Here is a 181,467-nt window from a genome sequence, read left to right on the forward strand (position 1 = left end):
GGTTCAAGCGATGGGAGAGCCCTACCCTACCCAACATTTTGGTCGCCTTTTCGGTGGCAACCGCCACCGACTCACCGGCGATCAGCAGCGGCATGGCCGCATTTTCCAGCGCACTGAACTCGGAGAGCAGGTGGTGGAACTGGTAGACAAAGCCCAGCTCGCGGTTGCGAAAACGGGCTTGGGTACGGCTGTCCCAATGGTGGATATCCTCCCCTTTGAACAGCACGGCGCCGCTGGAGGGGTTGTCCAGCGCCCCCATCAGATGCAGCAGAGTGGTCTTGCCGGAGCCGGAGCTCCCCACCACCGCCAGCATTTCACCGGGCGCGACGCAGAGATCGATCCCCTTGAGCACCTGAGTCTCCAGCTCCCCCTCTTTATAGACATGGTTGAGCGCCTGGCAGCGCAGCAGAGGTTCACGGGATACGGCTTCATTCATAACAGGGGCTCCACTTGCCTCGGTAACAACGCTGGCACCCGCAACAACGGGGGCACCAGTCACAACAGAAGATGCATTATTCACGGCATTACTCATAACGCAGCGCCTCGGCCGGTTTCACCCGCGCAGCGCGGGCCGCCGGGTAGAGGGTGGCACTGAAGCTGAGCAGCACGGCGCCCAGCAAAATGGTGATGACCTGAGCCGGCTCGACGATGACCGGCAGGCCACTGCCGCCCGCCGCCATATAGAGGTTGAGCCCCACCGCATTGAGCAGAGGGTTGAGGCCCAGGGAGAGCGCAAGGCCCGCCAGTCCGCCAAACAGAGCGCCAATCACCCCGCTGGAGGCGCCAAGTACCATGAAGATTTTGACGATCCCTGATTCACTCATCCCCATGGTGCGCAGGATGGCCACTTCGCCCTCCTTGTCCGTCACCACCATCACCAGCGCGGAGAGGATGTTAAAGGTGGCGACGGCGATGATCAGCACCAGCATCAGCCCCATCATCCGTTTTTCCATGGCGACCGCCTGGAACAGCTCGCCCCGCTCGCGGCGCCAATCCTGCCATAGCAAGCCATCCGGCAGCGGCGCCTTGATCACCTCGTCGGCCGCAAAGGGATCATCTAGCCAGAGGCGAATGCCACCGACGGTTTCTGTCGGTAGACGCAGCAAGCGCTGGGCATCTCCCAGCGCGATCAGCGCAATCTGGTTATCCACATCTGCGCCGACCCCGAAGATACCGGAGACGGTAAAGAGGCGCTGGGCCGGTACCCGGCCAAACGGAGTAAAGCGGGTCCCTTCGGTCAGGATCAGGCGAACCTGATCGCCGATGGAGACATTGAGGCGGCGTGCCACCCCCTGCCCCAGCACGATGCGGTAGTGGCCGGCCTGCAGGGTATCGAGGCGCCCCCCCAGCATCTGGCTGTGGAGGATGTCATCCTTGGGCCACTTCGCAGGGTCGATCCCCTGCACACTCACCCCGGTCAGCTGGCCGGGGCTTTGCAGCATCCCTTCGCTGTCGAGCATGGGGGCCGAGGCAACCACGTGGGGTAATTTGGCCAGATCCGGCAAGCCTTGCGGGTCTGCATCAATACGGCCAGCCTGATTGGTCACCACCACATGGGGGATCACCCCGAGGATGCGCCCTTTGAGCTGCCCTTCGAAACCGTTCATCACCGAAATGACCACCATCAGGGCGGCGACCCCGATGGCGATGCCAAAGGTAGAGAACAGGGAGATAAATGAGACGAAGCGATTGCTGCGCTTCGAGCCTGCATAACGCAGGCCGATGGCCAGCGAAAGGGGCTGAAAAAGTCCGGTCTTCAAGGATATGTACGTTGCCAACAAAATAAGATACCGGATAATAAAGGGAAACCGTCCATGACAACAAGGGATAGCCTCCATGCAGGAACAGTTCTTCAGCGTCACTCATGCCACGCCGGTCAATGTGATCCCCATGCCGGCCGACTTCCACCTCCCCTCGCTGGAGGAGCTGGACGCTGAGCTGCCGGAGCCCTTTCGGATCTCTTCGGCCATTACCTCCATCGATCTGGTGACCACTCGCCTGCTGCGCAACCAGAACGAGTCGATGCACGATCTGATCGAGATCGTCAATCAGCAGTCCCGCAAGATCGACATGATCATGGGCTATGTGCTCTCCCTGCAGGACCATCCGGAGCAGCGCTTTCACACCTTGCGCTTCGGGGCTGGCCAGCTCACTTACCTGCACCCCTATCACGGTCACGGGGATGCGCCGCACCTGCACCAGATCGTGCGCCTCAAGATCTTCCTGCGGGAAGAGGCGGCCGCCATCTACTGCTATGGCCAGGTCAAACAGCTTGACGGCGGTGAACATGGCACCCATGTGCAGCTCGACTATGTGCGGATCCGCGAAGATGACCGTGAACTGCTGGTTCGTGCCAGCCTCCACGTGCAATCGAAACAGCTCAAACTGCGCGCCCAAGAGCGTCAGCGCTAACCAGAGCGAACGTCAGCGATAGATAACGTCAACGTTAAAAGAATCGAACCATGCCAATGACACTCCCCGCCTTGCCCGCCAAAGCGGGCCAAAAGATCACGCTCGGCCAGCTGGTCGGCAGCAGCCTCTCGCTGATTGCAGCCCGTCTCACCAGTGAAGCCAAGGGGCCGGTACTGCTTATCACCGCCGATACCCCGAGCGCCCTGCGCCTGGAGCAGGAGCTGCAGTATTTGCTGACAGACAAGCTGCTGGCAGACAAGCAACTAGCCGATCAACCCGCACCGGTATTGCTGTTCCCCGATTGGGAGACCCTGCCCTACGACACCTTCTCTCCCCATCAGGACATCATCTCCCAGCGGCTCGAGACCCTCTACAAGCTGCCGCAGATGAGCAAGGGGGTGTTGATCGTCCCCATCTCCACCCTGATGTTGCGCTGCGCCCCCAGGGTCTATCTCGACAAATACAGCCTGATGGTGAAGGCCGGCCAGCGCCTCAATCTGCAACAGTTGCGCGGGCGCCTCGCCGAAGCGGGTTACGTGGCGGTGGATCAGGTGCTGGAACATGGCGAATTTGCCGCCCGCGGCTCCCTGCTCGATCTCTTCCCCATGGGCAGTAGCAGCCCCTATCGCATCGACTTCTTCGACGATGAAGTGGACTCCATCCGCCCATTCGATCCCGAAACCCAGCGCTCCAGCGAACCGGTCAAGACGGTCAGCCTGCTGCCCGCCCGGGAATACCCTACCGACGAGGCAGCCATCGAACTGTTTCGCGGCCAGTTCCGCGAGCAGTTCGAGCTGTCGCGGGCCGAGGGCTCCGTCTATCAGGAGGTGAGCAAGGGACGCTGGCCCGCCGGCATCGAGTATTATCTGCCGCTCTTCTTCAACCAGACAGCCAGCCTGTTTGACTATCTGCCGGAAGAGACCCTGCTGCTCACCGTGGGGGATATCTACCCCGCCGCCCAGCGCTTCTGGAACGACATCGGCCAGCGCTATGAAGACAGACGCTGGGACAACACCCGCCCACTGCTGCCACCGGCCCAGCTCTATCTGCCGGTGGAGCAGCTCTTTGCCTCCCTCGGCCAATATGGCGCGGTGCGGCTGCAAGAGGCCGCCACCGCCGGTGATGCCGGTCAGCACGATCTGCCCATCTCCGCGCTGCCCGATCTGCAACTCGATCACAGCAAGGAGCAACCTCTGCTGGCGCTTAACCAGTTCCTGCAAGGCTTTGCCGGGCGCACCCTGTTTGCGGTGGAATCCGAAGGGCGACGGGAGGTGCTCGGCGATCTGCTCGCGCGTATCTCCCTGCAACCCAAGGAGTTCCCCTCCCTCGACGCCTTTATGGCGAGCCCGGATCGCCACGGCCTGCTGGTGGCACCGCTTGAGCGTGGCTTCCTGTGGCAGGAGGCCGGTCAGGATCCACTGGCGCTGATCACCGAGACCGAACTGCTGGGCGGCAAGGTGCGCAGCAAGCGGGCGCGGGAGAAGAGCAAGAACCTGAGCTCCGATGCGGTGATCAGAAACTTGGGCGAGCTGACCCAGGGTCAGCCAGTGGTCCATCTGGATCACGGGGTCGGCCGCTATCTGGGGCTCGAAACCATCGATGCCGGTGGTCTGCCCACCGAGTTTTTGACTCTCGAATATGCCGGCGGCGACAAGCTGTTCGTGCCGGTCACCAGTTTGCACCTTATCAGCCGCTACACCGGCTCTGATAACCCGCCCAGCCACAAGCTCGGCGGCGAAGCCTGGTGCAAGGCGCGGCGCAAGGCGGCGGAGAAGGTGCGCGACGTGGCAGCAGAACTGCTGGATGTCTACGCTCATCGCGCCGCTCGCGCCGGTTTTGCCTTCAAGCACGACAAAGAGGCCTATCGCCAGTTTGCCGCCAGCTTCCCGTTCGAGGAGACCGACGATCAGCTCAACGCTATCAATGCGGTACTGGGGGACATGTGTCAGGCCAAGAGCATGGATAGACTGGTGTGCGGCGACGTGGGTTTCGGCAAGACCGAAGTGGCGATGCGGGCAGCGTTTGTGGCTGTACACGGCGGCAAGCAGGTTGCCGTGCTGGTGCCCACCACCCTGCTGGCTCAACAGCACTACGACAACTTCCGCGACCGCTTCGCCAACTGGCCGGTGCGGGTCGAGGTACTGAGCCGCTTCCGCTCCGCCAAGGAGCAGAGCGCTGTGATGAAGGAATTGGCTGAAGGCAAGGTGGACATCATCATCGGCACCCACAAGCTGCTCGGCTCCGAACTCACCTTCAAGGATCTGGGACTGCTCATCGTCGATGAGGAGCACAGATTCGGGGTACGCCAGAAGGAGAAGATCAAGGCGCTGCGGGCCGATGTGGATATCCTCACCCTCACCGCCACTCCTATTCCACGCACTCTCAATATGGCGATGTCCGGCATGCGGGATCTCTCCATCATCGCCACCCCTCCCGCCAAGCGACTCGCCATCAAGACCTTCGTGCGCCAGCACGAACCGGCGGTGGTGCGCGAGGCGGTGCTGCGGGAACTCAAGCGCGGCGGTCAGGTCTACTACCTGCACAACGACGTCGAGAGCATCGAGAAGTGCGCCGCCGATCTGGCGGAACTGGTGCCGGAGGCCCGCATCGGCATCGCCCACGGCCAGATGCGCGAACGTGACCTTGAGCGGATCATGTCCGACTTCTACCACCAGCGCTTCAACCTCTTGGTCTGCACCACCATCATCGAGACCGGCATCGATGTGCCAAGCGCCAACACCATCATCATGGATCGGGCGGATCACCTCGGTCTGGCCCAGCTGCACCAGTTGCGGGGCCGGGTTGGCCGCTCCCACCATCAGGCCTATGCCTACCTGCTCACCCCCCATCCCAAGCTGATGACCAAGGATGCGGCCAAGCGGCTGGAGGCGATCGCCTCGCTTGAAGATCTCGGCGCCGGGTTTGCGCTGGCGACCCACGATCTGGAGATCCGTGGCGCAGGCGAACTGCTCGGCGACGACCAGAGCGGCCAGATCGAATCGGTCGGCTTCACCCTCTACATGGAGATGCTGGAGCAGGCGGTCGAGGCGCTGAAAAATGGCAAGGAGCCGTCGCTCGAGCAGCTGATGAGCCAGCACACCGAGGTGGAGCTGCGCCTGCCTGCGCTGTTGCCGGATGACTATATTCCGGACGTCAATATGCGCCTCTCCATGTACAAGCGGATCGCCAGTGCGGCGGACGAGCAGGAGCTGCGCGAGCTGAAAGTGGAGCTGATCGACCGCTTTGGTCTCTTGCCGGAGGCGACCAAAACCCTGCTGGAGCTGGCCGCCTTCCGCCAGCGTGCCACCGCCCTTGGCATTCGCCGGGTGGAGATGAGCGAGCGTGGCGGCTATCTGGACTTCACCCAGGAGACCAAGGTCAATCCGGCCTATCTGGTCAAACTGCTCTCCAGCCAGCCACGGGTCTACAAGATGGACGGGCCGACCCGATTGCGTTTCCAGGTGCCAACTCAGGACAGAGCCATGCGCCTGAAACTGGTGGATGGTTTGCTGGCTGATCTGGCCAACAACAGCCTGTGAGTCTCTGCAACGCAGGCGTCGAGCCAGAGAGAGAATGCCAACTAAAACGGGAGCCAAATCGGCTCCCGTTTTGTTTACGTTGGCTGGTGACTAGCGTCTCCCTTCTCCCCTTGTGGGAGAAGGGTCGGGGATGAGGGGGGCAGTGAAAACCATTCCTCTCACCCTGCCCTATCCTAGGGGGGAGAGGGAATCGCACCGGTAAATGTTGGGCTTCGCTGCGCTCAGCACCAACCTACACCTCTGACGATCAGCACTGGTTGGCTGGATCCTCATGGGCGGAGAACTCTCGCATAAAGGCCTCTGCCCGCTCCACCATCTTGGTCGAGCCAACAAAGTAAGGGGTACGCTGGTGCAGCGCGGTGGGCTGGATATCCATGATGCGGCCAAAGCCATCGGAGGCCTTGCCACCAGCCTGCTCTACCAGAAACGCCATCGGGTTGCACTCATAGAGCAGACGCAGCTTGCCGTTCGGCGAGTTGGTGCCGGACGGATAGATGTAGATGCCACCCTTGAGCAGGTTGCGATGGAAATCGGAAACCAGGGAACCGATATAACGGGAGGTGTAAGGTCTGTGGGTCGCCTCGTCGCGCTCCTGACAATATTTGAGGTACTTCTTCACCCCGTCCGGGAACTTGATGTAGTTGCCCTCGTTGATGGAGTAGATCTTGCCCTCTTCCGGAATGCGGATGTTCTCGTGGGAGAGGCAGAAGCAACCGATGGAGGGGTCGTAGGTAAAGCCGTTGACGCCAAAGCCGGTAGTGTAGACCAGCATGGTGGAGGAGCCGTAGACCACATAACCGGCGGCGACCTGACGGTTGCCCGGTTGCAGGAAGTCCTCCAGCGTCACCGGCGAACCTTGCGGGCTCAAACGGCGGTAGATGGAGAAGATGGTTCCGACCGAGACGTTGACGTCGATATTGGAGGAGCCATCGAGCGGGTCGATCAGCACCACATACTTGGAGTTTTTGGAGAGCGGTGAGTCAAAGGCGACAAAGTCCTCTTCCTCTTCAGAGGCCATGCCACACACCTCGCCGCGCGCTTCCAACGCCGCCTTGAAGCGTTCGTTGGCGTAGACATCCAGCTTCTGCTGCACCTCGCCCTGTACGTTTTCAGCGCCCATGGAACCGATGATATCCGCCAGTCCCGCCTTGTTGATCTCCCGGTTCACCACCTTGGCAGCAAGGCGGATCGAGCTGAGCAACGAGGTCAGCTCGCCGGTCGCGGTAGGATAATCCGCCTGCTTTTTGACTATGAACTCACCCATGGTGATCATGTTTCGCATTTTTGTTCCTTTAGATCGCATCCGTTGGCATTGAAAACGTTTGCAGGCATCGGCAAAAAAAATGCCGATCACCGGCGGCCTTGATTTGTAACCTAATGTAACGTCTGTTTTTTGTTTTTGCAGCGAATTAAGCGGCCTATTAAATAGGCTATTTCGCCTCACGTTATGGTAAAAGAGGCTTTTCATTCGGTTTCAATCGATAACTTCCGGACCCTTAATTCGTGGCAATAACCTGCGACAAGCCATGAGCTGACTGGCCTTGAGCCATTAAAAATGGAGTCTGGTGGGCCTGCCGTTCCCTCAGCCATTGCCTCTTGAGATCCGATCGCCAATCCAGCACACTGATTTCGCTTTGGAAGCAAATAAAACTCAAGGATTATCAATGAACAAGACTCTCATTGCCGGCATGGTAGCCGGACTGTTTGCACTTCCCGCCTGGGCTGCCCAGGTGCCTGCCGGTACCAAGCTGCTGCCGGATGCCCAACAAATCTACGTGACCAATATCGGCACCGAACCCACCACCATCGACCCCCAGCTGGTGGAAGAGACCGCCGGTAGTGCCATCGTCAACGATCTGTTTGAAGGGCTCTATGAGCTGGATAATACCGGCAAGATCAAACCAGCAGGCGCCGTCAGCTACGAGGTCGACAAGACAGGTACCGTCTACACCTTCAAGCTGAGACCCGAGGCCAAGTGGTCAAACGGTGAACCTGTCACCGCCGCCGATTATGTGTACGGCTGGCAACGGGCGGCCGATCCCAAGACGGCCTCCAACTACGCCTGGTTTATCGAGTTGACCGGAGTGGTCAATGCAAGCGAGGTGACCCAGGGCAAGAAGAGCCCGTCAGAGCTCGGGATCAAGGCGCTCGATGACCACACCCTGCAGGTCACCCTGAAAAATCCGGTTCCCTTCTTCCTGAAGACGCTGGCCCACTACACCACGTTCCCGGCCCCCAAGGCCACCATTGAAAAATTCGGCAAGGATTGGGTCAAACCGGGCAATATCGTCTCCAACGGTGCCTTTGTACTCAAGGAGTGGACCCCAAACGAGCGGCTGAGTGCCGAGCGCAATACCCACTACTGGAACAACCAGCACACCGTCCTGAACAAGGTGATCTATCTGGAGATCGTCTCCGAAACCGCCGCCTACAACCGCTATCGCACCGGTGAACTGCACTACACCACTTATCCGCTGGAGCAGTACAAGCAGCTCAAGAGCAAGAGCCCGGAAGAACTGGTCAGCGTCCCCACGCTGGCCAGCTATTACTATGTCTTCAATACCCAGCGCAAACCGTTCGATGACCCGAAAGTACGCAAGGCGCTCTCGCTCGCCATCGACCGGGAGACCATCACCGACAAGATCCTGGGACAGGGACAAATTGCCGCATATAGCTTCACGCCCCCCATTGTGGACGGTTTTGAATTGAAAAAACCGGCCAGCCAGCTGCAGAGCAAAGAGGAGCGGATCAAGCAAGCCAAAGCCCTGTTGGCCGAAGCGGGATATGGCCCGGACAAGCCACTCACAGTGGACATTCTCTACAACACCAACGAGAGCCACAAAAAGATTGCGCTGGCCGTCTCCTCCATGTGGAAACACAACCTAGGGGTCACTGCCACCCTCAACAACATGGAGTGGAAGACCATGGTCTCGGCACTCAACGAGGGGGATTTCGGGGTTAGCCGCTATGGCTGGAACGGGGATTATAACGATGCCTCCACCTTCCTCGACATCATGACCTCCAGCAGCAGCGCCAACAGCGGCAAGTGGTTCAACAAGGAGTACGACGCCCTGCTGGCCAAGTCCCACGACTCGCTGGATCCCGCTGAACGCAATGCCCTGTATCAGCAGGCAGAGGCTCTCATTGATGCGGATGCCCCCATCGCCCCCATCTATTTCTCGGTCAAATCAAGGTTGCTCAAACCTTTCGTGAAAGGCTATCCCCACCTTAACCCGCAGGATGTGGTCTACAGCAAGGAGCTCTATCTGGTTGCTCAGTAACCGGCTCGGCAAGATGTGACCATAAAAAAGCGCCTGCATTGCTGCAGGCGCTTTTCATTGGCGGCCAAGCGGGCCATTGGGCCCATCTACGCTTTCACGCAAGATTACTCTTCGGGACAAGGAGCCAACACCTCCCGGCGACGACCCATCACCACCGGACGCACCAGCAACTGAGCCAGCAAAACCCCCAGCAGAGTCAGACCGCCCCCGATCAGGTGATAGCTGGTCAGCCGCTCTCCCAGCAGGGTGATGGCAAGGCCAGCCGTCATCACTGGCAGCAGATTCATAAAGATGGCGGTACGATTGGCACCAAGCAGGGTGATCCCCTGCATCCAGAGCCAGGGACAGAGGGCCGACGCGGGGATCCCCGCATAGAAGATCAGCCAGATCGCACGCCCCTCTGGCAGCTGACCATCCACCAGCAGAAAGAAGGGGGTCAGGATCAGCACACTGCAGAGCACCTGACCGTAGAGCAGCGACCAGTTGTCGAGCCCCAAATCCCACTTCTTGAGCAGCACGCTATAAAGGGCATAAGTGCCCGCCGAGAGCAGCATGTAGACAGAGCCGATATGAATACCCTGGGTAAACAGTCGGGTCGGATCCCCCTGCCCCAGCAAGATAGACAAGCCAAAGATGGAGAGCAGCGCCCCCAGCACGGCGCCCCAGGTGGGCCGCTCACGCAGCAGCCAGATGCTGAGTAACACGGTCAACAGTGGCGTCAGCCCCATCATCAATCCCATCTCGGTGGCCCCCATGGTCTGTGCGGCGTAGTACCCAAAGGTCTGATTAAGCACCATGCCCAGCGAGGCCAGCATGGCGATCTGCCAAAGGCCGGCACGAATGCGGGCACGCGCACGCCATACTCGACGGGCCAGAAACGGGCTTAATACCAGCGCAGCCACCACCCAGCGCGACCAGGCCAAGGCTGCCGGGGACAACACACCAACCGCCAGTTTGCTGACGATGCCATTGCCAGCCCAGATGGCAATGCAGGAGAAAGGAAACAGAAAGGCAAAGGGCATGAGAGGATCCAGACCGAAGAGACAACAGCGGGCCAGTATAGGGGGCGATGGAAGATAAACAAAGGTGTGGGCCTGAACAGCCACATAGTGAACGCCAGTCGCCAGAAACAAATATGCCCGCAAAAGTGCGGGCATATCAGTGCAGAAACAGGTTCAGAAGCGCATCACGCGGCATCCATGTGCAGTCTGGAGATCAGCTCGTTGACTTCGGTGACTGTCTGGCGGTGGGGAATATCCGCCGGATTCGGCATCAGCAACAAACCGGATTGGAAATCAAACCGCCCCCGACCATGGATGTAAATCCGACCTTTAAAGAAGGTTTTGACATGCTTTGCCACCATCAGTGGCAGGTACTTCTTGAACACTCTCATCGTTTGCAACCTCTTGCAGTTGTATCCGTATGACAGCAGCTTCTGCGAATTAATTCCGTAAAATATTTATAAAAATCCGGAAAACTCGCCCATCTCTTCCCAAAAAATTCAATCTATAACTTTTTATTAACTTTTAGCCTATTGTATGCGGCCCTTCGAGCCAGAGCAAGGCTCCTTTGCCATCGTGCCACTCGATACAAGCGATCCCCGAGGTGGCGAACATGGGTGCTCCTGCTGCCGGGCAGAGGCTTTGCACCAGATAACCCACCAGCGGCAGATGGCTGACCATCAGGATCTGGTCATGTTGCTGCGCCAAAGTGGTGAGGTAGCTGGCCACGAAAGCGGGATCACCGTACGGGGTAATGTCGCCACTCTCTTCAACGGCTGCTGCGTCAGGTAATTCACTGCATATGGCTTGCCAGGTCTGGCGTGCCCGCAGATAGTTGCTGTGGATCACCCGATCCAGCGGGCCAATCAGCTGAGGCGCCAGCCAGCGGGCCATCTGGATAGACTCTTCAATACCCTGCTCGGTCAATGGACGCTGTTCATCTGTTTTCGCATTCATGCCAGCCTGGCCATGACGCATGATATAGATCTTCATTACAACCTCGCCCAACGGGCCTGTTTTGATAGCCGGGGGATCTTACCCCGCCACGGGTGTGGAAACAATTGCGCTACCTCTCAGAAAAGGGTTTGCCTGACGGGATAGCGGGGTCGATAATCATGTTTAAATTCAAATAAATCCAACGTGAGTCACACGCCAATGAGCCCATATGCCAGTCCCAATGACCATCGGCAATACCATTTTCTGGAGCTGGCCAACCGGCTCAGGGTCTTGTTGATTTGTGATCCCGACACCGACAAATCCGCCGCCTCGCTGGCGGTCAATACCGGCCATTTTGACGATCCCGCCGACCGGCAGGGAATGGCCCATTTCCTGGAGCACATGCTGTTTCTCGGCACCTGCACCTACCCCAAACCTGGTGAGTACCAGCAATTTATGAGCCGTCATGGCGGCAGCAACAACGCCTGGACCGGCACCGAGTTCACCAACTTCTTCTTCGAGATCGACAACGGCTTCTTCGAAGCGGGGCTGGATCGCTTCTCCCAGTTCTTTATCTGCCCCACCTTTGATCCGGAGTGGGTGGACAAGGAGCGCAACGCGGTCGACTCCGAGTATCGCCTCAAACTGCAGGACGACATGCGCCGCAGCTATCAGGTGCATAAAGAGACGGTCAACCCGGCGCACCCCTTCTCCAAGTTCTCGGTGGGCAACCTCGATACCCTGGCCGATCTGCCGGGACGGGATCTGCGCTCCGACCTTATCCGTTTTTACGAAAGCCACTACAGCGCGGATCGCATGGCACTGGTGATGATCTCGCCGGAATCCATCGATACCCAGTTGCAGTGGTGCTGTCGCTACTTTGCTCCCATTTTGAATCGCAATTTGGGAACCCCGACCCTCACCATGCCGCTCTACCGGCTCGACGATCTCGGCGTGCGCATCCACATCAATCCGGTCAAGGAGACCCGCAAGCTGTCGCTCTGCTTCCCCCTGCCCAATGTGGACGAGTTTTACGACAAAAAGCCCCTCACCTTCCTGAGCCATCTGATCGGTTATGAGGGGGATGGCAGCCTGCTCTCCCTGCTCAAGGCGAAAGGCTGGGTCAACCAGCTCTCGGCGGGCGGTGGCATAAGCGGCGCCAACTTCAAGGATTTTGGCGTCAACTTCGGCCTCACCCCTCTGGGCCTTGAACATGTGGATGACATCCTCGCCGCCCTGTTTGGCTATCTGAAACTGATTGGCCGCGAAGGGCTGCAGAGCTGGCGCTATGACGAAAAACGGACCGTACTCGAATCGGCGTTCCGTTTTCAGGAGCGCGGCCGCCCCCTCGATACGGTGTCGGGGCTGGTGCTCAACCTCTTTAGCTACAAACCTGAGGATCTGCTCTACGGCGACTACATGATGCGCGAATATGACGAGGGGCTGATCCGCCGCCTCCTCGTCAAGCTCACCCCGCATAACCTGCGCATCACCATCACTGCGCCGGAAGTGGCAACCGATCGGCTGGCCCGCTGGTATCAGACCCCCTACAGCGTGGCGACCATTACCGAGGCCGAGAAAATTCGCTGGCAGCAGAGCGAACCGGATCCGGCGCTGGCGCTGCCCAAGCCCAACCCCTTTATCAGCAGCCGACTCGATCCGCGCACACCCGAGCTTGCCGCCGATATGCCCGCCTGTCTTATCGATCGTCCCGGTTTTCGCCTCTGGCACCTCCATGAGCACCTGTTCAGCGTGCCCAAGGGCAATCTCTACATCTCCATCGACAGCGAACATGCGGTCAAAAATCCGCGCAATATCGCCATGGCGCGCCTCGCCGTGGAGCTGTTGGCAGACCACCTCAACGCCCTCACCTATCCGGCGGAGCTGGCGGGGCTGGGCTACCAGATCTATGCCCATCAGGGGGGCTTTACCATCAACCTGAGCGGTTTTGCCGACAAGCAGCCGCTGTTGCTCGACATGATCCTCGGCAACCGCACGCTGGGGTATCCGGATCCGGGCCGCTTCGCCGAGATCAAAGAGCAGCTCATCCGCAACTGGGACAACCAGTCCAAGGCGCGCCCCATCTCCCAGCTCTTTAACCAGCTCACCAGTTTGCTGCAACCGAACAACCCGCCGTTCGAGCAGTTGCTGCGCCACCTGCGCACCGTCGAGCTGGAGGAGATGCCCGGCTTCGTGGCCCAGCTGTTTGGCGAGGTGCATGTCGAGGCATTGGTGCATGGCGACTGGACTGCCGCCGAAGCGCTGGAGCTGGCCGCCCTGATGGAGCGCCACCTGAGCGATATCAATGGCACCAGCAGCAAGCCGAGCGGCGAGACCCGTCGTCCGCTCATCTCCATTCAGGACAGGGGCACCCTTATTCGCGAGCAGGGTTGCGATCACGAAGACTCGGCACTGCTGGTCTACTACCAGTCCCGTACCACCCGGGCGCGGGATCTCGCCTGCTTTACCCTGGCGAACCACATCATGTCCTCTACTTTCTTCCACGAGCTGCGCACCCGCCAGCAACTGGGGTATGTGGTGGGTGCCGGCAACCTGCCCCTCAATCGCCATCCGGGGCTGATCTTCTATATCCAGTCGCCGGTGGCGGGGCCGCAGATCCTGCTCGATGCGGTGGAGGAGTTTATCGACCTCTTCCCGCTGGCCATGCTCGAATTTACCGAGCAGCAGTGGCAAGAGAGCAAGGCGGGGCTGCAAGCCCAGCTGAGCGAGCGGGATGCCAACCTGCGCAGTCGCGGCCAGCGGTTGTGGGTCAGTATTGGCAACAAGGACCTGGGGTTCGATCAGCGGGAACGGGTCTGCGATGAGGTGGGCAAGTTGAGCCGCGCCGATCTGGTGCGCTTTATCACCCAGCTGCGCTCGCGCACCTCCGATCGGCTGATCCTCTGCAGCTATGGTCAGGGGCACGAACATGACGAGCGGATCACCGGCCAGTTTATCGATGATCCACGGGCATTTCGGCTCAATGCCGCCACCTTCGAGGCCTGATCAGGCCTCGCACGCCCCCGTTTTTCCATTCCCACGGCAAATCACAGGCAATAAAAAGCCGACCCATCAGGGTCGGCTGGAAAAACCATAACAATTGCGACCAAAGCCGCCAAAAGTGAACATGAGCGTGAAAATCAGACACTGAGTTGCTGATCAGCAAGCGGGAAAGACCCGATACTCGCTTTGCAATGCCAACAGTGATTGAGAAACAGCCTCATATTAGGCACTCCCCCCGCCAGTCACGTTGATCTACGTCAAAGGAGGTAGCGAAGAGCGCATAGCCCGATGATTTGTCGGCGCAGATCACCCTTTGCTCGCCCGTTAGCTGCCCGTTAACCCCGGCGAACCAGCCGGTAGGCTACCTCATCGAAGTAGGAGAGCTGACCCGACAGCACCCGCGGGTGATCCACTTCGGCGGCGCGCCCCAGCACCTCGATGCGAAAGTCCCGTTCGAACAGGGCTCGCACCTCCATCTCCCCCACCGAGAAGGGGGGCTGACTCTGCTGTTCAGGCTGATATTCAAGGGTCACCAGCAGGATCTGGCCACCGGTCTCGACCAGCGAACTGATCAGGGCTGCATACTGGCGGCGCATCGCGGTCGGCAGGGCGATCAGCGCCGCGCGGTCATAGACCAGCCGGTAACGGCGACCCAGACTGGGAGCGGCGAAAAAATCTCCCTGAAAAATGCGCAGGCTGTCCACTTGATGGCACTGATAAGGGCCCACTTCGCTCACGGTCGCGGCGAGCTGGTTTTCACTGAAGAACTGGCTGACGGCAAGGCTCGATAGCTCGAAACCGTCGACCGGATGGCCCTGAGCGCTCAGCCAGAGCATGTCGCGGGACTTGCCACACAGGGGAACCAGCACCGGCTCGTCCGCTTGCTGGGCTGACCACCAGGATTGCAGCCAGTGGTTGAAGTCCGCCTGATGAAAGCCAATCCGGTTCTCTTCCCAACGCTGATGCCAAAACGCAGCTTCCATCGTTATTACCCTTCTGTACTAAAGATGCCTCAATATCACAACTTAACCGGCACCGCGCAACCCTCTGCCCTCCCCTTTTTGCCGCGCAGCCTCTGCGTGTTATCGAGCGAATGATGGGACATCCCCTTGCCGTGCGCCTCGCAGTCGCAATGAGCGCTATTGGGTACGTTTATAACGGGCAGAGGTATACCAACCCATGCAAAAACGCCATTGGTGTATGGCGATGAATGAATAAAAAGAATGACGTTGGCAGGCCAACTCGTGCCCGCCAACGCCAGAAAGATCACGACAGTGTGGCGCGAGCGGCCGCCAGCTGGCGCTCGATATAAGCAAAATCGGGGCGTTCGGCGGGGAGTTCCGAGAGACAGGCCGCTTTGAGCTGATGCAACCCATCAAGCGGTGAGTCTTGCGTATCGCAATGGGCCAGCAGCTCCTCCAGCAGGCAACCAAAGGCGCGTACCTCCAGTCGTTCAAGGCCCAGCGCCCGCTCGCAGTCGCTGCGGCCATATAAGGAAGCGGCACCAAAATCCCCCAGCAAGGCGCGAGCCGGGGCGTCAGACCCACGGGCAAACAGAATATTGTGGCCGTAGAGATCCCCGTGCATGATGCCCGCGCGGTGCAGATGGCCTGCCACCGAGGCGATGCCGTGGGCCATCGCCAGCGCATCCGGCACACTCAGATGCAGCCCCTCGGAATAGACATCCCGGGTGCAGGAGTCCAGGCTCGGCGGCCCGGCCAGATTGGCAAAGGCCGGATCGATCAGCTCCATTACCAGCGCCGGAATGCCGGAGGGGTGATCCGCCACCTTGCCTATCACCTTGATAAGGTTGGGATGGCTGCCCGCCGCCAGCGATGCCGCCATCTCGCAGCGGGGCAGCCCGTCGCTGGTCACCGCCCCCTTGAACAGCTTGACCGCCACCTGATTGCCATCGCCTCTATCGCTCGCCTGAGTCACTGCATCAGCAGGATTACCCACAAGGGTGGCGCGATGGATAACGCCGGATGCTCCCTGCCCCAGCAACTCGCCCAGCGCCAGCGTCTCCCAGGCAAGGGGAGCGACATGGGTATCATCGATGGCCCGCGCCTCCGCCCCTTCGCTAAAGGGGTTGCCGGAGTAGGCAAGCCATGAAAGGCGCGGCAGCGAGAGCAGCCACTCGGGGAAGCGTTCGATGCGGTTGGCGGCGATGCGCAGCAGCTCCAGCTTGCGGCAATTGGCAAGGCTGGCGGGCAACTCGCGCAGGCGGTTGCCCGCCAGCATCAGCTTTTGCAGGGCGTCGCACTGGCCCAGCTCATCGGGCAGCTGCTCAATTGCGTTATCGGTCAGGATCAGCCAGCGCAAACCGGCGGGCAGCGCCTTGGCCGAGACGGTAGCAATCCGGTTGGCCTTAAAACCCACCATGGTGAGCGCCGGACAGCGCCCCAGCACCTCGGGCAGCTCGGTAAAGCGGTTCTCGGAGCAGAAGATGATGCGCAGTTTGCCAAACTCGGCCAGCTCGTCGGGGAGCGTGCTTAGCTGGTTGCCGGTCAAATCCAGCACCTCCAGCGTCTCTTTCAGGCTCAAAATCTCGGTGGGGAACTCCGTCAGGTTTTCACAAAGCTTCAGATGGCGGGCACCGCACAGTTCACCCGCACGCAGCTGTTCCAGAGTATGCATAACCGTTTCTCAATCCTGATAATCTGCCTGATGACGTAGCCAGCCATCAGAGCGCGCCGAACCGGGGTCCGGCGGTTTTAAAGGGGGGCATTATAAAGAATCAGGGGGGCAGATCACCCCTTGTAGCTTGAAAGTATGCGGCTTATACGATCGCCAAGACAGCGGCATCTATTGCACGTTGGCAGCGCTTTGCTCGCGGCCAGCTTGCAATGCCGCTGTAGCATGACCTGAATGCACAGCGTAATGAATCCTTATTTCCGTCCGCTCCCCAGCGATTGAATAAATGCCAGCGTACGACGATTAAACTGCTCCGGCTGCTCCACATTGCAGACATGACCGCACTGCTCGATTACCGCCAGCGAGGAGCTGGCATCGCGGGCCACCTGTTCGCGCGCTGGCGCCAGAAACATATGATCCTCCTCCCCCATCACATAAAGAGTGGGAATGGGCAGGGAGCGTTCGCGGAAATAGCGCATCAGCGGGTTAACCTCGGTGGCGAGGCGGAACCAGCGTTTGAACTCTTTCTGGCAGAGCTTGCGGGCTTCGCGCACAAAGAGGTTGCGCGACTCCTGATGGTGCTGGCGCGGCATGATGATGAAGGCAAACAGCCGGTAGAGCCACATATAGGGCAGAAAGTGCTGGCCGAGTCGGCCCAGTTGCACCAGCACCCGCGAGCGGATATCGAGCCGCAAAATGGCGCCCCCCAGTACCATGCTCTTGACCCGCTCCGGGCAGAGCTCGGCCAGATGGCGAATAAGGATGGTGCCAAGGGAGATGCCGACAAAGTGGGCGCGGCGGATATCGAGATGATCGAGCAGCCGAACGATATCTTCGGTCACTTCCCGAAAGCTGTAGTGGCCCTTGACCACCTGTTGCAGCTGGTGGGACTGGCCGTGGCCGCGCAAGTCCAGCAGCAGTACGTTGAAGTGCTCGCGATAGGCGCGCAGCTGCTTGAACCAGATGGAGGAGCTGCCACCGGCGCCGTGGACAAACACCACCCAATCCCGCTCGGGACCCAGTTCGAAAGTCTTGTGATACAACATCCAATAGGCTCCCTTGGTGATGGGGGGTATACTCGGCTGCGCGCATATTAACAGAACAGGCCCGCCGATAGATATGCGCCTGACATGACCCGGATCACCCCTTGCGCGAGAACTTTCCATGGATTTGACCCGTTTGCGCCACTTTCTGCTCTCCCTGCCGGGCGCCACCGAAGATACCCCGTTTGGTCCGGAGATCCTGGTCTACCGCATCGCGGGCAAGATGTTCGCGCTGGTGGATTGGCAGGCCGAGCCGCTCACCATCAATCTCAAATGCGAGCCCGAGCTGGCGTTGCTGCTACGCGAGATCCACCCCGAGGTCAAACCGGGCTGGCATATGAACAAGCAACACTGGAACACAGTGACCCTGAACAGCACCTTGCCAGATGATCTGTGGCAGGGCTGGGTGCACCACTCCTATGAGCGGGTTGTCGCGGGTCTGCCCAAAGCCAAACGGCCACAGGCGCCGCGCCCCCTCTCCCCTACTGACGGCCCAACCTTATGACCCCAGCACTTAGTCCAGCACTTTGTATTGTCCCCCTTGGCGAGGCACATATCCCCGCCCTCGTGACCCTGTTTGAGCAGGCGGTGCGACGCTGCGGCCCCGAACACTACAGCGCCGAGCAGGTGGAGCAGTGGGCCCTCGGTTCACAACATCCGGGCTTTGTCAGCCAGCTGCGCGAGCACCACGGCTGGGTGGCGGAGCAGGCAAATGTGCCCCTCGGTTTTGTCACCCTGAGCCCCGATGGCCACCTCAGTCTGCTCTATGTCAGCGCCGACCATCAGCGCCAGGGACTGGGCAATCTGCTGCTCACCACGGCGCTCGCGGGGGCCAGAGGGCTCGGTATGACCCTCATCACCACCGAGGCCAGCGCCTTCAGTTATGAGCTATTTTTACGACATGGCTTTACGTTGACCGGGCTGGAGTGCGTGGAGCGGGGCGGAGTCAGTTTTACTCGCCATCGCCTGCACTGCTGCTTGCCAAGCTAGGGCAAGCCACTAAAATACGCTTAATTTTCGTATTGTTACTGTATTGAGGCAGCAACCATGGTGGTAGAAAGTGAAGGCTATATCTCGCTGATCGAGTATCTGGTGGAGAGTTTGGGATTGTTTGAATCCCAGCAACAGAACGATGGTGAAGAGACCATCGAAGATCTGGTCAGTGGCCGTGTTGCCAGCAACCTGATGGCCATTTGCGAGCAAAACCCCCAGCTCGATCCCAAGGTGCGTTTCGCCATCATGCAGGAGGCCGACGCCGTGGTCGCCGATCTGGAAGAGGTGCTCTCTGCCGTCTGGCTGCGCGCCCCGACCCCGGAACAGAAAACCTTCCTCATCGAGTTTATCGATCTCATCAAGAACCTGTTCGACAGCGCCATCGGCTGATCTGCCGTCCGGTTTTCCCGCCCAACGCAAGATTTCAAAGCAGCAGATAAGGAAAAGGGCCGCCTTGGTGGGCAGCCCTGCTTGCTATCATTTTCAACCCGCCAGTGCGTTCATTCATCAGGCGGTTATCAAGGCAAGAAATGTGTCTGGACTTTGCATCCGATCCCTGGACGCTACCTAGTTAGTCCCGACTGGTCGCAATAAGTTCCCTCCTCCGACCATTTATTTTCACTTTTATTAAGAAATCGACTACAAACCTGTTCAGCGGTTCAGGCTGGGAGGTAAACAGACTCCAATGCCACCCAATCCGCAGTAACCATCCGGATTTTTCTCCAGATATTGCTGATGGTAATCCTCGGCGTAGTAGAAGGGCGCCAGCGGCAGAATGCGGGTGGTAATGGCACGACTGTCGCCGCTTGCCGCCATCGCCTGCTGGTAGGCCGCCATGCTCTGCTGGGCAATGATCTGCTGACTCTCGTCGCCATAGAAGATCACCGAGCGATACTGGGTGCCAATGTCCCCGCCCTGACGCATCCCCTGCGCCGGATCGTGCTGCTCCCAGAACAGTCTGAGCAGGTCGCCGTAGCTGATCACCGCCGGATCAAACACCACCTGCACCGTTTCGGCATGACCGGTCAGCCCGCTGCACACCTCTTTGTAGGTGGGATTCTGGGTCACGCCGCCCTGATAACCGGCCGCGGTGGAGTAGACGCCCGGTTGCTGCCAGAACAGGCGCTCCACGCCCCAGAAACAGCCCATGCCAAACCAGGCGATCTCCATGTTCTCGGGCCAAGGCCCCTGGGTCGGGTTGCCATTCACCGCATGCTGCTGACCAATCACCATCGCTTCGCGTCGTCCCGGCAGGGCATCTGCCGGTGAAATAATCTGTTCCATGAATTCTGTCCTTGTATAAAACCCTGTGAAATCACACAGCTGACGAAAAGGAGCATCGAAGATAGCAGTTTATCGCGCCGGATCAACCGGAGGGCCCCTCCCCGCTCGCCCCGGCGGCCGTCTGCGCTTCGAACCATCCTTTCCCGATCCGCACGGCCAAGCCGCCCCGCGTAGACCAGAAACGGCCAAAATCAATATTTAGTCTTGATTTGTGAATTAATTTTCATATATTGAGCCAATCGCTGTTTTTTTATGGAAGAAATATCAAGTGCGTGAACGCGAACCCAGTCTGGTCAATGCCTTCCGGCAATCCACCCCCTATGTCAATGTGCATCGGGGTGCCACCTTTGTGCTGATGATGGGGGGAGAAGCCATCTGCCACCCCAACTTCGCCAATATCGTCAGCGATATCGCCCTGCTGCAAACACTGGGCATACGCCTGGTGCTGGTGTTTGGTTCACGTCCGCAAAACGATGAAGCGCTGGCCCGCGCCGGTATCGAGGCCCAGTATCACAAGCGGATCCGGGTCACCGATGACGAGAGCTTCACCATCATCAAACAGGTGTGTGGTGGCCTGCAATATGACATCACAGCCCAGCTCTCCATGGGACTCGCCAACACACCCATGCAGGGGGCGCGGATCAGCGTGGTGAGCGGCAACTTCGTCACTGCCCAGCCGCTGGGGGTGGATGATGGCATCGACTTTTGCCACAGCGGCCGGGTGCGCCGCATCGACGTGGAGGGGATCACCCGCCAGCTTGACCAGAAGAGTCTGGTGCTCATCTCCCCCATCGGCTGCTCGGTCACCGGCGAGAGCTTTAACCTGAGCTCCGAAGAGGTGGCCCGCCGGGTGGCGGTCGACCTCAAGGCGGACAAGCTCATCTGCTTTAGCAGCACCCAGGGGGTGATGGACAGACGCGGCGAAGCCATCTCCGAGCTCTTCCCCGAGCAGGCCGAAGAGCTGCTGGTGGAGCTGGAGCAGGCGGGCGAAGAGATGTCCGGCACCGCCCGCTACCTGCGTGCAGCGATCGCCTCCTGCCGTGGCGGGGTGCCCCGCTCCCATCTGGTCAGCTATCAGGATGATGGCGCCATGCTGCAGGAGCTGTTCAGCCGCGACGGTCTCGGCACCCAGATAGTGCGGGAAAGCGCCGAGCAGGCCCGCGCCGCCACCATCGAGGATATCGGCGGCATTCTGGATCTGATCCGCCCGCTGGAAGAGGAAGGCATTCTGGTGCGCCGCTCCCGCGAGCAGCTGGAGATGGAGATCGACAAGTTCACCATCATCGAGCGCGATGGCCTCATCATCGGCTGCGCGGCCCTCTACTGCTTTATGGAAGAGGCGATGGCGGAGATGGCCTGCGTCGCCATCCACCCCGATTATCGCAACTCCAACCGGGGGGATCAGCTGGTGGCCAAGGTGGCCGAGCGGGCCAAGCGGCTCGGGATCCGTCGCCTGTTCGTGCTTACCACCCGCTCCATCCACTGGTTCCGGGAGCGGGGCTTCGATCCGCTGGAAGTGGAAGATCTGCCGGTGGCGCGCCAGCGTCTCTACAACTGGCAGCGCCGTTCCAAGGTTTTGTCAAAGACCATTGCCTAAGCCATTGATTCTGTGTTGAGTTAGCCGACAATTTGAACTTTTTCACAAACTCGATTGACAGTGCAATCCAACGCAGGGTATTTCTAAATGCACTCCACCGCCCTGGTGGAGCCAGAAGAGGAGCGCTGCCCAGGCAGCCCAAGGGAGGACGCCAGCGTCCGGTGAACTTGGGTCAGGGGGAGCAGCGCCGAGACGAGTGAGGAGACTGGTGACCTCAACGTCGGCTGCGGGGGCTGAATCCCCCGGGTTGTCATCGGTAGTGATCATCCCCCACCGCGCCCTGTCAGGGGCGGTACGGGATGGGCTCTGCAGGTGGAGTGCTTCTGGCCGGGATAGCTTCGTTCATTCCTGCCATTTTCAGCCTCCTCCTCTCTTTTTTGCCCGATGGAACCGGAATCTTAAAATAAGACAGGAGTAAGCAATGAGCCCGATCAATGTCGCCAAGTTTGGCGGAACCAGTGTCGCCAACTTCCCGGCCATGAATCACTGCGCCGACATCGTGCTGGCCAATCCCGCCACCCGGGTGGTGGTACTGAGCGCCAGTGCCGGTGTCACCAACCTGCTGGTCGCTCTGGCACAAGGGGAGCTGGACGAGGCGGGCCGCGACGAGCAGCTGGCCAAACTGGCCGGGATCCAGCAGGCCATTCTGGCCGATCTCGGCAACCCCGTTGATGTGAGCGCCCTCATTCATGGCCAGCTGGACGAAATTCGCCTCATGGCCCAGCAAGCCCACCAGCATACCGATGCGGAGCTGGCCGACCGCCTCATCGCCTGCGGCGAGCTGATGTCTACCCGCCTCTTTACCGAGCTGCTGCGCCAGCGCGGCGTCAAGGCCCACTGGCAGGATGTGCGCCAGCTAATGCGCACCGACAGCCGCTTTGGCAAGGCCACCGTCGATCTGGCCACCACCCGAACCCTCTGCCAGCAGACGCTGGGCCCGCAGCTTGGCGACAGCCTCATCATCACCCAGGGCTTTATCGGCGCCGATGGCGATGGCCGCACCACCACGCTGGGGCGCGGCGGCTCTGACTACAGCGCAGCCCTGCTCGCCGAAGCACTCGATGCCGCCAGTATCGAGATCTGGACCGATGTGCCCGGCATCTACACCACGGATCCGCGCCTCGTCACCCGCGCCCGCCCCATTCCCGAAATCAGCTTTGTCGAAGCGGCCGAGATGGCCACTTTCGGCGCCAAGGTGCTGCACCCCGCCACATTGCAACCGGCGGTGCGCCAGAATATTCCGGTGTTTGTCGGCTCCGCCAGGGATCCTGCCGCCGGTGGTACCTGGATCCGCGCCAGCACAGATTCAAGCCCGCTGTTTCGCGCCGTCGCCCTGCGCCGCCAGCAGGTGCTGGTGACCCTGCACAGCCTCAACATGTTCCACGCCTACGGTTTTCTGGCCGAAGTGTTCGGCATTCTGGCCCGTCACCGCATCTCGGTCGATCTCATCACCACATCGGAGGTGAGCGTGTCATTGACCCTGGATCACACCGGCAGCCAGAGTAACGGCGAGCCGATCCTGAGCGACAAGGTACTGGCCGAGCTGGGCCAGCTTTGCAAGGTGGAGGTGGAAACCGGTCTGGCACTGGTGGCGCTCATCGGCAACCGGATGAGCGAAGTGAACGGGGTGGGCAGTCAGGTCTTCGACGCCCTGCGCGAGCACAACATCCGGATGATCTGCTACGGCGCCAGCGCCCACAACCTCTGCTTTCTGGTCAAGGAGAGCGAGGCGGGCAATATCGTCAACCGCCTCCATCAGGAGCTGCTGGACTGACCCTCAACCGAGGAAATTCCGGCCATGCAACAGGGCGCCTACAAGGCGCCCTGTTCATTTTTATTCCGCAGATGTGTTGGCTCAGGCAAGGCTGGTGGCAGGCAGCTGGCAGGCCACGGCTTCGCGGCGCAGCTGCTGCAAGCGGGCCAGCAGCCCGGTCTGGCCGAGCTCCGTCTCCTGAGGCGAGAGATTGTCCACCAGCAGCGGATAGTGATCCGTCACCGCCTGCATCAACCAGTCGAGGCGACGCAGGGTGAGCGGGCCGCAGCTCTGGCCGCTCAGATCATCGGCCACATCGAGCCGGTGGCTGCGATACATGTCCCGCCACCAGTTGGCGACCAGCGCCTCGTCGCTCGCCAGCGCGGCGCTCCACTCCCCTTGCAGGGCGTGCAGGCGGGCCAGCACGGGCGCGCTGGCCCCTTCACGGATCAGGTGGTGGATCTCCCGTTTCACCCATTTCAGACAAAGCTCGCGCCAGTAGCGAAATTGCGGTAAAGGATCGGCCTCATCGAGCCAGAGTCCAGATAGGGTACGGGTCTCCAACCGCTCCGGTACATGGAACTGCGGATCGACCAGACCGTTGGAGTTGTATTCAAAGCGGGGATCGAAGGTCCACATATAGCCAAAGTCGAACACGCAGATCTGCTCGCCGTCATCGAGCAGGTTGCCCGGACTCGGGTCCCAGTCAAACCAGCCCCAGCGGGCCAGCTCACCCTGCACCTCCAGCATCTGGGCCAGATTGCGTTCGTTGAGCTGATGGACCGGCACACCCCGCAACCAGGGGGAGACCAGCACCCCGGCGCGCGCCGAGCCAAAGCTGGTGCAGACCACGTGGGAGAGGACAGTAGGATGCAGCTCGCGCAGCGCCTCGATTTCGCGCCGCCGCTCCAGCTCGGTCAGAAAGGCGGTCTTGCCATCGAGGTTGGCCACCAGTGAATCCTGACGGCGCCGCTTGAGGCACCAGTGATGCCCATCCACCTTGAGGTGAAACACCTCGGCGGTGAGACCGTGGCGATAGACCTTGACCACAGCCGGATGGCTATCCTTCAGCTTGACCAGTTGGGCCAGCGGCAGCGGGCAGTCGCGCTCGCGTCCGATCCGGATCTCTTCCTTGCTCTCCAGCATGCGCAGCAATCTGGCCTGACGTGCCATCACTTTGGGATTCATACATGTACCTCCAGTCGCTATCGAGAGACTAAACAGCAGATCCCTCCCAAGCCAGTGGCAAAACCCCATGATGACGCTTTCATCACATATTCCGAACAACCCCTCGATCGGGATCACAATTTGCAAGGTTGAGCTGTAACCAAATATTCATTAAGTGGTCATTAAATTGACAAGCTGAAACAAGGCCCGCACCATCGGGTCAAACTCTATGCGGATGAACGATCTCTCCCTCACTCGCTCAAAGGATGAGCTTATATGAATCGCCCCTCCTCAGGCCGCCCCCGCGTTCTGAGCCTGCCCTCTGGGCTGCTTGCCCTGCTGGGCGGATTGCTGCTGCTGACCCTGTTGTTGCCGCTGATCAATCCCGGTAGCTGGCTGGGCCGTGCCCAACCGCTGGTGCTGGGCCCCGCCGACAATCCGCTGGCCACCCTCACCCGCCACGCCCTGCTCTATAAAAGCGACAGCCGCGGCCTCTATCTGGTGGTGCGCAGCCAGTGGCTGTTGCGGGGGCCGCTGCAAGCGGGGGACAAGGTGCGAGTGGAGCTGCTCAACGACAAGGGGGAGCGGATCGACCAGCTCAGTCAATCGGTGGATAAGCGTCAGGTGTGCCGCAATAACCGCTGCTCGCTGGATCTCAACAGCACCTTGCGCGCACCGGACGATGCACTGGCCAGCCGTTATCAGCTGCGCATCGGTCTGCTGCTCAAGGATCGCCCCGAGAGCGGTGATTTCAGCCAGATCCTGCAAACCCTGCCGGAGCAGGGCTTCAACCTCACCTATCTGGTGGTGAGCCTGACCCTAGTGCTGGCCCTGAGCGCCGCCGTGCTCAAAACGGTGCTGCCAAAGCTGCGCCGCAGCCTGCGCTGGCGGATCATCGGCAGCCTGCTGCTCGGCAACCTCACCTTCGTGCTGCTGCACGGCTTCGTGGTGTTCAAGCTGGGGGAGTTTCTGCTCTGGTCAGGCTTTCGGCCGGAGCACTACTATCTGGCCTGGGGCAGCATGGTGCTGGGCTGGAGCCTCTGCGCGCTGGCGGGCTTCAACCTCTATATGGGGCTGGTCTTTACCGCGCTGTCAGGCATAGGTCTGCTGGCCAACTTTATGAAGATCGCCATCTACGGCGTGCCGCTCGGCGGGGACGATTTTGGCAACCTGCTGGCGCTGCTGCGGATCCTGCTCGACCAGCACCCCATCCTGCCCATCTTCACCGTGTTGCTGGCACTGTTTCTCTGCTGGCGCTTTGCCCTGTCGCGCTGGGTGCTGCGCACCGCAGCCGCCACCGTCGCCTTCTTTGCCCTCTGTGTCTTTGCCACCCAGACCGGCAACAAGTTGCTGGGGGCCAACATTCGTTACGTGGACCGCGCAGTCAACTACCACAGGGACATCATCCGCTCCGGCCCCGGCCTCTATCTGTTCAATCTGGTGGACGAGATGCTGCAAAGCGGCAGCGTGTTTCGCTACCCCTTGCAGATCAACGAGCTGACCCCGCAGTTGAGCCATCCGCCCCAGGGCATAGCGCCGCGCTGGGATCTGGTGATCGTGCTGCAATATGAATCGCTCTGGCTCGACTGGAAGGGGCGGATCTGCGCACCGGCTCCCACCCTCTCCCTGCCCGCCAGCGTGCAGCAGTGGCAAAAGACCATCCACTCCCCCACCACCGGCGGCATGACGGTGCTGGCGGAGTTCGAGATGAACACCGGCTTGCCGGTGGGATTGCTCAAGCAGGGCGTAGTGCCCTACTACTACCTCTCGCAGCAGGTGCCGGGGCTAGCCCAGAGCGCCAGACAGAGCGGCTATAAGACCCTGTTCGCCCACCCTTATGTGGAAAAATTCTGGGGCCGCGCCAAGGCGATCCCGGCGCTCGGCTATGAGGAGCGCTGGTTCGACACCCGCTTCACCACCCTTGAGCACAAGGGGCTCTATATCTCAGATGATGCGCTGATCGACCACCTGCTCAAGCGCAGCGAACAGGATGACAAACCGCTGTTTGCCTATGCGGTCACCATGCAGGGGCACGGCCCCTTCGATGGCCCCCGCTATCAGGGGCAGGAGCGCAGCGGCGCCTGTCCGAACCAGAGCGAGAGCGACACCCAGTTACTCAACACCTATTACACAGGGGTGGTGGATGCCATGGCCTCGCTGGAGCGACTGCTCAAGACCCTAGACCAGTCGGACAAGCGCTATCTGGTGGTGGCCTTTGGCGATCACCAGCCGTTTTTGATGTCTGCCGGCAAGGGGATTCACGGTGACAAGCCGGCGCGCGATGCCACCTACCAGATCCCCATGATGGCCTTCACCCGCGCCGATGACCCCCTCAATCTGGCGACCCAGTTTGCGCCGGTGCGCCAGCTCTACCAGATGGGTCAGGCCACCCGCCAGCTGCTGGCGGGGGATATCACCCCCATCGAAGAGAAGCCCCTGCTCCATCCGGTGCTGGGTGAAGAGAAGGGATTCGACCCCTCGAGCCTGGTGCCGCAGATCCGCGCCAGCTTCCGGCCCGATGCCCTGCCCTGAGCCTTAAGCCCCGCAACACGAATAGATGAGGCCGCAATAGCGGCCTCTGGTTATCACTTTCTCTTTGTCACTGCGACTGCGAAATCCGGTCTTTAGCGGGCGTTACGGGTTGCAACGGCATCCGCCAGGTTGCGTAGCAGCACTTCGGTATCGGCCCAACCTATGCAGGCATCTGTGATGCTCTGGCCGACGGTGAGTTCACACCCTTCCACCAGATCCTGACGGCCTTCCACCAGATGGCTCTCCACCATCACACCAAACACCGCCTTGCTGCCGGCACGCAGTTGGCCGGCCACATCCTCGGCCACCAGCATCTGGTTCTTGAACTGCTTGCTGCTGTTGGCATGACTAAAGTCGATCATCACCTTCTGGGGCAGACCGGCCTTCTCCAGCCCCTTCACCACCTCGTCCACGTGGGCGGCGCTGTAGTTCGGCTCACGACCACCACGCAGAATGATGTGACAGTCCGGGTTGCCGCGGGTCGCCACGATGGCGGAGTGACCGTATTTGGTGACCGAAAGGAAGTGGTGCGGCGCACTGGCGGCACCGATGGCATCGATGGCAACCTTGATGGTGCCGTCAGTGCCGTTCTTGAAGCCCACCGGACAGGAGAGACCGGAGGCCAGCTCGCGGTGTACCTGGGATTCGGTAGTACGGGCACCGATCGCGCCCCAGCTCATCAGATCCGCCACATATTGCGGGGTGATCATGTCGAGGAACTCGGAGGCAGTCGGCAGCCCCATGTCGTTGAGATCCAGCAACAGCTTGCGACCAATGCGCAGACCGTCGTTGATCTTGCAGCTGTTATCGAGGTACGGATCGTTGATCAGCCCCTTCCAGCCCACTGTGGTGCGCGGTTTTTCGAAGTAGACCCGCATCACGATCTCCAGCTGACCTTTCAGCTCGTCGCGCAGCGCCTTGAGGCGCTTGCCATACTCCAGCGCGGCAACCGGATCATGGATGGAGCAAGGACCAATCACCACCAGCAGACGATCATCTTCGCCGGCCAGGATATTGTGAATGGCCTGACGGGATTCAAAAACGGTGGACGAGGCCACCTCGGTAGCCGGAAACTTCTCAAGCACCGCAACCGGGGGTAATAACTCTTTGATTTCACTGATACGAACGTCGTCGGTTTGATGCTGCATGACAAGGCTTCCTGCTAGATGACTGCGATTAGGAAATCTCAACATAGCCCGCGACAGCCCATGTGTAAATAGGAAATTACAGCAATCACAAAACTATTTTGCGGAGCAATCTTGCAAGTTATTGAAATGATGATAGGCGAAATGGAAGTGCGGATGAGGAAGGCAAAAAAGCCCGCTCAGCGCGGGCCCGAAGCGTCGGTGATGACGGGTTTGTCAGTGATCAGCCACGCTGGCTGATACTGGCTAGCTTGTCGAAGTAATCCGGGAAGGTCTTCGAGGTGCACTTGGGATCATTGATGGTGACCGGGGTATCCGACAGCGCCACCAGCGAGAAGCACATGGCGATACGGTGATCGTTGTAGGTATCGATCTCGGCATGCTTGAGCTGGGTCGGCGGGGTCACGGTGATGAAGTCATGCCCCTCCTCCACTTCGACGCCCAGCTTGCGCAGCTCGGTCGCCATGGCGTGCAGACGATCGGTCTCCTTCACCCGCCAGTTGTAGATATTGCGAATGGAGGTCGGCCCCTCGGCAAACAACGCCGCTACGGCGATGGTCATGGCCGCATCGGGAATATGGTTCATATCCATATCCACTCCGTGCAGCGGCGCCTGCTCCGCCTCGATGAAATCACCACCCCAGGTGATGCGCGCGCCCATCTTCTCCAGCACGTCGGCGAAGTGGATATCACCCTGAATGCTGTGCTTGCCGATACCGGTGACCCGCACCTTACCCTTGATGGCACCCGCCGCGAGGAAGTAGGAGGCGCTGGAGGCATCCCCTTCCACCAGAAAGTCACCCGGGCTGATGTAGGTCTGGTTGCCCTTGATGTAGAACAGCTTGTAGTTGTCGTGCTCGATGACCACCCCGAACTGCTTCATGATGTGCAGGGTGATGTCGATGTAGGGCTTGGAAACCAGCTCCCCCTTGATGTGGATCCGGGTATCGCCCGCCGCCATCGGCGCCGCCATCAAAAACGCGGTCAGGAACTGGCTGGAGACGGAGCCGTCGACGTGCACATCGCCGCCCCACAGCCCCTTGGCGTCCACCACCAGCGGCGGATAACCATCGTGTTTCAGGTACTGGATATGGGCACCCGCTTCACGCAGGGCATCCACCAGATGGCCGATGGGACGCTCTTCCATGCGCGGCTCGCCGCCCAGAGTATATTCACCGGAGCCCAAGCACAGCGCGGCGCACAGCGGTCGCATGGCGGTACCGGCGTTGCCGAGGAACAGATTGACCGGCTCTTTCACCGCAAAGCTGCGGCCCAGCCCCTGCACGGTACACTCGGTCTTGTCGGCGGAGAGCTTGTACTTGACCCCGAGCTGGGTCAGCGCAGCCAGCATATGACGAATGTCATCGCTGTCGAGCAGGTTAGTCAGACGGGTGGTGCCACGAGCCAGCGCCGCCAGCAGCAGCGCACGGTTAGAGACACTCTTGGAGCCGGGCAAATTGACCTCACCGACCACACGAGAAATGGGTTCCAAACGCAACGAATTCATAGACTTCCTGTGCTATCTCAAAAATAAACGCCTGTCCGGACGTTAACAGCCTGCGTCCCGCTCGGCAAGGGCACTTTCAGGGGAAATCGCACGGCAAACGCCAGCGCGCTGGTTCTGTTGAAAAAAAGACGCCGGGGTATCCCCGGCGTCGTGAATCACTGCAATAGCTGGAAGCGGCTCACGAGTTGTCACGAGAGGCCGCCAGCAAGCACGTATGTACTTTCTTTTCAGCCGTGGCGCTTGGCAAAGCCATCCATAAAGCTCACCAGGGCCTTCACTCCCTCCAGCGGCATGGCGTTGTAGATGCTGGCGCGCATGCCACCGACGATGCGGTGCCCTTTGAGGGCCAGCAGGCCGGCCGCTTCCGATTCTGTCAGGAACTGCTTGTCCAGCTCGGCATTTTTCAGCTGGAACGGGATGTTCATCCGCGAACGGCAGCTGACATCCACCTGATTGCCGTAGAAGCTCGACTGATCGAGATAGTCGTAGAGGAAGTCGGCCTTCTCCTTGTTGCGCGCTTCCATCGCCTCGAGGCCACCCTGTTCCTTGAGCCACTCGAACACCAGACCGGCCAGATACCAGGCGTAGGTGGGCGGCGTGTTGAACATGGAGTCGTTCTTGGCGGTGAGCTTGTAGTCAAAAATCGAGGGCACATCGGCTCTGGCCTGATCCAGCAAGTCATCGCGCACGATGGCGATGGCAAGCCCGGACGGCCCGATATTTTTCTGGGCACCAGCATAGATGATGCCGAAGCGGCTGACGTCGAGAGGACGGGAGAGAATGGTGGAGGAGAGATCTGCTACCAGCGGCACCTCGCCGGTGGCCGGGATGTCGAACATCTCAATGCCGTCGATGGTTTCGTTCGGGCAGTAGTGAACATAGGCCGCATCGGCGCGAAACGCCGGGGTCGGCAGCAGGTGAGAGATCCCCTGCTCGTTCTTGGCAACCCCCTGGAAGGTCTGGATATCGCCATACTTTTTGGCTTCATCCACAGCACTCTGGGACCAGACACCGGTCAGCAGGAAGTCCGCCTTCTTGTTGGCCCCGCCCAGCAGGTTCATGGGCACGGCGGAGAACTGACCGCGGCCGCCACCGTGCATGAAGAGCACCTCGTAGTTCTCCGGCACCGCCAGCAGCTCGCGCAGATCCGCTTCGGCCTTCTCGGCAACCGCCATGTAGGGCTTGCCGCGATGGGAAAGCTCCATGACCGAGGCTCCGAGCCCCTGAAAATTACAAAATTCGCGCTGGGCGCGCTCCATGACTTCAACCGGCAGCATGGCGGGGCCGGCGCAGAAGTTGTAAATCTGTTTGCTCATGACGCTTTCCGTGAGTGGATGAGAGTAATCGATGACTTGTCAGGTTTTACACAAGAGCAGCCAGCGGATCAAAGGCTTTTTGGGAGCTGGCTCAACCTTTTACCGTCACTCTGCCTCCCCCTTGCAGTAGAAAAAGCCCTGAACGGGTCAGGGCTTGCAGGGAACATGCACAGAAATGGCGGGCAGAGCGCATAAACGACCACAGCCCAGCCATTTCTGACAAATTTACAGTTTGGCGGTGAGCTCCGGCAGCAGAGTGAAGAGATCCCCCACCAGCCCGTAGTCCGCTACCTGAAAGATGGGGGCATCGCTGTCCTTGTTGATGGCCACGATCACCTTCGACTCCTTCATCCCCGCCAGATGCTGGATGGCCCCCGAAATGCCGACCGCGATATAGAGCTCGGGCGCCACCACCTTGCCGGTCTGTCCCACCTGCAGATCGTTGGCGACATATCCCGCATCAACAGCGGCTCGCGATGCCCCCACGGCGCCGCCCAGCTTGTCGGCCAGCGCCTCAATCAGGGCAAACTGCGCCTTGGACCCCAGTGCCCGGCCACCGGAGACCACCACCCGGGCGGCGGTCAGTTCGGGCCTGCTGGAGCGCACCGCGCGGCGCTCCACCAGCCGGGTACGACCAGCGAATTCGGGCACGGCCAAGTGCTCGATGGGAGCCTGCCCGCCCGTCGCCGCCTTGGCAAACGCGGTGGCCCGCACCGTCATCACTTTGACGGGCGCCGAGCTTGCCACTCTGGCAATGGCATTGCCCGCATAGATGGGGCGCAGGAAGGTGTCGCTACTCTCGATAGCCGTCACCTCGGAGAGCATCTCCACCCCGAGCCGGGCCGCCACCTGTGGCAGCAGCGTCTTGCCCATGGTACTCGCCGCCATCAGGCAGTGGCTGTAACCTTCGCACCAGCAGGCCAGCAGCTTGTCGACCCCATCCAGCAGCCCGTCGGCCAGCAGGGGATGTTCGGCAAGCAGAACCTTGTCGACACCGCCAATGGCAGCCGCCTGTTCACCCGCCTCGGTCAGCCACTGCCCCAGCAACAGCAGGTCAACCTGACCGCCGATGGAGACGGCGGCGGTCACCAGTTGTGCCACGTTGTCGGCCAGATGGCCCTGATGATGTTCGGCAATGATCAGCACGCTCATGGCAGCACCTTCGCTTCGTGTTTGAGTTTGTCCACCAGCTCGTCCACCGAGCCCACCTTGATCCCGGCGCTGCGGGCTGGCGGCGCCATCACCCCGAGCAAACGGGTCTGGTTGGCCACCTCAACGGCGAGTGTCGAGAACGGAGCGCTATCAAGCGGCTTGCGCTTGGCCTTCATGATGTTGGGCAGCGAGGCAAAGCGCGGTTCATTCAAACGCAGATCGGCGCTCACCACCGCAGGCAAAGGCATGCGCAGGGTCTCGAGGCCACCGTCGATTTCGCGGGTCACCAGCAGTTCCCCCGCTTCCACCTTGAGGGCTGACGCACAGGTCGCCAGCGGCCACTCATTGAGGGCAGCCAGCATCTGGGCCACCTGATTGTTGTCAGAATCGATGGACTGCTTGCCGAGCAGCACCAGATCCGGCTGCTCCTGCTCACACACCTTGTGCAAGGCACGGGCGACAGTGAGCGGGGTGAGCGTCTCATCGGTGACATAATGCAGCGCCCGATCCGCCCCCAGCGCCAGCCCATGGCGCAGTTGCTCGGCGGCAGCGTCAGGGCCGAAAGTCACCACCACCAGCTCGCTGGCGATACCCGCTTCCCGCAGCCTGACCCCCTCCTCCACCGCAATTTCACAAAAGGGGTTGATCCCCATCTTCACATTGGCCAGCTCCACGTCGGAGCCGTCTCCCTTCACCCGGATCTTGACGTTGTAGTCGACTACCCGTTTGATTGCGACCAGCAGCTTCATGGGGTCATGCCTCGTCTCTTTGGATTGAATTCATTAGTGTGCCTCTGCGTTTGTTGCAGTACGCTCTTCCCTGATTTTTTGCTTTTTCTTGCTCAGCTTTGCTTACAACTGCTTTACGTTTACGTAAACTACCAGCATTACCCTAGGCCAACCAGAGCGCAGAGGCAAGATGGAACGGGAAGCAATGGAATTTGATGTCGTCATCGTCGGCGGCGGACCGGCGGGGCTCAGTGCAGCCATCGCCCTGAAACAGCAGGATGCCACTCTCTCTGTCTGTCTGCTGGAGAAGGGGGCGGAAATTGGCGCCCATCTGCTCTCCGGCGCCCTGTTTGATCCCGTCGCCTTGCAAGAGCTGCTGCCGGATGGCTGGCAGCAAGCGCCGCTCGGCGTGCCGGTCAGCGACGATCAGGTTCATCTGCTGCAAAGCGAGCAACGTTCCCTGCAACTCCCCGCCTGGGCGGTACCGCCCCGGATGCACAATGAGGGCTGTCACATCATCAGCCTCGGCAATCTCTGCCGCTGGCTTGGCCAACAGGCGGAAAAACTGGGAGTCGAAATATACCCGGGATTTACCGCCAGCGAACTTATCATGGAAGCGGGCCGGGTCAAGGGGGTCATCACCGGCGATCTGGGGCTGGATCGCGTGGGCAATCCGAAAGCAGATCATGTGCCCGGCATGGCACTGCTCGGTCGCTACACCCTCTTTGCCGAAGGGGCCCGCGGTCATCTCGGCAAGCAGCTGATCGCCGACTTCAACCTGGCAAGCCCTGCCCAGCCCCAGCACTATGCCATCGGCTTCAAGGAGCTGTGGCAACTGCCTGCTGGCCAAGGCAAAGCGGGACAGGTGCTGCACGGCAGTGGCTGGCCCCTTGGCAAGCAGGGGGGCGGCAATAGCCACGGTGGCTTCTATCTCTATCACATGGAGGCGGATCAGGTGGCGGTCGGGCTGATTGTCGATCTCAACTACCAGAATCCCTGGCTCAGCCCGTTTGACGAATTCCAGCGCCTCAAGCATCACCCGCTTATCGCCGGCGTGTTGCAAGGGGGTGAACGCATCAGTTACGGCGCCCGCGCCATCACCAAGGGGGGCTGGCACTCCCTGCCCCGCATGCACTTCCCGGGCGGCCTGCTGATCGGTTGTGATGCGGGCACCCTCGACTTTTCCCGCATCAAGGGGATCCACACCGCCATGAAATCGGGGATGCTGGCGGCAAAAACCGTCGCGATGGCGCTGCGGGGGGGCGATGAGGGTGGACGGGATCTGGCCCAGTATGGCGACGAACTGCACCAGAGCTGGCTGGCCCGCGAACTCAAGGCAGCACGCAACTTCGGCGCTGCTCTTCACCGCTATGGTCCCTGGTTGGGCGGTGCCTTCAACTGGCTGGAGCAACGGCTGTTTGGCGCAAACTCGCCATTCAAGCTGCTCGATAAGGCTCACGATTATCGTCAGCTGCGCGTGGCCAGCCGCTGCGAGCCCATCCATTACCCCAAACCCGATGGCAAGCTGAGCTTTGACAAGCTCTCATCTGTGTATCTGGCCAACACCAGTCACGACGAGGATCAACCTTGCCACCTCAAGCTGCAGGACGAGCGCATTCCGGTCGAGGTCAATCTGCCCACCTGGGCCGAACCCGCCCAACGCTACTGCCCGGCAGGGGTGTTTGAAGTACTGGAAATGGAAGGCGCGGCCAAACTGCAAATCAACGCAGCCAACTGTATTCACTGCAAGACCTGTGACATTAAAGATCCCAGTCAAAATATCATCTGGACGCCACCACAGGGAGGCTCCGGGCCCAACTATCCGAATATGTGATGAGGCGGGGCAGCGGCAACAAGCAGCCCCAGCTAGCCCTCCTCCAGCCAAAGGCTGGGTTCTACCCCGCATAGCCGCTCAGGTGATCCGACCTCGCTGTTTTTTTGGACAAACAAGCTGAATCCCTGATGAATAGCCCCTGACAAGCGCGGCCCGCCCCTGTATAGTTCGCCGCATTCAGGTTTTCCATCGGCCCGATCTGCTTATCCACGGGATCGCCTTCTGCAGCGATCTAAGGCCGCATGACCTGTGCAACCATCCCTGATTACCCATGACTTTTTAAGGGGGGACAGATGATCACCGCCTACATTCTCAACAACAAGGTGCTGGACATAGTCACGCTCGGGCCTGACGACATAGTACCTGACAACACGGTCTGGCTGGATGCCTACAAGCCGGACACGGCAGAGCGAGAATGGTTGACGGGCCTGTTCCTGGAAGAGGTCCCCGACAAGGAAGAGCTCGACGACATCGAAGCATCCGCCCGTTTTTACTGGGATACCGATGGTCTGCACATTCACTCCCTGTTTCCCCAGCGGATCGGTCGTGACACCAAGGGTGTCCACGTCTCCTTTACCCTGCGCAACAACCTGCTGATCAGCATTCGTGAAGATGACATCGGGCTGGTGCGTCTGCTGCGTCACTATATGCGCCAGGATCGGCTGGAGGTGGAGGATGCCCTCGACATCCTGCTGGAGGTGCAAAACCTCAAGGTGGAGTACCTCTCCGACCTTATCGAAGATGGTTACAAGACCTTGGAAAACACCGCCGATCAGATCTTCGAACCGGATCAGATCAACCCCATGCTGAAAGAGTTGATGGCACAGGAAGAGGCCAACGGCCAGATCCGTCTCTCCCTGCACGATACCCGCCGCGCCCTGCGTTTCCTCAAACGCAGCCTGCGCCAGCGCATGAGCCTTGAGCAGAACAAGTGGATCGACGAGATGCTGCACGACGTGGAGTCTCTCTTGCCCCACACCCAGTTCCTGTTCGACAAGATCAACTTCCAGCTGGAGGCCTCCATGGGGGTGACCAATCTGGAGCAGAACAAGGTGATCAAGATCTTTTCGGTGGCCGCGGTCATCTTCCTGCCGCCGACCCTGATCGCCAGTATCTACGGCATGAACTTCGGCCGCATGCCGGAGCTCGCCTGGGAGTATGGTTATCCCATGTCACTGGTGCTGATGGTGATGTCATCGCTCGGCACCGGCCTCTTCTTCAAGCGCAAAGGCTGGCTGTAACGCCGCCGACGCACGCTGCGATATCTGAAGAAACGGATTGGGGGGCATGGCCCCCCGATTAATTTGCGCCACGCCCAACGCCTTGCAAAGGACGCTTCGTCGCCCCATATCCCTTCCATCACTCAATTCAAGTGGATAACGGGCAACCATGACCCTCTACCCCGAACACCGATATGACGATCACGGCCAGTTGCGCCCGCCTCTCTGGTTCTGGCCCATCGCCCTGTTGCTGACCCGCTCGGTCTGGCTCTTTTTGATGGCAGGGGTCACCCGCGAGAGCGGCAGCGAGATCCTGACCCTCTTCTATCCGGACAAGATCACCCTCTACATCAGCCTGCTGACCGACGTGCCCGCCATCCTGGCGTTGCTCGCCTGCGGCGGCACCTATCAGCAGACCCAAAGCATTCGCGCCAGACTCCGGCGCCACAGCCCGCTGCTGCTACTCTGCTCTGCCGTCAGCGGCCTGCTGATGCAACTGCACAGCCTCAATCTGCAGAAGTGGTCGTTCAGCTGGCCCACCGCACTGGTGCTGGTCGCCAGCCTCTGGTCACTCTGGTATCTGCTGCGCAGTCGCCAGCTACGGGAATATGCTGCTGATGATCCTCATCAGGAGTCGAACATCTAGCCAAGTTTTAGCTGCAATCAATTGAAATAAATATAAAAAGCCTCTTGGTGAGTTGAACGCCCGACGCGCGGCCATAACCCCGAGCCGCAAGCTGCCCCGCTGTCGAGGAGCGGCTGCGCCCGCACTCTCGCCCCATAGGTGGCGGCCAAGCGGATAAGGAATTATCAATCGTCGTGTTAGGTCACCCCGTTCATTCAGGCTTGATTCATTATCAATGGAATTGATAACACTTTTCATTACTCTTACTGCGTTATAAACTTGCTCCCCCCGGGCTGCACCGCCCGGGTGCTGGAGCCTTTATGACAAGCCTTTCTCTCTCACCCCGACAATTCTGGCAGTGGCTGGCCTACCACCATCAGGCCGCCGAGGGCACCCTCTACCTGATGTTCTTCTCCGGCCTGCTGCTATGGGAACCGCTGACTCCGCTCTGGTCGCTGGCACGCTGGAATCTGTTTTTCCATGTGATGCTCTCGCTCACCCTGTTTCCCCTGCTGTTTGGCGCCTTCTGGCTCTCCCATCGCAGCTTGTTGAACCGCAGCAACAAACCCTTTTTACGCACCACGGGGCGGATTATCGAAGCCCTGCTGCTGGTCTGTCTGGCCAGCGGCCTGCTGCTGGTGCTGCACGGCACCCCGGGCGATGCCATGGGCAACCTCGCCAGCTGGGCCCACTGGCTGAGCGCGTTGGCGTTAACTCCTCTGGTGCTGCGCCACGCCTGGCGCTGGACCATCTTGAAATGGCGCTCCTGATCCCATGTTGAAGTCATCTTTTTCTGCATATTTGTCACCCCTGCTGGCCCTCCTCCTGCTGCTGGCCAGCCCCTTCGCGTTTGCCCAACAGATGGGCACAGGGATGCTCGCCTATGAGGAGGGAAGCGCCCCGCGCCTCGTCACCGCCAACCTGAGCGCAGGTTCCGTCACCCTGCTGGAGCGCGATAGCGGCAAGCGGCTGAAAGAGGTGCAGCTGGGGGGCGATCTGCGCCAGCTGGCCCGCGCCGATGATGGCACCCTGCTGGTCACCGACTACAGCGGCGATCGCCTACTGCTGCTGGATGATGATCTCGATCTGGCAAAGGCGATTCCCACCGGTCATCGTCCCTATGGGGTCATCTTCGATGCCAAGCGGCAGTGGTTCTGGGTCACGCTGTTCGAATCCGCTCGCCTGCAGGCCTACGACACCGCCGGCAACCTCCAGCTGGATGCAGAAACCGCCGAGACTCCCCGCGGGCTGGCATTGACCAACGACGATCGCCTGCTGCTCACCCACGCCATGACCGGCCAGCTCGCCATCTATGATCTCGCCAAGCTTGGCCACGGCGCCAATGGCTCTTCGCTTCCCAAGCCCAAGCTCATCACCCTGACCGAGACCCATAGCGATACGCCGAGCGACTCGCAGGGCTTGCCACGCCAGCTCGATGGCATCGCCCTCTCCCCAGATGGTAGCGAGGCCTGGTTGCCCCATGTGCTGTGGAGCTTCGATCACCCCTTCCAGTTTCAGAGCACCGTCTTTCCGGCCGTCTCCATCATCGATCTCGATGAGGAGAAAGAGCGGGTCGATGAAAGAAAGCAGCTCTTTTTGCAGATCAATTTGCCAAGCGTCGGCAACCGCAGCCAGATCGTCTCCAACCCGTTCGCGGCGCGCTTCGCCGCCGACGGAAAACGGGTCTATCTGACCCTGGCGGGCTCGGAAGATCTGCTGGTGTTTGACCTCTCTCGCAGCGGCAAATCCAACAACAACCGCCACCGCCGCAAGAAGTTTCAGGGGGGCGCCAAGGCGACCCAGCTATTGCGTCACCTGCCGGGCCAGAATCCGCGGGATCTGCTGATCGATGGCGACCATATTCTGGTGCACAACGCCATGGGGCAGGATCTTACCCGCCTCAATAGTGGCGGCAGCGGCCCGTTTGCCCGGGTCACGGTCGATGTGCCCCACTTCGCCAAGCTGGTAGAGACGGATCCGCGCCCCGCGCCGCTTCAGCGCGGCGAGCGGCTGTTCCATCTTGGTAACACAGCGTCCAACTCACGCTTCCCCATGGCGGGGGACAACTGGATGAGCTGCAACTCCTGCCATCTGGACGGGTTCAACTTCACCAACCGCTATCTGATGGCGGCCCATCGCCAGAAGAGCGGCGACAACGCCATCAACGGCCACGCCAACCTCACCAACATGGTGGCGGGGGATTTTGTCGGCGAATACCTGCGCATGACCCAGCAGACCCAGGGCGGCATGGGGCACGACACCCGCGATGGGGCCGAGGCAGTTGACCCCGCCAAGCCCCAACCGGAAGTGAAAGCGATGATGGAGGACTTACACGCCTTCGTCACCGCCGATGGCAACCTCCCCTATCTTGCCAACTGGCTGCGACTCGATGCCCCGCGCACGGACCCCGCCAAGGCGCCGACTACCCACCCGAAGGAGTGGCTCAACTCCGCCTCCTGCCAGAACTGCCACAGCCAAGCGTTCAAGGATTGGAGCGAGAGCAACCACCGGCTGATGGGCAACTCCCACCCCTACTACAAGGTGGTACAGGCGCTGGCCCGCGAAACCGAAGGGGAAGCGTTCGGCCAGTGGTGTCAGGGCTGCCACATGCCCCAGCAGGTGATGACAGGCCAGCTGGATCTGCCCAAGGGCTCCCACATGTTCGAGCAGGGTGGCGCCTCGCTGATTGCCGCTCACAAAGCGGGCGAACCTGTGGTGGAGGAAGGGACCGGCTGCGTGCTCTGCCATCGCATCACCAAAGTGGAAGATGCGGGCGGCAACAGCGCCTTTACCGTGAATTTGAAAGACCGCGAGAGCTATGTGTTCGAGGATGCCCCGGGCGGCAGCCTCCAGCACTGGCTGGCCGAGCGGCAGATCAACGCCCGCCCGACGGCCCACAAAGCCTCCTATCAGAAAGATTTTTACCGCGACGCGGCTTTGTGCAAGTCGTGCCACAACGAGTTTGCCCCGGGCACCGGCGCCAATATCGTCAACACCTGGGACGAGTGGGAAAAATCCAGCTTCGCCAAGGCCAAGGATCCTGCCAAACGGCGTACCTGCATCGACTGCCATATGAACCCGGAGCCGGGCAATGGCGGCGCGCCGGTGGCGGGCCAGTCCACCGAAAACGGCACCATGAAAGCGCGGCTCTATCGCCACAACTTTACCGGCGCCCAGCACCAGCTGGTGGGGCTGCGCAATCCAGACCTTGAACAGGAGAGTCTGGCGCTCTTGCGCTCCAGCGCTACCCTCTCCGCCCGTATCGAACAGGCTGCCGATAGTCAGCAGCTGGTGGTGCGGGTCGCCAATACCGGCGCGGGCCATGCCCTGCCCACTGGCGTAGCTGATTTCCGTGAACTCTGGCTGGAGCTGACCGTCACTGACGCCACCGGCAAGGTGGTGCTTGCCAGTGGCCAGTCGGTGGATGGCGCTGTCCCAGAAGATGCGCGACTGTTCAGAAAAGTGTTCGGCGATGCCGAGGGCAAGCCGGTGGGGCTCAAGTTCTGGCGCTACGCCAAGCTCTTGGAAGATACCCGCATTCCGGCAGATGGCTGGCGCGATGAAGCCTGGCCGCTGCCAGCAGATGCCCAAGAGCCCTTCAAGGCCGATATCAAACTCAATTTCCGCACCTACCCCAAGTGGGTCAATGATGCGGTGCGCGCCGCCGAGCCCAGCTTGCCGGAGCCACCCATAGTGCAGCTAAATCGGTTGCAACTTACATTGCAGCCTCTCCCCGTCATGCCCGCTACGGAGCCTCAATCCTGATGTTTGCAAGTTTTCTGATTACCCTGCGCGAGGGGCTGGAAGCCTTCCTGCTGGTCGGCATCTGCCTCTCCTACCTCGCCAAGCTGGGGGCGAGCCGCTACAACAAGTTCATCTATCTGGGGGTGGGGCTTGGCCTTGTCGCCTCCCTTGTGGTCGCCTTCCTGTTCCAGGTGGTGGTGAGCCAGTTCGAGAGCGAGCGCTACAACCACCTGTTGATGGCGGGGATCCTCATCTTCGCCACTCTGGTGCTCACCTATATGGCGATCTGGATGCAAAAACAGGCCAAATCCCAGGTGGGGGCCATGACGGCGCGCATCGATGCAGCCATCGATGGCGGCAACCTGTTTGGTCTGGTGCTGCTCGCCTTCCTGGCGGTGATGCGCGAAGGGTTTGAAACCGTGCTCTTCTTCTCCGCCCTGCTCTACTCGGGCCAAGGGGTGGATCTGCAATCCGGCCTGATGGGCGCGCTGGCGGGGCTGCTGGTATCCATCGCGCTGGTGTGGGGGCTGCTGCGCTCCACCCGCAAGGTGGCGCTGGCTCCCTTCTTCCGCTGGACCGGGCTGCTCATCATCATCATCGCCGCAGGCTTGCTCTCGTCCGCCGTCAACATGTTGCAAGCGGCAGACATCATCACCTTCTGGACCACGCCGGTGTTCGACATCAGCCATATTCTCGACGATCAGGGGGTATTTGGTACCTTCCTGCGCGCTCTGTTTGGCTACAATGCCTCACCCGCTGGCTTGCAGCTGCTGACCTGGGCCCTCTATCTGGCGATCTTCGTTACCCTCTGGCAGCGCAGCTATCGCCCGCAGGTGAGCACTGCATCCAGCAAGGGCTGAGCCAACACGCCCTGTGGCAACAAGGCCACGGGGTAACAACACCATTCGGGAGCCGCGCCTTGGCGCGGTTCCCTTATCTATCAAGCAGTTTCGGAATAGGTCATGAGCGATAACAACAAGAAAAGCATTGCAGTGCTGGGCGCTGGCCCCGCCGGTTTGATGGCGGCCTGGCGCCTGCGCCGCGCCGGTTTTGCAGTCACCCTGTTCGAGCAGGAGCCGGTGGTCGGCGGCATGTGTGCCACCCAGACCTTCAAGGGGCGCGATGGGGAGTATCGATTCGACTACGGCGGTCACCGCTTTATCACCAAAAACCCCGAGCTGCTCGCCTTTATCGATGAACTGATGGGGGACGATCTGCTCCACGCCGAGCGCAAGAGCGTCATCCGCTTTGGCGGACGCACCTATGACTACCCATTGAACCTGCCCAACCTGCTCAAGACGGCGCCGCTCGCCCTGATGGCCGGTGCGGTAAAAGACTTGCTGCTGTTACCCTTTGCCAAGAAGCCGGATGATTTTGCCAAGGCAAGCTTTGCCGAGTGGATCCAGAGCCACTTCGGCCGCACCCTCTATCGCCAGTTTTTCGAGGGCTACACGGGCAAGCTGTGGGGCATCAACCCGGACAAGCTCTCCGCCGACTGGGCCGGCCAGCGCATCAGCCTGATCGATCTCAAAGACGTGGCCCGCCGCCTGCTGCCAAGACGCAACGGTAGTATCTCGGTGCGCACCTATGCCCGCAAATACCGCTACCCGAAATATGGCTTCGGCCAGATCTTCACCACCCTGGGGGAGCGGCTGGTGGCAGAGGGCGTTGAGCTGAAAACCGGCGCCACCATCACCCGCCTTGAGCAGGCCGATGGCCGCATCGAACGGGTGTATTGGAAACAAGATGACGTTGAACAGAGCGAACGCTTTGATCAGGTGATCTCTACCCTGCCGCTGCCGCTCACCTGCCAGCATCTGGGCTTGCCGTGCGATCTGCACTACCGGTCGCTTCGCTTCGTCAATATGCCGCTTAAACAGGAGAACCTGTCGGACAACACCTGGCAGTACCTCTCAGACCCCCACATTCTGGCCACCCGCCTGCAGGAACCGCGCCGGCGCAGCCCCTTTATGGCGCCCCAAGGCCAGACCTCGGTGATGCTGGAGATCCCCTGCAACCCGGGGGATGTCACTTGGCAGGCGCCGCTCTCTGATCTACGCGGTCGGGTCACCGCCGATCTGGCCAGCCTCGGCGTCGATACCCAGAAGCTTGGCGATGAGACCTTCGAAGCCCGCAGCGAATACGCCTATCCGCTGATGGATTTGGGCTATCAGGCACGCCGCAACGAAGCCATCAAGGCGCTGATGCCCATCACCAACCTCATCATGACCGGCCGTCAGGGGACATTCCGCTACATCTTCACCGACACCGCCATGGAGATGGGGATGATGGCCGCCGACATGGTGATCGACGGGGTGGACAGACGCCATGCCATCTTCAACCATCGCAATGAAAACACCGTGATCGAAACCCAGAGCGTGGCGTGAGGCTTGTCGGTGTCCAACAGGTAGACAGACGCCACGCCATCTTTAACCATCGCAACGAAAATACCGTGATTGAAACCCAGAGCGTGGCCTGAGTGCCGCGCCATTGGCATAAGTAAGGAGAACAGGATGACCATCCGCCCGGGTTTACTCGCCCTCACCCTGCTGCTGGCCCTGAGCGGGCAGGCGCAAGCTTACTCCTACGCCGCCGCCGGCAAGGAACCTCTGATCGATGCCCGCGAAGCACTGCTGGGCGCCGCCACTGACGGCAAGGATGCCAGCGCCACCTTGAGCGAGATTGCCGACGAGCTGACCTATCTGGAACAGCACCACAAGGTGGAGCTGCAAGGGCCGCTGGCCGCAGCCATCAAGGCCAAAGACGCCGCGGCTACCTCCGCCATGCTCAACCGCGCCTACAAGGCGGAGATCGAGCGCCGCCTCGAAGGGGCCAGCCAGAATCTTGGCGACTACCAGACCGCCAAGGTGCTGGTGGTCAAGAGCAAGCGCTTCCTCGATTTGATCCTCCCCTCCCTCAATGAAGGGGATCGCAAGGCGGCCGAACAGGCGCTGGCCAAGGTGCTGGATGCCATCGGCAACCCGGGGGTATTCGGGGTAGGCGCCAAGCCCGCCGATGCCGCCGCCTTTAGCGATGCAGAAAAAGCGCTGATGGCCGTGCTGGCGCCGCTTTGATGGCAACCAGCCAATCATTGCGCCACCTCGCTGTGACAAACGGTGGGTTTCGCTGCGCTCTACCCACCCTACGCACGGCCTGCCGATAAATGCCCCGGACGCCGGTTTGCCCCCTTCTCCCCTGGCGGGAGAAGGGCTGGGGATGAGGGGTAAGGTAATGGCCCGGCGTTGGCCTTCCCCCTGCTCCACCACCATTTGGCTGCTCATTCTGCTGCAACTGGCCTGGCTCGGCTGGCTGCTGGCCTTCCCGGTGGCCCTCGATTCCGACGATGCCCTCAATTTCGCCCACGGGGTGACGCGCTTTAGCGTGCTGGAGTTCTCCCCCCACTTTCCGGGTTACCCCGCCTTTATCTGGCTGGCGCGGCTGATCAATCTGGCGGTGGGCGATCCGGCCCGCGCGGTGCAGTGGGCAAGCCTCTTGGGTAGCAGTTTACTAGCGCCGCTCGCCGCCTTGCTGGCGGTCAGATTGTGGCAACGGCCAAGCCTGCTCGCCCCAGTCTGGCTGCTGGTGCTGGCCCTGCCGCTCACCCCGACGCTCGCCCTCTCCGGCCTTTCGGACGTGCCCGCGCTCGCCACCTGGCTCGGGGCGCTGCTGGCCTTGCAGCAGCGCAGAATTGCACTGGCGGGTCTGTTACTGGGCCTTATGCTGGCGCTGCGCCCCTCCTATTTTGTGCTGGCGCTGCTGCCCCTGTGGCTCGGGCTGGCGCAGAAGGAAACGCGCATCAGATTTGTGCTCCCCATCGCACAGGTTGGACTTATCAGCCTGCTCTTTGTCTGGCAAGCCGATGGCTGGGCCTATTTCAGCGAAGGGCGCCGCTTTACCGACGGCCACTTTACCCTGTGGGGCAACACGGCGGCAGCCCACGGCGCTCGACTGCTGAGCTGGGCGAGCACCTTCAACGATCAGCTCACCCCGCTCTGGCCCCTGTTGATGGGGACTTTGCTGGTGCTGCCGCTTTGGCAACGCTCAAAAGGCCAAGCTGTAACCCTCTCCCCGCTCTGGACACTCTATTGGCTTGTCCTGCTGCTCTGGACCCTGTTTGGCCAGAATCCCGACAATCCCCGCCATCTGGCCCCCATCACCCTGCTCGGTATCGTGCTGCTGGCAGGCTGGCTGCCGCGCCGTGGCGAGTGGGTGGTCGCGGTGGCCGGATTGCTGCTGCTCGGCGTGACCTTTACCCTGCCCCGTCCGCCCGCCATGGTGCAGGCAGCAAGGCTGGCAGAAACAGCGTGCCCGGCGCTGGTGACCCAGTGGGGCATAAGATTGCTGCGGGAAACCACGGCACTGCCGGTGACCGATGGCTGGTACAAGGGGGATGCGGCGCTGGCGCTCTCTCAGGGAGCCTGTCGCCTCAGTCGCCGCCCCATCACCGCGAGCGAAATGCCCACTGCGGTGCGCCAGCACTGGTTTGCCCCACGCTTTGCCGCCGAGCCCGGCCTCTGGCTCGCCATTCCCTCGCTGCAGACAACCCATGGGGGAAAGTGACAAGAAACACAGAAAGAGCACAAAAATCCGTCATGGCAACTAAAAAAGAGGGGCACAACTCGGGTACACTCACTGCGCATCCATAACAGACGAGTCCCCTTATGCGTGTAACCAGAGAGTGGCTGTGGGTTTTGTCGGTACTGACCGGGGCCTGTGCCCTCCTGTTGCTGCCATTCTGGCTGCGCGGCGGTAGCCAGGGCCATGATCTGTTTCATCACCTGCTCTCCGGTCACTTCTTTGCCGTGCAACTGTGGCAAGGTGAACTCTATCCGCGCTGGTTGATGGAGATGAACGGCGCCTTCGGCAGCCCGGTCTTTTTCTTCTATCCCCCCCTGCCCTACTATGTGAGCGCACTGTTCGCCGGCCCCACCCCACTGGCCCACGAGGCGATGACGCCGCTGCTCTGGAGCAGCAGCGTGGCACTCTGGCTCTCCGGCCTGTTTGCCTATCTCTGGTTGCGTCCCTTTGCCGGCCACGGACGGGCGCTGGCGGCCAGTCTGCTCTATATGGCGCTGCCCTATCATCTGGCCATCGATATCTACGCCCGCTTTGCCCTGGCGGAGAGCTGGGCCTTCGTCTGGGCGCCGCTGGCTCTGCTGGCGCAGGATCGCCTCTGCCGCGGCGCCCCCTTTGCACTACTGCTGCTCGCACTGGCCGTCTCCATGCTGACGCTTTCCCATCTACCAAGCACCCTGCTCATTCTGGGCTTGCTCACCCTGCGCAGCCTGCTACTGGTCTGGCGCTACAAGGGGAGCACAGCGCTTGTCAGTGTCCCTGTCACCGCCTCCCCGCTCATTGGCACCCTGCTGGGCCAGCTCTGGGGGTTGGCGATGGCCAGCCTGTTGCTGCTGCCCGCTCTGCTGGATCAGGGGGGGATCTCCATGGAGCAGATGCGCACCGGCATGTTCGAATTTCAGCGCAACTTTCTCGATCGTTTGCCCCAAAGCCGTGATGACTGGCGCTTTCGCGGCCATCTCGCCTGGCTGACGCTGCTCACCCAGGCTCTGCTGCTGGTAGCTTGGGCTGCCGCCCGCGAGCCGCGCCATCCCGAGTTGCTGCTCTGGGGGGTCATTGGCACCCTGAGCTTTCTGATGATGCTGCCTCCAAGCGAGCCCCTGTGGCGCCTGCTCACTCCGTTGCAACTGGTGCAATTTCCCTGGCGCCTCAATCTGCTGCTGGTCATCGCTACCGTCGCCGTGGTGGCGCTGGGTACCCCCACCTATCGCCCGTGGCAGTGGGTCTGGTGGTTACTGCTTGCCCTCACCCTGCTCTCGCAGGGACTCTATGTACGCGAGGCGCCGCTCACCCAGGCTCCCGTAAAGAGTCAGCTCGACGGGGAGTTCGACAGCAAGCGCAGCGCCCGCGAATACCGACCAAAGCAGGTGCCACGCGGCATGTTTGCCCCCACCCTGCTGGCCTGGAAAGAGGAATTCCAGCCCGCCATCACCAGCGACCATCAGGGGGTGAACTGGCAGATCCAGCGCTGGCAGCCTCGTCATATCGAATTGACGGTGGATGCCCCGGCACCCGCCAAGCTGGTCCTGCACCAGTTTGATTACCCGGGCTGGCAGGCAAGGCTCGACCAGCGCCTGCCGCTGAGCGTCAGCAGCACCCGCAACGGGCTGGTGCAGGTCTGGGTGCCCGCCGGACAACACAGCCTCACCTTCACCCTCACCGCCCGCTGGCCGGAGCGGCTCGGTTACGCCATCTCGTTGCTGGCCTGGCTGCTCTGGCTGGGGGGAGTGATCCGCGCAGCGCGCCGACATGACCGAAAGCGTGATCCCCAAGGTGCCTGAGCGATCGGACACCTCCCCCTTTTGAGGGGGTAGGAACGTCATGCCGAGCGGGGGCAAACCTGATAGACTCGCCCTTCTCCCTTTTTCAACCAAGGTTCACCAGCGGATACCCTATGCCCCACGCACAGTCCCCCCAGGCCACCATGCTCTCTCCCCGTTTCCTGTTTATCCTGCTCGGCGCTCTGGCGGGTCTGACCCCGCTGGCGGTGGATATGTATCTGCCCGCCATTCCGGCCATTGCCCGGGATCTGGCCACCAGCATCGACGGTGCCCAGCTCACCATCAGCGCCTTTTTGGGCGGCTTTGCCATCGGTCAGCTCTTCTACGGCCCGCTGGCCGACAGCTATGGCCGCAAGCCGGTGATCCTGGCGGGGCTGGTGATGTTTGCCATCGCCTCGGTGGGCTGCGCCATGGCGGACTCCCTGCCTGAGTTGCTTGCCTATCGGATGTTGCAGGCGGCGGGCGGCGCGGCGGGCTCTGTGGTGGTCAATGCCCTGCTGCGCGATCTGTTCGAGAAGGATGCGTTTTCCCGCGCCATGTCGTTCGTCATTCTGGTGATGACCCTGGCGCCGCTGGTGGCGCCTGTGGTGGGCGGCTATATCAGCGCCCACGCCGACTGGCGGGTGATCTTCTGGCTGCTGGTGGGGATCAGCCTGCTGATCTGTCTGGTGATGCAGTGGAAAATTCAGGAAACCCTGAAACCGGAGCACCGTCAGCCGCTCAAGATCGGCCAGATCCTCAAGAACTACTGGGGGGTGCTCTCCCATCGCGGCGCCATGGGTTATGTGCTGTGCGGCTCCCTCTCCAGCTCTGGCATGTTCGCTTTCTTAAGCGGCTCCCCTTACGTCTATATCGAGTACTTCAAGGTGCCGACCGAGCACTACGGCTGGCTGTTTGGCCTCAATATCCTGCTGATGATGGTGGTCACCTTCGTCAATAGCCGACTGGTGAAAGGGGTGGGTGCCGAGCGGATGCTGCAATACGGCCTGCTGGTGCTGCCCTGCGCGGGCGCCCTGCTGGTCTACAACGCCTGGAGCCAGACCGGCGGCCTGTGGGGCATCGTCATTCCGGTGGTACTGTTTGTCGGCCATATCAGTCTGGTGGGCGCCAACGCCATGACCGGCCTGATGGGCCACTTCCCGCAATCTGCGGGCACCGCCTCGGCACTGGCGGGCACCCTGCGCTTTGGCATCGGCGCCCTGGTCGGGATTCTGGTCAACCTCAATCCGCCCCAATCGCCGCTGCCCATGGCCATCGCCATCGCATGCTGTGGCGTGGGTTCCACCCTCAGTTACTGGCTGCTGGCGGGCAAGCGGGGCGATTGACCCCCCCTATCCCCCTCGGCCAGGAAAACGAAAGAGGCTTCCATCAACGGAAGCCTCTTTTCGTACTGGCGGGCAGACGTTCAGAACTGGGCACTGTTGAGCCAGAGGTGCGCCCCTATGCTCACCAGATAGCCGAGCAAGATAGCCGGCGACCATTTCAGGTGGCCAAAGAAGGTATACATGCCATGGGCCTGCCCCATCAGGGCAACACCGGCGGCAGAGCCGATGGAGAGCAGGCTGCCGCCCACCCCGGCGGTCAGGGTCACCAGCAGCCACTGCCCCAGCGCCATGTCTGGGCTCATCGAGATCACGGCAAACATCACGGGAATGTTGTCGATGACGGAGGACAAGACCCCGATGAAGATGTTGGCCATGGTGGGATCCGTACCCTCATACAACCAGTGTGATACCAGCTCCAGATACCCCATAAAGCCCAGCCCCCCTACACACATCACCACTCCGTAGAAGAAGAGCAAGGTATCCCACTCCGCCTTGGCGACCTTGTTGAACACATCGAATGGCACCACAGAGCCCAGTCTGCGCAACCTTTCGGTGTCGCCATTGCGTTCGTAGAGCGCACGCTTGCGTGCCAGCGAGCGCGGTAACGACTTGCGCAGATAAAACCCGAAAAACTGCAGATAACCGAGTCCCAGCATCATGCCGAGCACTGGCGGCAGGTGAAGAAAGCTGTGACACATGACTGCCGTGGTAATGGTGAGCAAGAAGAGCAACACGATACGCCTGGCGCCTCGCTTCAGCTCGATATGCTCGTTGTCGGCTTCGGGGACATGACGCGGCACCATCAGGCTCATCAGGATGGCCGGAACCAGAAAATTGAGCAGAGAGGGAATAAGCAGGGTGAAGAACTGGCCAAATTGCACCTTGCCCGCCTGCCACACCATCAGGGTGGTGATATCGCCAAAGGGACTGAACGCCCCTCCGGCGTTGGCGGCGATCACTATGTTGATGCAGGCAAGATTGACAAAACGCCGATCACCGTTGGCCACCTTCAACACCACGGCGCACATCAAGAGCGCAGTGGTCAGGTTGTCTGCCACCGGCGAAATACAAAAAGCAAGCCCACCGGTCAACCAGAACAGGGTGCGCAAGTGAAAGCCGGATCGCACCAGCCAGGCGCGCAGGGCATCGAATAACCTGCGATCCTCCATGGCGTTGATATAGGTCATCGCCACCAGCAGGAACAGCATCAACTCGGCATATTCCAGCAAGGTATGGCGGAAGGCCTGCTCGGCGACAGGGCTCATCCCTTGCTGTGCATAGGCGATACCAATCAGGATCCAGATCACCCCGGCGGCCACCAGCACGGGTTTGGACTTGCGCAGTTGCAGATACTCTTCAGCCATCACCAGGGCGTAGGCCAACACAAACAATCCGACACAAAAAAGACCGATTGAGGAGGATGTCAACAGAACAGGGCCACTACTGGCATGGGCGGGAGGGATAAACAGGGACAGCAGCAAAATAACTGGGGTAAGCGCAGACATGGTCTCTTCCTTTTAGAACCATCTGGCAATGATGCTAACACCTGGATGAAAAGAAAAATTCATCCAGGTCAATTAACGCTTAATTGGTTTGCTGTCGAAACGCGGGATTATTTCTTGCCGAAACCCGACTGCTTGAGGGTATAGCCTGCGCTGTTCTGCCAGGCATCCAGACCGCTGCGGTTATTGCCCGCCACCAGACTGGCGGCCAAACTCGGGCTGTTGAACAGCTGATCGGCGGTAAAGACAAAGCCGCCCTGACTGCGGGGCACTATGACCCCCTTTTCCAGCAGCTCGTGACGCAGCTCGATCACCGCTTCACGCAAAGAGGCGGCATCCTCGCCATTGGCGGTGGAACCGGCCAGCACCATAAAGCCCGGATTTTGCCGCTTGCCCACCGGATAACCGTGGGCCTCGGCCCCCTTGCCGTTGAAGTGGTAGAGCTCGCGCTCCCCCGGCCGGTTGTCGGAGAGTGCCTTTTGCAGGGTCATCAGCTCGTTGTAGATCTCGATGGGGACGACGGCAGCCTGCTTGTTGCCCTTGCTATCGATGATAAAACTGACTTGCTTGTGTAACATCCTTGCTCATCCTGTGACCCATGGAAGCCCCTATTCTAACCACCTCGGGCAAGCGGGATCCAGCGAGGATCCACTGCTCTTTTGCCGCCTTGATCACTAACTGGCACTCTTGATCAACCGTAAGGGGTGTTGATCAATGCTGGCCGTGCTAGCGTACCAAGCATGATGAAAGCCATTGACCATCAAACGGTTATCCCATGCTGACCCTGCGCAACCTCTGCAAGAGTTTCGATAACGGCAGTGAGCGACTGCCGCTGTTCCACCATCTCGATCTCGCCCTCCCCGCTGGCGAGATCACCCTGCTGCTGGGCCAAAGCGGCTGCGGCAAATCGACCCTGCTCAATCTGATCGCCGGGCTGATTGCACCGGATGAAGGGGAGATCTGGCTGGGGGAGACCCGGATCGACACCCGCTCCCCCGACGAGCGGGCGCGCCTGCGGGGCCGCCATTTCGGTATCGTCTATCAGGATTTCAACCTGCTGCCGACCCTGAACGTGGCCGAGAATCTGGCCCTGCCGCTGGCTATCAACGGGCTGCCACCGGATGAGGCAAAGATTGACCAGTTGCTGCAACGGCTCGATATGAGCCACAAGCGCGATGCCTGGCCGGAGCAGCTCTCCGGCGGCCAGCGACAGCGAGTGGCGCTGGCCCGCGCCCTTATCCATCAACCCGGTTGGCTGCTCGCCGACGAACCCACCGGCAGCCTCGATGAACACAATGCCGAACAGGTGATGGCGTTAATGATCGCGGCGGTGCGCGACACAGGCGCAGGCTTGCTGCTGGTGAGCCACAACCCCGCCTATGCTGCGCAGGCCGACAGGGTGCTGCGCCTCGAAGGGGGGCAACTTATCGAGCTCAAGGGACCCCGTCATGACTAAACAACGACTGCGCCAGCCGGAGTCACGCTGATGCTGCCACTCAAAGCGCTGCTGCGCCTCTATCGCAGCCACCCCTGGTTGCTGCTGATGAGTCTGGCCGGGCTGGTATTGGGGGTATCGCTGGTGGTGGCCATCGAGCTGCTCAACCACAGTGCCCGCACCAATTTTGTCGCAGCCCGCAGCCAGCTGGCAGGGGAAGCCAACTACCGGCTGGCCCCCGCTGGCGGGCTGGATGAGCAGCTTTACGTGCAGCTGGTGACCAGCCAGCCCGCCTTGGATGCCATGCCCCAGCTCCATGGCTGGCTCAAAGATGAAGAGGGACGCAGCTTTCAACTGCTGGGAATGGATCTCTTCAACCCCGGCCCCCTGCGCCAGCTGCTTGGCGCCCAACCCGCGAGCGAACCCGCCTTTTCCCTCAACCGTGCCGACAGCATCTGGCTGGCGGCCCCTGAGGCAGCTCGCCTTGGCTGGCAAGCGGGCCAGAGCCGCCGCTTTGTATTGGGCGGCAGCGATGGCGGCAGCGCCCGCACCCTGACCCTGACGCTGGCGGGCACGTTCGAACCGGGCGCCGTGCCCATGGAGCGGCTGCTGATAACCGATATCGGCCTCGCCCAGCCGTTGCTGGATAAAGCGGGTCGGCTCGATCGCATCGTCTTCAAGCTAAGCGACGCCGAGGCTCGCACCCTGCAGGCTACCCTGCAAACCGATTACCCAAACCAGCCCTTGTGGCTTGAGCCCATAAGCCCGGCGCTCGATGCCAGCCAGCTTGGCGATGCGCTGGCCCTCAATCTGACGGCGCTCTCATTGCTCGCCATGGCGGTGGGACTGTTTCTGGTGTTCAACGCCCAGCGATTTGTCCAGAGCGTGCGTCGCCCCCAGCTGGCCCAGTTGATCATTCTGGGGATGGGGCCGAGTCGGGTACTGCGTTGGCTCATTCTGGAGCTCGTTATTCTCGCCACCCTCGGCACCCTGCTCGGGGTGCTGCTCGGCAGCCTGTTGGCGCTCGCCTTGATGGGGCAACTGACCCAGGCGCTGGCCGATCTCTATGGCCCCAACCCCATCGATCTGTTGCGCCTTTCCCCTGTGAGCCTGCTCAAGGCGCTGTTGATCGGGTTGTTCGGCACGCTGGCCGCAAACCTGCCCGGCTGGTGGCAACTGCTGCGCCAATCCCCCCTCGAACTGCGAGCGGGAAGCAGCCGCCCCCCCGCTCACCCGTGGCGACGGCGCGTGCTGGCCATCGCCATCCTGCTGCTGTGCGCCCTCTGCCTGTGGCTGCCACAAACAGGTCTGAGTGGCGCCCTCTTTATCGCCGGCGGCTGGCTGCTGGCCATGGCACTCTGGCTGCCCGATGCCCTGCGCGGCCTGCTTGGCTGGTTGCGACGGCGCGCGGGCGGCCCCCTCACCGCCCGGCTCGGGGTGGCCGAGACCCTCTATCACCTCGATCGCACCGCCATCGCGGTGATGGCGTTGCAGCTGGCCATCGCGGCGGCCATCGGCATCGGGGTCATGGTGTCGAGCTTTCGCTCCAGCGTGGAGATCTGGCTCGGCCAGCGTCTGGCCGCCGATCTCTATGTCACCGCCCCCAAGGGGGTGGCGGGCAACAAGGGCACCTTGAGCGACGCCACCCTTAAGACTCTGCTCGCCAATCCGCTGGTGAGCGCGGCCTCGCGCCGCTCGGTTCACCCCGCCCGCTGGCAGGGGCAGCCCATCGAGTGGGCGCAGATGGACTTTATCCCCCAGCTTAAAGCGGCCTATCCGCTGCTGGCCGGACGCTGGCCGACCCGCCCTGACGAGGTACTGGCGAGCGAACCGCTGACGGTGCGCCTCGGGGTCAAGGTAGGCCAGACATTGGCGATCAGCGGCGAGCAGGGGCCACGGCAGTTCACCGTCACCGGCGTCTATCAGGACTACGGCAGTGACAAGGGGCAGATCCTGCACGCCTTCGAAGGGGGCGCGGTGCAATCCCTCGCCCTCTTTAGCAACGACCCCGAACAGCTGGCCGACCGCCTGCGCGAGCGCTTTGGCGAGCAGCTCAATCTGCTCTCCGCCCCCGCCATTCACAGCGCGGCGCTCAAGGTGTTTGACCAGACCTTTGTGGTGACCGAGCTATTGAAACTGCTGATCCTCGGCATCGCCTTTGTCGGGATCGGCTCGGCCTTTATGGTGCTGGGGCTGGCGCGCCGTGGTGAGCTGCAGACCTTGCAGAGTCTGGGCTTGAGCCCCCGCCACTGCCGCCAGCTGCTGGTGTGGCAAGGGGCTGGATTGGGGCTGCTCACCGCCCTGCTGGCCCTGCCGGTGGGCTATGGCCTTGCCTGGGTGCTGATCGAGGTGGTCAACCCCCGCGCCTTTGGCTGGCGCCTCGCCTTCGAGGCCGCCCCCCTTCATGCGGTCACCGCCCTGTTGCTGGCACCGGTCTGTGGCGCACTGGCATCCTGGTATGCGGCAAGGAGAGTGGTATGAAACAGATCAAAGGGTGGCCGCTGGCGCTGGGTATGCTCTGGACGCTCTATAGCGGGGCTATCGCTGCCAGCGATCTGGGCGCCCTGCTCGGCGGCGGCAGCGACAGCTTTAAAAAGGTGCTGCCGGGGCAAATTATCCAATTGCCGGAGGATCACGCCGCCCACCCCGATTACCGCTCCGAGTGGTGGTATCTCACCGGCAACCTCAAGGATGATCAGGGGCGCGAATATGGCATGCAGTGGACCCTGTTTAGGCAGGGTATCGAGCAAGAACTCCGCACCAGCAACCCCTGGCTCACCCCCCAGCTCTGGCTGGCCCAGTTTGCCATCACGGATCTCGACCGTGGCACTCACCAGCAAGATGAACGGGCCAGTCGGCAGGGGCCGGGACTGGCGGGGGCCAACGGCGGCCAATATTGGCTCAGGGAGTGGCGGCTTGCCTCGCAAGGGGCGGCGCTCTTTCCCGCCACCCTCAAGGTGCAGAGCAAGATTGGCGAGCTGAACCTCACCGTCACCGCCGCCAAGCCGCTGGTGCTACAAGGCAAGGCCGGTTACAGCGAGAAGAGCCCGGGCAACGCCTCCTTTTACTACTCCTACCCGCGCCTCACTCTTCGCGGCACCTTGGCTCGCAATGGCGAGACCCGCACCGTCACCGGACAAGGGTGGTTTGATCACGAGTGGAGCAGCTCGGTATTGGCCGAGTGGCAATCGGGCTGGGACTGGTTTTCGCTCCAGTTGAACGATGGCCGCGAGCTGATGCTGTTTCGCCTGCGCACCAAGACGGGCCGCGCAGAGCCCGAGAATCGCTACGGCATCTTGATTGAGCGGGATGGCAGCAGCCGGGTGCTCACCCCCGACGCGATTCACCTGACGCCGGGCAACACCTGGCGCGGCCCCAAGGGGCAGGATTACCCCGTCGAGTGGCAGCTAGACGCCGCCGGAATGAGCCTCACCATCAAAGCCCGTCAGCCCAATCAGGCCATGACAGGCCGCTTTGACTACTGGGAGGGTGCGGTCTCTGTCTCGGGAGATGCTCAAGGTGTCGGCTATCTGGAGATGACGGGCTATTGATCCAAGAGCGTGGCTGTTGATTGCAACGGCCATAAGCCGCCGTCAATGCCCTGCCAGACGGATTTGATGATGCACGCAGCCACCATGACGCCGGGGCTCTCGCCCCTCACTGCGGCACACAGGGCGCGCCGCACCTGGAGCCGGCGATTTTAAAGGGGGGCATGATAAAGAATTCGGGGCGCAGTTCGCCCCTTTTGTTGCCGCAAAGGCCTGTATCGACATGTAGCAAAACGGCTTGGGAACAAAGAGAGCAAGATTCGGGTCGTTCCAGAAAGGAGTGGTTGCCATAGTGGGGCCAAACCCAAGTCGGTTGGAACCTATTGGGGTTCCAACCCACAGCCAACCCTGTGCCCCACTGATTTGGCGCACAACACACCTGCGAGGGAACTGCCATGTCATTACTGTCCAAAAAGGTCGCCATCATCACCGGCGCCAGCTCCGGCATCGGTCGCGCCAGCGCCATCCTGTTTGCCCGCGAAGGGGCCAGCGTTGTCGTCGGCGCCCGCCGCCAGCCCGAGCTGGATCTGCTGGTGGATGAGATCCGCCATGAGGGGGGCCAGGCGGTGAGTCTGGCGGGAGATGTGAAAAACGAGACTTACGCCCGCGATCTGGTGGAGCTCGCGCTAACCCGTTTCGGCGGGCTCGATATCGCCTTCAACAACGCAGGTACCACAGGCATGCCGGGCAGCGTAGAGGAGCTTGAACTGGCGCAGTGGCAGGAAATTCTGGATACCAACCTCACCAGCGCCTTTGTGGGAGCCAAGTACCAGATCCCCGCCATGCTGGCGCGTGGTGGCGGCTCGCTTATTTTTACCTCTACCTTCGTCGGCCATACCCTGGGGCTGCCCGGCATGGCGGCCTATGCGGCGAGCAAGGCGGGCCTCATTGGCCTGACCCGGGTGCTGGCTGCCGAGTATGGGGCACAAGGGGTGCGGGTCAACGCCCTGCTGCCGGGGGGCACCGACACTCCCATGGGGCGGGCTTTTGCCAATACGCCAGAGAGCCTCGCCTTTGTGCAGAATATGCATGCCCTCAAACGGCTGGCCCAACCGGAGGAGATCGCCCGCTCGGCCCTTTATCTCGCGTCCGATGCATCCAGCTTTACCACCGGCATTGCCCTGCTGGCCGATGGTGGGGTATCAATTTGTCGTACATGACGTTGTCGCCCCCAAGATCCTGCGACCGCAACCTTATCGTGAGAGCGCCTTATGTCTGATTACGCCCGCATCGCCGATGCCATCCGTTTTATCGCAAGTCAGGTGGAGCGCCAGCCCACTCTGGACGAGATAGCGGCGCACGTTCACTTAAGTCCCTTTCACTTCCAGCGGCTGTTCAGCCGCTGGGCCGGAGTGACGCCCAAACGCTATCTGCAGGTGCTGACCCTGGAGCGGGCCAAGGCGCTGCTGCAGGAGTCGCGCCCGCTGCTGGAGGTGGCCGATACCCTGGGCCTTAGCAGCGGCTCGCGGCTCTACGATCACTTCGTGCAGCTCGAAGCGGTAACGCCGGGCGAGTACAAGCAGCGCGGGGCCGGGCTGGTTATCGATCACGGGGTGCACGACACCCCCTTCGGCCAGGCGTTTGTCGCCCTGACCCAGCGGGGGGTGTGCAACTTCTCGTTTCTCGATGACAAGGCCCCAGAGGCACCGCTGGCCGCCCTCGCCCACAGCTGGCCTGCGGCAAGGCTGCAAGTAGCGCCATCACGCACCCGGGGGGTCATCCACACCATGTTCGATGGCAGCAAGGCGCCGGATCGCCCTATCTCCTTGCACGTGAGCGGCACCAACTTTCAGATCAGCGTCTGGCGGGCGCTGCTGCAGATCCCGCCCGCCAAGGTGGTGAGCTACGCCCAGGTGGCGAACGCAGTCGGCAACCCCAAAGCCGCCCGAGCCGTGGGGCTGGCGGTGGGCGCCAACCCCGTCGCCTTGATGATCCCCTGTCACCGGGTCATCCAGCAAAACGGCAAACTCGGCGGCTATCACTGGGGCGAGACCCGTAAACAGGCGATCCACGCCTGGGAAGCGGCGAGGTATGAGTGAAGGTGGCCTTTATTCTGCTCGGCCTGATGAGGAAAACAGGAATCTTGGTAGTGAGTCAGCAGACAATCAGGCAACGCCGGACAAGCGTGCGGCGATATAAAACGGGGACATAAGAAGAATCGGGGCGCAGATCGCCCCTTTTGTTGCTTTGGTTACAGGGCGTGGCGATCAGTTACACCACCCCAGCGGATTAACGAAACACGTAGGGTGTAATAAGTGCAGAGCATTGCACCATTTGCAGAGTGGCTTTTGTGCAAGGTATGAGGAACAAAAGTAGAGGTGCAATTTCATTGCACCCTACGGCACCGCAACGTGTTGTTATATGCGTGACTCACTTTCAAACTGAAGGCTAAGCGGCGCCAGCATGAACGACCCGAATCGCTCTCTCAACGAACAGGCGTAACTCACCATCTATGATTTGCACTTGATCCGCTGATGGGTTCGTATCGTGATGATATTGCCCAGCGTAACCGTTTATTTCATTTAATTCCGCAGTAATGTTCTGAGCATGAAAAAGTGGGCTATTTTGTGGAGCAGCATTAATAGCTTGAATTACCTGTCCGAACAGCAACCCGCTATCTACCATGCCAGGGAATCGGCGATGCAAATATCCTTCTAGCATAGGTCTAATAGACCTCGCAACCTCCATGCTACTTTGAGCTTCACCCGCTAAATATTCGCCTAACACTCTATGGCATTTGAAGTATGCCCCTTCACATTCTTTATCAACGTCAATCATAGCAAAATCACTATAGCGATTTTCAACAGTTTTTAATCTCAAACATACAACATGCTGAGGTGTACTTCCGCGTAAAATTTCGTCCCGCAGATTTCTCATAAAATGAATGTCGTGAACTAACACAATTAGCTGTCTGCAATTATCATGAACCCGTTTCAATATGGTACGAGTCTGCTGCTTACGATTAAGGTCTAGGCTGCAAATGGGGTCATCAATCACTACGACCTTACTTGCCAGATCAACAGTTGACTCAACTGATGCAATAAAAAATGCAAAGGCCAAAGTCCTTTTATCCCCCTCACTCAACGAGGTCTTGAAGTCAGGGACTCCGCCAGTTAATTCAATACTGGCTCCACGCATGTATAGGTTGTAATTGCTTCGCAGACCGCCTCGGTAGTTGAAATCTATATTCGGTATAGAGAATTGCGCACCAAATGCACGAAGCAACTGATTAATTCGGTCCTTGTAACTCTCAAGTGTGGTTTGCATGATCGTGTTCAAAGCATCTTTTTTAAGTTGCTTTTCAGCCTGTTTCAGTGCTTCTTCAGAAGTCGCTGTATCAAGTTGAGAAAGCATATCAACGACTTCTTGCCGATATCTGGTCTTAGCCTGTTCAAGAGTTGCAATTTGGCGATGCAAATCGTCAGTGCTCACCGTGGCAAGGTTTGTCTTGTAGTCATTAATTTGTCTAATCGCAGCGTCTATCCTGCTATTGCAATTCCTAACAATTACTAGAATTTGATCCCAGATAACTCTCAGTTCGTTTTCTGCTTCAATTGAACCGATTGGTTCAAGTAAATTAGCCTCCTTGGTGATTCTTAATTCATCCAGACGCCTTCTAATTTCCAAGAGTGCAAGCATAGAAGCATCAAAATTAAACTCCGGGGCTTGTATCTCGAGATGCTCCTGCCACCCATCAATGATTGCGCTAGCGGTAGAGAAATTTGCGGCAAGTCTTTCGATAATCGATTGTGAAGTAGCATGTGATATGAGCGTATCCAACGCAGCCACTGAGACCTTTAGACGATTATAATCTTGATTAAAATAGCTTCGATAAGCCTCAATTAGCTCGACACCGTCAAGAGGTTGGTTGCAATACGGGCAATTTTCATCGTTTCCATAGTTACGACCATCACTAATCCATTTTTCAAGGCCCGGCTGACCAAGTAGGTCTAAGTGTTGCCTGACACGTTGCTCAGCAGCCAAGTCGATATCAGATAAAGAGCGTCTAAACGTCTCAAAAATTTGACCAACATTAAGCGTTGGTTCTTCCAAGCACCTAGGCAAAGCTTTGGCTTGGATAAATCCGATGTTCTGAGCCTCTACGATTTGTTCATTTAATCTCGCGATCTGGGCATCTGCATCTACTACTTCGGCCAAATTGCGGAACTGACGAAGTGTTATGCCTCGATGAAACTCAGCCAATTGATTATTAAGTTCTCTAACTGCTTGTGCTGCCGCAACGGCGTCAGCGTCGGCTTGATCATATTCGTGCTGAGCATTTACTGCGTTGGTGCCTAGGGCAAACTGCAGAAGATTCCTTCTCTGATCAGTTGTTACTTGACCTCCTGCGTATACGTTCTTTTCCACAAAATCGGCATCGAATACCAATAACTCTGGACGTGGGTGATCCCACGCTGAGTTTGTGAATCTTGAATTCTGGCCGTTAGAGAATTGAAAATGGACTTCAGGCTGATTGCTGCCGTCTATTGTACGACGGCGACTTATCAGATCGGGTTCGTTAGAGGCGCATGATCGGAGGATTGACGTGAGAGTAGACTTGCCCACTCCGTTATCGGCGTAAATAAGACTCGCTTTCTTAAGACTATAAGCACGACCATTGGCATCATGAAGAAGGCCAACTCCCTTAACTCGGTGAATTCGTTCTAGCATTCTTTCCCCCTCCCCCGACTCTACGGGATAATGTTTGCCCTCTGAACTTTTGGCACCGGTATCTGGCAGTAAGGCACATACCAGTGATTGGATGGACGGCAGTATTAATCCGATAGTCTCCAGTCTGCTGCAGTTTACCTATGTCATTTATCGGGCTTTACACATGGATGACTCAAACGGTTGCCAAACGGCAATCTTAGCTAACGAGGTAAGCAAGAAAAGAGGGAGATGACAGTTTCCTGAGCAAGATCAATAAATTAATCAATAAGTACAAATACCGGCCACATATCAGCAGTGCCGGAGCATAGATAAAGAAAAGACGCCCTAAGGCGTCTTTCTTATTGCTGGAGTCTGGAGCAAACCGGTTAGGAGATCTCCCCCTCCCCGCCTTGCCCACAACCCTATCAGATCGGGGTAATGGAGGTGATATGGGCATCCCCGTCCAGTGATTTGAAGATCTGTACCACGGCTTCGCCATGGATCGGTTTGGCAAGCGGCACAGTGCTCTTGCACTTGAAGCGGTAGTTGGTGCCAGCCACCACTTGAGTGGAGACTTCAAAGGGTACGTACTGCACCCCTACAAATCCTTTCAGCGCCTGATCAAATACCGCCTGATCCTCGGCGGTCAGCTTGTGATATGCGGTCCATCCACCCACCAACACTGCTTGTTCTGACATATCAAACTCTCCGTGCTCTATGATCCCGACTCGTTTGGCCGTTCGGGCTGCGCCCCGTTGATTCAAGTGGTTTCCGGTCTCCACCGGGGGTCGTCACTGCCGGTTGGCGCGATGACGATGAGCCCGTTTGCGCAGCTATCTGCAACTGGATCAGCCCTCCCCCCAGCCACAAGCCGCTGTTGACAGCGGGCTCAATTGGCATGAGAGAGCCTAGTGCGAGATGGCAAAAATGCCCCTGTCACATATGACAGGGGCAAGGTGGCGAAAAAGCTGCTCGAAAAAAGAAGATATGTGGCGCAAACGATTGAGAAAAGAAAAGACGCCTCAAGGGCGTCTTTTTTGCATTTTTATGCTCGAAGGGTAGAAGGGCTAGCGCCGCTTATTCCCATTCGATAGTTGCGGGCGGCTTGCCGGAAACGTCGTACACCACGCGGGAGATACCGTTGATCTCGTTGATGATGCGGTTCGATACGTGACCGAGGAAGTCGTACGGCAGATGTGCCCAGTGGGCGGTCATAAAGTCGATGGTTTCGACGGCGCGAAGCGCAATGACCCAGTCATATTTGCGACCATCGCCCATCACACCAACGGAGCGCACCGGCAGGAACACGGCGAACGCCTGGCTGACCTGGTTGTAGAGGTCGGCTTTGCGCAGCTCTTCGATAAAGACTGCATCGGCACGGCGCAGAATATCGCAGTACTCTTTCTTCACTTCGCCAAGAACACGCACGCCCAGACCCGGACCCGGGAACGGGTGACGGTAGAGCATGTCGTAGGGCAGACCCAGTTCGAGGCCAACGCGGCGCACTTCGTCTTTGAACAGCTCGCGCAGCGGCTCGACCAGACCCATCTTCATCTCTTCCGGCAGGCCGCCGACGTTGTGGTGAGACTTGATGACGTGGGCCTTGCCGGTCTTGCTGGCAGCGGATTCGATAACGTCCGGGTAGATGGTGCCTTGCGCCAGCCACTTGGCGTTTTTCAGCTTTTTCGCTTCATCATCAAACACTTCGACGAAAACGCGGCCGATGATCTTACGCTTGGCTTCCGGCTCGTCAACACCGGCCAGGGCAGAGAGGAAGCGCTCTTCCGCTTCAACCTTGATGATGTTCAGACCAAAGTGGTCACCAAACATCTCCATCACCTGCTCGCCTTCGTTCAGACGCAGCAGACCGTTGTCCACGAAGACGCAGGTCAGGCGATCGCCGATGGCGCGGTGCACCAGCATGGCAACCACGGAGGAGTCGACACCGCCGGAGAGACCGAGGATCACTTCATCGTCACCTACCTGCTCGCGGATGCGGGCAACGGCGTCGTCGATGATGGTGGCCGGGGTCCACAGGCATTCGCAGCCGCAGATGTCTTTGACGAAGTGCTCCAGCATGCGGGCACCCTGACGGGTGTGGGTCACTTCCGGGTGGAACTGCACGCCGTAGAAGCGCTTGGCCTCACACGCCATGGCCGCGTGGGGGCAGGTCGGGGTCTGGGCGATGGTGGTGAAGTCGGCCGGAATGGTGGTGACCTTGTCACCGTGGCTCATCCAGACATCCAGCAGGGCATTGCCGTTGTCGGCGATGGCATCTTCAATATTGCGCAAGAGGGCGCTGCTCTTGCCAGCTTCGCCCAGCACTTCCACCTTGGCGTAACCGAATTCACGCTCGGTAGAGGATTGCACCTTGCCACCCAGCTGCTCGGCCATGGTCTGCATGCCGTAGCAGATGCCGAACACAGGGACACCGGCGTTGAATACATACTCGGGGGCGCGCGGGCTGCCAGCTTCGGTGACGGACTCGGGGCCACCGGAGAGGATGATACCGCTCGGATTGAATTCGCGGATCTGCTCTTCGGTTACGTCCCAGGCCCACAGTTCGCAGTAAACGCCGATTTCGCGCACGCGGCGAGCGATCAGCTGGGTGTACTGGGAACCGAAGTCGAGGATAAGGATACGGTGCTGGTGAATGTCTTTAGTCATTTTATTCCTGCATCAGGCTGATGTTGTCACAAAGGGCACGGGATAAAAAAGGGTGGAAAAACGGGGCGCAGGGCCCCGTTTTATCAGCCCATCCGATAGTTGGGGGCTTCTTTGGTAATGGTCACATCGTGGACGTGGGACTCTTTCATCCCGGCGCCGGAGATGCGCACAAATTCAGCTTTGGTGCGCATATCGTCGATGGTGGCGCTGCCGGTCAGGCCCATGGAGGAGCGCAGGCCGCCCATCTGCTGGTGGATGATCTCTTTGAGGCGACCCTTGTACGGCACGCGACCTTCGATGCCTTCTGGCACCAGCTTGTCGGCGGCGTTGTCGGTCTGGAAGTAGCGGTCGCTGGAGCCTTTGGACATGGCGCCCAGGGAACCCATACCACGGTAGGATTTGAAGGAGCGACCCTGATAGAGCTCGATCTCGCCCGGCGCTTCTTCAGTACCGGCGAACATGGAACCTACCATGACGCAGCTGGCGCCCGCGGCAATGGCCTTGGCGATGTCGCCGGAGAAGCGGATACCGCCATCGGCAATCACCGGAATACCGGTGCCTTCCAGCGCGTCAACGGCGTCGGAGATGGCAGTGATCTGGGGCACGCCCACGCCGGTCACGATACGGGTAGTACAGATGGAGCCCGGGCCGATACCGACCTTGACGGCGTTGACACCGGCAGCAGCCAGCGCCTTGGCACCAGCGGCGGTCGCGACGTTGCCACCGATGATCTGCAGATCAGGATAGGCGTCGCGGGTAGCCTTGATGCGATCCAGCACACCCTGAGAGTGGCCGTGGGAGGAGTCAATCAGCAGCACGTCAACACCGGCTTCCACCAGCGCGGCGACGCGCTCTTCGTTACCGGCACCGGCACCAACCGCAGCACCGACCCGCAGACGACCCTTGTCATCTTTACAGGCGTGGGGCTTGCGCTCGGCTTTCTGGAAATCTTTAACGGTGATCATGCCCTTGAGTTTGAAGTCGGCGTTGACCACCAGCACCTTCTCGATACGGTGCTTCTGCATCAGGGCAACCACCTCTTCGCGGGGGGCGCCTTCACGCACGGTGACCAGACGATCTTTCTGGGTCATGATCTGTTCAACGGTCTGGGAGAGGTCAATCACGAAGCGCACGTCACGGCCGGTGATGATACCGACCAGCTGATTGCCGTCAGTCACCACGGGGTAACCGGCGAAGCCATTCTTGTGGCTCAGCTCCTTGATTTGGGCGATGGTCATGTCAGGGCGCACGGTGACGGGGTCGGTGACTACGCCGCTCTCGTACTTCTTGACCTTGCGCACTTCGGCAGCCTGCTGCTCGATGGACATGTTCTTGTGGATAAAGCCGATACCGCCTTCCTGGGCCAGTGCGATAGCCAGACGGGCTTCGGTCACTGTATCCATGGCAGCGGAGATCATCGGGATGTTCAAGCTGATGGCGGAGGTCAGCTTGGTACGCAGATCGGCAGTATTGGGAAGAACTTCGGAGTGGGCGGGAACCAACAGTACATCGTCGAAGGTTAACGCTTCTTTGGCAATCCTGAGCATGGCAATATCTCACCGTTGAGGAAGTGGGGGTGTAAAATATTGCCGACGAAGTTTACTCACGCATTGGTCACTGGTAAAGAAGTTTTTTGAATTTTTTATGGCATAGCCCTCTTTTAGGCGGCCAACGGCGCAAAAAACTAATAAATTCAGCTGTAATCATGCCTTTTTTCACGACAAGATGATCTTTTTTGTCGTTGAGCCCCTTTCTCCCTCCAACCTCCCGGAACAGCATTTTCAATGATCCAATTATGTGCAGCCGGGTGTTCAGTTTCCCTGATAGCGACCTGGCTTGTGCCAATTCATCAGCATGGCGTTCATCGCCAGCGCACTCAGGGTGGACCAGAGCAGCAAGGGCAGTGGCAAGGTGAGCAGGGAGAGTGCAAACACCAGCACATCAAGCACCATCTGGCTCTTTCCCGCGTTGATGCCAACGCGCCGTTGCAGCCAGAGCGTTACCACCCCGGTGCCACCTACGGAGGCATTGTGGCGCGCCAGAGACAACACCCCCATGCCGAGAAAGGTCCCCCCTACCAAGGCGGCAAACAGTGGGTGGACATAGCTCACCGTCAGCAGCAGCGGTACCGCCTGGGTGGCCGCCGAGAGGGTAACGTTGACGATCAGCGTCTTGATGGTGAAGGCGCGCCCCATAGTGAAGTAACAAAACACCATGAAGGGCATGTTGACCATGAAGAACAGAACCCCGATGGGCAAACTGCTGACATGGGCGAGCAGCAGGGCGATGCCCGCGATGCCACCGGTGATCATGCCGGAACACTTGAGCAGGTTGAGACCGACCGCGATAAACATGACCCCGAGCACCATGCCGTAAACATCGTCCTTGAGGGTGTGGGCCAGGGCTTTGGTCGCCGGCACGGGCGACATGGTCATTTCACTCTCCATATGACTCCTCTCCATGTTTGCTGTGACATCAGGGCACCAGTCACTGGGCCGAAGGGGTCGGCATACTCGGGCGCCCTGGCCATTTCCCCTGCCGGTCCCCCCTGCCGACATCACAAGACTCAGCAAAAAAAGCGCCAATCAACACAAGCATCCAGGATAAGCTGAAAAATCAAATTTAAATTCCGACATTCTGCCTATGACAGGAGCAACACACCCATTCATGGGACAAACATCAGGCTGCATCAGCATGTTTGACCAGCCACACTGAAGGCAGCTCACCATCTTCCCTTTTAAAGCCCGTTATTAAGTGGATCATGTTGATATGGTGCCACATGGCAGCATGAATCATGCTCGTCACAGGAGGGGCATAGGGTGGATACGGCATATTTCTCCAAGGTGGGTTCCTGCTGCCAATGTCGATGATGCGCACCACTTTGGGGCGAAAGCACCATAACAGAGCAAGCCACCCTCGGATGCCGCTTGCTCCCAAGCGATGTCGACGCTACTGCTTATTGCCTTCCCCGTCTGGTCCCTCTCCCTCGATCCCTTGATATGCGGCATAAAAAAGTCGGCCCCAAGGCCGACTCGCTGCACACTGTGACAGGCTTTCCTTATTTGAGATATTTACCGTCAACGCCCACCTTGCCCGGGCCGTTCAGTACCCAGACCCGTGCCGAATAGGCGGGCACCGCAAAGCTCAGACTGCCGTTGCTGACGTTCTGACTCGCGCCGGTCACCGCATCCGTATAGGTGCCGTTCTTCAGGCCACTCAGGTTTATTTGCTGGGCCGAACTGGCCGCGAGGCCCACGGCAGCGTAGCTGCCTTGAGCGCTCAGGTCACGCACGAAGCTGATGCCGCTGCCCCACTCGTTCACCTGGCTCATGGGCGCCTTCTGCAGGGCGGGCACCGCCTTGCGGATCTGGTTCAGGCGCTTGATGTGCTGGTAGAGCGGGTGGCTCGGAGTGGCCGGGTTGTCCAGCACCTCCCCGTAGTAGGCACGACCAGTCTGATCCACCGTCATGGTGGCCCCGTCGATATCCTGAGGCTTGCCCGCCTGGAACATCACCTCCTCCCCGTAGTAGAGGGTCGGGATGCCCCGCGCCGTCCAGAGCAGGTTGTAGGTCATGGCCGCATTGCCCTCTTCCCCGCCGTAGCGGTACTTGAAGTCGTTGTCCGGCCCCACGTCATGGTTCTGGAAGAAGGTGATGAGCTTGGTGGCATCCCCATAGACCCAGTCCATGGCAAAGATCCCGCCCACCCCGCCAAAGCTCCCCCGGGTGACGTTGTCACGGAAGGTGGAGAAGAGGGAGAAGTCCAGCACAGAGAGGCCGGAATCGCCCCCTGCCCGGGGATCCGCCGGGTTCGGCGTGGTGCGGGTATACCACCAGGGACGGATCACCGCCGAGGCATTGTCGTTGGCCAGCTCAGAGCCCCAGCCGGTGCCCTTGACCAGGTTCTCGCCAAAGACGAACAACCCCGGCTTGTGGGCCTGCCAGTCGTGGACATAGGTCAGCAGCTCGTCCCGCTCGATGTGCTTCAAGGTATCGATGCGAATGGCGTCAACCCCCATGTCGAGGTACTGGCGGATGGCGCCGTTGAGGTAGTCCTTGACGTTCTGGTTGCCGGTGGCGAGATCGATGCAATCCCCCGCCATGTGTTTGCGCTGCAGGGCGAGCGGGCTCTCCCAGTCACCGCCTGACATGAAACCGTCCAGGTGATACCAGGCGGGATCCAGGGTCTGGGCGTCGATGCCGAAGAAGCGGTTGGGGTTGTAGCCAGCACTCGGCACGGTGGCGCCTGTCTTGGGGTCCACCAGAGGCTGGGTGCCCGCCGGATCGGACTGGCAGCGGGCCTTGTACCAGTCGGGAGCCGCCGGGTTGTCGTCGTCACAGCGGTTGGCGCTAGCGTAGTCCCCGAGGTTGCCCTGATAGGGGCCGTTGTTGATGAGCCCCTGGCTCGACCCCGCCGGTACGTAGTATTTGACGGGCAGGCGATCGATCCAGGTCTTGCCGCGCAGGCCGTACTGGCTCGAGTGGTTGAGCACCACATCCTGGATCACCTTGAGCCCCTTGGCGTGGGTCGCCTGGATGAACTCCCGGTAACCCGCCCCCGGCGACTCCAGACGGGGATCGACCCGGTAGAAGTCGTAGGCGTGGTAGCCGTGGTAGTCTAGGCCGGAGCGATTCTCCACCGGTGGCGTCACCCAGATGGCGGTGAAGCCGAGATCCTTGATGTAGTCGAGCTTGGCGATCAAGCCCTTGAAGTCGCCGCGCCAATGGGGATCCCCCGCCTTGTAGCGATCCCGGTTATGGTAGTTGTTGCTGGCATCGCCATCATAGAAGCGGGCGGTCAGCAGGAAGTAGATGCTCTCGGCACGAAAATCGCCGCTCGCCACACCCTGCTCGCCGATACGGTACTCGAAGCGCTGCTCGCGCTGATTGCCGCTGGCGTCAATGGCAAGGGTGCGGATCACCAGATCGGTGCCGCTCCCCTTGTCGCTCGCCACCAGGGGCTGGCCTGCATAGCGGGCCGACGCCGTGGTGGGCTGGCTGCCGTCCGTGGTGAAATGCACGGCGGGGGCGCTGTCCTGATCGTCGCTCACCCCCAGGGTGATGGACTGGTTGTCCAGATAACTCCCCGGGGCCGGGGTGACCGTCACCGTGGGGGCCTGCAGATCGGCCCCGGCCAGCGTCTCCACCTCGATGGCCTTGCGCAGGCTGTCAAAGCAGATGCGATAGCGGGTGTTGGCGCTGACCAGGTAATCCTGGGCCGGATACGCCTCGGCCCAATCCCCCTTGTGGTCAATCTTGAAGCGGGGGTTGTTGCTGCCAAAGGCCTGCTCGGTGCAGAAGGTGGTACCATCCTCGCTGGTCATGGGGGTGAGCCCCCAGTTGTTGGTCGTGCCCCGGAAGTACCAGCTGTCGCTGCTCTGTCCTGCCCCGACCATCACGCTCACGCTGCTGCTGCCCTTGGCGCCCTGATCGTCGGTGACCGTGAGGCCATAGGTGAAGTTGCCGGTCTGGGTGGTGCTGACGACGATGCTCTCCGTGGTCTCGCCGCTGCTCCACAGATAGCTCGTGATCTGGCCGTCGGGATCCGTAGAGTCGCTGCCGCTCAAGGTCAGTGACGCCCCCTGGGTCACATTCACCGTGCCCCCCGGGGTGATGACCGCGAGCGGCGGCTGGTTGTCATCCCCAAGGGGGGTGATGCTGTAGACCAGGGTCTGGTCGTTGACCTGGATGCACACCGTACCCACGGCGCTCCAGAAGATGTCGCCGCCACTTTTCTCAAGCACGCCGTCGCCGTTGCTGTCGCCAAAGTTGACGGCCCAGTCGCCAGCCTGATCAAACTTGAGGCGCTGGCTCGCCTTGCCATCCATGTAGGCTTCCACCTGCCACAGGTGATCCCCTACCAGAGTCATGGGGAGGCTGGCCCAGCCGTTGAAGGTGCCGCGTACGTTGAGCTGCGGCAAGGTGCTGGCAAACCCCGAGGCCTCGCAACTGGCCACCGCCGTCGCGCTCACCGCCTGAGTGCTGGCGTTGATACGGATCTGGTACGCCGTGTTGGCATTGACCCCGTAGTCGGCCGCCGGGTAGCTCTGCTGCCAGTTGCCGTACCTGTCTATCTTAAAGCGCGGGCCGCCGCTGGCATCCCCGCTCACGAAGCGCTGGCAGGTATCAAAATTGACGCCGTCCGTCGACGTCATTGCGGTCGCCGCCCATCCATTCGCGGTGCCCCGGAAGAACCACTCCGCCGCCGACGTCGGCGCCGTGATCAGGGTTCCCAACAATCCGGCCGCGAGTATCCATCTAGCCATTGATAGTCCTTTATTTTCATTGTTTTGTGTGTGATGCCGGTGTGCCCCGGCATTCCCCCATCCGCTACAGTCCCGCCTTCGGATGAGCCCGATCAGTCTAGAGTTCCCCATAACCAATTCATGGCGAATGCGCGCAAAATGTGACCACCATCGACTTCGCTATTGGCTGTATGTGATTGATAGCGCTTTCATTTCCATGCAACACCGATTTGCAGGGAGGAGTGACCAACCTGATCCATTGACTCGGCGGACGAGGTGAAGTGGGGTAAGATGGCGACATTGTTTCTCTCCTCCGCCTTCGCTGGCGAGGAACCGTGCGCAGGAACCGCCTTGAACTATCGCAACGAATCCGGCCAAAACAGGCAACAGCAGGTCTTTACCGTCACCCGCCTCAACAGCGCCGTGCGCATGATCCTGGAGCAAGATCTGGGGCTGGTGTGGCTGACCGGCGAGCTCTCCAACCTGGCGATGCCAAGCTCCGGCCACTGGTATTTCTCGCTTAAGGACATATCGGCGCAGGTGCGCTGCGCCATGTTCAAGGGCAACAACCGGCGGGTGGCCTTTCGCCCGCAGGATGGCATGCAGGTACTGGTGCAGGCGCGAGTTTCCCTCTATGAGCCGCGCGGCGACTACCAGCTGATCATCGAGTCGATGCAACCTGCAGGCGATGGCGTGCTGGCGCTGCGTTTTGAAGAGCTCAAGCGCCGCCTCGGCGCCGAGGGGCTGTTTGACGAGAGCCGCAAGCGGCCGCTGCCCCGCGAACCGCGCGCGGTAGGCCTCATTACCTCAGCCACAGGTGCGGCTTTGCACGATATGCTGACGGTGCTTAAACGGCGTGCGCCGGATCTACCGGTCTTTATCTACCCGACTCAGGTACAGGGGAGCGCCGCCATCAGCCAGATCGTCGCGGCGATCGCCAAAGCGAACCAGCGCGCCGAGGTGGATGTGCTGATCGTCGGGCGCGGCGGCGGGTCGCTCGAAGATCTCTGGTGCTTTAACGAAGAGGCGGTGGCGCGTGCCATTGCCCACTCCGCCATACCAGTGGTGAGCGCGGTGGGCCACGAGGTGGATGTCACCATCAGCGACTTTGCCGCCGACTTGCGCGCCCCTACCCCATCGGCCGCCGCCGAGCTGGTGGCGCCGGATCAGAGCGCCCGAGCCCAGCGTCTCGTTCACCTCAAGCAGCGACTGCTGCAGGCGATGAGCCGCCAGCAGACCGCCGCCCGCCACGATTTCATCCTGCTGCAAAAGCGGCTCGACCATCAGGATCCGAAGCGGCGGCTGGAGCAACAATCCCAGCGACTCGACGAGCTCTCCACCCGTTTGCAGCAACTGCTGCGCCAGCGGCTGCATCAGGGTGAGCGGCGCCTCACCAACCTTGAACTGCGCCTGCAGGGCAAGAGTCCGGAGCGCCTCTTGGCAGCTGGCAAACGCCGCCATCAGCTGGCCGAGGAGCGGCTTCATGCCCTGATTGCAAAACGGCAAGACCTTGCTAGTCACCGCCTCGCCATGCTCAGCGCCCGCCTCGACGGGGTGAGCCCGCTCGCCACCCTGGGGCGCGGCTACTCCATCACCCGCACCGCGCGTGGTGAGGTCATTAGCCGCGCCGATCAGGTCAACAATGGCGATCAGCTCATCACCACTCTGGCGCAAGGGAGCCTGCAGGTACGGGTCGAGAAAGTTATCAACGACTCAGCGCAGTAGAGCGGCTACATCAAACCACCAGCCAATCTGCCATTCAGCCCGGCAATCAGCCAAAAACAAAGGCCACCACCGCAAACACAGTGGTGGCCTTTTTCATCTCGGGTGCTGGCGCCCGCTCAGCCCTTGGCGCGGCGGGCGACCAGGGTGAACTTGTAATCATCGCTCTTGAAGAAGTTGCGACTGAACTCGAACACTGTGCCATCTTGCAGGAAGCCGCGGGAGACCTTCTCGATAATGGGCTTGGCGGGATCGATACCGAGCGCCTCCACCACCTGCGCCGAGGGGAGCACCGGAATGATCTCCTGCTCGCTGCGGTCAATCACCAGCTGCTTCACCTCTTCGATGTAGTGGTACTTGGAGCCCTGCATCACCGCATAGCTGAGGTCGGGGAAGAGGGCGAGCGGCATCCAGGTCTCCTCCAGCGTTACCGCGATCTGACGAATAAAGCGCACCCGCTTGACGTAGTAGACAAGCGCCCCTTCCAGCAGATTGAGCCGCTCGGCCAGCTCGCTGCTCGCCTTGATCACCTCGAAGGCGAGAATGTCGCTGTGGGTCTCGGCCGCCGGATCGGTCACCTTCTCATAGAGGCTGGTGAGCTGATAGATGTCGTAGTTCACCTTCTCCTGCCGCACATAGCTGCCGCTGCCCTGAATGCTCTCGATGACGTTGAGTTCGGTCAGCTGCTTGAGGGCCTGGCGCACCGTCACCCGGCTCACACCGAACTGCTCGCGCAACTCGGCTTCCGTGGGCAGGGCATCGCCGGGGGCCAGCTCCCCTTGCGCAATCCACTGCTGGATGGTGTCGGCTATCTGGCGATACATAGGTTTTTTCGACACGAAAGGCCACCTCGTCGGCTCTGCGCCATGATAAATGGAAGAGGCGCCATTCTACCCCAGTTGCCCGGCAGACAAAACGGCTCGGCCTCATTTGACCTAACAAATCACCTCGAACAAACAATACAAAAACAATACAAATAACGAATTGTATGATACCACTCACAAAAATCAGTCGACCGGTTTGTTAGCATCGCTGTCACTTTCACCATGACGGCTTGCTGGCAAGCCAACCTGACAGAGGATCATCATGAATCTGACCAGTCTTACCGGCCCCCATCTCATCACGTTGCAAACCCGGTTTGCCGATCGGGATGCGGCCATTCATGCCCTGGCTGATCGGCTCGATCAGGCCGGCAAGCTGCACGACAAGGCCGCCTTTCTGGCGGCGGTCATGGCCCGCGAGGCGCAGGGCCCCACCGCCCTTGGCGAAGGGCTGGCGGTGCCACACGGCAAGTGTGATGCGGTGCGTGAAGCAGCCTTTGCCGTCGCTACCCTGAGCGAGGAGCTGGGCTGGGAGGGGATCGACGGCCCCGAGCCGGTCAACCTGATCTTCATGCTGGCGATCCCGACCGATCAGGCGGGCTCCACCCATATGCAGCTGCTCACCACCCTCACCACTGCCCTGGTGGATGACGATACCCGCGAGGCAGTGCTGGCGGCCCAGAGTGCCGAGCAGCTGATGGCGCTGCTTGATGGTGAAGGGGATGGCGACAAGCAACCAGAAAAAGAAGACAACTTAAATACAAATAAACCCACTGTGGTCTGTGTCACCGCCTGCCCGGCGGGGATCGCCCACACCTATATGGCTGCCGAGTATCTGGAAAAGGCGGGGCGCAAGCTGGGCATTCGGGTACTGGTCGAAAAGCAGGGTGCCAACGGCATCGAGGATCGCCTGCCGCAAGAGGCACTCGATGCTGCGGTGGCCTGCATCTTCGCCGCCGAGGTGGCCATCAAGGAGCAGGAGCGTTTTGCTGGCATCCCCCGTATCGAAACGCCGGTGGCCGAACCCATTCGCCATGCCGAGCGGATCCTCAATGATGCGCTGGAAGCGGCCAAGGCCGGTCGCACCGCCGCGACGCCCAACACCAGCCAAAGCGACGCGCAGACCGGCAAGAAGGTGAGCCTCAAGACCGAGCTCAAGCAGGCGCTGCTGAGCGGCATCTCCTTTGCAGTGCCGCTCATCGTGGCAGGCGGTACCGTGCTCGCCGTCTCTGTGCTGCTGGCCCAGATCTTCGGCCTGCAACATCTGTTTGATACCGAGAACTCCTGGCTCTGGATGTATCGCAAGCTTGGCGGTGGCATGCTGGGCACCCTGATGGTACCGGTGCTGGCGGCCTATACCGCCTACTCGCTGGCAGACAAACCGGCGCTGGGCCCAGGCTTTGCGGCGGGACTGGCCGCCAACATGATTGGCTCCGGTTTTCTCGGCGGCGTGGTCGGCGGTCTTATCGCCGGTTACCTGATGCGCTGGGTCAAGCAGCATGTACGCCTTAGCCCCAACTTCAACGGCTTTCTCACCTTTTACCTCTATCCGGTGATCGGCACTCTGGTGGCGGGCAGCCTGATGCTGTTTGTCATCGGTCAGCCGGTGGCCTGGCTCAACAACAGCCTCACCGAGTGGCTCAACGGCCTCTCCGGCACCAATGCGCTGGTCCTGGGCGCCCTGCTCGGCTTTATGTGCTCGTTTGACCTGGGTGGCCCGGTCAACAAGGCGGCCTACGCCTTCTGCCTCGGCGCCATGGCCAACGGGGTCTACGGCCCTTACGCCATCTTCGGCGCGGTCAAGATGGTCTCGGCCTTTACCGTCACCTTCTCCACCCTGCTGGCGCCGCGACTGTTCCAGACCTTCGAGATCGAGACCGGCAAATCGACCTGGCTGCTGGGGCTGGCGGGGATCACCGAGGGTGGCATTCCGATGGCCATCGAAGATCCGATCCGGGTGATCGGCTCCTTCCTCGCAGGCTCTGTCGTTACCGGCGCCATGGTGGGTGCCATGGGGATTGGTCTCTCCACCCCGGGGGCCGGCATCTTCTCCCTGTTCCTGCTCCACGATGGCGGCCACGGTGCCCTGATGGCTGCCGCCGTCTGGCTCGGTGCGGCGCTGGTGGGCACCCTTATCTCCACTGTGGTGCTGATCGGCTGGCGCCGTCACGCCATGCAGCGCGGCACCTATCAGGTGGTCGCCGTAGAGTAAGGCTCATCTTCACCACCGATTTTTCAACAGACTATTTTTCCGCACGGCAGGCAAGGGCCGCCGTGCGTCAGCAAAGGATCATTGTCATGACAGTTTCACGAGTTCACATCACGCCGCACATGCACTGGGATCGGGAGTGGTACTTCACCACCGAGGAGTCCCGCATCCTGCTGGTCAACAACATGGCGGAGATCCTGGCGCGTCTTGAATCCGACCCCGACTACAAGTTCTATGTGCTGGACGGCCAGACTGCGGTGCTGGAGGATTACTTCGCCATCCAGCCCGAGAACAAGGCCCGGGTGAAGGCACTGGTGGAAGCGGGCAAGCTCATCATCGGCCCCTGGTACACCCAGACCGACACCATGCAGGTGAGCGGCGAGTCCATCCTGCGCAACCTGCTCTACGGGATGCGCGACTGCCTTAGCCTTGGCGAGCCGATGAAGATCGGTTACCTGCCCGACTCGTTCGGTATGTCCTCCCAGCTACCCCACATCTTCAACGGCTTCGGGATTGACCGTGCCATGTTCTGGCGCGGCTGCTCCGAGCGTCACGGCACCGACAAGACCGAGTTCCTCTGGCAGAGCAACGATGGCAGCGAGGTGACCGCCCAGGTCCTGCCGCTCGGCTACGCCATCGGCAAGTACCTGCCGGAAGATGAGGCAGGTCTGCGCAAGCGGCTCGAATCCTACTTCGAGGTGCTGGAGAAGGCCTCGGTGACCAAGGATATCCTGCTGCCCAACGGCCACGACCAGATGCCGCTGCAACAGAACATCTTCGCCATCATCGACAAGCTGCGGGAGATCTACCCCCAGCGTGAATTCCACATGAGCCGCTTCGAGCAGGTCTTCGAGCGCATCGAGGCGTGCCGCGACCAGCTGGCCACCCTCAAGGGGGAGTTCAACGACGGCAAATACATGCGGGTACACCGCACCATCTCCTCCACCCGGATGGACATCAAGCTGGCCCACGCCGCCATCGAGAACAAGATCGTCAACATTCTCGAACCGCTGGCAAGCATCGCCTGGGCGCTCGGCTTCGAGTACCACCACGGGCTGCTCGAGAAGATGTGGAAGGAGATCATGAAGAACCACGCCCATGACAGCATCGGCTGCTGCTGCAGCGACAAGGTGCATCAGGAGGTGATGACCCGCTTCATTCTGGCCGACGACATGGCCGAGAACCTGATCCGCTTCTACATGCGCAAGATTGTCGACAACATGCCGGTGGCACTGTGCGAAGACGGAGTACAGGTGGCTGACAAGCTCTGCCTGTTCAACCTGATGCCCTTCCCCCGTCAGGAGGTGATCAACACCAGCATCCGCATTCGCGCCCAATCCTTTGCTCTGCGCGATGAAGCGGGCCAGCCGATCCCCTACTTCATCCGCGCCAAGCGCGAGATTGACCCGGGTCTGGTGGACAGACAGATCGTTCACTACGGCAACTACGACCCCTTTATGGAGTACGACATCCAGCTCTGCCATCCGCTGCCTGCCATGGGCTACTGCACTCTCCATATCGAAGGCAATCAGCCGGGAGTGGAGCAACCGGTGACGGCCAGCGGCGAGCTGCTGGAGAACGATTTTTACCGCATCGCCCTCAACGACAACGGCACTTTGCAGATCCTGGACAAGCTGCGCGGCACCACCTTTGATCAGGTGCTCACGCTGGAAGAGGGTTCCGATGATGGCGACGAGTATGACTACTCGCCATCGCGGGACGAGTGGCTGCGCTACTCCACCGAGTTTGCGGTGACCCGTGAGGTCACCCATGAAGCGTGGCAGAGCATCGCGACCCTCAAACTTCGCATGGCCGTGCCGGCCAACCTCACCGAGCGCGCCAACCGCCAGTGCAACGGCCACCTCGATGTCACCTGCCGCATCACGTTGGCGCACCAGAGCCCACGCATCGACATCGAGCTGGAGCTCGACAATCAGGCCGATGATCACAGGGTGCGAGTGCTGATCCCCACCCCCTTCCCGAGCGACACCGTAGTCTCCGATAACCAGTTTGGCTGCATCACCCGCCCCACCCGCGACAGCGCCATGGCGAACTGGAAAGCGGAGGGGTGGAAAGAGGCCCCCATTCCGGTCTGGCAGCTGATGAACTTCGTCGCCCTGCAAGATGGCAAGCAGGGGCTGGCGGTGCTGAGCGACGGTCTGCGCGAGTTTGAAGTGATCGGCGAGCAGTGCGACACCCTGTCACTCACCCTGCTGCGCGGGGTCGGCGTGCTCGGTAAAGAGGAGCTGCTGCTGCGCCCGGGTCGCCCCTCCGGCATCAAGCTGCCGACCCCGGACTCCCAGGTGCGCGGCAAGCTCAGCTGCCGTTTCAGCCTGCTGGCGTTTGCCGGTGATCACATCAGCGCCAACGTGATGCAGGCAGCGCGCAGCTATCTCACCCCGGTGCGCTGCTACAACAAGATCCCGTTCGATGCCATGAAGCTCAACAAGGCGAGCTTCACCACCCCGCTCCACTTCAGCCTGCTCACCATGGATCCCTCCGGTCCGGTGCTGAGCGCCCTGAAAAAGGCCGAGGATGAAGAGGCGCTGGTGATCCGGGTCTACAACCCGAGCGAGCAAGCGGTGCTGGAGGGTGGCAAGGTGGCCAGCCAGCACACCCTGAGCGACTGGCAAGCGGTGCGGATGGACGAGCAGCCCCTGCCCCTTGAGCTGGCTGCAGGCGAGTTTGGCGAACTGGCGCCCTGCCACTCCCGCAGCGTGCGCTTTCGGATTGCTCGCGGCTAACCGCCGGTAACACCCACAGGTAGCAACAGGCGGGGAAGAGTCATCCTCTACCCGCCTGTTTATCCCTTCAAGCTGGCCTGCCCCGCTTGATAAAGACATAAAAAAATCCCCGCCAATTGGCGGGGATTTTTATTGGGTTCTGCTTCATCCCGCGAGCGGGAGAGCACGCTTAGCTGGCCTTGCGAAGGATCTGCTCAAGGTAGTCGGCGAAGCGGTGACCGTGATGCTCCAGCAGTTTCGGGAACATGGAGATGGAGGTCATGCCCGGGAAGGTGTTGATTTCATTCAGCAGGATCTCCCCCTCCTCGGTCAGGAAGAAGTCGATGCGCGAGAGATGGGTCAGTTTCAGCTGACGGAATGCCTTGAGGGCATACTCGTGGATCGCATCGGCCTGCGCCTGGGTCAGCCCCTCGGCACGCAATGCGGTCTCGGTATGGCTGGCGCTGCTGTATTTCTCTTCATAGGTGTAGAACTTGTCCTGCGGCACGCAGATCTCGCCCGGATACGTCGCCACCAGCTCGTCACCATACTGGTAAACCGCCACTTCCAGCTCGCGCGGCTTGACCGCTTTCTCGATCAGAACCTGTTCGGAGTAACCAAATGCATCGGCAATGCCTTTCACCAGATCCGCTTCGTTGCTGGCGGAGTAGCAGCCAACGGAAGAGCCCTGGGAGGCCGCCTTGATAAAGACCTTGCCCCACTTGGCCAGCGCGGCCTTCGCCTCGGCGAGCGCCGCCTCATTTTGCTCGGTCAGGAACAGGTACGGGGTGTTGGGAATACCGATAGCGGAGAGCCACAGCTTGGTGCTGATCTTGTTGAAGCAGATCTTGCTCGCCTCGGCATCGCAACCGAGATAAGGCAATCCGGCCAGCTCGAGGAAGGATTGCAGATCGCCGGTCTCACCCGGGTAGCCGTGGATGCAGGGCACCACGTAATCCACCGGACGGGCCACGCTGTCAAACGAAAGCAGCTTGTCGAGACCCAGCTTGCACTCGCGGCCATCGGCACTGAGCCAGCGATCGGCGAACATCTCGACGCGGGTCACTTCGACACCGGGCAGAAGGCCCAGTTGTTGCTCGAGGAAATTGGCGCTGCGCAGAGAAACCTCGTGCTCGGAGCCACCGCCGCCGCACAGCAGCAAGACATGCATGTTCTTCATTAGATGTGATCCCTTGGGAAAAGCGGCCTCGTCATGACCATTTGATAAGCCAACCACCATAAAAACCGGACGAAGCCAGATACGAACATAAGTGCGCGCCAGTGTAGCAAGGGAGATCAACCCTTGTCAGCTGATGGGAGACCCATGACCCCACTTCTTGCAGTGAAAAGTCTCCCCTGTGTCAAAATCGGGACACATTGCCCCTCAGCGCGGGGGATCGACCCTTCCCATGCCGTTGCCATTGACCCGAAACCAGCCGGCAATGCTGTAGCGCTCGCGATTGGCAGGCAGCACCTCGTGGGGAAACTCCTCGGAGAGAAACATGACCAGCCGGCCCCCCTTGGGGCTGACATCCATCAGAAACTGCTCCTTGTTGTCATACATGCGCAGCACTCCACCCGCTTCGGGCAGCCAGTCGTTGTTGAGGTAAAAAACGGTGGTAAGACGGCGGTTGGAGCGACCGGCAAAGGCATCCCGATGGGTGGCGTAAAAATCCCCGCTGCAATAGCGGGCGAAGTGGGCCTCGTAGTCGAACAATCCCAGCATCAGCATCCGGTTGGCGGCAAGACGCAGGGACTCCATCCGAGCGAGGTAGTCAGCCACCGGCGCACCGAGGGAGGGCTCCAGCCAGTGGATCTGGTCACGGCGAATGTCGGGATTGCCCTGATGCAGGGCGTCACGGCCGATCCCGGCCGGTTGCCATTCGCTTGGCAAACAGGCTTTGAGGGCATCCACCTCGGCGGCAGTCAAAAAATCATCCACTATCACCCATCCCCGGGTGTAAATGGCATCCATGGCAGCTTGATAGTCCAAGATTGGCTCACAATGAGTAGAAAGAGGGCGCTTTGTAGCGACTTACCGGCAAAGTCACAAACCGGTTTGCTTCTCTTGAGAAGTCCCAACATCAATACGCGAGTTGCTGCCCGCCGCCCCGCGTTTTTGTCGACAGTTGTGATCCCGCTCTGCCAAGGAGCGTATTGGCTGTCGAAACTGTGATGGCCCTTGCAATCAAGGGGACGGATCCTTGCTCTCACCTTGCCGTTAAAAGAGCCAACCGATACCGTAGCCACATCACCATCATGTCGTTAGGCCGGCGCTCATCGCCACAACCGACCTGACACTCCACGGATAACCACGAGAAGGATCTGCTTATGCCTCTGCCCGACCTTATTTTGCAACAACTGGATGGAAGCCCCTACCCGCTGACTCAACTGGCGGGCAAGGTGGTACTGGTGGTCAATGTGGCCAGTCGCTGCGGCTTTACTCCCCAATATGAAGGGCTGGAAACGCTCTATCAGGAGCTCGGCCCCAAGGGGCTGGTGATTTTGGGCTTCCCCTGCAACCAGTTCGGCAATCAGGAGCCGGGGGATGCGGACGAGATCGCTCGCTTCTGCTCTCTCGATTATCCGGTCAGCTTCCCCATCATGGCCAAGTGCGATGTCAACGGTGAACAGGCCCACCCCCTCTATCAATGGCTCAAGAAAGAGAAACCGGGGCTGCTGGGGCTCGAAAACGTCAAGTGGAACTTCACCAAGTTCCTGATCGACCGTGATGGCAAGGTGGTTGACCGCTTTGCTCCCACCACCAAGCCGGAGAGTCTGGTCACCCCCATCCGCGACCTGCTCTGATTGCTTTTCGCGATACAAAAGAGCGGCCGGTACAACAGCTACTGCGCAGCGGCCGCTCTTTTGCTATATTACGCCCCCGTTATCATTTCCATATCGTGGCTGGCCCCAATACGCTGGCTGCCCGTTGAGCCAAAGGCTCATCTCAGGAGTTTCTCTCGAACATGTCATTCAACGAACTGGGTCTGTCCCCGCACATCCTGCGGGCCGTCAAGGAGCTGGGTTACGAACAGCCAACCCCCATCCAGCAGCAAGCCATTCCGGCTATTCTGGCTGGTCAGGATGTGCTCGGCGGTGCCCAGACAGGCACAGGCAAAACGGCCGGTTTCACCCTGCCGATGTTGCAGCGTCTGCTGGCCAACCATGGCCGCGGCCGACGTCAGGTGCGCGCCCTGGTGCTCACCCCGACCCGCGAACTGGCGGCACAGGTGGGCGAGAGCATCATCAAGTATGCCCACCACCTGCCGTTCAAGACTCTGATCGCCTATGGCGGTGTCAGCATCAAGCCCAATCTGGACGCCATCAAGCTGGGGGTGGACATTCTGGTCGCCACCCCAGGCCGTCTGCTGGATCTGCTGACCCAGGGCGCCCTGACCCTGAGCCAGCTGGAAGTGCTGGTGCTGGATGAAGCGGATCGCATGCTCGACATGGGCTTTATTCACGACATCCGCCGCATCATGAAGGCGCTGCCTGCAGAGCGGCAAACCCTGCTCTTCTCTGCCACCTTCTCAAACGACATCAAGGCACTGGCCGATGATCTGCTGAACGACCCCACCCTGATCGAAGTGGATCCGAGCAACACTGCCGCCGAGCAGGTAAACCAGCGCATCATTCAGGTGGATCGGGAGCGGCGCCGCGAGCTGCTCTCCCACATGATTGGCCGTGGCAACTGGCAGCGGGTGCTGGTGTTTGTTCGCACCAAGCAGATCGCCGACCGCCTGGCCCAACAGATGCAAAAAGATGGGCTCGACACCGTCGCCATCCACGGTGACAAGAGTCAGGGAGCCCGCAACAGGGCGCTGGCCGATTTTCGCAGTGGCGACGTTCGGGTATTGGTGGCAACCGATATCGCCGCCCGCGGTCTGGATATCGATCAACTGCCCTACGTGATCAACTTCGAACTGCCCCAGATGGCGGAGGATTACATCCACCGTATCGGCCGTACCGGCCGCGCCGGTCGTGGCGGCGAGGCAATCTCGCTGGTCAGCCAGGACGAGCTGGGTCAGCTCAAGGCTATCGAAGCCTTGATCGGCCAATCCCTGACCGTGGAGATCCTGGAAGGGTATGAGCCAAGCGGCAAGCCGAGTCGCCAGACTCTGCCGGGCAGCAAGCCGGTGCAGAACCCGCCCCGGGCTCGCGGCCATGCCAACGCCAAGAGCAATGCCAAAGGCAAACCTGCCGCAGGCAAGGGCAAAGCCAAGGATGATGCCTCCAAGAAGCCCGCCCAGTCTCCTCAAAACAAGTCCCGCAAGCGGGAAGTGGTGGGCGAGGATATCGGCTTTGCGCCAATGCGCCGCTTGCCCAAAGCAATGCGCGACAGCTATCAGGAGAGCAGCGACGAGTAAGCTCGCACGACGCTAACTGCCAAGCCAAAAGAGGGAGCCTGCAAGGCTCCCTCTTTCGTTGTGGATCACACGGAGCCGTGCAAATGCTCCACTCGGGCTCAGACCAGCGAATGGCGCACCGCGGCGGTACCATGGCTGGGCGGCGCTGAACCATCGAGCGGATTGAGCTGCAGGAACTCGAACAAGCCAGCCTGCATATTGACGTTCCAGAAGCGTCCGGCAAGGGTGAGTTGCAGTCGCTCATGGCTTATCTCAGCCAAGCCATGCTGCTGCCAGGCCGAGAAGAGCGACATCAGATGAGCACGCAAGGAGACCGGCAGACGATCCAGCGCCAGCACGCCACTGTCGAGGGCACCGCGCAGCAGACCGTCCATCCTTGCATTGGGATTGCGCCCCATCACCATCCCGGGCGCCCGCTTGCCGCTGGCCAGCGCGTCGTGCCAGGGGGCCAGATCCCGTCCATACATCAAGCCGTGGCCAAGAATGCTGCCCCCCGCACCGGCGCCAAAGGGGAGGATCTCCGCACCGCGCTTGGCCATCTGGTTATAACGACTCTGCTCGGCCGGACTGCGCCGCCAGTGACTGCAAGAGAGACGCTCCCAGCCGTGGGCTTCCAGTTGCGCCCCGCCATAGGCATACATGGCCGCCCGCTGCTGGCCATCGGCGAGCCAATCCAGGGTGCCCTTCTCCTGCGCCCGCTCCAGATTGGTGCCCTGCATGGCGATGAGCTGATAGAGATCGACCCCGTGTACACCGCTCGCCATCACATCGCGGATATCCTGCTGCCACACGGCATCATCCTGACCGGGCAGACCAAAGATGAGATCCGCCACGATCACAGCCGCATCATCCCGGGTCAGCTCACCCAGACGGGTCAGCAGCGTCTCCCTGTCATCGAAACGGGCCGCCTGCTGACGCACCCGGGTATCAAAGCTCTGCACCCCGAATGAGAAGCGGTTGAAGCCCCCGGCCAGCGCCACCTGCCATTTCTCATCATCAAAGCCGTTGAGCCGCCCCTCCAGCGTCACCTCGGCATCGGCCGACAACGGAAAACGGCGGATCACGGCGGCCAGCATGGCCAGCTCGTCGGCGCTCATGTCGGTCGGCGTACCGCCCCCCACATAGACGGCTGAAAATGGCAGGCTCTGCGCCAGCGGGGTGTCAGCCGCCTGCGCAAGGGAGGCGCACAGAGCGTTGACATAGCGGTTGATCCGCGCCGGGTTGGCGCCATTTTCAAAGAAATTGCAGAAGCTGCAGCGCTTGCGGCAAAACGGAATATGGATGTAGAGGGCGCGCTCCTCAGCTTCACTCTCTCGCTGCCACCAGCTCTGCCAGCCAGCCTCATCCAGCGGGAAGGGGCGCATCCCTCCCCGACTGGCGTGGGCCGAGGTCTTGGCGCTAAAGGCAAACTTGAGGGGATCCGGCGAGGAGATACCGGTCATGGAAGGGGTCAGATTCATGGTGGTCACTATTTAGCAAATAATGACAATGATAACGATTATCGTTACTGGCATTTTGTTCTGGATCAACCCGCAGAGCCGTGCAGCTCGTCGAAGTCATTTTGGCAACCAGCATTACCGATCCGCTTAACAGATTATTTACTAAAGAGCGGTTATGGTGTGCCGATAGAGAACCATCATTCTTGCTCTCCTCGCCTACGCTCAGATGAAGCTGGAACAGATAAAACACAACAACGCATGGAACGCCCCGACTATGCATAACCTCTCCCTGAACTGGAAAATCTTTCTCCCTCTTGCGCTGGTCATCAGCACCACCTTTGGCCTCAGCTTCGAGCTCTCTGCCTGGCTGCAACGGGATCTCGCCATCCGGCTGGCAGAGGAGAAGGTTGAGAGCATGGCCAACACCTATATGGATCAGGTCAACGTGCTGATGATAACAGGTGGCATGGCCAACCGGCAGATAGTGCAGACCAAACTCAAGAGTGAAGCGGGCATCGTCGAGGCTCGCCTGATCCGCGCCCCTGCCGTCAGCAACCTGTTTGGCCCGGGTCACCCAGACCAGAAAGCGCAGGATCCCCTCGATGAGCGTGCTATCAATCAAGGCGAAGCCATTCTGGAGCAGCAGGGCAACCGGCTCACCCTGATCAAACCGTTCAAAGCCTACAAGGAGTATCGCGGCACCCAATGTCTCACCTGTCACCAGGTCAATGAAGGGACCGTAATGGGGGCAGTGCGGATCAGTTATGACCTCAGCCACACCTTCGGCGAGATCCGCCACAACAACCTGATCCTGAGCGGCAGTCTGGCCCTTGTCTTCAGCCTCGGTTTCGGCCTGCTGTGGTGGGTATTGCAACGCTATGTAAAACACCCGCTGCGGCAACTGCAACGTACCATGCTCCAGATGGCCAAAGAGCGTAACCTCGCTATCCCCCTGCTCAACCAGAGTCAGGATGAGCTGGGCCAGATGACCCGTGCCGTCAATGAGATGGTGCAGGGCTTCAGGCACAGCCTGCAGGAAGTAGAAGGGGCGACCCATCAGCTCTATCAGGAGTCGAGCCAGATCCGTCAGGTGGCGACCCAGACAGAAAACTCGGCCCGTCAGCAAGAGTCGATGACCACTCAGGTTGCCGCCGCTGTAAGCGAGCTTGCGGCAAGCTCCCACGAAGTGCGCGAACATGCCCGCAAGAGCGCCGAGCTCTCCGCCCTCACCAATCAGGATGCCGCCAATACCAGCCGCCTCGCCCAGCACTCCATCATAGATATGGGCGAGATGTCGGCAGAAATTGATCGGGTGGATCAGGTGATCCAGCAACTCGATAGCCGCTGCCTCGCCGTTGACGGTGTGCTTGAGGTGATCAAGGGGATTGCCGATCAGACCAACCTGCTGGCCCTCAACGCCGCCATTGAAGCGGCCAGGGCCGGCGAGCAGGGCCGTGGCTTTGCGGTGGTAGCCGATGAAGTGCGGGCCCTCTCTAACCGTAGCCGCGCCGCCAGCGAGGAGATCTCCCAGATGATCGCCGCCCTGCAAAACGAGGCCCAAAGCGCCGTTGTGGTGATCGGGGATGCAAAAAGCAAAGCCGGTGAGAGCATCAGCAAGACAGAGGCAACCCTGGCGGCCATGCAAAACATCATTGGACGCATCGCCAGCATCAATGACCTCAACGCCCAGATGGCACAATCAGCAGAAGAGCAGGACAGGGTCTGCAGCGAAGTGGATCACGCGGTCAGCGACATTCGCAATACGTCCAATGACACTCTGGGTCAGGCCCATGCCGCCAACCTCGCCAGTATCCAGCTGGTCGAGCAGTGTCAAAAACTGGAGGCCTTGCTGAAAACCTACCGCTGGTAATCCAGCCAATGGCAACAAGCGCGCTCCCGAGTCGCGCTTGTTGCCACAAACTACCCTTGATGGGCGGTGTCGAGCATTCATCAATCCTCTTCAGCACATAGCATGTGTGCTTCATCTCCCTCGGCAACATAGCCTCAACAGTCATCCCACCAGGGATCCAGCAAGGTGAGCTGCTGGCGGTCGAGATCGAGTGCCACCTCGATGCCCAGCGGCAACGTCAGCATGGGGTGGGTATGGGCGCAGTCAAACTCCGCCAGAATGGGGAAGTTCGGCTCCCCCACCACCTCCAGCAGGATATCGAGGGGGCGCTTGCCGCTACCCTGATCGTTGAACAACTCGTGCTTGCCGAGGATAAGCGCGCCGATCCGATCAAACACCCCGCACAGCTTGAGATGGGCAAAGGAGCGCTCCAGCGTCTCGGCAGATTTCAGGCTGTCCTCCAGCAGCAAAATGTCACCGCGCTCGATGGGCGGCATATAGGGGGAGCCCCAGATCCCCGCCATGGTGTTGAGGTTGCCGCCAATCAGCCGTCCCTCAACCCGGCCTGAGCCCACCGAGATCAGCCGATTGGGCTGGCACTGCTTGGCCCGGGTCTGGTTCTCCCAGTCCAGCCGTTCATCGCTCCACTTTGCCGGGGTGGGCAGCGTGCAGGGGAAGCCAGCTTCATCGGCCAACGCAATCTGTAAAAAACTGGCCAGCGTCTCATCCACCAGCGGCGGCAACTCGCCAAAGGAGGCCACCAGCGCCGGACCATAAAAGGTAACCAGGCCAGTTTGGGCATGGATGCCGAGCAGCAGCGCCGTCACGTCTGAGTAGCCGACGATGATCTTGGGGTCGCGCCTCAGCGCCTCAAAATCGAGGTAGGGCAGCAGGGAGTTGGAGTTGCTGCCGCCAATCACCGACATGATGCAGCGCACTTCTGGGTCGCGAATAAGGGCGTTGAGCTCCTCGGCCCGCGCGGCAATGGAGCCGGATCGCCAGTGATCCTGCTGGCCGGTGAGGCTGCCCGCCTTGAGCCTAAAGCCCTGCCCCTCAAGAAAGGCTTTTGCGCGGGCAAAACGGTTGGGTGCCCAAGCGGTCGCCGCGCTGGAGGGGGAGAAAAAAGCGATGGTATCGCCACGTTTAAGCAGCGGGGGAACCAATAACGTCATGACACACTCATCCTTGCCAATATCCAGCCATCACAGAGTCGTTGAGACTCCTACACAACCCCTTTGATCACAACGGGTTTATCACCATCGTTTAGAAATACAAAACACTTGATTCATTATTAACAGATATTCTAAACACCATCCCCTTCCTAGAATGACCTCATTGCGATGGCCAACCCCGGTTGGTTGTCAGAACGGTCGGCCTGACAGCCCGGACGTTCTCTTTCCCACTTTTTCTCTCTGACTTATCAATGAGGTGCCTGTCATGAACAAAAACGCATCCCCCAGCGCATTGGTTGTAGAAGGCGGCGCCATGCGCGGCATATTTGCCAGCGGCGTGCTGGATGCGTTTATCGAGCATGACTATCGCCCATTTGACTTCGCCATCGGCGTCTCGGCGGGGGCCACCAACTTGCTGGCTTATCTCGCCAGCCAGCATGGCCGCAGCCACGAGATCCTGACCAAACTGGCGTGCAGCCAGCAGTTTATGGACCCCCTGCGCTTTGCCAAGGGGGGCAATCTGGTGGACATCCACTGGCTGTGGAACACCAGCTGCCGCAAGTATCCCCTCGACATTCACGCCTACCGGGAGACCGGCATCCCCTTCTATGCGGTGGTGACCAATACCCTGACCGGCAAGGCGGAGTACATCCGGGTCAAGCCGGAGAACATGAACGAGGTGCTGCCCGCAAGCTGCGCCATTCCCCTCGCCTCCCACGAATACCCAGAGGTGCACGGGGTACCGATGACAGATGGCGGGGTGGCCGACTCCATCCCGGTGATCGAGGCCTACCGCCGCGGTGCCCGTCACCTGACGGTGATCCTCTCCGAGCCCCTTGGCTATCGGCTCAAGCCGATGCCCTTCCCCTGGATGATCCGTACCCTGCTCAAGACCCGCCCCGCGCTGGCACAGGCGCTGGAGCAGCGGGATCGCAGCTACAACGAGGCGCTCGATTTTATCGCCAATCCGCCGGAGGACTGCCAGATCGAGGTGATCGCCCCGGCCGACTACTTCCCCGTTTCCCGTTTTACCCGCGATATCAACAAGCTGGAGATGGGATACGTGATGGGCAAGTGCGCAGGCTATCAGGCCGCCCTGCTCAATTGATAAGGGTTTTACAGGCATGACCCGACCTGCCGCGACGCTCGCGCCGCCAACACAATAACAATCGGGTCAGTTGAGCAACATGAGTCATAAAAACAGACCGTGGCGAGGCAAGCGCGGCCAGAACCGGTGCCAGACACCCTGACCGGCCCGCGCCTCATCCCTATGCCAGGGCATCTCACCCTCATACAAGGTGTTTATTTATGTCGTTTCTTCTCACCCATCCCGCGCTGGCGCAGCTGTTCGAGCGGCTGCTGCCCGATTACCGGATCATGGCGCCCGCGGCCGAATATCGGGGCGGCCGCTTCTCCGACACCGATAACGTCACCTACCACAGCATCCGCCATCCGGCCGAGCTGGTGTGGCAGGAGAAGTCCCACTTCTCCCCGAAAGAGGTGGTGCTCCCCATCACCCAGACCCTGTTCCACTTCGACAATCTGGAGCTGCGCGAATCAAAGGTGGAGGCCAAGCCCACCCTGCTGTTCTTGCGCAGCTGTGATATCCACGCTCTGCGCAGGCTGGATCAGGTCTACCTGAAAAACGGCCAGAACAGCGACGTCTACTACGCCCGGCTTCGGAGCAAGCTCAAGCTGGTGCTGCTGGAGTGCCGCGAGAGCTTCGAGAACTGCTTCTGCGTCTCCATGGGCAGCAACGAGACCCGGGACTACGCCGCCGCCATTCGTCTGAGCGATGAGGGTGCCCGCATCGAGGTGAAGGATCCCGAGCTGCTCGGCTACTTTGCCGAACTGGGTGAATCCGATGACTTCACCCCGGAATATGTCCAGAGCAACCCGGTCAAGGTACGCACCCCGGACAGCGTTTGTGACGACCCGCAGCGGATCCGCCAGATCCTCACCGCCCATCCGGTCTGGGCCGAGTACGACAGCCGCTGCATCGGCTGCGGCCGCTGCACCACCTCCTGCCCGACCTGCAGCTGCTACAGCGTGCACGACCTCACCTATGCGGAGAACCCCAAGCAGGGTGAACGCCGTCGCCAGTGGGCAAGCTGCATGGTGGATGGTTTCAGCGACATGGCCGGTGGCCACGGTTTTCGCGCCAAACATGGCGAGCGCCTGCGTTATCGCGCCCTGCACAAGGTCAACGACTACAAGGCCCGTCAGGGGGAGGAGCACATGTGCGTCGGCTGCGGCCGCTGCGACGATCGCTGCCCTCACTACATCTCCTTTAGCAACATCATCAACAAGATGACCGATGTGGTCGAACAGACCATCGCAGCCGACAACGCGCAGGGGGCGAACTGATATGTGCCAGTGCCAGCAAACCGCAACAGCAGAACCGCAGCAGGACGTGGTCGAAAACCGCCTGCTGCCCAAGGCCTACACCATTCTGGCCATCGAGCGCCACACTGAGCTGGAGTGGAACTTTCGGGTCTCCCGCGACTTTGATGTCCACTACGGCCAGTTTGTCGAAATCTCCCTGCCCACCGTGGGCGAAGCGCCCATCTCGGTCTCCGACTATGGCGATGGCTACGTGGATCTGCTGATCCGCAAAGTCGGCAAGGTCACCGATGCGCTGTTTGCCCTCGATGTGGGCGACAAGGTGTGGATGCGCGGCGTCCATGGCAACGGCTACCCGCTGGAGGCCTATCGCAACCAGCACCTCATCGTGGTGGCGGGCGGCACCGGCGTCGCCCCGGTCAAGGGGCTGCTGCGTCGCTTCAGCAAACACCCGGAAGAGGTGAAATCCCTCGACATGATCCTCGGCTTCAAGAACGAGCAGGCGGTGCTCTATCGCCACGAGATGCCGCTCTGGGCCGAGCGCCAGAATCTCATCGTCACCCTGGATGAGGGTGAGGAGAGCGAGCAGTTTCGCATCGGCCGGGTCACCGACTACATCGACCAGCTGGATATCTCGGATAGCGAGGATATCCAAGCCATCGTGGTCGGCCCTCCCATCATGATCCGTTTCGTGGTGCTCGCCCTGCTTGAGCGCGGCATCCCCAAGGATCGCATCTGGGTCGACTACGAACGCCGCATGGCCTGCGCCGTGGGCAAGTGTGGCCACTGCCGGATGGGCGACACCTATATCTGCGTGGATGGACCAGTCTTTCGTTTTGACCAGGCCCAGCATCTGATCGACTAAGGGAGAACACCATGAGTCTCGATATCGACATCATCAAGGCCCGCGCCAAGAACGAATACCGTCTCTCCAAGGTGCGCGGTGAGGCGATGATCAGCGTGCGCATTCCCGGCGGGATCATGCCCGCCCACCTGCTGGCCGTAGCCCAGCAGATCGCCGAACAGTACGGCAACGGCCTGATCCACCTCACTACCCGCCAGAAGCTGGCGATGCCCGGCATCAAGTATCAGGACATGGACAAGGTCAACGCCGCCCTCGAACCCTTTATCAAGGAGATCGAGGTGGAGACCTGCGGCATCGAGGTTGAGGACACCCGCGCCGGTTACCAGACCATCGGCGGGCGCAACATCGTCGCCTGTCAGGGCAACACCATCTGCCAGAAGGGCAATATCGACTGCACCGGGCTGGCTCAGCGGATGGAGAAACACCTCTACCCCAACCCCTATCACCTCAAGATGGTGATCGCCGGCTGTCCCAACGACTGCGCCAAGGCCAACATGGCCGACTTCGGCATCCTCGGCATCGCCAAAATCCACTTCAATGCCGAGCGCTGCATCGGCTGCGGCGCCTGCGTCAAGGCATGCAGCCACCACGCGGTGGATTGCCTCGCCATCAAGCATGGCAAGGCGGTCAAGGAGGAGAGCAAGTGCATCGGCTGTGGCGAGTGCGTACTGGCCTGCCCGACCCTGGCCTGGCAGCGGGATCCCAAGCAGCTCTACATGGTCAAGCTGGGAGGACGCACCAGCAAAAAGACTCCCCGTACCGGCAAGCTGTTTCTCAACTGGGTCACCGAAGAGGTGCTGCATGCGGTGATCAAGAACCTGTTCGAGTTCGAGACCGAGATGCTGGATGGCAAACCCATCTATCTGCACATGGGTCACCTTATCGACCGGGCCGGTTATCACAAGTTCAAGGAGCGGGTGCTGCGCGGCGTCACCCTCAATCCGGAAGCCATGGTCGCTGACCGCATCTTCTGGGCCGAAGATCAGTACGTCGCCAACATGCACGTCAAAGCAGTGCCATAGGAAAAACCTCGTTTGGGGAAGCGTGATCAAGTGGCCGACACCGGTGGGGATCTGTCGTTGGCCCGGGCGTAGATCACCCTTCCCCTTTTTTATTCCCGTCGGGGGATCTTTCCCCCGACCATCCGGGGTGCGTCACGGCGCGCCCTGCTATCTCGCCCGGCGCGGCATTGCGAGCGGGCCAGCATCCGGAGCCTGTTATGGACTTTCTCCCTCTCTTCTGTCAGCTGCAACACAAGCCGGTCCTGATCGTCGGCGGCGGTGAGGTGGCGGTGCGCAAGGCGCGCCTGCTGCTCGATGCCAAGGCGAAGATCACCATCAATGCCCCCCATCTGGAACCCCAGCTGATGAGCTGGGCCGAGCAGGGTCGCCTGACCCTCTGCGCCGCCGATTTTCATCCCGAACTGCTCGATGGCAAGTGGCTGGTGATCGCTGCCACCAACCAGCAAGAGGTCAATCATCAGGTCTTTCACGAGGCGAACCTGCGCCAAATCTTCTGCAACGTGGTGGACTCTCCGGCCTACTGCAGCGCCATCATGCCCGCCATCATCGACCGCTCGCCGCTGATGGTGGCCATCTCCAGCGCAGGCGCGGCGCCGGTTCTAAGCCGCCAACTGCGGGAAAAACTTGAAGCCATGCTACCGCAACACCTCGGCCAGCTCGCGGCGCTGGCGGGCAAGCTGCGCGAGCGGGTCAAACTCATTCCGGACAAGCTGGCCCGCCGCCGCTTCTGGGAGCGGCTCTTTAGCCAAGACCGCCTCGCCCGCCAACTGGCGCGCGGCCAGCAACAGGCGGCCGAGCAGAGCGTCGCTGAGCTACTCGAGGAGCAACCGCAGAGCAAGGGAAGCGTCACCCTGGTAGGCGCGGGCCCCGGCGATGCGGGGCTGCTCACCCTGAGCGGTCTGCAGCAGTTGCAGCAGGCGGATGTAGTGGTCTATGACCGGCTGGTCTCGCAGGAGGTGTTGGCGCTTGTTCGCCGGGATGCCGAGCGGATCTTTGTTGGCAAGGAGGCGGGCCGCCACTGTGTGCCCCAGCAGGCGATCAACCAGCTGTTGCTGGATCAGGCTCGCCTCGGCAAACAGGTGGTGCGGCTCAAGGGGGGCGATCCCTTTATCTTTGGCCGGGGCGGCGAGGAGTTGGAAACCCTGGCCGAGGCGGGCATCCCCTTCTCGGTGGTACCGGGCATTACGGCAGCCTCAGGCTGCGCCGCCTACAGCGGCATTCCCCTCACCCACCGCGATCATGCCCAGCGGGTGCAGTTCATCACCGGCCACGACAAGGAGGGCAATATCGCCCAGGAGTGGTCGGCGCTGGCGGCCCGCCGCCAGACTCTGGTGTTCTACATGGGGCTGGCCCACGCCGCCCGCATTCAGGATGAGCTGCAAACCCACGGCATGCCCGGCCACACCCCGGTGGCGCTGGTGGAGCAAGGCACCCAGCTCAGTCAGCGGGTGGTGCGCGGCGAGCTGCAGCAGTTGGCCGAACTGGCCCGTCAGGTGAAGAGCCCGAGCCTCATCATCATCGGCTCGGTGGTCACTCTGGCCGACCAGCTCGACTGGTATGGCAACGGCAGAAATTGATCAATAAACGAGAAGGGCCAACAACCGGGTTGTCGGCCCATGGGCAGCCAGCAGTTATCCACTTTATCCGTGACCCTGCCTGCGACGGCAGTTGTAGGCAACCCTTGCGTGGCGCATCACACCAGCACGGCGGTACCACTGATACTGACCATCAGCATGCTGCCGTTCTGCCCCACCACCTCGTAGTCGATATCGATGCCGACCACCGCATTGGCCCCCAGCGCAGAGGCGCGCTCCTTGAGCTCATCAAAGGCAATCTCGCGGGCACGGGCCAGCTCTTTTTCGTAGGCGCCGGAGCGGCCACCGATAATGTCGCGGATCCCGGCAAAGAGATCCTTGAAGATATTGGCGCCAAGGATGGCTTCGCCCACCACGATGCCGCGGTATTCACGAATGCTCTTGCCTTCCAGAGTGGGGGTTGTCGAGAGGATCATCTTGAACTCCTATGGGTGACAGAGGGCTCAGACTAACCCAACTCCCCGTAAATCCCAACCGGGTGGTGGCCTGTACGACGTCGACCTTAAAAATCACGACGGCCAGATAAAAAAACACCGCGCACGGGGCGCGGTGTTTGTTTCAGAGGGCCATTGCCAACGGCAAGCCGTCACGGGTTGTAGGAGACCACCGAGCCACTGAGGCCGGTCATCTGGGAAATCCGCCCCTGCATCCCCTGCAGTTTGGCCTTGGAGACATCCGGTCCGATAAAGACCCGGTTGAGCTGACCCTGCACCGGTGTGCGCGGCGAGGTGTGGGCAGAGTAGCCCGCCGCCCGCAGCTTGCTCACCAGCGCGTTGACGCTGTCGACATTCTTGAAGGCGCCAAGCTGGAGGATCCAGCTACCCTGCGCCGGTGCCGCAGCAGGCGCGGGTGTGGTCGGCTGGGTCATCTTGCTTTCAATCAGATCGTCGAGGGACTTGATCTGACCCGCCTGCGGCTTGGCCGGCGCGGGCGCCTTGGCCACTTCAACCGGTTTGGCTGGCGTCGGCTTGGGTGCAGGCTTGGGCGCTTCGACAGGTTTTTTGGCCACCACTTCCGGCTTGGGCTGTGGCTTGGGTTGGGCATTCTGTTGCGGCTGGACCGGTGCCGGTGCGGCAGGGGTTGTCGCCGGCTGCGCACCGTTGCCCTGACCGGCGAGGGTCATGGGGTCAGCCACCTCTTCCACTTGCCACTGCTGGGCCGCAGAGGCCTGTTGCTGGCTGGCCAGATGATCGGCGGGCAAGCTGCTGGCTGCCGAGACCTGCAGCGCAGGCTTGGCAGGCTCCAGCTCGGGGCGCAGCGGGATCTTGGCAAAGGCCTCCTCCTTTTGTGCCAGCTTGTGACCATCCAGCAAGTCCGGCAGGAAAATAACAACCAGGGCCACCAGGATGACGGTGCCCACCAGACGGTTTTGAAACTTCGAGGCCAAGTTGAATCCTACCTTTACGTAACTCAATATGCGATTTGGCTCCCCGCCCGAAGGCCGGGGAGCCAGGGTGTGGCCTAGACGGCGACACCCGCCAGAATGTCGGCGACAGTGTAAAACGAACCAAACACAATGACCATATCGTCCGGACTCGATGCGGCCAACGCTGCCTGATAAGCGGCGCTGACATCATCAAACTCTCTGGCAGGGCCCTTTCCCTCCCCCAGCGCCGCAGCCAGCTGCGCAGCAGTGGCGGCGCGCGGGCCGGTGAGGCTGGCCAGATACCACTCGCCGATCAGGCCATCGAGTTCGGCAAGGGATCCCGCCATGTCCTTGTCTTTGAGCATGCCGACCACGGCGCGGCGCACACCTGTGCAGGGCATCTTGCGCAATTGCGCGGCCAGATAGGCCGCCGAATGGGGATTGTGGGCCACATCGACGATCACCAGCGGCGCACTTTGCAACTGCTGCATCCGGCCAGCCAGCCGGGCATTGGCAAGCCCGTCACGAATGGCGGACTCCGGCAGTGGCAAGCCGAGGGACTCCAGCGCCGCCAGCACGGTGACCGCATTCATCAGCGGCAGCGCCGGTTTTGGCAGATCCCGCCACTGGTTGAGGCCGTGATAATCCCAACCGTTCTCGTGCTCATCGCCACGAAAATCGATACCGACCTGACGCAGGTTGGCGCCAAGACGCGCCGCTTCGCTCGCGATAGTCGCAGGTGGATTGGGCTCACCGCTGATGGCGGGTTTGCCGGCGCGATAGACCCCAGCCTTCTCCACCGCTACCGCTTCACGGGTATCACCCAGCCAGTCGCAGTGATCGAGGGCAATGGAGGTGATCATCGCCACATCGGACTCCACCACATTGGTGGCGTCGAGCCGGCCACCCAACCCCACCTCCAGCAGCAGCACATCGGGCGCGGCGCGGCGAAACAGCCACAAGCCGGCCAGGGTGGCGAACTCGAAGAAAGTGAGGGCAATCTCGCCGCGAGCCGCTTCCACCTCGGCAAAAGCGGCGCAGTGATCGCTGTCGGCCAGTTCGGCCCCGTTGATCCGCACCCGCTCGGTAAAGCGCAGCAGATGGGGAGAGGAGTAGACGCCGACCTTATAGCCTGCGGCCATCAGAATGCTGGCCGCCATGGCACAGCTGGAGCCTTTGCCGTTGGTACCCGCCACCGTGATCACCTTGAACGGCAGTTGGGTCAGCCCCATACGCCGGGCAACGGCACCGACCCGATCCAGACCCATGTCGATATTGACCGGATGGATCTGCTCCAAATAAGAAAGCCAGTCGACAAGCGACCGGCTTTGGGATTGTTGCATGTTTGAACTCATCTTCACTCTTCGATGACGTGAGTATTCAGCATTTTGGCGAGCAGGCTGGCCAGACGGTTACGCATGTCGCGACGATCGATAATCAGGTCAATGGCCCCCTTCTCCAGCAGGAATTCGGAGCGCTGGAAGCCTTCCGGCAGTTTCTCGCGTACGGTCTGCTCGATAACGCGCGGGCCGGCAAAACCGATCAGCGCCTTGGGCTCGCCCACATTGATGTCACCCAGCATCGCCAGACTGGCGGAAACGCCCCCCATGGTGGGGTCGGTCAGCACAGAGATAAAGGGCAGGCCAGCCTTGGAGAGTCGGTCTAGCGCCGCGCTGGTCTTGGCCATCTGCATCAGGGAGAAGAGGGCTTCCTGCATGCGGGCACCACCAGAAGTGGAGAAACAGACCAGACCGCGGCCCTCCTTGATGCACTCCTCGACAGCGCGCACGAAGCGGGCACCGACCACGGAGGACATAGAGCCACCGATAAAGGAGAACTCAAAGGAACAGGCGACAACCGGCACCCCTTTGAGGGTCCCTTTCATGACCACCAGCGCATCTTTTTCTCCTGTCGCTTTCTGGGCGGCAGACAAACGATCCTTGTAGCGCTTGGAATCCTTGAATTTCAGTACATCCTGCGGCTCCAGCTCGGCACCGATCTCGGTACGACCCTGCTCGTCGAGGAAACTCTCGAGACGGGCGCGAGCGCTGATGCGCATATGATGATCACACTTGGGGCACACTTCGAGGTTGCGCTCCAACTCTGCCCGGTAGAGCACCTGTTCACAAGCACTGCACTTGGTCCACACCCCTTCCGGAATGTTGTGACGACGGGGTGCAGTGATCTTGCTCTTGGGAAGAATCTTCTCAAGCCAGCTCATGGAATTCCTTAATGCTTTTGTGCCTGACAAAACGCATCGAGCCTAGATTGTTCAATGACTTAATAGCTCGATGGCAACAAATGACGGGTCATTAAACCACAATTTTTCGGGCGCAGTTACTAAAAACTGGTCGTACCCGGTGCCGAGTCCGGCAGCCACAGCGGGCCGAGCGGCAACTGCGGCAGAGCAAACTCGGCCGGGTAATCTACGTCGACCAGATAGAGGCCACCGGCCTTGGCGGTCGGCCCGGCCAGATTGCGATCCTTGGCAGCCAGCACCTCGGCAATCCACTCCACCGGTTTGAGCCCCTGCCCCACCAGCAGCAGGGAGCCGGTGATATTGCGCACCATGTGGTGCAGGAAGGCGTTGGCCTTGATGTCGAGCACGATGTAGGGGCCGGAGCGGCTGACGCACAGATGGGTCACATTGCGCCACGGGGTGTTAGATTGGCAGGCAACGGCACGGAAGGTGCTGAAGTCGTGCTCCCCCAGCAGGCTCTGGCCCGCCTGGTGCATCAACTCGGCATCGATGGTCTCGTGGTAGTGACTGACGCCACTGCCGAGGATCGCCGGACGGAAGTTGTGGTTGTAGATGACGTAGCGGTAGCGACGGGCGGTGGCGCTGAAGCGGGCGTGGAACGTTTCGTCCACCTCCTTGACCCAGCGCACGGCGATATCCGGCGGCAGGTTGGAGTTGAGACCCAGGGTCCAGGCCCCTTCGGCACGGTTCGCCTCGGTATCGAAGTGGATCACCTGGCCGGTCGCATGGACGCCGGCATCGGTGCGCCCGGCACACTGGATGGAGACAGGGTGGTTGGCGATCCGGCTGATGGCCTTCTCCAGCTCCTCCTGCACGCTGATCACTTCACGCTGACGCTGCCAACCGAAATACCGGCTGCCGTCATATTCAATACCTAGGGCAATTCGCATGGATAAACTTGTCTTGTTGTGAAACGCAGTGAAAGAAACGGGGCGGATTATACGCGCTCAACTCGAAAAGTCCCACAAACCGCCTGATTGGCTTGCATGGGCGGAGAATTCACCCTGTGCAAATTGCCATGAAGAAGGGGGCAGCCAATGGCTGCCCCCTTCTTGCTGATCCCGCGACAGGGACAATTTTACCCCAACCGCTTGAGCAGTTTTTCTGCCTCGGCACGCTGATGCTCGGTGCCCTGCTCTGCCGCTTCTTGCAGCAGCTCGCGGGCGCTATCCTTGTCGTCGATCTCGAGGTAAGCGCGGGCCAGATCCAGCTTGGCCCCCACACCGCCGTCATCGGCATCCACATCAAAGCCGGTGGATTCAGGCAACACCTCGGGGAAACCATCGAGCCCCACGTCCAGCGAGAGACCCTGATAGGGCTCCTGCTCCGGCGCGGTGGCATCCGCATCGGCCAGCAGCTTGTCGATCTCGACGTAACCGCTTGCCTGGGCCTGTTCCCTTGGCTGCAATTCTGCCGGATGAGACTCCACTTCGGTAAAGGCATCCTCGAAATCGGAGAGCGCCAGTTCGTTGGGATCCCACTCAAGATCGAGCTCGGTCTCCTTGCCTTTGGTTGGCTCAAGCCCCAACTCGGCCAACATATCATCAGCCGAACCATCCACGCTCAAGTCGATGGCATTATTGCCCTCGCCCGCAGCCGGTTTATCCAGCTCATTTTCAAAATCACCCAGATCAAAACTGGCCAGATCATCAGCAGCCGTACTCTTGCTGCTTGCACTCAACTCCGGTTCCAGATCAGCCGAAAGATCCGCATCCAGCTCGGCAAACAGGGCTGCCTGCAGCTCCTCTTCGCTCATGAGCTCATCAGCATCCCTGGACTTGGGATTGAACTCGCTGGCCAGATCCATGTCGGGTTCATTGGCCAACGCGACAGGCTCATCCAGCGAGAGATCGAGATCCGGCACCAGATCCGGGTCACGACTGGCTGACTGGGCAGCCATTCGCTCCGGCTCGAAACCTTGCAGATCGATCTCGCCATCGTCGCTGAAAACCAGATCAACATCCGGCTTTTTAGCCGGTTCATCTGGCTCGACCGGCATAAAGCCATCAGGGGTATTGAGATCCGGCACCGGGCGTACCGGCTCGTTGTCGGTCACATCGACACTCAGCAGATCGTCAAACTCGCTCTGCTCCTGATCCATCATCATGGCGGTGGACTCGGAGAGGCTCTTCTCCTGCTCCTCCAGCTCGCGACGGGCACGGGCCCGCAGCCACAGGGTCACCAGCGCCAATACCAGCAGCACCGGCAGCAGGATGATCATGGCAAGGTTGAGCGGTGAGGAGAGCAGCTCCATCAGCCAGTGCTGCTTGGGTTCAGGCTCTGCCACCACGGGGGGGACAGGTCTGGCCTTCAGCTCGGCGAGCTCTTTTTGCAGCGCGGTCTGATCCTGCAACTGGGCCTTGAGGGTCTCGACCTCTTCGGTGAGAGATTGCAAGCGCAGTTTGAGCCTGTGGTTCATCTCGGTCACCTGACCGAGCTGGGCATTGGCATCTTCCAGCGCCAGCGCCATCTCGGTGGCCGGTTTGCCCACCGGTTTTTCCAGATCGGAAGGCAGAGGCGCCGGTGTGGTGCTTGCTGCGGCGCTCGTCGCCGGGACTGGGGCCACCGCCTCTTTTGGCGCAGGCTCGCTCGCCTTGACAACATCTTTGGTTTCAGCAGACGGTTGCGGTGCTACGACAGGAGCAGGAATGGGTGCCGCTTTTGCCGCAGGCAAGGGAGCTGGCGCGGTTTTCACCGGTTCGGCTTTGGCAGTCTCAACCTTCACGGGCTTGGCCGCCGGTTTGGCGCCATGGGCCTGCTTCTCGGCGAGATACTTGGGGCTTAACCCCTTCCAGCTGGCGTTGTCGCTGCGGAACTTAGCACGCGCCTGGGCATCGGTGATGACGCTCGCCTCGGCCACGGTCGGCAACAGGATGCGTGACCCCACCAGAATGTGGTTGATATTGCCATCGGCAAAACTGCGGGGGTTTTTCTCGTAGATCGCCACCATGGTCTGGTAGACGCTGACACTACTGGAGGGACGGTATTTGCTCGCCAGACTCCAGAGAGTATCGGTTGGACGAACAGGGCCATAACTACCGGCATTGGCCGTGACCTGACGTACCACCGGCTGGGCGGTTGCACGTACCGGTTGCGCCACGGGTCTGGCGACCGGTTGCGCCAGCGGCTGGGAATTGACGGCTGGAGGTGCGGGCTCGTCAGGGCCTTTTAGCTCGACAAAAAAAGGCTCCCGCGCAGCGTCTTCAGCCTGGACGGAGCCCAGCAGACCCAATGCGAGTAGCGTTGCCAATGTTATGCGGGAATGTCCCATATTCGTTCCTTCGTATGACGGCCCTATCACATTGAAAAGTCTGGATAGTTACCCCAAAACAGTCGGTTCAATATAAATCAGGCTCGCGTCGCAAGCCAGTAGTCCGACACATTTAGCACCCGACTTGACTCTGAGTGTAGGAAAAAACTTAATCAGTTGATATCGCAACAGAATCTTGAAGTGACGGAGTGCGGCATGGGTCACACCCCCGATTTATCACAGGCCGGATGCGCAGCACTCCCTGCTGCCCATCTGTGGCATCTGACCAGCCTTACAGATAGTCGCGAACCAGCAGCTCGGCAATCTGTACACTGTTGGTTGCCGCGCCCTTACGAACGTTATCGGCCACGATCCACATATTGATACCACTCGGATGAGAAATATCCTGACGCACCCGACCCACCAGCACCTCATCCTTGCCGGTTGCGTCACGCACCGGGGTCGGATAGTCCCCTTCGTCATCAAACAGGGTCACACCCGGCGCACTGCGCAGCAGGTCCTTGACCTGTTCGGCATCGAGCGGCTGGTGCAGCTCGACGTGTACCGCCTCGGCGTGGCCGTAGAAGACCGGCACCCGCACGCAGGTGGGGTTCACGGCAATGCTGGCATCGCCGAGGATCTTCTGGGTTTCCCATACCATCTTCATCTCTTCACGGGTGTAGCCGTTGTCGGTGAAGCTGTCGATCTGCGGGATCAGGTTAAAGGCGATCTGTTGCGGATAGAGGGTCGGTTCCACCGGACGACCGTTGAGCAGATGAGCGGTCTGACCCGCCAGCTCGCTGACCCCCTCTTTGCCGGAGCCTGACACGGATTGATAGGTGGCCACATTGATGCGGGCAATGCCCACTTCGTCGTGCAGCGGCTTCAGGGCCACCAGCATCTGGATGGTGGAGCAGTTGGGATTGGCGATGATGTTGCGATTGCGAAAATCGGCTAGCGCATCCGGGTTCACTTCCGGGATCACCAGCGGGATATCTTCGTCGTAACGGAAGCAGGAGGTGTTGTCGATGACGATACAACCGTGCTCGGCAGCAATCGGCGCCCACTTGGCAGATACCTCGGCACCGGCGGAGAAGAGTGCGATCTGCACCTGGCTCCAGTCAAACTCCTCCACATCGAGGATCTCGAGGTTCTTGCCGCCAAAGCGCACGGTATCACCGGCGCTGCGGCTGGAAGCCAGCGGATAGAGGGTCGCTACCGGAAATTCGCGCTCTTCCAGGATCTCGATCATCGCCTGACCCACGGCGCCGCTGGCACCCAATACCGCTACGTTAAACTGCTGGCTCATTCTGTTCTCCTCTGATAATGCTGCAATGGCGCCGGCTGGCACCATGGTCGGCAGGCTCCCGCACGGCGAGATGACGCTGCCTGATATGGCTGAGCTGGCGCAGTAGCATCTGCGCCAGCTCAGTAAAAAATGGGTTCGAGGTAGCCAGTACGGCTCACCCCTTCCGGTTATCTTCCAACTCCTAGTCCCCAACTCAGGGGCGTGACAGCGCAAATCCCAGCTCGCCCAGCGCCTGGTCGGCAAACGCCCCCTCAACCTGCAGGGAGGATAGTTCACGGCGCTCTGGATAGTGTTTGCGCTGCTCGTCAAAGCTGCCGGGCAAGCCGAGTCGGGCCCGGAAACGGGCATCATCGCGGCGCACATCATAGACCAGATGCACCAGCTGCTTGATCAGCGCCTGATCCGGTGCGCGGCCCGGCATCACCGCCTGAACATCGGGGGCAGGCAACAGCCGACTCAAATCCTGACGAGGCTGGCGTCCCAACTGCTGGCAGAGCGCCTGATAGAGCATCCAGGTACCGCGGGCCTTCCCCTCCAGGCTGTAACCGGCGATATGGGGGGTGGCAATCTCGGTATGGGGCACCAGCGCAGCCAGTGGCTCGGGCTCGTTCTCCCACACATCCATCACCAGTCGCAACGGCTTATCGCTCAACTGGCGCGCCAGCAGGGCCCGGTTATCCCACACCTCGCCACGGGAGGCGTTGATCAGGATCTGCCCGGCAGGACGCGCGGCAATCTGTTCGGCATCGAGCAGATGGTAGGTGGCATCCGGCCCTTCACGGGTAATGGGCACATGGAAGCTGACGATATCGGCACCAAGAGCGGTCTGATAATCGACAAAGCCCGCATCGGGGGTATTACGCGCCCTGGGTGGATCGCAGCGCAGTACCCTCATGCCAAGCGCTTGGGCCTTGCCAGCCACGCACTCGCCGGTATTGCCCGCGCCAATCACCGCCAGAGTCATGGCCGAGAGCTCGAGTTCGTAACGCTCCGCCAGCACCAGCAGGGCTGAGAGCACATAATCCCCCACCGAATACTTGTTGCAACCGGGGGCGCTGGAGAAGGGAATATTGCGGCTTGCCAGCAGCGCCTTGTCCACATGGTCGGTGCCTATGGTGGCGGTGCCGACAAACCCGAGTTTGGGGCTGGTCGCCAGCAAATCGCCGTTGACGCGGGTGACCGAACGCACCAGCAGCACATCGGCATCCAGCAGATCGCGGGCCTGCATCTGCCGTCCGGGCAAGGCGATCACCTCGCCAAATTCGGCAAACAGTTCCACGGCATGGGGCATATTCTCATCAACGACTATCTTCATCGGGCTCTCTTTGGTCACAACCGCCACGGGGGCGCCATTCTAGCGCAAAGCCGCCCGAGATTTCAGCCTGTGATGCAATCAGGCGCGAAAGGGGACCACATTGTTCGGTGGCCACTCTCTCCTGCTGTTCAAACCGAGGATGTCGCCACAAATGTGTAAGCAGAGGTAACAAACGTGCTGATCGGCTTTGTCCGGGCATGTCACGGTGGCACAATGCCCCTCTTTTTCGCGATCGACCACACCCACCATGCCGCCACATTTCTCGTCGCTCTCTGTCTCCTCACTCACCCGCAGTCAGGTGCTTGGATTCACTGCCCTGCTGATCCTGCCCCTGCTGCTGCTCGCCACCCTGCCTTGGCAGCCTTTTCTGATCGACTCCCTGCAATCAGGCTGGCTATGGTGGTCATACGCCCTCACCCGCATGGTCGATATTCCCGGGATCGGGGTCAGTGGCGCCCTCTTGCTGTTGCTGACCCGCTACAAACTCAAACTGAAGCTGTCCCCCTTCATTGCGCTGGGATGCGCGCTGGCAGCCCTGCTCGCCAGCGACTGGGTGCTCAAGAGCCTGATCAAACACCTGACCGAAGAGCCCAGACCCTATCTGATCTGGCTGGAGAGTCAGTCGCTGATCCCGGCCATCAAGCACTTCTACGCCAGTAGCATCGATGTGCGCAGTGAACAGGTTCATGCCGCCAGCCAGTTGCTGGCCCTGCCTGAGTGGCTCGGCCACCACTGGCAGGCCGAGGTGAACTACGCCTTCCCCTCCGGCCACAGTATCGCCGCCATCAGCCTGGCCCAATTTTTCGGCCTTATCTGGCTGGCCCGCGCCCCCACAGGCGTCTGGCTGCTGCCTTTGTGGGCGCTGGGGGTTGGTCTGTCGCGCATGGTGATGGGGATGCACTGGCCGGTGGATGTGCTGGCCAGCGCCCTGCTGGGTACGCTCACGGCGCTGATTGCCGCCCGCTGGTGGCTGCACAGATATTGAATCGCGCGCCATCTTGCCGCGGCCAACTGCGTGGGATGGGAGGACAAGCCTGTGCTTTTTTGCCATAATGCCGCCTCATTTTATCCCGACCGAGATCCCATGACCGACGCAGTTCATACCCTCAAGGGCCGTTTCCGTGGTTTTTACCCCGTCGTCATCGATGTTGAAACAGCCGGGTTCAACGCCAAGACCGATGCCCTGCTCGAAATCGCGGCTTACACCCTGAAAATGGATGAGCAGGGCTGGCTCGTTCCCGATCAGGTATTCCACTTTCATGTCGAGCCTTTCGAAGGGGCCAACCTGGAAAAGGCTGCGCTGGAGTTCACCGGCATCGACCCCTACAACCCGTTGCGTGGCGCTGTCTCGGAAAAAGAGGCACTGACCGAGATCTTCAAGGGGATCCGCAAGGGGATGAAGGAGCAGGATTGCGGCCGCGCCATCATAGTGGCCCACAACGCCACCTTCGATCACGGCTTCGTGATGGCTGCCGCCGAGCGCGCTGGCCTCAAGCGCAATCCGTTCCACCCGTTTGCCACCTTCGACACCGCGGCTCTCTCCGGATTGGCGCTGGGTCAGACCGTGCTGGCCAAGGCGTGCCAGAGCGCCCGCATCCCGTTTGACAATAAAGAGGCGCACTCTGCCCTCTATGACACCGAACGCACCACAGAGCTGTTCTGTCATATCGTTAACCGCTGGAAGAGCATGGGGGGTTGGCCGCCTGCGCATCCGGATGATGACACAACCGATGCCCCTACCGATGATGAGGGACAAGAATAAACGGATGAAGGCTGCCACTGGCAGCCTTCGCTTTTTGGGGAAGTGATTGATTGCACAGCGCACCGGAAATCGCTATCAAGGTCACTATCCACCGCTGAGCGCGGGATGCGCGGAGACAAACAGGTCACAAACCCTCAGGTTGAGCAACCTTGTGCCACATGCTGCTGCAATATGAGGGGTTTGACTGATTTTTTTCTCGACATTTGTCACATTTTTCGCAAACTAACTCCCCTTCACATGACAGACAGCAATAACAAACTATAAGGAAATCAAATGAATCCAGTTGTTATCGCAGTCGGGCTGATGCTAGTGCTCAGTCTGCTGCGGATCAATGTGGTGGTCTCCCTGGCGCTGGGTGCCATTGCGGGCGGTCTGGTGGGCGGGTTGTCGTTGACAGATACCCTCACCACCTTCAGCGGTGGCCTGGGCGGTGGCGCCGAGATTGCCCTCTCCTACGCCATGCTGGGCGCCTTTGCAGTTGCCATCTCCCGCTCCGGGATCACCGACCTGCTGGCCCGCAAGGTGATCAGCCAGTTGGGCAAGGATGCCAGCTCGACCCGCATCATGTGGGTCAAAACCCTGCTGCTCTCTTCCGTGCTGGCCGTGGCTATCTCGTCCCAGAACCTGATCCCGGTTCACATCGCTTTTATTCCCATCCTGATCCCGCCGCTGCTGCATGTGATGGCGCAGATGCAGATCGACCGTCGTCAGGTGGCCTGTGTCATCACCTTTGGCCTGACAGCTACCTATATGGTGCTGCCAGTCGGCTTTGGTGGCATCTTCCTGAATAACATTCTGGCCAAGAACCTGATCGATAACGGCGTGCCCATCACCACCAGCCAGATCCCGCTGGCGATGGCCATTCCGGTTGCCGGTATGGTACTGGGCCTGCTGATTGCGGTATTCATCAGCTATCGCAAACCGCGCCAGTACGATCTGGCCAAGATCCTGGATGCCGAGCCCGAAGCGGTCGAGCTCAACCTCACCCACATCTGGGTGGCCCTGCTGGCCATTGGCGTAGCGCTGGGGCTGCAACTGATGACCAACAGCATCGTACTGGGTGCGCTAGCCGGTTTTGTCATCTTCACCTGCGGCGGCGTCATCAAGTTTCGCGAAAGCCAAGATGCCTTCACCCAGGGGGTGCGGATGATGTCGCTGATCGGCTTCATCATGATCTCCGCCGCCGGTTTTGCCGCCGTGATGAAGGCGACCCACGGGGTCGACTCTCTGGTTCAGGTGGTCGCCTCCGGCATCGGTCAGCACAAGGGGATCGCCGCCTTCCTGATGCTGCTGGTTGGCCTGCTCATCACCATGGGGATCGGCTCCTCCTTCTCCACCGTGCCCATCATCGCCACCATCTATGTGCCGCTCTGTCTGCAGCTCGGCTTCTCACCGATGGCGATCATCGCCCTGGTCGGTACCGCAGGCGCGCTGGGGGATGCGGGTTCACCTGCATCTGATTCAACTCTGGGCCCCACCTCCGGCCTCAACGCCGATGGCCAGCATGACCATATCTGGGACAGCGTGGTGCCCACCTTTATTCACTACAACATCCCGCTGGTGATCTTCGGCTGGATTGCCGCCATGGTGCTCTGATAGCCACTCTGGCATCGAACCATGCTCTGCAAAATACGAAACAAGAAGGCGACCTTATGGTCGCCTTCTTTATAAGCACGTTCACCTAATCACTAGGACATGGTCCCGAGAGGAGAAGCTCTTTATTGGGCGACATGGATTCCCGGATCTGGATGATTGCGCACTGCTTGTTTCGCTCCTTGCTCTTATGGGATCAGTCTCTAGCCACAGATGCCATAACAGCACTCAGCACCCCCAGCGTTGTGCGCCACACCCGTTGCCACATACCACGCCGATTAATTGCTCAGCGATTGGATATCATTTTGAAAAACTGATACTTAACTAGCTACACTAGCGATTATCACCATACAGGGACGTGTAAAAAATGAGCTTGATTGGCTTGGTGCTGGCGTTGATCGCCATCCTTGGCGGCAACATGATCGAGGGGGGGCACCCCAGTGCACTGCTCGATCTGCCCGCATTCCTCATTGTGATCGGTGGCACCATAGGTGCTGCGCTGACCCAGTTCCCTTTCTCCGTCGTCGGCAGCACCATGAAGCGTTTCAAATGGCTGCTCTCCCCCCTCAAGCTCGATATGCATGAACAGGCCCAGTTGCTGGAGACCCTGGCAGGCAACGCCCGCCGCAGCGGCATGCTGGCGCTGGAAGGGATGATCGACGAGATCAAGGATCCTTTCCTGAAGAAAGGGGTGCAGATGATGGTTGATGGTTACGAAAAGACCAAGATACACGAGGTGCTGGAGAACGAGATCGAGTTCGAGCAGGAAGATCTCGAACAGACGGTCAAATTCTACGAAGCCATGGGCGGCTACTGCCCGACCATGGGGATCGTCGGCGCGGTGTTTGGCCTGATCCACGCCATGGGTCTGCTGGATGCCCCCGACAAGCTGGGCGGCGCCATCGCCGTGGCCTTTATCGCCACTATCTACGGGGTATCCGCCGCCAACCTGATCTTCTTGCCGTTCGGCAACCGTTACAAAGGGTTTGCCCACCAGATCCGCCACTACAAGGAGATGACCCTGACCGGCATTCTCTGCATCGTGGATGGCGAGTCCCAGGCACGCCTGCAAGTTACCCTCGAACCTTATCTGGGAGGTCACGGTGGCGAAAAAGAAAAAGGCTGAAGCACCGGAGAACCATGAACGCTGGCTGGTCTCCTATGCCGATTTCATGACCCTGCTGTTCGCCCTGTTTGTGGTGCTCTACTCCTTTGCCATGGCCAAACAGTCCGAAACCCGGGTGCTTATCCAGGGCTTTATCGAGTCGCTGGGTAAAATCGGCCTCATCTCCCCGCCTGCCGGCTCCCCCTTGATGCAGGGGGGCACAGGGATTCTCGAGCCAGAATCAAAAACTACGCCGAGCAGCCCGAAAGAGGAGACAGTGCTGGAGAAAGATGCCCCCATGGCGGCATCGGACCCCTTCAACGAGACCATAGGTGCCTCGGAAAAACCGAGCGCCACCGAAGCCTGGCCCCACAAGACCAAGGAGCAGGAGTGGGTGCAGGTGACCAAGCAGAAGCTGGAGCAGCAGCTAAAGGCCCAGATTGAATCGAAGGATCTGGAGGTCGAGCAGCTTGGCAGTCAGCTGGTGATCCGCATCGGCGAGAAGGCGCTGTTTCCCGCCGATTCGGCGTTCCTGCAGCCCCAGTTCATCCCGCTGGTCAACAAGATCGCCGGCATTTTGGCCAACATCCCGGGGCAGGTAGTGGTCACCGGTCATACCGACAACTCCCAGGCGCCGGTGGAGCTCTATCGCAACAACTGGGAGCTCTCGGTGCTGCGGGCCTCTTCCATCGTGCAGACCATGCTGACCAACCCCCAGCTGGATGCCAGACGAGTCATCGCTCAGGGTGTTGCCGACACCCAACCCCGCTTTGCCAATGACACCCCAGAACATCGCCAGGCGAACCGCCGGGTCGATATCACCCTCTCCCAAGGCAAGGCCGCAGAAGAGTCGCTGCAACTGCTCAAGCCCTGATCCCCCCGCTCCCGCTTCGCGCGGGAGCCTCTTTTTAAAAACAAATAACTCAATAATATCAACACCATAAGATCTTAATGATAATGATTGCTATTTATTGTCAAGTGGTCAGGCCTCTGCAATAATGCCGCCCCTCAGGCTTAAATAAAAACAATTATCATTATGAACAAACTGCTTCAGGCATGGCCGGCACTCCTGTGTGCCTCCGCTGGCGCGGCCGATCTTCCCCCTGTGGAGAAGGCGCGCAGCGACGACACCATCATTGTCACCGGGCAACGGGTACAACAGAAACTCTCCGATGTCTCCGGCTCCATCACCGTCATCACCCAGGAAGAGCTGGACCGTCAGGTCGCCAGCGAGCTGACTCATGTGTTTCGCAAGATCCCCGGTGTCTCGGTCACCGGCTCTGCCGGGCGACCGCAAAACATCAGCGTGCGCGGCATCGGTGGCAACCGTATCCTGCTGATCAAGGATGGGGTGCGCGTCAGTGACGGCTTTGGCGCCGACAACATCAATGACAAGGTGGGTCGCTTCAACTTCGATCTCGATGACATCAAACAGATTGAGGTGGCCAAGGGGGCCGGCTCCTCCCTGCATGGCTCCGATGCCATCGGCGGTACCGTGGTGATGAATACCAAGCAGCCGGAAGATTATCTGCAACAGCAAGATAGCTATCTGGCGGCCAAGACCCTCTACGGTGGCGACAGCAACAAGAAGAAGCTCAGCATGACCGGCGCGGTGCGGGCACTGGAGAGCGAACATCTGTTACGCCTCTCCGGCTGGCGTGGCAACGAAACCGCCAACTTTGAAGAGAACCGCATTCCGGCTGATTTGGATGGCATGAGTGCCTCCACCAGCAGCCGCCTCCCCCTCAATGCCCATCACGCTCTGCGGCTGGAGCTGGACTACTACGAGGATCACGCCAAACGCCAGATGGGGCCAAAAGCGGTGCCCCAACCCGATGGCAGCTGGGACGTGGTCGGTTTTAAGGAAGATGGCGATCAGCGCACCCAGGGCGGCAAGTTCAGCTGGGAAGCCAGCGATCTGGGCATGGTCGAGACCCTCAACTGGAGCCTGTTTGGCAATCAGTCCCGCAACGAAGCCAACCAGCGCCAGTTGCTGCGCAACGATGCCCTGAGCGGTTATCCCAGATATCGCAGCCAGCGCACCCTCTCCACGTTCGAGGAGCTGCGCCTTGGCAGCGAGCTGGAGTTGCAGAGCAAGCTGAGCACCGGCTCGCTGGATCACACCTTCAGCTACGGTGTGGAGCTGGAGCAGGCCAACCACGAGCGGCCGGTCAGCAATATGACCCTGGAAGATGGCATCACCACCCAGGGACAGAAAGCCCCCTTCAGCAAGGCAGAGACCCGCCGCGATGGCATCTGGCTGAGCGATGTGATCGATCTGGGCAGCTGGCAGTTTACCCCGACCCTGCGCTTTGACCGCCAGCGCCTGCGCGCACCGGACAGCAATCTGGCCGAGAACCACAGCGACCACATCTCCCCCAGTGTGGCGGCCAGTTACCGCTTCAACGAAACATGGCGCAGCTGGCTCAGCTATGCCAACGGCTTCCGCGCCCCCGCTTACGATCAGGTTTACGGCAACATTCCTCACTACTTTGCCATGCCGCCGTTCGAGATCATTGCCAACCCCAACCTCAAGGAGGAGACCAGCCACAGTCTGGAGTGGGGAGTGAATGGCCAAAGCGACAACTGGAGCGTCAAACCGGCCGTTTTCTACAACCGCTACTACAACTTCATCGACTGGCGCCAGACCGGTTTTCGCCTCGATGACGGTGTCTTCCTGCGCCAGTATCGCAACGTCGCCAAAGCAGAAACCTGGGGCGCCGAGCTGGCCGCCAGCCTCTGGCTGAGCGACGAGTGGGAGCTTTCGACCAATCTGGCCTGGATGGATGGCAAGGATCACCGCGGTGAGCCGCTGCGCACCCAGACACCGCTGGAAGGCAACACCACCCTGCGCTGGCAACAGCTCGACTGGGGGGTTGAGCTCAGTGGCAACTATGCCGCCGCCATGACCAAGGTGCCACAGTGCGCCAATGCGCAGACTGGCTACAACGGTGCCTGTCAGAGCAGCGCAGGCTGGTTCAGCCTTGATCTCACCGGCGACTGGCAGATCACCGAGGCGCTCAAGGTCAATGCCACCATCGGCAACCTGCTCGATACCCGCTACGTCCGCTATCAGGATGTGGCCGGACTTCCGGCTGGCAGCGATACCTCCCTCTACAGCCAGAGCGGCCGCTACCTGTCAGCCAGCCTCAGCTACCGTTTCGTGGGGATGTGATGAAACATCATGCAATCATGGCGGCCCTGTTGGCCGCCCCGTTGGCGTGGGCGCAAGAGGCCCTGCCACCGCCGATCCCGTCCCAATCGCACCTGATTTCAGGCAATCCCGTACGCCAGGATCCCTACTTCTGGTTGCGGGACGAGAGCCGTAGCAACCCGGCCATTCTCGCCCTGCTCAAGCAGCAAAATCGCTGGAGCGAGCAGCAACTCGCCACCCAGCAGCCGCTGGAAGCGACCTTGCGCGCCGAGTTTGCCCGTCATCCGGCGGGGGAATCTGTGCCAGAGAACTGGCTTGTCCGCGGCGATCAGGCATGGCTGCTGCGCCCGGATGGCTCACTCTGGCAACGCCACGGTGGCAAGGTGCAGCAACGGCTTCCCGCCAGAGCGGGTGAGGGCTATTACGAAGCGGGCGGCTGGGCTCTGAGCCCGGATAACCGCACGCTGGCCATCGCCGAAGACAGGCGCGGCGATCTCGACTATCAGGTCACCCTGCTCGATCTCCAAAGCGGCAAGGCGCTGGCCAGTTTGGCGCAGCGCAGCGCTGATCTCGCCTGGTCACAAGATGGTCGCACCCTCTACACCATCGCCAACGAGCGCTACACCCTGCGCCCCTGGCAGCTGCGCGGCTGGCAGGATGGCCAGGAGCAGACTCTCTATGAGGAGCAGGATCCCGCCTGGCTGCTCAGCCTCTATCGCACCACGGATGGCCAACATCTGGTGTTGCAGGGCAACAACCACGACAGTTCGGAGCAGTACCTGCTCGACTCGGGCAAGCCGCAGCGGGTCAAACCCCGCCAGCGCGGGGTGGAATACTATCTGGACAGCCAATCCGGCTGGGTGATCAAGAGCAACCGGGAGGGGACGTTTGCCCTCTATTCAGCCAGCACGCCGCTCGGTGAGTGGCAGCGCCTCTGGCCCAGCGCCGGGGAAGATCTCGGCGATCCCGAAAAGTGGCGACTGTTTGATCGCCATCTGGTGGTGCAGTTTCGCCAGCAGGGGGAGGATTGGCTCGCCCTGCTCGATCGCAACGGCCATGAACGCCAGCGCCTGCCGCTGGCCAGTGGCGCCGGTACCGGCTGGCTGCAAGGAGAACATGACCCGGCCAGCGACCGCATTCTGGTGCGCAGTCAGGGCTTGAGTCAGCCCCCCGGCCAACGCTGGCTGGATTTGACCAGCGGCCACTGGATCAACGACCAGCACACCGCAGGCAATAAAGCATTGCCCTATCAGAGCGAGCGGCGCTGGATCACCTCTGCCGATGGCACCCGGGTGCCTGTCTCGCTGGTGTGGCGCAAGGATCTGGCCCCTCGCGCCGTGCTGCTCTACGGCTATGGCGCCTATGGCACGCCGATGCGCCCCTACTACCAGAAAGAGCTGTTAAGCCTGCTGGATCGGGGCTTTGTCTACGCCATCGCCCATGTGCGCGGCGGCGGCATGCTGGGGGAGCAGTGGACCCGCGACGGACGGGGCATAAACAAGCAGAACGGTATCAGCGACTTTATCGCAGCCGGCAACACCCTGCGCCACTGGTCGCCCGACTCTGCTCCCCTGCCCCTGTTTGCCATGGGGGGCAGCGCGGGGGGCACGCTGGTTGCTGCGGCCCTCAACCAGCAACCGACACTCTTTAGCGGCGCCGTGTTGCAGGTTCCCTTCGTCGATATGCTCGGCACCATGAGCGATCCTGCCCTCCCCTTGACCCGTCAGGAGTATCAGGAGTGGGGCAATCCGGCCAAGCCCGCAGAGTATCAGGCGATGCGCCGCATCAGCCCCTACGACAACCTGCAGCGCGCCCCCTACCCGCCCCTGCTGGTCACTACCGCCCTGCACGATAGCCAGGTCCCCTACTGGGAGCCGGTCAAGTGGCTGGCCCGCCTGCGGGAGCACAGCACGGGCTCCGGCCCCTACCTGCTGCTGACCGAACTGGAGGGAGGCCACCGCGCCGGTGGCGGCGATCGGGCTCGTGAATTTGCCTTCTTGTTGAATCTGGCGGGGATCAACCAATGACCCTGCCGCTGATTGGGAGTACCACTATGAAACCCCTGTTGCCCGCCCTCTTGCTGGGGCTGGCTGGCTTTTCCACTCAGGCCACCGAACTGCGTTTTGTCGAACAGGACGCCCCGGCCGATCCCCGCCTCTGGCTCGAACAGCAGCTCGGCGTCACCCTGAGTGATGCCCCAGCCTATCAGCGCCAAGGCAAGCTGGGCCACTATCTGCATTATCGCCAGCAGCTCAATGGCGCACCGATCGCCGGCCTGATGGCCGCCGTCAGTCTCGATGAGCAGGGTCGCCCGTGGCGCCTTTATCACAATACCCGGCTGATGCAGGCACAGGCGGCTCCATGTGATGAAGCAAGCCGCGCCGGGGTGGATGCCTATACCGCCACGCTGGATGGTACGGTGTGGCAATTCGCCGGCAGTGACGAGGCCCAGCCCTGGTACTGGCAGGATGGCGACACACTGACTGCGGCCTGGCGTCTGCTGGCGGTGGAAAGCCAGCCGGGCAACAGCAAGAGCAGCCACTGGCAACTGTTTGTCACCTGCGATGGCAGCGCCCTGCTGGGGCGCACGCTGCAAGAGGCCAACACCCGTGCCGAAGCGGTCCCGCTGGCAGGGGAAGCGGCCACGGTGCAGGCCCGCATCTTTGCCCTCGACCCACGCACCCAGTTGCAAGATGGCAACCTGCTGTGGCGCCACGATCTGGTGCTGGACAACCGGGCCTTTTGCACCGTGCCGCTCACGGTACAAAAGGTGGATGACACCTACCAGCTAAATGGCCCACGCGCCCGGGTCGTGGATGGCACGGCGCCGGAAACTGCCCCCTTTAGCAGCCCTGATGCCGATGGCTTCCAGCTAGATCACCAGCAGCCCGCCTTCCTCGATATCAATGGCTACTACCATCTGGATCTGGCCCAGCGCCATGTGGAATCCCTTGGCTACCCGACGCTGATGGGCGGCCCCCTGGCCATCGATACCGATGCCGGGGAGCAGGACAACTCTCTCTATGACCCCTTCCTGCGCCGGTTGGAGATTGGCCGGATAGGGGTACCCGATGCGGAAGATCCCATGGTGATCTGGCACGAGTTTGGCCATGCGGTGCAGCACCATATCCTGCCCGACATGGGAGAAGAGGGTGACTGGGGCGCCATCGGCGAGGGCTTTAGCGACTATCTGGCCGCCAGCTGGCGCCAGCGTAGTCCAGAGGCTCGCCAATTCGAGCCTTTCATGGTCTTCAACTGGGATGCCAGGATCAGCGGCCGGACTCCCCGTCAGCTCGATGATCTGCGGGCGCGCTATCATCCGGGCTTCCTCTATCCGGCTCACCTCACCATCAACGGCAGCAACGGCGACCAGCTGTGGGGCACCCCGCTCTTCACCGCGCTGCGCCAGGCCGTTGAACAGTATGGCGAGGTAGCCCGTGACGAGTTCGATACCCTGCTGATTGAATCCCACTTCGGCCTCGGCCCGCAGGTGCGGATGCCCCAGCTGGCGCGGGTCACCGTGGATACCGCCAACCGCCTCTATCCGGATCGCAGCTATGGCAAGCTGCTGGAGCAGGCCTTCCGCCATCACGCCCTGCTGCCCACGCCCATCGCGGCCCGCCTTGCCGATGACAGCTACCTGTTGCCCGGGGAGAAAAAGAGCCTCGCCATCGAATTGACCAACCAGAGCGGCCGCCCCCTGACCGTGGCTGACGCCAGCCTGCTCCCGAGCAAGGGGCTCATGGGTGACGGTCACTGGCAAGGAGAGCTCAACGCCGATGGCACCGCCCGCTGGACCCTGCCGCTGGAAGCTGCGAGCAACCTGACCTGTGGCGAGGCAGTCACCTTGCCGCTGCAGTTCCAGCTCACCCTGCCCAGCCCCACCGAGCGCCAGACCCGCCTTGACCTGCAACTGCCGATCGGTGAACCGCTCTGGCAGCGGGCCATCGGCCAGGGTGGCCAGATCAAGGATGCGGTGAGCGATGAACGGCACGGCCTGTCCCGCTTCACTCTCACCCTGCCCGAGAGCAAGGCCCGCATCGACAGCGGATTCGTAGTTGCCCTCGATCTGGAGCACAGCAAACTGGAGCAGCTGGAGATCTGGCTCACCTCCCCTTACGGCACCCGGATCAGCCTGTGGAACAAGGGTTACGCCAGCCATACCCGGCTCAAGGGGGAGTTTCCCCGTGAACTGGTACCGTTCGAATCGCTGGACAAGCTGCACGGCGAACCGCTCGCTGGCCGCTGGCTGCTGGAGATCAACGACACCAGCGCCGGTGACACCGGTCAGTTGCGCAACTGGCGGGTCGCCCAGCAAGTAGGCGCCCGCTGCGACAAGGATGAAGCCCTGCCCAACACCGGCATCATTCCCCTTGAGCAGGATGAAGGGGGGGGCGGCACGGCTTCCCCCCTGCTGCTGTTGCTGGCCCTCTGGCGCCGGAGCACCCCGCGCCGTTGAATCCTGTACCACGGGGGTTACCGCCCCCGTGAACCTGTGACCGAATCAAGGAATGTGAAGTGAAACCATCCGTACTGGTTATTGCAACCCTCTCAGCCCTGCTCAGCGCCTGTGGCGGCGGGGAAGATAACGCACCACTGGCGATCCCGGACTACCGGGTCGATGTCGCCCTGCCGACTGCCGGTACCCTGTGCGCCGATCTGGATCAGAACTGGCAATGTGATCCTGCCGACCCTGCCGTCAGCGGCGAAGGAGCGGTGGCCCTGGTCAGCCGTTCGGCCAACATCGTCAACTCGCCCCTGCTGTTCGTTCCGAGGAGCGAAGGTCTGCTGCTGGCGCATCCGGCCGCCAAAGGGGATCCACAACGGCTGCAACCGACCCTGCTCAGCACCCTATGGCAGAGCCGCATTGCCGAAGGGGTGGCCGCCGATCGCGCACTGACGCAGCTGCTGGCTGATCTCGCGCCACTGCAACCGGGCGGCGACCACGTGGCCCTCGCGGGCCTCGGCCAGTTTGATCAGGCGCTGCAGCAGGTGGCGATCAGCTTGCAGCAACAGGCCCGCGCACGACTTGCCAACGCCAAGGAGACCCAGTTGCTCACCACCAGCTATCGCGCCATCAGCCTGATGCTGGGGCAATTGGCTCAGGAGTGGCAGCGCAACGGCCAGTTTGCCGAAGAGACCCAAAGCGAACTGCTGACCCTGCTGGTGCAGCAGCAGCCACGCAACCTGCTGACCGTCACCGGCGTCACCACCTTCAGCGATGGCAACGATCCGCTGCTGGAACAGGAGCCCGACGACTATCCGGGACAAGATGCCAGCTGGAATCGCACTCGTCCCCAACTTGCCTATCGCAAGCTCGATGATCGTGGTCAGGTTCTCCCCGACAACGCGCCGAGCTGGCAGTGCGTCAAGGATCTCAATACCGGTCTGGTGTGGGAGGTCAAATCGGATGATCCCTTGAGCCCGGCCTGGAAAAGCAGACCCTTTGCCTATGAGGATGAGCAGTTCAAGGCGACCGCAGGCGAGCAGCAAGCGGCCTACCAGCATATTCATAAGAGGATCGAACAGCTCACCGCCGAAGGAGATCTGGCGGCCCTCGCCCGGGCACAGGCGCTGACCTCCATGCTGACCACCCGCGCGTATCAGCAGTGGCTCAATGGCGAGCAGCGCTGCGGCATCAGCCAGTGGCGGCTGCCCACCATGGGTGAGCTGATGTCACTGATGCACTACGGTAGCCTGGCCAAGGACCCGCTGGGTCAGCGCATCATCGTGGATACCCGTTACTTCCCGGATATCGCCTCCTCGGAAGATGACACCTACCATGGCTACTACTGGAGCGCCACCAGCAACACCGCCCAGCGCTTCTCCGGTGGCCCCATCAGCAAACGCACAGTCCTGCTCCTGGGAGAAGATGCGGGCACCACCTATCCCGCATTGGTGCAGCAAGATACCTATATCGAGCTGATGCAGGTACGACTGGTCGCCACTCCCCAATAATCCGAGGAATATCATGAGCCTTTATCGCTTTTCATTCGCCATGCTGGCACTGATGGCCCCCCTGGCCCACGGTGCTGCCATTTGTGATGACACCATGGATCGCACCGCCCCCTCTGCCCGTTTTCTTGACCATGGCAACGGCACCGTCACGGATCAACACACCGGCCTCACCTGGATGCGCTGCAAACTGGGGCAGACATGGAGTGGCAGCAGTTGCCTGGGTGAACCGACCGTTTACTACTGGCAGCAGGGGCTGCAAGTGGCGGAGCGGATCCGCAGTGACAGCAGCCATGCTCTCTATCACTTCGGCGGTATCAGCCAGTGGCGCCTGCCCGACATCAAGGAGCTGGCGACCCTGGTCGAGCACGCCTGCTACAAGCCCTCTCTCAATGAAGCCATTTTCCCGCGCGCCATGGCGGGGGGCGGTAAAGAGGTCAATGAGGGCTATGTCTATCTGATGAGCAGCACGGTAACCTCCGCCAATGGTCAGCGGGCGTATCTGGATATCACCTCGGGAGATATCGGTCTTCGCTCCATTGGCGCCTACCCGGATCAGGTCTTGTTGGTCGCCAATAAACCCTGACCGCCCCACGCTCGAAACCGGAACGCGATGACAGGAGAGGCTTGAAAGCCTCTCTTTTTATTGCTCTTGCCGCCCCCGCTACCTCACCCGCCATCACGCTCTTCTCCCGCCTGTGCCCCCTGCCCGCGATACCGATCTGATCCGGCTTCGCCCGCGGCATTTACCCCTTTCAGGTGATGACGAGGAGCAGCTCTCTGCGCTTTCTAGGCCTTTCTCGCCCGCCATAACCAACAAAAAAGTGCGCTTCTTAACAAAATTTAATCACCGGTTAACCGATTAATAATTAACCCGTAAAAATGACATGTAAATCAGTGCGAAAGTGTCATAATGCGTAACATTATTGTTAAGTCGCTTGATTAATTTGGTTAGGAAAAACCTCTATGTTTGCTGATATTTCTGCTCAACATTGGGCTTTTGCCATTTATGTCATCGGTGCCATCACCATCTGTCTGGTGATGATAGGTCTCGCCGCCCTGCTGGGAGGTCGCGCCTACGGCCGCACCAAGAACAAGCCATTTGAATCTGGTGTCGACTCGGTCGGCAGTGCCCGCCTGCGTTTTTCCGCCAAGTTCTATCTGGTCGCCATGTTCTTCGTCATCTTCGACGTCGAGGCGCTCTACCTGTTTGCCTGGTCTGTCTCCGTGCGGGAGAGCGGCTGGGTCGGCTTTATTGAAGCCACCATTTTCATCGGACTGCTGCTTATCGGCCTGATCTACCTCTGGCGCATCGGCGCACTGGACTGGTCACCGCGCAAACCGCAGTTGAACAACAAAAACAGTGATTGAACCACAGACCCTTTCCTTGAGGTTGCACCATGAAGTACACCCTGACCCGGATTGACCCGGATGCACCCGTTGAGCGCTACCCCCAGGAGCAGCGCCAGACCGTCGATGACCCACTGGCGCAAGAAGCGACGCGCGGCATCATGATGGGCCGTCTCGAGGAGGTGCTGCAAGACACAGTCAACTGGGGCCGCAAAAACTCCCTCTGGCCTTACAACTTCGGCATCTCCTGCTGCTACGTGGAGATGTGTACCGCCTTCACCTCCCCCCACGATGTGGCCCGCTTCGGCGCCGAAGTTATCCGCGCTTCGCCCCGTCAGGCCGACTTCATGGTGATTGCAGGGACCCCCTTCATCAAGATGGCGCCAGTCATCCAGCGCCTGTATGAACAGCTGCTCGAACCCAAGTGGGTGATCTCCATGGGGGCCTGTGCCAACTCCGGCGGCATGTATGACATCTATTCAGTGGTGCAGGGGGTAGACAAGTTCCTGCCGGTCGACGTCTACATTCCGGGTTGCCCGCCCCGTCCCGAAGCCTTTTTGCAAGCCCTGATGCTGCTGCAGGACTCCATCGGCAAAGAGCGCCGTCCCCTCTCCTGGGTAGTGGGCGATCAGGGGATCTACCGTCCCCAGATGCAGGCCGAAAAAGAGCGCAAGCGCGGCGAACGGATCAATGTGACCAACCTGCGCACGCCGGATGAGATCTGACCATGAAACTGACTCGTGATTTTCCCAGCAATTACGCCATGGCCCAGTGGCAGCCCAGCGACCACAAGGATGCCAAAGTCATTGGCGAACTGTTTGCCCACTTCGGGGCCGAGCACTTCACCGTGCAGACCACGCGCACCGGCGTGCCGGTGGTCTGGCTTCCCCGCGAACTGCTGCAGGATGTGATGGGCTTTTTGCGCAAGGTGCCCTCCCCGTTTGTGATGCTGTTTGATCTCAGCGCCACCGATGAGCGGCTGCGCAGCCATCGCGACGGTCTGCCCCAGAGCGATTTCACCGTCTTCTATCACCTCATCTCCATCGACCGTAACGCCGATGTGATGTTGAAAGTGGCGCTGGCCGAAAGTGACCTGCATCTGCCCACCATCACCAACCACTTCCCTAATGCCAACTGGTACGAGCGGGAAGTGTGGGATCTGATGGGCATCACCTTCGATGGCCACCCCCATCTGACCCGCATCATGATGCCCAAGAGCTGGCAGGGTCACCCGCTGCGCAAGGATTACCCGGCGCGCGCTACCGAATTCGATCCCTTCATGCTCGATGCCGCCAAACAGGACATGGAGCAGGAGAACCTGCTGTTCAAACCGGAAGAGTGGGGGCTGGCCCGCGGCAACGAGAATGAGGACTACATGTTCCTCAACCTCGGTCCCAATCACCCCTCTGCCCACGGTGCCTTCCGGTTGGTGTTGCAGCTCGATGGCGAGGAGATCCGCAACTGCGTGCCAGATATCGGCTATCACCATCGTGGTGCCGAGAAGATGGGCGAGCGCCAATCCTGGCACAGTTACATCCCCTATACCGACCGGGTCGAGTATCTGGGCGGGGTGATGAACAACCTCCCCTATGTGCTGGCGGTCGAGAAGCTGGCTGGCATCAAGGTGCCGCAGCGAGTCGACATGATCCGGGTGATGATGGCGGAGCTGTTCCGCATCCAGAGCCACCTCTTGTTCCTCGGTACCTATATCCAGGACGTGGGGGCCATGACCCCGGTCTTCTTCACCTTCACCGACCGCCAGAAGATCTACACCATCATCGAAGCGATCACCGGTGCCCGCATGCATCCGGCCTGGTTCCGTATCGGCGGTGTGGCCCACGACCTGCCGAAGGGATGGCAACGGCTGGTGCAGGACAACCTGCTGAGCTGGCTGCCCAAGCGGCTGATGGATTACGAAAAAGCGGCGATGCGCAACAGCATTCTGCGCGGTCGAACCATAGGCGTCTCTGCCTACACCACCGAGCAGGCGTTGTCCTGGGGCACCACGGGGGCCGGATTGCGCGCCACCGGCCTCAACTTCGACATACGCAAGTGGCGCCCCTACTCCGGTTACGATCAGTTCGACTTTGAAGTGCCGGTCGGCAGCAATGGCGATGCCTACGACAGAGCCACCGTGCGGATCGAGGAGATCCGCCAGAGCATGTCGATCATCGAGCAGTGCATGAAGAACATGCCGGAGGGCCCCTTCAAGGCGGATCACCCCCTCACCACCCCACCGCCCAAAGAGCGCACCCTGCAGCACATCGAGACCCTGATCAACCACTTCCTGCAAGTGTCTTGGGGCCCGGTGATGCCCGCTGCCGAGTCGTTCCAGATGATTGAGGCGACCAAGGGGGTCAACAGTTACTACCTGACCAGTGACGGCTCCACCATGAGCTACCGGACCCGGATCCGCACCCCGAGCTTTGCTCACCTGCAGCAGATCCCCTCGGTGATCAAAGGCAGCATGGTGTCGGACCTCATCGTCTATCTGGGCAGTATCGATTTTGTTATGTCGGATGTGGACCGTTAAGTGATCCGCCCTCCCGGCCATGGCCGGGAATCGGGATCGCCGGACGAGCAGTAAAAGGACAAGCCACCAAAGGTCAAGTCATGAGCCAGCAATGTCAGTGTCACAATAATCAGACCCCACAGGGGCAAGGGGCATGCAGCAGCAAACAGGACGACTTCGTTCTGAGCCAGGCTGAACGCGATGCCATCGAACACGAGAAACACCACTACGAAGATCCCCGCGCCGCCAGCATCGAAGCGCTCAAGATCGTGCAGCAGGCCAGAGGCTGGGTACCCGACGGCGCCATTCACGCCATCGCGGCCGAGCTCGGCATTCCCGCCAGCGACGTGGAGGGGGTTGCCACCTTCTATAGCCAGATCTTCCGCCAGCCGGTAGGGCGTCACATCATCCGCGTCTGCGACAGCATGGTCTGCTACATCAATGGCCATGAAGATCTGCTGGCCGGTCTCAAGGAGGTGATGAACCTCGGCCCCGGTCAAACCACCCCGGATGGCCGCTTCACCCTGCTGCCGGTCTGCTGCCTTGGCAACTGCGACAAGGGGCCAGCGATCATGATCGATGACGACACCTATGGCGGCCTCGATCCGGTGACCTTGCTGAAAACGCTGGAGGCTTACCCATGAGCCTGCCGCAGAACAAACTCCTCGCCTCTCTTGGCACCGCCAATCGCACCCCGCGAGCCCCCGAGACCCACCCGCTCACCTGGCGGCTGCGGGATGACGGCCAGCCGGTGTGGCTGGAGGAGTATCAGGCCAAACAGGGCTATGAAGCGGTGCGCAAGGCGCTCGGCCAGATGAGCCCGGACGAGATTGTCAGTACCGTCAAGGATGCCGGTCTCAAGGGGCGCGGCGGTGCAGGCTTCCCCACTGGCGTGAAGTGGGGGCTGATGCCCAAAGACGAGAGCATGAACATTCGTTACCTGCTCTGCAACGCCGACGAGATGGAGCCCAACACCTGGAAAGATCGCCTGCTGATGGAGCAACTGCCCCATCTGCTGATCGAGGGGATGATCATCAGTGCCCGGGCGCTCAAGGCCTATCGCGGCTACATCTTCCTGCGTGGCGAATACGTTGATGCCGCCATCCACCTGCGCCGTGCGGTGGAAGAGGCCAAGGCCGCCGGTCTGCTGGGCAAGAACATTCTGGGATCCGGTTTTGACTTCGAGCTGTTCGTCCACACCGGCGCCGGCCGCTACATCTGTGGTGAAGAGACGGCGTTGATCAACTCGCTGGAAGGGCGCCGTGCCAACCCGCGCGCCAAACCCCCCTTCCCCGCCGTTTCCGGCGTCTGGGGCAAACCCACCTGCGTCAACAACGTCGAGACCCTCTGCAACGTCCCCGCCATTATCGGCAACGGGGTCGCCTGGTATCACGGGCTGGCGCTGCCGGGCTCGGAAGATCACGGCACCAAGCTGATGGGCTTCTCCGGCAAGGTGAACAACCCCGGGGTCTGGGAGCTGCCGTTTGGCATCACCGCCCGCGAGCTGTTTGAAAATTACGCCGGCGGCATGAAGAGCGGCTATCGCCTGAAAGCCTGGCAACCGGGCGGCGCAGGCACCGGCTTCCTGCTGCCGGAGCACCTCGATGCCCAGATGTATACCGCCGGTATCGGCAAGGTCGGTACCCGGATGGGGACTGGCCTCGCCATGGCGGTGGATGACTCCATCAGCATGGTCTCCCTGCTGCGCAACATGGAGGAGTTCTTCGCCCGCGAGTCGTGTGGCTGGTGCACGCCCTGTCGCGATGGCCTGCCCTGGAGCGTCAAGCTGCTACGGGCACTGGAACGTGGCGAAGGGCAATCCGGCGATCTGGCGACTCTGGAACAACTCTGCGGTTTCCTTGGCCCGGGCAAGACCTTCTGCGCCCACGCACCGGGCGCCGTCGAGCCGCTGGCCAGCGCCATCAAATATTTCCGCTCCGAATTCGAGGCCGGGATCAAAGGCAGCGGTGATAACCGCAAGCCGGTCAAAGGGATCCAGCCCAATCTGCTGGGCGAGCGCTGGTAACGACACCACAGATTTCACAAAACAGGTTTCAGGGAAGTTGTATGGCAACCATTTATGTAGACGGCAAAGAGTACGAGGTAGACGGAGCAGATAACCTGCTGCAAGCCTGTCTGTCGCTGGGTCTGGACGTCCCCTATTTCTGCTGGCATCCGGCGCTGGGTAGCGTTGGCGCCTGCCGCCAGTGTGCAGTCAAACAGTATCAGAATGCCGATGATAAACGCGGTCGTCTGGTCATGTCTTGCATGACCCCGGCCACCGATGGCAGCTACATCGCCATCGAGGATGAAGAGGCTAAAGAATTTCGCAAGAGCGTGGTGGAGTGGCTGATGACCAACCACCCTCACGACTGCCCGGTGTGTGAAGAGGGCGGCGCCTGCCACCTGCAGGACATGACGGTGATGACCGGCCACAACAGCCGTCGCTACCGCTTCACCAAACGCACCCACCAGAATCAGGAGCTGGGCCCCTTCATCGGTCACGAGATGAACCGCTGCATCGCCTGCTACCGCTGCGTCCGTTACTACAAGGATTATGCCGGTGGCGAGGATCTCGGGGTCTATGGTGCCCACGACAACGTCTATTTCGGGCGGGTCGAGGATGGCACCCTGGAGAGTGAATTTTCCGGCAACCTGGTGGAGGTCTGCCCCACCGGCGTCTTCACCGACAAGACCCACTCCGAACGTTACAACCGCAAGTGGGACATGCAGTTTGCCCCCAGCATCTGCCAGCAATGCTCCGTGGGTTGCAACATCAGCCCGGGCGAGCGTTATGGCGAGCTGCGCCGCATCGAAAACCGCTTCCACGGCAGCGTCAACCACTACTTCCTTTGTGACCGTGGCCGCTTTGGCTATGGCTATGTCAATCTGGCCGACCGCCCGCGCCAACCGCTGCTCAAAGATGGCAACGACCAGCTTACCATCACGGTCGATGGCGCCCTCAACCGAGCCGCCGATGCCCTGCGCACGGCCCGCGACCTCATCGGCATCGGCTCGCCCCGCGCCTCGCTGGAGAGCAACTTTGCCCTGCGCGAGCTGGTGGGTGAAGCCAACTTCTACGCAGGCGTCGAGCAGGCCGAATGGGCCTGTCAGCTGAAGATGCTGCAGATCCTGCAACAGGGCGGCGTGCCGACTCCGAGCCTGCGGGACATGGAAGAGGCTGATGCCATTCTGCTGCTCGGCGAAGATGTCACCATGAGCGCCGCCCGTATCGCGTTGGCGCTGCGCCAAGCGGTCAAGGGCAAGGCTCGCGAGCTGGCTCGCAAGATGAAGGTCGATCTGTGGCAAGTCGCCGCCGTTCAGACCCTGGGTCAGAACGAGCGCTACCCGCTGCTCATCACCAGTCTCGACACCACCCGTCTTGATGATGTGGCGGCCGACAAGCTGCACGCCCCCTATGCTGATCAGGCGCGCCTTGGCTTTGCCATCGCCAATCTGCTCGACCCAGTAGCACCGGCCGTGGCCGATCTCGACCCCGAACAGCAGGCACAAGCGGCTCGCTGGGCCGAACTGCTCGGCAACGCCAGGAAGCCGCTTATCATTGCAGGCTCCACTGCCCGCGAGGTGGCGCTGCTTGAGGCGGCCAGCAACATTGCCCGCGCCCTGAAAGACCGTGGACAGGAAGCCAGCATCGCGCTGGTTGGCCAGGAGGCCAACTCGCTGGGTCTGGCCATGCAGGGCGCTCAAACCTTGTCAGACAAGTCGCTCGAAGCCGCCCTTGCGCGTATCGAGTCAGAAGAGGGGTTGGCGCTGGTCACCCTGGAGAACGATCTCTACCGCCGCGCGCCGCGCAACCGGGTGGATGCTGCGCTGGCAGGGCTGCAATACCTGCTGGTCATCGACCATCAGGCGACCCCGACCGCCAACAAGGCTGATCTGGTGCTGCCAGCGGCCAGTTTTGCCGAAGCCGATGGCACCTTGGTCAATATGGAAGGACGCGCCCAGCGCTTTTTCCAGGTCTATGCGCCCGCCTTCTACAACGCCGATATTCAGGTGCGTGAAGGGTGGCGCTGGCTGGCAGCGCTGCAAGGGGCGATAGAACGCAAGCCGCTGCGCTGGCAGAACTTCGACCAGGTCAATCATGACTGCGCCACCAGCAATCCGCTGCTCGCTACCATGCTGGAAGCGGCGCCCAACGCAGGCTTGCGGATCCGTGGCATGCGGCTGGCCCGTGAGCCGCATCGTTACAGCGGTCGCACCTCCATGCTGGCGGATCAGAACGTCAGCGAGCCGCGGGTAGCGCAAGATCCCGACTCCCCCTTCAACTTCTCCATGGAAGGGTATGCCGGAGCCCGTCAGCCGCTGCCGCAAGTACCGTTCGCCTGGGCGCCGGGCTGGAACTCTCCCTCCGCCTGGAACAAGTTCCAGGATGAAGTGGGTGGCAAACTGCGTGCTGGCGATCCGGGTCGCCGTCTGCTGGAAGCAAGCGAAGATACCCTTGGCTGGTTTACTACCATCCCCTCCCCCTTCAAGGCAGAGGATGCGCTGCAAGTGGTCAATTATGCCCAGCTGTTTGGCGGCGAGGAGCTCTCCGCTCGCAGCCCGGTCATTCAGGCCCGGATGAACGAACCCGAGCTGGTGCTCAATCCCCTTGATGCGCAACGTCTGGCCCTCCACGGGGGCAGTCAGGTCTCCTTCTCCTGGGGCGGTAGCCACTGGCAACTGCGTCTGCGCCTGAGCGAGCAGCTGAGCGCCGGTCTGGTGGGGCTCCCCCTTGGGGTGAACGGCCTGCCGACGGCCCTGCAACAAGCCTCAATCACTAACCTGCAGGAGGTGATCGCATGAGCGAGTCGCTGATCGATCTGTTGCTGGAGGTGGGCAAGGCACTGGTCGTGCTGGTGGGGATCGTGGGGGCTGGCGCCTTCATGAGCTTCATCGAGCGCCGTCTGCTGGCCCTGTGGCAGGATCGCTACGGCCCCAACCGGGTGGGGCCGTTTGGCCTGCTCCAGCTGGCCGCCGACATGATCAAGATGTTCTTCAAGGAGGACTGGATCCCGCCCTTCGCTGATCGGCGGATCTTTATCCTGGCCCCCATCATCGCCTTCACTGCCTTTATTCTGGCGTTTGCGGTGGTGCCCATCACCCCCACCTGGGGCGTGGCGGATCTCAATGTGGGGCTGCTCTACATCTTGGCCATCGCAGGGCTGGCGGTCTATGCGGTGCTGTTCGCCGGCTGGTCGAGCAACAACAAATACTCATTGCTCGGCAGCTTGCGCGCCTCGGCCCAGACCCTCTCCTACGAGGTGTTCCTGGGCTTGTCGCTGATGGGGATCGTGATCCAGACCGGCAGTTTCAACCTGCGGGATATCGTCGAGGCACAGGCAAACTTGTGGAACGTGGCGCCCCAGATCCTGGGCTTTGTCACCTTCCTGTTTGCCGGTGTCGCCGTCACCCACCGTCACCCGTTCGATCAGCCAGAAGCCGAGCAGGAGCTCGCCGACGGCTATCACATCGAGTATGCGGGGATGAAGTGGGGTCTCTTCTTCGTGGGCGAATATATCGGCATCGTGCTGATCTCCTCGCTCATCGTGACCCTCTTCTTCGGTGGCTGGCACGGCCCCTGGCTGCCCCCCTTCATCTGGTTTGCCCTGAAGACCGCCTGTTTCATGGTGTTCTTCATCCTGCTGCGGGCCTCCCTGCCTCGCCCGCGCTTTGACCAGGTGATGTCGTTTGGCTGGAAAGTCTGCTTGCCGCTGACCCTGATCAATATGCTGGTCACCGCGGCAGTTGTACTGATAAGTACGCAGTGAGGCACTCAATATGAAAATTGTTAGCATTATTCAGGGTGTCGGCACCCAGTTACGCAGTCTGGCCATGGTCTTCTCCCATGCCTGGCGGCCCCGTGAAACCCTCAACTATCCGGAGCAGGCAGTCTATGCGGCCCCCCGCTACCGCGGTCGCATCGTGCTGACCCGCGACCCCGACGGGGACGAGCGCTGCGTGGCCTGCAACCTCTGCGCAGTTGCCTGCCCGGTCGGCTGCATCTCGCTGCAAAAATCCGAGCGGGAAGATGGTCGCTGGTATCCGGAGTTCTTTCGCATCAACTTCTCTCGCTGCATCTTCTGCGGCCTGTGTGAAGAGGCCTGCCCCACCACCGCCATCCAGCTGACACCGGATTTCGAGATGGGTGAGTATCGCCGCCAGGATCTGGTGTACGAGAAGGAAGATCTGCTGATCAGCGGGCCCGGCAAATACCCGGACTACAACTTCTATCGCATGAGCGGGATGGCCATCGACGGCAAGCCGAAAGGGGATGCCGAAAACGAAGCCAAGCCCATCGATGTCAAGAGCCTGCTGCCCTGAGGAGTCAATCATGGAACTGGCATTTTATGCCTCGGCCCTGGTGGCCATTTACAGCACGCTGCGGGTGATCAGCACCAGCAATCCCATGCATGCGCTGCTCAATCTCATCATCTCCCTCATCGCCGTGGCCATGATCTTCTTCTGCCTGGGTGCCGCTTTTGCGGGCGCCCTGCAGGTGATCGTCTACGCCGGCGCCATCATGGTGCTATTCGTGTTCGTGGTGATGATGCTGAACCTGGGGAGTGCCCAGGCACAGGAGAAAAAGTGGCTCACCCCCATGACCTGGGGGGGCCCCGCCCTGCTCTCGCTGATCCTGCTGGGCTTTCTGGCCCACGGCATTCTCGGGGTGACCGGGGGCCTGATCGGAGTGACCGAGGTGACCGCCAAGCAGGTGGGTGTCGAGCTCTTTGGCCCCTATGTGCTGGCGGTGGAGCTTGCCTCCATCCTGCTGCTGGCGGGTCTGGTAACCGCCTATCACCTGGGTCGGGAAGAGAAGAGCGGTGAAGTGCTCTCCGTCCCCCGCACAGCATCCCGCTCTGCACAAGAAGGAGGTCAGCAATGAATGGAATCCCTATGGAGCACGGCCTCCTGCTGGCCGCGGTGCTCTTCTGCATCGGCTTGTGCGGTCTGCTGATCCGCCGCAACCTGCTCTACATCCTGATGAGTATCGAGATCATGATGAATGCCTCGGCACTGGCGTTTGTGGTAGCGGGTAGCCGCTGGGCGCAGGCCGATGGCCAGATCATGTATATCCTGGTGATTTCTCTGGCGGCAGCGGAGGCCAGTATCGGCCTCGCCCTGTTACTGCTGCTCTATCGTCGTTACCACACCCTGAACGTGGACACTGTGAGCGAGATGCGCGGATGAGCCTCTTATATCTGACTTTTCTATTTCCGCTGCTGGGATGGCTGGTGTTGGCCTTCTCCCTCGGCCGGTTTGGTGAGCGTACCTCGGCGCTGATCGGGGTAGGCTCCATTGGCCTGTCGGCCCTCACTACCCTGTGGGTGGGCATCGACTTTCTGGGCAACCCGCCCGAGGGGGGCGTCTATGTCCAGCGCCTGTGGCAATGGATGGCGGTGGGCAACTTTACACCGAGCTTCTCGCTGGCACTTGATGGCCTGTCGCTGACCATGCTGGGGGTGGTGACCGGGGTGGGATTCTTTATCCACCTGTTCGCCTCCTGGTATATGCGCGGTGAAGAGGGTTACTCCCGTTTCTTCACTTACACCAACCTCTTTATCGCCAGCATGCTGTTTCTGGTGCTGGCCGATGACCTGCTGTTTGTCTACCTCGGCTGGGAAGGGGTAGGGCTGTGCAGCTATCTGCTGATCGGCTTCTACTACAAGGATCGCAAGAACGGCGCAGCGGCCCTCAAGGCATTTGTCGTGACCCGGGTGGGTGATGTCTTCCTCGCCATCGGCCTGTTTATCCTCTATCGGGAGCTGGGCACCCTCAATATCCACGAGCTGCTGGTTCGTGCCCCGACCCTGTTTGCCGAGGGCTCCCCTGCCCTGTCGCTGGCCTGCCTGATGCTCCTGGGCGGCGCGGTCGGCAAATCGGCACAGCTGCCGCTGCAAACCTGGCTGGCGGATGCGATGGCAGGCCCGACGCCCGTCTCCGCGCTGATCCACGCCGCCACCATGGTGACCGCCGGTGTCTACCTGATTGCCCGTACCCACGGCCTGTTCCTGCTGGCGCCAGAGATCCTCCATCTGGTCGGGCTGGTTGGCGCCATCACCCTAGTGCTGGCAGGCTTTGCCGCGCTGGTTCAGACCGATATCAAGCGGATCCTCGCCTACTCCACCATGAGCCAGATTGGCTACATGTTTCTGGCACTGGGTGTCGGCGCATGGGAAGGGGCCATCTTCCACCTGATGACCCACGCCTTCTTCAAGGCGCTGCTGTTCCTCTCCGCCGGTGCCGTTATCGTTGCCTGCCACCATGAGCAGAACATCTTCAAGATGGGTGGCCTGCGCAAGAGTTTGCCGCTGGTCTATGCCTGCTTCCTGGTTGGGGGCTCGGCGCTGGCGGCGTTGCCGCTGGTCACTTCCGGTTTCTACAGTAAGGACGCCATCCTGTGGCAAGTAGAAGCCTCTGGCCAAAGCACGCTGCTGTGGGCAGGTCTGGCGGGGGCATTCCTCACGTCGCTCTATACCTTCCGGCTGATCTTTATCGCCTTCCATGGCAAAGAGCAGACCAAAGCCCATGCGGGCCACGGTCTGGCTCACCATCTGCCGCTGCTGGTATTGCTGGTGCTCTCCACCGGCATAGGCGCGCTGATCACCCCGCCACTGGCAGGTGTACTGCCCGCAGGCCCGGGAGACCATATCGAAGAGGGTCGCCATGCACTGGAGGTAGCCTCTGGCATCATCGCCATCGCAGGCATTGCACTGGCCGCGTTTCTGTTCCTCGGTGAGCGCCGTCTGGCCACCTCCATTGCCAACAGCGCGCCGGGCCGCCTGCTCAGCACCCTCTGGTTCAACGCCTGGGGCTTTGACTGGCTCTATGACCAGCTGTGGGTCAAGCCCTATCTGCTGGCGACCCGTCTGGTCGGGCAGGATCCGCTGGACTGGATGATGGGCCTGCCCGCCTGGCTTGCCCTGCGTGGCAACCAGCTGCTGGCCTGGACCGTGACCGGCAAGTTGCGCTGGTATGCCGCCTCCATGGGGATCGGCGCCGTGCTGGTGCTGGCGCTGTTGCTGCTGGGGTAACGCGATGAACAACCGGACAATCATACAGCCAGGCTGTTTGCTCTCCCTGATGGAACAGGGAGCGCAATCTCATATGAACTTGAACGAGAGCTGATACCGTGACTTTACTCTGGATCTTGCTAATTCCTTTTATCGGTGGCTTGCTCTGCTGGCAGATGGAGCGTCTCGGCGGGCAGTTTGTCCGCTGGGTAGCCCTGCTCTCCATGAGCGCCAGCCTGCTGCTCTCCTGTGCCATCTGGCTAAGTGGTGACTTCTCCCTTGCCACCACGGGTCTCGACAGCGCGGGCGTCACCGGTGCTGCCTCCGCCTGGGCCGCCGAGTGGCGCCTGCCGTGGATCCCCCGCTTTGGCATCTCTTTGCATCTGGCGGTGGATGGCCTGTCGCTCTTGATGGTGATCCTCACCTGCTTTATCGGGGTGCTGGCCATCCTCTGTTCGTGGAAAGAGATCGTGCAACGCATCGGCTTCTTCCACCTCAACCTGCTCTGGATCCTGGGCGGCGTGCTCGGGGTCTTTATGGCGCTGGACCTGTTCCTCTTCTTCTTCTTCTGGGAGATGATGCTGGTCCCCATGTACTTCCTGATTGCGCTCTGGGGCCATTCGGTCACTGACGGCAAATCACGGATCAACGCAGCAACCAAGTTCTTCATCTACACCCAGGTGAGCGGCCTTATCATGCTGGTGGCCATCATCGGGCTGGTGCTGACCCACCAGCATGCCACCGGAGTCTTCACCTTCAACTATCTGGAGCTGCTCAATACCCCGATGAGCAAGGGCGTTCAGTGGCTGCTGATGCTGGGATTCTTTATCGCCTTCGCGGTCAAGATGCCGCTGGTACCGCTGCACGGCTGGCTGCCGGATGCCCACAGTCAGGCGCCGACCGCAGGTTCGGTGGATCTCGCCGGTATTTTGCTCAAAACCGCCGCCTACGGTCTGCTGCGCTTTGCCCTGCCGCTCTTCCCCGAAGCCTCTGCCGAATTTGCCCCCTACGCCATGGTGCTGGGCCTGATCGGGATCGTCTATGGTGCCATCGTGGCCTTTGCCCAGACCGACATCAAACGGCTGGTGGCCTACACCAGCATCTCCCACATGGGTTTTGTGATGATCGCTATCTACTCGGGTAGCGAGCTGGCCCTGCAGGGCGCCGTGGTGCAGATGATCGCCCACGGTCTCTCCGCAGCCGGCCTCTTTATCCTCTGCGGTCAGCTCTACGAGCGGTTGCACACCCGGGATCTGCGCCAGATGGGCGGCCTGTGGGGGCGTCTGCGCTATCTGCCCGGCGTGATGCTGTTCTTCTCGGTGGCGTCGCTCGGCATGCCGGGCACCGGCAACTTTGTCGGCGAGTTCCTGATCCTGGTCGGCAGCTTCCAGGTTGCCCCTGTCATCACGGCAGTCGCCACCTTCGGTCTGGTGCTGGCCTCGGTCTACTCTCTCATCATGTTGCAGCGCGCCTGCTTTGGCCCCGCCAAGGATGAGAGCATCCTGAAAGGACTGGATCGCCGCGAGCTGACCATGATGATGGTGATCGCGGGCCTGCTGGTTCTGCTGGGCCTCTATCCCCAACCCGTGATTGATACCGCCAGCAGCAGCCTCATCAACGTGCTGCACTGGTATCTGCTGCCGACTGCTGGAGCTCTGCAATGACTTTCTCCGCTTCCCAACTGCTGGCACTGCTTCCCCTGCTGCTGACCACCGGGGCCATGGCGGCCCTGATGCTGGCCATCGCGTGGCGCCGCTGTGTCACTACCGCCTTTACCGTCACCATCATTGGTCTCAATCTGGCGCTCTTCTGCCTGCCCATCGTGATGGCGCAAGGAGATCAGGGGGTCACCCCGCTGCTGCAAGTGGACAGTTACGCCGTCTTCTACATGGGACTGGTGCTCATCGGCGCCCTGGCCACCTGCACCTTCGGTCAATCGTGGCTGAAAGCCTACCCGGACAACCGGGAGGAGTTCTTTCTGCTGCTGCTGATCGCCACCGCTGGTGGTCTGGTGCTGGCCTGCTCCCGTCACCTCGCCTCTCTCTTTATCGGGATCGAGATGCTGACCCTGCCAATGTTCGGTCTGGTGGGTTACGCCTACCGCGAGCGCCACTCGCTGGAAGCGGCGGTGAAATACATGGTGCTCTCTGCCGCCGCCACCGCCTTCCTGTTGTTTGGCATGGCGCTGCTCTATGCACAGGCAGGCAGCCTGAGCTTTGCTGCCCTGGGGCAGACCCTGGCCGAGAGCCCGGCTCACCATCCGCTGCTGATGGGCGGTTTGGGGTTAATGCTGGTCGGCTTTGCCTTTAAACTCTCCCTGGCCCCCTTCCACCTCTGGACCCCGGATGTCTACGAAGGTGCCCCGGCACCGGTGGCCACCTTCCTCGCCACCGTCAGCAAGGTGGCGGTCTTTGCCGTGCTGCTGCGCTTCTATCTGGCGGTACCGGCGGCGAGCGATCCCATGATCCACTGGCTGCTGGCAGCCATGGCGGTCATATCCATCCTGGTCGGCAACCTGCTGGCCCTGGTGCAGACCAACGTCAAACGGATGCTGGGTTACTCCTCCATCTCCCACTTCGGTTACCTGCTGGCGGTGATCGTGGCGAGCCGATTCGGCCAGATGCCGGTGGAAGCAGCCGGGGTCTACCTGCTGATGTATCTGTTCACCAGCCTGGGTGCCTTTGGGGTGGTGAGCATGATGTCGAGCCCCTATCGCGGCAAGGATGCCGACTCCCTGCACAGCTATCGCGGTCTGTTCTGGAAGCGCCCCTATCTGACTGCCGTACTGACGGTGATGATGTTGTCACTCGCGGGCATCCCGATGACCCTCGGCTTTATCGGCAAGTTCTACCTCATCGGCGTCACCGTCGAGGCGCAGCTCTGGTGGCTCTCCGGCGCCATCGTGCTCGGCAGCGCACTGGGTCTCTACTACTACCTCAAGGTGATGGTGACCCTCTATCTGCGCGAACCGGGCATGCAGCAGCGCGATGCCAGCGCCGACTGGGCGCTCTCCTCCGGTGGTGTGGTGGTACTGCTCTCTGCCGCCCTGGTGGTGTTGCTGGGGCTCTATCCCCAGCCGGTCATCAGTCTGGTACAAGGGTTCCAGCAGGTGGTGTTGCAGTAACCCGGCTCATTCCCCTTCAAAACCGGCCCATGTGGCCGGTTTCTTTTTTATGTGGATTGCCTGCTGGCAGAGACCCTTTTGTGTTGGCATCTCACACCCCGTGCAGCCGTTGGTCTCGTCCGGTATTCATCCAACCCCCTTGCTGATATATTGATGACTGGCAGGAATGGAGTTCCGAGCGATGATGCAGCCTACTTTTCATCAATTTGATGCGCATCCACTGGCCGATGCATTGCTTCCCTATGAGGGGCAACGACTCGATGTGTTGCTAGCCGAGCGGGATGCCGCACGCGTTGCCGATCTGCAGCAGCAGTGTCAGCGCCTCAACATTCAACTCTGCGGCGCCATCTTTCCACGCCTTGTCAGTCGGCACGGTTTCCACGAAAGGGGGGCTTGGCTGTTGCCCCGACCAGCATCCCACAATCCTCTGCTGCTCTCGCTCTCCCCTACAGCCAGTGCCGATACACTGGCCGATATCATCTGCGAGCAGTTGGCGTCCCGACTGGCAGAATGGCCGGATACCGAGAAGGTTCCCACCCTCTTTCTCACCTTTGACGCCATGCTCCCCAATATTGCAACCCTGCTCGAGGGGATCTATCTAAGGCTGGCGGACAGGGTCAACTATGCGGGTGTCAATGCAGGTAGCGGCCAGTTCACAGCCATGCCCTGCCTGTTTGACACCCAGAGATTGCTGGGGCATGGGGTCAGCTGTGCACTGCTCTCCCCCCACAGTCCCCCCTTGCTGGAGCACGGCTATCAACTCACTGCCCAGCCCATGCTCGCCACCAGCAGTGAAGGCAACAAGATCTCCTTTATCGACTGGGAGCCGGCTTTTAGCCGCTATCAATCCCTGATCCGGCAGCAGTTCCAGCAAAACCTCACACCAGAGCAGTTCTATCGGTACGGTGTACATTTGCCCTTGGGGTTGCTGCGAGCCAATGGCGATGTGATCGTGCGGATCCCGGTCGCCGTTACCGACGAAGGTGCCCTGCTCTGCGTCGGAGAGGTGCCTGACCACAGTATTCTCACACTGCTGAAAGCCCCGGAAAGCCCCACAGAGCACGCTGTCGAACTGGCCGAAAAGCTCGGCCGGCACGGTACACCCGAGCGCCTCGAGATCTATTACTGCGCCGGCCGTCAGCAGCACTTCGACGAACAGAGCACCCTGGAGCTGGAGACCCTCTTTAGCCACAGCGGAGCCCACGAGCTGGTCGGGGCCCTCTCTCTTGGCGAGATAGGAAGTGTAAGGCCGGGGGATTACCCGCTCTTTCACAACGGTGCCATCCTCTGTCTCAGCGAGGGTTAGCAATGAATAACGATCACGCCATGGCCATTGTCTGCGATCTCGCCCTCTGCATCGGTCGGGAGGTCACACTCGATGCCCTGCTCACCAAAGTGTTGCAGCGCTTTATGTTTCACTGTGCCACACCGGTTGGTGTGGTATTGCAGCAGCAACGGGAAGGATATGAGCTGCTCAAGGTCATTGGTGATGATCAGCTATCCCGGCACAGTGGCTCGCTGCTCTCCTTGCCTGCCTGGATTGTTGAAGGTGACCAATGTGCGCTGCAAACGACCTTGCCTCTCCCCGGTGGCCGACCGTACCACTTTGCCTATCGGCTCAGGGTTGACGGGGGATATCTCATCTTGCTGCTGGCCCCCCAACCCCAGCAGCACACAGTGCCGGTCTGCCATCTGTTCAGCCCGGTTCTCGGTAATCTGGCGCGCGCCATCCAGTTGTGCAAGGACAGCGAACAGCTCGCCAGGCGCCAGCAGGCCGAGCTGGTCGACATGCAGCGCCTCAACGAATCCCTGCTCAAGGCCATTCCCATCCCGGTGTTCTACAAGGATGTCGAAGGGCGCTTTCTCAGCTGCAACCCGGCCTTTACCCAGGTCACCGGGATCAGCAAGGCCGAGCTGCAGGGGAAGCGGGTGGACGAAATCCTGCCCCCGGAGATGGCGGACGAATATACCCAAAGGGACATGGAGGTGCTGCGCAGCAGGCAGCCGCAATATTTTGAACACACGCTGTTTGATCGCAGCGGCCACCGCTACCAGGTGCTCAACTTCAAGGATCTCTTCTATGACCATCAGGGCGAGGTGGCCGGAATCATAGGGGCACTGGTCGACATCACCCATATCAAGGAAAGCGAGCAGCGCCAGCGCACCCTGCTGTTTCAGACCATCGCGGCCCTCTCCTCCGCGATTGCCCACAAAGATCCGGTCACGGCAGGACACGAACGGCGCGTGCATGATCTCGCGCTGGCTATAGGTCAACAGCTGCAACTGCCGCAAGAGCAGCTGGATGGATTGGGTCTTGCGGCCATGGTGCATAACATCGGCCTGCTGCAGATCCCGGCGGAGATCCTCACTCGCCCGCGGGAACTGAGGCCGGTTGAGTTCGAACTGATCAAACAGCATCCGGACACTGGCCGCGAGATCCTGCAACAGATTGACTTCCCCTGGCCCATCACCACCATAGTGATGCAGCACCATGAAAATCTCGATGGTAGCGGCTACCCACAAGGGCTACAGGGGGATGCGATCTCGCTGGAGGCGAGGATTATACGGGTCGCCGACTCCCTGGCCGCCATGACGGCCCACCGTCCGTTCCGGCGCGCCCTCTCTCTCACCGATGCGTTCGCCGAGCTGACGCGCTATGCCGGTGTGCATTACGACGAACAGGTGGTCGATGCCTGTTTCGCCGTCTGGCAAGCGGGCTACCGCTTTACTACCACCTGACTCTGGTTGCACCAAGATGATGTTAAAAGATCTACCGCCATCCATTCAGCCACCGGGCGTCAGCTCTCACCCCACCGCAGCCCTGCTCCATCAGGTGATGGAACAGCTGCCCTATCGCGTCCTGTTGAAAGATACCCGTTCACACTTCATCGCCTGCAACCGACTGCTGGCCGACGATCTGGCCCTCACCCCGGCCGAACTGGTTGGCAAGTGCGATGCCGATTTTTTCCCGGCCGAGCTGGCCCAACGCTACCGGGATGACGATCTCCAGGTCATGGCCAGCGGCACAACCCGGCATCACGAAGAACCATATCTGAAAGGGGGTGAAGACCGCTGGCTCAGTACCACCAAGTTTCCCCTGTACGATGAGCTGGGCAAGGTGATCGGTGTCGCTGTCTTTTTCGAAGATATCACCGACCAGAAACAGCAGCAGGAGCGTCTCCAGCAATATACCTGGACGCTGGAAGCAATAACCCGCGCCCACCATGCCATGCTCAAGCAGGGGGATGAACAGACACTACTGCAGGAGATCTGTGATGCCATCACTTTCGATGGCCGTTTTCCCCTGGTGACCGTACTGCAGACCGCTGATCAGAACAGAGTACAGATCCTGGCGCAGGCAGGTCAGGCCGTCTGGTTTGCCAGCGATAACTGGCTCACCCGGGACGCAGCCCTGATCAGTGCAATCAGTTCAGGCGAGATGCGCAACGAAGCACTTGGCACCGAACTGGTCCACCACTCCGCCACCTTGAGGGGACGGCTGCTGCTGCCATTGCAGTGGCAAGCCACTGTGCCAGGCGGACTGCTTATTCACAGCACGCAGGCCAGAGCCTTCACGGATGAGGAGGTGCATCTCTTCAACGGACTGGCCGACTACCTGACCTATGGCCTGCAGGCACGTCGAACCCAGCAGGCCTATCTTGCCGCCCAGCGTGAAAAAACCATGCATGCCCGCCAACTGGAGCTGGCCCTAGAGGATGCGCTGGGAGCCATCGCTGCCGTGCTGGAACAACGCGATCCCTACACCGCCGGACACCAGAAGCATGTCGCTACCCTGGCGCTGGCCATCGGCCGAGAACTGGGGTTGGGTGATAAACCGCTACGCGGTCTCTATCTGGGCGCCATGGTGCACGATATCGGCAAAATCCAGGTCCCTGTCGAGATCCTCACCAAACCGGGCAAACTGACCCCCCAGGAGTTCAATCTGGTCAAGGAGCATCCGACAGCGGGTTATCTGGTGCTCAAGGATATCGCCCTGCCCTGGCCCATAGCCCGGATGATCCACCAGCACCACGAGTATCTCGACGGTTCCGGCTATCCATCAGGGTTAAAAGGCGAGCAGATCCTGCTGGAAGCGCGCATTCTCACGGTCGCCGATATAGTGGAGTCCATGTCATCGGATCGTCCCTACCGTGCTGCCCTGGGGATTGCGCAGGCCCGAACCCATATCATGGCCATGCGGGGAGTCCAGCTGGATGAAGCCGTGGTCGATGCCTGTCTGCGTATTCTGGATCGGGGAGAGTTTACCCCTCATGAACTTGGCCACGGCCAAACCTGATCGACAGAGCCCATATTGAAAAACCGGCCAAATTTGGCCGGTTTCTGTTTTTATGTGCTGGCGCAGTCGCGATTAACCCAGACGAACCCGGGCGTTGCGGAACATCCGCATCCAGGCCCCATCCTCGCCCCAGTTGTCGGGGTGCCAGGAGTTGGCCACGGTGCGGAACACCCGCTCCGGGTGCGGCATCATGATGGTGGCGCGGCCATCGGTGGTGGTCACGGCGGTGATACCATCCGGCGAGCCGTTCGGGTTGGCAGGATACTGCTCGGTCACGCTGCCGCGGTTGTCGACAAAGCGCAGTCCTACCAGACCGCTCTGCTGCAGTGCGTTCAGGTGAGCGGCATCGCGCACCTCGACACGCCCTTCCCCGTGGGAAACGGCAATCGGCATCACCGAGCCTGCCATGCCGGCGAAGAAGGCGGACGGGGACTCCTGCACTTCCACCAGGCTGAAGCGCGCCTCGAAGCGCTCGGAGCGGTTGCGCACAAAGCGCGGCCAGAGATCGGCACCCGGGATGAGATCCCGCAGGTTGGACATCATCTGGCAACCGTTGCACACGCCCAGCGACAAGGTATCGCCGCGTTCGAAGAAGCGCTGGAACTGCTCGCGGGCGTTGTCGTTGAACAGGATGGACTTGGCCCAGCCTTCGCCCGCCCCCAGCACGTCACCGTAGGAGAAGCCGCCACAGGCCACCAGGGTCTGGAACTCCTCCAGCTTGATGCGACCGGAAAGAATGTCGCTCATATGGACATCGATCGCCGCGAAACCGGCACGATCGAACGCCGCCGCCATCTCCACATGGGAGTTGACACCCTGCTCGCGCAGCACGGCCAGACGGGGGGAGACCCCACGGGCAATGTAAGGTACGGCCACATCTTCGGCCGGGTTGAAGCTGAGCTTGGCCTGCAAGCCCGGATCGGTGGCGTCCTGACGGGCCGCGTGCTCCTGATCTGCGCACTCGGGGTTGTCGCGCAGGCGCTGCATCTGCCAGCTGGTCTCGCCCCAGATGGTGCGAAGGGCGGTGCGGCTGGCGCGATAGACCTCCTGACCGCTCCGCTGCAGGGTGATGAGATCCCCTTCGCGCACGGTACCGAGCACATGGGAGCAAGCCGCCAGGCCGTGACCGGCCAGCAGGGTCATCACAGTCTCTTTGTCTTCACGACGCACCTGGATGACGGCGCCCAGCTCTTCATTGAACAGCGCCTGCAGCAGCTCGCCACCGATGCGATCAAGCTGGATGTCGAGGCCGCAGTGACCGGCAAACGCCATCTCGGTCAGGGTGACGAACAGGCCGCCGTCGGAGCGGTCGTGATAGGCGATCAATTTGCGATCGGCCACCAGCGCCTGAATGGCGTTGAAGAAGCCTTTGAGCTGAACCGGGTTGTCGAGATCCGGCGCCTTGTCACCCAGCTGGCGATAGACCTGCGCCAGCGCCGAGGCGCCGAGGCGCTGTTTGCCGTTGCCAAGGTCGATGAGGATAAGGTCGGTTTCACCGAGATCGGTACGCAGCTGCGGCGTGACTGTGTTGCGTACATCCTCGACCCGGGCAAAGGCGGAGATGAGCAGGGAGAGCGGCGAGGTGACGCTGTGCTCCTTGCCATCCTGCTGCCAGCGGGTCTTCATGGACATGGAGTCCTTGCCCACCGGAATGGTGATGCCAAGGGCCGGGCAGAGCTCCTCGCCCACCGCTTTGACCGCCTCATAGAGACCGGCATCTTCACCCGGGTGACCGGCAGCGGCCATCCAGTTGGCGGAGAGCTTGACCCGCTTCAGCGACCCGATGTGGGCCGGTGCCAGGTTGGTGAGCGCTTCCGCCACCGCCATGCGAGCGGAGGCGGCGTGGGAGAGCAGCGCCACCGGGGTACGCTCGCCCATCGACATGGCTTCACCGTGATAGCTGTCGTAGGTGGCAGCGGTGACGGCGCAATCGGCCACCGGGATCTGCCAGGGGCCAACCATCTGGTCGCGGTTGACCAGACCGGTCACACTGCGATCGCCGATGGTGATGAGGAAGGACTTCTCCGCTACGGTCGGCAGACGCAGTACCCGTTCGGCCGCCTCGCCGAGGGTGATGCCATCGAGTTGGAGCGCTTTGCCTTGTGCAGGCAGGGTCACCACATCGCGATGCATCTTGGGGGTCTTGCCCAGCAGCACGTCCAGCGGCAGGTCGATGGGGTGGTTGTCAAAGTGCTCATCCGAGAGAGTGAGATGCTTCTCTTCGGTCGCGGTACCGATGACGGCATAGGGGGCGCGCTCGCGCTCGCACAGCGCCTTGAACAGCGGCAGCTTCTCCTTGGCCACCGCCAGCACGTAACGCTCCTGGGATTCATTGCACCAGATCTCGAGCGGGCTCATGCCCGGCTCGTCGTTCGGGATGGCGCGCAGATCGAAGCGACCGCCGCGATCGCCATCGCTCACCAGCTCCGGCATGGCGTTGGAGAGACCGCCCGCCCCCACGTCGTGGATGAAGACGATGGGGTTGTCGTCCCCCAGTTGCCAGCAGCGGTCGATCACCTCCTGACAGCGGCGCTCCATCTCGGGGTTATCGCGCTGCACCGAGGCAAAATCGAGATCTTCGGCCGACTGGCCGGAGGCCATGGAGGAAGCCGCACCGCCGCCCAGACCGATGTTCATCGCCGGGCCACCCAGCACGATCAGCGCCGCACCGACCGGGATATCCCCTTTCTGGACATGTTCGGTGCGGATGTTGCCGATGCCGCCCGCCAGCATGATGGGCTTGTGGTAGCCACGCACCTCGACGCCATTGTGGCTCGGCACCTCCTCTTCGAAGGTACGGAAGTAGCCGAGAATGGCCGGACGGCCGAACTCGTTGTTAAACGCGGCGCCGCCGAGCGGCCCCTCTTGCATGATGTCAAAGGCGCTGACAATGCGGCTCGGCTTGCCGAAATCCTGCTCCCAGGGCTGCTCGAAGCCGGGAATGCGCAGGTTGGAGACGGAGAAACCGACCAGACCCGCCTTGGGCTTGGCACCGCGACCGGTGGCCCCCTCGTCGCGGATCTCGCCGCCGGAGCCGGTGGCTGCGCCCGGGAACGGGGAGATGGCGGTCGGGTGGTTGTGGGTCTCCACCTTCATCAGGATGTCGACCTGTTCCTGGTGATACTGGTATTCGCCGTTGGCCGGGCTCGGGAAGAAGCGGCCACCCTGGCTCCCTTCCATCACGGCGGCGTTGTCTTTATAGGCAGAGAGGACATGATCCGGCGTCTGCTCGAAGGTGTTCTTGATCATCTTGAACAGCGACTTGGGCTGCTGTTCGCCATCGATGGTCCAGTCGGCATTGAAGATCTTGTGACGGCAGTGTTCGGAGTTCGCCTGGGCGAACATGTAGAGCTCGATGTCGTTGGGGTTGCGACCCAACTTGGTGAAGTTCTCCACCAGATAGTCGATTTCGTCGTCGGCCAGCGCCAGACCGAGCGCCACGTTGGCTTCGGCCAGGGCTGCGCGACCACCGCCCAGCACATCCACCTGGGTGAAGGGGCGCGGCTCGTGGTGAGCAAACAGGGCGGCAGCTTCGCTCATCTCGGCAAACACCACTTCCATCATCCGATCATGGAGCACGGCGGCAATGGCGCTGCGCTGGGCGGCACTCAACTCACCCTGCCCCTTGATGGTCAGGTAATAGGCAATACCACGCTCCAGCCGCTTGACCTGTTTCAGGCCGCAGTTGTGGGCGATGTCGGTTGCTTTGGAAGACCAGGGGGAGATAGTGCCGGGGCGGGGGGTAACAAGAAACAGCTGACCGCTGGGGGTGTGTTCGGGGATGGTCGGGCCGTAGCGCAAGAGCTGGCCCAAGGTCGCTCGCTCGGGGGGAGAGAGGGGGCTTGTCAGCTCGGCAAAGTGCACATACTCGGCATAGACATCCTCTATCTCTACTCCGCTCTCTACTCCACTCTCGTTTCTCATCTGTGCGAAGCGTTGCAGCAGTTTTTGGACACGAAAATCAGACAGTGCTGGGGCACCACGCAAGATATCCATATGACCTTTCTCACCAAGTTTTAAAGTGGGGGGGAATTGAGACGCGCGTATTATAGGGATCTGGCTCACAGCGGACAAACGTTTTTCTCACTTCGTGCAGTGTGACTCTGCGCACACTCTCTGGTATAAAGGTGCCTCTTTTTTGACAAATGCCGATTTTTTCAACAAAGGTACTCACCTACTTGCGCTGCATTTTTCGACTGTTTATCGGGCTGTTGTTGACGCTGACGCTGGTTGGCTGCGACTTCTATAGCCCCTCCAGCCAGCTGGAGCAGATCCGCCAGCGAGGCGAGATCCGGGTTGGCACCATCTATGGTCCCACCTCCTATTACCAGCGTGACGACCTCGCCCAGGGGTTCGATTACGAGCTGGCGCAAAATTATGCCGACTGGTTGGGGGTGAAACTCACCATCATCCCGGTCGACACCACTGACCAACTGGTCACCCTGCTGAAAAAGGGCAAACTCGATCTGGCAGCTGCCGCCATCATGGTCACCCCCGAGCGGCGCGAGCTGTTTCGCTTCGGCCCGGGCTTCTATCAGGTCTCTCCCAAACTGGTCTATCGCAACGGCAAGCCCAAGCCGGCTTCGTTGAACGATATCAAGGGCAAGCTGGTGGTGGCCGCCGGCTCCACCGGGGAAGATCTGCTCAAAGAGATGAGCAAAGAGAATCCGAAACTAGCCTGGAGCACCAGCGACAACGCCGATGTTGAGGAGCTGCTCAAGCAGGTGGTGGATGGCAAGATTGACTACACGGTGGTGCAGGATACCGTGCTGGCCCGTACACAGCGCTACTACCCGGAGCTCACCGAAGGGCTGACCCTGGCCCAGAAGCAAACCGTTGCCTGGGCCATGAGCAAGCTGCCCGATGACAGCCTCTATGCCAGCGTCATCGACTTCTTCGGTCAGCGCTTTATGGATGGTGCCATCGCCAAGCTCGACGAGAAGTACTTCGGCCACGTGCAGAACTTCGACTTTGTCGATACCCGCACCTTCCTCAAGCGCGCCAAGAGCCTGCTGCCCAAGTACCAGCCGCTGTTCCAGACTCACGCCAAGAATATCGACTGGCGTCTGCTCGCCGCCATCAGCTATCAGGAGTCCCACTGGGACCCGCAGGCCCGCTCCTACACCGGCGTGCGCGGCATGATGATGCTGACCGAGCCCACTGCAAAAGCGATGGGGGTCAACGACCGGCTTCATCCGGAAGAGAGCATCAAAGGTGGCTCCCTCTATCTGCAACAGATGATGGAGAAGGTGCCGGATTCGGTGCCCGATGACGAGAAGGTGTGGTTTGCCCTCACCGCCTACAACATCGGTTACGGCCACATGATGGACGCCCGCCGCCTGACCAAAGAGCTCGGCAAGAATCCTGACGCCTGGAGCGACGTGAAAGAGGTGCTGCCGCTGCTGCAGCAAGCGCGCTGGCACCGCAAGGTACGTTACGGCTATGCCCGTGGCAGCGAGGCGCGTAACTATGTCAACAACGTGCGCCAGTATTACCAGAGTCTGCTCTGGCTCGACAACGAGCAACAGAAGGCACATCAGCGGGAGAGTCTCGACAACGACAGCGAGCCCGAGCTGGCCGAGCGCCCCACCGCCATCACCGAAGTGGTCAATCAGATCACCATGCGCTAACCAGCCATTATTCGGCTGTTTTCACGCAAACTTCTCTGTTACCATCGATTCACATCGGAGCCTATCCGAAATCGCATTGTTTTCATTATGTTGAGAGATTAAATAACAGCAATTTCGGATGGGCTCCATCAATGACCCAAGGCCGGGATGGCCAACTGAGTTGGGAGGAGACCAAGATGCAAAAACGTAGAAAAATCAGTCTGGTCAGAAAAGCGAAGTGCAGCTGGAGCCCCAGACGCAAACTCAAGCTTAATGACATCAAGCGCAACCTGTGGCGCAGAAATCGATCCTATACCCTGCTTATTGCAGAGCACACAGCATAAACCCGGCATTCGCCGGGTTTTTTATCTTCTTTCTCACCTAAATATCGTCTTAAACCAGCTCAGCCTTGAACTGTACCGTCCGCTTGGAGATCAGCGAGTTGCAGTGGTTGCAGAAGTAATCCACCGCGCCGCACGCCTTGAGACGCTCCAGCTCCTGCTGGCAGGTGGGGCAGATGGCCGTGACGCGGACATTGGCCTGACACTGGCCACAGGTTTGCTCCTTGCTGCGGGTATCCAGTTCAGCCTGGCATGACGGGCAAAACAGGGCTTCCATAATCAACTCCTCGAAAGTGGATCTGCCATGGTCTTGTTCCATGGCAGATCCCCCTCCCCTTATTCCTCACCTTAACATGGCGAGGATAACAAAGCGGCTGCCGGTGAGGGCAGCCGCAAGGGCTTATTTCTTCTTCATTTTCAGCAGGCGTTTGCGCTGACGTTCCTGACTCAGGGTCATGGTGTTCTTCTTGCCTTCAAACGGGTTGACCGACTCCTGGAACTCGACCCGGATCGGCGAGCCCATGATCTTGAGGGACTTGCGGAAGTAGTTGATCAGATACCGCTTGTAGGAGTCCGGCAAGTCGTTCAGCTGGTTGCCGTGGATCACGATGCGCGGCGGGTTGTAGCCGCCGGCGTGGGCATACTTGAGCTTGACGCGGCGACCATTAACCATCGGCGGCTGGTGATCTTCCTGCGCCATCTGCATGATGCGGGTCAGCATGGCCGTGCTGGTACGACGGGTGGCGGACTGGTAAGCCTCCTGAATGGATTCAAACAGATGGCCGACACCGCTGCCGTGCAGGGCGGAGATGAAGTGGACGCGAGCGAAGTCGATGAAGCCCAAGCGACGATCCAGCTCGTTCTTCACATCCTCTTTCACCTTCTGATCCAGACCATCCCACTTGTTCACCACCAGCACCACGGAGCGACCGGCGTGGAGCACATAGCCAAGGATGCTCAAGTCCTGATCGGTGATGGTCTCCTGGGCGTCGATCACCAGCAGGCAAACGTTGGCATCTTCGATGGCTTTCAGGGTTTTGATAACGGAGAACTTCTCAACCGTCTCGTGCACCTTGCCACGACGACGCACACCGGCGGTGTCGATAACCACATACTTCTGCTCGTCACGCTCCATCGGAATGTAAACGGAGTCACGGGTGGTGCCGGGCATGTCATAGACGATGACCCGATCTTCACCCAGCATGCGGTTGGTCAGGGTAGATTTACCGACGTTGGGACGACCAACGATGGCGAACTTGATGGGCAGGTCGGCGAACGGGGTCTCCTTGGTGTCCTCTTTGGTATCGAGTTCACCGGCAGCCACCATGCGCAGCAGGGCTTCTTCGTCGAAGTCCTCCTCTTCCTCATCCTGCGCATCTTCATCGGTAGCGGAGTCGACCAGGGTCTCCAGATGGGGAGCCAGGGCCAGTTCCAGCAGGCTCAGCACGCCACGACCGTGGGCGGCCGCGATCTGGTAGACCTCGCCCAGCGCCAGACCGTAGAACTCGGAGACCGCGGAATCACCGTCGATACCGTCGGTCTTGTTGGCCACCAGAAATACCTTCTTGTGGGCCTTGCGCAGGTGCTCGGCAATGGCTTGATCCGCCGCGGTCAGACCGGCACGGGCATCCACCATGAACAGCACGACGTCCGCTTCTTCGATGGCCAGCAGAGATTGCTCGGCCATCTTCAGCTCGATCCCCTCTTCGGTGCCATCGATACCGCCGGTATCGACCACGATAAATTCCAGCTCGCCCAACTTCGCCTGACCGTATTTACGGTCCCGGGTCAGACCGGGAAAATCGGCAACCAGGGCATCCCGAGTACGGGTCAAGCGGTTAAAAAGGGTGGATTTCCCCACGTTGGGGCGGCCCACCAGGGCTACTACAGGAGTCATAAAAGCCTCATTCTCAAGACGACAAAGGCTCCGGGTCCGAAGACCAGGAGCCGGATATTCACATTATCGGACGATCAAGGACGCTTGAGGGCGTACAACTTGCCGTCACGGCTCTGCACATACAGGGTCTCGCCATCCACCAGCGGGGCGGCGTAGAGACCACTGCTATCGAGCTGCTGCATAGCCTTGATGGTACCGTCGGTACGATCAAGCCAATACAGGTATCCTTCCACATCACCCACCACCACATAGTCACCGAAGATGACAGGTGCAGTGACGGTACGATTTTCCAGCTGGGTGTTGGACCACAGCTCCAGACCGTTGCGACGGTCGATGGCAAACAGGTGGCTGCGGCTGTCGGTCAGCACGATGGCATTACCGGTCATCGCCAGATCGCGATAGCCGGAATACTTGCGCTTCCACACTTCATCGCCGGTCATCAGCTTGCGCGCCATCAGCTGACCGTTGTAGGCGATGGCGTAGAGCTCATCACCGGCAATCAGCGGGCTGGCATCGACGTCAACCATGCGGTCCAGCTCGGTGGCACCGCGCGGATCAGCCACCTTGGACTGGCGCACCGGCTGGCCGTTGCTCAGCAGGGCGATGCCCACCTTGCCATCGGCACGACCGTAAATCACGGCGCCGTTGGTGATCACAGGTGCACCGGCACTGCGCAGGGTCAGCGGCGGCTGCTCTTCGGAGAGCGACCACTGCATCTTGCCTTCATCAGTGTCGAGGGCGATCAGGCGACCGGAGGTGGTCAACACCACCACGCGGCCATCTTCCACCGCGGGGCTTGCCACCACTTCGCCGGGCACATTGGTCTGCCACAGCACTTCACCGTTCTCTTCGTTCAGGGCGTAGACCACCCCGTTCTCGGAGCCGAGGAACAGCTTGCCGTAACGGGAGACCAGGCCGCCGGAAAGGCGGGCGCTGCGCTTGTCGGCGTTGACCGGCAGGTCGGCCAGATCGACAGTCCAGAGGCGATCGCCACTGGCACGGTCAAAAGCGCTGACATCGCCGTCGCGGGCCGCCGCGTAGATGCGATCCTCTTCCACCACCGGCTTGAGCTGGGAGTAGAAGTCACCGATGCCATCACCCACAGTAGATGACCATGCGGTGTCGGCAGTGAAGGCAGATTCAACCTTGGGCAGCGGCGCCATCGGGTTGAGATCCTCTTCGGAACTGAACAGGGAGCAACCCTGCAGAGCGAAGGAGACCGCAGCCCCCAGCGCCACCATCTTGAATAGATTACGCATCCGGTGCCTCACCAGTCGCAACGGCCGGCAGGGCCAGATCGTCCATTTTCAGCTTGAGCTCGGCGCTACCCTGCAGGCCGCCAGCATCGGCCGCTGCTTGATAGGCATCACGAGCCTCTTCGGTCTTGCCCTGCTTTTGCAGCACATCACCACGGGCTTCGGCTACCTGTGCCTTGAAGGCCTCATTCTGGATGGTTGCCAGCTTGGCCAGCGCTTCATCTGCCTTGCCCTGATCATTCAGCACACGGGCCAGACGCAGCGCCGCGATGGGACGAATGCTCTCGTCACCCGTGGTCGCCACCAGCTCCAGCTGCTCGGCAGCCAGATCCAGCTTGCCCGCCTTGACGGCAGCGGCAGCCAGTTGCAAAGCGGCCAGTTCACCGTAGGAGTCACCCTTGTTGGCAGTGACAAACTGCTGTGCCTGCTCGAAACCGGCGGCATCGCCCTTGGCCAGCTGCTCAATCACCTGGTTGTAAGAGTGGGAGGAGGCCTCCATGGTCTCTTGCTGGTGCTGGTTGTAATAGCGCCAGCCGAACAGACCGACCAGACCGATCACGGTCCCGGCAATCACCGAGGTTCCGTTCTCTTTCCACCACTCCTTGATAACCTCAACCTGTTGTTCTTCGGTGGTATAGACTTCCACAGCTTACTCTCCTTTGGCTGCCAGCAGGGCAATGGCGGCGTCAACCTTGACGGTCTGTTGCTCGGCCTGACCACGCAGATATTTGATAGTGATCTCCCCGTTTTGCACCTCGGTCTCACCAAGGATCAGGGCGATTGCCGCGCCGCTCTTGTCGGCACGTTTGAGTTGTTTCTTGAAGTTGCCACCACCGCAGTGGCTCATCAGACGCAAGTCCGGCAGGGCATCACGCAGACGCTCGGCCAGCTGGAAGCCAGCCTGCTCGGTCCCCTCGCCCACCATCGCCAGATAAACATCCACCGCCGGGCGGATATCGGCGTTGAGCTCGAGAGTTTCCAGCATCAGCACCAGACGCTCCATGCCCATGGCAAAGCCCACGGCCGGGGTCGGTTGACCGCCCAACTGCTCTACCAGACCATCGTAGCGGCCACCGGCACAGACGGTGCCCTGGGCACCCAGACTGCTGGTGACCCACTCGAACACGGTCAGGTTGTAGTAGTCAAGACCACGCACCAGACGCTCGTTCACTTCGTATTTGATACCGGCAGACTCGAGCAGGCGCTTGAGCCCCTCGAAGTGGGCCAGGCTCTCTTCGCCCAGATGGTCGAACAGACGCGGGGCCCCCGCCAGAATGGCCTGTACCTTTTCATCCTTGGAGTCGAGCACCCGCAGCGGGTTGCTGTACATGCGGCGCTGGCTCTCTTCGTCCAGCTGATCCTTGTACTGCTCCAGATAGGCCACCAGCGCATCGCGGTAAGCGGCACGCTCAGCGCTCTGGCCCAGGGTGTTGAGCTGCAGGGTGACATGCTCGCTGATGCCAAACAGACGCCACAGGCGGTGGGTCAGCATGATCAGCTCGGCGTCAATGTCCGGCCCGTTGATGCCAAACAGCTCGACACCGAACTGATGGAACTGGCGGTAACGGCCCTTCTGGGGACGCTCGTGACGGAACATGGGGCCCATGTACCACATCCGGCGTTCCTGGTTATAGAGCAGACCGTGCTCGATACCGGCACGGACGCAGCTGGCGGTCCCTTCCGGACGCAGGCTCAAGCTGTCGCCGTTACGGTCTTCAAAGGTGTACATCTCTTTTTCGACCACGTCGGTCACTTCACCGATGGCGCGCTTGAACAGATGAGTCTGCTCGACAATCGGCATGCGCACTTCGCTGTAGCCATAGCTGGCAACGACCTGGCGCAGGATCTGTTCAACCTTCTGCCATACCGGGCTCTGCTCCGGCAGGCAATCATTCATACCGCGAATAGCTTGGATCTGTTTTGCCACGTTGATACTCGAGAAAAAGAGGTAAAATTTGGCCGCATTATAGGGATTTTCCCCCCCAAGGTAAAATCAGGGAATCCGGATGCGGGATTTAAAATCAGTCACCTGGAAAAAGGGCCACCCAATGTGGCCCTGTTTCGCTTACTCCTTGTCCATCGGGATCCGGTTGGCGGGATCCAGCATGGCGGCGCGGGCGCGAATGCGGCGCTCCAGAGTTGGAATGAGATCCTTGTTGTCGAGCCGATCGACCCGCAGGCCCCCTTCATAGAAGGCACTCTTGTTGGCGGCACCCGCCAGACCAAGGTCGGAGACCAGTGCTTCGCCCGGGCCATTCACCACACAGCCGATGATGGAAACATCCATCGGGGTGATGATGTCTTCGAGCCGCTCTTCCAGCGCATTGACGGTAGCGATCACATCGAACTCCTGCCGTGAGCAGGATGGGCAAGCGATAAAGTTGATGCCACGGGAGCGAATACGCAGAGATTTGAGGATATCGAAACCGACCTTTACCTCCTCCACCGGATCCGCCGCCAGCGAGATACGCAGGGTATCGCCGATGCCGTCGGTGAGCAGCATGCCCAGACCAATGGCAGACTTCACCGCGCCGGCACGGAAACCGCCCGCTTCGGTGATGCCAAGGTGCAGCGGCTGCTCGATCTGCTTGGCCAGCAGGCGATAGGCACCGACGGCCAGGAACACATCGGAGGCCTTGACACTCACCTTGAAGTCCTGAAAGTCGAGGCGATCGAGGTAGTCCACGTGACGCATGGCGGACTCTACCAGCGCTTCGGGGGTCGGCTCGCCGTACTTCTCCTGGATATCTTTCTCCAGCGACCCGCCATTGACCCCGATACGGATCGGGATATTGAGGTCGCGCGCGCAATCGACCACAGATCGCACCCGCTGCTCGTTGCCGATGTTGCCCGGGTTGATACGCAGGCAGTCGGCACCGTACTCGGCCACTTTCAGGGCGATGCGATAGTCGAAGTGGATATCGGCAACGATGGGGATGCGGGTCTGCTGTTTGATCAGCCGGAAGGCTTCCGCCGCTTCCATGGTGGGCACGGAGACACGGACGATATCGGCACCGACCCGCTCGATCCGCTGGATCTGCTCGATGGTGGCGGCGACATCTGTGGTCTTGGTGTTGGTCATGGTCTGCACGGTAATGGGGGCATCGCCCCCAACCGGTACATTACCAACCATGATCTGTCTGGATTTACGACGAATGATGGGTGATTCGTGAGAAGACATGGGAAACAGATTACTCCTGCGGCAGTGAGAAGCGGGCTGTACGACCGTTGTTGTAACGGCTCATATCAAACGACTGACCCTTGTAGTCAAGCTTGACGGCCATGGGCGCGCCAATGATGAACTTCAGGGGCTCGGCGCCTTCCAGCACCAGCTCGTCGTTGGCCTTCTTCAGACCACTGAACAGGGTCTTGCCGTTGGCATCCTTCACATCCAGCCAGCAATCGGCGGTGAAGCTCATCTTCAGTTGCGGCGCAGTCGCCGGATCAACGACAGCCTCTTCAGATTCGGTGCCATTGGCGCCGGATACCGCAGCATCGGTCGCAGTGCCGACAGCCGCGCTGACATCGGTCGGGGCAACAGCCGCAGAAGCAGGCGCCAGGGTAGCAGTCGCATCGGAGACCACCGCGGGGGCAGTCACGTCAGTGGCGGCAGGTGCGATGGCAGCGCCTTCCACCGGAGCCGTTTTGATCGCATCGGGCGGCGTGATAGCAGGTTCAGCCGGAGTCGAACCGGTTGCACTCATCTCGGTGGCTGCCAGCGCTTCATCACCGGCGGAGCGACGGGAAGTACTCTGCCACCACCAGGCGACCGAGAGCGCAATCAACACCAGAATAACCAGCCAGGTGACTACCTTGAGCCGATTGTCGTTGGCTTGCTGGCGAGAGCGACGGGAGAAGCTCTGCATGTCGATATTGTCGGGAGGAGTCAGACCCAGCTTGTCGTAAGCGGCCAGAATGGTCTCTTCCGGGATCCCGACCAACTTGGCATAGGTACGCAGATAGCCCCGAATAAAGGTATGGGACGTATGTTTGTCGTAGGTATCCGATTCGATGGCGGCGATCAGGGTCAGACGAAGGTGAATGCGGGACGCAACCTGTTCTCGTGTCCAGCCAAGCTGTTCACGGGCATTGCGCAGCAGCTGGCCTGGACCTGCTGCCTGGGAATCGTCTTGTTGGAAATCGTGTGGCTGTTCAATAGTCATTGGCTAAATAACGCTTGGCTTGTTGCGAAGTGGGATATTGCCTTACCAGCTCAGTCCCGAATTGGTGAAGTAATGCCGGCTTGTCCATTGCCTGTGCCAATCTGAGTCTCAACCAGAGACTCTCCTCATTCTCGTCTGACACATCGGCAAAACGGGCGAGGTAGGACTGCACATCAGGCAGCTTGCCATCTTTCATGGAAAGCTCGGCCAAGTCCAGCAATAACCTTGGATTGCCCGGATTATACCCCAAGGCCAGGAGATAGTACTCGGTTGCTTTATCATTTCTGCGATTTTGCAGGGCACAAAGTGCCGCATTTTCATAGGTATCGGCAATCTTCACATAGCCTGGTTGAATAACAGCCTGGTTGAATGCCTTGTCTGCCTCATCATAACGGCCACGATCACAGAGGAAGGCGCCATAGTTGTTCATTGCGTCAGCATTGGACGGATCCATGGCAAGGGCGTTCTTGTAATGCTCTTCAGCCGCCTTGAAATCCCCCACCCTCTGGTAGAAGTAGGCAAAACCGATCTGCACTTGAGGATTGGAGGGGTCATACTGGAGGGCGCGATCAAGATTGAACTTGGCCTGCTCGGCATTGCCCTGACGCAGGTACTGGATACCCAGGTCGAGGCGGGTTTGGGCAGCCGCCTTGAGGTCAGGACCCACTTCACGCTGGGTCGAGTTCTGGCCAGCGTAAGTGGTCTCGGTCACACAGCCTGGCAGCGCGCAGAGCGCTGCCACTACGATCAATGTACGTGTATCCATTCCCTGTCTATACAATGGCTTAGCATTTAAACCATTTTGACGGAAATCCCATCCTGTTGCATCCGATTTTTGATAGTTCGCTTGGTACGGTCAATCACGTCACCCACCAGCTGACCACAGGCGGCATCGATGTCATCACCACGGGTCTTGCGGACAATCACGGTGAAACCGTACTCCATCAGCACCTTGGAGAAGCGATCGATACGGCTGTTGCTCGGCTTGCCGTAAGGGTTGCCCGGGAAGGGGTTGAACGGGATCAGGTTGATCTTGCTCGGAGTGTCCTTGAGCACCTTGGCCAGCTCGTGCGCATGCTGCATATCGTCATTGATATGATCGAGCAGCACATACTCGACGGTTACCCGACCACCGTTGGCATTGGATTTGGCCAGGTAGCGACGGACACCGGCGAGGAACTCCTCGATGTTGTATTTGTCGTTGATCGGCATGATCTCTGAACGCAGCTTGTCGTTCGGGGCGTGCAGGGAGATAGCCAGCGCCACGTCGATCTGGTCGCCCAGCTTGTCCAGCGCAGGTACCACGCCAGAGGTGGAGATGGTCACCCGGCGCTTGGAGATGCCAAAGCCGTAGTCATCCATCATCAGACGCATGGCGGGCACCACGTTGGCGAGGTTGAGCAGCGGCTCGCCCATCCCCATCATCACCACGTTGGTGATGGGACGCTTGCCACCGACCACGCGGGCCGCACGCCACACCTGACCGATGATCTCGGAGACTTTCAGATTGCGGTTGAAGCCTTGTTGAGCCGTGGAGCAGAACTTGCACTCCAGCGCACAGCCAACTTGAGAGGAGACGCAGAGGGTCGCGCGGTCATCTTCCGGGATGTAGACGGTCTCGACCTCCTGATCGCCCACCTGCAAGGCCCACTTGATGGTGCCATCGGCAGAGCGCTGCTCGCGGCTGATCTCGGGCGCCTTGATCTCGGCGATCGCCTTGAGGCGCTCTTTGAGCACCTTGTTGACGTTGGTCATCTGATCGAAATCATCACACCCAAAGTGATAGATCCACTTCATGACCTGATCTGCCCGGAATGGCTTCTCGCCCAGTTCGACGAAAAAGGCACGCATGGCATCCCGATCAAGATCCAGCAGGTTGATTTTTGTTTCGCTCATCAATGGCCTCAGTTCAAACACTTCATCAATTATTGGCTGACGACGTCAGGGGGCGGCATTGTACAAATAATGGGTCTGGCTTTCCACCTGGAGAATAGAGGGATATTGCGTAAACGGCGAAAACAACAAAGGGAGCCGAGGCTCCCTTGGGTCATCATCCACAAAAATCAGCCGCGCGGGCAGATCTCGTTGTCAGAGAAGAAGTAGGCAATTTCGCGGGCAGCGGATGCCGGTGCATCGGAGCCATGTACTGCGTTGCGATCGATGCTCTCGGCATAACAGGCACGCAAGGTACCAGCCAGCGCCTCTTTCGGGTTGGTAGCACCCATGATCTCGCGATTGCGACGGATGGCGTCTTCCCCTTCCAGCACCTGTACCATGACAGGGCCAGAGGTCATGAAGCTGACCAGATTGTCATAAAAAGGCTTGCCCTGATGCTCGGCATAGAAACCGGCAGCCTGTTCACTGCTCATGTGCAGCATTTTGGATGCCACCACTTTCAAGCCTGCGCTTTCGAAACGGCTATAGATGGCACCGATCAGGTTCTTGCTGACAGCATCCGGTTTAACGATAGAGAAGGTACGTTCGATGGCCATTGATATCTTTCCTTAACTACAGAGTTTTATTGTTAGAATCCATGTTCGCTGGCGATTATACGTAAACAAAAACCGGAAAAACACACAAACAAGCAACTTTTTATTAAACATCACTCCCTTGCAATCAACATCCACACTCATCTTGACCGAGCAGAGCCGGAAAATATGTGCGCTTGCGCACGATAGTTACCTTAAGCCGCCAAAACCCCATCTTTTGTTCACAATTCGAACAGCATGAAAAAGGCACCCGAAGGTGCCTTGTCTCGCCTATTTGGCTTCCGCCAGCAAGGCCCGCGCTATGGTGCGCATCCCCAGAGTATTGGCTCCCGGCGCCCAGAGGGCATCGCCGTTGTCACTGAAGCAGGCGGCCAGATCGATATGCAGCCAGCCCATCCCTTCGTTGGCAACGAAACGGGAGAGGAAACCCGCCGCGTTGGAGGCGCCACCCGGCCCGCCCCCCTTCACCGGACGGCTGTTGGCCGTGTCGGCGTAATGGGAAGGGCACTGCTGGCGGTGCCAGGGCTCCAGCGGCAACGGCCAGGCTGGCTCATGCTCGGCATCGGCATAGGTCATGGCCCGACTTACCAACCCTTTGTCGAGGCCGAACAGAGCATTGTAGCGCCCACCCAGCGCCATCACGGCAGCACCAGTCAGAGTTGCGGCATCGATGATCAGCGGTGCGCCGGACTCGCTCGCCAGTTGCAAGCCATCGGCCAGCACCAGCCGCCCTTCGGCATCGGTATTCACAATCTCGACTGTGGTACCGTTCTTGTAGGTGAGGATGTCGCCCAGCTTGTAGGCGTGGCCGGAGACCATGTTCTCGGCGCAGCAGAGGATCAGCTTCACCCGCTTGTCGAGCCCGCGCAGCATGGCCAGCGCCAGCGCACCGGTGACAATCGCCGCGCCCCCCATGTCGCACTTCATGGTGAGCATCCCCTCGGAGCTCTTCATGGAGTAGCCGCCGGAGTCAAAGGTGATCCCCTTGCCCACCAGCGCTGCTGCCACCGGCGCCTTGGGGTCACGCCCCGGGTTGAAGTCGAGCTCCAGCAATACCGGTTCGCGCGCACTGCCGCGGCCCACCTGATAGAGGCCGACCCAGCCCGCCTGTTGCAGCGCTTCGCCTTTCAAAATGCGATGACTCACCTTGTCCGGCGCCAGCTCGGTAATAAAAGAGGCAGCTTCCACCGCCAGCTCCAGCGGGCCCAACTGCTCCGGGGTGGCATTGGTCATCTCGCGCACCCAGCGGCCGCAGAGCCAACGCGCTTCCAGCTCCTCTCTGTCCTCTTCCGAGGACATGGCCCACTGCAGTTGCACCTCCGCCTTGGGGGTTTGCAGCCCTTGGGCAAAAGCCCACTGCTGTTCACGCTCCCAGTGACCAGCCAGGGTCACTTTCTGGATCCCCTGCTGGCAGAGGCGACGGGCCGCCTGCTGGATATCGAACAGCGGATTGGCCGTCACCAGATGGACCACCATGCCGTCGGCACGGTGAGAGAGCAGCGCCCCCTCCCCCCACTCGGCCGGTGCAAATTCACGACTCAGCCAGACATTCATGCGGTCACCTCCTGCAGCCAGCGTGCGATTGTGCGCAGACCGTGCCCCTTGGCGCCGGTCGCCCAGAGATCATTGCCCGATTTCTGATAAGAGGCTGCCAGATCCAGGTGCACCCAACCCTTGCCCTCATCACGCACGAAGCGGGAAAGGAACGCAGCAGCCGTGGTGGCACCGGCCGTGCCTTCTGCCGAGGCGACGTTGCCCAGATCGGCAAAGGCCGAGGTGAGCTGGCTGGCATGCCAGGGTTCCAGCGGCAGCGCCCACGCCTGCTCGTTTTCCACCTTGGCGGCGGCCAGCGCACGCTGCTGTTCGGTCTCATCGAGGGCAAACACCGCATTATAATCGCGCCCCAGCGCCATCTTGGCGGCGCCGGTCAGGGTGGCTGCGTCAAGGATATAAGCCGCACCGCTGTCGGAGGCCGCCATCAGGCCATCGGCCAGCACCAGACGACCTTCCGCATCGGTGTTCTGGATCTCGACCGAAACCCCATTCTTGTAGGTGAGGATGTCGCCCAGTTTGAAGGCGTGGCCGGAGACCAGGTTCTCGGCGCAGCAGAGAATGAGCTTCACCCGCTGGTTCAGACCGCGGCTGATAGCCAGCGCCAGCGCGCCGGTCACCATGGCCGCGCCGCCCATATCGGACTTCATCGGCAGCATGTTGTCAGAGGACTTCATGGAGTAGCCACCGGAATCAAAAGTGATCCCCTTGCCCACCAGCGCCGCCACCACGGGTGCATTGCGATCCCCGGTCGGGTTATAGTCGAGCTCCAGCAGCACAGGCTCGCGCTCGCTGCCACGGCCAACCGACCAGATCCCGATATGGCCGGACTCGCGCAGCGCTTCACCGGCGGTGATGCGAGCTGTAACCTGATCCCCGGCCAGACCACGAATGAGCAACAGGGCCGATTCCGCCAGACTCATGGGGTAGATCTCTTCCGGACAGCCATTGGTGATGTCACGTACCCAGCGAGCCGCCTTGAGCAGCGCATCCAGTTCACGGGCTTCCGCGTCGCTCTGCTGGCCAAAATCCAGTTCACGCGATCCCTTGGCGGCGTAGAACCCCTGGGCGAACGCGTAGCGACGCTCCAGATCCCAGCCTTCACCGACCAGCGTCACCCGCTTGATCCCGCTCGATTCGAGGCGACGGGCGGCGCGCTGAACGGTGCGCAGAACATCCTTCTCCTGACCGGCGGCACCAAGATGGATCAGTGCCTCGTCGCCATTGAAACTGAGCTGGGCGCCCTCGCCCCAATAGGCGGCCGCAGCCTGGGTGGATAACGCTACCTTCATCATGTCAGCCATCGTGTTTGCTTCCTTTTTACTGGCACTATGTATAAGCACTCTTTATGGGAAAGAGCTTATTGGCAAAGAGAGAATAACGAATACAAAAAAGGCCGTGCCCCCGAGGGTCACGGCCTTCCACCATATCACTGAAGCACCACAGGATGCTGCACGTGCAATTCACTCATGTGTAATTAATGGCGTTCAGAGGCAAGGTTCAGGGTGTACTTGGGCAGTTCCACCACCAGATCCTCGTCCGCCAGTTTTGCCTGGCAGCTGAGGCGCGATTCCGGCTCCAACCCCCACGCCTTGTCCAGCATGTCGTCTTCCAGCTCGTCACTTGGCTCGAGCGAGTCAAAGCCCTCGCGCACCACGCAGTGGCAGGTAGTGCAGGCACAGGATTTCTCGCAGGCATGCTCGATTTCGATACCGTTGCGCAGCGCCACATCCAGAATGGTCTCGCCGCTTTGCCCCTCGAGGGCGGCGCCATCCGGACAGAGTACGGGATGAGGAAGAATGATCAGTTTTGGCATATTACACCTTGTTGACGTTTTGTCCGGTCAGCACCTTGCGGATGGAGGCGTCCATCCGGCGGGCTGCAAACTCGCCACTGACAGCATCGGCTGCCTCAATGGCTTCTTTGATTTGATGGGTTGCGCCGCTGTTGCGCATGGTCAGCAGATGGGCGATAGCGGCATCAATCTCGGCACGCTCGGCAGCATTGAGCAGGGCATCGCCATCGGCGGCCAGCGCCGCATTGAGACTCTCGACCACCCGGTCGGCTTCAACCTGCTGCTCGGCCAGCATGCGGGCATCCATATCCTGCTGGGCATTCTCGATGGAGGCACTCAGCATGTTGAGGATATCCTGCTCCGCCAGCCCGTAAGAGGGCTTGACCTGGATCTCGGCCTGCACGCCGGAGGATTTCTCCATGGCGCTGACCGAGAGCAGACCATCCGCATCCACCTGGAAGGTGACGCGAATATGGGCGGCACCGGCGGCCATCGGCGGAATACCGGTCAGGGTAAAGCGGGCCAGGGAGCGGCAATCGGCCACCAACTCGCGCTCGCCCTGTACCACATGGATCGCCATGGCGGTCTGACCATCCTTGAAGGTGGTGAACTCCTGGGCGCGGGCAACCGGAATGGTAGTGTTGCGCGGGATCACCTTCTCGGCGAGGCCACCCATGGTCTCCAGACCCAGTGAAAGCGGGATAACGTCAAGCAGCAGCATCTCGGCATCGGGCTTGTTGCCCACCAGGATATCGGCCTGGATAGCGGCGCCAATGGCGACCACCTTATCAGGATCGATACTGGTCAGCGGCGTACGCTGGAAGAACTCGCCCACCAGTTCACGCACCAGCGGCACCCGGGTGGAGCCACCGACCATCACCACTTCCAGCACTTCCACCTGCTCGAGACCGGCATCGCGCAGGGCGCGGCGACAAGCCAGCAAGGTCCGTTTCACCAGCGGGGTGATGAGCTCATCAAACTGGCTGCGGCTCACTGATCCCTGCCAGCCCGCAAAGGTGCACGCTACCTGCTCGGCATCGGTCAGACCATGCTTGACGGCAGCGGCCACATCCAGCAGCTCGCGCTGCAGATGGGCATCCAGCTCGCCGGAGAGGCCCGCTTGCTCCTTGATCCAGTCCGCCAGCAGGTGATCAAAATCATCACCGCCGAGGGCGGAATCGCCGCCGGTCGCCATCACTTCAAACACACCGCGGTGCAGACGCAGGATGGAGATATCGAAGGTGCCGCCCCCCAGATCGTAAACCGCGATCACCCCTTCCTGACCGGAGTCAAGGCCATAGGCAATCGCGGCCGCGGTCGGCTCATTGAGCAGACGCAGTACGTGCAGACCGGCCAGACGGGCCGCATCCTTGGTTCCCTGACGCTGGGCATCATCGAAATAGGCGGGCACGGTAATGACCACGCCATCGAGATCGCCACCCAGGGTCTGGGCGCCACGCTCGGCCAGCTTTTTGAGAATTTCGGCCGATACCTGCACCGGATTGACCAGCCCCTGACGGGTTTGCAGTTGCGGCATGCCATTGTCGGCGGCAACAAACTGGTAAGGCTGCTGGCGGGTATCGATATCGGCCAGCGCCTTGCCCATCATCCGTTTGACCGAGACGATGGTGTTGTGAGGATCGAGTGCCGCTTCGCGCTTGGCATCAATCCCCACTCGAATGGCGTCGCTTTGATAGTGCACGACTGACGGGAGCAGGTCGCGCCCTTGCTCATCGCAAAGGGTATCGGCGTGACCGCTGCGAACCGCAGCGACGAGAGAGTTGGTAGTGCCGAGATCGATGCCGACGGCACGTTTGTGCTGATGAGGTACAGCGCTCTGGCCGGGTTCGGCGATTTGCAGTAATGCCATGGGTAATGAAACTTCCAGCGTTAAAGGATCAAGACTCGAGAAGCGAGTCTTCGAATCGTTCCAGCTCTTCGAGGAGCTTGTCGACAAACTTGAGTTTGCGAACGCAATCAGCGGCAACGAGATCTCTGCCGGCGGCAAGAGACTCGGTCAGCTGCTGCATCAACATCTGGTGATCATGCCTGATCTCGCTGCGAAAATCCTTGATGGCGCGCTCAGGGTCTGCGTCATCTTTCAGGTCGGCCAAACGCTCGCGCCACTCCAGCTGCTGCATCAGAAACGCGGTATCTTGCAGAGTCTGCTGTTCACCACGGATATCAGTGCCACGCAGGGAGAGCAGATATTCTGCACGGCGCAGCGGCGCCTTGAGGGTGGTGAATGCTTCGTTGATCTGGGCGGCACGTTGCACCGCAGCCAGCTGCTCCCGTTCGGGGGCGGTGGCAAAACGATCAGGATGGAATTGGGTTTGCAGCTGGCGGTAGGTATCAGCCAACTGACGGGTATCGAGCTCGAAGCCTTCAACCAGCCCAAACAGCTCGAAATGATTCATGCAAACCTCTTGGAAACGTTCGCCACTACCTCACTCGCCCCAGGCAAATGAGATGTGGTTGAACGGGTCATGGGCGACCCGTCCAACCACAGACGAAGGATCATTGACGTCAAACAGCTCAGACACTGAAGCTTTCGCCGCAACCACACTCGCCTTTGGCGCATGAGAAGGTATTGTTGAACTAAACATATCTGACCCGTTCAACAACAGACGAAAGATCATTCACGTCAAACATCTCAGACACTGAAGCTTTCGCCGCAACCACACTCGCCTTTGGCGTTGGGATTGTTGAACTGGAAGCCCTCGTTGAGGCCCTCCTTGACGAAATCCAGCTCGGTGCCATCCAGATGGATCAGACTCTTGGCATCGACAATAATCTTGACGCCCTGCTGCTCGAACACCTGATCCTCATCGGTCAGTTCATCAACGAACTCAAGCACGTAGGCCAGACCGGAGCAGCCGGTGGTTTTGACGCCGAGGCGCAGGCCAATGCCCTTGCCCCGGTTAGCCAGAAAAGAGGAAACCCGTGCCGCGGCGGCATCTGTCATGGTAATAGCCATACTGCTCTCCGGCGCTTAGAGACCTTTCTTCTGCTTGTAATCGGCGATGGCGGCCTTGATGGCGTCCTCGGCCAGAATGGAGCAGTGGATCTTCACCGGTGGCAGGGCCAGCTCTTCGGCGATATCTGTGTTCTTGATGCCAGCCGCTTCGTCCAGGGTCTTGCCCTTGACCCATTCGGTCACCAGGGAGCTGGAGGCGATGGCAGAACCGCAGCCGTAGGTCTTGAACTTGGCATCTTCGATGATGCCTTCGTCGCTGATCTTCAATTGCAGCTTCATCACGTCGCCACAAGCGGGCGCACCGACCATGCCGGTTGCAACGCTGGGATCATTCTTGTCAAAACCACCGACGTTGCGAGGATTCTCGTAGTGGTCGATTACTTTTTCACTGTAAGCCATATCTCACTCCTGCTAATTCTGTTGCTCACTGACCCGGTGGATCAGTGATGAGCCCATTCGACCGTGTTCAGATCGACGCCGTCTTTGTACATCTCCCACAGGGGGGACATCTCGCGCAGACGACCGATGGAGTCACGAATAAGCTTGACCGCGTAGTCAATCTCTTCCTCGGTGGTGAAGCGACCCATGCTGAAACGGATGGAGCTGTGTGCCAGCTCATCGTTCAGACCCAGTGCGCGCAGCACATAGGAGGGTTCCAGGCTGGCGGAGGTACAGGCCGAACCGGAAGAGACCGCCAAATCTTTCAGCGCCATGATGAGGGATTCCCCTTCCACATAGGCAAAGCTGACGTTGAGGTTACCCGGAACACGTTGCTCCAGATCGCCATTGATGTAGACGGCTTCAATGTCCTTGATGCCATTCCACAGACGCTGGCGCAGTGCCAAGATACGCTCGCCTTCACTCACCATCTCTTCTTTTGCGATGCGGAAAGCTTCGCCCATCCCGACGATCTGGTGGGTCGGCAGAGTACCGGAACGCATGCCGCGCTCGTGGCCGCCACCGTGCATCTGGGCTTCCAGACGAACGCGGGGTTTGCGGCGAACAAACAGTGCACCGATCCCTTTCGGACCATACACCTTGTGCGCAGAGACGGAGAGCAGGTCCACTTTCAGTGCTTCCACATCTACCGGGATCTTGCCCACACTCTGAACGGCATCCACGTGCAGCAGGATCTTGCGGGAACGGCACAACTCGCCGATGGCGGCAATGTTCTGAACCACGCCGATTTCGTTGTTCACATGCATGATGCTGACCAGGATGGTGTCATCACGCATGGCATTCTCGATCATCTCGATAGTGAACAGGCCGTTGGGCATCGGCTCAAGATAGGTCACCTCGAACCCTTCACGCTCCAGCTGGCGACAGGTATCGAGCACCGCCTTGTGTTCGGTCTTGGAGGTGATGATGTGCTTGCCCTTGCTGGCATAGAAGTGGGCAACACCCTTGATGGCCAGGTTATTGGATTCGGTCGCACCGGAAGTGAAGACGATCTCGCGGGGATCGGCACCGATCAGATCTGCCACTTGATTACGGGCCAGATCCACCGCCTCTTCGGCTTGCCAGCCAAAGCGGTGAGAACGGGAAGCCGGATTGCCGAACAGGCCATCCATGGTGAGACACTGCATCATTTTTTCTGCGACACGCGGGTCCACCGGACAGGTTGCCGAATAATCAAGGTAAATAGGCAGTTTCATGTTTTTCTCCGTCACAGTCCGGGTCATACAGAGTCCCGCTGTGGAAAGCACGTTTATAGTTGGACTTTCAAGCTCACATCGCCGTGTTCTGCCCGTTCAACCAGGGACAACACGGTCTTCATTTGTTCATCTTGCTTGCCGGCAATGCGGCGCACATCGGCCTGGCGTACCAGCTCGGCCAGCGTGATATCCCCGAGGAAGCTGGAGATCCGCTCACTCAGGTCGCGCCACAGGGAGTGAGTCAGGCACTGGGTACCGCCGTGGCAACCGCCCTTGCCGAGGCACTTGGTTGCATCGACCGACTCATCGACCGCGGTGATCACTTGACCCACCGAAATCTCGCCTGGGGCCAACCCGAGGCGATAACCACCACCCGGGCCACGCACGCTGCTCACCAGACCATGTTTGCGCAGGCGGGCAAAGAGCTGCTCGAGATAGGACAACGAGATGCCCTGGCGCTCGGAAATATCGGCAAGGGGGACGGGCCCCTGCTCTGCATGCAGCGCCACGTCGAGCATGGCGGTTACAGCGTAACGTCCTTTTGAAGTCAGTCTCATGTGCCTTACCGTCTTGCGAAGCAATTTAATGGGGCACATGGTCACATACCCGACCAAATCAGTCAAGTATATGGTTGAGTAAATCAGTCGGATTAATCCGGTACGCGCGCTTTCTGCACCGAGGTCAGAATACCGCGCAGAATGTTGAGCTCCGCCGCTTCCGGCCGAGCCCGATTGAACAGGCGACGCAGCTTGCTCATCACATGACCCGGATGATCATCAGCAATAAAACCGGTCTTCATCAGGGTTTGTTCCAGGTGCTGATAAAACCCTTCCAGCTGAGCGGCACTCGGGTAGACCATCTCCTCTTCAGGCTCGGCGGCCTGCCCCTGCAGCCAGCGCATCCGCACTTCGTAACAGAGGGTCTGCACCGCCATGGCCAGATTGAGGGAGCTGTAATCAGGATTGGCCGGAATGGCCACGTGGTAGTGGCACTTTTGCAATTCGTCGTTGGTGAGACCGGTGCGCTCACGACCAAACACCAGCGCAACCGGGTGCTGCATCCCCTCAACCACCGACTTTTCGCCGGCCTCACGGGGATCGAGCATGGGCCAGCTCAGGGTTCGAGAGCGGGCGCTGGTGCCAATCACCAGACCACAATCGGCAATTGCGTCGTCCAGCGTCGGGACGATACGGGCATTGGCAAGCACATCGCTGGCACCAGCCGCCAGGGCGAAGGCATTGTCATCCGGCAAGGCTTGCGGATCAACCAATACCAGCTGAGTCAAACCCATGGTCTTCATGGCTCGTGCCGCAGACCCCATGTTGCCGGTATGAGAGGTGTTTACCAAAACGATACGAATCTGATCCAACATGCCCAGTCAATCTTCAGTCAAAAATGGCGCGCAATTGTAACATAAGAGAACACAATGTTGGCACCGTAAAAGCCGAGCCATTTCAGAACAAAACTACCCGTTTGTATAACAAACCAGCATGAGGGAAGTGAGAGGGGGGGACTAAACTTGATGGATATCCGATAAACGGCACAGGAGACACCACGCCATGCTTCCTCCCTTTATCTATGAGAGATTGCCCAGCCTCTACCTGCTGGCAGCCATTGCCATTATTACGTTGAGTGAACAGCCCCTGCTCTGGTTTGCAGGCGCCTTGCTGTTTATCGCCGGAGCGGTGACCTGGATGATGCGCTCCAGCTACCGACGTACCGATCTGATTATCTTTCCGAGCAAACGCTGGCTACAGCCGGAGTGGCTGTATGAAGCGCAACCCTTTATCTGGCTGGCTGCGGGGCTGGCCATGTCACAGCTGCCCGCCCCTGCGGCACTCATCGCCTTGGTGCCCTGTCTGTGGGCCTGTCGTTGCCTCTGGGCACGGCACCATTATCGTCGCCATGCCCATGGGGTGATTGTCCACTTAAGACGGGATCCCGCCCGGCGCCGTCCGCACCGGAGCCTGCGCTGACTCGGTACGGGCGCGTTCGATAAACGTCGCCAGATCCATCAGGGGATACTTCATCAGGCTTGGCAAGCCATCGAGATCCAGACTGTCCATCAAGTTTTTCACCTCAAGACCCAGTTCGGTATCCCCTTCTATCTTCAGCTTGCGCTGGAAAAAAAGCGAATCCGGATCCTCTTTGCGACCAGCGATGAGGATCAGGTCGTTGGCGGTACCGCTGAAGCAGACATCGGCCTTGTCACACTCGCGAGCTACCACCAGCTGGCCATTCTGCTCACTGATAAACCAGCACAGCTCCAGATCAGAGACTTCGACTTTCAGCCACTTGTCTGCCAGAAACTCGAAATCGCCATCTTCGATAGCCTCTTTGAATACCCGGGCCAGCAAACTCTCCATCAGCTGCTTTTGCAGATTGAAGGGAACCAGCTTGAGGGGATGGCGCAAGAAGCGCGGAGCCTGTTCGACCAGGCGGCGTTGCAGTTGTTGAAACACGATAGACTCCCTTTTTTTGCGCATTCAAACACAGGGAGAGTGGCAAGATCCTGTTGGAAATCAAACTTGTGCAGGGTTACCTCAAGAAGGGTAAAGCCACATAAAGCTGCCTCAGGTCAAAAAGCGGGAGTGCATGGCTGCATACAATCAGGGCTCGTTTGCCCTTCATATGCACTCTCGGAGCGTACCAATGGAATTACTCTGTCCGGCAGGCAGTTTGCCGGCACTGAAAACCGCCGTGGATAACGGGGCCGATGCCGTTTATATCGGTTTCAAGGATGACACCAATGCACGCCACTTTGCCGGTCTCAACTTTACCGACAGCAAACTGGAGAAGGCGGTAGATTATGTGCATCAACATGGTCGCAAGCTGCATATTGCCATCAATACCTTTGCCCATCCCGGGGCCGATACTCGATGGAAACAGGCGGTTGATCGCGGGGTGGCCCTCGGCGCCGATGCGTTAATCATCGCCGATCTCGCCGTGCTGGAATATGCCAGCCGCCACTACCCCAAGATGGAACTCCATGTCTCGGTGCAGGCCAGCGCCACCAATGCCGCCGCCATTCGCTTCTATCAGCAGCAATTCAATGTCACACGGGTGGTGCTGCCCCGGGTGCTCTCCATGTATCAGGTCAAGCAGCTGGCCCGCGAGACCGATGTTGGCCTTGAGGTATTCGCCTTTGGCAGCCTCTGCATCATGGCCGAGGGGCGCTGCTATCTCTCTTCCTACATGACTGGCGAGAGCCCCAACACCGTCGGCGCCTGCTCACCGGCCAAGTTCGTCCGTTGGGAAGAGACCCCGAATGGCCTCGAGTCGCGACTCAACGAAGTGCTGATCGACCGCTATGGCCCGGGCGAAAATGCTGGTTACCCGACCCTGTGCAAGGGGCGTTTCGACGTGGATGGCCAGACCTACCACGCGCTGGAAGAGCCCACCAGTCTCAACACTCTGGGTCTCTTGCCCGAGCTGTTCAAGACCGGGATCCAGTCGGTCAAGATTGAAGGGCGCCAACGCAGCCCTGCTTATGTGGAGCAAGTGACCCGGGTCTGGCGTGCGGCCATCGATGCCTATCAGGCCAATCCCGAAGCCTATCAGGTCAAAGCCGAGTGGGATGCCCAGCTCGCACGCGTCTCCGAAGGTAGCCAGACTACCCTCGGCGCCTACCATCGTCAGTGGCAATAAGGAGTCCACCCATGCAATTTTCTCTCGGGCCCCTGCTCTTCTACTGGCCCAAGGCCGATACCGAAGCCTTTTACCATGCCGCCGCCGACAGTCAGGCCGACATCATCTATCTGGGGGAGACCGTTTGCAGCAAGCGGCGCGAACTCAAAGTCGATGACTGGATTGCACTGGCCCGTCAGGTGGCCAACTCCGGCAAGCAGGTGGTGCTCTCGACCCTCGCCCTTATCTCCGCCCCTTCCGAGCTCAAGGAGGTGAAGCGGCTGGTCGACAATGGCGATCTTATGGTCGAAGCCAACGATCTCGGTACGGTGCAACTCGCCAGGGAGGCAGGGATCCCCTTCGTCTGTGGTCCCGCCATCAACGCCTATAACGCCGATGTGCTGCGCATGTTGCTCAAACAGGGGATGAAACGCTGGGTCATGCCGGTGGAGCTCTCCCGTGACTGGCTGATCCAGCTCAATCAGGATCTGGGTCCCCTGCGCGACCAATTTGAGGTGGAGGTGTTTGCCTACGGCCATCTGCCGCTCGCCTACTCGGCGCGCTGCTTCACCGCCCGCTCCCTCGACAAGCCCAAGGACAACTGCGAGCTCGCCTGCATCAACTACCCCACCGGACGACTGGCCAACAGCCGCGAGGGGGAGCGGGTGTTCAATCTCAACGGGATCCAGACCCAGTCCGGCTACTGCTACAACCTGGGTAACGAGCTGGCTGGTATGGAAGGTCTGGTAGATGTGGTCAGGCTTTCGCCGCAAGGGATGGAGACGCTGGAGATGCTGGCCCGCTTCAAAGCCAACCGGCAGGGCCAGGCTCCCCTCTCCTTGCAGCAAGGAAGCGATTGCAACGGCTACTGGCGCCAGATCCCCGGTATGAGCCTGGTGGAATAAGCCCAAGGGCAAAACATAAGATAATAGCGATCAAAAGGGGGCCATTAGGCCCCCCTTTCTAATCACTCATGTCGATAGTGACTTACTTGGCGCCATGCTGCTCCGCCAGATAGAGCCAGGTATCGACCACTGTATCGGGGTTGAGCGACACCGAGTCAATCCCCTGCTCCACCAGCCAGGCGGCAAAGTCAGGGTGATCGGATGGCCCCTGACCGCAGATCCCCACGTACTTGCCCGCCTTGCGCGCGGCCTGAATCGCCATCGACAGCAGTGCCTTGACCGCCTCGTTGCGCTCGTCGAACAGGTGGGCAATCAGCCCCGAGTCCCGATCCAGCCCAAGGGTGAGCTGGGTCATGTCATTGGAGCCGATGGAGAAGCCATCCACGTGCTCGAGGAACTTGTTTGCCAAGAGGGCATTGCTCGGGATCTCGCACATCATGATCACCTTGAGCCCCCGCTCGCCGCGGCGCAGACCGTTCTCGGCCAGGATGTCGATCACCTGCTCCGCCTCGCCCACGGTGCGCACGAAGGGGATCATCACCTCGACGTTGGTCAACCCCATCACATCGCGCACCCGCTTGATCGCCTCGCACTCGAGGGCAAAGCAGGGGCGGAAGCTATCGGCGATGTAGCGGGATGCGCCACGAAAACCGATCATCGGGTTCTCCTCGTGGGGCTCGTAGCCACGACCGCCCACCAGATTGGCGTACTCGTTGGACTTGAAGTCCGACATCCGCACGATCACCCGCTCCGGCCAGAACGCAGCGCCCAGAGTGGCGATCCCCTCGGTCAACTTGGCCACGTAGAACTCACGCGGGCTGTCGTAACCGGCGATCATCTTGCCGATGGTGGCCTTGAGCTCTGGGGTTTGCTGGTCAAACTCCAGCAGTGCCTTGGGGTGCACCCCGATCATCCGGTTGATGATGAATTCAAGGCGTGCCAGCCCCACCCCGGCGTTGGGCAACTGGGCAAAGTCGAAAGCGCGGTCCGGGTTGCCGACGTTCATCATGATCTTGATGGGCAGGCGCGGCATATTGCCCACCTCGGTCACCGCCACATCGAAGTCCAGCTCGCCGTCATAGATAAAACCGGTATCCCCTTCCGCGCAGGAGACGGTGATAAGCTGGCCAGCCTCGATGCTATCGGTGGCATTGCCACAGCCCACTACCGCCGGAATGCCCAGCTCGCGGGCGATGATGGCGGCGTGACAGGTACGGCCGCCCCGGTTGGTGACGATGGCGGAGGCCCGCTTCATGATGGGCTCCCAGTCCGGGTCGGTCATGTCGGTGACCAGCACGTCGCCGGGCTGTACTTCGTCCATCTGACTGATGGAGGAGATGACCCGCGCCGGGCCCGCGCCAATCTTGTGACCGATGGCCCGCCCCTCGATCAGCACCTTGCCCGCTTGCTTGAGGGCAAAACGCTCGAGGGTGTTGGCCTCCTGGCGGCTGCGCACGGTTTCCGGGCGTGCCTGCACGATGTAGAGCTGGCCATCCTGCCCATCCTTGGCCCACTCGATGTCCATCGGGCGGCCATAGTGCTGCTCGATGATAAGGGCCTGTTTCGCCAGCGCCATCACCTCCTCATCGCTGATGCAGAAGCGGCTGCGCTCGGCCTCATTGGTGTCGACAATCTTCACCTGACGGCCGTGACCGGCATCGTCAGAGTAGGTCATCTTGATAAGCTTGGAGCCGAGGGTCTTGCGCACCACCGCCGGGCGGCCCCCCTTGAGAGTCGGCTTGTGCACATAGAATTCATCCGGGTTGACCGCCCCCTGCACCACCATCTCGCCAAGACCATGGGCGCCGGTGATAAAGACCACGTCGTTGAAGCCGGACTCGGTATCCAGAGTAAACATGACGCCGGAGGCGGCGAGATCCGAGCGCACCATCCGCTGCACCCCTGCCGAGAGGGCAACACCCTTGTGGTCGTAGCCCTGATGCACCCGATAGGAGATGGCGCGATCGTTGAACAGGGAAGCAAACACATGCTTGACCGCCGTCATGACGGCATCGATGCCACGTACGTTGAGGAAGGTCTCCTGCTGACCGGCAAAGGAGGCGTCCGGCATATCCTCGGCGGTGGCGGAGGAGCGCACCGCAAACGAGGCCTCGACACCGGCACTCAACTTTTCATAGGCAACCCGGATAGCCTGCTCCAGCTCGGGCTGGAACGGGGCTTCGATCACCCAATCGCGGATCTGCTGACCGGCCCGGTTGAGGGCGGCGATATCGTCCACGTCGAGATTGTCGAGCAGATGGTGGATCTTGCCGTTGAGGCCGCTTGACTCCAGAAACTCGTTAAACGCAAAGGCGGTGGTGGCAAAGCCCCCCGGCACGGATACACCGGCGCCAGAGAGGTTGCTGATCATCTCGCCAAGGGATGCGTTCTTGCCGCCAACTCGTTCTACGTCCTGCATTCCGAGTTGTTCGTACCAGAGCACGTACTGTTGCACTTGGATGTCTCCAGGTTGGTGGGCACCGGTGCCATAGCACCTCGTGCGCCCGATTTAATCGATGAGGTTATGGGTAAGTCAGGTGCGTTATTGTCTGTTTCTTTTGTTGCCAACGACCATGAAAACGTTTTCTACTGATTTTCAAAAAAATCCCCGAGCAAGAGTTGGGGATGGTCGAATGACCGGAACATTCTACAATGGCGACACAAAAAGATAACGATTCAGGTTTGCAAGCCACTTCACAACTTGGGCACAGCAGACCGGTTGACAAAACTGGTATGGTTTCGGGAGATACTTCTCACCCCTTACCCCATGCGACCCCACCCGCGGTATCACAGGAGCCCTACGTGCACACCGTATTTTATGTTTCAGACGGCACCGCCATCACCGCCGAAGTGTTCGGCCACGCGGTACTGAGCCAGTTTCCGCTGGCCTTCGAGCAGATCACTATCCCCTTTGTGGAGACACTGGAGAAAGCCCGTCAGGTACGGATGCGGATCGACGAGCAGTTTCGCCAGACCGGGGTACGCCCCATTCTGTTTCACACCATCGTCGACCCGCTGGTACGGGAAGAGGTACTGAAATCGGAGGCGTGCGGCCACGACTTTCTCAATACCTTCGTCAGCCCGCTGGAGCAGGAGCTGGGGGTCAAAGCCGAGCCCCGCCTCCACCGCACCCACGGCATGGAGAACCGCAAGCTCTATGACGATCGCATCGAGGCGGTCAACTTCGCACTTGCCAACGACGATGGCATCACCACCAAAGAGTACGATGAGGCGGACATCATCCTGATCGGGGTCTCCCGCTGCGGCAAGACCCCCACCAGCCTCTATCTGGCGCTGCAGTTCGGCATTCGTGCCGCCAACTACCCCTTTATCGAGCAGGACATGGGCATGCTGGAGCTGCCCGCCCCCCTCAAGGCCAACCGTCACAAGCTGTTTGGCCTCACTATAGCGCCGCAGCGGCTGCACGAGATCCGTAACCAGCGCCGTGCCAACAGCCGCTACTCCTCCATCGAACAGTGCGAGCAGGAGCTGGCCTGCGTGGAGCGACTGTTTCGCCAGGAGGCGATCCGCTTCCTCGATACCAGCTCCCACTCGGTGGAGGAGATCAGCGCCAAGGTCCTCGAGGCAACCGGTCTGCGCCGCCAGCTCTGTTAAGCCAACTTGACAGCTATCGGCATCAACAAAAGATAAAAATTACAGTGTCGCGGCGAAAGTCAGCTGTGGCGAACTGCAATTCACATAGATGACAGTGAAAAGCGTGGATAAAAAAGGGATAAGCACCACAAATGCTTATCCCTCTTCTTGTCGACCTTGGCGTTGTGCCCTTGTCACCTGCTGCCAGTTAGCCGCTATTCGATTCCGTTCTGCTGCGCTCGGCAAACACCCAGCGTTAACTAACGATTGAGCTCAGGGTTGTTCATCAACCGGGCATAGAAGGCCAGCAAACCGTGGCGCAGGCGAACCCGCTCCGCCAGCCAGCCGCCAACGAGCGCCCCCGTTACCCCACCCACCAGCAACAGCGACTGCCAGTAGTGCAGCAACTCCTGATCACCGAGTAACAGCCAACCCAGCAACATAATCGCGGCCACCAGCAACAACAGCGGACTGGCGGCAATCCCTAACCAGAGCGCCACCAGTACACCCTGGGCAACCCCTTGTTGCAGCACGCTTTCGCGCTCTCTGTACTCCAACTCCCTGCACTCTTCCCTGTACTCTCGCTTGTTTGGCATCATTTGCATCCATTTGTGGCCTGGCACCACAAAAGCACACCAACAATACAAAATGTCAATAAAACAGAATTCGATTGCGCAAACATCAACCAGAAACTGCCAAGAAGCCTCTTCAGATCATGAAAAAGCTGCCTTTGGTACAAAACACGGCCATTAGAGATGGAAAACAGGTGCATTCATGGCGGATTATCACTATTCTGCTTCGGTTGCCAGCCAACACTAAAAATTGAAAATGGCATGGTGTAACGAAATAAATACAGCTTTCGTCAGGTTTTGGCTACGCACTGCGGCCTGCTCAGGATGAGCCCAACACCGACCAGAGACAACAGAGACGTAAGGACAGACCCATGGATTTGAAACAAGACTGTGAGGAGCTGAAGCGCGGCCTTAAAAACCGCCACATTCAGTTGATTGCTTTGGGCGGCGCCATCGGCACCGGCCTCTTTCTGGGCATTGCCCAAACCATCAAGATGGCAGGCCCCTCAGTCCTGCTGGGGTATGCCATCGGCGGCTTTATCGCCTTCCTGATCATGCGCCAGCTCGGTGAAATGGTGGTGGAAGAGCCGGTAGCCGGCTCCTTCAGCCACTTTGCCTACAAATACTGGGGTGAGTTTGCCGGTTTTGCGTCCGGCTGGAACTACTGGGTGCTCTACGTGCTGGTGAGCATGGCCGAGCTGACCGCGGTGGGCATCTATGTCCAGTACTGGTGGCCCGAGATCCCGACCTGGATGTCGGCAGCCTTCTTCTTCGTGCTGATCAACGCCATCAACCTCTCCAACGTCAAAGCGTTTGGCGAAATGGAGTTCTGGTTCGCCATCATCAAGGTGGTCGCCATCATCGGCATGATTGGCTTTGGCGGCTATCTGCTCCTCTCCGGTGCCGGCGGCCCCGAGGCAAGCGTCACCAACCTGTGGGCCCAAGGCGGCTTCTTCCCCAACGGCATCAGCGGTCTGGTGATGGCGATGGCGGTGATCATGTTCTCCTTCGGCGGTCTGGAGCTGGTGGGCATTACCGCCGCCGAAGCGGACAACCCAGAAAAGAGCATTCCCAAGGCCACCAATCAGGTGATCTACCGCATCCTCATCTTCTACATCGGCGCTCTGGCTATCCTGATGTCCCTCTACCCCTGGGGTAAAGTGGTGGAAGGCGGTAGCCCGTTCGTAATGATTTTCCACGCTCTGGACAGCAATCTGGTCGCCACCGTGCTCAACATCGTGGTACTGACGGCGGCACTCTCGGTCTACAACAGTTGCGTCTACTGCAACAGCCGGATGCTGTTCGGGCTGGCCAAACAGGGCAACGGCCCGAAAGCCCTGCTCAAGACCAACAAGAGCGGCGTGCCGCTGGTGGCCCTCTCGGTCTCGGCCATCGCCACCCTGCTCTGCGTGCTGATCAACTACCTGATGCCGGGCAAGGCGTTCGGTCTGCTGATGGCGCTGGTGGTCTCCGCACTGGTGATCAACTGGGCGATGATTAGCCTCGCGCACCTCAAGTTCCGCAAGGCCAAGGTCGCAGAAGGCGTCCAGCCCAAGTTCAAGGCGTTCTGGTATCCCTTCGGCAACTATCTCTGCCTCGCGTTCATGGCTGGCATTCTGGTGATCATGTATATGACCCCCGATTTCCGCATCTCGGTCGAACTGATCCCCGCCTGGCTGGTGGTACTGGGTATTGGCTTTGTCATCAAGCGCAAAGGACAAGCTCAAAGCAAGGTCGCAGCCAATCTGGGTTAATGCCCGAATCTAGCGACATCAATGCAAAACGCCGATCACATGATCGGCGTTTTTTTATTGCGCGCAGCGCAACTGACCGCACTACTAGCAGCCATAGCCCTCAGGAAGACAGCTCTTGCCTTTGATCTTGCCGATGCTCCGGGCTGTTGACGCAACACTCATCGCGGAAAAAGGCGATGATCTCCTCCAACACCGCGTATTGAGAGACGCAAAGCAGGGTGCGACTCTCCCGGTTTTGCTTCACCAGCCCCACCGAGACCAGCGCCGCAATATGGTGGCTGAGGGTGGAAGCGGGGATCGCCAACTGCTTTTGCAGCTCCCCCACCGGCAGCCCCTGCTCTCCCGCCTTGACCAGATGCTTGAAGATAAACAGCCGGGTCGGATGACCCAGCTCTTTCAATGCCTTGGCGACCTCTTCCAGTTGCATCTCTGCGCCCTCCACGAATTTGATATTTCGATAATACCAGAAATATCTTGACCGGCCATTCATTTCGATTATTTTGGAAATATAGAAACCAAGTGAGGATACGACAATGAATGAGTGGTTAACCATGCTGACCGATGCAGCCCAGATGTTCCTGTTTCTGGCTGTCGAGCTGTCGGTGCTGTTTCTGGTCATTAGCGCCGGGGTCAGTCTGATCCGTCAGAAGATCCCCGACGAGAAGATCCAGCGGATGCTGGGGGCGCGCCATGGCAAGGGCTATCTGCTCTCAGCCCTGCTCGGCGCCGTCACCCCCTTTTGCAGCTGCTCCACCATCCCGATGCTGAGAGGACTACTCTCGGCCAAGGCTGGCTTTGGCCCCACCCTCACCTTCCTGTTTATTTCGCCCCTGCTGAACCCCATCATCGTCGGCTTGATGTGGGCCACCTTCGGCTGGAAAGTGACCCTGCTCTACGCCGTGATCGCCGCCAGCGTCTCCGTCATGGCGAGCATGCTGCTCGACAGATTGGGGTTCGAGCGCCATGTCATCGACCCCAAAGAGGCCACCCCCTCTTGCGGTAGCGGCTGTGGCCCGGCGACCCGCACCACCACTCAAGCACATTGCAGTGACAACCAACGCGGCGTCATTCGCGCAATCAAACCCCTCAACGGGGCAGCGTGCTGCCCGGCACCTCAACCAGAGATGGCAGAACAGGCCACCCTCTCCTGCTGCGGCGATGGCACGGCAGTCCTGACCAGAGCACCACAGCTCCCCACCGCCTGGGGCAAAGCTCGCATTGATGCCTGGCAGCAGTTCAAAGCGGTATTGCCCTTCCTGCTGCTGGGGGTGCTCATCGGCTCGTTTATTTACGGTTTTATTCCGGCCGAGTGGATCGCCGCCCATGCTGGCGCCGACAACCCGCTGGCCATCCCCTTCAGCGCCATCGTCGGGATCCCGCTCTACATCCGTGCCGAGGCCGTGATCCCGCTGGCATCGGTACTGCTGGGCAAAGGGATGGGAATGGGCGCCGTCATGGCGCTGATCATCGGCAGTGCCGGTGCCAGCCTGACCGAGGTGATCCTGCTCAAATCGATGTTCAAAACCCCGATGATTGCGGCCTTCCTTACCGTGATCCTCGGCATGGCGATCCTGATGGGCTACCTGACGCAACTGCTGTTTTAAACCACCCATTTTTAAGCAGGCAGAGTGTTAAGCCAGCTGAGTGTGAAACCATCAGGCTTCACATAGACAAAACGCCGATCAACAGATCGGCGTTTTGCATGTTCTGTATGACAATCTGCAACCGGCGTTACAGATATTGCCCGACGATGGGGAGCAGACCCTCGACGTCACGGACGATATGGTCGGGTTGGTGTTCCCAGCGCTCCGGGGTCGCGCGGCTCTGCTCGCCAAGCGCCCCTTGCAAATGACGGGCAAACTGCACATCCGCTTCATGGTCACCGATATAGATCAGCGACTCGCACCAGGCTGGGCCGAAGATAGACTCCAGACATTTGAGGTCACCGAAAGGATGAGGTTTTTGCTGCACTCCGGGCACGTCATCATAGCCGACCACAGCCTTGAACCGGCTGTTCACGCCATGCAGTTCAAGCACCCGGAGAAGGTTTTTTAGGCGTTTTTCGAACAAATGCCATGGGAAATGGCAGAGAAATGGTCAATCACCGCCTCCAGCCCCGCAAAAAACCGCACCTCGGTCCGGTTCATCTCCTGATGCTTGGCCCACAGACTGCCAGCCAGCACCATCTCGTCCCGCGACAAACCGTAGTAATCCCTATAGAGATCCTGCCAGTTCTTGGCGGCGTGATTGGCATGGTGATACTCCGCTTCGCTGCGCAGATAACGAGGTAACAGATCGCCGGTCAGATGGGGGGCGACTTCAGCCAGGATCTGCTTGGCGATATCGATATTCTGCGGCACCGAATTGACCAGGGTGCCGTCATAATTCCATAAAATCGCCCCCAACTTAATTGCCTTACCTGTATCGCTGCGTGGCTATAAGTCATGCGATGTTACTTGGCTTGCGTCCCCCGCCAAACCGTTGCGATGGAAGATGTGTAGATGCCCCTGCTAGGCGCAGAACAGTTAATGAGCAACAACACAATAAAATGAGCAGCCTCTGCCATACTCAGACGATGTATTCCGTTATGGTAAAACCGGAGCCTGATCATGGTAACCAACACACCTCACACTAGAGATACCGAAGTTGAATTTACCGACAACGTCCAGTTGGTATCGACCACCGATCTCAAAGGGGACATCACCTACGCCAATCCGGCGTTTTGTCAGGTGGCAGGCTATAGCCTTGAAGAGATGCTGGGACAACATCACAACCTGGTACGCCACCCAGACATGCCCAAGGCGGCATTCGCCGATCTCTGGGCCCATCTAAAAGCGGGCAAGCCGTGGCGGGGCATAGTCAAAAACCGCTGCAAGGATGGTAGCTATTACTGGGTTGATGCCTATGTCACCCCGATCTATGAAGATGGCAAGATGGTGGGTTACCAATCCGTTCGTTGCCGACCCTCCGTAGAGCACAAAGCGCGTGCCAACAAGATGTACAAAACCCTTAAGGCACGCGAAACCGGCTCCGCCATTCACATGGGGCAGCGCCTGCTCACTCCGGCCATCATGACCATACCCCTGCTGCTGCTCAGCGTGATCAGCGCGCTCTGGCTGCTCACACCACTGCAGGCGCTCTGGATCATCATTCCCCTATTGGCCACCCTCTGGTTCAACCGTAATGCGCTCTTCCTCACACCGCGATTCTTGCAACAGCTTGAGCAGGACTACGACAGCATCAGCCGCCTGATCTTCTCGGGGGATGCCCCCCACAGCATTGCCGATTTCCATATCAAGCTCTGGCAAGCCAGAATCCGTACCGTGCTGGGAAGAGTCGATGACACCACACTCTCGCTCAATGCCATGGCCAACAATTTGAGTGGTTCGGCCGCACTGGCCAGCAGGGATATCTCCTCACAGGATATGCAAATTCAGCAAGTCGCCACCGCAGTTACCCAGATGGCATCAGCTGCCGAAGAGATCAGCCGCAATATTCAGGACAGCAACCAGCAGATCGAAGAGGCGCGCAACCATTGCATCACCACCAGCAATCAGCTTTCCGATGCGGGAGAAGAGATGTCGGCACTGGCTACCCAGGCAGAGCAGGCCTTCCAGTCAGCCGTCGAGCTGGCGAGCGAGTCCGAACGGATCGGCAGCATCATGAGTGAAATTCGCGGGATTGCGGATCAAACCAACCTGCTGGCACTCAATGCCTCCATTGAAGCAGCGCGGGCGGGCGATCAGGGACGCGGCTTTGCAGTGGTGGCTGACGAGGTACGCAGCCTGTCGACCAGAACCCATAGAGCAACAGAGCAGATCCAGAGCAGCATTGGTCATATCCAGCAAACCCTCGGGGGATGGAAAGAGATGATGCATCTCAATGTGACCAGAACCAATGATTGCCTCGCAACCACTCGGGCAAGCACCGGCAACCTGAATCAGGTCGTGATCGAAATAGACAAGGTCTCTGATTTTTCCAATCAAGTTTCCGCTGCAGCGACCCAGCAGCAAGCGGTGATCGAGGAGATCTGTCGTAATATCAATCAGATATCCTCACTTTCTCACGATAACAGCCTCAAAATCGATCAGGTCAGTAAAACCAGTGCCAACTTGCAGAGCAAAGCGAGCCAGCTCAAGGACCTAAGCCGGACATTCGGATAGCAGCATGCAGATAAAGTCCATGTAAACGAAGGGCCACCCGTCTGGGTGACCCTGTTGTTTATACGGCTTAACTGTTGCTCCTGGACGCTACTTACTTGGCGTAATCCTCGGTCGGAATGCAGGAGCAGAACAGGTTGCGATCGCCGTAGACGTCGTCGATACGGTTGACCGACGGCCACAGCTTGGCGGCGCGCACGGCCTCCGACGGGAACACCGCCTCGGCGCGGCTGTAGCCACGGGACCACTCAGCGTCCATCACGTCATCCTGGGTGTGCGGGGCATGGACCAGCGGGTTGTCGGTGAGACTCCACTGCCCGTCCTGCACCTTGGCAATCTCGGCGCGGATGGAAGTCATCGCCTCGACGAAACGGTCCAGCTCGCGCTTGGACTCTGACTCGGTCGGCTCGACCATCAGGGTACCCGCTACCGGGAAGCTCATGGTCGGCGCGTGGAAGCCGTAGTCCATCAACCGCTTGGCCACGTCCATCTCGCTGATGCCAGAGGCTTCTTTGAGCGGGCGGATATCCAGGATGCACTCGTGAGCCACCCGACCGTTGCGCCCGGAGTAGAGCACGGGGAAGGATTCACCCAGCTTCTTGGCCAGGTAGTTGGCGTTGAGGATGGCCACCTGAGTGGATTTCTTCAGCCCCTCGTCCCCCAGCATGGCGATGTACATCCAGCTGATGGGCAGGATGCTGGCCGAGCCGAACGGTGCCGCCGACACGGCGCCGTTGTTGCGGCTCTCCTTGTCGGTCTTGACCACGGCGTGACCGGCCACGAACGGCGCCAGGTGTTTCTTCACGCCGATGGGGCCCATGCCCGGGCCGCCACCGCCGTGAGGAATGGCGAAGGTCTTGTGCAGGTTGAGGTGGGATACGTCCGCCCCGATAAAGCCCGGAGCAGTGAGGCCCACCTGGGCGTTCATGTTGGCGCCGTCCAGATAGACCTGACCACCGTGCTGGTGAACGATGTCGCACACCTCCTTGATGGTCTCCTCGTACACCCCGTGGGTGGAGGGGTAGGTCACCATCAGACAGGAGAGCTGATCACCCGCCTCGGCGGCCTTGGCGCGCAAGTCGTCCAGATCCACGTTGCCCGACTTGTCACAGGCGGTGACGATGACCCGCAGGCCCGCCATCTGGGCGGAGGCCGGGTTGGTACCGTGCGCGGACGCCGGAATGAGGCAGATGTCGCGATGCCCCTCGCCGCGGGACTCGTGGTACTTCTTGATGGCGAGCAGGCCGGCGTATTCGCCCTGGGCACCGGAGTTGGGCTGCATGCAGACCGCATCGTAACCGGTCACCTTCACCAGCCAGTTTTCAAGGTCGGCCAGCAGCAGCTGATAGCCTTTGGCCTGGGCCAGCGGGGCGAACGGGTGCAGCTTGCCAAACTCGGGCCAGGTCACCGGGATCATCTCGGCGGTGGCGTTGAGCTTCATGGTGCAGGAGCCCAGGGAGATCATGGCGTAGTTGAGGGCCAGATCCTTGGCTTCGAGACGGTGGATGTAGCGCAGCATCTCGGTCTCGGAGTGGTACTTGTTGAACACCTCGTGGGTCAGCACGGCGTCGGTGCGCAGCAGATCCTGCGGGATGGCGTGATGGGCCTGGGCCGCCTGGTCGAGGGCCTCGATGTCCAGGCCGTGGCCTGTGCCCAGGAACAGTTCAAACAGCTCGGCCACATCGCCACGGGTGGTGGTTTCAGAGAGGGACACGCCCACCGCGCCGTCCAGATCCGCACGCAGGTTGATGCCGAGCCCCTCGGCCTTGGCGATCAACGCAGCCTTGTCGGCAGTCTGCACGGTCAGGGTATCGAACCAACTGGCATGCTTGAGGGACACGCCCTTGGCCTTGAGGCCGAGCGCCAGAATGGTGGTCAGACGGTGCACGCGGGAGGCGATGGTTTTCAGTCCCACCGGGCCGTGGTAGACGGCGTAGAAGCTCGCCATGTTGGCCAGCAGCACCTGAGCGGTACAGATGTTGGAGTTGGCCTTCTCGCGGCGGATATGCTGCTCACGGGTCTGCATCGCCATGCGCAGCGCGGCCTTGCCGCGGGCATCCTTGGAGACACCGATGATGCGGCCCGGCATGGAGCGCTTGTAGGCATCGCGAGTGGCGAAGAAGGCGGCGTGCGGGCCACCGTAGCCCATGGGTACGCCGAAGCGCTGGGCCGAGCCCAGCACCACGTCGGCACCCAGCTCGCCCGGGGATTTGAGCAGCAGCAGGGAGAGCAGGTCGGCGCTGACACAGGCCAGCCCTTTCTGGGCTTGTACGGCAGCAATCAGGGCCCGCAAGTCTTTCACTTCACCCGTGGTGGTGGGGTACTGGAACAGGGCGCCGAACACCTCTTCGGCGCAGGCCTGTGCGGCCGGGCCGACGGCCACGTCAAAACCGAAGTGAACCGCTCGCTCCTTGACCACGTCGATCACCTGCGGGTGCACGTCGTCGGCCACGAAGAAGAGGTTGGCTTTGGACTTGGCCATCCGCTTGGCCAGCGCCATCGCCTCGGCGGCGGCGGTTGCCTCATCCAGCAGGGAGGCACTGGCCAGATCCATGCCGGTCAAGTCCAGGGTCAGCTGCTGGAAGTTGAGTAGGGCTTCGAGACGGCCCTGCGCCAGCTCGGGCTGGTACGGGGTGTAGGCGGTATACCAGCCCGGGTTTTCCAGCACGTTGCGCAAGATGACGTGGGGCACGTGGGTATCGTGATAGCCCATGCCGATGTAGCTCTTGGCGACCTTGTTCTGAGCCGCATAGCCCTTGAGCTTGGCCAGCGCTTCCACCTCGGTCATGGAGGCGCCAATGCCGAGCGGACCCGGCCGGCGAATGGCGGCGGGGACAGTCTGCTCAATCAGATCATCCAGGCTCTCGGCGCCCACCACGGCCAGCAGGGCGCGCAGATCTTCCTCACCCGGCCCGATGTGACGGCGGATGAAATCGGTTTTTTGCTCGAGTTCAAACAGTGACTGGGTCATTTCCCTATTTCCTGATAAATAAGTCCTGGCATGACATCCTGATAACCAAGACCTGATGTTCCTGATCGTCGGTTGATACCGACTCCACTCATGTTCTGGGTCCCGCAGACAGGGGGCGGCACCGGATGCTGCGGCAGCATCGAGAGGGGATCGCCTAGTTGCGAACCGGCCTGTTTACCCCTAGGCTCCTAGGCTGGCAAACGGCAGGCGCGGACGACTTCACCCTTCCACCGGCCGGTGCTTGCCCGGCTGGCGGTCATACAAAGGGGCCCTGCTGTGTTGGCAGGGCCCGGGGGCATTACTCTTCGTCCACCACGTTCTGGTAGCCTTCGGCATCCAGCAGGTTGGCCAGCTCGCTCTCGTCATCGAGCTTGATGCGGAACAGCCAGCCAGCGCTGTAGGGGTCGGAGTTGACCAGCTCGGGGCTCCCTTCCAGCTCTTCGTTGACGGCGATGATCTCGCCGCTCACCGGGCTGTAGATATCGGAGGCCGCCTTGACCGACTCGGCCACGGCGCAGTCGTCACCGGCACTGACCTGCTTGCCCACTTCCGGCAGCTCGACAAACACCATGTCACCCAGCAGCTCCTGGGCGTGCTCGGTGATACCGACCACGGCCTCGCCGTTGGCTTCAACACGGATCCACTCGTGGGAAGTGGCATATTTCAGTTCGCTCGGGATATGGCTCATTTGTGCTTCCTTTGATCTTTGAGTCGCGTTTAAAAACGAATATGAAAAGGGATGGGGGAGGCACTGCCCTCCCCCAAAACGGTATTAAACCAGCTTCTGGCCGTTACGGACGAAAGCGGGCTTGGTGACCTTCACGGTGACCAGCTTCTTGCGGATCTCCACCTCGGCCAGCTCACCGATATCGCGGGGCACCCGCGCCAGGGCAATACTGTAGCCCAGGGTGGGGGAGAAAGAGCCGGAGGTGATCACACCTTCCCGCTTCTCACCGTTTGCCGCGGTGAAGGTAACCGGCATGCCGGCACGCAGCACCCCTTTCTCTTCCATCACCAGACCCACCAGCTTGGGCTGATTGCCCGCCGCTTTCTGCGCTTCCAGCACGTCGCGGCCGATGAAGTTGCGATCGCTCGGCTCCCAGGCGATGGTCCAGGCCATGTTGGCGGCGAGTGGAGAGATTGACTCGTCCATATCCTGACCGTAGAGGTTCATCCCCGCCTCGAGGCGCAGGGTATCGCGAGCACCGAGACCACACGGGGCCACGCCGTTATCCAGCAGCGCTTGCCACAGCTCGCAGGCTTTCTCTTGCGGCACCACGATTTCATAACCATCTTCGCCGGTGTAGCCGGTAGTGGCGATAAAGAGATCGCCAGCCTGCACGCCGAAGAAGGGTTTCATCCCCACCACGGCGGTACGCTGAGCGGCGCTCAGCACAGCAGCAGCCTTGACCTTGGCGTTGGGGCCCTGCACCGCAATCATCGCCAGCTCAGGACGCTCGGTTACTGTGATATCGAAATCGATGGCGTGATGGCGGATCCAGGCCAGATCCTTCTCGCGGGTAGCGGAGTTGACCACCAGCCGGTAGAAGGTATCGGTCAGGTAATAGGTGATGAGGTCATCGATCACGCCGCCTTCCGGATTGAGCATGCCGCTGTAGAGGGCCTTGCCGGGGACAGTGAGTTTGGCCACGTCGTTGGCCAGCAGGTGTTGCAGAAAGGCTTTGACCCGTTCGCCGGTCAAATCGACGATGGTCATGTGGGAGACATCGAACATACCGGCATCGCTGCGCACCGCGTGGTGCTCTTCCAGCTGGGAGCCGTAGTTGATGGGCATTTCCCAACCGTGGAAGTCCACCATCTTGGCGCCGGCTTCCAGGTGTTTGGGATGCAGTACAGTAGTCTGGATCATCGCATTCTTTCCTTAGCAAAAAGCCTTTTCGCTTTGGCGACCACCCTTGCGACCCGCGCCACCGCTCTGACTGCACTGCGTGCAACAAAAAGCGACCGGATCCAAAAGTGTGTGCTCGCTCCTGCCCTTGCCAGGCAAGAGGGATTCCTTGAACGGAGCGGATTATATGACAAGCAGGCGAGCGTGCCGCTCAAAAAAAACTAATCCCCTCCCGTAAAACTGACTCCAGACACTAAGATAAATGCAGTGATAAAAACAGCCATAAGCCGACTCATGCGAGATTAAATTTTGATTTTTACCGTTTCGTCACAATTTGCAGAAAAACGTTTCGCTCCAGAGCAAAATTAAAGGCTGACACCCAAAACGGGTCATCAGCCTTGTCGGATTACTTTTGTTGTCAAAAACGGCGAGTAATATTAGTTTTTTTCACCCTTGGCCTGCATGGCACTGCCCTTGGTCGCAGCAACAGCCCAGTCAGGACGGGCCAATGCGGGCAACTCTCCCTCCAGCCCCATGGCAGCGCGGATCACCCCCTCCTTGAAGGGCGTCAGCAGATTGGCCGCGCGCAATCCCACGCCCCGCACCAGCTTCTTGAGCGGGTTGGCCCCGCTGAACAACCGCTTGAGCCCTTCCATCGCCGCCAGCATGCGAGCCGCCTCGCTCTTGCGCCAGCGCTCGTAACTGCGCAGGTTGGCGAGCAGGCCGATATCCTCGCCCGCGGCATGATTTTGCAAGATCTGCTCCGCCAGCGCGGCAGCATCCAGCAGGCCAAGGTTGACCCCCTGCCCCGCCAGCGGGTGGATGGTGTGGGCAGCATCTCCCACCAGCACCAACCGCTCGCGAGCAAAATCGCGGGCATAGCGGGCGGTAAGAGGAATCGCGCTGCGCGGCCCCTCCACCTTGCACAGACCGAGCCGGGCATCGAAGGCGGTGGTGAGCTGGCGGTTGAACTGCTCGTCGTCACAGGCGCAGAGCACCTCGGCACGAGCCGCAGGCAGCGACCAGACGATGGAGCAGAGGTTCTCCTTCCACAGCGGCAAAAAGGCGAGCGGGCCATCCGGGGTGAAGATCTGGCGAGCAACCGCTTCATGGGGTTCGGCGCAGCGCACCGTCGCCACCAGGGCGTGGTGGCCATAATCCCAACTGGTGAGCGGGATATCAGCCTGACGGCGTACCCAGGAGTGGGCGCCATCGGCGGCAACTACCAGTTTGGCAGAGATGGCCTGACCATCTTCAAGGAGCAGCAAGGCGCCCGCCGGGCCGCTCTGCAGGCTCTTGGCTCTGGCGGGGGTCAGCAGCTGGATATTGCTGGCACCTTCAATCGCCTCAAGCAGCGCCAGCTGGATCACCCGATTCTCGACGATGTGGCCGAGGTTGGCCTGACGCAGGCTGGCGGCATCGAAGTCGATATGGCCGAAACTGTCCTGCTCCCACACCGCCATCTTGTCGTAGGTCTGCAGGCGGCGCGCTTCAATGCCGTCCCAGGCGCCGACATGGCGCAGGATCTGCTGGCTGGCCAGACTCAGGGCACTGACCCGATTATCGGCCACCTCCCCCAGCTGCGGATCGGGCAGTTGTCCCTCCACCACCAGCACCTTGAGGGCGCTATGTTTCAAGGCCGCAGCGAGCCCAAGCCCTACCATGCCGCCACCGACAATCACCACATCCACATTTTGCATCTGCATCATCTCATCCTTTCAGGGCTGACCGGCTGGCCAGCGAGGGGACGCCCGCAGGCATCACCTCTTTATTCAATAGGTTTTGATCAACGAATGGCGGTCACCATCTTCCGGTCAACAGGTTCCACTCAACAAGTGCTGGCTAGTTGCCGCACACATCGGCGACAAAGCCCAGGGTGCGCGAGGCAAGCGGCGCCTTGAGGCACGGGAATCGCCACATTAGGGTGAGCGCCAGATTGCGCCCCGCCACCAGCGGGTCGTGACCATTGGAGAAGAGCTGGGCCAGCGAGGAGGTGAGCCAGACAGTCTGCGCCTGATCGCGCTGACGCTGCTGCCAGTAGCCGCTCAGCACCTTGAAGCTACCGATATCCTCCCCCTCTGCCAACGCCTTGGCTACGGCGCCGGTAAGCAGGTCCAGATCCCGCATCCCGAGGTTGAAGCCCTGTCCGGCAATCGGGTGCAGCGCGTGGGCGGCATTACCGACCAGCACGGTGCGCTGGGCCAGCGGGTAGTCGCAGGCGGTCAGAATGAGCGGATAGACATTACGCACGCCACATCGCTCGAAGCGACCGAGCCGCCAGCCAAAGGCCTGCTGCAGACGGGCAAGAAACGCCTCCTCATCGAGGGCCATCAGCTCATCCACCTCATGCTGCCCGACGCTCCATACCAGCGAGGAGAGCCCATCCTGCATCGGCAACAGGGCCAGCGGCCCCCCTTCGGTAAAACGCTCGAAGGCGCGTCCCTCAGGGTCTTGCGCCGTTTTGACCGTGGCGATGATGGCGTGCTGCTCAAAGTCGTGGCGGGTCACCGGCAACTTGAAGTGCTGACGCACAAAGGAGTTGCCGCCGTCTGCCGCCACCAGCAGGCGGGTCTCAATCTGTTCACCGCTCTCGAGGGTGAGGGTCACCTTCTCCTCATCGGGCGCAATCTCACTCACCCGAGCCGGACAGCAGACCCGGATATTGGGAGAGGCCGCCATCGCCCGTTGCAGCTCATGACCGGCAGCTGCCAGCTCGATCACCTGGCCCAGCGCGGGCAGACCGTATTCAGCGGCCGACAGGCGAGCCTGACCGAAGTGGCCCCGATCCGAGACATGAATCTGGGTAATGGGAGCGCAATGGGGGGCAAATAGCGGCCAGAGTCCGCGTCGCAACAGCGCATCACAGGTACCGGCCGAGAGCGCAATGGCGCGGGCGTCGAACCCTGAATGGGTGTGCTGTTCGGGGACGCTTGCCTCCAGCAGCAGGATCTCGAGGGGGGAGCCATCGGATCGAAGCAGGGCTGCCAGCGAGAGGGCCAGCACGGCACCGCTCATTCCACCGCCGACCAGGGTGACATCGACCTGTCGCACATCAGATTGAGACATAAGCAGAGAGGAAGAAGTGAAAAAGGTTGCCTCATGCTATCACAAAGCCGCTGGCCGAATGCGAGGTCACCGGCAAAAAACCGGTTGCGCCTCACAGGGTTAGCCACCACAAGGGAATAAAAAAGAGCGCCATCAGGCGCTCTTGCAGATTCAGTAAGGGTCGCGTTGACCCGCACCTCAATGCAGGGTCGGCGGCGCGCTCGGGGTATCGGGGCGCTTGCCAAACTCTTCGAAGGCCATCATGACCCCCAGTTTGACGTGTTCGTAGAGCACCAGGAAGGAGGCTTCGTTCTCGTCATCTTCCTGATCGAACTCGGCAGAGACCTGAGTGATGCTGGCGATATCCTGGATCATCTCCTGCAACTCTTCCGACGCGCGCGACAACTCCTGCTGCACCACGCCGAAACCGGCCAGAAACGCCTGTGACCAGTCCACCAGCGAATCGATGCGCTCGTCGAGGGGAGCATCATCACTTGGCAGCAGCAGCTCGACGCCCTTCTGGGCCATCAAGCTCTCGACCACATTGTGATAAAGATCGGTCATCACCTGGCGCACCGGGGCCGGCAGGCCGAAACCGTCGTTCACCAGATCGTTGAAATGGGGCACCCAACTCTTGTCGTCCAGTGCCACACCGCCGCACACCAGACCGCAGATCACACCATGGGCCTCTACTGCGCTGGCCATCAGCTCATGTTGTTCCATGATGTCGGCCACTGCCGCATATTTAAGGGGGTTCGTTTTGCTCATCGAGGATCCGCTCAAAGTTCAGTCAAATTTGCAGAATTAATGGTCAGGATCCTAGCATTCTCCCTCTTGCAGAGCCAGCAAGGCCTTGAAACTTATGCATCTGCGCTATATAGTCCCGCCCAGTTGTCCACGTGGATAAAGGCGGAAATCAGCTCCGCCGTATTGAGGAAGGCATGAGCACAGAGGCCGTAGAAATCGTCATTTTGGGACGTCCCTACAAGGTATCCTGTCCCTTGGGACAGCAGGATGCCCTGCGCCAGGCCGCCGAGCAGCTGACCGACAAGTTGATCGACCTGCGTCAACGCTCCAAAGTCTCCAGCAACGAGCAATTGGCTATCATGGCGGCGCTCAATTTCTGTCATGAGCTCTGCCTTGAAAAAGAGAAGAACCACCAATACTCTGAGACCATGGACAAGCGGATCAAGATGCTGCAGCGCACCATCGAAGCGGCCCTGATCGAGCACGGACAATATGGTGATGCCAGCGAAGAGGGGCAACAGCCCTAATCGCAAACCGTTTTAAAATTCCCTGGGATGTTTGTCAGCCGGTTCAAGTCCCCGAGCCGATATTCATACCAAACAGGGGATCTGCCTTCTGGCTATTGCGCATGCTCGGCACGACCGAGAAGCCTGCGGTCAGATCCGATCCCCGCCTTGAACCGACGGTTCAAGGGCCCAAACCGGCAACGGCATCTCGGGGTACCAACAGTAAAAGCCCGTCACCAACGTGACGGGCTTTTTCTTGGCTATGTCCCAATTACGTGTTGCATGGGGCGCCCCAGGGCCTCATACAAACACACTTTGATATTTACGCCTTTTCC

At 60.3% G+C, this 181,467-nt stretch carries 143 protein-coding genes, 1 other RNA gene and 1 riboswitch (1 of these 145 cut by a window edge); of the genes, 74 read left to right on the forward strand and 70 right to left on the reverse strand.

What is annotated here, in order from left to right; genetic code table 11:
• Window positions 1–436: the 5' portion of a lipoprotein-releasing ABC transporter ATP-binding protein LolD gene (lolD, locus tag G5168_RS01520; RefSeq protein WP_005336988.1), read on the reverse strand. 263 nt of this gene lie to the left of the window's left edge; only the first 436 of its 699 coding nucleotides appear in the window; its start codon is at window positions 434–436; its stop codon lies off the left edge, out of view.
• A gap of 88 nt (window positions 437–524) precedes the next feature.
• A complete protein-coding gene (locus G5168_RS01525; RefSeq protein ID WP_005336990.1) occupies window positions 525–1,760 on the reverse strand; it encodes a lipoprotein-releasing ABC transporter permease subunit in 1,236 nt (411 codons plus the stop codon).
• A gap of 76 nt (window positions 1,761–1,836) precedes the next feature.
• Here G5168_RS01525 and G5168_RS01530 point away from each other — a divergent pair, with 76 nt between their 5' ends.
• Together G5168_RS01530 and mfd are read left to right on the forward strand one after the other, a co-directional pair.
• Entirely contained in the window at window positions 1,837–2,412 is a 576-nt protein-coding gene (locus tag G5168_RS01530; protein ID WP_064336238.1) for a hypothetical protein, read from the forward strand.
• A 56-nt stretch (window positions 2,413–2,468) separates the two neighbouring features.
• Window positions 2,469–5,951: a transcription-repair coupling factor gene (gene mfd / locus G5168_RS01535; protein WP_421251795.1), complete on the forward strand. Its 3,483-nt coding sequence runs from the start codon at window positions 2,469–2,471 to the stop codon at window positions 5,949–5,951.
• Window positions 5,952–6,198: 247 nt separating this feature from the next.
• Here the strand turns inward: mfd and fbp are convergent, their stop codons facing one another.
• On the reverse strand, window positions 6,199–7,233 hold the full coding sequence (gene fbp, locus G5168_RS01540; protein WP_005351317.1) for a class 1 fructose-bisphosphatase: 1,035 nt from the start codon (window positions 7,231–7,233) through the stop codon (window positions 6,199–6,201).
• A 382-nt stretch (window positions 7,234–7,615) separates the two neighbouring features.
• On the opposite strand from fbp, the gene G5168_RS01545 reads away from it, so the two are divergent.
• Window positions 7,616–9,232, forward strand: coding sequence for a peptide ABC transporter substrate-binding protein (locus G5168_RS01545; protein ID WP_421251754.1), 1,617 nt, complete (start codon window positions 7,616–7,618; stop codon window positions 9,230–9,232).
• A 104-nt stretch (window positions 9,233–9,336) separates the two neighbouring features.
• On the opposite strand, the gene G5168_RS01550 is transcribed toward G5168_RS01545, so the two are convergent.
• The 3 genes from G5168_RS01550 to sixA all read right to left on the reverse strand — a co-directional run bounded on the left by G5168_RS01550 (window position 9,337) and on the right by sixA (window position 11,226).
• On the reverse strand, window positions 9,337–10,254 hold the full coding sequence (locus tag G5168_RS01550; RefSeq protein WP_266133916.1) for a DMT family transporter: 918 nt from the start codon (window positions 10,252–10,254) through the stop codon (window positions 9,337–9,339).
• Between the two features lie 164 nt (window positions 10,255–10,418).
• A complete protein-coding gene (locus G5168_RS01555; protein ID WP_005336998.1) occupies window positions 10,419–10,625 on the reverse strand; it encodes a DUF1107 domain-containing protein in 207 nt (68 codons plus the stop codon).
• A 133-nt stretch (window positions 10,626–10,758) separates the two neighbouring features.
• Window positions 10,759–11,226 (reverse strand): phosphohistidine phosphatase SixA, encoded by a 468-nt coding sequence (sixA, locus tag G5168_RS01560; protein WP_005351311.1) that lies wholly within the window; start codon window positions 11,224–11,226, stop codon window positions 10,759–10,761.
• Between the two features lie 162 nt (window positions 11,227–11,388).
• On the opposite strand from sixA, the gene G5168_RS01565 reads away from it, so the two are divergent.
• Window positions 11,389–14,175 carry an insulinase family protein gene (locus G5168_RS01565; protein ID WP_421251755.1) on the forward strand — a complete coding sequence of 929 codons (2,787 nt, stop codon included), beginning with the start codon at window positions 11,389–11,391 and terminating at the stop codon, window positions 14,173–14,175.
• 332 nt (window positions 14,176–14,507) lie between these two features.
• Here G5168_RS01565 and G5168_RS01570 read toward each other — a convergent pair whose 3' ends face one another.
• From G5168_RS01570 to G5168_RS01580, 3 genes are all read right to left on the reverse strand, one after another.
• Window positions 14,508–15,155, reverse strand: coding sequence for a thiopurine S-methyltransferase (locus G5168_RS01570; RefSeq protein ID WP_005337003.1), 648 nt, complete (start codon window positions 15,153–15,155; stop codon window positions 14,508–14,510).
• Between the two features lie 283 nt (window positions 15,156–15,438).
• Complete coding sequence (locus G5168_RS01575; protein ID WP_227340696.1) at window positions 15,439–16,809, reverse strand: leucine-rich repeat-containing protein kinase family protein; 1,371 nt, start codon at window positions 16,807–16,809, stop codon at window positions 15,439–15,441.
• A 251-nt stretch (window positions 16,810–17,060) separates the two neighbouring features.
• Entirely contained in the window at window positions 17,061–17,852 is a 792-nt protein-coding gene (locus G5168_RS01580) for an alpha/beta fold hydrolase (protein WP_227340697.1), read from the reverse strand.
• A 118-nt stretch (window positions 17,853–17,970) separates the two neighbouring features.
• Here G5168_RS01580 and G5168_RS01585 point away from each other — a divergent pair, with 118 nt between their 5' ends.
• From G5168_RS01585 to G5168_RS01595, 3 genes are read left to right on the forward strand one after another with little or no spacing between them, the layout of a single operon-like run.
• Window positions 17,971–18,354: an MmcQ/YjbR family DNA-binding protein gene (locus tag G5168_RS01585; RefSeq protein WP_100645628.1), complete on the forward strand. Its 384-nt coding sequence runs from the start codon at window positions 17,971–17,973 to the stop codon at window positions 18,352–18,354.
• Entirely contained in the window at window positions 18,351–18,839 is a 489-nt protein-coding gene (locus G5168_RS01590) for a GNAT family N-acetyltransferase (RefSeq protein WP_100645627.1), read from the forward strand. Before G5168_RS01585 ends, G5168_RS01590 begins: the two co-directional genes overlap by 4 nt.
• Window positions 18,840–18,896: 57 nt before the next feature.
• Window positions 18,897–19,232 carry a DUF3802 family protein gene (locus G5168_RS01595; protein WP_005333735.1) on the forward strand — a complete coding sequence of 112 codons (336 nt, stop codon included), beginning with the start codon at window positions 18,897–18,899 and terminating at the stop codon, window positions 19,230–19,232.
• 261 nt (window positions 19,233–19,493) lie between these two features.
• Here G5168_RS01595 and msrA read toward each other — a convergent pair whose 3' ends face one another.
• On the reverse strand, window positions 19,494–20,126 hold the full coding sequence (gene msrA / locus G5168_RS01600) for a peptide-methionine (S)-S-oxide reductase MsrA (RefSeq protein ID WP_005352745.1): 633 nt from the start codon (window positions 20,124–20,126) through the stop codon (window positions 19,494–19,496).
• 268 nt (window positions 20,127–20,394) lie between these two features.
• On the opposite strand from msrA, the gene argA reads away from it, so the two are divergent.
• Together argA and lysC are read left to right on the forward strand one after the other, a co-directional pair.
• Window positions 20,395–21,723: an amino-acid N-acetyltransferase gene (gene argA / locus G5168_RS01605; protein ID WP_005345063.1), complete on the forward strand. Its 1,329-nt coding sequence runs from the start codon at window positions 20,395–20,397 to the stop codon at window positions 21,721–21,723.
• A 107-nt stretch (window positions 21,724–21,830) separates the two neighbouring features.
• Window positions 21,831–22,054: riboswitch (Lysine riboswitch) on the forward strand.
• Between the two features lie 90 nt (window positions 22,055–22,144).
• The gene (gene lysC / locus G5168_RS01610) at window positions 22,145–23,497 is read left to right on the forward strand and encodes a lysine-sensitive aspartokinase 3 (RefSeq protein ID WP_421230748.1); all 1,353 of its coding nucleotides are present in this window, start codon (window positions 22,145–22,147) and stop codon (window positions 23,495–23,497) included.
• A gap of 81 nt (window positions 23,498–23,578) precedes the next feature.
• Here the strand turns inward: lysC and G5168_RS01615 are convergent, their stop codons facing one another.
• Window positions 23,579–24,664 carry a hypothetical protein gene (locus G5168_RS01615; protein ID WP_421251756.1) on the reverse strand — a complete coding sequence of 362 codons (1,086 nt, stop codon included), beginning with the start codon at window positions 24,662–24,664 and terminating at the stop codon, window positions 23,579–23,581.
• Between the two features lie 255 nt (window positions 24,665–24,919).
• On the opposite strand from G5168_RS01615, the gene G5168_RS01620 reads away from it, so the two are divergent.
• Window positions 24,920–27,175, forward strand: coding sequence for an LTA synthase family protein (locus tag G5168_RS01620; protein ID WP_421172176.1), 2,256 nt, complete (start codon window positions 24,920–24,922; stop codon window positions 27,173–27,175).
• 92 nt (window positions 27,176–27,267) lie between these two features.
• Here the strand turns inward: G5168_RS01620 and aroG are convergent, their stop codons facing one another.
• The 5 genes from aroG to G5168_RS01645 all read right to left on the reverse strand — a co-directional run bounded on the left by aroG (window position 27,268) and on the right by G5168_RS01645 (window position 33,044).
• Window positions 27,268–28,323, reverse strand: coding sequence for a 3-deoxy-7-phosphoheptulonate synthase AroG (gene aroG, locus G5168_RS01625; RefSeq protein WP_144713523.1), 1,056 nt, complete (start codon window positions 28,321–28,323; stop codon window positions 27,268–27,270).
• 220 nt (window positions 28,324–28,543) lie between these two features.
• Complete coding sequence (gene aroA, locus G5168_RS01630; RefSeq protein WP_421172177.1) at window positions 28,544–29,827, reverse strand: 3-phosphoshikimate 1-carboxyvinyltransferase; 1,284 nt, start codon at window positions 29,825–29,827, stop codon at window positions 28,544–28,546.
• A 227-nt stretch (window positions 29,828–30,054) separates the two neighbouring features.
• Window positions 30,055–31,143 (reverse strand): 3-phosphoserine/phosphohydroxythreonine transaminase, encoded by a 1,089-nt coding sequence (gene serC / locus G5168_RS01635; RefSeq protein WP_421172178.1) that lies wholly within the window; start codon window positions 31,141–31,143, stop codon window positions 30,055–30,057.
• A 225-nt stretch (window positions 31,144–31,368) separates the two neighbouring features.
• Window positions 31,369–32,295 carry an electron transfer flavoprotein subunit alpha/FixB family protein gene (locus tag G5168_RS01640; protein ID WP_227340705.1) on the reverse strand — a complete coding sequence of 309 codons (927 nt, stop codon included), beginning with the start codon at window positions 32,293–32,295 and terminating at the stop codon, window positions 31,369–31,371.
• A complete protein-coding gene (locus G5168_RS01645; protein WP_227340706.1) occupies window positions 32,292–33,044 on the reverse strand; it encodes an electron transfer flavoprotein subunit beta/FixA family protein in 753 nt (250 codons plus the stop codon). Before G5168_RS01645 ends, G5168_RS01640 begins: the two co-directional genes overlap by 4 nt.
• 169 nt (window positions 33,045–33,213) lie before the next feature.
• Between G5168_RS01645 and G5168_RS01650 the strand changes: the two genes are divergently transcribed.
• The 11 genes from G5168_RS01650 (at window position 33,214) to G5168_RS01700 (ending at window position 48,127) form a co-directional block, all read left to right on the forward strand.
• Window positions 33,214–34,857 carry an electron transfer flavoprotein-ubiquinone oxidoreductase gene (locus tag G5168_RS01650; RefSeq protein WP_227340707.1) on the forward strand — a complete coding sequence of 548 codons (1,644 nt, stop codon included), beginning with the start codon at window positions 33,214–33,216 and terminating at the stop codon, window positions 34,855–34,857.
• A 293-nt stretch (window positions 34,858–35,150) separates the two neighbouring features.
• The gene (gene corA / locus G5168_RS01655; RefSeq protein WP_005337059.1) at window positions 35,151–36,098 is read left to right on the forward strand and encodes a magnesium/cobalt transporter CorA; all 948 of its coding nucleotides are present in this window, start codon (window positions 35,151–35,153) and stop codon (window positions 36,096–36,098) included.
• A gap of 148 nt (window positions 36,099–36,246) precedes the next feature.
• On the forward strand, window positions 36,247–36,723 hold the full coding sequence (locus tag G5168_RS01660; RefSeq protein ID WP_421251757.1) for a DUF2919 domain-containing protein: 477 nt from the start codon (window positions 36,247–36,249) through the stop codon (window positions 36,721–36,723).
• 299 nt (window positions 36,724–37,022) lie between these two features.
• Window positions 37,023–37,472, forward strand: a complete 450-nt coding sequence (locus G5168_RS01665) for a hypothetical protein (protein ID WP_064341369.1) — start codon at window positions 37,023–37,025, stop codon at window positions 37,470–37,472.
• Window positions 37,473–37,476: 4 nt separating this feature from the next.
• The gene (locus tag G5168_RS01670) at window positions 37,477–40,467 is read left to right on the forward strand and encodes a YncE family protein (RefSeq protein WP_421251758.1); all 2,991 of its coding nucleotides are present in this window, start codon (window positions 37,477–37,479) and stop codon (window positions 40,465–40,467) included.
• The gene (locus tag G5168_RS01675) at window positions 40,467–41,306 is read left to right on the forward strand and encodes an FTR1 family iron permease (RefSeq protein ID WP_421251759.1); all 840 of its coding nucleotides are present in this window, start codon (window positions 40,467–40,469) and stop codon (window positions 41,304–41,306) included. Before G5168_RS01670 ends, G5168_RS01675 begins: the two co-directional genes overlap by 1 nt.
• Before the next feature lie 102 nt (window positions 41,307–41,408).
• Window positions 41,409–42,833, forward strand: coding sequence for an NAD(P)/FAD-dependent oxidoreductase (locus G5168_RS01680; protein WP_421251760.1), 1,425 nt, complete (start codon window positions 41,409–41,411; stop codon window positions 42,831–42,833).
• A gap of 126 nt (window positions 42,834–42,959) precedes the next feature.
• Window positions 42,960–43,520: a hypothetical protein gene (locus tag G5168_RS01685; RefSeq protein WP_421251761.1), complete on the forward strand. Its 561-nt coding sequence runs from the start codon at window positions 42,960–42,962 to the stop codon at window positions 43,518–43,520.
• A gap of 157 nt (window positions 43,521–43,677) precedes the next feature.
• Window positions 43,678–45,006 carry a hypothetical protein gene (locus G5168_RS01690; RefSeq protein ID WP_421251762.1) on the forward strand — a complete coding sequence of 443 codons (1,329 nt, stop codon included), beginning with the start codon at window positions 43,678–43,680 and terminating at the stop codon, window positions 45,004–45,006.
• Between the two features lie 101 nt (window positions 45,007–45,107).
• Complete coding sequence (locus G5168_RS01695; RefSeq protein ID WP_421251763.1) at window positions 45,108–46,802, forward strand: hypothetical protein; 1,695 nt, start codon at window positions 45,108–45,110, stop codon at window positions 46,800–46,802.
• A gap of 113 nt (window positions 46,803–46,915) precedes the next feature.
• Window positions 46,916–48,127: a Bcr/CflA family multidrug efflux MFS transporter gene (locus G5168_RS01700; RefSeq protein ID WP_421251764.1), complete on the forward strand. Its 1,212-nt coding sequence runs from the start codon at window positions 46,916–46,918 to the stop codon at window positions 48,125–48,127.
• An 80-nt stretch (window positions 48,128–48,207) separates the two neighbouring features.
• On the opposite strand, the gene nhaD is transcribed toward G5168_RS01700, so the two are convergent.
• Both nhaD and G5168_RS01710 read right to left on the reverse strand, forming a co-directional pair.
• On the reverse strand, window positions 48,208–49,632 hold the full coding sequence (gene nhaD / locus G5168_RS01705) for a sodium:proton antiporter NhaD (protein ID WP_421208331.1): 1,425 nt from the start codon (window positions 49,630–49,632) through the stop codon (window positions 48,208–48,210).
• Between the two features lie 107 nt (window positions 49,633–49,739).
• Window positions 49,740–50,207 (reverse strand): DUF4357 domain-containing protein, encoded by a 468-nt coding sequence (locus tag G5168_RS01710; protein WP_005333716.1) that lies wholly within the window; start codon window positions 50,205–50,207, stop codon window positions 49,740–49,742.
• 197 nt (window positions 50,208–50,404) lie between these two features.
• Here G5168_RS01710 and G5168_RS01715 point away from each other — a divergent pair, with 197 nt between their 5' ends.
• The 5 genes from G5168_RS01715 (at window position 50,405) to G5168_RS01735 (ending at window position 56,651) form a co-directional block, all read left to right on the forward strand.
• Window positions 50,405–51,085, forward strand: a complete 681-nt coding sequence (locus G5168_RS01715; protein WP_150995785.1) for an ABC transporter ATP-binding protein — start codon at window positions 50,405–50,407, stop codon at window positions 51,083–51,085.
• Window positions 51,086–51,115: 30 nt separating this feature from the next.
• Window positions 51,116–53,545 carry an FtsX-like permease family protein gene (locus G5168_RS01720; protein WP_421251765.1) on the forward strand — a complete coding sequence of 810 codons (2,430 nt, stop codon included), beginning with the start codon at window positions 51,116–51,118 and terminating at the stop codon, window positions 53,543–53,545.
• Window positions 53,542–54,615, forward strand: coding sequence for a lipocalin-like domain-containing protein (locus tag G5168_RS01725; protein ID WP_421251766.1), 1,074 nt, complete (start codon window positions 53,542–53,544; stop codon window positions 54,613–54,615). The genes G5168_RS01720 and G5168_RS01725 overlap by 4 nt, the downstream gene beginning before the upstream one ends.
• Before the next feature lie 392 nt (window positions 54,616–55,007).
• A complete protein-coding gene (locus tag G5168_RS01730; protein WP_201988134.1) occupies window positions 55,008–55,772 on the forward strand; it encodes an SDR family oxidoreductase in 765 nt (254 codons plus the stop codon).
• 51 nt (window positions 55,773–55,823) lie between these two features.
• Window positions 55,824–56,651 (forward strand): bifunctional transcriptional activator/DNA repair enzyme AdaA, encoded by an 828-nt coding sequence (locus G5168_RS01735; RefSeq protein ID WP_421208327.1) that lies wholly within the window; start codon window positions 55,824–55,826, stop codon window positions 56,649–56,651.
• A 349-nt stretch (window positions 56,652–57,000) separates the two neighbouring features.
• On the opposite strand, the gene G5168_RS01740 is transcribed toward G5168_RS01735, so the two are convergent.
• The 6 genes from G5168_RS01740 to G5168_RS01765 form a co-directional block, all read right to left on the reverse strand.
• The gene (locus tag G5168_RS01740; protein ID WP_124929297.1) at window positions 57,001–59,283 is read right to left on the reverse strand and encodes an AAA family ATPase; all 2,283 of its coding nucleotides are present in this window, start codon (window positions 59,281–59,283) and stop codon (window positions 57,001–57,003) included.
• Window positions 59,284–59,687: 404 nt separating this feature from the next.
• Window positions 59,688–59,960, reverse strand: coding sequence for a hypothetical protein (locus tag G5168_RS01745; protein ID WP_005337011.1), 273 nt, complete (start codon window positions 59,958–59,960; stop codon window positions 59,688–59,690).
• A gap of 379 nt (window positions 59,961–60,339) precedes the next feature.
• A complete protein-coding gene (gene guaA / locus G5168_RS01750) occupies window positions 60,340–61,929 on the reverse strand; it encodes a glutamine-hydrolyzing GMP synthase (RefSeq protein WP_019445882.1) in 1,590 nt (529 codons plus the stop codon).
• An 83-nt stretch (window positions 61,930–62,012) separates the two neighbouring features.
• Window positions 62,013–63,476, reverse strand: coding sequence for an IMP dehydrogenase (gene guaB, locus G5168_RS01755; RefSeq protein ID WP_005360033.1), 1,464 nt, complete (start codon window positions 63,474–63,476; stop codon window positions 62,013–62,015).
• A gap of 264 nt (window positions 63,477–63,740) precedes the next feature.
• Entirely contained in the window at window positions 63,741–64,364 is a 624-nt protein-coding gene (locus G5168_RS01760) for a YitT family protein (protein ID WP_100654792.1), read from the reverse strand.
• Window positions 64,365–64,987: 623 nt separating this feature from the next.
• Window positions 64,988–68,194 carry an alpha-amylase family glycosyl hydrolase gene (locus G5168_RS01765; protein WP_421251767.1) on the reverse strand — a complete coding sequence of 1,069 codons (3,207 nt, stop codon included), beginning with the start codon at window positions 68,192–68,194 and terminating at the stop codon, window positions 64,988–64,990.
• Window positions 68,195–68,524: 330 nt separating this feature from the next.
• Here G5168_RS01765 and xseA point away from each other — a divergent pair, with 330 nt between their 5' ends.
• Window positions 68,525–69,898, forward strand: coding sequence for an exodeoxyribonuclease VII large subunit (gene xseA, locus G5168_RS01770; protein WP_421208516.1), 1,374 nt, complete (start codon window positions 68,525–68,527; stop codon window positions 69,896–69,898).
• 116 nt (window positions 69,899–70,014) lie between these two features.
• Here xseA and G5168_RS01775 read toward each other — a convergent pair whose 3' ends face one another.
• A complete protein-coding gene (locus G5168_RS01775) occupies window positions 70,015–70,734 on the reverse strand; it encodes a GntR family transcriptional regulator (RefSeq protein ID WP_005337027.1) in 720 nt (239 codons plus the stop codon).
• Window positions 70,735–70,981: 247 nt separating this feature from the next.
• Here G5168_RS01775 and mngA point away from each other — a divergent pair, with 247 nt between their 5' ends.
• Both mngA and mngB read left to right on the forward strand, forming a co-directional pair.
• Window positions 70,982–72,928: a PTS 2-O-a-mannosyl-D-glycerate transporter subunit IIABC gene (mngA, locus tag G5168_RS01780; protein ID WP_421251768.1), complete on the forward strand. Its 1,947-nt coding sequence runs from the start codon at window positions 70,982–70,984 to the stop codon at window positions 72,926–72,928.
• Between the two features lie 86 nt (window positions 72,929–73,014).
• Entirely contained in the window at window positions 73,015–75,669 is a 2,655-nt protein-coding gene (mngB, locus tag G5168_RS01785) for a mannosylglycerate hydrolase (RefSeq protein WP_421251769.1), read from the forward strand.
• Between the two features lie 169 nt (window positions 75,670–75,838).
• Here the strand turns inward: mngB and G5168_RS01790 are convergent, their stop codons facing one another.
• Both G5168_RS01790 and G5168_RS01795 read right to left on the reverse strand, forming a co-directional pair.
• Window positions 75,839–76,828: a D-alanine--D-alanine ligase gene (locus G5168_RS01790; protein WP_058057457.1), complete on the reverse strand. Its 990-nt coding sequence runs from the start codon at window positions 76,826–76,828 to the stop codon at window positions 75,839–75,841.
• A gap of 204 nt (window positions 76,829–77,032) precedes the next feature.
• Window positions 77,033–77,641: a 2OG-Fe(II) oxygenase gene (locus G5168_RS01795; protein WP_421249197.1), complete on the reverse strand. Its 609-nt coding sequence runs from the start codon at window positions 77,639–77,641 to the stop codon at window positions 77,033–77,035.
• 338 nt (window positions 77,642–77,979) lie between these two features.
• Here G5168_RS01795 and G5168_RS01800 point away from each other — a divergent pair, with 338 nt between their 5' ends.
• Both G5168_RS01800 and G5168_RS01805 read left to right on the forward strand, forming a co-directional pair.
• Complete coding sequence (locus tag G5168_RS01800; RefSeq protein ID WP_421249196.1) at window positions 77,980–78,456, forward strand: glutathione peroxidase; 477 nt, start codon at window positions 77,980–77,982, stop codon at window positions 78,454–78,456.
• A gap of 161 nt (window positions 78,457–78,617) precedes the next feature.
• Window positions 78,618–80,018 (forward strand): DEAD/DEAH box helicase, encoded by a 1,401-nt coding sequence (locus G5168_RS01805; protein WP_421251770.1) that lies wholly within the window; start codon window positions 78,618–78,620, stop codon window positions 80,016–80,018.
• Window positions 80,019–80,116: 98 nt separating this feature from the next.
• On the opposite strand, the gene hutW is transcribed toward G5168_RS01805, so the two are convergent.
• Window positions 80,117–81,478 carry a heme anaerobic degradation radical SAM methyltransferase ChuW/HutW gene (hutW, locus tag G5168_RS01810; RefSeq protein ID WP_421208316.1) on the reverse strand — a complete coding sequence of 454 codons (1,362 nt, stop codon included), beginning with the start codon at window positions 81,476–81,478 and terminating at the stop codon, window positions 80,117–80,119.
• 253 nt (window positions 81,479–81,731) lie between these two features.
• On the opposite strand from hutW, the gene G5168_RS01815 reads away from it, so the two are divergent.
• Window positions 81,732–83,327 (forward strand): methyl-accepting chemotaxis protein, encoded by a 1,596-nt coding sequence (locus G5168_RS01815; protein WP_421251771.1) that lies wholly within the window; start codon window positions 81,732–81,734, stop codon window positions 83,325–83,327.
• Window positions 83,328–83,461: 134 nt separating this feature from the next.
• Here the strand turns inward: G5168_RS01815 and G5168_RS01820 are convergent, their stop codons facing one another.
• Entirely contained in the window at window positions 83,462–84,478 is a 1,017-nt protein-coding gene (locus tag G5168_RS01820) for a S66 family peptidase (RefSeq protein WP_421251772.1), read from the reverse strand.
• Window positions 84,479–84,743: 265 nt separating this feature from the next.
• Here G5168_RS01820 and G5168_RS01825 point away from each other — a divergent pair, with 265 nt between their 5' ends.
• The 5 genes from G5168_RS01825 (at window position 84,744) to cysG (ending at window position 90,285) form a co-directional block, all read left to right on the forward strand.
• Window positions 84,744–85,586, forward strand: a complete 843-nt coding sequence (locus G5168_RS01825; RefSeq protein WP_005333746.1) for a patatin-like phospholipase family protein — start codon at window positions 84,744–84,746, stop codon at window positions 85,584–85,586.
• Between the two features lie 200 nt (window positions 85,587–85,786).
• Window positions 85,787–86,845, forward strand: coding sequence for an anaerobic sulfite reductase subunit AsrA (gene asrA / locus G5168_RS01830; protein ID WP_421251773.1), 1,059 nt, complete (start codon window positions 85,787–85,789; stop codon window positions 86,843–86,845).
• A gap of 1 nt (window position 86,846) precedes the next feature.
• Complete coding sequence (gene asrB / locus G5168_RS01835) at window positions 86,847–87,686, forward strand: anaerobic sulfite reductase subunit AsrB (protein ID WP_227340730.1); 840 nt, start codon at window positions 86,847–86,849, stop codon at window positions 87,684–87,686.
• An 11-nt stretch (window positions 87,687–87,697) separates the two neighbouring features.
• Complete coding sequence (gene asrC / locus G5168_RS01840; protein ID WP_421249195.1) at window positions 87,698–88,708, forward strand: sulfite reductase subunit C; 1,011 nt, start codon at window positions 87,698–87,700, stop codon at window positions 88,706–88,708.
• Window positions 88,709–88,905: 197 nt separating this feature from the next.
• Window positions 88,906–90,285, forward strand: a complete 1,380-nt coding sequence (gene cysG, locus G5168_RS01845; RefSeq protein ID WP_421249194.1) for a siroheme synthase CysG — start codon at window positions 88,906–88,908, stop codon at window positions 90,283–90,285.
• Window positions 90,286–90,401: 116 nt separating this feature from the next.
• On the opposite strand, the gene G5168_RS01850 is transcribed toward cysG, so the two are convergent.
• The 8 genes from G5168_RS01850 to G5168_RS01885 all read right to left on the reverse strand — a co-directional run bounded on the left by G5168_RS01850 (window position 90,402) and on the right by G5168_RS01885 (window position 99,803).
• Window positions 90,402–90,719 carry a heavy metal-binding domain-containing protein gene (locus G5168_RS01850; protein ID WP_201907086.1) on the reverse strand — a complete coding sequence of 106 codons (318 nt, stop codon included), beginning with the start codon at window positions 90,717–90,719 and terminating at the stop codon, window positions 90,402–90,404.
• Between the two features lie 170 nt (window positions 90,720–90,889).
• On the reverse strand, window positions 90,890–91,690 hold the full coding sequence (gene dedD / locus G5168_RS01855) for a cell division protein DedD (RefSeq protein ID WP_265774097.1): 801 nt from the start codon (window positions 91,688–91,690) through the stop codon (window positions 90,890–90,892).
• 74 nt (window positions 91,691–91,764) lie between these two features.
• The gene (gene folC, locus G5168_RS01860; RefSeq protein WP_421172204.1) at window positions 91,765–93,024 is read right to left on the reverse strand and encodes a bifunctional tetrahydrofolate synthase/dihydrofolate synthase; all 1,260 of its coding nucleotides are present in this window, start codon (window positions 93,022–93,024) and stop codon (window positions 91,765–91,767) included.
• A gap of 2 nt (window positions 93,025–93,026) precedes the next feature.
• Window positions 93,027–93,890: an acetyl-CoA carboxylase, carboxyltransferase subunit beta gene (gene accD / locus G5168_RS01865; RefSeq protein ID WP_005344944.1), complete on the reverse strand. Its 864-nt coding sequence runs from the start codon at window positions 93,888–93,890 to the stop codon at window positions 93,027–93,029.
• A 119-nt stretch (window positions 93,891–94,009) separates the two neighbouring features.
• Window positions 94,010–94,819 carry a tRNA pseudouridine(38-40) synthase TruA gene (gene truA, locus G5168_RS01870; RefSeq protein ID WP_216953903.1) on the reverse strand — a complete coding sequence of 270 codons (810 nt, stop codon included), beginning with the start codon at window positions 94,817–94,819 and terminating at the stop codon, window positions 94,010–94,012.
• 188 nt (window positions 94,820–95,007) lie between these two features.
• Window positions 95,008–97,200: a FimV/HubP family polar landmark protein gene (locus tag G5168_RS01875; RefSeq protein ID WP_216953906.1), complete on the reverse strand. Its 2,193-nt coding sequence runs from the start codon at window positions 97,198–97,200 to the stop codon at window positions 95,008–95,010.
• Between the two features lie 271 nt (window positions 97,201–97,471).
• Window positions 97,472–98,488 (reverse strand): aspartate-semialdehyde dehydrogenase, encoded by a 1,017-nt coding sequence (locus tag G5168_RS01880; protein ID WP_040066449.1) that lies wholly within the window; start codon window positions 98,486–98,488, stop codon window positions 97,472–97,474.
• Between the two features lie 193 nt (window positions 98,489–98,681).
• Window positions 98,682–99,803: a 4-phosphoerythronate dehydrogenase gene (locus G5168_RS01885; RefSeq protein ID WP_204418772.1), complete on the reverse strand. Its 1,122-nt coding sequence runs from the start codon at window positions 99,801–99,803 to the stop codon at window positions 98,682–98,684.
• 247 nt (window positions 99,804–100,050) lie between these two features.
• Here G5168_RS01885 and G5168_RS01890 point away from each other — a divergent pair, with 247 nt between their 5' ends.
• The 26 genes from G5168_RS01890 (at window position 100,051) to G5168_RS02015 (ending at window position 133,669) form a co-directional block, all read left to right on the forward strand.
• On the forward strand, window positions 100,051–100,788 hold the full coding sequence (locus tag G5168_RS01890; protein ID WP_421251774.1) for a phosphatase PAP2 family protein: 738 nt from the start codon (window positions 100,051–100,053) through the stop codon (window positions 100,786–100,788).
• A 99-nt stretch (window positions 100,789–100,887) separates the two neighbouring features.
• Window positions 100,888–101,565, forward strand: coding sequence for a ribonuclease T (gene rnt / locus G5168_RS01895; protein ID WP_160880297.1), 678 nt, complete (start codon window positions 100,888–100,890; stop codon window positions 101,563–101,565).
• Between the two features lie 273 nt (window positions 101,566–101,838).
• Window positions 101,839–103,161, forward strand: coding sequence for a Na+/H+ antiporter family protein (locus G5168_RS01900; protein WP_005344933.1), 1,323 nt, complete (start codon window positions 101,839–101,841; stop codon window positions 103,159–103,161).
• A 364-nt stretch (window positions 103,162–103,525) separates the two neighbouring features.
• Window positions 103,526–104,284: a flagellar motor protein gene (locus G5168_RS01905; protein ID WP_040067282.1), complete on the forward strand. Its 759-nt coding sequence runs from the start codon at window positions 103,526–103,528 to the stop codon at window positions 104,282–104,284.
• A complete protein-coding gene (locus G5168_RS01910) occupies window positions 104,262–105,137 on the forward strand; it encodes a flagellar motor protein MotB (RefSeq protein WP_101529948.1) in 876 nt (291 codons plus the stop codon). The genes G5168_RS01905 and G5168_RS01910 overlap by 23 nt, the downstream gene beginning before the upstream one ends.
• 162 nt (window positions 105,138–105,299) lie before the next feature.
• The gene (locus G5168_RS01915; protein WP_421172206.1) at window positions 105,300–107,438 is read left to right on the forward strand and encodes a TonB-dependent hemoglobin/transferrin/lactoferrin family receptor; all 2,139 of its coding nucleotides are present in this window, start codon (window positions 105,300–105,302) and stop codon (window positions 107,436–107,438) included.
• Window positions 107,438–109,444: a prolyl oligopeptidase family serine peptidase gene (locus G5168_RS01920; RefSeq protein ID WP_421251775.1), complete on the forward strand. Its 2,007-nt coding sequence runs from the start codon at window positions 107,438–107,440 to the stop codon at window positions 109,442–109,444. The genes G5168_RS01915 and G5168_RS01920 overlap by 1 nt, the downstream gene beginning before the upstream one ends.
• On the forward strand, window positions 109,441–111,876 hold the full coding sequence (locus G5168_RS01925; RefSeq protein WP_421251776.1) for a proprotein convertase P-domain-containing protein: 2,436 nt from the start codon (window positions 109,441–109,443) through the stop codon (window positions 111,874–111,876). Before G5168_RS01920 ends, G5168_RS01925 begins: the two co-directional genes overlap by 4 nt.
• A 59-nt stretch (window positions 111,877–111,935) precedes the next feature.
• Entirely contained in the window at window positions 111,936–113,375 is a 1,440-nt protein-coding gene (locus G5168_RS01930; protein ID WP_421251777.1) for a DUF1566 domain-containing protein, read from the forward strand.
• Window positions 113,376–113,388: 13 nt separating this feature from the next.
• Window positions 113,389–113,958: a DUF1566 domain-containing protein gene (locus tag G5168_RS01935; RefSeq protein WP_127006467.1), complete on the forward strand. Its 570-nt coding sequence runs from the start codon at window positions 113,389–113,391 to the stop codon at window positions 113,956–113,958.
• A 380-nt stretch (window positions 113,959–114,338) separates the two neighbouring features.
• Entirely contained in the window at window positions 114,339–114,743 is a 405-nt protein-coding gene (locus G5168_RS01940; RefSeq protein WP_005344919.1) for an NADH-quinone oxidoreductase subunit A, read from the forward strand.
• A gap of 29 nt (window positions 114,744–114,772) precedes the next feature.
• Window positions 114,773–115,447 carry a NuoB/complex I 20 kDa subunit family protein gene (locus G5168_RS01945; protein ID WP_005344917.1) on the forward strand — a complete coding sequence of 225 codons (675 nt, stop codon included), beginning with the start codon at window positions 114,773–114,775 and terminating at the stop codon, window positions 115,445–115,447.
• Window positions 115,448–115,449: 2 nt separating this feature from the next.
• Window positions 115,450–117,255, forward strand: coding sequence for an NADH-quinone oxidoreductase subunit C/D (gene nuoC, locus G5168_RS01950; RefSeq protein ID WP_005337234.1), 1,806 nt, complete (start codon window positions 115,450–115,452; stop codon window positions 117,253–117,255).
• A gap of 80 nt (window positions 117,256–117,335) precedes the next feature.
• Entirely contained in the window at window positions 117,336–117,878 is a 543-nt protein-coding gene (gene nuoE / locus G5168_RS01955) for an NADH-quinone oxidoreductase subunit NuoE (RefSeq protein ID WP_005337236.1), read from the forward strand.
• Entirely contained in the window at window positions 117,875–119,260 is a 1,386-nt protein-coding gene (gene nuoF / locus G5168_RS01960; RefSeq protein ID WP_227340743.1) for an NADH-quinone oxidoreductase subunit NuoF, read from the forward strand. The genes nuoE and nuoF overlap by 4 nt, the downstream gene beginning before the upstream one ends.
• A 41-nt stretch (window positions 119,261–119,301) precedes the next feature.
• On the forward strand, window positions 119,302–122,040 hold the full coding sequence (gene nuoG / locus G5168_RS01965) for an NADH-quinone oxidoreductase subunit NuoG (RefSeq protein ID WP_421251778.1): 2,739 nt from the start codon (window positions 119,302–119,304) through the stop codon (window positions 122,038–122,040).
• Window positions 122,037–123,005, forward strand: coding sequence for an NADH-quinone oxidoreductase subunit NuoH (nuoH, locus tag G5168_RS01970; RefSeq protein ID WP_421251779.1), 969 nt, complete (start codon window positions 122,037–122,039; stop codon window positions 123,003–123,005). Before nuoG ends, nuoH begins: the two co-directional genes overlap by 4 nt.
• Window positions 123,006–123,015: 10 nt before the next feature.
• Complete coding sequence (nuoI, locus tag G5168_RS01975) at window positions 123,016–123,558, forward strand: NADH-quinone oxidoreductase subunit NuoI (protein ID WP_005337245.1); 543 nt, start codon at window positions 123,016–123,018, stop codon at window positions 123,556–123,558.
• A gap of 10 nt (window positions 123,559–123,568) precedes the next feature.
• A complete protein-coding gene (gene nuoJ, locus G5168_RS01980) occupies window positions 123,569–124,120 on the forward strand; it encodes an NADH-quinone oxidoreductase subunit J (RefSeq protein ID WP_005359828.1) in 552 nt (183 codons plus the stop codon).
• A complete protein-coding gene (nuoK, locus tag G5168_RS01985; RefSeq protein WP_005337247.1) occupies window positions 124,117–124,425 on the forward strand; it encodes an NADH-quinone oxidoreductase subunit NuoK in 309 nt (102 codons plus the stop codon). The genes nuoJ and nuoK overlap by 4 nt, the downstream gene beginning before the upstream one ends.
• The gene (nuoL, locus tag G5168_RS01990; protein WP_421251780.1) at window positions 124,422–126,269 is read left to right on the forward strand and encodes an NADH-quinone oxidoreductase subunit L; all 1,848 of its coding nucleotides are present in this window, start codon (window positions 124,422–124,424) and stop codon (window positions 126,267–126,269) included. The genes nuoK and nuoL overlap by 4 nt, the downstream gene beginning before the upstream one ends.
• Window positions 126,270–126,367: 98 nt before the next feature.
• Window positions 126,368–127,912: an NADH-quinone oxidoreductase subunit M gene (gene nuoM / locus G5168_RS01995; protein ID WP_203117845.1), complete on the forward strand. Its 1,545-nt coding sequence runs from the start codon at window positions 126,368–126,370 to the stop codon at window positions 127,910–127,912.
• Window positions 127,909–129,372, forward strand: a complete 1,464-nt coding sequence (gene nuoN / locus G5168_RS02000) for an NADH-quinone oxidoreductase subunit NuoN (RefSeq protein ID WP_111899611.1) — start codon at window positions 127,909–127,911, stop codon at window positions 129,370–129,372. The genes nuoM and nuoN overlap by 4 nt, the downstream gene beginning before the upstream one ends.
• Window positions 129,373–129,553: 181 nt before the next feature.
• A complete protein-coding gene (locus G5168_RS02005; RefSeq protein ID WP_421251781.1) occupies window positions 129,554–130,678 on the forward strand; it encodes an FIST signal transduction protein in 1,125 nt (374 codons plus the stop codon).
• A 2-nt stretch (window positions 130,679–130,680) separates the two neighbouring features.
• Window positions 130,681–132,111: an HD domain-containing phosphohydrolase gene (locus G5168_RS02010; RefSeq protein WP_227340748.1), complete on the forward strand. Its 1,431-nt coding sequence runs from the start codon at window positions 130,681–130,683 to the stop codon at window positions 132,109–132,111.
• A 16-nt stretch (window positions 132,112–132,127) separates the two neighbouring features.
• Window positions 132,128–133,669 (forward strand): HD domain-containing phosphohydrolase, encoded by a 1,542-nt coding sequence (locus G5168_RS02015; protein WP_421172217.1) that lies wholly within the window; start codon window positions 132,128–132,130, stop codon window positions 133,667–133,669.
• 72 nt (window positions 133,670–133,741) lie between these two features.
• Here the strand turns inward: G5168_RS02015 and purL are convergent, their stop codons facing one another.
• Window positions 133,742–137,665: a phosphoribosylformylglycinamidine synthase gene (purL, locus tag G5168_RS02020; RefSeq protein ID WP_421251782.1), complete on the reverse strand. Its 3,924-nt coding sequence runs from the start codon at window positions 137,663–137,665 to the stop codon at window positions 133,742–133,744.
• A 149-nt stretch (window positions 137,666–137,814) separates the two neighbouring features.
• Between purL and mltF the strand changes: the two genes are divergently transcribed.
• A complete protein-coding gene (gene mltF, locus G5168_RS02025; protein WP_421251783.1) occupies window positions 137,815–139,299 on the forward strand; it encodes a membrane-bound lytic murein transglycosylase MltF in 1,485 nt (494 codons plus the stop codon).
• A gap of 372 nt (window positions 139,300–139,671) precedes the next feature.
• Here mltF and G5168_RS02030 read toward each other — a convergent pair whose 3' ends face one another.
• The 20 genes from G5168_RS02030 to trmJ form a co-directional block, all read right to left on the reverse strand.
• Window positions 139,672–139,896 (reverse strand): zinc ribbon domain-containing protein, encoded by a 225-nt coding sequence (locus G5168_RS02030; protein ID WP_421251784.1) that lies wholly within the window; start codon window positions 139,894–139,896, stop codon window positions 139,672–139,674.
• 123 nt (window positions 139,897–140,019) lie between these two features.
• Window positions 140,020–141,516 carry a ribosome biogenesis GTPase Der gene (gene der, locus G5168_RS02035; protein WP_005333794.1) on the reverse strand — a complete coding sequence of 499 codons (1,497 nt, stop codon included), beginning with the start codon at window positions 141,514–141,516 and terminating at the stop codon, window positions 140,020–140,022.
• Between the two features lie 74 nt (window positions 141,517–141,590).
• Window positions 141,591–142,775 (reverse strand): outer membrane protein assembly factor BamB, encoded by a 1,185-nt coding sequence (gene bamB / locus G5168_RS02040; RefSeq protein WP_005333796.1) that lies wholly within the window; start codon window positions 142,773–142,775, stop codon window positions 141,591–141,593.
• Window positions 142,768–143,418 carry a YfgM family protein gene (locus G5168_RS02045; protein WP_021229680.1) on the reverse strand — a complete coding sequence of 217 codons (651 nt, stop codon included), beginning with the start codon at window positions 143,416–143,418 and terminating at the stop codon, window positions 142,768–142,770. Before G5168_RS02045 ends, bamB begins: the two co-directional genes overlap by 8 nt.
• Window positions 143,419–143,421: 3 nt before the next feature.
• Window positions 143,422–144,699 carry a histidine--tRNA ligase gene (gene hisS, locus G5168_RS02050; RefSeq protein WP_005344864.1) on the reverse strand — a complete coding sequence of 426 codons (1,278 nt, stop codon included), beginning with the start codon at window positions 144,697–144,699 and terminating at the stop codon, window positions 143,422–143,424.
• A 138-nt stretch (window positions 144,700–144,837) separates the two neighbouring features.
• Entirely contained in the window at window positions 144,838–145,953 is a 1,116-nt protein-coding gene (gene ispG, locus G5168_RS02055; protein ID WP_227340754.1) for a flavodoxin-dependent (E)-4-hydroxy-3-methylbut-2-enyl-diphosphate synthase, read from the reverse strand.
• A gap of 10 nt (window positions 145,954–145,963) precedes the next feature.
• Window positions 145,964–146,935, reverse strand: a complete 972-nt coding sequence (gene rodZ, locus G5168_RS02060; RefSeq protein ID WP_421251785.1) for a cytoskeleton protein RodZ — start codon at window positions 146,933–146,935, stop codon at window positions 145,964–145,966.
• Window positions 146,925–147,716, reverse strand: a complete 792-nt coding sequence (gene tapF, locus G5168_RS02065; RefSeq protein ID WP_216953941.1) for a type IV pilus biogenesis/stability protein PilW — start codon at window positions 147,714–147,716, stop codon at window positions 146,925–146,927. Before tapF ends, rodZ begins: the two co-directional genes overlap by 11 nt.
• An 11-nt stretch (window positions 147,717–147,727) precedes the next feature.
• A complete protein-coding gene (locus G5168_RS02070) occupies window positions 147,728–148,831 on the reverse strand; it encodes a bifunctional tRNA (adenosine(37)-C2)-methyltransferase TrmG/ribosomal RNA large subunit methyltransferase RlmN (RefSeq protein ID WP_005344856.1) in 1,104 nt (367 codons plus the stop codon).
• Between the two features lie 167 nt (window positions 148,832–148,998).
• Complete coding sequence (ndk, locus tag G5168_RS02075) at window positions 148,999–149,427, reverse strand: nucleoside-diphosphate kinase (protein ID WP_005333805.1); 429 nt, start codon at window positions 149,425–149,427, stop codon at window positions 148,999–149,001.
• Window positions 149,428–149,694: 267 nt separating this feature from the next.
• Window positions 149,695–150,978 carry an aminopeptidase PepB gene (gene pepB / locus G5168_RS02080; RefSeq protein ID WP_421251786.1) on the reverse strand — a complete coding sequence of 428 codons (1,284 nt, stop codon included), beginning with the start codon at window positions 150,976–150,978 and terminating at the stop codon, window positions 149,695–149,697.
• The gene (pepB, locus tag G5168_RS02085) at window positions 150,975–152,279 is read right to left on the reverse strand and encodes an aminopeptidase PepB (RefSeq protein ID WP_005351034.1); all 1,305 of its coding nucleotides are present in this window, start codon (window positions 152,277–152,279) and stop codon (window positions 150,975–150,977) included. Before pepB (G5168_RS02085) ends, pepB (G5168_RS02080) begins: the two co-directional genes overlap by 4 nt.
• Before the next feature lie 173 nt (window positions 152,280–152,452).
• Window positions 152,453–152,791, reverse strand: a complete 339-nt coding sequence (gene fdx, locus G5168_RS02090) for an ISC system 2Fe-2S type ferredoxin (protein WP_005333808.1) — start codon at window positions 152,789–152,791, stop codon at window positions 152,453–152,455.
• Window position 152,792: 1 nt separating this feature from the next.
• Window positions 152,793–154,640: a Fe-S protein assembly chaperone HscA gene (hscA, locus tag G5168_RS02095; protein ID WP_005351033.1), complete on the reverse strand. Its 1,848-nt coding sequence runs from the start codon at window positions 154,638–154,640 to the stop codon at window positions 152,793–152,795.
• Window positions 154,641–154,668: 28 nt separating this feature from the next.
• Window positions 154,669–155,187 (reverse strand): co-chaperone HscB, encoded by a 519-nt coding sequence (gene hscB / locus G5168_RS02100; protein ID WP_005351031.1) that lies wholly within the window; start codon window positions 155,185–155,187, stop codon window positions 154,669–154,671.
• Between the two features lie 236 nt (window positions 155,188–155,423).
• Complete coding sequence (iscA, locus tag G5168_RS02105) at window positions 155,424–155,747, reverse strand: iron-sulfur cluster assembly protein IscA (RefSeq protein WP_005333812.1); 324 nt, start codon at window positions 155,745–155,747, stop codon at window positions 155,424–155,426.
• Between the two features lie 15 nt (window positions 155,748–155,762).
• A complete protein-coding gene (gene iscU, locus G5168_RS02110; RefSeq protein WP_005333813.1) occupies window positions 155,763–156,146 on the reverse strand; it encodes a Fe-S cluster assembly scaffold IscU in 384 nt (127 codons plus the stop codon).
• Window positions 156,147–156,187: 41 nt separating this feature from the next.
• Window positions 156,188–157,402 carry an IscS subfamily cysteine desulfurase gene (locus tag G5168_RS02115; RefSeq protein WP_013723838.1) on the reverse strand — a complete coding sequence of 405 codons (1,215 nt, stop codon included), beginning with the start codon at window positions 157,400–157,402 and terminating at the stop codon, window positions 156,188–156,190.
• Window positions 157,403–157,455: 53 nt separating this feature from the next.
• On the reverse strand, window positions 157,456–157,959 hold the full coding sequence (gene iscR, locus G5168_RS02120; protein WP_100653984.1) for a Fe-S cluster assembly transcriptional regulator IscR: 504 nt from the start codon (window positions 157,957–157,959) through the stop codon (window positions 157,456–157,458).
• A gap of 92 nt (window positions 157,960–158,051) precedes the next feature.
• Entirely contained in the window at window positions 158,052–158,774 is a 723-nt protein-coding gene (trmJ, locus tag G5168_RS02125) for a tRNA (cytosine(32)/uridine(32)-2'-O)-methyltransferase TrmJ (protein WP_139708379.1), read from the reverse strand.
• Between the two features lie 187 nt (window positions 158,775–158,961).
• Here trmJ and G5168_RS02130 point away from each other — a divergent pair, with 187 nt between their 5' ends.
• A complete protein-coding gene (locus tag G5168_RS02130; RefSeq protein ID WP_167569481.1) occupies window positions 158,962–159,378 on the forward strand; it encodes a hypothetical protein in 417 nt (138 codons plus the stop codon).
• On the opposite strand, the gene ubiT is transcribed toward G5168_RS02130, so the two are convergent.
• Window positions 159,331–159,864: a ubiquinone anaerobic biosynthesis accessory factor UbiT gene (gene ubiT, locus G5168_RS02135; RefSeq protein ID WP_076491774.1), complete on the reverse strand. Its 534-nt coding sequence runs from the start codon at window positions 159,862–159,864 to the stop codon at window positions 159,331–159,333. The two genes, G5168_RS02130 and ubiT, sit on opposite strands and share 48 nt — an antisense overlap.
• Window positions 159,865–160,054: 190 nt before the next feature.
• Between ubiT and ubiU the strand changes: the two genes are divergently transcribed.
• Both ubiU and G5168_RS02145 read left to right on the forward strand, forming a co-directional pair.
• Window positions 160,055–161,050 (forward strand): ubiquinone anaerobic biosynthesis protein UbiU, encoded by a 996-nt coding sequence (gene ubiU, locus G5168_RS02140; RefSeq protein ID WP_421251787.1) that lies wholly within the window; start codon window positions 160,055–160,057, stop codon window positions 161,048–161,050.
• Window positions 161,051–161,061: 11 nt separating this feature from the next.
• Window positions 161,062–161,934: a U32 family peptidase gene (locus G5168_RS02145; protein ID WP_216978555.1), complete on the forward strand. Its 873-nt coding sequence runs from the start codon at window positions 161,062–161,064 to the stop codon at window positions 161,932–161,934.
• A gap of 82 nt (window positions 161,935–162,016) precedes the next feature.
• Here G5168_RS02145 and ppsA read toward each other — a convergent pair whose 3' ends face one another.
• Window positions 162,017–164,389, reverse strand: a complete 2,373-nt coding sequence (gene ppsA / locus G5168_RS02150; RefSeq protein ID WP_227340759.1) for a phosphoenolpyruvate synthase — start codon at window positions 164,387–164,389, stop codon at window positions 162,017–162,019.
• Between the two features lie 347 nt (window positions 164,390–164,736).
• On the opposite strand from ppsA, the gene ppsR reads away from it, so the two are divergent.
• Window positions 164,737–165,549 carry a posphoenolpyruvate synthetase regulatory kinase/phosphorylase PpsR gene (gene ppsR, locus G5168_RS02155; RefSeq protein ID WP_005344832.1) on the forward strand — a complete coding sequence of 271 codons (813 nt, stop codon included), beginning with the start codon at window positions 164,737–164,739 and terminating at the stop codon, window positions 165,547–165,549.
• 239 nt (window positions 165,550–165,788) lie between these two features.
• On the opposite strand, the gene G5168_RS02160 is transcribed toward ppsR, so the two are convergent.
• Window positions 165,789–166,085 carry a hypothetical protein gene (locus tag G5168_RS02160; RefSeq protein WP_266133859.1) on the reverse strand — a complete coding sequence of 99 codons (297 nt, stop codon included), beginning with the start codon at window positions 166,083–166,085 and terminating at the stop codon, window positions 165,789–165,791.
• 386 nt (window positions 166,086–166,471) lie between these two features.
• Between G5168_RS02160 and G5168_RS02165 the strand changes: the two genes are divergently transcribed.
• Complete coding sequence (locus G5168_RS02165) at window positions 166,472–167,854, forward strand: amino acid permease (protein WP_421172225.1); 1,383 nt, start codon at window positions 166,472–166,474, stop codon at window positions 167,852–167,854.
• A 100-nt stretch (window positions 167,855–167,954) separates the two neighbouring features.
• Here G5168_RS02165 and G5168_RS02170 read toward each other — a convergent pair whose 3' ends face one another.
• Window positions 167,955–168,281 carry an ArsR/SmtB family transcription factor gene (locus G5168_RS02170; protein ID WP_042053131.1) on the reverse strand — a complete coding sequence of 109 codons (327 nt, stop codon included), beginning with the start codon at window positions 168,279–168,281 and terminating at the stop codon, window positions 167,955–167,957.
• A 106-nt stretch (window positions 168,282–168,387) separates the two neighbouring features.
• Between G5168_RS02170 and G5168_RS02175 the strand changes: the two genes are divergently transcribed.
• A complete protein-coding gene (locus G5168_RS02175) occupies window positions 168,388–169,458 on the forward strand; it encodes a permease (protein ID WP_323905664.1) in 1,071 nt (356 codons plus the stop codon).
• Between the two features lie 127 nt (window positions 169,459–169,585).
• On the opposite strand, the gene G5168_RS02180 is transcribed toward G5168_RS02175, so the two are convergent.
• Both G5168_RS02180 and G5168_RS02185 read right to left on the reverse strand, forming a co-directional pair.
• A complete protein-coding gene (locus G5168_RS02180; RefSeq protein WP_421231444.1) occupies window positions 169,586–169,873 on the reverse strand; it encodes an HAD family hydrolase in 288 nt (95 codons plus the stop codon).
• 32 nt (window positions 169,874–169,905) lie between these two features.
• On the reverse strand, window positions 169,906–170,259 hold the full coding sequence (locus G5168_RS02185; RefSeq protein WP_421251788.1) for a hypothetical protein: 354 nt from the start codon (window positions 170,257–170,259) through the stop codon (window positions 169,906–169,908).
• A gap of 204 nt (window positions 170,260–170,463) precedes the next feature.
• Here G5168_RS02185 and G5168_RS02190 point away from each other — a divergent pair, with 204 nt between their 5' ends.
• Window positions 170,464–172,017, forward strand: coding sequence for a methyl-accepting chemotaxis protein (locus tag G5168_RS02190; protein ID WP_227340765.1), 1,554 nt, complete (start codon window positions 170,464–170,466; stop codon window positions 172,015–172,017).
• Between the two features lie 91 nt (window positions 172,018–172,108).
• Here the strand turns inward: G5168_RS02190 and gcvP are convergent, their stop codons facing one another.
• The 3 genes from gcvP to gcvT form a co-directional block, all read right to left on the reverse strand.
• A complete protein-coding gene (gene gcvP / locus G5168_RS02195; RefSeq protein WP_227340766.1) occupies window positions 172,109–174,985 on the reverse strand; it encodes an aminomethyl-transferring glycine dehydrogenase in 2,877 nt (958 codons plus the stop codon).
• A gap of 298 nt (window positions 174,986–175,283) precedes the next feature.
• Window positions 175,284–175,673, reverse strand: a complete 390-nt coding sequence (gcvH, locus tag G5168_RS02200; RefSeq protein WP_005333898.1) for a glycine cleavage system protein GcvH — start codon at window positions 175,671–175,673, stop codon at window positions 175,284–175,286.
• An 84-nt stretch (window positions 175,674–175,757) separates the two neighbouring features.
• Window positions 175,758–176,855 carry a glycine cleavage system aminomethyltransferase GcvT gene (gene gcvT / locus G5168_RS02205; protein WP_075115155.1) on the reverse strand — a complete coding sequence of 366 codons (1,098 nt, stop codon included), beginning with the start codon at window positions 176,853–176,855 and terminating at the stop codon, window positions 175,758–175,760.
• Here gcvT and G5168_RS02210 point away from each other — a divergent pair.
• Window positions 176,832–177,059, forward strand: a complete 228-nt coding sequence (locus G5168_RS02210; protein WP_041915404.1) for a hypothetical protein — start codon at window positions 176,832–176,834, stop codon at window positions 177,057–177,059. The genes gcvT and G5168_RS02210 overlap by 24 nt on opposite strands.
• 212 nt (window positions 177,060–177,271) lie before the next feature.
• On the opposite strand, the gene G5168_RS02215 is transcribed toward G5168_RS02210, so the two are convergent.
• The 3 genes from G5168_RS02215 to G5168_RS02225 all read right to left on the reverse strand — a co-directional run bounded on the left by G5168_RS02215 (window position 177,272) and on the right by G5168_RS02225 (window position 180,647).
• Window positions 177,272–178,540, reverse strand: coding sequence for an FAD-dependent 2-octaprenylphenol hydroxylase (locus G5168_RS02215; protein ID WP_227343070.1), 1,269 nt, complete (start codon window positions 178,538–178,540; stop codon window positions 177,272–177,274).
• 136 nt (window positions 178,541–178,676) lie between these two features.
• Window positions 178,677–179,900 (reverse strand): 2-octaprenyl-6-methoxyphenyl hydroxylase, encoded by a 1,224-nt coding sequence (ubiH, locus tag G5168_RS02220; protein ID WP_421249179.1) that lies wholly within the window; start codon window positions 179,898–179,900, stop codon window positions 178,677–178,679.
• Window positions 179,901–180,077: 177 nt separating this feature from the next.
• Window positions 180,078–180,647: a UPF0149 family protein gene (locus G5168_RS02225; RefSeq protein WP_005346580.1), complete on the reverse strand. Its 570-nt coding sequence runs from the start codon at window positions 180,645–180,647 to the stop codon at window positions 180,078–180,080.
• Between the two features lie 173 nt (window positions 180,648–180,820).
• Between G5168_RS02225 and zapA the strand changes: the two genes are divergently transcribed.
• Both zapA and ssrS read left to right on the forward strand, forming a co-directional pair.
• Window positions 180,821–181,153 (forward strand): cell division protein ZapA, encoded by a 333-nt coding sequence (zapA, locus tag G5168_RS02230; protein WP_167558254.1) that lies wholly within the window; start codon window positions 180,821–180,823, stop codon window positions 181,151–181,153.
• A gap of 16 nt (window positions 181,154–181,169) precedes the next feature.
• A non-coding RNA gene (gene ssrS, locus G5168_RS02235) (6S RNA) lies at window positions 181,170–181,351 on the forward strand.
• Window positions 181,352–181,467 lie beyond the last annotated feature (116 nt).

This window comes from Aeromonas sp. 600724 (assembly GCF_049175135.1).
Taxonomy (GTDB): Bacteria; Pseudomonadota; Gammaproteobacteria; order Enterobacterales; family Aeromonadaceae; genus Aeromonas; species Aeromonas veronii_A.

Excerpts from the sequence above, each read along its gene's own strand:
- G5168_RS02130 (WP_167569481.1), top strand. The coding sequence starts at position 158,962 with ATGCTTCCTCCCTTTATCTATGAGAGATTGCCCAGCCTCTACCTGCTG.
- aroG (WP_144713523.1), bottom strand. The coding sequence starts at position 28,323 with ATGCAGCATCAAACCGACGACGTTCGTATCAGTGAAATCAAAGAGTTA.
- G5168_RS01715 (WP_150995785.1), top strand. The coding sequence starts at position 50,405 with ATGCTGACCCTGCGCAACCTCTGCAAGAGTTTCGATAACGGCAGTGAG.
- G5168_RS01825 (WP_005333746.1), top strand. The coding sequence starts at position 84,744 with ATGAACAAAAACGCATCCCCCAGCGCATTGGTTGTAGAAGGCGGCGCC.
- G5168_RS01565 (WP_421251755.1), top strand. The coding sequence starts at position 11,389 with ATGAGCCCATATGCCAGTCCCAATGACCATCGGCAATACCATTTTCTG.
- iscU (WP_005333813.1), bottom strand. The coding sequence starts at position 156,146 with ATGGCTTACAGTGAAAAAGTAATCGACCACTACGAGAATCCTCGCAAC.
- nuoK (WP_005337247.1), top strand. The coding sequence starts at position 124,117 with ATGAATGGAATCCCTATGGAGCACGGCCTCCTGCTGGCCGCGGTGCTC.
- G5168_RS01615 (WP_421251756.1), bottom strand. The coding sequence starts at position 24,664 with ATGAATCCCAAAGTGATGGCACGTCAGGCCAGATTGCTGCGCATGCTG.
- pepB (WP_005351034.1), bottom strand. The coding sequence starts at position 152,279 with ATGGCTGACATGATGAAGGTAGCGTTATCCACCCAGGCTGCGGCCGCC.
- G5168_RS01570 (WP_005337003.1), bottom strand. The coding sequence starts at position 15,155 with ATGGAAGCTGCGTTTTGGCATCAGCGTTGGGAAGAGAACCGGATTGGC.
- accD (WP_005344944.1), bottom strand. The coding sequence starts at position 93,890 with ATGAGCTGGCTTGAGAAGATTCTTCCCAAGAGCAAGATCACTGCACCC.
- gcvH (WP_005333898.1), bottom strand. The coding sequence starts at position 175,673 with ATGAGCCATATCCCGAGCGAACTGAAATATGCCACTTCCCACGAGTGG.
- hutW (WP_421208316.1), bottom strand. The coding sequence starts at position 81,478 with ATGAATCTGACCCCTTCCATGACCGGTATCTCCTCGCCGGATCCCCTC.
- G5168_RS02010 (WP_227340748.1), top strand. The coding sequence starts at position 130,681 with ATGAATAACGATCACGCCATGGCCATTGTCTGCGATCTCGCCCTCTGC.
- mngA (WP_421251768.1), top strand. The coding sequence starts at position 70,982 with ATGAATCTGACCAGTCTTACCGGCCCCCATCTCATCACGTTGCAAACC.
- msrA (WP_005352745.1), bottom strand. The coding sequence starts at position 20,126 with ATGGAACAGATTATTTCACCGGCAGATGCCCTGCCGGGACGACGCGAA.
- G5168_RS01690 (WP_421251762.1), top strand. The coding sequence starts at position 43,678 with ATGGCCCGGCGTTGGCCTTCCCCCTGCTCCACCACCATTTGGCTGCTC.
- der (WP_005333794.1), bottom strand. The coding sequence starts at position 141,516 with ATGACTCCTGTAGTAGCCCTGGTGGGCCGCCCCAACGTGGGGAAATCC.
- G5168_RS01680 (WP_421251760.1), top strand. The coding sequence starts at position 41,409 with ATGAGCGATAACAACAAGAAAAGCATTGCAGTGCTGGGCGCTGGCCCC.
- G5168_RS02165 (WP_421172225.1), top strand. The coding sequence starts at position 166,472 with ATGGATTTGAAACAAGACTGTGAGGAGCTGAAGCGCGGCCTTAAAAAC.
- G5168_RS01665 (WP_064341369.1), top strand. The coding sequence starts at position 37,023 with ATGACAAGCCTTTCTCTCTCACCCCGACAATTCTGGCAGTGGCTGGCC.
- G5168_RS01790 (WP_058057457.1), bottom strand. The coding sequence starts at position 76,828 with ATGAAGAACATGCATGTCTTGCTGCTGTGCGGCGGCGGTGGCTCCGAG.
- cysG (WP_421249194.1), top strand. The coding sequence starts at position 88,906 with ATGGACTTTCTCCCTCTCTTCTGTCAGCTGCAACACAAGCCGGTCCTG.
- G5168_RS01545 (WP_421251754.1), top strand. The coding sequence starts at position 7,616 with ATGAACAAGACTCTCATTGCCGGCATGGTAGCCGGACTGTTTGCACTT.
- G5168_RS01940 (WP_005344919.1), top strand. The coding sequence starts at position 114,339 with ATGTTTGCTGATATTTCTGCTCAACATTGGGCTTTTGCCATTTATGTC.
- nuoF (WP_227340743.1), top strand. The coding sequence starts at position 117,875 with ATGAGCCTGCCGCAGAACAAACTCCTCGCCTCTCTTGGCACCGCCAAT.
- G5168_RS01575 (WP_227340696.1), bottom strand. The coding sequence starts at position 16,809 with ATGCATACTCTGGAACAGCTGCGTGCGGGTGAACTGTGCGGTGCCCGC.
- truA (WP_216953903.1), bottom strand. The coding sequence starts at position 94,819 with ATGCGAATTGCCCTAGGTATTGAATATGACGGCAGCCGGTATTTCGGT.
- G5168_RS01765 (WP_421251767.1), bottom strand. The coding sequence starts at position 68,194 with ATGGCTAGATGGATACTCGCGGCCGGATTGTTGGGAACCCTGATCACG.
- purL (WP_421251782.1), bottom strand. The coding sequence starts at position 137,665 with ATGGATATCTTGCGTGGTGCCCCAGCACTGTCTGATTTTCGTGTCCAA.
- G5168_RS01745 (WP_005337011.1), bottom strand. The coding sequence starts at position 59,960 with ATGTCAGAACAAGCAGTGTTGGTGGGTGGATGGACCGCATATCACAAG.
- pepB (WP_421251786.1), bottom strand. The coding sequence starts at position 150,978 with ATGAATGTCTGGCTGAGTCGTGAATTTGCACCGGCCGAGTGGGGGGAG.
- fbp (WP_005351317.1), bottom strand. The coding sequence starts at position 7,233 with ATGCGAAACATGATCACCATGGGTGAGTTCATAGTCAAAAAGCAGGCG.
- guaB (WP_005360033.1), bottom strand. The coding sequence starts at position 63,476 with ATGCTCAGGATTGCCAAAGAAGCGTTAACCTTCGACGATGTACTGTTG.
- G5168_RS01685 (WP_421251761.1), top strand. The coding sequence starts at position 42,960 with ATGACCATCCGCCCGGGTTTACTCGCCCTCACCCTGCTGCTGGCCCTG.
- asrB (WP_227340730.1), top strand. The coding sequence starts at position 86,847 with ATGTGCCAGTGCCAGCAAACCGCAACAGCAGAACCGCAGCAGGACGTG.
- G5168_RS02030 (WP_421251784.1), bottom strand. The coding sequence starts at position 139,896 with ATGGAAGCCCTGTTTTGCCCGTCATGCCAGGCTGAACTGGATACCCGC.
- folC (WP_421172204.1), bottom strand. The coding sequence starts at position 93,024 with ATGAGTTCAAACATGCAACAATCCCAAAGCCGGTCGCTTGTCGACTGG.
- G5168_RS01640 (WP_227340705.1), bottom strand. The coding sequence starts at position 32,295 with ATGAGCGTGCTGATCATTGCCGAACATCATCAGGGCCATCTGGCCGAC.
- aroA (WP_421172177.1), bottom strand. The coding sequence starts at position 29,827 with ATGAATTCGTTGCGTTTGGAACCCATTTCTCGTGTGGTCGGTGAGGTC.
- G5168_RS02190 (WP_227340765.1), top strand. The coding sequence starts at position 170,464 with ATGGTAACCAACACACCTCACACTAGAGATACCGAAGTTGAATTTACC.
- mngB (WP_421251769.1), top strand. The coding sequence starts at position 73,015 with ATGACAGTTTCACGAGTTCACATCACGCCGCACATGCACTGGGATCGG.
- G5168_RS01585 (WP_100645628.1), top strand. The coding sequence starts at position 17,971 with ATGGATTTGACCCGTTTGCGCCACTTTCTGCTCTCCCTGCCGGGCGCC.
- G5168_RS02145 (WP_216978555.1), top strand. The coding sequence starts at position 161,062 with ATGCAATTTTCTCTCGGGCCCCTGCTCTTCTACTGGCCCAAGGCCGAT.
- nuoL (WP_421251780.1), top strand. The coding sequence starts at position 124,422 with ATGAGCCTCTTATATCTGACTTTTCTATTTCCGCTGCTGGGATGGCTG.
- G5168_RS01580 (WP_227340697.1), bottom strand. The coding sequence starts at position 17,852 with ATGTTGTATCACAAGACTTTCGAACTGGGTCCCGAGCGGGATTGGGTG.
- G5168_RS01700 (WP_421251764.1), top strand. The coding sequence starts at position 46,916 with ATGCCCCACGCACAGTCCCCCCAGGCCACCATGCTCTCTCCCCGTTTC.
- G5168_RS01650 (WP_227340707.1), top strand. The coding sequence starts at position 33,214 with ATGGAACGGGAAGCAATGGAATTTGATGTCGTCATCGTCGGCGGCGGA.
- G5168_RS02115 (WP_013723838.1), bottom strand. The coding sequence starts at position 157,402 with ATGAAACTGCCTATTTACCTTGATTATTCGGCAACCTGTCCGGTGGAC.
- G5168_RS01550 (WP_266133916.1), bottom strand. The coding sequence starts at position 10,254 with ATGCCCTTTGCCTTTCTGTTTCCTTTCTCCTGCATTGCCATCTGGGCT.
- G5168_RS01530 (WP_064336238.1), top strand. The coding sequence starts at position 1,837 with ATGCAGGAACAGTTCTTCAGCGTCACTCATGCCACGCCGGTCAATGTG.
- G5168_RS01740 (WP_124929297.1), bottom strand. The coding sequence starts at position 59,283 with ATGCTAGAACGAATTCACCGAGTTAAGGGAGTTGGCCTTCTTCATGAT.
- nuoN (WP_111899611.1), top strand. The coding sequence starts at position 127,909 with ATGACTTTCTCCGCTTCCCAACTGCTGGCACTGCTTCCCCTGCTGCTG.
- mltF (WP_421251783.1), top strand. The coding sequence starts at position 137,815 with ATGCCGATTTTTTCAACAAAGGTACTCACCTACTTGCGCTGCATTTTT.
- fdx (WP_005333808.1), bottom strand. The coding sequence starts at position 152,791 with ATGCCAAAACTGATCATTCTTCCTCATCCCGTACTCTGTCCGGATGGC.
- G5168_RS01595 (WP_005333735.1), top strand. The coding sequence starts at position 18,897 with ATGGTGGTAGAAAGTGAAGGCTATATCTCGCTGATCGAGTATCTGGTG.
- asrA (WP_421251773.1), top strand. The coding sequence starts at position 85,787 with ATGTCGTTTCTTCTCACCCATCCCGCGCTGGCGCAGCTGTTCGAGCGG.
- G5168_RS01805 (WP_421251770.1), top strand. The coding sequence starts at position 78,618 with ATGTCATTCAACGAACTGGGTCTGTCCCCGCACATCCTGCGGGCCGTC.
- ndk (WP_005333805.1), bottom strand. The coding sequence starts at position 149,427 with ATGGCCATCGAACGTACCTTCTCTATCGTTAAACCGGATGCTGTCAGC.
- ubiU (WP_421251787.1), top strand. The coding sequence starts at position 160,055 with ATGGAATTACTCTGTCCGGCAGGCAGTTTGCCGGCACTGAAAACCGCC.
- G5168_RS02175 (WP_323905664.1), top strand. The coding sequence starts at position 168,388 with ATGAATGAGTGGTTAACCATGCTGACCGATGCAGCCCAGATGTTCCTG.
- G5168_RS01880 (WP_040066449.1), bottom strand. The coding sequence starts at position 98,488 with ATGAGCCAGCAGTTTAACGTAGCGGTATTGGGTGCCAGCGGCGCCGTG.
- G5168_RS01645 (WP_227340706.1), bottom strand. The coding sequence starts at position 33,044 with ATGAAGCTGCTGGTCGCAATCAAACGGGTAGTCGACTACAACGTCAAG.
- G5168_RS01670 (WP_421251758.1), top strand. The coding sequence starts at position 37,477 with ATGTTGAAGTCATCTTTTTCTGCATATTTGTCACCCCTGCTGGCCCTC.
- zapA (WP_167558254.1), top strand. The coding sequence starts at position 180,821 with ATGAGCACAGAGGCCGTAGAAATCGTCATTTTGGGACGTCCCTACAAG.
- guaA (WP_019445882.1), bottom strand. The coding sequence starts at position 61,929 with ATGACTAAAGACATTCACCAGCACCGTATCCTTATCCTCGACTTCGGT.
- G5168_RS01920 (WP_421251775.1), top strand. The coding sequence starts at position 107,438 with ATGAAACATCATGCAATCATGGCGGCCCTGTTGGCCGCCCCGTTGGCG.
- gcvP (WP_227340766.1), bottom strand. The coding sequence starts at position 174,985 with ATGACCCAGTCACTGTTTGAACTCGAGCAAAAAACCGATTTCATCCGC.
- nuoH (WP_421251779.1), top strand. The coding sequence starts at position 122,037 with ATGAGCGAGTCGCTGATCGATCTGTTGCTGGAGGTGGGCAAGGCACTG.
- G5168_RS02015 (WP_421172217.1), top strand. The coding sequence starts at position 132,128 with ATGATGTTAAAAGATCTACCGCCATCCATTCAGCCACCGGGCGTCAGC.
- G5168_RS01945 (WP_005344917.1), top strand. The coding sequence starts at position 114,773 with ATGAAGTACACCCTGACCCGGATTGACCCGGATGCACCCGTTGAGCGC.
- G5168_RS01590 (WP_100645627.1), top strand. The coding sequence starts at position 18,351 with ATGACCCCAGCACTTAGTCCAGCACTTTGTATTGTCCCCCTTGGCGAG.
- corA (WP_005337059.1), top strand. The coding sequence starts at position 35,151 with ATGATCACCGCCTACATTCTCAACAACAAGGTGCTGGACATAGTCACG.
- G5168_RS01815 (WP_421251771.1), top strand. The coding sequence starts at position 81,732 with ATGCATAACCTCTCCCTGAACTGGAAAATCTTTCTCCCTCTTGCGCTG.
- G5168_RS01885 (WP_204418772.1), bottom strand. The coding sequence starts at position 99,803 with ATGAAGATAGTCGTTGATGAGAATATGCCCCATGCCGTGGAACTGTTT.
- mfd (WP_421251795.1), top strand. The coding sequence starts at position 2,469 with ATGACACTCCCCGCCTTGCCCGCCAAAGCGGGCCAAAAGATCACGCTC.
- iscA (WP_005333812.1), bottom strand. The coding sequence starts at position 155,747 with ATGGCTATTACCATGACAGATGCCGCCGCGGCACGGGTTTCCTCTTTT.
- G5168_RS02070 (WP_005344856.1), bottom strand. The coding sequence starts at position 148,831 with ATGAGCGAAACAAAAATCAACCTGCTGGATCTTGATCGGGATGCCATG.
- G5168_RS01720 (WP_421251765.1), top strand. The coding sequence starts at position 51,116 with ATGCTGCCACTCAAAGCGCTGCTGCGCCTCTATCGCAGCCACCCCTGG.
- asrC (WP_421249195.1), top strand. The coding sequence starts at position 87,698 with ATGAGTCTCGATATCGACATCATCAAGGCCCGCGCCAAGAACGAATAC.
- nuoJ (WP_005359828.1), top strand. The coding sequence starts at position 123,569 with ATGGAACTGGCATTTTATGCCTCGGCCCTGGTGGCCATTTACAGCACG.
- hscB (WP_005351031.1), bottom strand. The coding sequence starts at position 155,187 with ATGAATCATTTCGAGCTGTTTGGGCTGGTTGAAGGCTTCGAGCTCGAT.
- G5168_RS01555 (WP_005336998.1), bottom strand. The coding sequence starts at position 10,625 with ATGAGAGTGTTCAAGAAGTACCTGCCACTGATGGTGGCAAAGCATGTC.
- G5168_RS01820 (WP_421251772.1), bottom strand. The coding sequence starts at position 84,478 with ATGACGTTATTGGTTCCCCCGCTGCTTAAACGTGGCGATACCATCGCT.
- G5168_RS01915 (WP_421172206.1), top strand. The coding sequence starts at position 105,300 with ATGAACAAACTGCTTCAGGCATGGCCGGCACTCCTGTGTGCCTCCGCT.
- nuoG (WP_421251778.1), top strand. The coding sequence starts at position 119,302 with ATGGCAACCATTTATGTAGACGGCAAAGAGTACGAGGTAGACGGAGCA.
- G5168_RS01925 (WP_421251776.1), top strand. The coding sequence starts at position 109,441 with ATGACCCTGCCGCTGATTGGGAGTACCACTATGAAACCCCTGTTGCCC.
- G5168_RS01620 (WP_421172176.1), top strand. The coding sequence starts at position 24,920 with ATGAATCGCCCCTCCTCAGGCCGCCCCCGCGTTCTGAGCCTGCCCTCT.
- G5168_RS01735 (WP_421208327.1), top strand. The coding sequence starts at position 55,824 with ATGTCTGATTACGCCCGCATCGCCGATGCCATCCGTTTTATCGCAAGT.
- rodZ (WP_421251785.1), bottom strand. The coding sequence starts at position 146,935 with ATGACTATTGAACAGCCACACGATTTCCAACAAGACGATTCCCAGGCA.
- G5168_RS01725 (WP_421251766.1), top strand. The coding sequence starts at position 53,542 with ATGAAACAGATCAAAGGGTGGCCGCTGGCGCTGGGTATGCTCTGGACG.
- ispG (WP_227340754.1), bottom strand. The coding sequence starts at position 145,953 with ATGTCTTCTCACGAATCACCCATCATTCGTCGTAAATCCAGACAGATC.
- G5168_RS01660 (WP_421251757.1), top strand. The coding sequence starts at position 36,247 with ATGACCCTCTACCCCGAACACCGATATGACGATCACGGCCAGTTGCGC.
- ubiH (WP_421249179.1), bottom strand. The coding sequence starts at position 179,900 with ATGTCTCAATCTGATGTGCGACAGGTCGATGTCACCCTGGTCGGCGGT.
- G5168_RS01935 (WP_127006467.1), top strand. The coding sequence starts at position 113,389 with ATGAGCCTTTATCGCTTTTCATTCGCCATGCTGGCACTGATGGCCCCC.
- iscR (WP_100653984.1), bottom strand. The coding sequence starts at position 157,959 with ATGAGACTGACTTCAAAAGGACGTTACGCTGTAACCGCCATGCTCGAC.
- gcvT (WP_075115155.1), bottom strand. The coding sequence starts at position 176,855 with ATGATCCAGACTACTGTACTGCATCCCAAACACCTGGAAGCCGGCGCC.
- G5168_RS01850 (WP_201907086.1), bottom strand. The coding sequence starts at position 90,719 with ATGATCCTCTCGACAACCCCCACTCTGGAAGGCAAGAGCATTCGTGAA.
- lysC (WP_421230748.1), top strand. The coding sequence starts at position 22,145 with ATGAGCCCGATCAATGTCGCCAAGTTTGGCGGAACCAGTGTCGCCAAC.
- sixA (WP_005351311.1), bottom strand. The coding sequence starts at position 11,226 with ATGAAGATCTATATCATGCGTCATGGCCAGGCTGGCATGAATGCGAAA.
- G5168_RS02170 (WP_042053131.1), bottom strand. The coding sequence starts at position 168,281 with ATGCAACTGGAAGAGGTCGCCAAGGCATTGAAAGAGCTGGGTCATCCG.
- G5168_RS01730 (WP_201988134.1), top strand. The coding sequence starts at position 55,008 with ATGTCATTACTGTCCAAAAAGGTCGCCATCATCACCGGCGCCAGCTCC.
- rnt (WP_160880297.1), top strand. The coding sequence starts at position 100,888 with ATGACCGACGCAGTTCATACCCTCAAGGGCCGTTTCCGTGGTTTTTAC.
- G5168_RS01890 (WP_421251774.1), top strand. The coding sequence starts at position 100,051 with ATGCCGCCACATTTCTCGTCGCTCTCTGTCTCCTCACTCACCCGCAGT.
- G5168_RS01695 (WP_421251763.1), top strand. The coding sequence starts at position 45,108 with ATGCGTGTAACCAGAGAGTGGCTGTGGGTTTTGTCGGTACTGACCGGG.
- trmJ (WP_139708379.1), bottom strand. The coding sequence starts at position 158,774 with ATGTTGGATCAGATTCGTATCGTTTTGGTAAACACCTCTCATACCGGC.
- nhaD (WP_421208331.1), bottom strand. The coding sequence starts at position 49,632 with ATGTCTGCGCTTACCCCAGTTATTTTGCTGCTGTCCCTGTTTATCCCT.
- nuoE (WP_005337236.1), top strand. The coding sequence starts at position 117,336 with ATGAGCCAGCAATGTCAGTGTCACAATAATCAGACCCCACAGGGGCAA.
- nuoC (WP_005337234.1), top strand. The coding sequence starts at position 115,450 with ATGAAACTGACTCGTGATTTTCCCAGCAATTACGCCATGGCCCAGTGG.
- nuoI (WP_005337245.1), top strand. The coding sequence starts at position 123,016 with ATGAAAATTGTTAGCATTATTCAGGGTGTCGGCACCCAGTTACGCAGT.
- G5168_RS01905 (WP_040067282.1), top strand. The coding sequence starts at position 103,526 with ATGAGCTTGATTGGCTTGGTGCTGGCGTTGATCGCCATCCTTGGCGGC.
- G5168_RS02005 (WP_421251781.1), top strand. The coding sequence starts at position 129,554 with ATGATGCAGCCTACTTTTCATCAATTTGATGCGCATCCACTGGCCGAT.
- G5168_RS01900 (WP_005344933.1), top strand. The coding sequence starts at position 101,839 with ATGAATCCAGTTGTTATCGCAGTCGGGCTGATGCTAGTGCTCAGTCTG.
- serC (WP_421172178.1), bottom strand. The coding sequence starts at position 31,143 with ATGAGCAAACAGATTTACAACTTCTGCGCCGGCCCCGCCATGCTGCCG.
- G5168_RS02225 (WP_005346580.1), bottom strand. The coding sequence starts at position 180,647 with ATGAGCAAAACGAACCCCCTTAAATATGCGGCAGTGGCCGACATCATG.
- G5168_RS01875 (WP_216953906.1), bottom strand. The coding sequence starts at position 97,200 with ATGGGACATTCCCGCATAACATTGGCAACGCTACTCGCATTGGGTCTG.
- G5168_RS01675 (WP_421251759.1), top strand. The coding sequence starts at position 40,467 with ATGTTTGCAAGTTTTCTGATTACCCTGCGCGAGGGGCTGGAAGCCTTC.
- G5168_RS01760 (WP_100654792.1), bottom strand. The coding sequence starts at position 64,364 with ATGACCATGTCGCCCGTGCCGGCGACCAAAGCCCTGGCCCACACCCTC.
- G5168_RS02210 (WP_041915404.1), top strand. The coding sequence starts at position 176,832 with ATGCAGTACAGTAGTCTGGATCATCGCATTCTTTCCTTAGCAAAAAGC.
- G5168_RS01710 (WP_005333716.1), bottom strand. The coding sequence starts at position 50,207 with ATGTTACACAAGCAAGTCAGTTTTATCATCGATAGCAAGGGCAACAAG.
- G5168_RS01800 (WP_421249196.1), top strand. The coding sequence starts at position 77,980 with ATGCCTCTGCCCGACCTTATTTTGCAACAACTGGATGGAAGCCCCTAC.
- G5168_RS02215 (WP_227343070.1), bottom strand. The coding sequence starts at position 178,540 with ATGCAGATGCAAAATGTGGATGTGGTGATTGTCGGTGGCGGCATGGTA.
- bamB (WP_005333796.1), bottom strand. The coding sequence starts at position 142,775 with ATGCGTAATCTATTCAAGATGGTGGCGCTGGGGGCTGCGGTCTCCTTC.
- hscA (WP_005351033.1), bottom strand. The coding sequence starts at position 154,640 with ATGGCATTACTGCAAATCGCCGAACCCGGCCAGAGCGCTGTACCTCAT.